Consider the following 230,686-nt stretch of genomic DNA (forward strand, 5'->3'; position numbering starts at 1 on the left):
ACTGGCCGAGGTTTTCACTCGGGTTGTTGACGTTGGCGTCGAGGTGTTCGCCGGCGAGCTGAACAGCGGCTTCACCGCCGCTCTTGAACGGGATGTAGTTGATGGTCGCGCCGGTCGCGTCGTTGATCATCGAGGTGAGGATCTGGTCGACGTCCTTCGACTGGCTTCCGCCGATCTTCAGTCCACCTTCCTTGGCCTTGGCGGCGAAGTCGGCAGCCGTTGCGTAAGACGCCTTGCCATTGACCCAGAGAATGAATTCGTCGGAAGCAAGCGCTGCAACAGGCGTCAGGTCCTCAGCCTTGTAAGGCACCTTGGCGCGGACCGGCAGCAGGTAGGCATTGTTGGTGCCGAATGCCAGCTTGTACGCGTCGCCCTTGTTGGTCGCCGTGTAGACGAAACCTTCGGCGCCGCCGGCGCTGCCCTTGTTGGTGACGACAACAGGCGCCTTCATCAGTTCGTACTTGCCGATGATCGCCTGGATCGTGCGCGCGAAGATGTCCGTGCCGCCGCCCGGGCCAGCCGTGACGACGAATTCAACCGGACGGTCGGGCTCGAAAGCCAACGCCGGAGCGGCAACGCCGAATGCGGCTGCCATAACGCATGCGATAGAAACGGATTTCTTCATATCTAGTCCTCCCGTTGAGTGAGATGCGGCGCAAGACCTCCTCCTGCGCCGGTAGTGGTTGAAAACGTGCGAATTCAGGCAGCAGCCGAAAGGGCAGCCTTTTTCTTCGCCATGCGAACGGCGAGCAGAAGCGCCTCGCGGCTTGCGCCGACATCGGCAATGCCCTTGCCGGCAATGTCATAGGCCGTGCCGTGGGCTGGGGTGCAGAGCGGGAACGGCAGGCCGCCCATCATCGTCACACCCTTGTCGAAGCCCATGAGCTTCATCGCGATCTGACCCTGATCGTGATACATCGTCAGGACGGCATTGAAGCCTTCCTTGAGTGCACGCACGAAAACGGTGTCGGCCGGGAACGGGCCATCGACGTTGTAGCCGAGCGCCCTGGCCTTCTCGACCGCCGGCTCGATGATGTCGATCTCTTCCATGCCGAAGCTGCCGCCGTCGCCGGCATGCGGGTTGAGGCCTGCAATCGCGATCTTCGCCGCTTCGTAACCGGCCTCCTTGAGGCAGACCTGGGTCAGCTCGACCTCGGCGAGAATGCCTTCGACCGAAAGGTTGTCCGCCACGTCCTTGAGCGGAATGTGCGAGGTGACACGCGCATTCCAGACCTTCTCGAGGACGTTGAATTCGCGAACCTTGCCAGTGAAGCCGAGCACGTCGGCAACGAAACGGATCTCGTCGTCATAGCCGGGATAGGCAAAGCGCATGGCCTTCTTGTTGAAGGGCGTGAAGCACACGGCCTCGGCCTTGCCGGCGTGGGCAAGCTCCAGCGCCGTGCGGAAGTTGCGCGTTGCAAACGTGCCGCCGGCGAGCGTCGCCTCGCCGCGATCGACGTCTGCCGGATCAAGATGACCGAGGTCGACGAATACGTGACGGGCGGTACCGGCCTTGTCGAGATCCTCAAGCGTCGAGGGCTCGAGATCGAGCGTCAGACCGGCAGCCTTGGCGCCTTCGTCCAGAATGCGGCGATCGCCGATCGTGATGATGTGTGCGGCCTCGCGAATATCGGGAAGGGCCAGCAGCCGCGCTGTCAGCTCGGGGCTGATGCCGGCGGGATCGCCCATGGCAAGCGCGATGACAGGACGCGCGCCGTTACCGGCAGCACCATTGGTCGTCATGTGAGATGTCCTCCACTTCATGCTTTTCGCAGGCTGTCATACGTTATTCAAAATTCTGCATCAAGTCTTTTGTATTCTGTATGCAGCATTTTCTGTTGACGATGACGAGCCCTGTCTCCATGCTTCAATCAGACAGTGCTGATTCAATCGGCACGCACGGGGAACGGATGGCCAGCACGCGGCCACAAGCGCAGAAGCAAAATGATGAACGAAATCATACCACTGGAGAGACGCGCCGACGGTGGCCCCGGCCCGATCAAGCGAACGGCTCTGCATGACACGCTTGTCAGTCATCTGCGCGACATGATCATCGAAGGTGATTTGTCACCCGGCACGCGCCTGCATGAGGGCCAGCTCGGCGAGCAGCTCGGTGTCTCGCGCACGCCCTTGCGCGAAGCCATCAAGTATCTGGCGAGCGAGGGGCTGGTCGAGCTCGTACCGAGCCGCGGCGCCGTCGTGAAACGCTTCAGCGCCAAGGACGTGCACGACATGCTGACCGTGTTGCAGACGCTGGAGGAACTTGCGGGCAAGCTCGCCTGTGAAGCGGCAAGCGACGCCGGCATTGCCGAAGTCCGCGCCCTACATGACGAAATGGTCCGTCGCTACAAGGTCGGCGACCGGCTGCAATACTACAAGCTCAACCAGCAGATTCATTCGGCGATCGTCCAGCTCGCCGAAAATGCGGCGCTCGCCGACATGCACAGCGTCTTGCAGACACGGCTGAAGCGCATCCGCTTCATCGGCCACGAAGGCCCGGAAAAATGGGCGGCCGCGGTTGCCGAGCACGATGAGATGATCGTCGCGCTCGAAGCCCGCGACAAAGCCAAGCTATCCGAAGTGCTCGGCCGCCACCTGATGAACGCCTGGGAGCGCGTACGCGCTTCGGTTTGAAGAAGCGTCGCAGTCGCGTTCTAAGCTAGCGGGCTCTTTCTTGCCCGGGGTCCTATTCTCAGGATCGACCCCAATATATTGAGCGGCCCCACGCTATTCGTCGCCCCATGTAAGCGGCGCCGGGATGACATGTTCGCGATCCAACTTGATGCGTATCCCGGATACGCATATATTGGCGAGAAAGGGGATCGGCGATGGCGTCTCGAGACAGAATGAAAAGGTACCGTGAGCGTGGTGGTGCAGCTGACCTCGTTCGAGTAGAAGTGCTGGTGCCGCGCGATAGACGCAATGATATTGTCAGCGCCGCCGCAGGCATGCGCGAAGATCACAGAAACCGTAAGGATCGTTTAGCGGAATATCTCAGTCTGGCGGCCGAGCGTTATGGCTTGCGAATATTCGACAATATCGACATCGAGAGGCTCGATGATGTCCCAAGTCGGTCACGGGTCGTAGCGAATGCGCTCATCGAAAGAGGCGACGCCCGAGCCTTTGCGATGGGAAGGAAGATGTTGTCCATACTTGACGGTGGTCACTAATGGCTCTGACCGTGCTTCAACGCAACATCATGGCGTCCATCGCCAGAAACCGCTCCGAGAGCAGCTATATGGCGGGCGGTGTGGTTCTCAACATGAACTGGCCGCGTGTGTCGGATGACATTGATATTTTCCATGATAGCGACTCGGAGATCGGTTCCGCGGCGCAGAGAGATATCGAAACGCTCAAGAACGATGGGTTTCTCGTTACTATCGACGTCAACGTATACGGCTGCGTTGAAGCGCAGGTGTTTCGCGATGGCGACAGCACGCTAATCCAATGGATGAGCGAGACCAAGTCTCGCTTCTTTCCTCTCATCCGAGATCAAGAGTGGGGCGCGCGGCTCAACCCAGCGGATCTTGCTGTCAACAAGGTCATCGCAGCCTCCACCCGAACCAAAGCCCGCGACTATATCGACCTTCTGACGATTGATTCAAATCTCTGCCCGCTTGGAGCAATCGTAATGGCGGCGTCAGGCAAGCCGCCCAACTATTCACCGGTGCGCAGCATCGATGAAATCCGCAGAAAGGGACTTTCCATTCGCGGAGAGGATTATTCGTCGATACGTGGTCTGCCCGCTGGCTGGACCGCCGCCAGCATAAGGGAGAACCTCGTCGCGATGCTAGACCGTGCAGAAAGTTACGTGCGTAACGCACCCTTGGATCTGGTCGGTATCCTCGTTGTCGATGAAAACGGCATTCCCGCAGAAACGTATCGTCTCGATGTAAGCGGCCTCGTCTACAGAAGGGCGACCTCCGAGTCTGAAGTGGTGCCGGATCTGCCAGAAGTGTCGCTTGGATGGGACAGATAGGCGCAGTGATCGTCAGCCTGAGTGCCGCAAGGACTCGAAGCTCGCAATCGCGCTGCTGGAAGCAAGCATTGCATGTGCCACCAAAGCAGTCGGCATGATTACCTCCGTCCTCGCCTCTTATGTGCTTCTCAAACCTTATGAGAAGCCAACAGGACCACAGCGTTTTACGCTTTCTCTCCACGGCAGAGACAGCTCGGTCGCGCTCAAACCTTCAGGCTGCAAAAACAGTGCTCAATCGAAGCAGTTCTGAAGTTAGCAACCAGTTTCGAACAAGAACCCTGTCGCTTTGATACTACACCGCCATCGGAAAACATCGCGTAACATTAGAATCGCATTGACTTTTAACATGGACGAAATTCACTAGTTTCGAGGCAATCGGGACAGGGAATTGGAATGGGGCGGCCAAATTCTCAAATAATGCTTGTGGCAGCAGCTGTGCTTGCTTCAAGCAACGTATTGGCTGAGCCCGTTCCTCGTCCGACCCCCGTCGCAGGCTCCGTCATCGCGCGCAGATCCGGCGAGGAAGTACGCTTCGTCGACGTTTCCAACTGGCGTTTTGTCGATCTCGCTCAAGATCTTCTTTCCGGCGACGTATTGCGCACCAACGCGACCGGTGCGCTTGCCGTTCTTTTTTCCGACCGAACCCAGATACGGCTCGGACGAAACACAGCGCTGCGCGTCAAGAAGATGGCAACCGCCGGCGACACACAACTGGAGCTTCAGACCGGTACGATTTGGGCCCGCGCCGAACGCGGCGGTCAGGGGCTTGCTGTCGATACCCCGGCAGCGACAGCCGCTGTGCGGGGAACCGACTGGACACTGACCGTTGGCGCCGACGGCAAGACGTCTCTGATCGTACTTGAGGGCATGGTCGAACTTAGTAATGCGCTTGGCAGCGTGACCGTCAGCCAAGGCGAAGGTGCGGTGGCCGCAATCGGCCAGGCTCCATCCAAGATCGTGATCGTCACGCCGAGGGATCGCGAGCAAATGCTGTTCCATCTCTCTTTGCGTGATTCGTTCATCTGGATGCCGGCATCTCCCTTACGTGTACCGGACATGCGCAATGAGCGAGAACGGATAGAGGCGGAGCCCCCGCCGTCAAGATCTGCCGAAGACTGGCTCGCGCTGTCAGAGATCTACATGTCTCTGAACGGTCGTCAGAAAGCGAAGGTCGCATTGACCGAGGCGCGTGGACGTCGGCTTGGCCGAACGCAGCAAGCACGTGCCGACCTCGTCGAGGCGTTGATCGCGGGTGCTGAGAACCGCTATAACGACGCGGCAAAGCTCTTTTCGCGTGCGGCACGCGGTCTGGACACCAAGCGGCGCGCGATAGCTGCCTATGGCGGCTACTTCGCTCGTGCGCTTGCCAACCCCGACCACGCTGAAGCACCGCCGCGCGATGCAGCGGGTGCCTATGGAGCGCTTGCCCGGGCCTGGACCAACGGGTTTCGCAACGACATCCGTTCTGCGATCGATACCCTCAAGCAAGCAGAGCGCCAGTTTCCTGACGACCCGACATTGCCCGCCGCCCGGGCGCAGTTCGCCCTGCTGCTGGATGACCGCGAGGAAGTCCGTGATGGTATCGAAAGGGCGCTGGCGATCGACCCGGAGGACCCGACCGCGCTGCAAGCCCGCTCCGATTACCGCTTTCACATCGAGAACGATCTCGATGGAGCTTTGGCAGACCTCGAGCAAGGCCTCAAGACAGCGCCCGGCTCATCGTCCATCTGGAACTCCCTCGGGCTAGTCCAGGGCGAGCGCGGCGACAATCGCGCTGCAGAGAATGCCTTCAAGCGTGCAATCGCGCTCGATCCGCAGGACCCGGTCTCACATGCCAATCTCGCTATCCTCTACCTTGTCGAAAACCGCATGGTTGAGGCGAAGAGCGAAATCGATACCGCGCTTGCCGCCGACCCGTCCTTCGATGTGACACTGGTGGCGCGCGGGCGTTATCACATGCAAACCGGCGAATTGGACAGGGCCGTCGAAGACCTGCTCGCAGGGTCTACCGCCAATCCCGCCTACTCCGGCGCCCAATTGCTGCTGGCTGGTGCTTACTACGAGAAGGGTGATCGCATCCCCGCCGCCCAGGCGCTCGATAACGCCGAGCGGCTAGACCCCAACGATCCTGTTGTCATGCAGATGCGCACCGCGATCGCCATCGACGACTATGATTCAGACGCCGCAATTCGTTATGCCCAGGAGCTGATGCGCCTCACCCGGGCGCGCGGTGGCGAGACAGCCGCGCTTGGCGCCAATCAGGATGCCGGCTCCACGCTCAACGACGCGTTTCGCCTGCAGGGACTCAATGCCTGGGGACAATACTACGGCGACGCCGTTTTTGATCCCTTTACCGGTTCGAGCTATGTCGACCAGGCTGTGCGCGGCAGCGTCAATCCGCTCTTCAACACCTATGATTTCGATGGCAGCCCTGTCGTCAACACCGCCAATCCACAAAGTTTCTCGGCCTTCTTTCAGGGCCTGCTGATAGAGCCGCACATGCTGGCGAGCCGTGAACGCACAGCCAACATCCTGCAACGGCCATTCTTCGAGGCCGCGCTCGGCGGTGGCATGATCGCTGACAAGGACGATCAAGGCTGGATCGGCGAGGCGGAACTGCGGGGTCTTACGTTTTCGCCTTTCCCGATCAGCGTCTACGGCAATGTCCAGTGGGAAGAGCCGCGAGATACAATCGATCTCGAACAGGATCTGCAACTCGATCGAGAAATGCGCCTGCTCGGCGGCAACGGTTATCTGACGGCGACGCCGACGCCAGACGACAGAATCATTGCCTATGCCAACTACGGCAAGTTCGATGACAGCCGTAGCATATTTGATATACCGGATCCTCGCGCAGCGCCGTTCAATCTGGACACAATAAACGACGACACGTCATCACGCCTGCTTTCCGGTATAGCGTGGAGCCACACCTTCGGTTACCGCAATGTCGCGAACGTTGCGTTTTTCTTCAGCGATCAGAAAACTGTCGAAAGCGAGAGGTTGGCGCTTTCCAGTACGAACCTGCCACCACCGGTCACGGCCCGCAACGAGCAACAGCAAACAACCTATGTCGCTGCAGTAAATCATCTTATTGGCGATGGCGCGATGACCTGGCGCTATGGTGTCGAGGCGGGAAAGGTCCGATCCAAGAATGCTGCCGACCTTCTGCTAACGGACCCTACAGGTCTGACACCCCCGGTATCGTTTTCGAGTTCGATTTCCGCGACCCAATCGGTGGCAAAGGCCTACATCGATGGCATCTACGAGATCACGCCGGACCTGAAAGTCGAGGGCGCACTCTTTGCGCGCTACATCGAAGACGTCAACGACGACGATATTCGCTTGGAGCCGAAGCTTGGCATCGCCTGGGCGCCGGCGGAGGGCCATTGGCTGAGGGCGGCAGCGATGCGTGACGGCTTGAACTTCGACGTGGCCACGCTCGCCCCTATCGGCGTCGTCGCCCTGCAGCCCAATCAACTGCGTTTCGGTGCCGAGGGGTATACAGACACGCTGGCGTTTCGTTGGGACGCGGAATGGCAGGACTGGCTGTTCACTGCCCTCGATTACCAACACCAGGAGGTGCGCGAGCTATCGCTCGACCTACCGCTCTCCACGTTGAGCCTCGACTACGCCAAGGTCGGGCTTGACCGCGTGGCTGCAACCGCGAACTTTGCGCTCGGTCACGGCTTTGGCCTTTCGACGACGGCCGCTCATACGAATGCCGATGTTAGAGACGACCCAGGCAATCCCACCGACGATTTGCTTTTCGTCCCGGAAAACACCGGTCAAGTGGCGCTGACCTGGGTAAGCACCGCTAATGTGAAGGCAACGATCGCCGCCAACTATGTCGGCACGCGCCCGGCCGACGGTAAGACGCTCGACGATTTCTGGACGCTCGACGCAACACTGGAATGGGAACCCTTCGACAAGCAGGTCGAGGTCAATCTGGCAGCGTTCAATCTGCTTGACGAAGAGTTCGAACTGAGCAACGGCCTACCCGGTTGGGGGCCGACGTTCAAGGGCACGGTCAAAGTGCGGTTCTGATGGCGGATCGCGACTCATCTCACCTATCGGCAGGCGTCACTGGTCAACAAGAGATGCGCCGCCCACTTGAACGCCGCATCAAGCTTCTGGCGCTTGCCGCCTTCGTCACCGCTGCGCTCGGCCTTGCCTCGGGCACCGGCGCCTGGGCGCTCAACGAGCTGCGAAGTTTCGACTATCTCTCGACCATCGGCCGTATGCCACTTCCACCAAACGGGCCGGTGATCGTGGCCATCGACGAACCGTCGATGGCCGAGATCGGTCGGCAATGGCCATGGCCACGCTCGCTGCATGCCACGCTGGTCGAGGCGCTGCGCAAGGCTGGCGCCAAGGCAATTGGTATCGACGTCATCTTTGCCGAACCTTCGTCCGACGAGGCGAACGATCACCGTCTTGCAACTGCTATGGGGCCGGATGTGGTTCTCGCCGGCGATCAGTCGCTGCTCGAAAGTCCACAAGCCGACCAGTTCATCCGTACCGAACCTCTCGCGGTCTTCACGGGAAAAGGCGCCCGAACCGGCATAGCCTCAGTCGACCTCGGCGGCGACGGCACTCTGCGCGAGATCCCGTCCTATCACGACGGTTTCGCTGCCGTGCTGGCTGAAGTTGCTGGAACGCGCTTAACGCCGCCGCCCCAGTCGGCGCTGATCCAGACCTTCGGTCCAGCACGCACCTACCCCACAGTCTCCTACTACCAGGCGCTCGCTCCTGAAAGCTTCCTGCCGGAAGGCACGTTTCGTGACCGCGTTGTCGTTGTCGGCTTGAGCTTGCAGAACGCGCCCTCGATCAACGATGGCGGAGCGGACGCCTTCGCCTCCTCCGACACCGTTCATTCGAACAGACTGGTGTCAGGGGTGGAGATGCAGGCGACGATCTACGACAACCTCGCAAACGATCTCTTCATCGACCGGGCACCTCGGTCCGCCGTCATCGCGGCAATCGCGGCGGCGGCTGTCCTCGCCGCATTATCGGTTCTGCGCATGACCGGGTGGCGCACGCTTGCATACACCGTCGCCGCGCTTACGTCGATCGTGGTATTGAGCTATGCCCTCATGCGTTTCGGCCAAGTTTTCCTGTCACCGATTGGGCCGGGCCTCGCCTTTGCCTTTGTGGCTGCTGGTCAGACGGGGCTGGACTATGCAGAAGAGCGGCGGCGGCGGCGCGAAATCACGCGCGCCTTCTCGCAATATCTGTCACCCGCACTGGTCGAACGTTTGGCGCGCGATCCGTCACATCTGAAGCTCGGTGGCGAGCGGCGTATGCTGTCTATCCTCTTTTGCGATATCCGGGGCTTTACCACTATCGCTGAGCAGATGAAGGACGACCCTGAGGGCCTGACAACGCTCGTCAACCGGCTGCTGACGCCACTGTCGGAGGCCGTGCTGAAACAGGGCGGCACCATTGATAAATATATTGGCGACTGCCTGATGGCGTTCTGGAATGCGCCACTTGACGATCCGGATCACGCTGCGCACGCCGTGCAGGCAGCGCTCGACATGCTTGCCGCGCTAGATGAAGTCAATGAGGAACTCAAGGCGGAGGCCAAGAAAGAGCAAAGTCCGCTTCAAACCCTGAGGATCGGCATCGGCATCAACACCGGCGAATGCATCGTCGGCAATATGGGCTCAGTCCGACGCTTCGACTATTCAGCACTCGGAGACGCGGTCAATCTCGCCTCACGTCTCGAAACCACGTCCAAGGACTATGGTATTTCCCTGCTTCTCGGAGAAAGCACGGCGGCACTCGTCGAAAACATCTTCCCGATCGCCGAGCTTGACCGGATCAGCGTCAAGGGACGGACGGCGGTGTCGCCTGTATTCACGGTCGCAGTCGGCGTCCATAAAGATGCACTCATACGGCATCGCGCATTCCTTGAAGCCAAGTATGACGGCAAGCTGAAGGCGCGCGACGTGATCTTCGATAAACTAAAAAGTGCCTTGCCGCCTCTCGCGCGCTACTACGAGCGCGAAAGAAGCAAACTCAATATGTCACGGTCGAAGAAAACGTGAAGCCAGCATGGGGGCTACCGGTTCAATGAAGACCGCCGACGCCAAGCAATCGCTCGACGGCGTCGTGATCGCTTGAAAGCGCCTGCGGCGTGCCCGTCCAGGCAATGCGTCCGCGCTCCAGCACGATGACCTGATCGGCGAAATCGAGCGCGCTCTGGATGCGCTGCTCGACCAGTACGATGGTCATGTCGCCGGTCTTGGCGAGTTCGGCAAAGGCCTTCATTAGTTCCTCGCAGATCACCGGGGCGAGCCCCTCAAGCGGCTCGTCCAGTAACAGGACCGACGGGCGACCGAGGATCGAACGCGCCGTCGACAACATCTGCTGCTCGCCGCCGGAAAGCTGGCTGCCGAGGTTGCGCCGCCGCTCGTGAAGCCGCGGAAACATGTCGTAGGCTTCTTGCAGTGCAGCTTTCGGCCGATCCTTGAGGCCGACGAACAGGTTTTCCTCAACGGTCAGGGTCGGAAACACGCAACGCGCCTGTGGCACGAATCCTAAGCCCTTGCGAGCGCGTGACGCGCTTGGCAGTGCTGTCACGTCAGCATCACCCATGCGAATGCGGCCGTCATAGCGTTTCGTCTGGCCGGCAAGCGTCGCCAGCAGCGTGGTCTTGCCCATGCCGTTGCGGCCGAGAACGGCCAGGCGCGCGCCCGCTGGAACCGAGAACGAAATACCTTCGAGCACCCGCGTCGGCCCATAACCGGCGGACAGGTTTTCCACCTCAAGCGGCGTGGCTGGCATTGGCATAGCTCCCCAGATAGGCTTCTCGCACCCGCGGATCCTGGGTGACATCAGACGGCGAACCGTCAAAGATAATGGCGCCAGCCGCGAGGACAACGACGCGCTTGGCAAAGCGGAAGACCAGATCCATGTCATGCTCGATCATCAGCACGGCGAGATCCGCCGGTAGATCGGCGAGCGCCTGCTCGATGCGACCGGTGTCGCTCTGCGGCACGCCGGCTGCCGGCTCGTCGAGCAGAAGAACCTTCGGCTTCAAGGCAAGCGCCACGGCGATTTCAAGCAGGCGCTGCTGGCCATAGGCGATCTCACTGACCTTGCGATGCATCAGTTCGCGAAGCCCGAGCTTGCCAAGCAGTTGCCCGACTTCATCCATCACATCAGGCATCGAGAGAAAATTGCCGAACAGACGACCGGAGCGGCCGTCGCGCTGCAGGACGGCGAGCGCCACATGCTCGGCCGGCGTCATGTCGAGAAACAGGCGCGTGACCTGGAAGGAGCGCACCAGCCCTCTCCTCACCCGGCCGATGGCATCGATACGGGTGACCGTCTCGCCGCCGAGGCGAACCTCGCCAGAATCAGGAACAAGGTTGCCCGTGACCAGATTGACGAACGTCGTCTTGCCGGCGCCGTTCGGGCCGATCAGCGCCACGCGGTCGCCCGGCGCCATACTGAGACTTACGTCATTGGTCACTGCCAGGCCGCCAAAGGCACGCTTGAGGTTTCGAACTTCAAAGATTGGCTGCATCATTTTGCCTCCCGGCGGCGGGCAACGAAGGCGGCTGCCGTTCCGTAGAGCCCCTTCGGCGCGAAGAGGACGACGGCGATCAGCAGGGCGCCGACCATCGTCAGCCAGTGGAACGGATTGGCGGCGGAAACGACGTCTTCGAAGAACATGAAGACAATAGTGCCCGTGAGCGCGCCGAAGAGCGAACCAGTTCCACCGAGAACGAGCATCACCAGGCTTTCGGCCGACATGGTGAAGGACAGGCTGTCGAGACCGACCACCTGCGTCGAGATGGCGTTGAGCGCGCCGCCGACACCGGCGACGGCCCCGGAGATGACATACATCTTCATCAGCGCGCCCTTCGGCGATGCCCCCATGGAGCGGATGCGGATCGGGTCTTCCTTGATGGCGCGACACAGCATGCCGAACGGCGAGCGCACGATCAGCCGCAGGACGGCGAAGACAAGCACTAGCAGCACGACGCCGAAGACGTAAGCCGTGCGTCCCCACAGGTCAAACTCGTAAAGACCGAGCAAAGCGCTCGGCGCGATGCCGGACAGGCCATCACTGCCGCCGGTCCAGGACGACGCCTTGTTGGCGAACTCATGGAAGAGGTGGATGAGGGCGATCGACAGCACCAGTTGCGGAAGACCGTGTGCACGCAGGATCACCGCTCCGCAGATGAGGCCGGCAACGGCGCCGGCGGCAATGCCGAAGGCGAGCATCGCGAAGGGATCATTGATGCCGTAATGCGCTGAGACAATCCCCGCGGCATAGGCACCGGCGCCGAACAGCGCCGCGTGTCCGAGCGTCGCCACCCCGCAATAGCCGGTGACGAGGTCAAGCGAGAGCACCAACAGCGCGATGGCGATGATGCGCGTCAGCAGCGCCAGATTGTTGGGAAACAGGAAGTAGCCGACAATAGCGAGCGCCAGAATGACGCCGAGACCGATCAGGTCGCCGCCGCCGAAGCGGCGCTTGCCCGCTGTCCGTGCAATCAGGTCGTTGGTGGTGGTCATGGTCATCCCTTGGCTCTCCCGGCAAGTCCGCGCGGGAAGACGCAGATGATCGCGATGACGGCCAGATAGAAGAAGAATTCGCCGAACTCGGGCATCAGGTAACGGCCGGTCGTGTCGATGCCGCCGAGCAGCAAACAGGCGACAAGCGCGCCGGGGATCGAGCCCGCACCGCCGACCGACACGACGACCAGGAAGGTCACCATGTAGCGCAGCGCATAATAGGGTTCGACCGGCAGAAGTTCGGCACCGACAACACCGCCGAAGGCGGCAAGACCAACGGCAACCGCGAAACTCACGGCATAGACGATCTCGGTGCGCACGCCGAGTGCAGCGGCCATGGCGGCATTGTCGACCGAGGCCCGCAGCTTGACGCCGAACGCCGTCCTTTCAATCGCGTACCAGAGGGCGATGGCTACGGCGAGGCCGCAAAGGATCGCAAAGAGCCGATGCGTGGCGATCGCGCGGAAACCGAGATCGAAAGAGCCCTGCAGTTGCCCCGGCAGCGGCACGGTCTTCAGCGTCGGCCCGAAGACATAGTTGGCGATACCGATGATGCAGAAGGTGATGCCGATCGTCATCAGCACCTGGGTCAGTTCCGGCGCCCCATAGATGCGACGATAGAGCAGACGCTCGATCGGGATGGCGATCACGATCGTGCCGAAGACGGCAAGCACGATGGCAAATCCATAGGCAAGGCCGAGGTCGCGCGCCGCATAGGAGGCGATGTAACCGCCGATCATGGCAAATGCGCCATGCGCAAGGTTGACGACGCGCATCAGCCCCATGGTGACGGAAAGCCCGATGGAGATGACGAAGAGCACCATGCCATAAGCAAGGGCATCGATCGCGATGCTGAAGACTGTTTGCATGGGGCTATCCGATGCCTTTCGTTATCACTGACGGCTGAGGGGCGGGACGAGACGAACCCATCCCCGGCAAACAGCCGCACGCGCGTGGTTCGTTTCCGCCTTCAACGGAGGCACCGAAACGCTCCATCTTTCCATTTCAGGTATTCCCGGATGGAAAAACGCATCGCGCCTTTCCTGGAAATGCGTCCCTATCTTATGCATTCCCTTTACGGAAAGCCGCTTCGCACTTTTCCTGGAAATGCTTTGGGACGCCCGGCTCGCTCAATTCGCCGGACGCCGGTATTTTGCGGCCAATGCGGGCGGGGCTCAATCAGCACGCACATTGCCCAAAAGCCTATTTCAGGGCCGCGAGACCGGGATCGCCCTGCTTCTCGAAGGTCTGAACTTCCTTGTTGTAGTAGGTGCCGTCGTCAGCCTTGGTTACCTCGCGCAAATAGATGTTCTGCGTGATGTGGCGCGATTCGGGATCGATGGAAACCGGCCCCCTCGGGCTCGTCCAGGAAAGACCCTTGACTGCATCGACGGCCTTCTGCGCGTCCTGCTCGCCGCCGGTCGCCTCGATCATCTTGTAGATCACATGCATGCCATCATAGGCGCCGACCGAGGGGAAGGAGAGTTCGGCCGGATTGCCGATGGCCTTTGCGGCCGCCTCGACAAAAGTCTTGTTTTCCGGACTGTCGTGCGAGACGGCGTAGTGGAACGTCGTCTGGATGCCGAGCGCCGCTTCGCCAAGCGCCGGCAGATCGGATTCCTGCGTCAGATCGCCTGGAGCAAAGAACTTGATGCCGCCGCTCTTCAGGCCGTTTTCGTTATAGGCTTTGACGAAACCAAGCGTGGTCGGGCCCGACGGCAGGAAGGCGAAGACGCCTTCGGCACCAGAGTCCTTGATGCGCTGCATGATCGGCGAGAAGTCGTTGGTGGCAAGCGGCATGCGAATGGCTTCGACGACCTGTCCACCGGCCGCCTCAAAACCGGCCTTGAAGGCATTTTCAGCATCGACACCCGGGCCGTAGTCGCTGACCACGGAGATGACCTTGGAAACGCCCGCATCCTTCGCCACCTTGGCGATCGGTGTCGAGGTCTGCCAAGTGGTAAACGAGGTACGCACCACCAGCGGGCTTTTGGTCACGATCGCCGACGTCGCCGCGTTCATGATCACCAGCGGCACGTTCGCCTGTTCCAGAAGCGGCGTGACGGCCATTGCATCGGGGGTGAAGTAGAAGCCGGCCAGATACTGCACGCCTTCCTTGACAACCAGTTCCTGGGCAAGCGCCTTCGATTGCGCCGGATCGGCCTGCGGCACGTCGCGATAGATGATCTCGATATCATCGTCGCCGACCTTGCTGCCCTTCATCGCCATATAGGCGTCGATGCCAGCCTTGAAGTTCTTGCCCTGCAGCGCGAAGGGACCGGAAAAGGGTCCAACGACGCCGATCTTGATCGTGTCCGCATAGGCAGCACCACTCAAGGCCAAGGCCGCAAGCGCGGCCAGAATTGTCCGTTTCATATTTCCTCCCTGTGGCACCGTCCACTCCCGCTGCGGCACCGTCATCACAAAGCAATCCGATTTTGATGTCCGTCAGTTTGCCATGCGAAACGGTGATGCAAAAATGAAATATGGGGTGGAAATCATAATTCAACAGTTATGTTTTGTCTTGGTTTTCGGTGAGCGTTTATTTAACTAGGCACTAGCACCGGAGACCTGGGTCCAAAGCGTGTTGAACAAAGCGCTGCCCGGCGAAGACAGCGATTTAGCGTTTAACCAAGGTGCGTACCGATTCCTCCCGGCACCGGCAGAATCTCGCCGCGTGACCAACCCTTGAATTCGCGATCTTCGGTGCGGAATACTTCTCAGGGAGCGCACTTCCACGCATGAATTCACGCAGGAAATCCGTGCTGCGGCGAAGCGAGCGCAGCTTCTACGCGATCCTGCAATAGCAGCAGTGACTTCCAGCTCCACGAGGAGAGCGATGGTCGATAGCGCACCATCTGGCGCAGCGATCAACTGGTTCGCGTTCGCAGATCGGTTCAATAAAAAAAATTGAACACTTCATTCGTTCGCACAAACTTTGGTTTGGCGGCAGTCGTTCCGACCACCTGGGAAGAAGCCTAACGCCAATGCGCGCTCGGCCCTTCATAATACCGTAATCGAACTTTCATCGTTTCATCATTCGATTTGGCAGGGAATGTCACACTCAACTGTTAGCAAGCGCTCCGGCTCATTCGTGTCGCCGATTTTGGTGACCGCCATTCTGCAAGGAGCGTTTTGCAATGAGAGACTCCGCCACCACGTTCGCACTTATCAGCCTGATGGCAACCGCCGCGTTTGGCCCTTCACCAGCAGCAGCTGAAACGACGAAATTCGAATTCTGGTACGGCCTTTCGGGTGATCTTGGAGAGCGGGTCCAGGAAGCGTGCAAGAAGTTCAACGATAGCCAGTCCGAATTCGAAATCGTCTGCACCTCGCAAAACGGATACGACACGACCCTGCAAAACACCATTGCGGCATACCGCGCCAAAAAACAGCCCGCGATCACGCAGATCTATGATGCCGGCACCCTGGACATGATGCTGTCCGGCGCGTTCGTGCCGGCCAAGAAGCTGATGGCCGACAACGGCTATACAATCGATTGGAACAATTACTTCGGCGGCATCGCCAACTATTATGCGACCGCTGGGGGCGAACTGAATTCCTTCCCCTTCAATTCCTCGACTGCAATGTTCTATTACAACGTCGATGCGTTCCAGAAGGCCGGCGTGGACTTCAAGCCCGACACCTGGGAACAGGTCGAGGAAGCGGCCCGCAAGCTGAAGGCCGCCGGCTTCGAATGCCCGCTCGCTTTCAACTTCGACACATGGCCGCTCATGGAGCAGTTTTCGGCCATTCATAACCAGCCGATCGCCACCAAGGCGAATGGTTACCAGGGGCTGGATGCCGAACTCGTCGTCAACAAGACCAAGTTCGTCGATCACGTGAAGTTCTTCAAGAAAATGGCAGACGAGAGGCTCTTCGTCGTCAAGACCAAGCAGCTTGGCATGGATACCGTCCCTGCCTTCACGTCCCAGACCTGCCAGATGATACAGACCTCGATCGCCGACCATGGCACCATCGGCAAATCCCTTCCCGAGGGCGTGAAGTGGGATGTCGCCATGTTGCCGGTATGGAAAGGCACAGAGCGTCAGAATTCGCTGGTCGGCGGCGCATCCCTTTGGGTGCTGGCTGGCCGTCCGGAAGCGGAATACAAGGGTGCAGCCGCCTTCCTCAACTACATCGCGACACCGGAAATGGCCGAGTGGTGGTCAACGGTGACGGGATACATTCCGGTAACGAAGACCGGTTTCGACGCGATGAAGTCCAACGGCTTCTACGACAAGGCGCCCTACAAGGGGCGTGAATTTGCGATCCAGAGCCTCTCGTTCACGCCGACGTCGGAAAATACCCGTGGCATTCGCCTGGGCGGCTTCACTCAGATCCGCAAGGAATTCGCAACGGCCCTCGAAGCGATCTTCATGCAGAATGCAGACGTGCAGGCCGAGCTCGACAAGACGGTCGAACGTGGCAACGCAGTGCTGCGTCGCTTCGAGAAAACCTACGCCGGTCAGACGCTGAACTAAAATCTGATCCGTCGGGAGCCTGCCTGAGCAATGGCAGGCTCCCATACCTGTTCTTACGCACGGAATTTGCACACATGGACAAGCGCGCGGCCTTTCGTAGCTGGTGGCTGCCCAGCCTATTCGCCCTGCCGCAGATCATCCTGATCCTGCTCTTTTTCTACTGGCCGGCGGTCGCGGTGTTGCGCTGGGCATTCACGCTCGAACCGCCCTTCGGTGGAACTGCGGAATTCGTCGGACTTGCCAATTTCAAGGAAGTGTTCGCCGACCCGCTCTACTGGAATTCCGTTGGGGTCAGCCTGGCGTTCGCCCTTTGCGGCACCTTGGCTACGATCTTTATCGGCCTTGTTCTTGCCCTGGCGGTTGACCGCCAGCTACCGGGTTCCGCGCCCTTCAGGTTCCTCTACATCCTGCCTTACGCGATTGCGGGACCTGCTGCCGGCATGGCCTTCCGTTTCATCCTGTCGCCAGAGCGCGGGCTGATGGCATCGGTCAACGCCGCCTTTCCGGACTTCTGGAACCCAGCCAAGTATGGCAGCCATGCCCTTATTCTCGTCATCGTCGTGTTTGCCTGGAAATGGGCGGGCTACACTTTCATCTTCCTTCTCGCAGGTCTGCAGTCTGTCCCGCGGTCGCTCATCGAGGCTGCAGCGATGGACGGCTGCGGCCCGATACGCCGCGCGGTCGACATCCAGATACCGATGCTTGCGCCCACGCTTTTCTTCCTGCTCGTGATCATGATGACCGAAGGTTTCGTCGGTGCGGACACTTACGGCATCGTCGCGCGTACGACGGATGGCGGCCCGAACCACGGCACGGATGTGATGGTCTACCGCATCGTCGAGGAGGCGTTCCGTGGACTGAACTACTCCGGCGCGTCGGCCCAGAGCCTCGTGCTCATCGGCCTCATCATGATCTTCACCTTTATCCAGTTCCGCTTCATCGAGCGCCAGGTCCATTACAAGTGAGGCAGTCATGATTCAGCGGACCCCTTTCGCAAACGCCCTCACCTATGGCGTGATGATCTTCGGCTTCCTCCTGCTGATAGGTCCCTTCATCGTCATCGTGTCGGGCGCGAGCCAAACGTTTCAGCAGGTCAACTCCATACCCTTCAGTTTCCTGCCGCAGGATCGCCTGTTTGAGAATATGAGCGCCGCCTGGACGCGGGCGAACCTCGGGACGGCGATGTTGAACAGCTTCGTGATGGCCAGCCTCGTGACTGTCGGGAAGGTCGCACTGTCAGCGTTGACTGCCTTTGCCATCGTATTCTTCCGAACCCCGCTGAAGGGCTTCTTTTTCTGGATGGTGTTCATCACGTTGATGCTGCCGCTTGAGGTGCGTGTCGTGCCCACCTACGCAGTCGCTGCCGATTTGTTTCAGCCCGTACGGCTTCTCATCTCCGCTGCGACTGGTTTCGAGGTGTCCCTCGACTGGAACCTTCTCAACTCCTACGCCGGTCTCACGCTGCCGCTAATCGCAACGGCCACCGGAACATTCCTTTACCGCCAATTCTACCTAACTCTGCCCGATGAACTGGCCGAGGCCGCGCGAATGGACGGGTCGGGCCCGGTCCGTTTTTTTATCGATATGCTCTTGCCGCTCTCGCGCACCAACATGCTCGCTCTGACCACGATCATGTTCGTCTACGGCTGGAACCAGTATCTCTGGCCGCTCCTGATGGTGACGGACCCTGCCTATAAGACCACGATGATGTCGCTGGTCGCACTCCTGCCGGCCGACAACGGCACGCCGGATTGGAACGTGACGCTCGCCGGATCGCTGATCATCATGCTGCCCCCATTGGTCGTCGTTGCCGTCTTGCAGCGCTGGTTCGTACGGGGCCTGGTGGCCACCGAAAAGTGAAACCGCTTCCCCCATCTGCAGAATAAAAGAGGTCCTCGTTCATGGCTGACATCGCAATTCGCGCCGTGCGTAAATCTTACGGCAAGACCCCCACCTTGCATGGCATCGACCTTGTTTTTGCGTCGGGAGAATTCGTGGTGATCCTCGGCCCATCAGGCTGTGGCAAATCCACGCTTCTCAGGATGATCGCGGGACTGGAGGAAATCACCGCGGGTGAGATCGCCATCAACGGACGGGTCGTTAACAGGCTTGAACCGCGCGAACGCGGTTGCGCCATGGTGTTTCAGAATTATGCCCTCTATCCACACATGACGGTCGCGGGAAACATCGGCTATGCCCTGAAAGTCGCTGGCGTACCAAAGGCAGAGCGCCTTCGCCGCATCGAGGAGACAGCCAAGATCGTCGGGCTCGCCGACTATCTCGATCGCAAACCTGCGGCCCTCTCCGGTGGCCAGCGGCAACGGGTTGCCATGGCGCGCGCGATCATCCGGGAACCGAACGTATTCCTTTTCGACGAACCGTTGTCGAATCTCGATGCCAAGCTTCGTGTCACCATGCGCGCCGAGATCCGCAAGCTCCATCAGCGCCTGTCGGCAACGTCCGTTTTCGTCACGCATGATCAGGTAGAAGCGATGACTCTCGCAGACAAGCTGGTCGTCATGAACAAGGGCGTCGTCGAACAGGTGGGCCAGCCGCTTGACATCTACCACCGCCCAGCAAGCATTTTCGTCGCCTCCTTCATCGGTTCGCCGGCGATGAACCTGTTTGACGCTCACATCAACGTCGATGACGCCTGCCTTGCGTTCAGCGGCACGAAGATGCCGATCGACAGGGCTCTTGCCACACGCTTGGGTGAAAGACGTGTGACCGTGGGCATTCGTCCGGAACAGTGTGTTGTTGCCACTGGGGCAAGAGGCATCTCGATGAAAGTGGACTTTGTAGAAGAGCTCGGAGCTGGCCGCGTCATCCACTCGGAATTGGATGGCCAGCCCTTTGCAGCCTGTGTCGATGAAGAGACGTACGTAAGGCCTGGCGACCGGATCGCGCTGGAACTGCCGCTTGCACATTTGCATGTGTTCGACCGAGAGACTGGTCGGCGTATCGAGCTTGAAGTCGAGCCTCGCAGTGGCCGCAATGCGCGGCAGGTGCTCGAAGCAGTCTGATCATCGCAACATCGAAGGAGATGGAAATGAACGAGTTCATATCCGCTATTGGCTTTTGCAACCGGACGGGCAAGGGAGATCTGTCGAGCCTTGACGCTTCTTTGCGCGAAATCGCCGATACGGGCGCGGATGCCTGCGAGATCGGGATCTATGGCGAGGAGATCATCAGCCGAGGTCGCCTCATCGAGGATCGGCTCCAGCGCGTCGCCGACATCACGCGCAAGTACCGTTTCAAGAAGCTTTCGCTGCACGGTCAGATCGTATCCAACTTCATGGATCGCCAGCATCACGATTTGCAGAAGAAGGTCGTGAGAGCGATGCTCGAGCTGTGCGATCGGCTCGGCGCGGGAATCCTTGTCCATCACTCCGGCGCGGCGCAGCTTGCCGCCGGAGAGAGCGCCGCTGATCTCGACAAGATGGAACGCGACGCACTCGCAGAGATGTCGGATATCGCAAAAGGATATGGGGTACGCATCGCGCTTGAAAACATTTTCACGACGGAAACCGGACAGTATCGGCAAACACCGAGCCAGGTCGCCGAAACAGTCCGTTCGATCGGCTCCGACAACGTCGTTGCGCTTATCGACTTCTCGCATGCCTACATCGAGGCCACGCATCGCGGGCTGGATTTTCGCGAGCAATTGCGGGCAATGGCACCGGTGGCAGGCCACCTGCATGTTCACGACAGTTTTGGGCTGCCCTACTCCATGAACCGCTTCTATCATCCAGCTGAGGCGACGGCACTAGGCATCGGAGATTTGCATCTGCCAATTGGTTGGGGCGATATTCCTTGGGATGACATCTTCGCCGAACTGATCTTCCTTCCAGACACGGCATTAATCATGGAAATAAACGCCGAGCGTTTTGCTGATCAGCAACCTGCGAGCCTGGAACGGGCAAGGCGTTTGGCTACCGTGGTGGGCCTTCGATCAGCTGCCTGACGAGTTCCGGATAGCGCGTTACCATCCATGTTGATTGGTTGTCCGGCCGCACATGTGCGGCGGGACAACTGCACCATCCCTAGAAGCGCGTTCGTCAGACGGCCCGTTTGATCGCTATTACGAACCGATACAGACCGACGCACGGCGGAACTCATTCCGGCACGCCGGCGCTTTCCGGGGCGCAGTTTCTGACTTGGCAGTGATCAGAAAGCGATACTGCTCCGCTCACTCCGAAAGCAGCACCCGCGTGAGGGCGTGTCCGACGTCGGCGAGGCCGTCGATAACGTTGAAATGATGTTTGTCCGGTTCCGCGGTCGCGGCCGTTGTTGCACCCAGTCCGGTCCAGATATTGGCGAGCAGAGCGCTCTGGCGCAAGAACTCGGCCCGTTCGCCGCCCCCGACCCAGCAGGTGATGCGGGCATTTGCCATGGGGCGCAGCAGAGCCGGGCTTTCCGAAAGCGCCTCGCTCTCGTCGATCGCAAGCCTCTCGTTCATCGTGGTTGCCATGATCGGACGCAGGTCATGAACGCCCGAGATCGAGACGACGTTTCGAATCCGCTGCTGTACATGCGGCGCCAGCGGCGCGGTCGTCGTGATCATCCGGCTGACGAGATGCCCTCCGGCCGAATGCCCGGTCAAATTCAGCGGCCCATCGACCAGCTTCGAGGCCTCGCCGATGGCCGCAGCTACCTCTTCGACGATCCCAGCGATGCGAATTTCGGGGCAAAGCGTGTACGAGGGGATGGCGACGGCGTAGCCGCTGGCAACAGCGCCGGCGGCCAAATGCGACCAAAAGCTCTTATCGAGTTGCAGCCAGTATCCACCATGCACGAAGACGACAAGGCCCTTGGCTGAGCCATCAGGGAAAAACAGGTCCATGCGGTTTCTCGTCCGCTCGCCATAGCTGAGGTCGAGTTTTGCACGCCCCGCTGCCCGAAGGGCACTGCGAAAGGCTTCGGCTGGCTTGACCCACGCTTCCGGCCATAGGTTGCCACGAGCGATATTCGAGCCATTCGCATAGGCGTCGTCCCAATCGGTAATGCGGCGTTCCAGCATCGATTTAATCCTCCTAGTTTTCTCCTCAGGCGTAGCAATCGCCTGCCAGACCGGTAAACACAATGCCATCATCCAAAAAAACTTTAGGCTTGAAATAGTTTTTGAGCGGTGCGATGCTGCCCCATGTTCAGCCGAGAAGTGGAGGTCTCGCTGTGCCTATCACGATCATTGGAGTCGTCTCAGCGACGACGCGCTTCATCGGCAACGATCCGGCGACGCCCGCAACCGGTTTGCACGGCCGGGCTCCGCACGAACGCAAGAATTATAGCCGGCTTTAAAAATGCCTGAGCAACAGGCAGGAACGGAACAGGGGATTAGCCGCCACATGCTTGGACCGACTTCACACGTCGATACGTTTACCCGTGACCATCTGCCTCCGCCGGAAGAATGGCCAGACTTCCTTCTCGAAGGCTTCAACTATCCGGACCACCTCAACGCCGCCGTCGAACTGACCGACGCCATGGTCGCCAAGGGCTTTGGCGACCACACCGCCCTGATCGGCAACGGTCGTCGGCGAACGTACAAGGAACTTTCCGACTGGACGAACAGGCTGGCCCATGCGCTTGTCGAGAATTACGGCGTCAGACCCGGCAATCGCGTGCTCATACGCTCGGCCAACAACCCCGCCATGGTCGCCTGTTGGTTGGCAGCCACCAAGGCCGGCGCCGTCGTCGTCAACACGATGCCGATGCTCAGAGCCGGAGAGCTGACCAAGATCATCGACAAGGCCGAGATCAGCCTGGCGCTCTGTGACACACGTCTGATGGACGAGATGGTCGCCTGCGCAAAGGATAGCCGCTACCTGAAACAGGTCGTCAGCTTCGACGGGACTGCAAACCACGACGCTGAACTTGACCGGATTGCACTCGACAAATCCGTCCTCTTCGAGGCGGTGCACACCGGTCGGGACGACGTGGCGCTTCTCGGTTTCACCTCGGGCACGACCGGGATCCCGAAGGCAACCATGCACTTCCATCGCGATCTGATGATGATCGCAGACGGCTACGCCAGCGAAGTCCTAGGGGTCACACCCGACGATATCTTTGTCGGCTCGCCTCCACTTGCATTCACCTTCGGCCTCGGTGGCCTTGCGATCTTTCCCTTACGCTTCGGGGCGGCAGCAACGCTTCTTGAGCACGCGACGCCCGCGAACATGGTGGAGATTATCGAGAAATACAAAGCAACGATCTCGTTCACCGCCCCTACCGCCTATCGGGCGATGATGAAGGCGATGGACAACGGCGCGGACCTTTCGTCTCTGCGGGTTGCAATTTCGGCCGGCGAGACACTGCCGGGCCCCGTCTTCGAGGAATGGACGAACAAGACTGGCAAGCCGATCCTCGACGGGATCGGCGCGACAGAGATGCTGCACATCTTCATTTCCAACCGGTTCGAGGACCGCAAGGCCGCCTCGACCGGGAAGCCCGTCGGTGGCTACGAAGCACGGATCGTCAACGACGAGATGCAGGAAGTTCCTCGCGGCACGATCGGCAAGCTTGCAGTGCGCGGCCCGACCGGCTGCCGCTACATGGCCGATCCGCGCCAGCGTGACTATGTCCGCGATGGCTGGAATCTCACGGGTGACGCCTTCTATCAGGATGAGGACGACTTCTTCCATTTCGCCGCCCGATCCGACGACATGATCATAACCGCGGGCTACAACATCGCCGGCCCAGAAGTCGAAGCGGCCTTGATCTCGCATCCGGAAGTCGTTGAGTGTGCCGTCGTCGGTGCACCCGACGCCGAGCGCGGCGAGATCGTCGAGGCCTACGTCGTGCTGTCGGCCGGCGTGTCGGCAGACGAGGCGACGATCAAGCGCTTGCAGGATCACGTGAAGGCGACGATCGCGCCCTACAAATATCCACGGTCGGTAAAATTCCTGGACAGCCTGCCGAAGACAGCCACGGGCAAGATCCAGCGGTTCCGATTGCGGTTGGAGAACTGAAATGAGCGAACCATACGATCCTTCCAAGGAAGGCGCCCAGATGTCGTTTAAGGGGCGCATGTCCTACAGCGACTACCTCATGCTGGAGAAAGTGCTGGACGCACAGGAGCCGCTCTCAAAGGCTCATGACGAGATGCTGTTCATCATTCAGCATCAGACGTCTGAACTCTGGATGAAACTCGCGCTGCACGAGATCAACGCGGCTGTCCGGTCGATCCGTGAAGACCGGCTGGAACCCGCCTTCAAGATGCTGACGCGCGTGGCGCGCATCTTCGAACAGTTGAACAGCGCCTGGGACGTGCTTCGCACGATGACGCCCAGCGAATACACGCAGTTCCGCGAGTCTCTGGGGCAGTCATCCGGCTTCCAGTCGTGGCAATACCGGGCGATCGAGTTCCTCGCCGGCAATCGCAACGTCGCCATGCTCGGACCACACACGCATCGTCCCGAGATCCTTAAAAAGCTGGAAGCGATCTTAGCCGCACCGTCGCTCTATGACGAGGCGATCCGGCTCCTGTCTCGCAAAGGGTTCGATGTCGGCGAGGAAGCAGACAGGACGGATTGGCGCGAAACGCGCACGGAAAGCGACAAGGTCTTTGCGGCCTGGCAGACGGTCTACCGCGATCCCGAGCGCTACTGGATGCTCTATGAGCTCGCCGAGAAGCTGGTCGATTTCGAGGATTACTTCCGTCGATGGCGCTTCAACCACGTCACGACGGTGGAGCGCATCATCGGCATGAAACGCGGAACCGGGGGAACATCCGGCGCGTCCTACCTCAAGAAGATGCTCGAGGTGGAACTCTTCCCAGAGCTCTGGCATGTGCGCACAGGTCTCTGATAGAACACAACTCAAAAGGGAACCTACTAGGAGGAGAACAGCATGAACCGCATTCTGGCAGCGAGCGTTTTTGGCCTCGTGCTTGCGACGTCGAGCCTTGCCTACGCCGAGCCGGTGAAAATCGGCGTCATCACCACGCTTTCGGGCGGCGGCGCCGGTCTCGGCATCGACATGCGCGACGCATTCACGCTTGCGATCAAGCAATCGGGCAACAAGGACGTCGAGCTGGTGATCGAAGACGATGCCCAGAAGCCGGAACTTGCGGTGCAGATCGCCGAGAAGATGATCCAGGGCGACAAGGTCGACCTGATGACAGGGATCATCTGGTCGAACCTCGCCATGGCCGTCGTTCCGAACGCGGTAGCACAGGACGTGATCTATCTCTCGCCCAATGCCGGCCCTTCGGCACTTGCCGGTGCGAACTGCAACCCGAACTATTTCAACGTCGCCTATCAGAACGACAACTTCCATGAGGCGATGGGACAATACGCCAACAAAGACTACAAGAACGCCTTTGTCCTGGCGCCCAACTATCCGGCCGGGAAGGACGCGCTGACCGGCTTCAAGCGCTACTACAAGGGCGACCTTGCCGGCGAGATCTATACCCAGGTCGGCCAGACGGACTATGCCGCGGAGATCGCCCAGATCCGCGCCTCCGGTGCCGATAGCGTCTATTTCTTCCTGCCCGGCGGCATGGGCATCGCTTTCATGAAGCAATATGCCCAGTCGGGCGTCGGCATCCCGGTTATGGGGCCCGGGTTCTCCTTTAGCCAGGACGTTCTGCCGGCGATCGGCGACGCGGCCCTTGGCGTCAAGAATTCGGCGACCTGGTCCAAGGATCTCGACAACGAAGCCAACAAGAAATTCGTCGAAGCCTTCAAGGCCGAGTACAAGCGCCTGCCCTCGATCTACGCGGCGCAGAGCTGGGATACGGCGAACCTGATCCTCGCAGCGCTTTCAAAGGCGAGCGTCAAGGACAAGGACGCCTTCCGTGCGGCGCTCAAGGCAGCGGATTTCAAGTCCGTGCGCGGCGAGTTCGCCTTCAACAACAACAACCACCCGATCCAGAACATCTACGTTCGCGAGGTGGTGAAGGAAGATGACGGCGTCCTGACCAACAAGATCATCGCGACTGCCTTCGAGCATCACAAGGATGCCTACGCCGAGAAGTGCGGGATGTAAGACTTGCACCCGTCGTCGCCCGGGTGCTCGGCTTTCGTGCTGACATCCGGTCGATGATCCATGCGCCCCTCACACCAAGCTTGGACCGGTCTCTTGTTCACCGCACTCCTGATCGAACAACTGCTCAACGGGCTCCAGCTCGGCGTGATGCTGTTTCTGATGGCCGCCGGCCTGACGCTGATTTTCGGCGTCATGGGTCTGATCAATCTCGCCCATGGCTCGCTCTACATGATCGGCGCCTTCGCCTGCGCCACCGTCGCAGCCGCGACCGGCTCCTTCTGGCTGGGGCTGATCGCCAGCCTCACGGCCGCCGCCGGCGTCGGTGCGATCATCGAGGTCGCCGTCATCCGCAGGCTCTACGACCGTGATCATCTCGATCAGGTGCTTGCCACCTTCGCGCTGATCCTGATCCTGTCCGAAGGTGCGCGCTGGATTTTCGGCTCGTTCCCGCTCTATCTCGATATACCGCCCCTGCTTCAGGGCGCTGTGCCGCTCCCTGGCGGCGGTCAGTATCAGCTCTATCGCCTGGCGATCATCGGCGTCGGCATCGCGGTTGCCGTCAGCCTTTATCTGCTGATCTCCAGGACCCGGCTCGGCATGCGCATCAGGGCGGGCGAGTCGGACCGCGAGATGATCGCAGCGCTCGGCGTCGATATAGGCACGCTTTACACAGTCGTCTTTGCGCTCGGCGCAGCCCTTGCGGGTCTTGCCGGCGCATTGGTCGGGGCGCTCCAGTCGGTGCAGGTCGGAATGGGCGAACCGGTGCTTATCCTCGCCTTCGTCGTCATCGTCATCGGCGGCATCGGCTCCATCAAGGGTGCGCTCGTCGGCGCTGTGATCGTCGGGGTCGTCGATACCATGGGCCGCTTCCTGCTGCCCTCGCTGCTGGCATTGACCATGCCCGCATCGCAGGCAACCACGATCGGGGCGGCGCTGGCCTCGATGCTGATCTATGTCGTCATGGCCCTCATCCTCGCCTTCAGGCCGAGCGGCCTGTTTGCCGCGCAGTCGTGAGGTCCCGATGAACCGCGAAACGACAGTCAATCTGCTTCTGGCGCTCCTCCTACTCGGCGCACCGCTTGTCGCCGTCGGCATGGGCGAGCCCTTCTATGTGACGCTTGCAACCCGCGTCGCCGTGCTGGCACTTGCCGCCGTCGGCCTCAACCTGGCGCTCGGGCTCGGCGGGCTGCTTTCCTTCGGCCATGCAGCCTTCTTCGGCCTCGGCGGCTATGTCGCGGGTATCCTTGCGACGCACGCCTTCAATGGCGAACCGCTGTTCGCCGACATTCCGGCAACCACATCGATGCCACTCATCTGGATAACGGCGGTGGTGGTCGCAGGGCTCGTTGCGTTGCCCATCGGTGCGATCAGCCTGCGCACGACAGGCGTCTATTTCATCATGATCACCCTCGCCTTCGCGCAGATGATCTACTATTTCGCGATCTCCTGGCCGGCCTATGGTGGCGAAGACGGCTTGTCGATGTCGGTGCGCAACGCCTTTCCCGGCGTCAATACCGCCAAGCCCCTGCCCTATTTCCTGGTCTGCTACGCCGCTCTGATGGCAACGCTTCTCCTGTTCCGCATCGTCGAGGGCTCGCGGTTCGGCAGCGCACTGCAGGCAGCGCGACAGAACGGAACGCGCCTTGCCGCCGTCGGCATCGCGCCCTTCAACATCCGGCTCGTCGCCTTCGCAGCCTCCGCGATGATCACCGGATTTGCCGGTGCGCTCTATGCCGATCTCAATCGCTTCGTCGGCCCTTCGATGCTGTCGTGGCACATGTCGGGCGAACTGATCGTTCTCATCATTCTCGGCGGCAAGGGCCGGCTGTTCGGGCCCGTCGCCGGCGCCATGATCTTCGTGTTCTTCGAATATGTGCTCGGCGGCATCACCGAGCGCTGGCAGTTCTTCCTCGGCCTCATCCTGCTCGGCATCGTGCTTTTTGCACGCGGAGGGCTGCTGGGCCTGCTCTCGGGAAAGCCGCGCCATGTCTGAGCCAATTCTTGAAATCCGCGACCTCAGAAAATCCTTCGGCGCGCTCAAGGCCACCGACGGGGTGAGCCTCGAGCTTCACCCGGGACAAATCCATGCGCTGATCGGTCCGAACGGCGCCGGAAAAAGCACGCTGATCCACCAGATCGCCGGCTCGCTCAAGGCCGACAGCGGGACGATCCGCTTTCTCGGTCAGGACATCAGCGGGCACGACATGGCCGCCCGTGCGAGGCTTGGACTTGCGCGCAGCTTCCAGATCTCCTCGCTGGCGCAGGAGTTCTCGGCCCTTCGCAACGTCATGCTAGCGGTGCAGGCAAGCCGTGGCAGCAGCTTTCGTTTCTTTCGCCAGGTGGTCGATGACAAGGACCTGACCGAACCGGCAATGGCGATGCTGGAGCGCGTCGACCTCGCCGCGCGCGCCCATGTACCCGCAGCCGAACTCTCGCACGGAGAACGCCGGCAGCTTGAAATCGCCATTGCGCTGGCGCTTTCGCCGAAGGCCTTCCTCTTCGACGAGCCGATGGCCGGCATGGGGCCGGAGGGCTCCAAACGGCTGACGTCTTTCCTCGATGGGTTGCGCCAGCAGGCACCGATGCTGCTTGTGGAGCACGACATGGACGCGGTCTTTGCACTGGCGGATCGGATATCCGTGCTTGTCTATGGCCGCATCATCGCGACGGGCACGGTCGAGGAAATACGCAGCGACCCGGAAGTGCGCCGCGCCTACCTGGGAGAAGCCGCGTGAGCCTGCTGGAACTGAAAGGTCTCGAAACCTTCTATGGCGCTTCCCAGGCGCTCTTCGGCGTCAATCTCGATGTGCGGGAGGGCGAAGTGGTTGCGCTCATGGGCCGCAACGGCATGGGCAAGACGACGACGATCAACTCCATCCTCGGCCTCGTGCGCCCGCGCTCAGGTGTGATCAGCTTCGCGGGCAAGGCGATCTTCGGCATGCGGCCGCACCGGATCGCCAGACTCGGCCTTGGCCTCGTGCCCGAAGGACGGCGCTGCTTCCCGAACCTCACCGTCATGGAAAACCTCGTTGCCACCGCTCGTGGCAGCGAGTGGACCTTGGAGAAGGTGGTCGCGCTCTTTCCCCGCCTCGGCGAACGGCGCGACCAATATGCCAATACGCTTTCCGGTGGCGAGCAGCAGATGCTTGCCATCGGCCGGGCGCTGATGACCAATCCCAGCCTGCTCATTCTGGACGAGGCGACCGAGGGCCTGGCGCCAGTGATCCGGCAGGACATCTGGTCGGCGATCCGTACGCTGAAGACGGCCGGCCAATCGATCCTCGTCGTCGACAAGACGCTTTCGGAATTGCTACCCCTCGCCGACCGCTGCTTCGTGCTGGAGAAGGGCGCGACGGTGTTCACGGGATCGCCGGCAGCGCTGACGCCGGCGCTTCAGGATCGCTATCTCGGCGTCTAAGCTTTCAGTCAGGCGGCGGGAATGCCGCCACCAAGCACGACGGAATAGGCCACAGCGTCGATATTGCCGCCGGAAATCACGCAGACGATGTTTCCCTTAAGGTCCGGTCGGGCGATCGCGGCGGCAAGTGAGGCGGCGCCCGCACCTTCTGCCACGATCTTGGCCTTCCTGAACAAAAGCCGCATCGCGTCTGTCACCTCAGCGGGACTGACGGCAATGGCCCCGTCGATCAGTTCGCGTGCGACCGGCCAAAGCTGCGGGACCAGCGACGGAGCGCCGATGCTCTTGATGAAGGACGGGCGGGTTTCGATCACCACAATCCGCCCCGCCTCAAGTGCGGCGCAAACCGGGGCGGCGCTGTCGTCTTCGACCGCAAAGACGCGTGCCGACCGGGAACCGGTCTTGATGGCACTGGCGACCCCGGTGGTCATGCTGCCGCCGCCATAGGGGGTCAGCACCACGTCGACATCGGGCAGGTCCTCGACGATTTCCATGCCGATCGAGCCGTTGCCGGAAAGCACCGCCTGATCGGTCACCGGATTGATCAGCAGTTCCGGCGCATCCGGCCTGTCCGCGCAGACAATGTAGTCCCACCAGGTCTCCGCGCTCACGAAGCGCACCTCCCCGCCAAGGTCGCGCACGCCCTCGATCTTGGTCTGTGGCGCTCCGCGGTACATATAGGCGACCATCGGAACACCGATGAGGCGCGCGGCCCAGGCCATGCCGTAGGCCATATTGCCGGAACTCGTGACCGCGACGCCGCCCCGCAGAGCAGCAGGGTCGCGCGACAGCACTGCATTCAGCGCCGGGCGGAGCTTGAAGGCGCCAATCGGAGAAAGCGTCTCCAGTTTCAGGAAGATTTGCCGGTCCGAAAGTCCGAGGTCGAGCCTGACCAGCGGCGTGCGCGCGACGTGGGGAGCGATGCGGCCACGCGCCTCGGCGATTTCGTCCAATGTCGGCCGGTGTGGTGCAGCGGTCATTGCGAAAGTCCCCCTGGGCGGCGCGATCTTTATCGGCGTCTCAGTGTGACGGTGCGGGCGGTATGCCGCCCGCAGCTTGTCGATGCTATCAGATCAGGTGACGGCCGCACGAACGGCAAAGCGCGCATCCTGCCATGTACCGGTGCGCAGGATCTCTTCCAGAATTTCGACCGCCTGCCAAACGTCGGCGTAGCTTACATAGAGCGGGGTGAAACCGAAACGCATCGTCGACGGCGCGCGGAAGTCGCCGATGACGTCGCGGGCGATAAGCGCCTGCATAATCTCGTAGCTGTTGGGATGGCTGAACGAAACCTGGCTTCCGCGCCTCGCGCCGTCACGTGGGCTCTCGAGCTCGAGGCCGTAGGCGCCGCATTTCGCCTCAACCAGCGTGATGAAGAGGTCGGTGAGCCGGATGCTCTTCTCACGCAACTTGGTCATGTCGACCTCGTCCCAGACGTCGAGCGCGCCCTTGAGCGCCCGAAGCGACAGGATCGGTTGCGTTCCGCAAAGGAAGCGGCGGATCCCCTCGCCGGCCGCGTAGTGCTTCTCGAAGGCAAAGGGGCGCGCATGCCCCCACCAGCCACTGAGCGGCTGGCGGGTATCGCCATGGTGACGCGTCGCGGCATAGATGAATGCTGGTGCTCCGGGACCGCCGTTCAGGTACTTGTAGGTGCAGCCGACGGCAAAATCGACATCAGCGCCCTCAAGATCGATCGGCAGCGCGCCTGCCGTATGGCAGAGATCCCAGATGATCAGCGCGCCATGCTCATGCGCCTTGCGCGTCAGCGCCGCCATGTCGCGCAGTTCGCCGGACTTGTAGTTCACGTGGTTGACCAGAACCACGGCAACGTCACTGTTGATCAGGTCTTCGATCTCGGGCGCATCGACCCCTTCGAGACGCAGCGCCGCACCCGGACGCGTCGAGACCACGCCCTCGGCCATGTAGAGGTCGGTCGGGAAACTGCTGCCTTCGCTGACGATCACCGAGCGCTCCGGCCGCAACGCCATCGCCGCATGCAGGGCCTTGTAGATGTTGATCGATGTGGTGTCGCAAACGACCGTCTGGCCGGCCGCCGCGCCAATCAGTCGGCCAACCCGGTCCCCGAGCGCAAGCGGCATCTCGAACCATCCGGCCGTGTTCCAGCTTCGGATGAGATCCTGGCCCCATTCCTCCGTCGCCGCCTTGCGGAGCTCGTCGAAGGCAGCGGTCGAAGCAACGCCGAGCGAGTTGCCGTCGAGATAGATGAGGCCCGGTGGCAGGATGAAACGATCGCGCATCGGACGTAGCACGTCGGCCGCATCCATCGCCTCGATCGCTGCAAAATCAGGAACTGCACTCATGAAGATGGTCCTTGGTTATTCACGAACGGTTTCGCGGGCGGGTGCCGGCCCGCGGCTTCGCTTGAGGCTCGGAAGAGCCAGCATGGCGAGAACGAAGAGGCCAGTCGCAAGTTTCAGATCCGGTGGTGGCATGCCGGCGGCCAGGCAGAAGGAGACGAGCTGATAGTAGACGACCGCGCCGACAAACGGGGCGGCGAGTTGGCGCAACACGCTTTGCTTTCCGACGATCGCCTCGCCGATCATCAGCGCCGCGAGCCCATTGATAAGGATGCCGAGGCCCATGTTGACGTCGGCAAAGCCCTGCGACTGCACCATCAGCGCTCCGCCTGCCGCCGAAAACGCGCCGGCAAGCCCGACGCCGCCGATCGTCGCCAGCCAGACGTTGATGCCCTGCGCTTCCGCCATGTCGGGATTGGCGCCGACGGCCCGGATCGCCGTTCCCTTCTCGGTCCTGAAGAAATGATAGAGCAGGAAGAAGACGATGAGTGCGATGAGGCCGGCGACAACGATCTTGCTTGCCGGGAAGCCCGGCTGCAGCCCTGGCACCCAGTCGAACATCGTCGGCGCCCCGAAAACCGATAGGTTCGACCGGCCCATGATGCGCAGATTGATCGAATAGAGCATCGTCATCATCAGGATGCCGGCAAGCAACGTGTGAATGCGGAATCTCAGATGGATGAACGCCGTGCAGCAGCCGGCGACAAAACCGGCGAGGAGTGCGATGGCGATCGCGGCGAGCGGCGACATGCCGGCTGCCATCAGTACACCGCAGACGCAACCGCCAAGCGGGAACGCGCCCTCGCTGGTCAGATCCGGGAAACTCAGCATGCGAAACGGGATCATGATCCCCAGCACGACGAAGGCAAGGATCAGGCTCTGGGCCAGCGTGACGGGAACGAGCGAGACGAAACTCGCGATGGTGTTTTGAATAATATCCATGATCGTCAGCTCGCCAGGAACATGCGGTCGGTTTTGACGGAGAAATGGCCGATCAGGTCCGGCACCGTCGTCTGGGCCTTGTCCTTGCCATCGATTTCGAGGCGGACGCGCCCGGCATCGAGCATGACGACCTTGTGGCCGAAATCCACGGCATGCTGCATGTTGTGCGTCACCATCAGCGTCGTCAGCTTCAAGGCTTCGACGGCGCGGATCGTTGCTTGCATGACGATGTCGGCGGTGCGCGGGTCGAGCGCCGCGGTGTGTTCGTCGAGCAACAGCAGCTCCGGCGAACCGCCGACCGCCATGATCAACGACAACGATTGCCGTTGGCCACCCGACAGTAGCTCCACGCGCGTGTCGAGACGCTTTTCGAGGCCGAGGCCCAGAAGCGACAGGCGCTCCTTGTAGGCGGTGAGCCTTGCCGCGTTCAGCCCGCGGCGCAGGGTGCGCTTGTTGCTTCGAAGCTCGGCGAGCAGCATGTTTTCGGCCACCGTCATGCTGGCGGCGGTACCGCGCATCGGGTCCTGGAACACGCGCGCAAGCCGCATGGCGCGTTTGTGCACGGGCGTCGCCGTCACGTCGTCGCCATTGATGACGATCTGGCCGCTATCGAGCGCGAGCGCCCCGGAGATGGCGTTGAGCATGCTGCTCTTGCCGGCGCCGTTCGAGCCGATGACGACGCCGAACTCGCCTGTTGCAAGGCTGAGGCTGAGGCCGTCGAGTGCGACCTTTTCGTCTGCCTGCCCCTTGTAGAAGACCTTGCGGGCCGATCTGATTTCCAGCATTGGCTCCCCCTCATAACCCATGAAGTGACGGCGCTCCCGACGCCGTCACCTATTCGCCCAAAATCAGTCGACCAGGCAGCCGCAATCGGCGAGCGATGCCGGTATTGCGATGCCGAAGGCCGCCGCCGCTTTCTTCGAGATCAGCGGCGCATGGTCCTCATAGCTCGGACGCGACGGCGCGATCGTCTTCGGGTCCTTGCCCCCAAGGATCTCCGCGGCAATCTTGCCGGCATTCATGCCGACCTGCTCGTAGTTGACGGCAAAGCTTGCCGGCACGACGCCGTCGCGCACAGCACCATCGTCGGAGTTGACGATCGGGATCTGCGCCTGGCGTGCAGCCGCCGAGACGGCGCCGATTGCCGGCTGGAGCAGGTTGGATGCGGGCGTATAGATCACGTCGGCCTTGCCGGCGAAGGAGGCAATGCGCTGCTGGATGTCGTTGACGTTGTCGACGCCAACGGCCACGACCTCAAAGCCGGCGGCCGGTGCAGCCGCCTTGATCTTGTCGAGCAGAGCCGTGTCGTTCGCCTCGCCAGGGTTGTACGGCACGCCGAAGCGCTTGGCCTCCGGAAGGAGCTTGCGGGTAAAGGCCATCACGGCAGCCACGTCCTGAAGGTCCGTCGCGCCAGTCATGCCGTCGTCACCCGCCCCCCAGGACGGAACGAGCTTCGCGGCCACCGGATCGGTGACGGCGGAAAAGACAACCGGGATACCGGATCCGGCGAGCGCCTTCTTGGCGATCTGCGAGACCGGCGTGGTGATCGTATAGATCAGTTTCGGCTGCTCGGCCTGCAGCTTGGCAATCATCTGCGGAACAAGCGAGGCGTCGAAGTTGGTGTGGCTTTCAGTGTAGACGACATCGGTGCCCTCGACGAAGCCGTTTTCAGCGAGCGCCTTCTTGAAGCCGGCGATCGATGCGCTCAATTGCGGATGTTCGCCGAAATTGGCGATGCCAATGCGGATCGGATCGGCAGCGGCCGTTCCCGCTCCCCACGCCAGCGCGCCGGCGACAACCAATCCCGAAAGCCAAGTCCTCTTGCTCATACATCCCTCCCAGAATTTGACGAGCGTTACCGCCCTCCTCGGCGGCGTGGGTGGATGATGGAGACGGTCAGACTTCTTGTCAAACAAATATATATATTTTCATCAGAGGCGCCGAACTATATATATTTGTATCGATGCGATGCGGGCGTTAAGGGAACTTGATGCAAGACCACGAACAGTCGACCAAAACCGAATTGGCCTACCGGCTGCTGCGACGCGATATTCTGGCGACGCGTCTCAAGCCTGGCGCGCCGATGAAGCTGAGCGTGCTGCGCGAAAGCTACGGAATCGGCTGGACACCTCTGCGCGAAGCGCTGTCGCGTCTGGAGGCGGAAGGCCTGGTCACGGCGATCAGCAACCGCGGCTTTGCCGTTGCTCCGGTTTCACGCGAGGAACTGGACGATCTCACACGCGCGCGCCTGGCCGTCGAGATGCCGCTGCTTCTCGAGTCGATCGAGAACGGCGACAGCGCATGGGAATCCGCCGTCGTCACCGCGCATTACCGGCTGTCCCGCTGCAAAGTCTCGGTCGAGCATTTCTCCGAAAGCGAGATCGACGAGTGGGACGAAAAGCATGCCGCCTTCCACGCAGCGCTGATCGGTGCGGCACGATCGAACTGGTTGACCCGCTTCCAGTCAACGATTTCCGATCAGCTTCGTCGCCACCACCGTTTCCTCAGCCTGGCCCCGACATTGAGGGCTGCCGCAGGGATGAGCAAGGGATACGAGGAAGCGGTCGCCGCCTTGCAAGACGCCATGGCGATCGAGCATCACACTGAGCTGATGGAGGCGGCACTTGATCGAGATTTCGAGCGCGCCAAGACGCTGATGGCCGACCACATCGGCTTTACCGTCAATGTCTATGTCCAATCCGAGGACGGTGGCCGTTCTCAATCTTCCGGGCACCCGTCGTTGCCGGGGGTTGCGTCCAAATGACGGCCCAACGCAGCCTGTCCAAGAGCCGGAAACATCTCTAATAAGGGCAAGGCGGCAGTATACGCCTGCAGCTTTGCGAAAGTGGACGTTTGGTATGATGGGTGAAGACAAGTTCGACATCTCGCCGGAATGGGTGGATGGCGAGACCAAGGCCCTCGAGGCTCCCGGCGATCACCGTGTCGAGCTCAGGCTGTGGCTGCGTCTGCTGACGTGCTCGACACTGGTCGAGAGCGAAGTCCGCCGGCGGCTCCGGGAAGAATTCGACTCCACGCTGCCACGTTTCGACCTGATGGCCCAGCTCGAGCGAGCGCCTGATGGCATGGTGCTGGGGGAAGTCTCTAAGCGCATGATGGTCTCACCCGGCAACATAACGGTTCTTGTGGAACGGCTGACCGAGAGCGGTCACATCAGCCGTACGACACTGCCGACGGATCGACGTGTACAGATCATCGCGCTGACGCCCTTCGGCCGCGCCGAATTCGAGAAGATGGCGGCAAGGCATTCCGACTGGATCTCCGACCTGTTCGCTGGACTTTCAGCGAAGGAGGGCGGTGTGTTGATGGACGAGCTTGCCAAGCTCAAGCGATCCATCGTTGCTGCGTTGGCCCGGAACACTTAAGGCACTGCGCCTTTCTTTCCGCCGTCTCCCGAGATTCTCCGAAACGGTTCGCCACTCGCGCACCGCACTCCGGACGCATGTAGCGTCGTCACATTTGCCGAAACAATTTTAAGCTTGAAATTTCTCTGGAACGAGTCCACCCTGCTCCTCGCAGTCCGGGATGACGGTCGACGACATCTGGACGGTGACACACGCAGCCGGAGCTCGGGAGGAGAACGACATGCGGATCGTCTGTATCGGTGGCGGGCCAGCCGGCCTCTATTTTGCGCTGCTGATGAAGCGCCAGCACCCGGAACACCGCATAACGGTCGTCGAGCGGAACCGCGCCTTCGACACCTTCGGGTGGGGGGTGGTCTTCTCGGATGCGACGATGCAGTCGATGCGCCAATGGGATCCGGAGACTGCCGAGGCGATCGAGGTCGCCTTCAACCACTGGGACGACATCGAACTGGTTTTCAAGGGCCGTAAGATCAGGACGACGGGCCACGGCTTCGTCGGCATCGGCCGCAAGAAGATGCTCAATATCCTCCAGAATCGCTGCCTCGAACTCGGTGTCGAACTCGCGTTCGAGCACGACGTCGAAAGCGACGAGGAATTCGCCGATGCGGACCTCATCATCGCCTCGGATGGCGTCAACTCGAGGATCCGCAATAGATACGCCGACGTTTTCCAACCCGACATGGTCGTTCGGCCAAACCGTTATGTCTGGCTCGGCACGGACAAGCGCTTCGACGCCTTCACCTTCGACTTCCAACGCACCGAACACGGCTGGTTCCAGGCGCATATCTACCGCTTCGATGAGAACACCTCGACCTTCATCGTCGAAACCACGGATGACGTCTTTCAGGCCCATGGTCTCGACCAGATGGACCAGCAGCAGTCGATTGAGTTCTGCGAAAAACTCTTTTCCGAGACGCTCGACGGCCACAGGCTGATGACCAATGCGCGCCATATGCGCGGTTCGGCCTGGCTGAACTTCGGCCGGTTGATTTGCGAGAAGTGGAGCCATTTCAACGGCAATAGCCACGTCGTACTGATGGGGGACAGCGCCCACACGGCGCATTTCGCCATCGGCTCGGGCACCAAGCTTGCGATCGACGACGCCATCGAGCTTACCCGACAATTCGATATCCTCGGCCACAACGAAGCCACCATCCCGGACGTGCTCGCGGCTTACGAGGAGGTGCGCCGGGTTGACGTCGCCCGCATCCAAAATGCGGCGCGCAACGCCATGGAGTGGTTCGAAGTCGCCGGCACGCGCTATGCCGATACGCTGGAGCCGGAGCAATTCATGTATTCGATGCTGACCCGCTCACAGCGCATCAGCCACGAGAATCTTCGCCTTCGCGACAAGGACTGGCTCGAAGGTTTCGAACGCTGGTTCGCCGAACGTGCCGGCGCCGAGCCGGCGTCGAATGGCACGGTTCCCCCGCCGATGTTCACGCCTTTCAAGCTTCGCGGCCTGACGCTCAGGAATCGCATCGTCGTTTCGCCAATGGCGATGTATTCGGCGACCGACGGCGTGCCCAACGACTTTCACCTGGTGCATCTCGGTGCGCGCGCCATGGGCGGCGCGGCCCTCGTTTTTCCTGAAATGACCTGCGTGTCGCCTGACGCCCGCATCACGCCCGGATGCTTGGGACTCTGGAACGACGAACAGACGTTGGCCTTCAAGCGCATCGTCGATTTCGTGCACCAGCAGACGCCTGCCAAGATCGGCATCCAGCTCGGGCATGCCGGAAGAAAAGGTGCGACCAAATTGGCCTGGGAGGGGATCGACCAGCCCTTGAACGAGGGCGCCTGGCCGCTCATTTCCGCGTCGGCCCTGCCTTACCTCGCGCATTCGGATACGCCGCGCGAAATGACCCGAGCCGACATGGACCGCGTCGTCGCCGACTTCGTGCAGGCGACCGGACGCGCCCGTGACCTCGGTTTCGACATCCTCGAACTGCACGTGGCGCACGGCTACCTGCTGTCGAGCTTCCTGTCGCCGCTCACCAACCTCCGCACGGACGAATATGGCGGCGACCATGCGGCCCGCGCCCGCTTTCCGCTCGAAGTGTTCCACGCGGTTCGCAAGGCGTGGCCCGAGGACCGGCCGATGTCGGTGCGCCTTTCGACGCATGACTGGCACGAAGGCGGCAACACTCCTGAGGACGCGGCGATTTTCGCCCGCCTGTTCAAGGAAGCCGGCGCCGATATGATCGACTGCTCCTCCGGTCAGGTGGTGAAGGAAGAAAAACCGGTTTACGGCCGGCTGTTCCAGACACCATTTTCCGACAAGATCCGCAACGAGATCCAGGTTCCGACCATCGCCGTCGGAGCGATTTCCGAAGCCGACCACGCCAATTCCATCATTGCGGCCGGCCGTGCCGACCTCTGCGCAATTGCGCGTCCGCATCTGGCCGACCCGTCCTTCGTCATGCACGAGGCGGCGAAGATCGGCTATGACGGGCAGCCCTGGCCAAAGCAATACCACTCCGCCCGCGCGCAATATGTGAACAATCTGGCGCGCGCCGCAACGACGGTAGGCAAGCCATGAACCGCAGACACGCCCTCGTCACGGGCGCCGGAAGCGGCATCGGCAAGGCGATCGCGCTTGCACTCGCAGCCGATGGCCATGTCGTCAGCCTTGTGGGGCGCCGCGCCGCGCCGCTCGAAGCCGTGAAAGAGGAAATCCACTCATCAGGCGGCGAAGCCCACGTCCACCATGAGTTCGATGTGACTGACCCGGCAGCGGTCGAGCAAGGCATTTCGGCTGCGATTGCGAAGAGCGGAGAGATTGCGGTTCTCGTCAACTGCGCCGGCGAGGCTCCTTCGGCGCCGTTCGAGAAAACCGATCTTTCACTCTGGCAACGGGTGCTCACGGTCAACCTGACCGGGGTGTTTCTCGTGACGCAGGCAGCCCTTGCCTCCGTGCGCCGGGCCGGCAACGGCCGGATCGTCAATGTCGCAAGCACCGCAGGCCTGACCGGCTATTCCTACGTTTCCGCCTATTGCGCATCAAAGCACGGCGTTGTCGGTCTGACGCGGGCGCTGGCACTCGAACTTGCGCGCACCGACGTCACGGTCAATGCCGTCTGCCCGGGTTTCACCGACACGCCGCTGATCGATGTGGCGCTTGAGACAATCAGCGAAAAGACTGGCCGTTCGCGCGAGGAAGCGCGCGCCAGCCTTGCCCGTTCCAATCCGCAAGGGCGCCTGGTGACGCCCGACGAGGTCGCACACACGGTCTCCTGGCTCGTGTCGGAGAAGGCAACCGCGATCACCGGCCAGGCCATCCCAGTGGCGGGCGGCGAAGTTCTCGGAGGATAGACATGACAAACCCGATGCAGGCCAAGAAGCGCGCCTTCAAAGACCATAAGGCCAAGCACTTCCTGTTCGAAACGGACGCCGACGGCCGGGTCGCCACGATCACGCTCGACCGTCCGGAAAAGAAGAACCCACTGACCTTCGAAAGTTACGAGGAGCTTTGCGATCTCTTCCGGGCGCTTGGTCGCGCCAGCGATGTGCGCGCCGTGGTGCTGACCGGCGCCAGCGACAACTTCTCCTCCGGCGGCGACGTCTTCGAGATCATCGAGCCGCTGACGCGCATGTCGATGCCGGATCTGCTTGATTTCACCCGCATGACCGGCGAGCTGGTGCGCCAGATCCGCGCCTGCCCGCAGCCCGTCATCGCTGCCGTTGACGGCATCTGCGCCGGTGCCGGCGCGATCCTGGCGATGGCCGCGGATTTCCGTGTGGCAACACCGGAGGCGAAAACGGCATTTCTGTTCACGCGTGTCGGGCTGGCCGGCGCCGACATGGGCGCCTGCGGCATCCTTCCCCGCATTATCGGCCAGGGCCGTGCCGCCGAACTGCTCTTCACCGGCCGGGTCATGACCGCGACCGAGGGCCACGCCTGGGGCTTCTACAACGCCCTCCACGAGCGTCCGTCGCTGCTTGCCGAGGCGCAGAAATTCGCACGCAGCATCGCCGACGGCCCGTGGTTCGCGCATGCTATGACCAAGAAGATGCTCGACCAGGAATGGGCGATGGGCATCGATCAGCTGATCGAAGCGGAAGCGCAGGCCCAAGCGATCTGCATGGCGACCGGCGACTTCCGCCGCGCCTTCGAGGCCTTTGCCGCCAAGGCGAAGCCGGAATTCAAAGGGAATTGAGCATGAGTTCCCATGAGACGGCTTTGCGCCCACCAACCCGCGACCATCTCGACTGGCCATTCTACGAGGATAGGCATCGCGCGCTTGCCGCCGAATTGGACGGCTTCGTTGCCGGCGGCGGTCTTGGCGAAGTCGATCACCGGGATGTGGATGCCGCCTGCAAACATCTGGTCGCAGCGCTCGGCGCTGCAGGCGTACTTCGCCATTGCGTGCCGAAGGCGTTCGGCGGTACGAGCGAAGACATCGACAGCCGATCGCTTTGCCTCATCCGCGAGACGCTCGCCTATACCGACGGGCTTGCCGACTTCGCCTTCGCCATGCAGGGGCTGGGGACTGGCGCGATCAGCCTTTCCGGCTCCGAGGCGCTGAAGCAGGCCATCCTGCCCAAGGTCGCCCGCGGCGAGTGCATCTCCGCCTTTGCGCTTTCCGAACCCGATGCGGGCTCGGATGTTGCGGCGATGGCCTGTGCGGCGCGCCGCGACGGCGACCATTTCGTGCTCGACGGCGAGAAGACCTGGATCTCGAACGGAGGCATTGCCGACGTCTACACTGTCTTTGCCCGCACCGGCGAGGCGCCCGGCACGCGTGGCATATCCGCGTTCGTGGTCTTTGCCGACACGCCGGGCTTCACGATCGCCGAGCGCATCGAGACGATTGCGCCGCATCCGCTCGCCCGGCTTCGTTTCGACAATTGCCGTATTCCGTCGTCACAGCTTCTCGGCAGCCCGGGCGAAGGCTTCAAGATCGCCATGCGCACGCTCGACATCTTCCGCCCATCCGTCGCTGCCGCCGCGATCGGCTTTGCCCGTCGCGCGCTCGACGAGGCGGTGGCACATGCGAAGAACCGCAAGATGTTTGGCGCAACGCTTGCCGACCTGCCGACCGCGCAAAGCACACTCGGTGAGATGGCAACGGCGATCGACTCCGCAGCCCTTCTGACCTGCCGCACGGCGTGGCAACGCGACGTGCAAAAGCGGCCGACGACTCGCGAGGCGGCAATGGCCAAGATGACGGCGACGGAGAATGCGCAGTGGGTCATCGACCAGGCGCTGCAGCTCTTCGGCGGTCGGGGGGTACGCGTCGGCGAGATCACGGAGCGGCTCTATCGTGAGATCCGTGCGCTGCGCATCTACGAGGGCGCGACCGAAGTTCAAAAGCTCATCATCGGCCGCGAGCTGATGAAGGGCACGGCACGATAACGGTGGCGTCACCACCTCGCTCGCCAACCACGCTTCCCTTGCATGGCCGGACGATATCCGAGCCGCACTGACGCAACATCTGGAGACAACCAATGCACACCATCCTGCAACCTGAAGGTTGGGCAAAGCCCATCGGCTATGCCAACGGCGTCGCTGCGAAGGGCCGCACTCTCTTCGTCGGCGGTCAGATCGGCTGGAACGAGCGCTCCGAGTTCGAAACCGATGATTTCGTCGAGCAGGTCCGCCAGACGCTGAAAAATGTGGTCGCGGTGCTCGCCGCCGGGGGGGCGGAGCCGCACCACATCACGACGATGACCTGGTACTTCACCGACAAGCAGGAATATATCGGTAACCTCCGCGGTATCGGCCAAGCCTACCGCGACATCATCGGCAGGAACTTCCCTGCAATGGCGGCAATGCAGGTGGTCGCGCTGGTCGAAGACCGGGCCAAGATCGAGATCCAGGCCACGGCCGTCATCCCCGATTGAGGATTGCCGACATGCCAGAGATCAGATTTTCGCAGAGCGTTTCCGCCCGTCGGGAACAAGGTGCTCTCGTCGTCACCATCGACAACCCGCCCGTCAACGCGCTGTCGGCGCATGTCAGGTCCGGCCTGATGGCTGCTTTGGATCATGCTACTGACCTTCCGACGATTACCGGTCTCGTGATCACCGGTGCGGGCAGCACGTTTATCGGCGGTGCTGATATCAAGGAGTTTGGCAAACCTCCCATGGAGCCGATGCTTCCCGAGGTGATCGATCGCATCGAGACTTTCGAAAAGCCGGTCGTCTGCTCGGTGAATGGCTCCGCCCTTGGCGGAGGCTGCGAGGTGGCGCTCGCCTGCCACGGCCGCATAGCTGGAGAAAAGGCCGCGTTCGGACTGCCCGAAGTGAAGCTCGGCATCGTTCCGGGTGCTGGCGGGACACAACGCCTGCCACGGCTGATCGGCACGATCGCGGCCATCGATCTCATCGGAACGGGGCGCACCGTCAACGTGAGCGAAGCTGTCGCACTCGGCCTTGCCGATGGCACCGCCGCGGACCCCGTAGCCGCCGCCCTTACGCTCCTGCGCGAACTGGGTTCAAAGCCGCTCCGTCGCACCGGCTTGATGGCGGTCCCGACGGTGGACGCAGCAGCCGTCAGCGCGGCGGAGGCGAAGGTCCTGGCGCGAGCCCGCGGCCAATCCGCTCCGGTCGAGGCGGTACGTCTCGTCAAGGCGGCCGGTCAAGTCGATCTGAAACAGGGATTGGCGGAAGAACGCGGCACATTCCTGCGTTTACGCGACTCCGTCGAGTCCGCTGCCCTGCGGCATGTATTCTTTGCCGAACGCGCCGCCGGCAAGGTCGAAGGGTTAGAGACAGTCTCGCCACGCAGAATCGAGACAATTGCGGTGGTCGGCGCGGGGCTGATGGGGTCCGGCATTGCGGTCTCGGCCCTGACCAGCGGCTGTCGCGTCATCGCTTTGGAGCAGACAAAGGAAGCAGCCGCCGACGCGCGCGCCCGCATTGCCGAGACACTCGACAAAACCGTCCGCTCCGGACGGATGGACGCGGATGGACGCGACGACTGCATCGCCCGATTACAGACCACCGCTGAAGCGGCAGACCTCGTCACCGCTGATCTCGTCATCGAAGCGGTGTTCGACGACCTCCAGGTCAAGATGGACTTGTTTCGCCGGCTCGACGGCATCCTTGCGCCAGGCACCATTTTGGCGACTAACACCAGCTACCTCGATCCCGACGTGATCGCCGCGGCGACGACCGATCCGTCGCGGGTGGTCGGATTGCACTTCTTCTCGCCCGCCAATGTCATGCGGCTTGTCGAAGTCGTCGATTGCGCCAAGACCGCGCCCGATGTGCTGGCGAGTGCACTCGCCTTCGTCAAACGCCTGGGCAAGTTACCCGTCGTCTGCGGCGTTACCGAGGGCTTCATCGGCAACCGCATCTTTTCCGCCTATCGTCGCGAGGCAGAGTTCATGCTCGAGGATGGCGCCGTGCCCGACGAGATCGACGCCGCCTTCGAAGCTTACGGTTTTCCGATGGGCATCTTCGCCGTCAATGACATGGCCGGGTTGGAGATCGCCTGGGCGCGCCGGAAGCGGCAGGCCGCGACGCGGGATCCTGCCGCACGTTATGTCGAGATCGCCGATAGGCTTTGCGAGGCGGGCCGTCTTGGCCGCAAGAGTGGCCGCGGCTGGTACGCCTACCCCAATGGCGAGCGCACCGTCGATCCGGAAGTGACGGCGATGATCAAGGCGGCGCGCGCCGCCAAGAACATCACGCCGCGAGCCATCACTGCCGAAGAGATCATGGGCCGGCTTTTGAAGGCGATGGTCGATGAAGGAACGGCGCTGCTGGCCGAAGGCATCGCCGCGCGCCCCGGCGACATCGATCTGGTGATGATCAACGGTTACGGCTTTCCGGCCCACAAGGGCGGGCCGATGTTTACCGCGCAGCAAGGCAAGGACCTGAAATCATGAGCGAGGCCTATATCATTGATGGCGTCCGCACGCCCATCGGCCGATACGGCGGCGCTTTGTCGGTCGCCCGTGCCGACGACCTCGCCGCGCACGTAATCCGCGAGGCGCTGGCGCGCGTCGCGTCGGTACCGGCCGAAGCGATCGATGAGGTCGTCTTCGGTTGTGCCAACCAGGCGGGCGAAGACAACCGCAACGTGGCCCGCATGGCCGCCTTGCTTGCCGGATTGCCGGACGCGGTTCCTGGCACGACAATCAACCGGCTTTGCGGCTCGGGGCTGGATGCCGTCGGTTACGCCGCACGCGCGATCCGGCTCGGCGAGGCGGAAGTCGTGATTGCCGGTGGCGTCGAAAGCATGTCGCGCGCGCCTTTCGTCATGCCGAAGGCCCAAAACGCCTTCCAACGCAGCACCGAAGTACACGACACAACGATCGGCTGGCGGTTCATCAATCCGGTCATGCAAGAACGGTACGGCATCGAGTCCATGCCGGAGACCGCTGAAAACGTTGCAGCCGAGTTTGATATCTCGCGCGCGGACCAGGACGGCTTTGCACTGCGCAGCCAGGCCCGCGCTGCGGCTGCGCAAAAGAATGGCCGCTTCGCGCGCGAAATCGCCCCCTATCCGATCAAAGGGCGCAAGGGCGAGACGACGCACGTCTTAGAGGATGAGCATCCGCGCGAGACAACGTTCGAGAAGCTCGCCAGCCTGCCGACGCCGTTCCGCACCAATGGCACCGTGACAGCCGGCAATGCATCCGGTGTCAACGACGGCGCGGCCGCACTTCTGCTTGCCTCAGGCCGCGCGGTCGAACGCTACGGCCTCACGCCACTTGCTCGCGTCGAGGGGATGGCAACGGCGGGGGTTCCTCCACGCGTCATGGGCATGGGCCCCGTCTTTTCCTCCAGAAAGCTCCTGGACCGTCTCGGCGTTGGCATCGGCGATATCGATATCCTCGAGCTCAATGAAGCCTTCGCAGCCCAGGCTCTCGCCTGCATGCGGCAGCTAGGCTTTGCAGATGATGCCGCCCACGTAAATCCCAACGGCGGCGCCATTGCCTTGGGACATCCTCTCGGCATGTCCGGTGCGCGCCTTGCGCTGACCGCAGCACTGGAACTTGAACTTCGAGGAGCAAGGCGAGCTGTCGCCACCATGTGTATTGGCGTTGGACAAGGCATCTCGATGTTACTGACGCGACCGTGATGCCGACGGATGCTCCTGCATTACGGCCTGGCGTGTCTCACGGTCTGCGCAGATCGTCAGTCCATGTTGTAGAAATAAAATCGAGAACGCCCATTCAGGCAGTTGATACCCGTGCGGCCTGGCGGCACCCTTTTTGGGTAAGCGACGTAGCCGATCTTTGTGAAAGAACGCGGTTATCGGTCGCCGCCTTCGCGTCCGAGCGAGCACGAGTTTGAGAGGGACCTAGGGCTCGGAAACTGGTTATCGTGTGGTGTTCGAAGCCATGATGGGAGCTCTTTCATTACCGTTGCGCAAAACGCCAGCATCGGACGCCGTCTAGTTACGGCCACTCCGTTGTGAAGACTATTTCTGTTCCTTTCCCTTCGACAGATACTGAGCTGTGGTGAGGTAATAGTTCCGGGCGGTGGCATTGATCTGGCGCTCGCCCAACTCGGTAAGTGCCCGGGCTTTGATCTCGTTGGCTGCTATGTCCGCAGGGTCAATGGCCAGTACATAATCGATCATCTCTGCCGCCCATTGGAACTCCTTTGCTTCGACTGCTTCCCTGGCACGGGCAATCATCTGCTCTGCCCCTCCTGTCATTTCGAGCATTTTGCGGGCACGCTCCGCAGGTGGCAGAGGGTTCAGATTGGTGGCGTTCCCATCGAACCATCCGACATAATCGGCGTAAATGCCGCGTACGGTCCAAGCGACACTGCCGTAGTACTCTTGCAGGTATGGGCTCGTTGCCAGCTCAGGAGAAAGTTTCACCTCTTGCACAAGCTCGTCCGGCGTCTTTCCCTGCATGATGCCGGCAAGGGTCTGGTCGAGGACGGTCTTGATCCCGCACCGATAGTCGGCGAGAGCCTTGCGCACCTCGTCCTTCCCGAGGATCGGACGCATGTGACCCTGGACCAGGTAGGTGGCGTTCAAGGCGAGCATCCTGTCGAGGCTGGCGATCCACTTCTCCGGGGGGCGCAGCTTAAGGCCACGAATCGGCGAAAGGTTTGGGTACGATTTGAGGAAATCGTCTCCGGGGATTAGCACGCCATTGTCGGCGATCCAGATGGCCGTGTTCTCGGGAGATTCTCCTGGCGTATGGATGAGCTGCATCCGGACTCCCGCCACCTCGATGGTCTCGCTGTCACCACTGAAGGTGCGGGTCGGCGGCAGGTAGCCCTCCCGCGTATGCGGTGTCACACGGCCGTATTCGAGCTGCGTGCCTGCGTTGATGAACAGGTTGTCGGGTAGCTTCGTGCCGAAAGCGTCGCCGCCGTCGCGCGGTCCCCTTCCGAACTCTGGACCGGATTCCACCAGCGTCTGATGGCTGTAGATTTCGGGTTTGTCAGTCCCGGCAAACACCTTCGCGCCGCCAGAATGGTCCGGGTGATTGTGGGTGTAGATGATCGCCCGGACAGGACGGACCAAGCGATCCCCAAAGGCGCCCACGATTGCCTCAGCGTCGACAGGGTTCGCGGATGTGTCGACGATAATCGAGCCCTTGTGTCCCTGGATCAGCGTGACGTTGCTTGCCGAGTAGCCAACGGCGGCGAAGACGCCGTCCGTGATTTTAATGACCTCCTTCCGGAATTCGGAGGAACTCTCTCGTAGTTGCTCACGTCCGGCAAACTCATCTTCAAAAGCGTGCGACGACAGGCCAAGAATTGAAACGACCATCAAAGCTACTCCTACCCCAGGGCTCCATGATCCTGGCATGCCTCCAGGAATGGCGGCGGCTGGCAGTCCGTAGAGCCGCTGCAGTTGCTGCTGCAAAGGGAGGTAATAGATACCACATTGGAATGGTACCTTTCATTTTGAGAATCCTCGTGTTGGTGCGCTCGCCGAAGGCGGCATAGCCGGTTTGTTCGACGAGGTTGCCATTGGCATGGGTGACCAGACGGACCGACAGGCGGTCGCGATGCAGGAAAGCCTTTTCATATTCCAGTTTGAGTGGTGATTGGTCGGTGCCACGCGTCGAGTAGCGGAGCGGGCAGACTGAGCAGGACGAAAGCCCGCAAGGGCCCCGGCCCAAATTATGGACAGCGCTTTCCCTGTCTTAAACGCCCCGTCGATTGCCCCATAGCAAGACGTGCAACTGCGGCAGCACCCGCGCATCGAACCATCTGTCGCCGGTCACTTTGTCGACCAGCCAGAGCATGCGGTTCATGACGCCATCGATGTCCACCGTCGCACTGTCGTCGTCCGGCGGTGGTGGGGTGTGGTTTCCCGGCTGCAGATAGACCGGCAGCGCCGGGTATCTCCCGGCCATATCCTTGGCATAGGCGTAGTCGTGATCATCGAAAACGACGATCTTGAGCACCGTCATCGGCCGACCGGCCGCCATCGCAAGACACTCGTCGAGTTTCTCGAAATCGGTTTCCATGCCGCTCGACGGCGGCTTCGGGCTGACGACGAGGACGTCCAGGTCGGCGAACCAGTCCCTGGCGACGCTGCCTTGCGTCTCAAGCGCAAAGCGATAGCCCTCGCCATGGCCGCGATCGATCAAGGGCCCGAGCGGCTGGATGGCGGGGTTTCCACCGGAAAGCGAGACTGTCAGCGGCACGCCGCCCGATAGCCGTCTCACCTCCATCCAGATCTCCTCGACCGACATCGGTTGCCACTGTTCGCGATACTCGCTGTCAACGGCGTGCAGCGTATCGCACCAGGAACAGCGGTAATCGCAGCCGCCTGTGCGCACGAACACCGTCGGCTGGCCGATCAACACACCCTCACCCTGGATTGTCGGCCCGAAGATCTCGCTGACGCGGATCGCAGCGCCCGTCATGGCCGATATTCCGCCCAGGTCTTCGGCGTCTCGCTGACGCGAACTGCCGACGTTTCCGGCAGTCGCTCCTTGCACCAGTCGTAGAAATGCCTCGCCAGGCACTCCGACGTCACCCGGTCGTGACCGAGCACATCATTGAGATGACGGTGGTCGAAGCTGCCGTCGATGTAGCGCTTCAGCGGGGCGAGGTCGTGATAATCCCGCACGAAGCCGTCGTCGTCGAGATCCGCGGCGGCAAGCTCGACCTCGACGATGTAGTTGTGGCCGTGCAGCCGCGCGCACTGGTGATCGGCGGGCAGATGGCTCAACTGATGCGAGGCGGAGAAGTGGAATTCCTTGGTGATGCGGTACATCAGCGAACCTCCTCTGCCGAGAAGCGGCTGGTGGCAGCGCGCCAGAAATCCGGATCGGCATACGCGGTCGGGTCATCGACACCGGCGAGATGGAAGGCTTCACGCCGCTCGACGCAGGTACCGCAGCGACCGCAATGGCGTGCGCCGCCCTTGTAGCAGGACCACGTCTCACCAAAAGGCGTGCCGTGCTTGGCGCCGTCCGTAACGATGGCGGCCTTCGGGACATTGACATAGGGTGCAAGGAGCTGAACGGTGCCATAGCCCTCCAACGCCTCGTCCTGCATTTTCTGGAACGCATCGATGAAGCCCGGCCGGCAATCTGGGTAGATGAAATGGTCGCCGCCATGGACGGCAACGGCGACGGCGTCCGCCTTTTGCGCCGAGGCGAGGCCGAAGGCGATCGCCAGCATGATGGCATTGCGGTTCGGCACCACCGTGGCCTTCATCGTCTCCTCAGCATAATGGCCATCGGGCACTTCGACATCATCGGTCAGCGCCGATCCGGTCAGGTGCTGACCAATGCCGGTGATGTCGATGATCTGGTGTGGAACGCCAAGCCGGTGGGCACAGGCAGCGGCGAAGTCGAGTTCCTTGCGATGGCGCTGGCCGTAATCGAAGGAAAGAAGGCCGACGAGCTCGTGCTCCGCCGCGATCCTGTGCGCGAGCGAAACGGAGTCCAATCCGCCGGAGCAGATGACGATAGTTCTCATAATAATGGGTCCCTTGTTTTGACCGGGTGGGCTGCGACCGGATGCGGGCCACTTCTAAGCCATTGCTGCGGTTTTGGCCAGCCCTTAGCGTCGAGTGTAGAAGTTCGAGCAAAATGTCCGAAAACCAAAAACCGACCTAAGCAATGGCTTATCATCCTATAATTTAATGAAAAAAGCGGTACACGGCTCAAATCGCGATCTGCTAACGGCTGTTCCTGTACGGCCCCAATGGCCCCGGAAGCACCTTTACGAAAGCGAGACCTACCCTTCTCGCATGTTCCATTTATCCCGAAGGCTGAAACTGTTGCCACGATTGAGCTTTGTGGCTTCTAATTCTCCCACGGTCTTGAAGGTGTGCCAGCCTGCGCCAACTAGTACCCAGTCATCTCAAGATACCCCTCGCCCGAAACGCTACCATCAAATGCGATGGGGCCTTCCCAGTACGGGGTCGATGTCGCCATCCACGACTGATCGTTCAGTGCTGTCGTTCTGATATCGAGACCTCGGGAGGGGATCCTGACCCTCCACTCGACTGGCATCGATCGACCGCCGACCTCAGCTGTCCGTAGCGGCTCGAAGACTACATCGTTTGAAGCAAGCGGTGACGTTTTCCCGTCGGCCGCGATCCAGTTCGCGGAGGTGTAGCCTTCGCCTCCGTCGCGCAAGCGAAACGCCATCACCTTTTCCCCCGAGGCAAGATGAAGCGAGAACCAGTCCCAGCCGGTCTGGTCGGAAGCCAGCGGCTGCGACGACCATTCCCTGTCGAGCCAAGCCTTTCCCGAGACATCGAGCGGCTTGCCGTCGAGCTCCACGGTGCCGCGGACCTCGTAGAACGGCTGCGAATAGTAATAACTCGCCTGGCCTGCCAGGGACTTGACCGAATAACCACGGTCTCCCTGCAGCGCCAACGGTCCCTTCGCCGGGAGCACCAGCTGGTAGGCGAAATCTTTGCCGCTCGCCCTGAGATCAAGATGGTCCAACTGGTCGTGGGCGGCACCTCCGGAGGCTTTCATCTGCCAGTCGTCGATCCACGTCTCGAACGGTTCGGGGGTGGCTCCGGCCTGTCCCACTCCGCCCCTTGCAAGCCGCTCCGCTACATAGTGGCGGTTTTCCGTGGTCATCGCGGCATGCCCGATCCAGATTTGCGGGTCGGACCAGCCGGGACGATTTCCAGGAGCAAGGGCGGAACGGAAAAGCGTCCACTGCGCGCCCATGCGTTGCCCGTCGGACGTCTCGAGGTTTGCAGTTACGTACCACCACTCGATTCTGAAGTCCGGATGGGCTCCATGATCTCTGGGGAACACCAGCGTGACTCCTCGTTGTGGTACGGCAAAGCCTTGGGCGTCCGAGCCGAGGCCCGCGAACCCTTGAGTGAGGCCCGCCGCCGGGGCCAGCAAGGTGGCAAACGCAATTAGCAGGAGCATCATCGCTTTAGCGTTCATTGGCGAAGCTCCTCAAAAGGTCTGCCGGATCGGTTGTGGCCAGCCGTCGTACCGGGATCAGCACCGATATCAGAGCGGCGGCCAAGGCGATCGCCCCGAGCCTCAGCCAGTCCAGAGGGAAAAGCACCAGCGGCAGCCGCCATCCGAAAGCCTCTACGTTGACGATCGCCAGCAGAACCCAGGCGAGTGCCAGTCCGACCGGGATGGAGACGACGAAGGTCATCAGCCAGAGGGCGATTGTCTGGACAACTTCGAAGAGCGCGAGATCGCGACGGCGTAGCCCCATTGCCCATACGGGAGCCAATTGCGGCAAGCGAACGGAAGACAGCGTCAGCAAACTGGAGAACATCGCGAATCCTGCTACAGCCAGCGTGAGGACATTCAGCGCTCCGGTGACGGCGAAGGTCTGCTCGAAGATGGCGGCGGATTGTCGTTTAAGCGACGCCTGGTCGATAATACTGCTTTCCGGCAGACCCACTTCGCGGACGAGCCGCTGCCTGAAGTCCGCGACCTGCATGGGATCCATGCGAAGCCCGTAGCGCAGTTTTGGAACCTCCGGATAGTGCCGGACAAGAGCGTTAAGCCCCACGATGACCTGGCCGTTCGGATTGCCGTAGTCCGAAAACACGCCGACCACCTTTGTCCGCCAACCGCCCGGAAGCTCAATCTCCTTTCCGGGCGCGGCTTTCCCGCCCCGCCACAACTGCTCGTTCACGAGCGCGCCCCGCCCGCTTGCGAGCTCGTCCCAGACCCCGGCAGAGCCGACAATCAGGGGCCAGTGATCCCGATAGGTGGGGTCGTCGGCGACGCCGTATATCTGCATATGTTGTCCAACGACGTCGCCCTCGATGCTCCAGATCGGCAAGATGGCCTTCGTGTGTGCGGGAAACCACTCACGCAAGCGCGCGGCCTCGCCTTCATCGCGAGCCGTGACGTAAACCTCGGCGGCTAGACGCTGGTCGAGCCATCCCAAGAACGTTTGCCGGAAGCTCGCCACCATGGTGCCGACGCCGATGTTCGCGGAAAGTGCGAGCAGGAGCGCCATAGTCGCCAAGGATAGGCCGGGCAACTGCTGTCGCGTGTCGGCCCAGAACCAGTTCGCGAGCACATTCTTGGAAAGCCGCTCCCCGGTGCTCATCGCGAACCCCAACAGGGCGGGCAGGATTAACGCCGCACCGAGCAGTAGACCCGCGAGCACAGCGAAACCGGAATACAGGCCGGTGCCGAATGAGGCCAGCCCAAGCGCGAACAGCAGTAACAACAGACCAGTGGCCGCCTGCACTGCTAGCCCGGCTGCCGACGCCCGCGCCCAGGCTCTCCGCTGCGGTACCGCAAGTATCGGCATGGTCCAAACGCGCCAGAGGCTCTGTGCCGATGACAGAATGGAGCCAAGCAACGCCATTGCCAGTCCGGCCGCCCACCACTCCGGTCTGAGGGTCAACGTTCCGGACACACTTGCTCCGTAGAGGCCTCGCAGCGTTACCGCGACCCCTGGAAGTAGCGCCGACGCCACGAAGTAGCCGATGACCACGCCTAGAACGCCGGAGATCAGCGCGAAAGCAGTGACCTCGATGAGCAACATCGTCGTGAGCCTTCGCAGCGAGATCCCCAACGACCTGAGCGTCCTGAATGTGCCGCGTCGCTGCTCGAAAGACAGTCCCGTGGCCGAATAGACGATGAAGAGGCCGACTACGAAAGCCAGGAAGCCAAACGCGGTAAGGTTCAAGTGGAAGCTGTCGGTAAGCCGTGCAACATCAGGGCGTTCACCGGCATCTCTAACAACGAGCTCGGGCGCGAGATTTCCGACGGGAGCGAGCCCGGGCTTCTGCGACGGCGTGACGACGATCCTGCTCAAAGCCGCATCGCGGTTCAGAAGACGATCGGCGACGCCGATGTCGACGAAGGCCGTGTCGTCTGGAAGATCGGCAGCGATCTTAACTGATAGGCCGTCAGTTTCCTTGAGCCGCGCGGCCGTTGCTGCCGAGACGATGATTTGTCCGGCACCGCCGACAAATTCGACGAGGTCCGACGCGTTTGAAACCTGGAATCCTTGTCCCTCCGAAGGCATCGTCAATGGATCGATACCGATTAGCCTAATGCGGCTCTGGCCGAACCTGTGATCGCCCTCGATCACGGGAGAAACGCTCCAGCCCCCCCTGCGGAGTTTCGCGTACGTTTGCGGTGAAATCCCCCCGCCGTCCCTCGCAACCAGCTGAACAAGATTACCCTGTTCGAAAACGGTCGCCGCGCGTTGATAACTTGCGCGGGCCTCCGCGTTGATCGCCTGCACGCCAGACCAGAGCGCCGTCGCGAGCGCGATCCCGAGGATCAGTGTCGCGCACTGCAGCGGCCTGTAGCGCCAGTGCGAAAGCAGAGCCCAGAAAGCGATCCGGCTCATTCGACCACCTTCCCCCCGCGAAGCAGAATTCGACGATCGAGTTTTTCGGCCAGGCGGCTGGAATGGGTCACGAGTAAGAGCGCCGTAGCGGCCGATTTGCTGAGCCTCAGCATAATATCAAGCACGACATCGGCTGTCGCCTCGTCGAGATTTCCGGTCGGTTCATCGGCTAGGATCAATGGCGGTCGCGCCGCAAGCGTCCGCCCGATGGCGACCCGCTGCTGTTGGCCGCCCGAGAGCTGTTCGGGGTAACGGCCCAGGAGTTGGCCGAGGCCGAGCTCCTCGACGAGCTCCGCTTCCCAGACGGGATCGGAGCGTCCCGCCAGCTTGGCATGGAAGGAGATGTTCGCCGCAACGTTGATACTTGGGATCAGATTGAACTGTTGAAAGACGACGCCGACCTCAGTTCGGCGGTAGAGCGCGCGACCGCTGTCGTCGAGCTGCCCGATATCACGCCCGTTGACCAAGATCGTGCCGCTGTCCGGTTTGTCCAGGCCGCCTATCAGATGAAGCAATGTGCTTTTACCGCTTCCAGACTCACCTGTAAGAGCCAGGCTCTGTGCCCTGTCGAGGTGAAGATCAACCCCCCGGAGAACGGCAGTCGGACCCTCAGCGGTGTCGTAGGATTTCGTGATGTCGGTCAGGTTCAGAATCATAGAGAGTTAATCTAGCGGCACCGACGCCGGTTACCACGCCTCACCTTGCTATTTGACTACTGGTACGGCAACAGCGACAGGCGCGGTGCATAGTTGGCGTATGAAATCCCGACGTTCTCGCGCATTTCACGGATCGTCACTACCGCACGCTCAAGCAGCCGGCGCTGTTCGAAGGCCGTCAAGCCTGCGACTTGGTTCGCCACCAAGACGAGCTCGGAGATGAAGGCGGTGGCGAGAGACATTTCTCCTCGAGGTAGCAGAGCTTCCGTTCTTCTGCATCAGACGGTTCATACGTCAGGGACCCCGTACTTGCGTGATTGCCAAGGCGCGCCGACGACGCGGCGTGCCTCGGAAGCTCTAATACCGTGTATCAGGCCATGTGAAATCCACGAATCTGCCGATCGACCGAAGATAAGCTATAATCTCGAGCTTTAACGGATCGCGGTCGTCGTATTTCTCTCCTATTCGGCGCACCTTTTCAGTTGCCGAATAGCTCTACGTGCGGGATATCAGCGGAAGTCAAGGCGGAGTTCGCTTCCGCTTAATTTACGCGACCGCCCCAGCGCTAGGAAACCATCAAAAAAGCACCCCGACAGCACTCAAAAAATCATAGCGATTTCTACAGGTTAGAGGTGCGGTCAAATTAGGCTGACATTTGGGATATTTTGCGATGGCGCAGGTCATTCTAAGCGATTGAATTTGTTGCACCAGTTAGGTCAAACGCCGTGTCTTTCTACAAGAGCCTTGCCCACCAACGAGTGCAGCCGTTGACGGCGGCAGGAGGGACGCCATTTTATCGGCAACACAAAATCAAAAATCACTTCGGCCGATTTCCGCCGCGTTTCAAAGAGGCTAACGTCTCGCCATCACCGCCTGATGGCGGTGAACTCCGGCCCCTGTCGTTGGCGACAACTGCCAAACGGTGGCGGAGTTCGGTATTGGAGGAGTTATGGAATGCTGATCGACGGAAAAGTCTTCATTGTGACCGGTGGCGGATCTGGCCTTGGTGCCGGCGTTGCACGCCTGCTCCACGGCAAGGGCGCTCGTGTCGTCCTTGCTGATATCAACGAAGACGCCGGGCGGGAGATGGCCGAGGCGCTTGGGAGCAATGCTCTTTTCGTCAAGACGGATGTCACGAGCGAGACCGATGGCGCAGCCGCAGTTTCCGCCGCCGTTGATACCTTCGGCCATCTTAATGGGCTGGTGAATTGCGCCGGCATCGCGCCGGGCGAAAGGGTACTTGGGCGCGACGGCCCTCATCGGCTCGACAGCTTTGCGCGTGCGGTCGGCATCAATCTGATCGGCACATTCAACATGATCCGCCTGGCGGCGGCGGCGATGGAAAAGGAAGCGCCCGGCGACGACGGCGAGCGTGGCGTCATCATCAACACCGCATCTGTCGCTGCCTTCGACGGGCAGGTCGGCCAGGCTGCCTATTCCGCCTCGAAGGGCGGCGTCGTCGCCATGACGCTGCCAATTGCCCGCGAACTGGCACGGCACGGCATCCGTGTCGTGGCGATCGCGCCGGGCATCTTCGAAACACCGATGATGGCCGGCATGCCACAGGAAGTACAGGACTCGCTCGGCAAGAGCGTTCCCTTCCCGCAGCGCCTCGGCAAGCCGGAGGAATTCGCGGCCCTTGTCCAGCATATCTGCGAAAACCGGATGCTGAACGGCGAAGTCATCCGCCTCGACGGAGCGCTTCGCATGGGCGCACGCTGAGACTGATATCTGAGAGCCCGGATGCGCGTTGCGTCCGGCCAAATGTGCTACTGTCTGAACAGGCAGCGTGTTTCGAACGGTATGGCATCCCTTGGACGCCGTGTTTGTCGCGCGGCGCCACAAGCATTTCCGTACAGCATCTGAAAATCAGGCGCCGGAACGCTCACCGTGCACCGCCCGCGATTGAGCCGGGGCAATGACATAGGCGCAACGGCGTGCGCCGGCGAGAATATGTTCGGTGCGCTCGACCGCGACGTCGCGACCGAGAATGTCGCGGAAGATATTGATCTCCGCACGGCAAAAGCCCTGGCAACTGGCAGCGGCGGCGCAGATCGGACAATGGTTCTCGACGAAGAGAAAAGTGCCGTCGCCCGTCTCCTCGTAGCCGGCCATGTAGCCTTCGGCGGTTCGCAGGCGCACGAGCTTCTCCACCCGATCACGCAGGCTAATGGCGCCGTCGAGCGCTGCGCGATAGCCGGTTCGCGTCTCCTCCTCGCGCGCCGCGATGACCCGATCGACCGCCGCGTCGCCGAGCGTCTGGCGGATTGTGCGCAGCAATTGCACGGTCAACTCCGCATGGGTATCGGGAAATTCCGCATGGCCCGAGGCGGTCAGCCCCCAGAACTGCGAGGGTCGGCCGACGCCCCGCGCCTCCGACCAGGAATTTACCAGCCCCTCCTCGGCCAGGCGCACGAGTTGCTGGCGCGCCGCCTCACCTGATATCGACAGGCGCTTGCCGAGTGCCGCCGCCGTCTGCGGCCCATGCAGCTTCAGCGCCAGCAGGATGCGTTCGGCCGGCGAACGTCCCTGGCTTTGATCCGGATTTAACAAGTGATCGCTTGACATATTATTGCCCGGAGATTTACAAAGAATTGTCTTGTTAAATACACGCCGGATGGATCTCGCACAAGACATTCGCTGCGTTCTATCCAGCTGAAGAGGATTTCAACCATGGCTTTCGAACTCCCCTCCCTCCCCTTTTCCACCGGCGCTTTGGCCGAAGCCGGCATGAGCGCCGAGACGTTGGAATTCCACCACGGCAAGCACCACCAGGCCTATGTCACTGCGCTCAACGGCTTCGTTGAAAAGGACCAGACCCTCGCCGGCCTTTCGCTGGAAGACATCGTTTGCCATGCCAACGGCAAGGCGGAATTGGCGCCGGTCTTCAACAATGCCGGGCAGCATTGGAACCACATTCTGTTCTGGAACAATCTCTCCCCCAAGGGCGGGCGCATTCCGGACAGTCTTGAGAAGAAGATCGTGGAGGACTTCGGCAGCGTCGCCGCCTTCAAGGACGCGTTCAAGACTGCGGCCACCAGCCAGTTCGGTTCCGGTTGGGCCTGGCTCGTGCTCGACGCCAGCGGCAAGCTCAAGGTGACGAAGACCGCCAACGGCTCAAACCCGATCGCCACCAATGAGGGCAAGGCCCTGCTCGGTCTCGATGTGTGGGAACACAGCTACTACATCGATTACCGCAATCGCCGCCCCGACTATGTCAGCAATTTCCTCGATCGGTTGGCGAACTACGAGTTCGCCGAGGCTGAGCTTAAGTCCGCCTGATCACGCCAACCGTGGTGCCGCGCCGGCGGCGCCACGCCCATGCCTCAGCCGGATTGCGCCCATGACCCAGACCGTCTCTGTCGATATCGACGCTCACGCCGAACTTGCCGTCACCAGACCTCAGTTCGCCGACACGATGGCGCGGCTGGCATCAACCATCTGCGTCGTCAGCTCCGGCAGCGGCTCCGAGTGCCAGGGCCGGACGGCGACCGCCGTCTTCTCGCTTTCCGCGAGCCCTCCGTCCATCGTCGTCTCGATCAAGGCCGACAGCGGCCTTGCGGACACCATCTCGAAGCAGGATGGGTTTGCGCTGGCGATGCTCGCACAGGGGCAGGAGCTGGTTGCCGATGCCTTCGCCGGCCGGGTCGCGGCAGCCAGTCGCTATCTCGTCGGCATCTGGGCGGATTGGCCCTCCGGCCGTCCGCGTCTTCTCGGTGCCGCCGCCGGGCTCGACTGCGTGCTCAGCGCTTCCATCCTCGTCGGCGACCACCGGCTCTTTGTCGGAACGATCATCGCCACGGAAACCGCCGCCTACGCCGACCCGCTGCTCTGGAGCGAGCGGCAATACCAGGCACTTGAGCGATCGGCGCCCTTTTCCGCCACATCTGGCGGGCGCCCATTGCCATCGGCCACCTCGTGCCCAACACTCTGAGCGGCGCGAACGGACACCCATTTGGGAGCGACCATGCGACAGGTGCTTGAAAAACTTCTGGACGACGGGCGTGATGACGCGCTCTTGCGCTTCACCCTCGGCAGCATCTGTCTGCAGGAGACGGATGCCGAGACCGCCCTTGTCCACCTCAGGCGTGCAATCGAATTCGATCCCAGCTATTCGGCCGCCTGGAAGCTCATCGGCGCGGCGATGCTGAAACTGAACCGCATCGAAGAGGCGCGGCGCATCTGGACTGAGGGGCGATCCGTGGCCGAGAAAAAGGGCGACCTGCAGGTGGCGCGCGAGATCACCGTCTTCCTCAAGCGGCTGGACAAGCAGTGTGCGGCCGCGAACAAAGGCTCGCCCTAACGGCTCAAAGCATGTCGCGCAAAAGTGGCGATACCGACATGCGCAAAACAAGAACCTGAAGCGCAGTCGCGACTTCTAGGGATTGCGATGCGCTAGGCGTCAGGCGGAGCCAAGCCGCCTGATATTGCCGGCAAGCTCGGCTGCTAGACGCAACGCCGCTGCGGTTGCCCCCGCCATCTGCGGCATGATCAGCCATTCGAGCGTCCAGGCAGCACCGGAGCGCTCCTGCTCGTGCACCAGCGCATGATGGATGCCGGAAAGCTGCGTCGCATTGAACCGAGCAAGCGCCACCAGAACCTCGGCGGCAACCGGGTTCTGCTTGTGCGGCATCGCCGAAGATCCACCGCCACCGGCAAGTTCGATTTCATCGCCCTGCTGCGCCATCAGCGCGACGTCCTGCCCGAATTTGCCGAGGCTGCCGGTGACGAGCGACAGCGCGTTGGCAAAGTCGGCAACTTCGGAACGCTGGCTGTGCCACTGCGGAAAGTCGGCAAGCGCCAGTTCCTCGGCCAGCGTGGCGCGAACATCGTCGGCCCTGTCTTTCAGCTTGTCGAGCGTGCCTGCCGCACCGCCGAACTGGACCGCAAAGAGGTCGCGATCCATCGCCTGCAGCCGATCCTTGTGATCGAGCAACGGTTCGATCCAGGTGCGCAAGCGATCGGATACCGTGATTGGTATAGCCGCCTGCATGCGCGTGCGGCCCATCAGCATCCGCTCGCCCCATTGATCGTCACATTCCTCCAGCACCGAAACGACATCGCCAAGACGAGTGCCGAAGAGTTCGGCAACAGCCTTCATGCGCAGCATCAAGCTCGTATCGATGACGTCCTGGCTGGTCGCGCCAAAATGCACATGCGTTGCAGCCTCACCACCGACGGCCGCACGCAACTGTCGAACAAGTTCAGGAACGACGACGCCGTCGACAGCCATGGCCCGCCTGAGCGCTGCGACATCGGGAGAAAACCCGCGACAGGCCTCGGTGATGCGGTCGGCAGCACTTTCCGGGATGACGCCATGGATCGCTTCCGCGCGCGCCAGCGCCGCCTCGAAGGAGAGCATCGCATGAATGTCGGCGGCAGTCGAAAACTCGGCGGCGACCGCCTCGTCGCCCAGAAGGCCGGAGAGATAGGGATGATCGAAAGCGGAATAGGTCATGGTCCCCCCGATTGATGTCGCGATGCCCGCTCGCGCTTGAACGGAATGCCACGGTCTGCCTTGCGCCGTCCATGCAGCAAGATGCAACGGATCGGCCTCTCGCGTGACATTCCGGCTTCAGATGTCGAGGAAGACCGTTTCCTTCTCACCCTGCAGGTGAATGTCGAAGACATAACTAGGGGCGCTGCCGGTCGCGACAAGCGTCGCGACGCGATGGCGATGCTCGACGCGCAAAAGCAAGGGATCGGCGGCGTTCGCCTCGGCTTCATCGGGGAAATACATCCGTGTGTGCAATCCGATATTAATGCCGCGCGCGACGATCCAGAATGTGATGTGCGGCGCCATCGGCCGGCCGTCCTTGAAGGGCACGGGCCCCGGCTTGATCGTGTCGAAACGGAAGACGCCGTCTTCTGCACCGGTCGGACACCGTCCCCAGCCGGAGAAGCTCGGATCCGCCGCGCCGCGCATTTCCGACGGCGAATTGTAGAGCCCTGCCGCATCTGCCTGCCAGATTTCCACCAGCGCATCCCGAAGCGGCGTCCCCGTACCATCGAGCACCCGGCCGCTGACGGTGATGCGTTCGCCGAGCGTGCGTTCGCTCACCATCGTTGTGCCGAGGTCGGCGTCATAGACGCCGCCAATGCCGCAGAAATTCGGCGTGAGGCCGATATGCACATAGGGACCGGCTGTCTGCGACGCCGTTTCCTTGAAATAGCCGAGCGCCTGGACCATCAATTGCCCTCCATGCGGTTTTCAAACAGCGTCGAGCGACGACCGCGCAAGACGATATCGAACTTGTAGGCCCGCGCGTCCATCGGGATGGTGTTTGCCCAATCGAGCGGCGCGATCAGTTGCTCGATCGCACGGCGATCGGCGATCGTGTTGACGATCGGACACTTCCAGATCATCGGATCGCCCTCGAAATACATCTGGGTGATCAACCGCTGGGCAAAGCCGTGGCCGAAAACCGAGAAATGGATATGGGCAGGGCGCCAGTCGTTGACACCATTCGGCCAGGGATAAGGCCCGGGCTTGATCGTGCGGAAGGAATAGAAGCCTTCCTCATCGGTGATCGTGCGGCCGCAGCCGCCAAAATTCGGATCGAGCGCTGCGAGATAGCTTTCCTTCTTGTGGCGATAGCGCCCGCCGGCATTTGCCTGCCAGAATTCAAGAAGAGCGCCGGGAACAGACCGGCCGCGTTCGTCGAGTACGCGCCCATGAACGATGATGCGCTCGCCGATCGCGCTTTCGCCCGGCTTGGCGAAGTTGTGGATGAGATCGTTGTCGAGTTCGCCCAGAATCGAATGACCGAAGACCGGGCCGGTGATTTCGGAAATGGTGCCGTCGAGAGACAAAAGCGCCTTCTGCGGCGAGCGCAGCACGGAGGTCTTGTAGCCTGGCGTCAGCGCCGGCGCATGCCAGTTCCTGTCGCGGGGAAAAAAGGCGCCGGTCTCCGGCTTCCGGTTGGCTCTATCGGACATCTCGTTGCTCCCGTCAGGCCGCCTTGCCGGCGTCCATTTCCGCAAAGACCTGTTTGACGATCTTGATTGCGTGGTTCGCCGCCGGAACGCCGGCATAGATCGCCACATGCAACAGCGCCTCGCAGACATCGTCACGGCTGGCGCCGGTATTGGCGGTCGCACGCACATGCATGGCAACCTCTTCGTCCTGGCCAAGTGCTGCCAGAAGCGCGATGGTCACGATCGAGCGCTCGCGTTTCGTCCAGGTCGGTCGCGACCAGACGTGTCCCCAGGCCGCCTCGGTGATCAGTTCCTGGAACGGCCGGTCGAAATCGGTCGAGGCCGATTGCGCACGGTCCACGTGGTTGTCGCCAAGGACGGCCCGCCGCGTCGCCATGCCCTGGCGATAGCGGTCGGAGGGCGCGAAGGCATCACTCATGGCTGTTGTCTCCATGCGTTACAATCTCGAAAAAGGCGCGCAATACCGCAGTCAATGCCTCCGGCTTTTCAACGCAAGGGATATGCCCGGCATCGCGGATAACCTCGTAGCGGGCGCCGGCAATAAGGCGAGCCGTGCTAAGCACCACATCCGGCGGCGTCGATCCGTCCTGGTCGCCGACGACGCAAAGGACGGGCACGGCGATGCGCCCGGCCGCTTCGGTATAATCGGCATCGCGGATCGCACCGCAGGTGGCGGCATAGCCCGTTACCGACTGGCGGATCAGCATGTTGCGGTAGCCTATCAACGCTGCATTTTCAGGGCGTCGGAACTCAGGCGTAAACCAGCGTTCAAGGATGCCGTCGGCGATCGCCTCAATGCCATGGACTTCGATGGCCGCGATGCGCTGCGCCCACAGTTCCGGCGTGCCGATCTTGTGCGCGGTATCGCAGAGAACGAGGGCCCGCACGAGATCCGGCCGCCGCTGATAGAGCGACTGGGCGATCAATCCGCCGACCGAGAGGCCGCACACGATCGCTTGGCTGACCGAGAGCATGTCGAGCAGGCCGGCAAGGTCATTGGCGTGGTCTTCGATCGCGTAAGGGAGCGGACCGATATCGGAGAGACCGTGGCCGCGCTTGTCGTAGAGAACGATCGCATAGTCGCCGGCAAGGCGGACGATGACATCACGCCAGATGCGAAAGTCGGTGCCCAACGAATTGGCAAAGACCAGCACCGGCCGCTCGGCCGTGGCGCCGATGACCTGATAGTGGATTGTGATGTCGTTAATGCGAGCAAACTGCACGGCGCTTCTCCTCTGCAACCAAATTGTCTGTTTAATCTGGTTAGGTAAAATGATATTTCACGGCATTCCATTAACTCAAGAGTTATGAATTCCATGGTCGACGCCCGGGTCAAGTTTCGTCATCTGCAGACTTTTGTCGAGGTCGCAAGGCAGAAGAGCGTCATGAAGGCGGCCGAACTTCTGCATGTCAGCCAGCCGGCTGTTACCAAGACGATCCGCGAGCTGGAGGAGGTTCTGGGCGTTGCCGTTTTCGAGCGCGAGGGACGCGGCATCAAGATCACCCGCTATGGCGAGGTCTTTCTTCGCCATGCCGGTGCGGCACTGACGGCACTGCGCCAGGGCCTCGATTCGGTCTCGCAGGAGCGCTCCGGTGATGGCGTACCGGTGCGCATCGGAGCATTACCGACAGTCTCGACACGGATCATGCCGAAGGCGATGTCGCTTTTCCTGAAGGAAGATACAGGCGCACGGATCAAGATCGTCACCGGCGAAAATGCCGTGCTTCTCGAACAGTTGCGGGTCGGCGATCTCGACCTCGTCGTCGGCAGGCTGGCGGCACCGGAAAAGATGACCGGCTTTTCCTTCGAGCACCTCTATTCCGAACAGGTGGTTTTTGCCGTTCGCGCAGGTCATCCCTTGCTTTCCGGCGCGCAATCGGCCTTCGCTCATCTCGGCGACTACCCGGTGCTGATGCCGACGCGTGCCTCCATCATCCGCCCCTTCGTCGAACACTTCCTGATTGCCAACGGCATACCGGGCCTGCCGAACCAGATCGAAACGGTCTCCGACGCCTTCGGCCGCGCCTTCGTGCGCGCCAGCGACGCGATCTGGATCATTTCGGCGGGTGTCGTTGCCAGCGACATCGAGGATGGCACACTTGCGGTCCTGCCGATCGACACCAGCGAGACAAAGGGCCCGGTTGGCCTGACGATGCGCGCGGACTCCATTCCGTCGCTGCCACTTTCCATCCTGATGCAGACCATCCGCGAGGCGGCAGCGGCTATCGCGCCGAAAGCCTGACGGTCGTCCGGTAACGGATACCGAGCCACCTTTACAAAACCTCCTCGTCAGCAGAGATTGCGGCCCTCATCCGTTCACCGAAACCACCATGCGATCGATCCAATGCAGCTCGAAATCTTCGCCGGACACCACATTGCCGACATGCTGGACTGGTTCCCGACTGCCGAAGCGCTCATTCAATGGGGCGGGCCCGGGCTCCGCTTTCCGCTTGATGAGACGCAGCTCGAGGAGATGCAGGCTTCGACATCCGGGGATGCACCGACGCGCTGGATGTTTGCCGGCATTGTCGACGACAATCTGGCCGGTCACGCCCAGGTCGCGCTCGACTGGGAAAATGGCGTCGGTCGGCTCAGCCGCGTGGCGATCAATCCGCGGCTTCGTGGCCAAGGCCTCGCCCATCCGTTCCTCCAGCGCATCATCGCGCGCTTCTTCGCAGACGCCCGCTTCGAGCGACTGGAACTCAACGTCTATACCTTCAACACGGCCGCAATCCGCACCTATCTGAAGCTCGGTTTTATCGAGGAAGGCGTTCGGCGGTCGTCGGCCAGGGTTGGCGATATCAGGTGGGACACCGCCATTTACGGCATGCTGCGCAGCGATCTCGCGGCGAACAACCTGGCTTAGAACGGCAGCCCGACATAATTTTCGGCAAGCGCTGTCGAGGCGGCGCGCGAATGGGTGAGATAGTCGAGTTCCGCCTCCTGGATCTTCTGGTCGAAATCGCCGGTATCCGGGAAACGGTGAAGCATCGTGGTCATCCACCAGGAAAAGCGCACGGCCTTCCACACTCTCGCTAGGGCATGCGTCGAATAGGCCTCGACCCCGGCATTCGAGCGGTCCTGGTAATGTTCCAGCAGCCCTTCGAAGAGGTAGTGCACGTCACTTGCCGCAAGGTTCAAACCTTTGGCACCGGTCGGCGGCACAATATGCGCGGCGTCGCCAACCAGGAACAGCCGCCCGAAACGCATCGGCTCGGCGACGAAGGAGCGGAGCGGCGCGATCGATTTTTCAAACGACGCGCCGGTGACCAACGCCTCGGCATGGTGCGCCGGCAATCGCCGCCTGAGTTCGTCCCAGAAGCGCTGATCCGTCCAATCCTCGATCTTCTCGTCGAGCGCGCATTGCACGTAATAGCGGCTGCGGGTCTGCGAGCGCATCGAGCAAAGGGCAAACCCACGCGGATGGTTGGCGTAGATCAGTTCATGGCTGACCGGCGGGACATCGGCAAGAATGCCGAGCCAGCCGAAGGGGTAGACTTTTTCGAAGGTGCGGATCGCCTTTTCAGGAACCGACTTGCGGCTGATCCCGTGAAAGCCGTCGCAACCGGCGATGAAATCGCAATCGAGACGGTGATTTATGCCGTCCAGTTCATAGGTGACGGATGGATTGTGGCCATCGAAATCATGCGGCTCGACATTTGCCGCAGTGTAGATCGACGGTGCGCCGGTGAGCGCGCGCTCTTCCATCAGGTCGCGCGTCAGTTCCGTCTGGCCATAGACCATCACGCGCTTGCCGCCGGTCAGGTCGTAGAGGTCGATGCGATGATCCCGGCCATCGAAGGCGAGCGAAAAGCCGTCATGCGGCAGGCCCTCGGCATGCATGCGCTTGCCGGCCTTCGCAAGGTCCATCAGGTTGACCGTTCCCTCTTCCAGAACACCGGCCCGCACCCGGCCAAGAATGTAGTCCTTGCTCACGCGATCGAGGATGACGTTGTCGATGCCGGCACCAGTCAGCAATTGCCCGAGCAGAAGGCCCGATGGACCTGACCCGATGATGACGACCTGTGTGCGCATGCATTCCTCCCAAAACTGACTTTTGACAAGACTCTGCTCGGGAGAGCCACCAGGCTCAATGGACATTTCGGTCAGGAAATTGCACTAATCGAACATCACCAACGGATGCGGTCGATGAAAAGGACGGTTCCAACCTACCAGCTTTACGGCGAACAATCGCTGGAACGGCCGGATTTCTGGCTGCATTGTGAGACGATCCCGTCGCGCAGCAGCCAGCATCATTGGGAGATCGGGCTGCATCGCCATGAGAGTTTCTTTCAGATCCTGTACATTGCCGGCGGATCAGGAGACGCGGTGTTCGGCGACACGGCGCACCCCATTCGCCCACCGGTGATGATCACCGTGCCGCCGGCGATCAGCCATGGCTTCCGCTTTTCCCGTGACATCGACGGGTTCGTGTTCACGGTCCTCGCAACGCATCTCAGGGTATCGCCCGGCGAGCGCAGCCGCCTCGGCGCCTGGATGGCGACGCCGCGTCTCACCCGCCTCGACGGCGGCGACGACAGCCGGTATGTGGCATTGACCCTTGCCCGGCTGGGTGCGGAGTGGGAAGCCAACCGGAGCCACCGCACCGATCTGCTCGACGCCTATCTAACGTCGGCGTTGACACTGGGCGCCCGCCTCGATGAAGCGCAACCCGTCGAGGACGACGCCGCCGACACGGAAAACGAGCAACGCGTCGAACTTTTCATCAGCCTCGTCCAGCAACATCATCGCACGCACAAGCCTGCAGCGTTCTACGCACGCGAGATCGGCCTATCGCCGACGCATCTCAACCGTATCGCCCGCAGCATCACCGGCCAAAGCGCCCACGAGATCATCGCACGCAAGCTGACGGACGAAGCACGGCGCGAGCTCGTCTTCACCCGCGGCAGCGTGCAGGAGATCAGCTTCCGGCTCGGCTTCGCCGATCCCGCTTATTTCTCTCGCTTCTTCCTGCGTCAGACCGGCATGACACCCAGAGCCTGGCGTCTTTCCGAGCGCACGAAGCTCGGCGCGTAAGCGCCCAGCCAGAGTGCCTACCGGACTGCATACGATTGCCGCCGCTACAGAAATCGCCCCGGCAGCGACGGCCGGCGCATGACGAGCGACGCCACCGTCGCCAGCAGCATGATGATGCCGAGCAGGAAGAAGGCGTCGGCGTAGCTCATTGTATAGGCCTCTCGCTGCACGACCCTGGCGACCATTGCCGTCGCCTGGCCCACCGCATCCTGTTCGCCTGGCGCCCGTGGCCGAAGGGTGCGCGCGAGCGCCTCCATGCGAGAGAGTGCTTCGGGGTTGCCGCTGTGCACATGAAGACCGATCAGGTTGGAATGGACCTGCTCCTGCACGCGAACGACCGTCGCAACAAGCGCCATGCCGACGGCCGACCCGACCGTCCTGACGATATGCACGAGCGAAGCGATCCAGGGTATTTCCTGAAACTGGATGTCTTCGGTGATCAGCACCATGGTCGGCACCGCCAGCAGCGGCGCCCCGAGCGCCTGCAGCATCACCGGCAACAGGAAATCGCCGGCCGCCCAGACACTGCTGAGATTGACCGCCATCAGGATGCCGCCGCCGGTCAGGATCCCGCCTACGGCCAAGAGATTGCGCGGGTCGACCCTGTAGCAGAGCCAGGCGACGACGGGCGTCAGCAGCAATTGCGGGATAACCGCATTGAGAAACAGCCCGCCGCTTTCGAGCGCCCGGTAGCCCTGAACGCGGATCAGATATTGCGGGATCAGGAAGGCGGATGACATGATGGCGAGCCTGACGGCAAACATCATCAGCAATCCGAGCCCGACATTGCGCCGCCAAAGCAGCTTCGGACTGACGACAGGCTTCGGATGCAGCACGGCGTGGATGAAGTAGGCGCCGATCAGGAACACGCCGGCCAGAAGCAACCCGACGATCGGGCCCGAGTGCAGCCAGTCCAGCCTGTTGCCCTGGTCGAGCGCCGTTACCAACGCCGCCAGACCAAGCGAAAGTGCCAGGAGCCCAAAACCGTCCACCTTGCGGAAACGCATATATTTGATCGGCTCGTGCGCCAGGCCATAACCGGCGGCAAAGACTGTCAGCGCGCCGGGGACGGCATTGAGCCAGAAGAGGAACTGCCAGGACAGGCGATCGGTCACCCAGGCCTCGAGCGAGACCGAAAGGCTGGGTGTGACAGTCGAAATCAACGCATAGAGCGACAGACCATACAGGCGCTGCTGCTGCGGCAAGTGGCGCATGATGACGGCATAAGCCATCGGAATGAGGATGCCGGCGCTCAGTCCCCTCAGCGCCTGCAATGTCAAAAGCACCTGCAGGTTCGGGCTGAGCGGAACGGCGAGCGAAAAGATTGAAAACAACCCCGCGCCGATGATGACCCCGCGCGTCGGCGAGAGAATGCCGCGCAGCCAGACTGCGGCCGGGATCGCGGTGACCTCGGCGACGATATAGGCCGTCGTGATCCAAGACGCTTCGTCGAAGCCGAGACCGAGTGCGCCTCTGATATCCGCCAGCCCGATTTCTGTCAGGCGCGAATTGAGGATCGAGGTAAAGGTGCCGAGAAGCACGGCTCCGATCGCCACGATGGTTTTCACGCTTGGCAACGGCACGCCAGGCTTTGCGATCGCAACGGATGTCATCGTCAGCCCTCCCCGTCCTCAGAGCTTCGCGGGCGTATCGGTGTGAATGGTCGACACGACCGACATGCCGGGCCGCAACTGCTGGCGCAGCCCCTCGGGCACATCGGTCAGCGCTATCTTCACCGCGATGCGCTGGGCGACCTTGGTGAAGTTGCCGGTGGCGTTGTCGGCAGGCAACAGGGCGAATTCCGAACCGCTCGCGGGCGAGATCTGCTCTATGCGGCCGGCAAGGCGTTCGCCCGGAAACATATCGACGGCGATCGTGACGGCCTGGCCGACCCGGACTTTGCCGAGTTGCGTTTCCTTGTAGTTCGCCACCACATAGACATTCGGCAGCGGAACGACGGAGATCACGCGCGTCCCAGCCGACACATACTGGCCGGCACGCACACTGCTCACATTGACGACGCCGTCGGTCGGCGCGATGACCTTGGTATAGCCAAGTTCGATTTCGGCAAGCTGAAGCTCGGCGCGCCGACTGGCAAGCTCGGCCGATGCCTGTTCGCGCTGCGTGCCCAACACGTCCAACTGCTGCCGCTCGGCATCGACTTCGGCCTGCTTCTCGATCATCTGGGCTTCGAAGCGGCGGATGGCGGCAAGCGCCTCTTCCAGCCTCTGGCCGGTCGACCAGCCGTCGCGGGCGAGTGTCTTCTGCCGACCATGCTCGGCGGCCGCGCGATCGCGGTCTGCGGCCGTCGCCTGAATGCTCGCTTGCGCCTGCGCGATGATGCGGTGCTGCAACCGCACGCGGCTATCGACATTGCGGATCGCCTCTTCGGCCGCCGATACGGCAGCCCGCACACGGCTGACCTTTGCCAGATATTCGGCAGGATCGATTTCGGCCAGGATATCGCCGGCGTGCACGCGCTCGAAGTCCCTGACGAGAACGGCGCGAACATGTCCGCCGATCTGCGTGCTAACCGGCGTTATGTCGGCGCGCAGATAGGCGTTGTCAGTCGATTGGTCGGTGAAACCGGCCACCCACTGCCCCCAGCCGAGCGGTATCACCGTGGCAAGACCTATGCCCATGACGATGACGGCGGCGCGCGTAAGGGCGAGATAGCTCCGCTTGCGGCGCTGCTTTTTCGTTTGCCTCGGCTCTTCGCTCTGCGACCGGCCGGTTGCTGGGGTCTGCATCGGAGCCGTTCGCTTGTCCTGAACGGGAAGTTCCGTGACGACTGCGTTCATTGCCGTAAATCCTTTGGGTCCGTTGGACCAGATCAAGATTTCGACAATATGAGCCCTGAGCGGCAATGAATGAAATGATCATTGAGCATGTGAGAAATGAGTGCCATTCATGCAGATCAAAGATACCGGCGTCATTCTTCGACGCCATAGCGCCTGGCGCTTTCGATCAGTTCATTGCGCAGCCATTGCACCGACGGATGTGCGCCCATGGTGCGATGTGACAGCATGGAGATCTGAAACGCCGGCGCCTGGTAGGGCGGCTCCCGCCAGGTCAGGTCGAGTGCCTTGGCGGCGCGCTTGGCAAATTGCAGCGGCGTGAAGGCGAGCATATCGGTCGCAGCCACCAGCGAGGGCACGGCCAAAATGTGAGAAACGGTGGCTCCGACCTTGCGTACCAGGCCTTCGGCACCAAGCAGGGCCTCAATATGACGCGGATTGCTGGTGATATAGGCGCGTTCCAGCCCGCCTTGATCGATTGTCGCGCCAGCACCCGCCTGGATCTGGTCGGAGATCAGAATGTCGATCTGCGGATAGAGCGAAAGTTCGCGCAGGCCGAAGGCGCCCCTGGCGGCGGGATGATCCCGGCGCATCAGCCAGACGCTTTGGTCCGAAAACAGCGGTTCGCTGACGAAGCGCGAGGGCGTCTTGCCGAAAACGCCGATGGCGACATGGATTGTTCCGCGATCGAGTTCCTCGGTGATGTTCATTTCACTGAGCGCGCGCACGCGGCAGCGGGCGTTCGGCGCCGCCTTGCGCATGCGCGACATCAAATCCGGGACAATCGTTGCGGTGATGTAGTCCGAAGTCGAGATCGAAAACTCGACCTCGGACGTTGCCGGATTGAAAACCGGCTCGGACAACGCAGCCTCGATCTGAACGAGGGCCGGTTTGAACGCTTGCGCCAATTCGGCCGCCCGGGGCGTCGGGTGCATGCCGTCGAAGCCGCGGATGAACAGTTCGTCGCCGATGATCTCGCGCAGTCGCGCCAAGGCATGGCTGACAGCCGATTGCGTCAGATGCAGGCGCTCGGCTGCCCGGGTGACGCCACGCTCGTCCAGCACCGCATTGAAGATCCGCACGAGATTGAGATCGAGATTATGAACGTCACGCATATTCGACATGGCCCTGATTCATTTGATTAATGTAGCCGGGCTTCGCATATCCCGCCAGTCAGATGCGCGCCGCCGCGGCCATCGGGCTGGAGCGCGAACCCACGGGAAGGTGTGAAATGATGATCCAGGAAGACGCGCGGCAATGGCCTTGCCGGAATGAAACGCTCGGTACCACTTTGAAGCCCGGTCAGAGAATGCTTGCAGATGCCATCCTGTACCTGGCTTCGGTGAGCCTTTTATGGTGGATGGGAATCCCATTGAATTGAGCGAGATTGCGCCACGCGCGACAGTCCACGCAAGAGAAGGGACCGAGTGGGACAATGCACGACATCACTGCTGGATCCGCAGCTCCACCCCTCTGAGCCTTTGCCTGTGAGGCGCCGGATCGCTGGGGCCATTATTGGCCTTTTGATCTTGCGATCGTACACCCATGGCCGTTTAATGTGAGAAACCTAGCTGGCACCCACCTGGCTGAGGAGAGCCCGCGCTCATGAAGCCAATGAACGAAAAGCACCTCGCGGTTCTGCGCAGGCACATGGTCGAGGTGATTGCAATCTATGCCGACCTTGAAAGCGAAGAACTCGGCAAGGCGGCGTTCGATGAACGGGTGATGGCAGCGATGCTCCAGGTGCCCCGGCATCTCTTTGTGCCCGCACCGGCTGCGCCCTTTGCCTATCAGGACATGCCGCTGCCGATCGGCTTCGATAAAACCGTGTCGCAGCCCTTCATGGTCGCTCTCATGATCGATCTCCTTGATCCCCAACCGCATGAGGCAGTGCTCGAGATCGGCACCGGCTTGGGCTACCAAGCCGCAATCCTCGCGGAGCTCGCCGGGCAGGTTTGGAGCGTTGAAATCATCGAGGAATTTGCAAGCCATGCCGAGGCTCTCCTCCGAAGCCTCGGCATCTCAAATGTCGGCATTCGTATCGGCGATGGGTCTGGCGGTTGGCCCGAACGCGCGCCATTCGACAAGATCCTGGTTACGGCGGCGGCCGAGGAGGCGCCGCCGGCCTTGCTCGAGCAGCTCAAGCCAATGGGCCGTTTGGTTCTTCCTATGGGCTCTGAACAACAGTTTCTGACTGTCATTGACAAGGATTCGGCGGGACGACTCGAGACGCGGCAATTCATCCCGGTTCGGTTCGGCCGGCTCGAGACGGTCTGATGCCCGCGTTGCCATCTGGCAAAATAGACCCTCACATTCTATTCCGAGGATCGTTTACCACGCCCATGCAGACGCTCGGCTGATTGACAAAAATCCTGATGTGAGCGGATTTGACCCGAAAGCCAGCATCATTGCCTGCACGAAGTTTGCCAGGGGTTTCAGGTGGGTGTTGCCGTGCGTGCGGGTGGAGTTGAAACAGCAGAACCATACTGGGTATTGTTCTGCCGGTCGATGAAATCGAGTGCCGCGACCGGAATGGATCCGATCGATACATTGTGCGACCTGATGTTCAGAACAAGCGCTTTCGCAGGTTTGAGGAATAAGGCGATGTAACGCGTCGCCTGCGAGGTTGGGGTGGCCCGCCCTTTTGCGACCGTCAGTGCCTCAGGCCCACTCACCACGTGATCGTCTCAGCAATCGCCGCACAGTCACTAGTCAGCGCCGCCTTATTGCCGCCAGCTGACCGCTATCACCGATCATCGCGCGGTTTGTCAGAAGCTGACGCGCGCGCCGATTTTGGCACCGGCCGACTGCGAGCCGTCACCTTCGATGTTGAACAGCAGCGAGAAGTCGAGGTCCCAGTTGTCGTTGTTGGAAAGTGCAAGCCCGGCCTCGACCCGTCCGAACAGACCTTCGCCATCGAGCGAGGCAAAGCCGACATCCGCGCCGACCGTTGGCGACAGGGTCAACCCGTTTTCCAGCTCAAGCGTCCGCTCGACGTCGAACCCCACGCTAAAGCGCGCCTGTTCCTCGATGAAGCCCTTTAGATCGATCGTCTCGCCGATCGCGTTCTTCACGGTGTAATCGTCAGTCTTCTCGTTGAAATAGACGGCTCTGAGTTTCGGCGTCAGAACTGTGAGCTCGTCGAGCTGCCATTCGCCGGTGAGCTTCACATCCGCCATCCAGCGGCTGGTGTCGAAGCTGCCGCCGAAGATGCCGGTATCTATGTCGTTCGACGAGCCGCCATAGAGCAGGTTGGCGTCGAGGAAGACGCCCTGCCCAATTTCGAACGAGGCATAGGGGCCGGCGAGCCAGCCATTGCCGGTCAGTTCGGCGTCCTCCGCCGTCGGATCCGTCATGTAGTCGTAGTGGAAGGACAGGCCGACCAAAGCACGGTCGTTGATGAGATAGTCGGCACCAACTGAGAACAGCGCGAAATTGCCCCATTTGTCGCTTTTGTCATCTTCATCCTTGTGGAACAGGAAGCTACCGTTCACCCAGATGTCAAAGAGCTGGTCAGTCTTCACGAAGGTTTGGCCGGCTGCAGCCGCATCGGCTGCATCACGTGCTGCCTGGATCTGGGCGAGGCTGGAGGAGAAGCCGAGCCGTGCGCCCTTGTCCGTGGGCGTTACAGCCGTCGTCACCGGATCGGTACTCGCCGCAGCCCGACGTCGATCGAGAAGGCCCGGCACCTGGACCGTCGACGAAAGCAGGTTCTGCCGTGTGCGGACGAAGTCGCGCACGAGGCCGTCGATCTCTTCTCCGACTGCCACGCGATCGAGCGCAATCCGATAGGTTACGTGGCCGACATTGGAGGAGCCGAACGCGCTGTGCAGCGTGTAACCAACAACCGCAGAGCCGGAATAGGATGGGTTGGGCGTGAACTTGAGATAGTAGCCGACCGGTGTGAAGCTGCCTGCGGCCGCAAGTTCCCCCTCGACGATTTCTGCTTTGCCGGCAATCGGAGGCTCGACCGAGGCGATTGCGGCGTTGATGAACGGGCCACCGGTCGCGCCGCTGTTGAGGTAAACGTTGTTCGGCGCCGAACCCGCTGGAACGTCGATGACGAAGTCCGGCGCGGTGACAGAGCGTCCGTTCAGCTTCAGCGTATAGGTGGCCGATCCGCTGGCGCCGCGGCTGTCGGTCACCGCGATGGTGAAGCGGTAGGTGTCGGGCGTCGCGTCGCTGGCGAGTGGCCCGGTCAATTCCCCGGTGGAGACGTTGAGAACCATGCCTTTCGGCAGGTCGCCGCTCTTGACGCTGTAGACCAGAGCGCCAACGCCGCCGGTCGCCGAAATGCGCGAAGAATAGGCTTCGCCGACCATCGCGTCTGGCAGCGCACCGGCAGACGGGCTGAAGACAAAATTGCTGGGTAGGATAGAAAGCGAGTAGTTCGCCTGGCCTGTGGCGCCGCTCGCGTCCGTTGCCGTCACGGTGAAGCGGAAGTCGCCGTCAGCGGACGGCTTTCCGGAAATGCGGCCGCTTGACGCATCCAGCATGAGACCGCCAGGCAAGGCGCCTGATGTCACGGCGTAGGTAAACCCACCAACGCCGCCGCTTGCAGAAATCGACGTGTCCGAATAGGCGACGCCAAGAGTGCCGGATGAAAGCGTCGCGCCGGTAGCCGGCGTCAAAACTACCGGCACCGCTGCGACCGTGATCGAATAACTCGCATTGGCAGAGCCGCTAGTCGCCGCCGTCGCCGTCACCGTGAAGTTCGCGGTGCCGATCGCGCCGACCGTCGGCGTGCCTGATATCGCGCCGTTCGACGCATTCAGGCTCAGGCCCACCGGCAGCGATCCGGCGGTCACCGTATAGCTGATCGTACCAACACCGCCGCTCGCCGAGATCGACGTATCCGAGTAGGCAACGCCGACCGTTCCGGCTGACAGCACCGTGCCGGTTGCCGGGGTCAACACCAGCGTCGGGGCCCAGATTGCGATGGAGTAGCTTGCAGAGACGGAACCGGTTACTGCCGCCGTTGCCGTTACCGTGAAGGTCGCCGTACCGAGCGCGCCCGCCGTCGGCGTGCCTGATATCGCGCCGCTCGACGCATTGAGGCTCAGGCCTGCCGGCAGCGATCCGGCGGTCACCGTATAGCTGATCGTACCAACACCGCCGCTCGCCGAGATCGACGTATCCGAATAGGACGAGCCGGCGGTGCCGGCCGAAAGCGCCGTGCCGGTAGCCGGCGTCAGCACCAGAGCCGGCGCTCCAATGGCGATCGAGTAATTGGCCGAAGCCGAACCGCTGGTCGCCGCGGTTGCCGTCACGGTGAAACTCGTCGTGCCGAAACCGGCCGCCGTCGGTGTGCCTGATATCGCGCCGGTGGCCGCATCAAGAGCAAGGCCCGCCGGAAGAGCGCCTGATGTCACCGCATAGCTGAACGTGCCGACACCGCCGCTCGCGGAGATNTGATATCGCGCCGGTGGCCGCATCAAGAGCAAGGCCCGCCGGAAGAGCGCCTGATGTCACCGCATAGCTGAACGTGCCGACACCGCCGCTCGCGGAGATTGAGGTGTCCGAGTAGGACGAGCCCACCGTGCCACCGGAAAGCGCTGTGCCGGTTGCCGGCGTCAGCACCACGGGCGGAGCACCAACTGTGATCGTGTAGCCGGTCGAGGCGGAGCCCGCGGTTGCAGCCGTCGCCGTGACCGTGAAATTCGCCGTGCCGAGTGCCGCTGCCGTCGGCGTGCCGGTGATGGCACCTGTTGTCGCATCGATGGTCAAGCCCGCCGGCAACGTACCCGCCGTCACCGCATAGCTGATCGTACCCACGCCGCCGCTCGCGGAGATCGACGTGTCTGAATAGGTCGAACCGACGATCCCGGCCACCAATGCGCCGCTTGCCGGGGTCAACACCACCGGCGGGGCCGCGATGGTGATCGAGTAGTTGGCCGCAGCCGAGCCGCTCGTCGCCGCCGTTGCCGTAACCGAGAAATTCGCCGTGCCGAGTGCTGCAACCGTCGGTGTGCCGGCAATCGCGCCGGTCGCCGTGTCGATGCTCAGGCCCGCCGGAAGCGAGCCGGCGGTCACCGCATAAGTGAATGTGCCTACACCGCCGCTCGCCGAGATCGCGGTCTCCGAGTAGGAGATCCCCACCGTTCCACCCGACAGCGCAGCGCCGCTCGCCGGCATCAGCACCACGGCCGACGCTCCCACCACAATCGTGTAGCTGGCCGACGCGGTACCGCTGGTTGCCGCCGTCGCTGTCAGCGTGAAACTCGCCTGGCCGAGCGCTGCATCAGTCGGCGTGCCGGTGATCGCGCCGGTCGATGCGTTGAGCATGAGGCCGGGAGGTAGGGATCCAGCGGTCACCGCAAAGCCGATCGCACCTGCGCCGCCGCTTGCCGAGACCGAGGTGTCCGAATAGGATGAACCGACCGTGCCGGCCGAAAGCGCCGTGCCGCTTGCCGGCGTCAGCACCACCGGCGGCGCCCCCACCACGATCGTGTAGTTCGCCGAGGCAGAACCTGCCGTGGCCGCTGTCGCCGTCACCGTGAAGTTCGCCGTGCCGAAGCCGGCCGTCGTCGGCGTGCCTGATATCGCACCGGTTGCCGGATCAATGGCGAGGCCCGCCGGAAGGGCGCCGGTCGTTACAGTGTAGCTGAACGCACCCACACCGCCGCTCGCGGAGATCGACGTACCCGAATAGGACAACCCGACCATGGCGCCCGAAAGCGCCGTACCGCTTGCTGGCGTTAGCACCACGGGTGGCGCCACCACCGTGATCGAATAGCTCGCCGAGGCCGTGCCGCTCGTCGCAGCAGTCACAGTCACCGTGAAATTCGCGGTGCCGAGTGCCGCTGCCGTCGGTGTGCCTGATATCGCGCCGGTGGCCGCATCAAGAGCAAGGCCCGCCGGAAGAGCGCCTGATGTCACCGCATAGCTGAACGTGCCGACACCAGCCCACCGTGCCACCGGAAAGCGCTGTGCCGGTTGCCGGCGTCAGCACCACGGGCGGAGCTCCAACCACAATCGAGTAGGTCGCCGATGCAGAACCCGCCGTTGCCGCCGTCGCCGTCACCGTGAAATTCGCTGTACCGAACGCACCGGCAGTTGGCGTGCCGCTGATCGCGCCGGTCGACGCATTCAGAGTGAGGCCATCGGGAAGCGCTCCGCTGCTAACCACATAGGTGAACGCACCCACACCGCCGCTTGCCGAAATCGTCTGCGAGTAGGCAGAACCGACGGTGCCGGCCATCAGAGCCGTTGTGGCCGGCGTCACCACCACCGGCGGTGCTCCGATCACGATCGTATAGTTGGCCGTAGCCGAGCCGCTGGTCGCGGCCGTCGCCGTCACCGCGAAATTCGCCGTACCGAACCCGCCCGCCGTCGGCGTGCCGTTGATTGCACCGGTCGATGCATTCAGGGTGAGGCCCGCGGGCAGACCGCCAGCGGTCACCGAATAGGTGATCGCGCCCGCGCCGCCGGTCGCCGAAATCGATGCGTCGGAATAGGCCGAGCCAACGGTTCCCGCCGTTAGCGTCGTACCATCTGACGGCGTCAGCACCACCGGCGTCGCGGCCACCGTGATGGAATAGCTGGCCGAAGCCGAGCCCGCGGTTGCGCCGGTTGCCGTCACCGTGAAGTTGAAAGTGCCGAACCCGCCCGCCGTCGGCGTGCCACTGATCGCACCGGTTGACGGGTTCAGGGCGAGGCCTGCAGGAAGAACACCTGATGTCACGGCGTAACTGATCGTCCCCAACCCACCGCTCGCCGAAATTGACACACCCGGATACACAACGCCAACCGTGCCGCCCGCCAAGGCGCCGCTCGCCGGTGTCAGCACCACAGGCGGTGCTACGATCGCGATCGAGTAGCTAGCCGAAGCGGAACCGGTGGTCGCGGCCGTCGCCGTCACCGTGAAGTTCGCCGTGCCGAACCCGCCCGCCGTCGGCGTCCCGCTGATCGCACCGGTCGATGTATTCATGGAAAGACCCGCCGGCAGCGAGCCGGCCGTAATTGCATAGGTGATCGTCCCGACACCGCCGCTCGCCGAGATCGAGGTGTTAGAGTAGGACACCCCCACGGTACCGCCGGTCAAAGCGCCGCTCGCCGGCGTCAGCACCACCGGCGGAGCTGACACCGTGATCGAGTAGCTGGCCGAAGCCGAACCGGAAGTCGCAGCCGTCGCCGTCACAGTGAAATTCGCGGTTCCAATCGCGCCCACTGTAGGCGTGCCGGTGATCGCGCCAGTCGATCCATTGATGCCGAGGCCTGCCGGCAGTGCGCCGGCGGTCACCGCGTAGGTGATTGTGCCAGACCCCCCGCTCGCCGAGATCGATGCGTTGGAATAGGAGGTTCCCACCACGCCGGCCGAAAGCGCTGTGCCGCTTGCCGGCGTCAGCGACAACGGCGGGAAGGCAATCACGGTGACCGTAACGTTCTGCGTGATGAAGTGCACCCCGCCGGTCGAGATGGTGGTGCTGTCCTGGACCTTCAGGTTGAAGGTCGAACTGCCAACCGCAGATGGCGTGCCGGTCAGGAGACCGCTGGTCGAGAGCGTAAGCCCGGGGGGCAGGCTGCCGCTGTCGCGGGTATAGGTGTAGCCGGGAGTGCCGCCGCTTGCAGAAAACTGGACGCTATAGGCCGTACCGACACCACCGTCCGGCAGAGCATCCGGTGTTACGTCGATGGTAGGCGGGGCGATGAGGACGCTGTAGGCTTTATCGAGCGTATTGGCCGTCGGCGTCGTCGAATCGACAACACGGACGGTAAAATTGTAGGGACCCGAGCCGGTCGGCGTACCGGAGATGATACCGGAGGAGGAAAGGGAGAGGCCGGGCGGCAGATTGCTGCCTGCGACGAGCGAATAGGTATAGGGGCCGGTTCCGCCGCTCGTGCTGAGCGCCTGATTATAGGACGTGCCGATCACCGGCGTGGCAACGCTCGAGGGCGTGACCGTCAGCGGGGAGGTCGACGGATTGATCGTGATGTTGAATGTAATCGGCGTCGCGAAATCATCCTTGACGATGAACGTGTCGGATGTCGCACCGTCGCCGTTGTTAGTGTAGATGAGCGCCGAAGTGTTCGACGGCATTCCGAAGGTCAGGCTGCCGTGGGACGGGGATATGTTGGCCGGCGAAATAAAGCCGAAATCCGCGCAGGTAAAGGTTGCCGTACCGCCCGAGCTTATAGTTGCCGTCTGCGGTGAAATACAGGCCGCCTGAGCCGCTGATATCGGCCACAGCGCCGCCAGGCAGGCAAACATCACCAAAGCAAGGAGGTGGGCCACGTTCGTGCGATATCCGCACACCAGGTTTGCCCAACCAAACGATTTCTGCGCCATTGTTCCGCCCTTGTGCGCACGGCACGTCACATGGACGCAAGTCCATCGTCACGATCAGTCCGTTCACCGCCTCACCCAGTGACATGTATTTTCGAGTCACACAACCCAGCATCGTGCGACTTTAGCGAGAAACTCGTTCAAAAAGTTTGTCAAACCGCCCTTCCCAAGATGCTCGTTATGAGAGAGAGTGCGCCGCAGGATAAATCCAGAGTCGTCGAATTTTATCGGGATGGGGGCAACCATGAGCGAACCTTTTGTGGGGCAGATCATGATGAGCGGGTTCGGCTTTGCGCCGCGCGGTTTTGCACTGTGCAACGGCCAGATTTTGGGGATCAATCAGAACCAGGCCCTGTTCTCCTTGCTGGGGACGTACTACGGCGGCAACGGCTCAACCACCTTTGCCCTGCCGAATCTGCAGGGGCGAACGCCTGCAGCGGCCGGTCCGTCCGCCGACCCCAGCTGGAACCCGACACCCTATGAAATCGGAGAGGCCGGTGGCATTGAAGCTGTGACCCTCATGCAGCAGCAGATTCCTGCCCACCAACATCAGGGCAACGGGACGACTGCGGAGGCCAATCAGCGCAACCCGACGAACACGCTTTACGGTACCACCTCCCTGCCGATCTATGCGCCATCAGGCGAAGCGCAGGTTGTGCTGGCGCCCCAGAGCGTCGCGTCGGCGGGCGGCGGACAGCCGCACTCCAATATGCAGCCATTCAACGTCATCAGTTTCTGCATTGCGTTACAGGGCGTATACCCGCCCCGCAATTGAACCTAGCCGCCGGAGGATAACAATGGGCACTCCCTATATCGGGGAAATTCGGATGTTTGGCTTTTCCCGCGTGCCGACCGGCTGGCAGGCCTGCGATGGTTCGCTGCTGTCAATCGCGGAATATGACACACTGTACATGCTGCTTGGCACCACCTATGGCGGCGACGGCCAGAATACGTTCGGCGTGCCCGACCTTCGCGGTCGCGTGCCCCTGCATCAGGGCACCGGCCAAGGACTGAGCACGCGCTTGCCCGGCCAACTTGGCGGCACCGAAACCGTGACCCTTCTCGCGACCCAGCTGCCGCCGCACAACCATCCGATGTTTGCGACAACGACAGCAGCCAGCGCGACCGCGATCGGAACGAACGCCGAACTCGGCGCACTCTCGGGCAACACGATGTATGCCACTGATGTCACTGGCCTTAATGGGTTCAATACGTCCCCGAACTCGACCGGGCCCACCGGACAAACCCAACCCCACGACAATATGATGCCGACCTTGACGGTGCAATTCTGCATCTCGCTATACGGTGTCTTTCCGTCGCAAAGCTGATGCAGCCCCCATTGCACGATAAGGGAATAGAAATGTCAGAGCCTTTCATTGGTGAAATCCAGCTTTTTGGCTTCAATTTCGCGCCCCGCAATTGGGCGCTTTGTAATGGCGCGACGCTTGCAATTCAGCAGAACACGGCATTGTTTTCATTACTGGGCGTAGCTTACGGCGGCAATGGCAGTTCCACTTTTCAATTGCCAAACTTTTCCGGCCGCGCCGGCTTCACTCAGGGCATGGCACCGGGGCTCTCGCAACACACGCTCGGCGAGGTTGTCGGCGAAAACAACGTCACACTGAGCACGTCGGAAATGCCGGCGCATACGCACGGGTTCACGATCTACAACCAGACCGACATGGCAAAACGGGCAAGCGCACCTTCTGCCGGCAACGCGTTGACCGTGCCCATCGAGAGCTCGGTCACGGCAAAGGACGCTCAGCCGAATGCCCAATTCGCGTCAAATATGATCGGCTTGGCGGGCAACAACCTGCCGCATGAAAACCGACAGCCTTATCTTGCCGTGAACTTCTGCATTGCCCTTAACGGCACCTTCCCGTCGTTCGGGTGATGTTGCCAGCCGACATTGCCACGATCGGATTTCCGGCACGCCTCGATCCGCCTCGCCTGCCGGTCGCGGGCATGTCCTTGCGCCACGCCACATCCGAGGATTTTCCGTTTCTGCTACAGCTCTACCGGTCGTTTCGAGCGGAGGAACTGGCGGCGGTGCCTTGGTCAATCGAACAGAAACACGCCTTTCTCCAACAGCAGTTCCTGTTCCAGCATCGCCACTACATGGCGACGTTTCCCGACACAGATTTTCTCGTTGTCGAGATCGGAGGCGAGCCAGCCGGCCGCGTCTATCTTGATGCGAAGAAGGAGCGTTGGCTCATCGTCGATATCGGTGTTTTGCCGCAATGGCGCCGTCAAGGCCACGGAACCACGCTGTTGGCGGCCATTCAGCACGAGGCGACGGTGTCCGATTGCGAGGCCGTCGTCCTGCACGTCGAGCAGCATAACTTCCGGGCGCAGGCTCTCTACCATCGTCTTGGTTTTCGAGCCGAGGAGAATGGTGGTTCTCACGTCCAGATGGAATGGTCTTGCTGCAACCTCGCCGAGACTGGGCGTCTCTGACCGCCTTTCACCTCATCAATTGAATACGGCCTGGTAGACGATGCCCTGCTTGTCCCTGGCGACCGGTACGAGGAAGATCTCCAGCGCGCCGAGCGACGCATTCCTCAGGCGGTAGATCTGCTGCGGCAGGACGATCGCCGAACTGCTGCGGAACACCAGGGAAAAAGGCGCGCGCCGCATGCCAGGCAGGATCTGTGTTGTGCCCGGAGAAGCTTCCGCCAAGGTCAGCGGCACGGTGCTCTCGCCAAGAGACAGATCAAACGCCTGGCCGACACAACCCGCAAAATTTTGAAGCGTCAGAAGTTCCATGCGCTGTTCTCCCCGATGATTCCCGCTTAGGTCGATAGCTGTACACCTACAGCATTGCGGTTGAGCGCAAAAGACTTCGGGCATCTCGAGTTCTTTCGCTGAAAGCGACCGCCAGCGTTCCCCTTGTACATTCAGCGAATTTTCAGCACAGAACAAGAACATCGGCTTCTGTTCCCTTCGTTTCGTTTGGTGGGTGTCGCGCGCCAATATCCTTGTCGACAAATTGCCTACATAGAAAATATATAAAATCGACAGTTGGGTTTTGGCCTCGTACATTGGCAAAAACCTCAAAGATTCTGACATAGGAGCCGACATGCCTTTGCCATCCCGCCCTGCCTCGATCTCCGCTACGGAAAAACATGCGCGACTGGGAAGATTGCGCGAAAACATGGAAGCTGCCGGTTTCTCAGCCGTTCTGATAGGAGCGACAGAAAGCCTTCGCTATTTCACTGGCCTTGTCTGGCATCAAAGCGAACGTCTCCTCGGTGCGCTGGTGACACCCACGACACTTACTTACATCGTTCCGGGTTTCGAGCGCAGTCGCGTGGAAACACTGCCGCACCTGCCTGGCGAAATCGCCACTTGGGAGGAAGAGGAAAGCCCCGCTCGGCTCATTGCTTCACTGCTTGCAGCCACTGATAAGCTCGCGCTCGACGATGCGCTGCCGCTGTTTGCCTATCATGAGCTCGTCAGGAATCTCGGCGTTGATCGCATCGGTGATGGTGCTCGTTTGATCCGTGATCTCAGGCTCTGCAAGTCAGCAGCCGAAATCGCGCTGATCCAGTACGCGATGGATCTCACCCTCGAGGTTCACAAACGCGCGCACGTCATGATGGAGCCGGGTATACGGGCCTCCGATGTCGTGCGCTATATCGATGAACAACATCGCGCGCTCGGCGCCTCCGGTGGCTCGACCTTTTGTATCGTATCATTCGGAACCGCCACATCCCTGCCTCATGGGGCAGATGGCGACCAGGTGCTTGAGAAGGGACAGGCGATCCTCGTCGATACGGGAACACGCATCGACGGCTATCACTCGGACCTCACCCGCACCTACATGCTGGACGAGGCGGACGCAGAGTTTGAGCGCGTCTGGTCGATCGAGCGCGAGGCACAACAGGCGGTCTTCGAAGCCGCGCAGATCGGCGTGGAGGCTCGCATGCTGGATGAGGCGGCCCGAGCGGTGCTCGTGCGCGAGGGCCTTGGTCCGGATTATAGATTACCGGGCCTACCCCATCGGGCCGGTCATGGTCTGGGCCTCGAGATCCACGAAGAACCTTACATCGTGCGCGGTAACGGCACGCGCCTTCGTGCCGGCATGTGCTTCTCCAACGAACCGATGATCGTCGTACCAGGTCAGTTCGGTATCCGGCTCGAAGACCACATATTCATGTCTGACACTGGACCGCGCTGGTTCACGCAACCCGCCACCGGCCCAACTCAGCCTTTTGCTTGAACGACATGACTACGCTCGGGGGCATGATGCCATCAGTCCAGGCGATGAAGCCTGTGATGAACTGACTGACTGGCCGATGATAGAGCACTTGCGGCGGTCCAGCCTGTTTAATGAAGCAGCACGCTTAGCCGAGGCGCGGACAGCCGGGCCGGTTAGCAAATGCGACTGTCACGAACCGCCCGCGCCGTTCGCCATCGATGACGATTTGTCTGCGTGTCACGGTCTGAATTTCCGGATCACGTAGTCCAAGTCTCGATGCACGACGAAGCGCTTGCCGCTCGCTACAGCCGGGCCGCTCGTACTCGTCCTCGTAGTATCGACGGTCCAGATCTCTATCGCGCAGCTCAGGACGTCCGTCCGGGCCGATGTAGAGGTCGAGGGACTGCGCCGACGACGTGGATGAAACGGCTGAGAGGGCGCCGACCGAGAGCAGGCCTGCCGCCAAAAGATTATGAATGGACTTTTGCATGTCCGCCTCCTCAATAGAGTTCAGTTGAGCCTATTGAGAACTGAACGACAAAGGCCAGGTAAGGTTCCCCAGCATCAACGGCGGTTGCCGCGCTCGTCCTTTGTATGACAATCGTGAAGGCGGCAACCATTGGACGTTTCAGTATCGCTCTATCGCGATCGCTTCGGTTGGCATCAACGCCTTTCTTCTGCCTTTCCCGCACTTAATTCTTAGATGAACAAAAACGCCGGCACGAAATGACCACCCCGCAGACAGCCCCAATCGGACCGAGGTTCAGCCGCATTCTCACTTTTAACTGGCCACGACCGGCTGTCGCATTGGAGAGGGCTATAGATGCCGCTCAAACCGGCCGACGATCGCGCCGGTGCGTAGGCGCTCAAACAGAGCGGCGAACCCACGCAGATACAAATCGCGCTGCGCCACTCCCCAAGTTCGCTGGGTGTAGCGGCCGATTTCCTTCACATCCTCACGAGCAAGCGGCGTGATCGCAAATTCAGGCATGCGCCGTTTCCTGGTCGAGTTCATCGAGAATCGCGGTCAGATCAAAGGGGACACAAGCGCCCGCGTCGGCCTGACGCCAGGCAGGATCCAGCGCCTCGCGCAGTTGCTGCAGCTTCGCCGCATCCGATTCTTCCCCCGCAATCTTGAGACGCAGCGCCTCGCGGATCACCTCCGAGGCATTGTTGTAGAGGCCCGACGCCACCTTATCGCGGACATATTCATCGAGCTTTTCGGTCAAAGAGATATGCATGTGTGCATCCTTTCGCCACCCAATCCTACAAGGATTGACAATCTTTATGAACGATCAGGGTGCATCGATCAGTTCACGTGCCCAGCAGGACCAGCACCAGGACGACGAGAGGACGGCATGCTTCGGAGAGTTGCCCCCGCCCCTGCGCCCCCATCGGCAACTCGGAGCGCAGCGAACGAGAGAGTTGATTCTCGACGTGTTCCACAACCGCCGCTTTGATGCCGATAACCTGACTCTCCGCGACCGTCGTGTCGCTGCCAGAGCGTCCCTTCTTCGCATTGATGTTTCGTGCGGATTGATTTCCCTTGCCTGGAAGAGCCATGGGTGACGGGTTTCAGGTTTAGATTTGACACATGTTGGCCAAGGAAGGCTGGTGTCTTCACCAGCAGGAGCATCTGATGATCGCAGAACTCTTCGATAGAAACAGGATTTGGTCAGAAGAGAGAAGAGCCTTGAAAGCCGACGCGAGCGTTTGTCGGAACTGCAGCGGCAGAGTATCTATGGATCGGGTGTTCCGATAGCAGCGTGCGGCCAACGTCATCGCCGGCCTGGAGTCTGGCGAGGTGTTCCTGCACCGCAACGTCGCCAACTTGATCGATCCGACTGACCCATGTTGTCCATCGTGGAATATGCTTTCAATTGCTTGGCGTTAAACCATCATCATATGCGGTTACTACGGTTGCGGCGGCATTCGCGCAGTTGTCAGCGGTGAAGCACTCGTTGCCCATTTGAAGTGCGACCCGACACCCTCTTCGCCTCGATAGGTCGTCACACTGGTAGTCAGTGCGCCTATTCACGTGTCAGAAAATGGAGGTTGCCGCCCAGATCGGAAACGACGAGCCGCCGCTCGTCCCAGACGAGGACGGACACCGGTCGTGTCAAGGCGTCGAGAATGATCTTTCGGCTGCCCGTCATTGTGTCGAGTCTGAGCAAACGACCGCTGCCTTTCCGGAAACCTTCCGGCTGATCGTAGATACCATGTTCGAGAACAAGCATCGCTCCATCATTGTCGAAGGCGATAGCAACGGGCGCATTCAGGCCATCGACGTCAAGTCGCGGATTTGACGCGCCACCGGTTTCGGGGATCGATACGATCTTTCCAGCACCGGCAAGGAAAGGAAAGCCGCCGAACAGCGCGACATAAAGGCGTCGGTCGCGCAGCCCGATCCCGGTCGGCACAGCATCGACTTCATAGCTGTTCCCGGTTGCGAACTCTGTCGGCGAAAGATCCTGCAGTGCCGTCGCCGCCTCGGCCATACGGCGGAACGTCATGATCGTGTTCTTCTGCCCATCCGTTTGCACCCGTTCGACACTGTTTCGCGCGGCATCGATCACGTAGTAGACGCCGTTCGCCAAGATGAAGTCGAACGGATTCCAGAAATCGCTGCTGATGACGCGGACCGCGCCAGCCCCATCGATCGCAATGAGGGCGTGGTCATATGGGCCTGCGTCGGAGTTGGCCGGCGTCCACCCTTGGGCGACAACAAGGACGTCGCCGGCACGCACGACACGATAGGGACCGGTTGGGTCGCCGATCACATCGAGGCCATGCGAAAAGACCGGACCGAATGCGACGAGCTTACCATCTAAGTCGCCGCGATAAAGCCGGCCGCTGGCCAGATCGGTGACGAGCAGAGCCTCGCCGTCGCGGGACATACCGGCGAACGCGGCGCCCGGCAGGTTAACGGTCTCTAGCCGGTAGCCGGGTGCGACTGCCGGCTCTGCGCTGGCGCCGACTGCCAGGAACAGAAGACTGGCAACGATTGTCAAGCCGCGGAGCGAATGCATCGGAAGCCACCATTGGCTGAGAAACGAAATTCCGGATTGTAGGCGAGGCGATAGGTCGTCGTAAGGTGGCGTGCATCGCTGTTCCAGGAGCCACCGCGAAGCACGCGGTATAGCCCCGTAACGTTTGCCGCAGCCCCACCGTCATAGGGCGCGTAAACATCGCTGGTCCACTCCCAGACATTGCCGACAAGATTGAGGACGCCATCGCTGCTTGCACCATCGGCGAAGGATTCTGCTGGCGCGGTCATCGGATAACCGTCGCGCGCGTCGCCGGAGCAGCAGATATCCGCGCCGGAATTTGCCCGCACCAAGTCCCCAGAGGCCGTGCCCCACGGAAATGCGCTGCCCGTCGTTCCGCGTGCCGCTCTCTCGTATTGTTGCTCCGACGGCAGCGCCAACCCGTAGTGACTGCAAAAAGCATCGGCGTCTCCCCAACTCACCCCGACGACCGGCCGGTCGTCCAATCCCAGAACCGGGTGATTTGCGTAGAAGGCGGGGCGGTGACCGGTCTGATCGATGAAGCGTCCGTATTGTCGGTTCGTGATCTCGGTACGGTTGATCGCAAAGGCCCGCCCCCACAGAACGCGGCGCGGGTGTTCATTTTCGGGGCCGTCGTCACGACCGAAGACGAACGCGCCGGCAGGGATCTCGATCAGCGGATTGCCGTCGATGGGACCGGCATCGGCGGCGGCCGCGGCGAATGCCACTGTGATTGCAATCGCCGCCGTCCAGATGTCAGAAGTCGACACGGTATTGTGTCCCTCCATCGAACAGAAAGACGCGATCTGTCGCAACCTTCACGCCGATCCGCTGATCAATCTGGCCAGCGAAGTTCTTGTCGGCGCGCAAAGTCATCAGTTGGCCGCCTAACTGCAGGCTTACAAGCGTGTTCTCGCCCGTGAGCTCCACCGAATAGATCGGCGCAACCAGATTGACGTCGGCATCCTCGGCTCCGGCCGCATGGACGTCCTCTGGACGCACACCGAGAACGGCGGAAGAGATGTTTGCCCGCCCAAGACCCGCCACCCTTAGGCCGGCCCTAACGAACACGCCGTTTGTCACCTCCCCGGGGATCAGATTCATCGGCGGCGAGCCGATAAATCCGGCAACGAAGAGGGTGCGCGGATCGTTGTAGATTTCCCTCGGCGTTCCGAGCTGCTCGATCACGCCCTTGTTCATCACGGCCACGCGGTGGGCGAGTGTCATCGCCTCTATCTGATCGTGGGTGACATAGATCGTCGTGACCTGCAGTTCATGCTGGAGATGCTTCAGCTCGGCGCGCATTTGAGTACGAAGCTTGGCGTCGAGATTGGAAAGCGGCTCGTCCATCAGAAAAACACGTGGCGTGCGGACGATGGCGCGGGCGAGTGCCACGCGCTGGCGCTGACCGCCGGAGAGTTCCTTCGGCAGACGCGACAACATCGTGTCGAGTTCAACGCGCCGCGCGACCTCGGCTATTCGTCGCTTGTATTCGGCTGGGGGCACTTTGCGGATCTTCAGTGGATAGCCGATATTGTCCTCGACACTGAGGTGCGGATACAAGGCATATGACTGGAAGACCATCGCGACGTCGCGATATTTTGGAAGGACGCCATTGATGCGTTCCGCATCGATGTAGATATCGCCCGATGTCGCCTCCTCGAGACCGGCAACCATGCGCATCGTCGTCGTCTTGCCGCAACCGGAGGGGCCGAGCAGGACGAGAAACTCCTTGTCCCGGACCTCTAGATTGAAGTCGGCGACCGCGATGAATTCGCCGAACTTCTTGGAGACATTGGTGAACGTGACGGACGCCATGGTCTCACCCCTTGACGGCCCCGAGAGACAGCCCCCGGACAAGATGCTTCTGAACGATGAAAGCGAAGATGACGATCGGCACGCAGGCCATGAACCCGGCGGCGCTGATTTCCCCCCAATAGGTCTTGTACTGCGTCACCCGCCCGGCGATGCCGATCGGAAGCGTCTGCGACTGCTCGGTGAGCGTGATGATCAGGGAAAGCAGGAACTCGTTCCACGAGATGATCAGGCAGAAGATGGCCGTCGCCGCGAGCCCTGGACGCGCGAGCGGCAAAGCGACATGCAGGAATGCGCCCCAGCGCGTGTCCCCGTCGACGATCGCGGCCTCTTCCAGTTCGACCGGCAGGTCCTGGAAATAACTCTTCATCATCCACGTCGCGAACGGCAGGTTGAAGGCGGTATAGGCGACGATGAGCGCCGACTTCGTGTTGAGCATGTCGAAGTAGTTGAAAAACAGGTACAGCGGAATGATGCTGACGATAGGAGGCATCATGCGCGTCGAGAGGATCCAGAACGAAATCTGCTTTCGCCACTGCCACGGATAGCTGAAGCGCGCCAAGGCATAGCCAGCCATCGTGCCAAAGCCTACGGAAATGATCGTGGTTCCGGCCGCAACGAGCAAGCTGTTCAATGCGTAGCGCAGGAACGGCCGCTGGATGAACGCTTCGTCGTAGTGCTTCAATGTCGGGTTGCGCGGCAGCCATTCGGGCGGTACTGCGAAGATGTCGATGTCGAACTTGAACGAATTCGCCGCGATCCAATAAACGGGAAACAGCGTCAAGATCAGCGCGATGAGGATCGCCAGATAGGCGGATAGTCTGAGAAGCATCTCCCGGACCCGGCTGCGTGTTCTTATCGTCGCCATCGTCGCCTCACTCCGCCAGCCGCATGCGCTTCATGAACCAGGTGCTCAGCGCGATCGTCACGAACAGCACGAAGAGCGAGATCGCCGCAGCGTAGCCGGGATCGGCGAAGCGGTAGGCGACCTGATAGATGTATAGACTCAAGACCTTCGTTCGGTCTGCCGGACCTCCCCCCGTCAGGATGAAGACCAGGTCGAAAAGGCGCAGCGCATCCATGACGCGCAGGAGCAAGGCAATGGCGATGACCGGCTTCAGGAAGGGCAGCGTCAGATCCCAGAACTGCCGCCATGACGAGGCGCCGTCGAGCGCTGCGGCCTCGTAGGGTTCGACCGGCAGGCTTGCCAGCCCCGCCAACATCAGAAGAAAAATGAAGGGCGTCCACTGCCAAACATCGGCAACGATGATCGAAAACATCGCGAGGTTCACGTCGCCCGCCCAGGCTTGCAGTGGAAGACCGAGACGGAACATGATTTCGTTGAGGACGCCAAACTGTGGCTCGTAGATGATCTTCCAGGTGATCGCGACGGCGACCGGCGGCAGCATCATGGGGATCATCAGGACGGTTTTGAGAAAGGCTAGTCGGCGGATGAATTTATCGAGGAGCAGCGCCAGGCCGAGACCGAGGAGGAATTCGGTCGTCACTGCCACGACTGTAAAGACAGTCGTGTTCCAGAGTGCGACGTGAAATTGCGTGTCGGAAAGCAGTCGAGCAAAATTGTCGGTGCCGACGAACTCCCAGGGCAGATCGGGGTTCGGGCTGATTTTGTGAACCGCGGCATAGAACATATAGAGGCTGGGAAAGATCGTCAGCCCGAGCAATATGAGGACCGTTGGCGCAAGCATGAGGATCCGCAAATGGCGCTCTGCCCAACGCTCCAGACCGCCGCCCATGCGAAGCGGCGTGGTCAATGTGCCTTGATCGGGCGTCAACATCTCCCTCCCGTGAACAGCTTGTCCATACGCACCTCAAACCCCGCGAGCGCTACGGGTAATTGCCGTCACCACCATGGGAGCGGGGCCCAAAAACCCCGCTCCGCGCAGATCGCATCGCCGCCTATTTAAGGCCCGTAATCTCTTCGACTGCTGCCTGTGAGCTCTTCAGCGCCTCCTCTGGCGTAATCGTGCCTGCGACGGCCTTGGAAAGCTCTATACCGAAGGCATTCTCGATCTCCGGCCACTTCGGATGGCGTGGACGAGGCGTCGAGGCCTGGATCGCCTCCATCAACACCGGATAGTGTCGGAACTGTTCCTGCGAGGTCAGTTCCGGATCGGCAAAGACCGAGGCTCGGACAGGCGGATTGCCGCGGGTGGCGGAAATCTTGATCTGCTCAGCCGAGGTCGCCCAGACCATGAAGTCGAAGGCCTCCTGTTTATTCTTGGAGGCCGACATGATGCCCATGGTCCAATGGCCGATTTCGGAGCTGCCCGGTTTCGTGCCCGCCGGAATTGGGGCGTAGGAAATCTTGCCAACCATCTTCGACTGGCTCGGATCCTCAAAGGTCGCAACCCAGTTCGGCCAGTTGATAGACGAGGCGGCGGCACCAGCAGCAAGCGCCGTACCCACTTCGTTGGCATTGTAGCTCTCGATCCCCTTTGGAGAAACGTCGCGGAGCGCCATGAACATCTTCATCGCGGCCGCGCCTTCCGGCGTATCGATCGTCACCTTCGTGCGATCCTCGTTAAACATATTGGCGCCGTAGGACCAGAAGATCGGCATGAAGTCGGCCACGACCGGGTTACCCTGGCCGCCCCGGAAGACATAACCGAAATAGCGACCTCCGCCGTTCTTGGTTAGGGTCTGGCTCGCCTTCAATACGTCATCCCAGGTCTTGGGAGCCTCGACGCCAGCTTCCTTGTACTTGGCGGCGTCATAGAAGAACATCTGGGCGTTTCCCACATAGGGCAGGCACACATAAGGTCCCGTATTGTAAGGGGTGCGACAGATCGCCAGCGACTTCGACAGGAAGTCGTTGTCCGGGCCTTCCATGCCCGCATTCTTGAAGTATGGCGTCAAATCCTCGAGGTGTCCGTTCTCGGCGAAAAACGGAATCCACGGGTCATCCATCAAGATGATGTCGAACACGCCGGATTTGGTTGCCCCCGCATTGGCGCCCTGTTCGAACACATTGGCATAAGGCGCCTGCACGATCTCCACCTTCGTGCCCTTCATCTTCGAGTAGTCGTCGGCAGCAGCCCTAAGGCCGTCACCCTCGCTGCTCGATGGCACGAGGACTGTGAAATCGGCCCATGCGACCCCGTTGATCGCCAGCGCGGACGCCGCGGCAGCTAAGACGAGAAACAGTTTGCGAACCATCGTACACCTCCCATTCCGAGTTGATATCCAAAGGCCGCTTTTTCGTAGGGGGCCCTACCCTATCCGGTACGGCGGAGATGCGAGCTCGACGCCCATGCGAACAGACACGCGACAACTTGAAACGCCGTCCGGCATCTCCTCGAGCCGGCGCTGCTCCCAAAGCCGATTTTACCACATCAGGAGCATTATTTTGAGAGTCTGTATTAGCATTCGCTACTATTGCATATTGCGTGATCACAATTCTCAATTCCCGAACACCGTCGTATGTTCGCCCACGTCGGAATGTGATCTCAATTGATAGGAATGTAGGGACTGTGCCGGCCGAAATCCGGATCATAATATGTCCGCAGCATTCCCGGCGGCCTCAAAAACGCGATAGATTGGCTTGGTCTCCGGTGAGGCGGTGGTCGGATTCGTTATCTCTGCCCACATCAAAGGTGATTCCGCGCACTTCACGCTCACGTTCAAACGCTGGACGGGAGTTCCACCATCACGGTTTCAGATGGGCCGGGAATGAAAATCGATCATTAGATCGCTAGAACAGCACAGATTGTGCGCATCCCCGAGGCCTCGTCTGAGGCCATGGCAGATCCTGCCCGAATTGGAGCCGCCGATGCTGGGGGCCTCAGGCTGTAGCAGACCCGGGCAGTTCAGCTCCCGATGGGGACGATACATCACTGCTGGTCGACGAAGTGACCGCAGTAGTAGTCGTCGATCCGGGTTCGAGCGAACCACGCTACCCAGGCTTGTGGCAAAGTCGATCGAGCACGTCGCGAAGCGCAGTCGCGGCTTCATCTCGCTCGCCAGCAGACATCAACTCGGGTTCCGCTTCTAGTCTGAGATGCGGCAGCTCGGTTCGAACGGCGCTGCGTGCGGCGACCAGATTGGTCTTCAGATCGAGGACACGATATGTGGCGACGGGATAGGCGATACCCCTGATCTGGACATGCCCCAGCTCGACACAAGCGATTGTGTCCTTCACTTGCGCAAAGGTCTCATAGGAAATGAGCACTGCCCCCGCCGGCGCCTCCTGCTCGAGGCGCGAGGCGAGATTCACGGCGCCGCCGATTATCGTGTAGTCCATCCGATCTTCACTGCCGAAGTTGCCGACCGTGCAGTAGTCGGTATGAATGCCGATGCGGCATCGTAGCGGCGTTTCAATGCCGATGTCGCGCCAGATTTCTGAAAGTTCGCTCATCCGTTTCTGCATGGCGAGAGCCATCTCAACACAGGCGAGCGCGTCCTCCTTGACGCCGCGGGTCTCCGGGTCCCCGAAAAACATCAGGATCGCGTCGCCGACATACTTGTCGATGGTGGCGCCGTGTTCCAAAGCAATTTTCGACATTTCCGTCAGGTAGTGATTGAGGAGCTGGGTGAGATCCTCGGACTCCATCTTGTCGGTGGTCTCGGTAAAGCCGGCAATGTCCGAGAAGCATATCGTCAGCTTCTTCCGCTGGCTGGCGATCCTGACGTCCTGACGGCCGGTGAATATCGAGTTGTATACTTGTGGTGCCAGATACTTCGCCAGCTTGCTCGACAGCGCCTCGAGGGCTGCGGATTTCTCCGCGAGGTTCTCCTCCCGCTTTTTCAACTCCGTGATGTCCGAGTAAACGGCCACCGTGCCGCCGCCTGTGATGCGGCGCTCGCCTATCATTATCCATCGCTCGTCACTTCGCCGCTGCACCCACGGTTCACCAGGATTGCGGTGCCGGGAGAGCCGCTCGGCGACCCATTCCTCGAGGCGCCCCTCGGCATCCTTGATGTAGCCGCGCTCGGCGGACCGGCGGATGATGTGCTCGAATGTGGTGCCGGGCGTCAATTCGATCGCAACATCGCTGTAGAGCAGTTCGCGGTAGCGGCTGTTGCTGAGAACGAGCCGGTCCTCCACGTCATAGAGAGCGAACCCCTCCGAGATGCTCTCGATGGCATCTACGAGCCGTTGGCGTGCTTCAGCAACCTCGCGCAGATTCTTTTCCTCGATCTCGACAGCCGTGTCCCGGAACAGCCTGAGCGCCTCAGCCATGCGGCCGATTTCGTCGTGGCCCGCGGCAGGCAATGGCGCACAAAGATTGCCGTCGGCGATCGCGAGCATGCCCTGGCTCACGCTTCCCAGACGGGCGAGAAGACTGCGGTCGACATAGAGCCAGACAATCAGAATCGAACTCAACAGGCTGAGAACGGCCGAGCCAAGGACAACGCCGGTGCCGTAGCGCTGGACGACCGCGGCCTCGAGACCGGACGAGGAGATCTCACGGTTTGCCGCAGCGACAAGGCGATCGACAGCAGCGGTGAGACTGCGGGACAGCCGATTGTTTTCGGCCAGAAGTTTTTCGCCCTCAGCCAGGACGGCAAACTCGTCCTGTCTAGCCTTCGGTATGCTGTTGCCACCATCGATCAGCGCCTTGAACTCGCCCACCCGCTGTTGGAAGCGGGACCGTAGCTTCTCGTCGATCTCGGCTGAAACCGTTTCGAGGACGGCGAGCGACCGGCGCAGCGGAAAGAGCATCAATGCAAGATCGCCTGGCGTCGGCGCGTTCGCCAACTTAACCAGCGCGTCGTTGACGGCGGATATCTCCTGGTGTGCCCTCTGCTGGGGGATGTAGCCCTTAATCGCCTCGACCAGGTCGGAAGTCGCCGCCGCGCGTCGGTCTGAGGCGAGCGACGCGTCGGCCGCGACAGTTCTCCATTGCGCAAGCTTGGAATTCATCACCAGGATGCCAGCCGCCAGAAGGCGTTGGCCTGCAATTGTCGTAGCCGATAAGCGACGTAACAACTCCTCCTTGCGCGCGACTACGGTGAGCTTGGCGGCGACAAGGTCGTCGAGTGCGTCGAGGTTTCGCCGCAGACCAAGCACCGCCGCCTCGATCTCGGCCACCGCCGCCGTGCCAAGCGTGCCCCCCTTGAGCGCGGCAAGCAGTTCCTCTAGGCGCGCCATCTCGACCCCGATCGCAGCCGAGACCTCGTTGTGCCGTACCTTGCTCGTTGAATTCAGTACAGACGGAGCAGTTGCCGCGACCCGCTCGGCTTGACGCGACAGTTGGAGGGACGCCAGCGCCGACGGCACCCGATCCTTTGTTATGCTGTCGACAACCTCGCCTACCTGGAGGAAGGCATAAAGAGCAGCTGCCGTCGCGAGCACCGCGAAGGTGCTGATGCCGAAGAAAGCCAGCAACAGGCGGCCGCGTATGCCTAGGCGTTCAAGCATCGCGGCGACACTTAATCTGAAGTGACGCGGCGGCGTGTGGCGGGCTGCTATTCAACCGGCACATACTCTCCACCCCGCCAGACGTACCACACCCAGCTTTGGTTCGTGAGGTCGCCCTTGTCGTCGAAATCGACCGGGCCGAGCACAGTGTCGAACTCCTGTCCGCGCAGTGTCGCGATGACCGCCGGCAGTTCGAGCGAGGCTGCCTTATCGACCGCTTGCGCCCAGAGTTGGACGGCAGCGTAGCTCAGCAGTGTGTAACCTGCGGGCTCGAAGTTTTCGGCACGGAACCGCTCCACCACCGGGGCAGCTTCGGGGTTTCGCCGCGGGTCCGCGGAGAACGTAAAGAGGGTCCCCTCGGCTCCCGGGCCGGCGATCAGCGCAAACTCTTCGGTAGCCAGGGCGTCGCCGGAGATGACCTGAAGCGCGTAGGCGCGGTCGCGTGCAGCGCGTACAATCAACGCAACCTCGGCATGATACCCGCCGACATACAAAACGGCGATACCAGCGGCCTGTAACGCAGCGATCTCCGCCGAATAGTCGTTCTTAGCAGGCGTGTATGCGTCGTAGACAGCTTCGGTTACGCCCCGCTTGTTCAACTGCTTTCTTGTCTCACCGGCGAGACCCATACCATAGGTCGTGCCGTCGTGAAGGATCGCGATTTTCTTTTCGCCCCATTCATCGGCCAGGTAGTTGCCGGCCACGATCCCCTGCTTATCGTCGCGACCTATGACTCGAAAAACGTTGTCACGGCCCTGTTCGGTCAACAGCGGATTGGTCGATCCTGGTGAAATCTGCAGAACCGCCGCCTCCTCATAGATCTTTGATGCCGGGATCGAGGCGCCGGAGCAGTAATGTCCGACGACGAACACCACTCCGTCAGCCACCAGTTTCTTGGCTGCCGCCACGGCCTGCTCGGGATCGCAGAAATCGTCGACGTTGATGACGCGCACCTGCTGGCCAAGGACGCCGCCCGCCGCATTGATGTCGGCTACGGCCATCTCTGCCCCACGCTGACCCTGCTCGCCGATCCACGCGAGCCGTCCGGTCATCGCGGCCGAAACCCCGATCACTACCTCCGCCTGCGCGGGGCAGATGTAGATAGCCGCAAGCGCGGCAACAGCTATGGTGACCACGCGGTGCATCACTGTACCCCTAACGTTAGCTTACGCTAATCAAGTCGATGCCGACAGTCCTTTGCGTAAGTGCGGATACCTCGGCCGGTTCCGCAACAGCCTTGCCTCGCGTCAGCGTCGTCGGGCCGCCCGCGCAGAATGCTTTCTTGGCTGAAACAGTCGCAGCACTGCATGCCGAGCTCGGCAAGGAAGGACTGGCGCGGCCTCACCGGGTACTTCGACGCACCATCGCTTAAAAGTGCACTCAGATTGGCCGTGAGAGCCAGCAATCGCCCACGTCAGCGAAAGAGCAAAAAAGGCCGTTACGGGTGATACTCTCGTCCTGTTGCTGGCGACCTGCGCCAGTAACCGCCTGATTGATCTGCGCGATCAGGCAGGTGGACGTAGACAATCGGAAATCGCCGGCCTGCGTGTGGAGGATTTGACCGACGAGGAGCCAGTTTTTGCCGATCGCAAAGGCAAAAATTCCCTTCCCCTGCCGTGTTTGACGATCCATCTTGGCCGCACGCTGAATTGAGCGAGACCCGCCCCAGGCGACCGTCCGCCGAAGAGAACGATTGGAGTGAGACAATGAACGGCACGATCACCGACAATGTCGCGGCATCACGCTTCGAGCTTGCTGTCGGCGATGAGCTTGCCGTTGCCTATTACCGCAACGAAGACGGCCGGGTCGTTCTTACCCACACGGAGGTTCCACAGGCACTTTCCGGGCAAGGCATCGGCACACGGCTGGCGCGTGGGGTCTTCGAGACGCTCCGCCAAAGACAAGCTCGCATTATCGCCAAATGCCCGTTCATGGCCGCCTTCGCGGTAAAGCATCCGGAATATAGCGCGATGCTCGATGGATGAGTTCGGTGCGGCAAGTTGCCGACGGCCTCAGGCAAATGGTGTGATCCCCGCCGTCCGCGTCCGGCGTTCCGTGCTCAAGGGCGGCGGTATGTTCGACTTTGCCAATACGGCTTTCCCCCGAAGGGAAAGCCGTATTGATACGTGAAACTGCTTCCGTCAGAGGCTTGCGCCGACTTCCCGAAGCTCCTTCAGAACCGGCGCCTTCGGCAGCCAGATCTCGTCATAGGCGGCGATGATCTCGGCGGTGTTCTGCAGGTCTATATCGACGATCTTGATACCGGTATTCTTGAAGTTCTGCAGGAGGGTGGCTTCCTTTGCGACGGTCGCGTCGATCTGTTTGTCGAGCTCCTCGCGGGTAAGGCGGGCGATGAGTTCGCGATCCGCTTCGGGAACGCCCTTCCATATGCGGCCGGAAGCCAGCGCGACACAGGGCATGAAGATGGCGTTCATGCGCAGCATGGTCTTGGCGACCTTGTCATATCGCTGGTTCCAGGAGAGATCCAGGTCGGCTTCAAGTCCGTCCACCTGCCCGTTGGACATAGCGTCAAACACCTGCGGCGTCGGGATTGGCGTCGGCGCTGCGCCGAGCAGCTGATAGAAGTCACGGTAGGCCGGCGTCGTGTTGATACGCAGCTTCATACCCTTGATATCTTCAATGCCGCCGGTTTCCTGGCCGGTGAAGACGACGCGCAGGGTGGTGATGCCGTAACCAAGTCCAATCGTGCCGGTTTGGGCAGGCAGTACGTCCAGCAGCTTGATTGCGGCAGGGTGACGAACGAGCGCAGCGACCTTCTCGGTGCTCTTGACGAGCCACGGCGCATTGATGGCCGCGATCTGGGGAATGCGCGAGCCGAGTTCCGCGGTCATGATCCAGCCGAGATCCAACGCACCGGACTGCATCTGCTGCAGCATGGCGCCTTCGTTGCCGAGCTGGTTCGAAGGGAAGACCTGGATCGCGAGGCGCCCGTTTGTTTCTTCGGCCAGACGCTTGCCGACGGCTTCAGCCGCAAGGTTCCAGGGGTGGCCCGGTGGCGTGGTGATGCCGAGACGATAGATCTTTGCAGTCTGTGCACGCAGAATCGACGGCGCGGACATCCCCATCGCGGCTCCCAGCGAGACGCTCTTCATCAAAGTACGACGCGTAATGTTCATTGCAGGTTCCCTCTGTTGTGAGTTTGTGGGCTAGGAGAAGTAGGTCGACAGTGCCGGGAAGATCGAAAGCAGCACGAGGATGACGCAGCAGATCAGGAAAAACGGCAGCGTTACGATGAACATCTTGCCGGGCTTCGCCCCCGTTACTGCGGCGGCAATGAAGAAATTCAAGCCGACCGGCGGGGACAGAAAGCCGAGGACCAGGTTGATCACGGCGACGACGCCGAAATGCACCGGATCGATGCCGTAGACTTCCGTCGCGATCGGCAGCAGGATCGGAACGGTCATGATCAGCCCCGGCGCGCCATCGATGACCGTGCCGATGACGAGCAGGATCACATTGACCAGCAGCATAAACGTCACCGGGTCTTTCGCGATCGTCTGGATCCATTCCGCCACGTGCTGGGGAACCATTCCGTAGACGAGAACCCAGGAAAAGACGGCAGCCGCAGCGATCAGGAACAGAATGCCGGCCGACAGGACCCCTGCCTTGACGAACATCTCGGGAAGCTGCTTCAGGCGGAGATCGCCGGTCACGAAACGCCCGACGAGGATTGCGGCAACCACGCCCATGGCCGCGGCTTCGGTCGGATTAGCAAGCCCGGTCACGATCGATCCCACGATGATCAGCGGGATGATCAGTGTCGGCGCGGCCTTCAGCGTGATGGTCACACGCTCGCTCATCGGCAGGCTGGTGCCGCGCGGGTAGTTGTAGACGTATCCCATAAGCGCGATCACCACACAAAAGGCGATGGTAAGAATGACGCCGGGAATGATACCGGCGGCCAGCATGGTTCCGACGGGAACCTGCGCGATGACGCTGTAGACGACGAACATGATGGAAGGGGGAATGATCGGCCCCAGCATGCCGGCATAGGCGGTCAGACCGGCAGCGAAGGTCTTGTCATAGCCCTTCTTTTCCATTTCCGGGACGATCATCTGCGACATCAGCGCAACCTGGGCCGCGGCCGAGCCGAGAATGGACGCCACGAACATGTTTGCGAGCAGGTTCACATAGGCAAGGCCGCCCTTGAGCGCGCCGACGAATGCCATGGCCATGTCGATGATACGCCGCGTGATGCCGCCGCCGTTCATGATCTCGCCGATGAGAATGAACAGCGGAATGGCGATCAAGCCGTAGCTGTCGAGACCCATGAACATTTGGGTGGGAAAGGAGACGAACAGGACCGTATTGTCGCTTTGCCAGATATACGCCGCCGCCGTGAGGCAAAGCACAATGGAGATCGGCAGGCCGACTAGCATGAGGGCAACGAATGCGCCGAAGGTAAACATCAGGCGGCTCCTTCTGCAGTCGTCAGCGAGACCTGTACGCGTTTGCGCGCGATGCCGAGGTCTTCAAGCAGGTTTGCAGCATTGTGGACGATGAGCGTGAGAGCGAAGATCGGCAGAATCAGGTTGACGATCCAGGTCGGCCATTCCAGCGTCTGGGTTCGCTCGGTGTAGAGGAAGTTGAACGTTTCGGCGGCAAAAGCCTGAGCGTCGAAACCGTGGGAAGCGATGCCCAGCGGATCCAGCCAGATCCAGCACACCACCGCAAAGCCGGTCGCAAAAGTCAGCGATATTGCGGTGGAAAAGGCGCGCAGCCGCGCGACCCATTTGGGTGACAGTTGATCCGACAGAAGCGTGACGGCGAAATCGATCCGCAGCCGCGTCATGACCGAAGCCCCGATAAAGCCAAGCCAGATCATGGAGAAGATCGAGGCCTCGTCGATCCAGTAGATTGGCACTTTGGCGAATCGGGTGACGACATTCACCAAAATCAGCGCCAGCAGCACCGTTATGAAAATCCCGGCCAGGAACTTCTCACCGCGCAGGAGCGCCTGGGACAATCCTGTTATTTTCTCCGCCCAGAGCGGTTGGTTTCGTGGCTCCCCGGTCGATGACATCGCACGCCTCCTCCTACTGCATACTTCTTGTATTTATAAAGTATACATGGTCGCGCTTTGTCAACCGCTTTTCAAGCCGGCTAAGAAAGTCGGCACTGCTCGGTGACCGTCGTTACCTATTCTGCTGCAGGTCACGCCTCAGGTCGGGAAAGCGCCTCAAGGCGGTAACACTTATTGGCTGTGGGAAAGCTGCCAAGGCTAACGTTGGCCTGACGGTAGAGAACGTCGACGATCTGATAGCGGATCTCAAAGGCGACGATGGATACCAATTTCCCCGGGGTCGTCCGGTCCAGGGAAGCCAATCTGGTAGCGCACCGCGAAGCGGAGCTTTATACGGCTGCTCTCCGTCGAGTTGTTTGGTTTGGAGTAGTCGTCGTCACCGCATCGATCAGCTTTGCGCGGTGCTTGAGAAAGTCGTCCCCTGATAGAAACCGACACTCTCGTTGAAGCCTCCCCATTGAACTTGCGCCTCGGGAAGTCCCCAAGGAGCATTCAAGTGATGCGGCTCGTCGATTGATGGCGGGCAAGAGCCCGCGTAGAGCAGCCGTGACAATACTTCACGTCAGGTGGCTGCGCCTTTAGCCGGAGCGGACAGCAGCTCCTGTTGTCTCGCTACCCCGATTAGCCATTTGTGAAATTTTTGCCCGAACGGCTTTTCGAGAGCCGTCCGGTCCCAGGCTAAGTAGTAGCTTTCGGACAGTTGCATGCGAATGTCGAAGGGAACCATCAAGGCGCCGGAGGCAACCTCATCCAGTACCATCGAAACCTGTGCGAGAACGAATCCCCTACCGTTCACCGCCGCGTCAATGGCGCTGCTCGACAAGGCAAAGGAAAGGCCAGAGAACGTTTGGCGGCCATCGGCATGCACCAAGGAGGCCCAGTCCCTCCATTGCGGCGAAGCCTTGTAATCCGCCTCCCATTCCACGTTTAGCAGCGGGAATTTGAGAATGGCCTGCGGACTGTCGAGGACACGGTTGGCGATCAACGCGGGCGAACAGACCGGTACGACCCAGTCGGTGAACAGATTTGCAACATGCTCGTGCGCATAGGCGCGCCGGCCGTAGGTAATGCGGAAGTCCACCTGCTCGATACCGATGCGGGGCTCTTGCTCCTGGCCGAGAATGCGCACACTGGATTCCGGACAGAGGGACTGCCAGTCGAAAATCTTGCGACCGACCCACCTGTTGGCGACCGAGGTCAAGGCACTGAGGACGATCCCGGTCTCGTTCCTGGCGCGCGTGAGAATATTGGCGGCATGGGAGAGCTGCTGAAAGCCTTTCGCGACTTCCCGGTAATACAGCCGCCCCCATGACGACAATTCGACCCGCCGCCCACGTCGCTCCAAAAGCGTGAGCCCAAGACATTGCTCCAGGTTTCGTACCAGTTGGCTGACGGCGCCGGGCGTTACACCGAGATCCTCCGCAGCGGCGCTGACCGAGCCACATCGTCCGATCGCCTCAAAGGCTTGCAGGCCGCGCAAGGACGGGTTCGACATCGTTAGGCACTCCTCGGACAGGTCGCTCAATTTAGAAAATCTAAAAAAGAACGCAGGAGCTGGCAACTTGTTGGCACAAAAAAAACGGCGGACATTCGCTTAACAAAACGCAAGGAGAGCGAAATGTTTCTCAAGAATGCCTGGTACGTCGCAGCCTGGGACCAAGAAGTCGGCCGCGAGCTGAAATCCGTCACGATCCTCGGCGAACACATCGTTCTTTACCGCAAGCAGGATGGCCATGCCGCCGCGCTAGAGGATGCCTGTCCCCATCGGAAGCTGCCGCTGTCCATGGGCCGCATCAAAGGTGACGACGTGGAATGCGGCTATCACGGCCTGACCTTCGATTGTTCGGGCTCCTGCACGCGGGTTCCGGGCGCCGAGCGCATTCCGCATGTCGCCAAGGTGCGATCTTACCCAGTCCACGAGCGCTACGGCCTGCTTTGGATCTGGATGGGCGATGCCGAGAAGGCGGATCCGAAGGAAATCTTCGAAGTCGAGTATTTCGGCAATCCCGCCTGGGGAATCAATCGCGGCGAGTCCATGACGCTCAACTGCAATTACCTCTACATGACGGACAACCTGCTCGACCCGTCACATGTCGCCTGGGTCCATCAGTCGTCCTTCGCCAGCTCGGCCTGTGAGGAAACGCCGCTCGAGACGACCGTGAAGGACGACGGCGTCACCGTCTGGCGCTGGATGATCGATTCCGAACCGGCCCCGTTCTACGCGCCTTTCCTGCAATTCGAGGGCAACACCGACCGCAAGCAGCACTACGAGGTGCGCTATCCGAGCAACGCGATCATTAAGGCCATCTTCGCGCCGGCCCACACCGGCGGGGAAGGCCGCGTCCTGCCAGAAAACACCTTCCTCATGGACAGCTACAACTTCATGACGCCGGTCGATGAAAACCGGACCAAATACTATTGGTTCCAGATGCGCAACTTCGCGCCGGACGACGCCAAGGTTTCCGAGAGATTCGCAAAATCCGTACGGGGCGCCTTCGAAGAGGATCGCGTCGTGCTGGAGGCGGTCCATCACGCAATGGCCAACATGCAGACACCGAACCTCGACCTGAAGATCGACGTCGGCCCGATGCGCTTTCGCCGCAAGCTGGCCCAGATGATTGCCGCCGAGGCGAAAGCCGACACGACCAGCGAAGCGGCTGAATAAGGATCAATCCGGATGCTCGATGCCGCGGCCTCGCGCTTTCGCCCCTTCGAAGTTGTCTCGAAGGTGCGCGAAAGCACCACGATCACGTCTTTCCGCCTTGCCCCTCTCGAACGGCAGCACTGGCGGCCGTTCGAGGCGGGACAGTTCCTGACGATGCGCGTTCCCGACCGCAAGGGTGGCCATGTCCTGCGCAACTATACGGTCTCCTCGTCCCCGCGCGAGGAAGGCACGTACCGGATAACCGTGAAGCGTGAGGCCGCACCGTCGCAGGACGTGCCGGATGGCCTGAGCTCCTGCTGGCTCCATGACGAGATCGAGCCCGGCGCCGTCGTCGAGATTGACCCGCCGCGCGGTGCCTTTAAGCTCGACAGCGCGAGTTCGGGGCCTGTCGTGCTTCTTTCTGGCGGCGTCGGGCTGACACCGACGGTCTCGATGCTGAATGTGCTGGCAAGGGAAAGCGACCGCCCCGTCTGGTTCATCCACGCCTGCGACAGCGCGGCCGTTCATGCGTTGCGAGAGGAAGTCGAGCAACTCGCCGCCCAGCGGTCCGGCATCGCCGTACACTTCTGCTACCGTTTCGCCGAGACCGGCGATCTCGCGGTCGCCCGGTGCCACTCGACGGGTTTCCTGACGCGCACCACGCTTCAGAGCCTTCTGCCGCTCGACGACTACGATATCTACATGTGCGGGCCACCGCCCTTCATGCGGGCCATCTACGGCATTCTGACTGGTCTCGGAGTGAGGAAGGAACGCATCGCCTACGAATTCTTCGGGCCGGCGAGCCTGTTGTCGGAGGCCGGGCAGATGACGGCGCGGCCCGCGATGGCGCGCGCCGCCGAGCCAGCCACCGAGGGGGACGGCCCACGCATCGTGCTCCAGAAGTCGGGGCGCAGCCTTGCCTGGGACGGGACGAGCGAATCCATCCTTGCCTTCCTGGAGGCACGGGGCATCGAGCCTGAATTCTCCTGCAGGGCGGGGGTTTGCGGGACTTGCGAACAGGGTCTCGTCTCAGGCGAGGTCGACTATTTCGAGGAGCCGCTCGACGCGATGCCGGACGACCGGGTGCTGTTGTGCTGCACCAGGCCGAAATCCTCGATCGTGCTCGATCTCTGACGCGCTCAGAACAAGAGGCTGCGGCCTGAACCAGGGTGTCCAATCCCCGAAGGAGGATCCGTGACGAAACCGCTCCATACCGAAATCCCGCTCAATCCGCATGTAGCAGGCCTGCCGCCGTACAATGCCGGCATGAGCATCGCCGCCGCACAAAAGCACAGCGGTCGGCAGGACATCGCTGCCCTTGCCAGCAATGAAAACCCGGATGGCTGTTCGCCGGATGTCGCGGCGGCGCTCGCCAACCTCAATCCGTCGCGCTACAGCGACCCGGCCTGCACGGTGCTGCGGGCGGTGCTCAGCCATAAGCTCGGCGTTCCCGCTGAACGCATCGTGGCCGGTAACGGCTCGGAGGAGATGATCGCCGCGGTCTGTCGCGCCGTGCTGCGTCCCGGTGCCCTCGCGGCGACAGTCTGTCCCGGTTTTGGGCTGCACGAGATCGAGGCGCTGGCCAATGGCGCCAAGGTCGTGAAGGTCGGCATGCGGACAGATCTGAACTTCGACATACCGGCGATCGTCGCCATGCTCGAGCGGGCGCCGGTGATTTTCTTCCTCTCCTCCCCCTCCAATCCGGTCGGCCCGGCGCTCGACCGCGAAAGCCTGGAGCGCATTCTCGCGGCGGTCACGCCGCAGACGCTTCTCGTTCTAGACGAGGCCTATTTCGAGTTCACGGACGAAGACATGCCTGACGGCCTCGCCGCGCTCTCGGCCACGGGCCTGTCCTGGGTCGTATTGCGAACCTTTTCCAAGGCCTACGGCCTTGCCGGCCTGCGTGTCGGTTATGCTGTGATGTCCGATGCGCGGCTCGCGCGCGCCGTGACCGCGGCCAAGACACCGTTCAACGTCAATGCTGCCGCGCAGGTCGCAGCCGTCGCCGCACTGGCGGACGAGGCATGGATGCGCTCTTCGGTTGCCGCATTGAAACGCGAGCGGGCACGTGTGGCCGATGCCGTTGCCGCCATGGGGCTTTCGGTGGCCCGATCGCAGACGAACTTCCTGTTCATCGACGTCGGCTGGGACAGCCGGGCGGCGCTGAATCACTTCCTGTCGAAGGGCATCATCGTCAAGCCGTGGAAAGAAGAGGGTTACGAGGCCTTCATCCGTGTGACGATCGGCACGCCCTCGGAAAACGACCGCTTTCTCGACGCGCTTCGCGCCCTCGCCAAGCGTGAAGGATGAGGAGACGCCTGCGACGTCCCCTCCAATCCGACACACAAGAAGGGGTCGGGCCGCGACCCCACGGGAACGAACAATGAGCGCAAACGCACGTCAGCACAAAGCAAACCGGGAGCCCCCTCGCATGTCCCCTTCAACGCCATCCGGTCTTTTCGCCGGCGATTTCTCGGCCCTGCGCGCCCGGTTTCTCTCCGCCGCGCGCACCGCTGGGGCTAGTGTCGTCGAATACCTGCATCCGCTGCACGGACCGAACGGCGAGCGTCTGGCGACCGACGTTGCCTATCTTGGACGCGATGATGCCAAGAAGCTCCTGGTGTTGATCTCCGGCACCCATGGCGTCGAGGGTCCTTTCGGCTCGGCCTGCCAGACTGCCTGGCTTTCACAAAATTCGCCCTGGCAGCTCCCCGACGACACCGCGGTCCTAGCCATCCACCTCATCAACCCTTGGGGCACGGCCTGGACGCGCCGGGTGAACGAAGACAACGTCGACCTAAACCGCAACTTCATCGACTGGCTGAAGAGCCCGCCGAAAAACGAACGCTATGCCGCCCTGCACGATGCCCTCGTCTGTCGCGCCTGGGAGGGGCCAGAGCGTGATGCCGCAGCGGACGCCTACGAGACCGCGAAACAACGGCTCGGCGGCTATGCCGGCATCGCCCCGATCGTTGAAGCCGGCCAGTACGACTTTCCGAATGGCCTGTTCTATGGCGGCGACGGTCCCGTCTGGTCCAACCGGACGCTCATCGAGATCCTGTCGACGTTCGCGCAGCAGGCCACCGAGGTCGTCGTCTTCGACCTGCACACGGGCGCGGGCCCTTACGGCTATCCTGCCCTCCTCTCCGTTGCTGAGAACGAGCACGACGGTTTGGATTGGGGGCGGCGCATCTTCGGTCCGACGCTCTCGGTCGTCATCACCGGCGAAAATGCGACGACCGATACCGGCATTGCCGCAACGGCTACCGGCTATGTGTCAGCCGCGGTGCGACATGCGCTGCCGAAGGCGCGCGTCCTGCCGTTGGTGGTCGAATGCGGAACCCTCGATGGCGCCACGGTCGCGGATGCGGTTCAGGCGGACAACTGGCTTCACTTGTTCAGCAAGATCGATACCCCGCTCGGCAGCAGGATCAAGGAAACCCTGCGCGCCGCCTTCATTCCGGAGGACGCTGACTGGCAGCGCACTTGTCTTGCCGCTTCGCTGCGCCATTTCGACCGTGCCTTCGCAGACCTCAAGTCGGTCGGCGGCGCAGGTGCCGAAAAGCCGGTTCCTGCGGCGCCGGCCGTCACCGTCGTCGCCCACCCGGAAGCTAGCGGTCCAAGGCTTGACGAAAGGCCGGCGATCGAAGTGCACGACATCCACAAGCGCTTCGGTCCCCTCCCCGTGCTCAACGGCGTCAACATCTCCGCGCAACCGGGCGAGGTCGTGTCGATGATCGGCTCCTCCGGTTCGGGAAAGAGCACGTTCCTGCGCTGCATCAATTTGCTCGAACAGCCAAACGACGGGCGCATCGTTATCGATGGCGAGGAAATCCGCATGAAGAAGACGTCGGACGGCAGCGCCGCGCCGGCCGACATGCGGCAGGTCGAGCGCATCCGCTCACGCGTCGGCATGGTGTTCCAGAACTTCAATCTCTGGCCGCACATGACAGTTCTCGAAAACATCATCGAGGCGCCGCGGCATGTCCTGAAGGAAGAGCGGCAGGCGGCTGTCGACCATGCCCATGCGCTCCTGAAGAAAGTCGGCCTCTCCGACAAGCACGACCAGTATCCAGGCCAGCTGTCGGGCGGTCAGCAGCAGCGCGCCGCCATCGCCCGAACGCTCGCCATGCGCCCCAAGCTCATCCTCCTCGACGAGCCGACCTCCGCGCTCGATCCCGAGCTTGTCGGCGAGGTGCTGCGCGTGATCCGGCAACTGGCCGAAGAAGGAAATACGATGATCCTCGTGACGCACGAAATGCAGTTCGCGCGCGAGGTCTCGCACAAGATCCTCTTCCTCCATCAGGGAAAGGTGGAGGAGGAGGGTGCCCCGGCGGAGGTCTTCACCAACCCGCGCTCCGAACGCATGCGCCAGTTCCTGGCCCGTACGCTCTGACATTCCTGCGCCATCACCCGTCCGGGGATCTCTCCGGACGAGACCCAACAAGAAAGCTCAACATGGGGAACCAAAACATGAAGCTCAAAAGTCTATTGCTCGCCACGTTCTTCGCCGCCGGTCTCGCCGCGGCCCAGGCCGCCGAGGGCGAATTGTCGATCGGGACGGAAGGCGAGTATCCGCCATGGAGCATGGCAGACTCCGCCGGTAACGTGACGGGTTTCGACGCCGATGTCGGGACCCTGCTCTGCGCCAAGCTGAAGATGAAGTGCCATTTCGTCGTGCAGGCCTTTGACGGTCTCATTCCGGCGCTCAAAGCCAAACGTTTCGACATCATCATTTCCGGCATGTCGATCACGGCTGAACGCAAGAAGCAGATCAACTTCTCGGTCGGCTATGCGGAACTCGCAAACATGTTCGTGGTGAAGAAGGATTCCGATCTCGCCGGCATCAAGGACATCGATGCGCTGCTGAAATCGCTCGACGGCCGCACGGTCGGCGTCCAGGCCGGCACGACCCATGCCCATTTCGTGGAAAAGCGCGCCTCCTCCGCCGTCCTGAAGACCTACGACACGCTCGACCAGATGCAGATCGATCTCGCCAGCGGCCGCGTCGAGGCCGCCTTCGCCGATGCCTCCGCCCTTCAGGATTTCCTGGCGCGCCCGGATGGCAAGGACTTCCAGTTCGTCGATGTGAAGGTGCTCAGCACTTTCGATCCGACGCTTGGCGAAGGCATCGGCGTCGGCATTTCGCAGGAGAATACCGAGCTGAAGGCCCGCATCGACGAGGCGCTCTGCGAGTTGGTCGCTGACGGCTCGATCGGCAATACGAGCCAGACCTGGTTCAAGACGGACATCTCCCGTCCCTGCCAGTAACACCAACACGACGTCTCCCGGGTGAGGAAAGGCCGTCAGGTCGATCCTTCTTCGGGGGGCTTCATCCGACAGGACAATGCGAAGGTTGGGCGGGTTCGATGGAACTTGGATTATGGCAGGTATGGGACGGCGGCTGGATCTCCGCAATCCTGCGCGGCGCGGCGATCACCGTCGCCCTTGGGGTCACGAGCATGGCCTTCGGCATCGTCATCGGCGTTGCCTGCGGCCTGATGAAATGGGCGCGGCTGTTTCCGCTCACGCTTGTCGTGGACGTCTACACGTCGATCGTGCGCGGCGTCCCGGAACTCCTGATCATCTATCTCCTCTTCTTTTCCTCCGTGGAATTCGTAGCCCAGGTCGCCGCGGCGTTTGGCTATGAAGGTCTGGCTGGCAACGGCTACGCCTTCACCATCGCAGTCGTTGCAATCGCAGCCATATCGGGGGCCTATTCGACGGAGGTCGTGCGGGGGGCTCTGGCTGCCATACCGGCCGGACATATCGAAGCGGCGCGGGCGCTTGGGATTCCAGGCAGGCGCATCTTCCGCCGCATTATCGCCCCACAGATGCTGCGGATCGCGGTACCGGGTATGAACAATGTCTGGCAGACCACGATCAAAGACACCGCGCTTGTCTCCGTGGTCGGTTTGCAGGAACTGATGCGCGCGGCCTTCGTCGGGGCGGGTTCGACCCGCCATCCCTTCATCTTTTATCTCATCGCCGCTGTCGTCTACCTCGCAATCACGCTGATCAGCCAGGGTGGTTTCGATTGGATCGAACGCCTTCTGCGTCCCCGTACGAGGAAATAGGCCATGGATTTCGAACTCGTTCGCCTCGCAGTTCCGACCCTTGCCAAGGGGCTGTGGCTCACCGCTGTCCTGACGGTCACTTCGATCGTCATCGGCTTCAATCTCGGTCTGGCGCTTGCGGTCATGCGCCTGTCGAAAAACACGGCTCTGAGCAGTTTTGCCAAAAGCTACAGCACCGTTTTCCGCGGCACGCCGCTACTGGTCCAGCTCTTTCTCTTCTACTACGGCCTCGGCCAGCTTTCCTTCGTGCGCGACAACCCCATGCTCTGGTGGATCGTCGGCGATGGCGCCCATTGCGCTGTTATGGCGCTGGCACTCAACACGGCGGCCTATACGTCGGAAATCCTGCGCGGCGGCCTCATGTCCATTCCCGGAGGGCTCGTCGAAGCCGCTCAGGCCTGCGGCATGTCGCGGCTCCTGCGCTTTCGCCGGATCACGTTTCCCCTCGCCATCAGGCAAGCGCTGCCGGCCTACGGCAACGAGCTTGTGCTCGTCGTCAAGGGTACGAGCCTCGCCTCCACCATCACCGTCCTGGAGATCACCGGCCATGCAAAGCGGCTGATGAGCCAGACCTATGCAATCCTCGAAATATTCGCCATCGCCGGTGTGCTCTATCTCCTGATCAATCTGGTGCTGATCACGCTCGTACGGCTCCTGGAAGCCCATCTTACGCGCTACCTGCCCCGATAGGCCTACTGCCTGAAATGGCCGAAAACGTTAAAAGGAAAGAGAAATGTCCATGGATGTACGCGCCGCCGTCGCCGTTCAGGCCGGCAAGCCGCTGGAAGTGATGACCGTTCAGCTCGAAGGCCCGCGGGCCGGCGAGGTGCTGATCGAGGTCAAGGCGACCGGCATCTGCCACACCGACGATTTCACGCTTTCCGGCGCCGACCCCGAAGGTCTGTTCCCGGCGATCCTCGGCCATGANCTGATCGAGGTCAAGGCGACCGGCATCTGCCACACCGACGATTTCACGCTTTCCGGCGCCGACCCCGAAGGTCTGTTCCCGGCGATCCTCGGCCATGAGGGTGCCGGCGTCGTCGTTGATGTCGGCCCGGGCGTGACCTCGGTCAAGAAGGGCGACCATGTCATCCCGCTCTATACGCCGGAATGCCGCTCCTGCCCGTCGTGCCTGTCGCGCAAGACCAACCTGTGCACGGCGATCCGCTCGACCCAGGGCCAGGGCCTGATGCCGGATGGCACCTCGCGCTTTTCGATCGGCAAGGACAAGATCCATCACTATATGGGCTGCTCCACCTTNATCCGCTCGACCCAGGGCCAGGGCCTGATGCCGGATGGCACCTCGCGCTTTTCGATCGGCAAGGACAAGATCCATCACTATATGGGCTGCTCCACCTTCGCCAATTACACCGTGCTGCCGGAGATCGCGCTGGCCAAGGTCAATCCCGACGCGCCGTTCGACAAGATCTGCTACATCGGCTGTGGCGTCACCACCGGCATCGGCGCGGTGATCAACACGGCCAAGGTCGAGATGGGTGCGACCGCGATCGTCTTCGGCCTCGGCGGCATCGGCCTCAATGTCATCCAGGGGCTCAGGCTTGCCGGCGCCGACATGATCATCGGCGTCGATCTCAACAACGACAAGAAAGCCTGGGGCGAACGCTTCGGCATGACCCACTTCGTCAATCCGAAGGAGGTTGGCGACGATATCGTGCCCTACCTCGTCAACATGACGAAGCGCGGGGCCGACCAGATCGGCGGTGCCGATTATACCTTCGATTGCACCGGCAACACCAAGGTGATGCGCCAGGCGCTCGAAGCCTCGCATCGTGGCTGGGGCAAGTCGGTGGTCATCGGCGTTGCCGGCGCTGGCCAGGAGATCTCCACCCGTCCGTTCCAGCTCGTCACCGGCCGCAGCTGGATGGGTACCGCCTTTGGCGGCGCCCGCGGCCGCACCGATGTGCCGAAGATCGTCGACTGGTACATGGAGGGCAAGATCGAGATCGATCCGATGATCACCCACACGATGCCGCTCGAAGACATCAACAAGGGCTTCGAACTGATGCATTCCGGCGAAAGCATCCGCAGCGTCGTGGTATACTGAGCGCGGGTTCAAGACCGCATCACGAATGCAATCCGTTCATCACATCGCCAAGCGTCCGCCCGGCGATGCCAATGATCTGCCGGGCATACCGCGCCGGCCATGAAGGAGGAGAAGCCCATGCCAAGCGTTGCGATACATCCATCCCTCGATTCCGGTTTCCAGGCGACCGATGCAGCCTTCTCGGGCGGCACACTTGTGTGCAACTGCGCGAGCAACCCTGTGAAGATCCGGATCAGGGGCGACATTGCCCATAACCATGCATGCGGCTGTACCAAGTGCTGGAAGCCCGATGGTGCTGTCTTCTCGGTCGTCGCCGTCGCGCCGACGGACAATGTCGAGATACTCGAAAACGGCGACAAGCTCGCTGTCGTGGACCCGACCGCTCTTATTCTGCGCCACGCCTGCAAGGACTGCGGCGTGCACATGTACGGCCCGGTCGAACGCGACCATCCGTTCAAGGGGCTTTCCTTCTTGCATCCTGAGCGGTTCCAGGAAACGGGCTGGGCGAAGCCGGGGTTTGCGGCTTTCGTGTCTTCGATCATCGAAAGCGGATACGATCCGGCAAAGATGGATGGCGTACGTGCCCGCCTGCGAGAGCTTGGTATTGAGCCCTATGACTGCCTCAACCCTGAGCTCATGGACTTCATCGCCACCTGGACGGCAAAGAAGAGTGGCGCGCTCAAAACCGAAACTGCCTGAACAAGTCTGCCGCAGACATCTCACCGTTCTCGACATCCACCAACAGGTAACATCGAATGGATCGCCTACAGCCCGAATTCAAAGACGAAATTCGTAGAATTGTTGGTGACGAAAATCTCAAGGACGGGGAGGCCATTGCCACGGTCGACCACGGAGTTGCACCTGAAAATCTCGGGGCAGGCGCCGTGGTCTACCCGAGAACGACCGATGAGGTTGCCGCCGTCGTCAAATGTTGCCTCGCCAACGGGATCTCGCTCGTCACCCAGGGAGGACGAACCGGGCTCGTAGGCGGGGCGATGTCTCGGCCGGGCGAACTGGTGCTTTCAACCGCCCGCCTCAATCGAATCCTGGATATTTCACCAATCGAGCGGGTTGCGGTCGTGGAGGCCGGCGTGACACTGCAAGCGCTGCAAGTGGCGGCCGCGGAGCATCGACTTGAAACAGGGATCGATTTGCCATCGCGCGGTTCGGCAACGATCGGAGGTATGGCCTCGACGAATGCCGGGGGTATTGCAGCCTTTCGGTTTGGGGTCATGCGGCATCGCATTCTTGGCCTGGAGGCCGTGCTCGCGGATGGCTCGATCTATTCCGATCTTACACGGGTCGTGAAAAACGCGGCCGGCTATGATCTGAAACATCTCTTTGTGGGAGCCGAAGGAACACTCGGCATCATAACGCGTATTGCCGTCAAGCTTGAGCCCCAGCCCTTTGCCACGGCCACTGTCCTCTTCGGTTTACCGTCAGTTGATGCAGCGCTCGAGACAGTTCGTCGAGGTCTCGACGCCGAGTACGGTCAACTACGCGCTGCGGAAGCGATCTGGAACACCTATTTCCGTCTGACATCCGGCCATCATCGTTGGTCTGTCTCGGACTACAATGCCGAGCATCCGGTCAACCTGCTGGTTTCACTAAGCGGGGCCGAGGAGGGAGCGTTGCAATCGGAACTGGGACGTATCTATGAAGACGTCATCGAGGATCACCCCGACGCCTCAGCCGTCATTGCATCCTCAGGTGCGCAGGAGATGGATCTTTGGCGACTGCGCGAAGACACGGACCTCATCTACCGAAAGCATCCGAGCGCACCATCCTACGATGTCTCGGTTCCTCTATCGCAAGTCGGGTCTTATCTTAATCGCTGTCTTGCAGATCTCAGGGGACTGGATGCCACGTTCGATCCCTACGTGTTCGGCCATCTTGCTGACGGAAATCTCCATATCGTCCTCAACGCGGCTGGCAGTGACATTGCAGGCGAAAAGGCGAAAGCCATTGAGAAGGTGCTCTACAGGGACATAGTTACGATCGGCGGGTCATTCTCTGCCGAGCATGGGATCGGCACCAAGAGAGTGGGGTCACTGTCAGCCACATCGAACCCGGTCAAGCTGGCGCTGATGCATCGGGTCAAGGACACGCTCGATGCGTCCGCGATCCTCAATCCGGGAAAGGTGTTGCCCCGGCAACCGACCCTTCGGCGACGGGTTCACGCCACCCGATAGATCTGCGCCACCCCCCACCCCCGGAAAGGCCTTCGAGCTCATCAGCTTGAGAAGCGTCGGCGCGGCGATTTCGGAGAATAGCGGCAGGCCTTTGCTCAGCGCCGCGATGGGCTCACGCCCGCAATTCACGATCGAGCGGCCTTCGTGATCCCGCGTTTTGCTTCCATTGCCTGCGGCGAACTTTCCGCGGCACCCAATTGCTGCAACCTCCAACTTCACCTACATTGACCAAGTGGTAAAAAAGACGTGTTCCAAAACGCGCAATCAACCAGAGGGGAATTTAATGCATAGCAATTCCTTCAATTCCGCCATTTCCAGAAGAACCCTGATGAAAGTTGCTGGCGCATCCGCCGTGGTGGCCGCGGCGGGTCTGCCGAGCCGTCTGTTTGCTGCGGACCCGATAAAGGTGGCGGCCATCTATACCGTCCCGGTCGAGCAGCAGTGGGTCAGCCGTATCCACAAGGCAGCTAATGCCGCCAAGGAGCGCGGCGACATCGAATATGTCTATTCTGAAAACACCGCGAACAACGATTACGAGCGCGTCATGCGCGAATATTGCGAGGCCGGCCACAAGCTGATCCTGGGCGAGGTCTTCGGCGTCGAGGATGCCGCCCGCGCCGTCGCCAAAGACTATCCTGACGTCGCCTTCCTGATGGGCTCGAGCTTCAAGCCCGATGCCGCCGTGCCGAACTTTTCGGTTTTCGACAACTATATCCAGGACGCATCCTATCTGTCCGGCCTGGTCGCCGGCGCAATGACCAAGTCCAAGAACATCGGCATGGTGGGAGGCTATCCGATCCCGGAGGTCAACCGGCTGATGAACGCGTTCATGGCTGGCGTGAATGAAGTGGCCCCGGACACCAAGTTCCAGGTCGCCTTCATCGGCTCGTGGTTCGATCCGCCCAAGGCCAAGGAGACCGCATTCGCCCAGATCGATGGCGGTGCGGACCTTCTATATGCCGAGCGTTTCGGCGTGTCCGACGCCGCCAAGGAGAAGAAAGTCCTGGCCATTGGCAATGTCATCGATACCCAGGCGGACTATCCGGACACCGTTGTCGCCTCCGCGCTGTGGCATTTCGAACCGACACTCGACAAGGCTATCGCCGAAGTGAAGGCCGGCACTTTCAAGGCCGACGACTACGGCGTCTATTCCTTCATGAAGAACGGCGGCTGTTCGCTCGCGCCTCTCGGCACCTTCGACAGCAAGGTTCCGGACGACATCAAGGCCAAGGTCGCGGAGAAGGAAAAGATGATCAAGGATGGCTCGTTCGCCGTCGAGATCAACGACGCCGAGCCAAAATCGAGCTAGCCCTCTTCTCCTTCCGTTCATGGGAGAGGTGGTTGGCAATGCCGGACGAGGGATTACCCTTCGCCGGCAGCGACCATTCCCTCCCTGGACGGGAAAGGAAGCCTCCCCCGCAACGCCACTTCCGGTCACCGATGTGTCAAGCAATCCCGCCCTTCGTCTTTCACGCATCAGCAAGCGTTTCGGCCCGCTCCGAGCCAACGAGGCCATTTCCTTCGACCTGAAGCGGGGCGAAGTCATCGCGCTTCTCGGGGAGAACGGCGCCGGCAAGACGACGCTGATGAACATTCTCTTCGGCCACTACATCGCAGACGAAGGAACCGTAGAGGCCTTTGGCAAGCCGCTTCCGCCGGGAGATCCGCGCGCAGCCCTCGATGCCGGCATCGGCATGGTCCACCAGCACTTCACTCTCGCCGACAACATGACGGTGCAGGAAAACATCGCGCTTGGCACGCAGGGCCTCTGGCGCATGCGGCTCGACCGGGCCGCAGCGCGGCGGCGCATCGCGCAACTGTCTACCGATTTCGGCCTCGCCGTCGATCCCGCGGCCACCGTCTCCACCCTTTCGGTCGGCGAACGCCAGCGCGTCGAGATCCTGAAGGCCCTTTATCGCGAAGCCCGCATTCTCATCCTGGACGAGCCGACGGCTGTTCTGACCCCCGCCGAGACCGACGCATTGTTCCGGACGCTGAAACTGCTCGTCGCCAAAGGCCTGTCGATCATCTTCATCTCCCACAAGTTGCACGAAGTGATGGCTGTCAGCGATCGTGTACTGGTTCTGCGCTCCGGCCAGCTCGTCGGCGAGCGCGAGACAGGCTCGACCGATCGCAAAGAACTGGCCTCCCTCATGGTTGGCCAGGAGGTCAAGCCGGCGGAGGTCAGCCCGGTGAAACTGGGCGCACCGCTGCTGGCGCTCGAGGGCGTCTCAACAGCGCCGTATAACGGAGCCGGCCTCGATAAGGTGTCGCTCACGCTGACAGCTGGTGAAATCACCGGCCTTGCCGGCGTTGCCGGCAATGGTCAGGCTGTCCTTGCCGGCCTCATCGCCGGCATCCGGCGTCCAACCGGCGGCAGCATTTCCATCGCCGGGCAGGAAGTCGCTGACTGGTCGCCGCGCGCTGCGCTCGCCCATGGCGTGGCCCGCATCCCGGAAGACCGCCACGCTATCGGCAGCATCGGCGACATGAGTGTGGCGGAGAACGTCATCGCCGAACGCTACCGGAGCCCGCGGTTCAACCGCATGGGCTTCCTGAACTGGAAAGCCGCCGGCCGCTTCGCCGAGAAACTCATTGCCGACTACGACGTCAAATGCCCCTCGCCCGAGGCCCGCATACGCCTGCTCTCGGGCGGCAATATGCAGAAGCTCATCCTCGGCCGGGCCCTTGATCCCGACCCGGCGGTCATCCTTGCAAGCCAGCCGACCCGCGGCCTCGATGTCGGCGCCGTCGCCTATGTTCACCGCATGTTGCTTGAAGCGCGGGAAAGGGGCGCGGCGATATTGCTGATTTCGGAGGACCTTGAGGAAATCCTGGCATTGTCCGACCGCATCATCGTCATGTCCAAGGGGCGCTTATCGACGCCGTCTTCGCGCGGTGAACGCAGCATTCGGGAACTGGGGGAGCTGATGGCAGGCCACAGCGGGGAGCCTAGCGATCATGCGGCTTGAGCCGAAGCCCGCACCGTCATTGACGGTCACCTTGCTGTTTCCGCTGGCAGCCATCGCCACCACGCTGCTGCTGACGTCGATGCTGGTTCTTGCCGCTGGCGCTTCGCCACTGTCCGTCTTCTATCTTGTGGCCAAGGGTGCGGCCGGCTCGCAGTTCGCGCTCATGGAAACCTTGACCCGCGCGACGCCGCTGATCTTCACGGGCTTGGCGATCGCCGTCGCCTTCCGGGCCAAGCTCTGGAACATCGGCGCAGAAGCGCAACTCTACATCGGGGGCGTCGTCACCGTGGTGCTGGGAACCGGCGCGCTGCCGCTACCTTCGGTCATTCTGATCCCGGTGATCATGGCCGCAGTCATGGCCGCAGGCGCAATGCTTCTGCTTGGCCCGGCCGTGCTGAAGACCCGCTTCGGCGTCGATGAGGTGGTCACCACGCTGCTGCTCAACTTCATCGTCCTGTTGTTCGTGTCGATGCTGCTTGAAGGTGTGCTCAAGGATCCGATGGGGCTCGGCTGGCCGCAATCGCAGAAGGTGATCGCCGAAGCGCAATTGCCACGCCTCATCCAGGGCAAGCGCCTGCACTATGGTTTCGTCATTGCCCTTGCTTCGGCCGTTCTCGTCTGGGTCGTCATGAAAAAGACGGTTCTCGGCTACGAAATGCGCGCCGTCGGCCTCAATGCCGAGGGCGCACGCTTTGTCGGCATTCTGGTCAACCGCACGCTCATGAAGACGGCGCTGCTTTCGGGCGGGTTGGCCGCACTTGCCGGCTTTTCAGAAGTCTCGGGGCTCAAGGGCAACCTGACGCTCGACCTGTCGCCGGGCTACGGCTACTCCGGCATCGTCGTCGCGATGCTGGCCATGCTCAACCCGCTCGGCGTCATCGCATCGGCCATCTTCGTCGCCGGCATTTTCGTCGGCGCCGATGCCATGAGCCGTGCGGCCAAGGTGCCGAGTTACATAGCCGACGTCATGGTCGCCACCTCGCTGCTGACGATGGTTGTCGCGATCCTTCTGACGCGATTCCGGATAAGGTGGAGGTGACATGGACGCGCTTGAGATCCTCTTCACCGCCTCCTTCTGGGTCGCCGCCATCCGCATAGCATCGCCGCTGATCTTCGCAACCATGGGCGAGTTGATCTGCGAGCGCGCGGGCGTCCTCAACCTCGGCATCGAGGGGATCATGACGGCAGGCGCCTTCGCCGGCTGGTTCACCGTCTATTCTGGCGGCGATCTTTGGGCCGGCGTGCTGGTCGCTGCCCTGGTCGGTGCCATGTTCGGCTTGCTGCACGCCACGCTCACGGTACCGCTCGGCCTGTCGCAACACGTCGTCGGCATCGGCGTTACGCTGCTTGCTACAAGCCTTACCTATTTCACCTATCGTCTTGCGCTGCCCGAGGTGACGTCGCCGCCCAAGATCGAGCCGTTCCAGCCCTTGCCGATCCCGGGCCTGTCCAGCATTCCTGTCGTTGGTGAGGCGCTGTTTACCCAGACGCCGCTGACCTATCTCGCATTCGTGTCGGTCGCAGCCGTCGCCTGGATCCTCTATCGCACCCCCATTGGCCTTGCCGTTCGCGCTGCGGGTGAAAACCCGTCGGCGGTCGAGGCGCAAGGCATTTCGGTCACCGGCATACGCATGGGCGCCGTCGCCGTCGGCAGCGCGCTGATGGCGGTCGGCGGCGCCTTTCTCACCATCTCGGCCTTCAATTCCTTCTTCTTCCAGATGATCAATGGGCGCGGCTGGATTTGCATCGCGCTGGTCGTCTTCGGCTCCTGGCGACCAGGAAAGGCGCTGATCGGCGCCATCCTGTTTGCCGCATTCGATGCCTATCAGGTTCGCCTGCAGCAGATATCGGGCGGTATCGTGCCCTATCAGGTTTTCCTGATGATGCCCTATGCGCTGTCGATCCTGGCGCTGATCCTGGTCGCACGCCGCGCCACCTATCCCAAAGCTTTGATGATCCCGTACCAGAAAGGCGAAAGATGAGTTTCGACCTGATCGTAAAGGGCGGCACGCTGCCCGATGGAACCGTCGCCGATATCGGCATCAAGGGCGACAGGATCGCCGCGATCGAGCCCCGTATCGATGCCGGGGCCGGTCGTGTCGTCGATGCCTCGGGCAACCTCGTCAGCCAGCCCTTTGTGGATCCGCATTTCCATATGGACGCAACGCTGTCCTACGGCCTGCCGCGTATCAATGCCTCAGGCACGCTGCTCGAAGGCATCGCGCTGTGGGGCGAACTCAAGCCGCTCCTGACCCACGAGGCCGTCAAGGAACGCGCGCTGGCCTATTGCGACTGGGCGGTCTCGATGGGCCTCCTCGCCATCCGCACCCATGTCGATACCTGCGACGACCGCCTTCTTGCGGTGGAAGCGCTGCTCGAGGTCAAGAAGGAGATCGCGCCCTATATCGATCTCCAGCTCGTCGCCTTCCCGCAGGACGGGCTCTACCGCTCGGCGAATGCGCGCGAGAACACCATCCGCGCCCTCGACATGGGCGTCGACATCGTCGGCGGCATCCCGCATTTCGAGCGGACCATGTCCGACGGCACGCGTTCCGTTACCGAACTTTGCGAGATCGCGGCCGAGCGCGGCCTGATGGTCGACCTGCATTGCGACGAGACCGACGATCCTCTGTCGCGCCATATCGAGCAGCTTGCCTATGAGACCCAGAGGCTCGGCCTGCAAGGCCGGGTGGCTGGCTCGCACCTTACCTCAATGCATTCGATGGACAACTACTACGTCTCGAAACTGCTGCCGCTGATTGCGGAAGCCGGTGTCTCGGCGATCCCCAATCCACTGATCAACATCATGCTGCAGGGGCGGCACGATACCTATCCCAAGCGGCGTGGCCTGACGCGAGTGCCCGAAATGCTGAAGGCCGGCATCCGCACCGGCTGGGGTCAGGATTGCGTGCTCGATCCCTGGTACTCCCTCGGCACGGCCGACATGCTCGACGTCGCCTTCATGGGATTGCACGTCGCCCAGATGTCCTCGCCCGCGGACATGCGCACCTGTTTCGACATGGTGACCAAGGTCAATGCCGAGATCATGGGACTCGATCATCTCGGCCTAGCCGTCGGCAAATTGGCAAGCCTCGTTGTGCTCGATGCGGGCAACCCCATCGAGGCGGTGCGGCTGCGCGCCGAGCGGCTCTGTGTCGTGGCGAAGGGCAAGGTCGTGGCTGAACGCGAGAAGCGCGATACGGCCCTGTCCATCAAGGGCCGTCCGGCGACCATCAACCGCCGCCACATCGTGCCACCGCAGCCACGTTGAACGGACTGGACGAGAACAGAACGGGAGGGGCCGAATACCCCAGAGAGCGTCATCCGGTTCATCGAGAAAATTTCCGCGAGTGACGGGCTGATCATTTCGAGCCCTGAATATGTTCGCAGCATTCCCTGCAGCCTCAAAAACCCGATCGATTGGCTGCTCGGGCCGGCATCAGTGCGCTTATCTATCCCTTTACGTATCCAAAGCCTTCAACGATCTTTTCATCCCGGACGCGCAAATTGTCTAACGCCGCTTCGCCAGCACAGATCGAGACAGCACAACCGCGAGGCCGATCAGAATTGTCGCGACGATGAAGAGGAAGGCCGCTGCCGCAATCGCCGGGCTGATGTTCTCGCGGATACTGGAAAACATCTGCCGGGCCAGCGTACGCTGGTTGGGACCGGCGACAAAGAGCGTCAGCACAACCTCGTCCAGCGAGGTGGCGAAGGCCAGCACCGCGCCGGAGAGCACGCCGGGCATGGCGAGCGGCAGGGTCACGCGGCGGAAGACTGTTGCGGGCGAAGCGCCGAGGCTTTGTGCGGCGAGTTCCACGCGTTCGTCGATGCCGGCAAGCGCGCCGATGACGCTGACCACGACGAAGGGCACGGCGACGACAGTGTGGGCGATGATCACGCCGGCATAGCTGTTCGTCAGGCCGAAACCCGCAAGTAGCACCTGCATGCCGACACCGAGCACGACAGCGGGCACCACCATGGGCAGTAGAAAAAGCGTGCGTATTGACCCGCGGAAGAAGAGGAGGCGGTTGCGCAGGCCGAGCGAGGCGGCGGTGCCAAGCACGGTGGCGAGCAGCGTCGTGCCCGTCCCGATGATCAGGCTGTTAAAGATCGCCCGCCGCCAGGCATCTGCCGTGAACAATTCCTCGAACCAGCGCAGCGACCAGGACGGGATCGGGTAGGTGAGGATGACGCTCGAGGTGAAGGCGAGCGGCAGGATGGCGATGAGAGGCGCGACGAGAAAGAGGATCGTCAGCGAGGCGAAAACGAACTTGGTGAGCTTCATCGGCATGACCTAGCGCCTCCCCGGCTCGTCAGTGGAGAGCCGCGCATAAACGCTATAGAGCAGCAGCGTCGCGACAAGCAGCACGACGCCAAGCGCCCCGGCCATGCCCCAGTTCGCAGAACCTGTGGCGTAGAAGGCGATGATCGAGCTGATCATCTGGTCACCCGGCCCGCCAATCAGTGCCGGCGTGATGTAGTAGCCGATCGCAGAAATGAAGACGAGCAGGCTGCCGGAAGCGACGCCGCGCAGGCTCAGCGGCAGCAGCACGCGCAGGAACGCGCGCCAGGGCGGCGCTCCGAGCGAGGCGGCCGCCGGCATCAGATTCTTCGGGATGGTAATAAGCACCGAATAGATTGGCAGCACCATGAAAGGCAGCAGCACATGGGTCATGGCGATGATGACGCCGGTGCGATTGAAGATCAACGGCAGCGGCGCATCGATCAGGCCGAGCGTTTGCAGAAGGTCGTTGATCAACCCTTTTTCCTGCAACAGGATGAACCAGGCGGCGGTGCGGACCAGAAGCGAGGTCCAGAGCGGTAGCAGCACAGCAGCCAGCATCAGGTCGCGCTTCCAGCCGGTCAGCGAAGCCGCGATCATCGCATAGGGGAAGCCGATACCGGCGCAGGCGAAGGTGACAAGTGCGGCGATCCAGAAGGTGCGCACGAGGATAACCCGGTTGACGGACCGGTCGGCTGGGAGTTGCTCGATATCGCCGGCGGCATTGCGGCCGAGATCGACTGCGGCGAGCAGGTTGCGATCGGTGAGCGGCGCGAGCGCATCGGCGATGGCCAGCCAGAATTCCGGTTTCTCCCAACGCTTGTCGATGGAGACGAGGTCGGCGGGCGGGTTCGCCGTGTCGTCGAGCGCGCTGGTCGTCTTGGACATGAGCGTGCGGAAGCCGGAACGTGCGCTGTTGAGGCGGCGGACCATATCGCCGAGCGCCTGGTCGTCATCGACGGCCTTCAGGTCCTCCATCAGCGCCGTCTGCATGGGCATGGTCGGCGGCGACTTTCGATCCCAATCCGTCAGCACTTCGGCGCTGCGCGGAAGCAGGCGCAGCACGGCTGGATCCGACACCGCCTGCGACATCATGCTGAACAGCGGCCAGACGAAGAAGCCGATTAGGAAGAGAAGCAGCGGCGCAAGAAGAACGAGCGACCGCCCGGTCCGGGACGAGACTGCACTCATGGCGCGATGACCCGGCAATCGCCGGCTGAAAAGGCCGCATAGACCTTGGTGCCCGGCGGGAATTCGCGTGACCGGCGACCGAGCTTGGCGATCAGCGGTTGCGCTGCGTTCTGTAACTGCACACGCAGATGATCGCCCTGATAGACGGAATCGGTCACTTCCGTTTCCAGGCAATTGCGCGCTTCGCCGCGCGTTTCGCTGAGATCGACCCGCTCCGGCCGGATAGAGAGAAAGACGGGTTGGCCGGAGGCGACGCTGCCGGAAACGGCCGAAACGATATGCGCGCCGGACCGCAGGCGCACGGTCGCCTCCTGCCCCTGCACCGCCTCGACGACACCCTCGACCAGATTGGTCTCGCCGATAAATTCCGCGACGAAGCGCGTCGCCGGTTCGTCATAGACCTGCCGCGGCGTGCCAATCTGCTCAATCTTACCCTTGTTGAAGACGGCGACGCGGTCCGACATGGTCAGCGCCTCCGACTGGTCATGTGTGACGAAGACAATCGTTACGCCAAGGCGGCGGTGCAGGTCGCGAATGTCGAGCTGCATTTGCTCGCGCAACTGCTTGTCGAGCGCGCCGAGCGGCTCGTCCATCAGCACGACGCGCGGCTCGAAGACCAGCGCGCGGGAAAGCGCCACACGCTGTTGCTGCCCCCCGGAGAGTTGCGAAGGCCGGCGGTCGGCGAAGGCCGACAGCTGCACCATGTCCAGCGCCCGCGCCACGCGCTCGGCGATCTCCGCCTTGCCCAGCCTACGCATCTGCAACGGGAAGGCCACGTTCTCGCCGACCGACATATGCGGGAACAAAGCATAACTCTGGAAGACGACCCCCATGTCCCGCTTGTGGGTCGGCACGTCGTTGATCGCCGTCCCGTCCAGCAGGATATTGCCGGAGGTCGGCTGCTCGAAACCAGCCAGCATCATCAGGAGCGTCGTCTTGCCGGAGCCGGAGGGACCGAGCAGGCTTACGAACTCGCCCTTGCCAATGCCGAGAGCCAGGTTTTCAACCACGCAGAGCGGGCCGTAGAATTTGGTGATGCGGTCAAATCGAATGAATTCGGCCACGGAAGACTCCATCGCTAGAGGCGAAGGATGCGCCATCCGGAAAACCCGTGAGAACGCATCCGGCCAGGCAGGAAGGGCGCCCGTCGGAGCGCCCTTCGCGGCGAATGTTCTTACTGGGCCAGCCAGGCGTTGAAGCGCTGCGTCAGCGTTTCGGCATTGTCGATCCAGAAGTCCACATTCAGCGAGATCGACTCCGTCATGTTCGCCGGATCGGTCGGCAGGTCCTTGGCGAATTCCGCCGGAACCTTGGCTGCAGCTTCCTTGTTCGGCAGGCCGTAGGCGACGAATTCCGGCAGCTTCGCCTGATGTTCGGGCAGGCTTGCGAAGGCAATGAAGTCCTGTGCGGCGTCCTTGTTTTCCGCATCCTTCAGCACCACCCAGCTATCGACGGCGTAGATGCTGCCCGGCCAGACGACCTTGAAGTTCTTGCCTTCCGTGCGGTTGATGCCAGTGATGCGGCCGTTATAGGCCGACGTCATCGCCACTTCGCCAGAGGCGAGGAACTGCAGCGGCTGGGCGCCCGATTCCCACCAAACGATGTGCGGCTTCAGCTCGTCGAGCTTCTTAAATGCGCGCTCGACCCCTTCGTCGGTCCCAAGCACGTCGTACAGCTCGTCCTTAGAGACGCCATCGGCGAGCAGCGCGAATTCGAGCGTATATTTCGGGCCTTTTCGCAGCGAGCGCTTGCCGGGGAATTTTTCGACATTCCAGAAGTCCGCCCAGGAGGCCGGGCCTTCCTTCAGCTTATCACCGTCATAGGCGATCGCCGTCGACCAGACGATGGCGCCGACACCACAGTCATCGACCGCAGAATCGAGGAACTTGTCCTTGCCGCCCATCTTGTCCCAGTCGATCTTTTCATAGAGTCCGTCGGCACAGCCGAGCGCCAACTCTTCGGCTTCCACCTGCACGGCATCCCAGTTCGGCGCGCCGGCCTTGACCTTCGACTGGATGACGCCGATGCCGCCGTCCCAGGCTTCGTCGAGCACCGGCTTGCCGGTCTTTTCGGCGAAGGGCTTGAAATAGATGTTGCGCTGCGCGTCCTGATAGTTGCCGCCCCAGGAGACGACGGTCAGGTCCCGTGCGAATGCCGGTGCGGCAAGGCTTGCGGACAGCACGACGACGGCGGACGCCAGAACACCCGCTTGAAAGATAGTCTTCATTGCACTCCCCTTTTCTTCGTTTGTGAAGGAACCGCCGTCAGCCTCCGGCCCCCGTTGACGATCTCATGCGGACTGCTGACCCGTCCCTTTGGCGTATTGCGATGATTACAGCCTTTCCGGTCGTCGCGCCCTTTCTCCCCGGGCGTTTGTCCGACCGTATGATGCACTCCGGTCCTTGTCGGTCAGCGGGGATTTTCCCCAGTCGACCATCGTTAGACGTGTTGACCTCCGTTGATGTGAATTTCCGCGCCGTTGATGTAGGACGATGGCTCGGTGCAGAGGAAATAGATGGTCTCCGCGACCTCGCGCGGTTCGCCCAGTCTTCGCATCGGCACTTCCGCCGCCACCAGTTCATCCGTTCCGGGCGACAGGATCGACGTTTCGATCTCGCCCGGGGCGATGGCATTCGCCCTGACCCCGCGTTGGCCGAATTCGTGCGCCATTTCACGGGTCAGCGAGGCAAGCGCCGCCTTGGACGCCGCATAGGCAACGCCTGCGAAGGGGTGGACGCGCGAGCCGGCGATCGACGTAACATTGACGATCGAGCCCTTCGCCGCTTCCAGTTCCGGCATGAGTGCGCGGGCGATCAAAGCGGTCGAGATAAGATTGACGTTGAGCACCTGCGTCCAGACATCGGCATCCGTATCCAGCACACCGAGGCGGCTCTTGCCCGGCCCCTTCGGCGAAATGCCGGCATTATTGACGAGCGCGTGCAGCCGGCCGTTCGGCAGGCGCTCGCGCACCGTCGCTGCCAGGCGGTCGATCTGCGTGAGATCCGCGAGGTCGGCCTGGATATGGCTTTCGCGGGCGGAGGGCCAGGCGCATTCCTCGGAAAAGGATTGACGGGAAACGGTGAGAATGCGCCAGCCCTTCGACTGGAAGAGCTTGACCGTCGCATGACCGATCCCGCGGCTCGCACCCGTCAGCAACATGTAGCGGCATTCTTCGGTCATGGGAGCGTTCTCTGTTGATGCTTGATACATCGTAATAGGCCGCCCATGAATTGCAAGCCTCCTCTTCCAAGTGATGTCAGGCCCAGCGCGCCTCCCGCTCCGTTCCCCGTTCGATGCGCTCGAGGATCGGCTTGCCGCCGAGCAGGATATCGTCGACGATCGCCATCGAGGCGGCGGCGGAATCGTGCCGTTTCAGGGCTTCGACGACCGGGTAGTGATGGTCGATCATCGCACGTCCACCCTCTATATAGGCATCGGAAATGTGCGGCCCCATCTGCAGCCAGAGCCGCCGCAGGATGCCGTTCAGCACCGGCAGCCCAGCGATCTGCGGCAACAGGAAGTGGAAGGCTTGGTTGAGTTGCGTGCCCTTCAGCCGGTCGCCAGCCTCGATTGCCTGTTCATTTTCGCGCAAGATGCGTTCCAATGCCTCGATATCCGTGCTCGTCGCCACCTGGGCGGCGGTTTCCGCCGCCAATCCCTCCAGCCGGACACGGATTGCGCGGATCTCGCGGTAGCGGTTTTCGCTCAAACCCGGGATGCGGATGTCGCGCGGCGAGCGGAAGGTGATCGCCTCGTCATTGGCAAGCCGAAGGATGGCGTCGCGGATCGGTGTGACGCTCGTGCCGAATTGTTCCGCCAGATCACGGATCTTCAGCCGGTCGCCGGGCTGGAACCGTCCCTGGATCAGGGCATCGCACAACGCACCATAAACGGCGCTGTTGAGGTTCTCATGATCCAGTGACGTAAATTGAGGCATGGAACTGGTCCGCAAAATCGAATAACAAGATACTTGATGCATCTTTTTCGGCGTGTTTCAAGTATGACATGTCGCGGACATCTTCCGCCAAACGGCTTGCGGCGGCAATTTAGTCGGCACCGTGGTCAGCAGACGGCAGGGACAATCGAAGGAAATGCGGGCAACCCCACCAACGGAGCAAGCATGACGGAGCCATCGCCCACCGCCAAGAAGGCCGATTCCATGTCGGCGACGTGGAGTGCGACATCGCTTGCCGATGCCGAGGCCGCGGTGACGCAGGTCTATGGCATGGGCGGCACGATCAGGCGGTTTTCCAGCGAAAGGGACGAGACCTTTCTTTTCACCCGCTCGGACGAAACGGACTTCATCCTCAAGATTGCCAATCCCGCCGAGGACCCGGCCGCGCTGGAATTCCAGGACGGTGCGCTCCTGCATCTGGAGGCTGCCGCCCCCGCCGTACCGGTGCCGCGGCTCATACTCACGAAAAGCGGAGAGCCTAGCCACACGCTTTCCACCGCCGATGGCCCGCGCATCATGCGCCTGCTCACTTTCCTGCGGGGAGAATTGCAGTACCGCACACCCGCCTCCGAGGCGCAGAGCCGCAACGTCGGCCGGGCGCTTGCGGAACTCGGGCTCGGCCTTGAGAACTATGACGGACGCCCGCCGGCGGGAAAGCTGATGTGGGACATTTCCCACACGCTCGATCTCACTGCCGTCCTCGACCATGTCGCGCCCGAACGCCGGGCGCAGGCGGAGGCGGTGCTGGCGGAGTTCGAGCGGGCGCTTCCCGCCATCACCAATCTCAAGCGGCGGCAGATCATCCACAACGACTTCAACCCGCACAATGTCTTGCTCGATCCGGCCGCACCCACCGCAGTCGTCGGCATCATCGATTTCGGCGACATGGTCCATGCGCCACTCATCAACGATCTTGCCGTCGCGCTTTCCTATCATCTGGCGACGGAAAACTGGGCGGCGCGCACCAGTTCCTTCCTGGAGGGGTTCCTTTCGGCACGTGCGTTGGAGCCTGCCGAAATTGAACTTCTACCGGTGTTGACCCGGTCGCGGCTGGCGATGTCTCTCATCATCGCCGAATGGCGCTCCGCACGCTTCCCGGAAAACCGCGACTATATTTTGCGCAACCACGCCACCGCCTGGCGGGGGCTTCAAAACATATCCGATTTGACGCCGGCCGGGCTGAAAAGGCTCGTGCCCAACTTTTCCGAGGCCTGATCATGTCGATGGTAAATGCTTTCTCGCGCGAAGATTTCGAACGGCTCGACGAAGCCGAACGGGCGCTGATCGCGCGCCGTGAAAAAGTGCTCGGTCCCGCCTACCGCCTCTTCTATGAAAAACCGCTGCATCTCGTGCGCGGTGAAGGCGTCTTTCTCTATGACGCGGCCGGCGAACGATATCTCGATGCCTACAACAACGTCGCCTCGCTCGGCCATTGCCACCCGCGCGTGGTGGAGGCGATCACCAGGCAAACCGCCGTGCTGAACACCCACACGCGCTACCTGCACGAAGGCATCGTCGACTATGCAGAGGCGCTGACGGCCACCTTCCCCGAGGCGCTCAGCCAGGTCATGTTCACCTGTACCGGCAGCGAGGCGAATGACCTTGCGGTGCGCATCGCCCGCTTCGTCACCGGCGGCACAGGCATCATCGCAACGGAGCTTGCCTATCACGGTCTCACAAGCGCCGTCGCGGAATTCTCGCCGTCCCTCGGCGAAGCCGTTACGCTGGGGCCGCATGTGCGCACCGTGCCCGCCCCGGACAGCTACCGCCATTCCGCCGAAGAGATAGCGGAAAAGTTCGGCCGCGACGTGCGCGCGGCGATTGCTGACTTGAAGCGCCACGGCATTAAGCCGGCCATGCTGATCACCGACACGATCTTTTCGAGCGACGGTATTTTCGAGGGGCCGAAAGGTTTTCTGAAGCCGGCCGTCGACGCCATCCATGAGGCCGGCGGTCTCTTCGTGGCCGATGAAGTACAGCCCGGCTTCGGCCGCACCGGCGAGGCGATGTGGGGCTTCGAACGCCACGGCGTCGCGCCCGATATGGTGACGATCGGCAAGCCGATGGGCAACGGCTACCCGATGGCCGGCATCGTCCTGCGCCCGGAGGTCATTGCCGAGTTCGGTCCTCGGGCGCGCTATTTCAACACGTTCGGCGGCAATCCAGTCGCGGCCGCCGCCGGCAAAGCCGTGCTGGACACGATCCGCACTGAAGGCCTGCAGCAGAATGCGCTGGTGGTTGGTCGCCACCTGATGGATAGGGTGAAAAGCCTCTCAGCTACGCACCCGGCGATCGGCGACGTGCGCGGGTCTGGGCTCTTCATCGGCGTCGAGATCATCGCGGACTCGGCCACAAAGCGTCCTGACGCGGCCCTGTCGACACGCATCGTCAACGGCCTGCGCGAGCGGCGCATCCTGATCAGCGCCTCGGGTCCCAATGCTAACGTTCTGAAGATCCGCCCTCCCCTCGTCTTCTCCCGCGAGAACGCCGACATGCTGGTTGACGCACTCGGCGACGTGCTGAGGACGCTCTGAAAGAATCGAAGCTGTCCTGCAAGGCCGGGTGGCCGGAGCGGCGTGGCCTGACGCGAGTGACCGAGATGCTGATGGCCCGCATCCGCACCGGCTGGGGTCAGATTGCGTGCTGGTGGCGTTATACTAAATTCGCAATATCAGTATAACACCACTCCCATCGGAGTCTCCGACTGTTATACTAACTTTCGCGATTCAGTATAACGGGGCAAATATGCGGCAGATCGACCTGATGTATCGCACGATGACCGCTGAACTCGGTCAACGTTTGCTCGACGCCAGCTTCTCGGCCGATTTCCCGGTCGAAGGCCGCTTCGTGCCGGTCACGGTCAAAGCCCGCAAATACTGGTATTTCGACCAGCCAGGCGAAGGCGAGGGCCACCGGCAGAAACGCCGGTATGTTGGACCGACCGATGATCCCGAAATCAACAGGCGGGTAAAGGACTTCCGCGCGATCAAGGATGACGTCAAGGCCCGCCGTAAGCTGGTCACCACCCTCGTTCGCGAGGCTGGATTACCAGCTCCCGAACCGTTTTCCGGCGATGTCGTCGAGGCGCTGGCCCAGGCTGGCATTTTCCGCTTGCGGGCCTGCTTGGTAGGAACGGTAGCGTTCTCGACCTATGCGGGCCATCTTGGCGTCCGTCTTCCTGCCGCCTCGATGATGACGGGTGTTGCTGATTTCGCCCAGGACTACGCGATCAGCTCCGAAGTAGGGGATTCGTTTCCGCCTATTCTTGAAATCCTACAAGGCGTCGATCCGACCTTCCGGCCGATCCCGCACCGCTCAGGGTCAACCCGATCAACGGCATTCAAGAACCGGGCGAGCTACAATGTGGAATTCTTGACCGGAAATAGGGGTAGTGATGACTATCAAGATCAACCGGCCGACATGCCCGCCCTGGGTGGGGCAAGCGCCGATCCGCTGCGGTTTTTGGATTTCCTCATTTATGAGCCCGTGCGAGCCGTCCTGCTACACAAAAGCGGTATCTCCGTGATCGTCCCGGCTCCGGAGCGCTATGCTGTTCACAAGCTGATTGTGGCCTCCCGACGCGTAGTCGATACGATTGGGGCTGCAAAGCGCGACAAAGACTTGAGGCAAGCGGTATTGCTCTTCGATGCGCTCGATGCTTCCAACCGTCTCGGCGAGCTGTCGGACGCTCTCAAGGAAGCCTGGGAAAGGGGAGAGGCCTGGCGCCATGCGATCCGGGCCGGAATGGGGTACATGTCCCGAGGGGATAGAGCTGCCACGGCCGCCTTGTTCCATGAACTGGGTGTCGATTACGAAGCGGAGTAGCACTCCGAAACATCATCAAGAGTATTATCGACGATCGTGAAGTCGGCACCCGGTGATGTCAGGGCCGCCAGAGATTCCGGTCCAGGTGCGACCATTTACCTCTGCAGTCGCGGTTTGGCTCTTCTCCCGGCGACCCGCACCCTGGCCAGTCCCACGGTCGCCCACCGAGCCGGACGTCTCACTGACCGCTGGACCATGGCTTGGAATACTGGCATCGTCGGCCGCGTATCGGTCCAGAAGAGCTGCGATCATCTTAGAGGGAGTGGCCGTGGAAGCCGGACATGACACCAGCGAGCTTGAAATGGTCGTCTTGATGACGCCCGACATGGCCAACTTCAGCGGCAAGGTCCATGGCGGCGCCCTGCTCAATCTTCTCGACCGCGTCGCGTTTTCCTGCGCCTCGCGCTATTCGCAGGAATATGCGGTGACCTTGTCAGTGGACCAGGTCGTCTTCCGGCAGCCGATCCATGTCGGCGAACTCGTGACCTTTCGCGCCTCGATCAATCAGGCCGGGCGGACCTCGATGGAAGTCGGGATCCGCGTCGAAGCCGAAAACATCCGCACCGGCGAGCGCAGGCACACGAACTCCTGCTATTTCACTATGGTGGCCGTCGATGCCGAGGGGCGTCCGACCGCGGTTCCGACTTACAATCCCGTGACCAGCATCCGAAAGCGACGCCAGCGCGCGGCGGAGGTGCGGAAAAACCTGCGGCGGGAGTTCGAGGCCCGCTTTCAAGCTGCTGGCTCGCCCACCGAAGCCTGATCGCCGCAATCCGTTTGCTCGCATGGCGGCTTCGCCCGGCGCCGGAGCCAAGGTCAATTTTTGCAACAAGGCCTCGCAAGGACCATTCCTGTGTTTGGCCCGGCGGCTTGATAGTGTATCTTTCACCGGCCGGAGCTAAATGGCCAAGGGGAGCGGTTCGCCACCTGCCCGGCGCATGGAGGGCGGCGTTGTTGGCCCTTAAGCCTGTTGAAGCCCATACATGCATTCGGCGCCTTTGCGGCGTGAATCCCGCGCAAATGTGCTGTGAGCATGCCCCCGCGTTCTGAAAAGCCACAATGACGCGTTCAAAACCATCGCGCCGCGTTCTGCATCTGGCGCCATTTTCGTGAACAAGCGAAGCCACCTATCAACGCCTGCTGCCACGGGAACCAACACCGTCGTTGCGGGCTCGGGATAACGGAGATTCAAATGTCCACATCCGAGACGGGACTTCAGTTTACAGAGGGCGTCGCCAACGGCGAGGTCCGGTATGATCTGGAGGATTTCATCCGCGCATCCGGCATTCCGCCGCTCGAAGCCCACGAAATGTTTACGAAATACGGGCCTTACAAGTCGGACCTCGACCCTTTGATCAAGGCGCGGGCCGAACAGCATATGGACCTGATGAAATAGCATCAGCTGCGTTGCCCGCCGGCAGATCGCGGCGGGCAACGCAGAATACATTTTCCCGGCAATATCCAAAGCCACGCCCGGCCGTCAGTCAGCGGAATAACGCTGCTCAAGCCAAGGGTCGCCACGCATGTGGTAGCCATTGCGCTCCCAGAAACCGGCCTCGTCGCCGGCTCGAAAATCGATGCGCGTCAGCCACTTTGCGCTCTTCCAGAAATAGAGATGCGGCACGACAAGCCGCATCGGCCCGCCATGGGTGCGGCTGATCGGCTTGCCCTCCCAATCGGTCGCAAGGATCGCGTGTTCCGAGGCAAAATCGGCGAGCGGCAGATTGGTCGTATAACCATCGTAGCTCGTCAGCATCACATGAGACGCTTCAGGCTTCGGCATGACCAGGTCGAGCAGGTCGTGCGTCAAGACCCCTTGCCAGCGATTGTCGTAGCGCGACCAGGTGGTGACGCAATGGATGTCGGAGAGGCTGTCGCTCTGCGGCAATGCCTTGAACGCTATCCAATCCAGCGACAGGCGCTGTTCGACGAGGCCGGTCACATCCAGCCGCCAGCGCTCCACGCCGATCGCGGGCTGCTGCCCGAGGTCCAGCACCGGCCAATCCCGAACAAGGTGCTGGCCCGGCGGCAATCGTTCGTCCTCAGGCCGGGCTGCGCGCCCGGTGAGGAACTTGCCGGCCGCCGCCCAACGCCGCTTCGTCGTCGTCAGCTTGGTTTCCGTTGGGGGTTCTTCGTCGGTCATCGGGTGCTCCTCCGGTCCGCGCGGATTAGAAGACCCGTCGCGGTTTCCGTCAAGCATCAGAGACGGGAGCTGTCTCTAGCGCAGCACGATCCGCAAGGCAGCCTGCGTCTCCCTCAGGAGCGGCAGATAGCGTTCGACCATTTCAGCAGCCGGCACATGTGCGGCCGGCGCGCCGATGTTGAGTGCCGCGACGATCTGGTTGCGATCGTTTTGAAGCGGAACGGCGATGGAGCAAAGACCGATTTCCAGCTCCTGGTCGATGATCGCATAGCCTTGGTGACGCACGCGGCCGATTTCGGCCATCAGCTCTTCCGTGTCGGTTCTCGTATGAGGTGTGTTTGCCTTGAGATCCGAGCGGGCGAGCACGTCCCTCGCCTGCTGTTCCGGCAAGGCGGCGAGCCACACGCGCCCCATTGATGCGCAATAGGCAGGAAGCCTGGAGCCCGGCATCAGGCTGATCGACATCACCCGCCTTTGCGAGGCGCGCGCGATATAGACAATCTCAGTGCCGTCGAGAACCGAGGCGGAAGCGCTTTGACCTGCCCGCTCCGAGAGCTGGTCGAGATAGGGCTGGACGATCGTCGGCAGAGGTGTCGCCGAGAGGTAGGCGTGGCCGAGCCGCAGGATTTTCGGGGTCAGCGAAAAGAACTTCCCGTCATAGTCGGCGTAGCCGAGCTGCGAGAGCGTCAGCAGCGAGCGGCGCACGGTCGCCCGGTCCAGACCAGTAATCTTCGCCGCCTCGGTGATCGTCAGCTTCTGCTGTGTCTCACCAAAAGCCTCGATGACGGTCAGCCCGCGGGCAAAACCGCTGACGAAATCGGTTTCTCTCATCAGTCATCCTCGATTTACCGGCAATTAATTTGTGCGATATACGAACAAATGTCAAATATCGCACAAAATATTTGACGCTCACTGTTTTTGAGAGCCTATTTCGGGCCAATACAGGCAAGAGGAGCTTGTCGGCCCGCACTCCATGGACCGCGAAAGACGACGCGCCAGCTCTTCCCACAGCCTGCAGACAACCATGCGCCCGCCGATTGGCGGCAACGCTCAAATCAGAAGAGAGGAAACATGGCGAAGATCGTTTCGCTCGCCGAGGCCATCGGCGACAATGTCAGGGATGGCGACACCGTTGCCATGGAGGGTTTCACCCATCTGATCCCCTATGCTGCCGGACATGAAGTGATCCGCCAGGGTCGCAAGAACCTGTTTCTCGTGCGCATGACGCCGGACATCCTCTATGATCAGCTGATCGGCGTGGGTGCTGCCCGCGGCATGAAATTCTCCTGGGGCGGCAATCCCGGTGTCGGCTCGCTTCACCGCTTCCGCGACGCAGTCGAAAACCAGTGGCCGCGGCCGCTCGAAATCGAAGAACACTCTCATGCGGCCATGGCCAACGCTTATGAGGCGGGTGCGGCGAACCTGCCGTTTGCGATGCTGCGTGGCTACATCGGCGCCGACCTTCCGAAGGTGAACGCGAACATCAAGCAGATCACCTGCCCCTTCACGTCCGAAGTGCTGGCCGCCGTTCCGGCGATCCGGCCGGATGTGACGATCATCCACGCCCAGCGGGCCGATAGGAAGGGCAACGTGCTCATCGAAGGCATCGTCGGCGTGCAGAAAGAGGCGGTGCTTGCAGCCAAGCGCTCGATCGTCACGGTTGAGGAAATCGTCGACGAGCTTGCGCCACCGTCGCCCAACTCGGTCGTGTTGCCCACCTGGGCAGTAACGGCGGTCAGCCATGTGCCGGGCGGCGCCTTCCCGTCCTACGCCCACGGCTACTATCCGCGCTCGAACGCTTTCTACATCGGCTGGGACGAGATCGCCCGCGACCGCGAGAGTTTTACCGCATGGATCAAGGAGAACGTGCTCGACGCAGGGCCTGAAGATTTTGCACGACACGCCGGCAGGAAGCCGGCGAAGGCCGCTTGAGGAGGCGACGATGACGGATTTCACCCCAAACGAGATGATGACCATCGCAGCCTCGCGCGAACTTTCCAACGACGACGTCTGCTTCGTCGGCATCGGTGCGCCATCGGCCGCCTGCAACGTGGCGCGGTTGACCCACGCCCCCGACATTACGCTCATCTACGAAAGCGGAACCGTCGGCACCAAGCCGGATGTTCTCCCCTTGTCGATCGGAGACGGCGAGCTTTGCGATACCGCCCTCTTCACCGTCTCGGTGCCGGAGATGTTTCGCTACTGGCTGCAGGGCGGCCGCATTACCACCGGGTTTCTCGGCGGCGCGCAGATCGACAAGTTCGCCAACCTTAACACCACGGTCGTCGGTCCCTATGACCATCCGAAGGTCCGGCTGCCGGGCGGCGGCGGCGCTCCGGAGATCGCGTCGAATTGCGGCCGCATCTTCATCACCATGGCGCTCTCCAAGCGCGGCTTCGTCGAAAAGCTGCCCTTCATCACCTCGATGGGTCATGGCGAAGGCGGCGATCATCGCGAACGGCTCGGCATGAAGACCAAGGGACCCACTCGCATCATCACCGATCTCTGCATTCTGGAGCCCGATCCGGTGACCAAGGAACTAACTGTTGTTTCGATCCATCACGGCGTCACACGTGACCAGATCGTCGACAATTGCGGCTGGCCGATCAAATTCGCCGGAGAGGTCATCGAGACGCCGGTGCCGACTGAGATCGAACTGGCGACGCTTCGCGACATCAACGCGCGCACGAAGAAGGCCCACCAGGGCAACAAGGAGGTCGCGTAAATGGCCGATGCTTATATCTGCGATTATATCCGCACGCCGATCGGCCGCTTCGGCGGCGCGCTCTCGTCAGTCAGGACAGACGACCTCGGCGCCATTCCGCTGAAGGCGCTGATCGAACGCAACCCTTCGCTCGATTGGGAAGCGGTCGATGACGTCATCTTCGGCTGCGCCAATCAGGCAGGCGAAGACAACCGCAACGTCGCGCGCATGTCGCTGCTTCTGGCCGGGTTGCCGGCGAGCGTGACCGGCACCACGATCAACCGCCTCTGCGGTTCGGGCATGGATGCCGTCATCGCTGCCGCACGTGCCATCAAAGCGGGCGAAGCCGAATTGATGATTGCCGGCGGCGTCGAGAGCATGTCGCGGGCTCCCTTCGTGATGCCGAAAGCGGAGAGCGCATTTTCGCGCAATGCCGAGATCTATGACACCACCATCGGCTGGCGGTTCGTCAACCCGCTGATGAAGAAGCAATATGGCGTCGATTCCATGCCGGAGACCGGCGAAAACGTCGCCGAAGATTTCAAGGTAAGTCGAGAAGACCAGGACGCCTTTGCGCTGCGCAGCCAGGCGAAGGCGGCAGCCGCGCAAGCCAACGGTCGCCTGGCGAAGGAAATCGTCGGCGTCACCATTCCGCAGCGCAAGGGCGACCCGACTGTCGTCGAAAGAGACGAACATCCCCGCGCCACGACGATGGAGGCACTTGCCAAGCTCGGCACGCCCTTCAAGAAGGAGGGGGGCACGGTCACCGCCGGCAATGCGTCGGGCGTTAATGATGGCGCGGCGGCGTTGATCATTGCCTCCGAGGCGGCGGTCAGGAGATACGGCCTCAGACCTATCGCCCGTATCCTCGGCGGGGCCACCGCCGGCGTTGAACCGCGCATCATGGGTTTCGGCCCGGCCCCGGCCTCGAAGAAATTGATGGCGCGTCTTCGCCTGGCGCAGGAACAGTTCGATGTCATCGAGCTCAACGAAGCCTTTGCCTCGCAGGGACTAGCGACGCTGCGCGATCTCGGCATTGCCGACGACGACGGCCGCGTCAACCGCAATGGCGGCGCCATTGCCCTTGGCCATCCGCTCGGCATGTCCGGCGCCCGCATTACAGGGACGGCCGCGCTTGAGCTCGCGGAAACCGGCGGACGTTATGCACTGTCAACCATGTGCATCGGCGTCGGCCAGGGCATCGCCGTGGCGCTCGAGCGCGTCTAAAGCACTCCGCGGTTTTGCGGTAACGCATGCTCGGTAAGCGCATCTGAAAGCCAGATAGGGAGCCGTTCATTGACGGCTCCCCTTTTTTATTCACACGGTTTCTTCGTCGCGCTGGGCCACGAAGATCAGCACCAGCAGGATGGTGATGAAGAAGCGGAAGGCGTCGGGAACGCCGTTCCATTGTTTCGACATCCACATGCCGAACCATTCACCGCCGACCGACATGAAGCCGACCTGCCAGACGAGGAAGCCGAGCGTCAGGCCGGCGATCGCCACCGTCTTCGCCCGGTTGAATTCGCGGGCGCCACCGTTGAGGTTAGTGGCGAGCCTGTAGGCACCGAGCCAGCAAAGCAGCGCCGTCAACGTTTCCGCCGCGATGATCACGACATAAAACAGGTTGTGAAGCACCGGACTGGTGATGGCGCGATATTTGATCGCCGCGTCGGGAAAGATCGTATCCATCATCATCACATGCTGAACGAAGGCGAAGTTCGTTGCGTAGTCGGTGATGTTGCCGAAGGCGACGAGCGTTGAAAACAAGGCGATTGCAGCAACGGCTGCGGTTTTGGCAATCCGAATGATCTTCATGGTCTGGTACTCCTGTCCACTGCCGGCACGCCCAAGATCCGGGCCGAATCTTACCGGCATCAGTCCAGCCATAGCCCACCAGCAAAGTTGATCGAGGCCGCGAGGCGTCTCTTCCACAACTTGCAGTGTGACGAATATGCACTTCGCAAAAGGTGCCGGCAAACGCGTCGCGCGCTCCCTGCCCATGGGCAGTCTTGACTCTCGTGCCGGGTTGCTACATAACCAAATCGTTCTAAAACTATTTGGTTATACAAATGACTCCATCCGAACGCCTCGACGCTACCTTTTCCGCCCTTGCTGACCCGACACGGCGGGCGATCCTTGCCCGTCTGGCCCTGGGCGAAGCATCCGTCCTCGAACTTGCAGAGCCCTTCGCCATGAGCCAGCCGGCCGTGTCGAAGCACCTGAAGGTGCTGGAGCGCGCCGGGCTGGTTTCGCGCAGCCGCGATGCACAGCGCCGTCCCTGCCGCATCGAGATCGATCCGCTCACTGAGGCAGCCGACTGGCTGGAGGAATATCGCAAGCTTTGGCAAGCGAATTTTGCCCGCCTCGACACCCTGCTTGAGGAGCTGAAAGCCGAGGCTGCATCACAGGCGTCGGCCGCACTCCCCACCAATTTCACCACGAAGGAGGAATGACATGAATGCTGCATCCAACAAACTTGTTGTCACGGCGCATGGCGACCGGGAAATCCGCATCGTCCGCAGCTTTGACGCGCCGCGCCGGCTGGTCTTCGACGCCTTCACCAAACCGGCGCTCGTCAAGCGCTGGCTGACCGGCCCGGACGGCTGGTCGCTGCCCGTTTGCGAGATTGATTTGAGACCTGGCGGGACCTTCCGTTACGTCTGGAAAAGCGCCGAAGGTGTCGAGATGGGCATGGGCGGAACCTATCGCGAGATCCAAGCGCCGGACCGGATCCTGCACGAGGAACTCTTTGACGAGGACTGGACCGGCGGCCAAACCCAAGTGACGACCCACTTCGTCGAGGAGGGTGGGCGCACCACGGTGACGACGGCTGTTATCTACTCCTCGACGGAGACCCGCGATGCCGTCCTCAAGTCGCCGATGGAGAGCGGCATTGCCATCGGCTATGACCGCCTCGAAGGAATCCTGGCCTCCGAACCGGCCGAATAGTCATGGAATGACCGTGGGCGGAGCGATCCGCCCACGGTCCAATTCTCATTCCGTCCAGATGGCGACGTCGACGGGACCGAGCTTGCGGGCACCGACATGGAAGGTAGCGCCAGCGCCAGCCGGCACGTCCGCCGCTTCCTTGCCGTAGTTGAAGGCGAAGTTGAGCTTGCCGCGACGGGTGATGCGCAAATCGCCGAGATCGGCGAGCGCTTCGACCGAAGCCCAGCCAAGGGCGTCATTGATCACCTTTTTCAGCAGGTCGCCACGGGCGGCCGCCGCCATGTAACGCGCCTTGTCGTTGCCGACGAGTGCCGGCGCGCCATTGCGGTATTCCCCTTCGAAGGTCGCCAGCACCGCCTCGCTGGTGCGCACGGTCTCGCGCCAGATGCCGGCCGGATAGGTCTCGTTGCCGTAAAGCACGGTCTCGCTATGAAATTCCGGCAGGGATTCAACGCGAGCGACACTGACGTCGACAAGTGCTGCGAGCGGTCCCGGCGGCAATCCCTCGGGAATGTGCATGTCCTCAGTCTTGCTGCCGCTGCGCGGTCCGAACAAGACCCTGGCTTGCGACGCGACCAGCTTCTCGACAAAGGCCTGATTGGCGATGACAAGGTCTGGCGCCAGCACCAGCTGGTAGCCGTCGAGATCGGAATGCTGGCCGATGAAATCGACGTCGACGCCAAGGCGGGAAACGGTCGAATACCAGTCGAGCGCCGTCGCCGAGGCTGAATAGGTCCGGCTCTGCGGCAGGGCGCGCGTCGCCCAGCGCGAATTGTAGTCGAGCAGGATCGCGACCTTGGCCTTGCCGCGTGCCTCGCCTTTCGGCAGCCGCTTCATCTCTTCTGCGACCTGAGCCACCTCGAGATAGCCTTGGTCGGGCTCGCTGTTGGGAAGCAAGAGGCCGGCATGGAACTGCTCCTGCGCAAACGGCACCTGCCGCCAGCGGAAATAAGAAACCATGTCGACGCCATGCGCATAGGCAAGCCAGGTCCAGAGCCGAACCATGCCATCGGCCGGCGACTGGTTGTGCGCCGCCCAATTGACCGGACCGGGCTGCTGTTCCATCACCCAGACGCGTCCACGGCCGACGGCCCGGTAGAGATCGTGGTTGAAGGCAGGCTGGTCCGGATCGCCGACACGCAGGTAGCGTCCCTTGTCCTCCGGTGAAAGACGACCGTTCAACAGCCCACCCATCGGGTAAACGTCCCAGGACGCGATATCGATGTCTTCGCCGACCTTGTAGTGGTCGAAGTCGGTGTTCTGCGACATGAAATTGTGCGTCACCGGACGACCCGGCGAGTGCTTGCGGATGATGTCGACTTGCGCCTTGTTGAAGCTCTTCACCTGGTCGGACGAGAAGCGGATGAAGTCGACGATATGGGTCGGGCTCGGCTCTTCGACGAGGTTGTTCGGCAGTTCGACTTCGTCGAAGCTGTTATAGTTCATCGCCCAGAACGCCGTGCCCCAGGCGCGGTTCAGTTCGTCGGTCGTGCCGTAGCGCTCGGCGAGCCAAAGCCGAAACGCCCGCTCGGCCTCGCCGGAATAGCTGTAGATCGTGTCATGGTCGCCATATTCGTTGTCCGTCTGCCAGGCATGGACGAAGGCGTTCTTGCCGTAACGTTCGGCCATGGCCTCCGAGATGCGTGCGGCCTCGATGCGGTAGCTGCGACTGGAGAAGCAATAGTGGCGCCGGGCACCGAACTTGCGCACCACGCCGTTCACGTCGACCGGCAGGATATCCGGGTGACGATCGATCAGCCACTTCGGCGGTGCGGCGGTCGGCGTGCCCAAGATGACCTTGAGACCGGCGCGGCCGAGCACGTCGATCGCGTCATCAAGCCACTCCCAATGAAATTCACCCGATCTGGGTTCGATCTTGGCCCAGGCGAATTCGCCGATGCGCACCCAGGCAAGCCCGAGTTCGACCATGCGGCGGGCGTCCTCTTCCCATTTCTCGCGCGGCCATTGCTCCGGATAGTAGCAGACGCCGAGTTCGAGCATGTCGGTCTCCTGCTGGTCGGCGTTGAAACGGTTCGGTCTCGTCAGGGGCATATGCAAGATCGGGTCCTTCGTCATGCTCTCGGCCGGCTTCACCCGGCACTTTGTCTTCGATGCGAGCGCTCTCCGGGATATAAACGTTTATATCATCAGGCGCAGTCGTGTGGTCGTCGGGTCGTTGTTCGTCTTCAGCGGTTTGGGGTCAAACGGTCGTCGCAGCGCTCGATCAGCTTCGGCATCAAAAGCGTCTGAAGCGCCTCCGGCGGCACGCCTTCCATCCGGCGAAGGATGTAGGTCCCGAGCAGGCTGCTCGGCTCGCTGATCGGCAGGTAATAGGTGGTGATCGGTGGTGCGAAATACTGGCTGACGTTCAGGTCGTCGGTGGCGTTGATGACGGCGTCGCGGCCATGCACGAGGCCGCGCTCGTGGAAACCGGAGAAGGCGCCGAGCGCGGAGGCCTCGTTGGCACAGATATAGGCGGTCGGCGGATTGGAGAGATCCGCCATCGTCAGCACGTTTTCCCGCCCGAAGGCCGGCGTCAACCGCCCATGTGCGACCAGAGCCGGGTCGAACGGCAGGCCGGCAACCTCGAGCGCGCGCCTGTAGCTTTCAAACCGGGTTATGCCGTAGCTCAGATCCGACAACGGGTTGAGCAGCGCGATACGGCGATGGCCGCGGTCGACCAGTCTCGCCATCGAAACCCGGATCATCTGCTCGTTGTCGGCATCGACATAGGCATGCGGCGCGTTGTGCACGCTGGTGCCATAGGTGACGAAGGGAAAGTCGGCCGCCTGCATCGTGCGGATGCGCGGATCGTCGGCGCGCGTGCCCGAGATGATGATGCCGTCGGCCTTCTTCAGCGACACGATCTGCTGGATGACGGCCTGGCTTTCCTCGAAATTCCTGACCGCATAGAGCGAGACCCGGTACGGGCTGTCTTCCAGCGCCCAGGAAATGCCGCTCAAGAGCTGGGCGTATTCCACGCCTTCCCACTCGTTCTGCTTCGGGCCGGGCGCCGTCATGATCGCCGCGACCTGATAGGTCTTGCCAGTGCGCAACTGCACGCCGTGCATGTTCAGTTCGTAGCCGACGCGCTCGGCCGCTTCGATCACGATCGCGCGCGTCTCCGGGCGAACCTGAGGCGAATGCTTCAGGGCCTTCGAAACGGTGGCAATCGACAGCCCCGTTTCCTGCGCAATGGTCTTGATCGTTGGTCTTTGCATGGCGTCTCGGCTCGTCATGGATTGTCGTCGCTGAGCGATGCCGCCAGCAGGAGATAGACTGCGGATGTCCAGGCGAATGCCCGATCGCGAAGGCCCCTCCCCGACCGCGCATCGAAGTTTTCGGCCATACCGCTTTTGCTGGCAAGTGAACAGAACTTTTCCGCGATTTCGCGCGTTAGCTCAATCTCCCCTTGCCGACGAAGGCCATCCCAGAGAAGAAGCGTCGTCGGCGCCCAGATCGGGCCACGCCAATAGCCATCGTCCTCGTAGAACGAGCTTTTCGGGCTCTCGGTCGCCGGCCCCCAGGCGGTGATGAAGCCGCCGGAGACCAGATGCGCAACAAGCTTTTCGCGCATTTCCGCGGGCAGACGCGTGCCGAGCAACAGCGGCATGAACTGGATCAGGTTTTCGCCCGGCAAGATGCGGTCCGGTACGCCCGCAAGCCGGGCGCCAAACGTTGCGCCGGTCCAGAGGCGCGCGAACAGCAACGCCTGCAAGGCATCCGCCTTGGCGTTCCATTCCGCAGCACGCGCAGGATCGCTCTCGAGCAACGTCGCAAGCGTCTCGCAAGCGAGAATGAGGAATACCGGCAGATCAGGCGAGATGACCGGGCCACCTTCGGCAAAGAAGGTCGCATTGTCCCAGCCACTATCGTTGCCATGGAAATAGCTCGGCAGCGACGTTGCGTCCGTGCGCGCATAGGTCAGCCAGTAGTCGACCTGCCGGCCGATTGCGTCGCGCAGATAGCTCTTGCGCTCCGCCGTCAGGAAATCCGGGTGCCTAGCCGCGATAAGCGACACCGCCCAGCCATGGACCGGCGGCTTGGTGAAGGCGAAGAGCACGTCACGATCATTGATGTAATCGGGCAGGAGACCGGAGCCGTCCTGATGGTCGAAGATCGCTGCGAGCTGGTCAAAGGCGAGGTCCGCATCGACGGCCGCCACACCCAGTGCCGAAAAGGCGTTGTCCCAACTCCAGATGTTGATCATGTGGTTCTTGGACATGTAGATCGCCGGCCGTGTCAGCTGCCCGCCAACCGGCACGCCGTTTGCCCACAGCAGATAGCTTGCCAGCCGATGCGCCGCGTCCTGACCGTGCGCGCCCCTCGGCACCTTGCCGTACCACTTTTCGAACTCGACAGTGACGTCGGAAAGGGCGTCCGCGAAGCAATCAAGCGGCGCTGTCGGCGGCACGGTGCGGAAGAAGTCGACATTGCCCTCGAAAATGCCTGTGCCCGTGAATGCGAAGGAAACGTCGGCCGAGTGGTCGCGCTGCCAGGCGCCCGACACGTCAAGGGTGCCAGACACAGCCCGCGGGATGAATTTCACGTTCTCGACGGCTGCCACGAGGCAATCGACGCCGGTGGGCGTGCGATAGACGTAATCGTAGCGCGATCCTTCCAGGTGAAAGCGCACGCCGGCATTCTGGCCGCGGACATGTAGCCGCTCGCCCTCGCCGATAACAAAAGTCAGCGATCCGGCATTGATGCGGGCAACCAGCCGCTCCGGCGTCAACTCAAAGGTTGCCTGCGCCGGCTTGCCCATTGCATCGAGGAACTCGACGCGGCAAAGGCGACCGAGCGAGGGCCGTTCGTCACCGCCGGCAACAAAGCGCAGATAGAGAGCACGCGCGCCGTCGCCACCCGGCACCTTCATCATCGACAGCGTCAGAAACCGTCCTTTTCGGCTGAAGGGGATATGATCGATATCGAACAGCATCGTTTACCCCTTCACCGACGAGCCGACCGCACCATCCATGATGTAGCGCTGGGCGACGAAGAACAGTGCCAGCGGCGGCAGGCAGAGGATCACCGTGATCGCGGCAATCGAGGTCACGTCGACTTCATGCAGGCCCTTGAACATCGAAAGGCCGAGCGTCAGCGTGTATTTCGACTGGTCGTTCAAGAAAATCAGCGGACCAAGATAGTCGTTCCACGCGTTCATGAAGTGGAAGGTACCGACCAGCACCAGGGCCGGCATCATCAGCGGCAGATGGATGCGCCAATAGATGTCGAAGGCGTTGGCGCCATCCATGCGCGCCGCTTCGTCGATCTCCATAGGCACGGTCATGATGTACTGGCGAAGCAGGAAGACGAAGAAGGCGTCGGCGAAATAGGCCGGCACGATCAGCGGCTTCAGCGTGTTGATCCAGCCCAGCATGTTGAATTCCATGTAGAGCGGAATCATCTTCACGTCCCACGGGATCATCATGGTGGCGAGCAGCACGATGAACAGCGGGTCGCGGCCAGGGAAGCGGAAGCGGGCAAAGCCATAGGCAACCAGCGAGCTCGAGATCAGCTGCCCGATGGTCGAAAACACGACGACGATGACCGAGTTGGTCAGGTAGGTGCCGAAGGGCTGCTTGTTCCAGGCGGCGGCAAAATTCTCCCAGTGCCATTCCGACGGCCAGAAGACCGGCGGGAACTGGTAGAGATCGGCGGTGCTTTTGATCGCCGTCATGAAGGTCCAGTAGAACGGCGCGATAAACAGGGCCGAGAGCAGGATCAGCGCGGAATAGAGCAGCGTCTTACGCATGGCCTTCTCCATCGTTCTGGCGGACTTCGCCTTCGTAGTAGACCCAGGCGGCCGACCAGCGCATCACGCCGAGGCTGAGCGCCAGAACGATGATGAACATCACCCAGGAGCCGGCGGCGGCATAACCCATGTCGAAATATTTGAAGGCGTTGTCGTAGATATACATAGCAAAGAAATAGGTGGAGCCGAGCGGGCCGCCTTTGGTCAGGAGGAGCGCGATGGTCAACTGTTGGAAGGCCGAGATGATCGAGGTGATGAAGGTAAAAAGCAGCATCGGCCCGAGCATCGGCAGGGTGATGAACAGCATCTGGGCCCAGCCGGGAACGCCCGAGACGGTGGCCGCCTCGTAAAGCTCCTTCGGAATGGCTTTGAGGCCGGTCAGAAGGATCAGCATGGTGCCGCCGAGACCCCAGAGGCTGGCGATGATAATCGCGACGATCGCGAGATTCGGATCGCCGAGCCAGTTCGGCCCGTGGATGCCGACGAGCGACAGCATGAAGTTCAAAAGGCCGTATTCCTTGCTGTAGATCCAGCTCCAGATCGTCACCAGCGCGACGCCGGAAATGACGCTCGGCAGATAGAAGGCGGTGCGGAAGAAGCCGCTGGCAAAGGTGATGTTGTGCAGCATCATCGCCAAGAGGAACGACATGACGATGTTGAACGGCACGTAGATCGCCGCGAACTTCACCGTGATCCAGAGGCTCTCCCAGAACTGCGGATCGTCGAACAGCATCGATTTATAGTTGTCGAGACCGACAAAGGCCCGCTCACCGACCACCGGCCAGTCATAGAAGCTCATCGTCAGGGAGAAGACGAGCGGCCCGAGCGTGAAGAACAGGAACCCGAGGATCCACGGGGAGATGAACAGATAGGGCGCTGCGTAGCGCGCGATGGCTGAGCGCTTGCGCCTTGCCACCTTGGGCTCTGCCCCGGCATAGGTCATATCCATCCCCCGTACTCCCTTTGCTTACTTGATCAACCGCTTGGAACGGCTGACGGCATCGTCCAGATGCTGCTTGGCGTTGCCCTCGTCGATCATGGTTGCTTCGATGGCGCGCGCGAGATTGTCCTGCACCTTGCCCCAGTTGGCGTTCTTCAGGAACGCGTGGGTTTCGGTGTTCGAGGTCGCGAGAATGTCGAAGAACGGCTTGTAGATCGGATCGGTGGTCATGCCCTTTTCTTCGGCAACGCTGGTGCGGACCGGCAGGTCGTTGATCCGCATGGCAACGGCTTCCGGCGAGGAGAAGAACTTGACGAACTCCCAGGCGAGGTCAGCGTGTGCTGCGTCCTTGGCGATCGAGATCGCCGAGACGCCGAGCGCCGAATGGGCGGTCTTGTCGCCGAACTTCGGCAACGGCGCCACGCCATACTTGATGCCCGAGGAGTCGATGCCTGCCTTCGACCACATTGCGCTCTGGAACATGGCGATCTTGCCGCCCTTGAACAGCGTGCTGCCCGAGGTGTCGTCGCCGAGGTTGAGCGTGATCGCTTCCTGCGTCTTGGCCATATCGCCGAACATGTCGAGCACTTGGGCCGCCGCATCGCTGTTCATGTAGCCGTCGATCTGCTTGCCATCGTCGGAGATGTACTTGGTGCCGTTCGACCAGAGGAACTGCTCGAAGTCGTAAGGGTCGGGCTTGGCGTCGACGGCAAAGCCGTAGACCTTGTTCTTCTCGTCACGGAACTTGGCGGCCTTGGCGCGCAGATCGTCCCAGGTCCAGCCATCCTTCGGCTCTTCGACGCCGGCCTTGGCGAACATGTCCTTGTTGTAGAAGACGACCTGGGTCGTGAAGCCCGACGGCATGCCGTAGGTCTTGCCTTCGACGCGCGTGGTGTTCATCAGGCCCTTAGGGAAATCGTCCGGCTTCACCTCGGCTGCGTCGCGCGCGATCAGATCGTCGAGCGGCATCAGCGAGGTGTAGTACTGCGGGAAATTCCACATATACATGACGTCTGGTGGGCTGCCGGCGCCGAAGGCGGCGATCAGCTTCTGGTCGTAACCATCGGCATAGGGCTCGACTTGCACCTTCACGCCCGGGTGCTTTTCCTCGAACTTCTTGGCGATCGCCTGCTGGATCGCCAGGCTCTCATCCGTGTCCCAGGTGGCAAAGCGCAAGGTTTCTTCCGCGCGGGCCGTGGCAACTCCAGCCATGGCCAAGACCATGAGCGAGCCGATGAGCGATTTCGTCCTGTTCTGCATGCTTCTCCTCCTCATTCGGGTCACGCGACCCTTTTGCTTTTTTCCTGATTGATCAGCATCTGCGTCTCGGGATCGAGCGCCCGCGCGATCGCCTTGCCGTCGGCATCGAACAGATGGCAATGCTCAGCGGGGATGCGCAGATGGATGCGCTCGCGGTTGGCAACCGGATGCGTGCCGCGCACGACGGCGGTCATGTCGGAGCCATTCTCAAGGCCGATGTGAACATGGCTTTCGGTGCCGAGCCGCTCGACCAGGCGGACGTCGCCGATCAGGTGCGCTTCCTCAGGCGAAACCAGCTCAAGCTTGTCCGGGCGGATGCCGATCGTCACCGGCTTGTCCTTGGCGACGACGGTGGATGACAACGTTCCGAGCGTCAGGTCCCGAACCAGACCACCGCCGGAAAGCGTCAATTCGGAACGGTCCTGGCGGACCAGGTTCGCGGTGACGAAATTCATCCGCGGCGAGCCGATAAAGCCGGCAACGAAGAGGTTCGCCGGCTGATAGAAGAGTTCGAGCGGCGTGCCGAACTGGCTGACCTTGCCTTTGTCGAGCACGACGACGCGATCGGAAAGCGTCATCGCCTCGACCTGATCATGGGTGACATAGATCATCGTGACGCCAAGGCGCTCGTGGAGTGCTGCAAGCTCGACGCGCATGGTCACACGCAGGCCGGCATCAAGGTTCGACAGCGGCTCATCGAGCAGGAACAGCTTCGGCTCGCGAACAATCGCGCGGCCGATGGCAACACGCTGGCGCTGGCCGCCGGAGAGTTGGCGGGGCTTGCGGTGCAACAGTTCGGAGATGCGCAGGATGTCGGCAGCGTTGTTGACGCGGCGATCGATCTCGTCGCGCTTCATGCCGTTCAGCGCCAGGCCGAAGGACAGGTTCTTGCGCACGTTCATGTGTGGATAGAGCGCGTAATTCTGGAAGACCATGGCGATATCGCGCTTGGCCGAGCGCAGATCGGTGATATCGCGATCGCCGAGGCGGATCGAACCGGAATCGAGCTCCTCAAGACCGGCGATCGAACGCAGGAGCGTGCTCTTACCGCAACCGGACGGCCCGAGAAAGCACACGAACTCGCCATCGGCGATATCGAGATTGATGCCCTTCAAGACTTCGAGCGAACCAAAGCCTTTGCGCAGATTTTCAATACGGATAGCTGCCAACGGGCCCTCCCCTGATGGCGAACATTGTGGCAGCCGGCTTAACGCTTACCTTACCACATGTTCGTATTAAACGTTTATATGCACGATAAAAACGTTTAACTTTGTTGTAAAGCGAAAAAATCGGTGCTTGAGAAATTGCTGTGGGCGATAAAGGGCACAAAACCGATACGGCCGGTTCATGACCGGCCGTATCGTTTCTTGATCAATGGTTTAGGCGTCCGAGCGTCTCGTCGAGCGCATTGAGGAAATGGTCGCAATCCTCGGCGCTGAACGGCGCCGGCGGCTTCACCTTCAGCACGTTGTGGTGCGGCCCCTCGCTGCTGAGCAATATCCGATGCTTGCGTTTCATTTCAGCGATGACGAAGTCGAGCTCGCTTGCGGCCGGTTCCTGGGTCTCGCGGCTGCGCACCAATTCGATGCCGTTGAAGAGACCGTAGCCGCGCACGTCACCGATGATGGCATGGCGCTTGGCCAGCGCACGGGCACCGTCCATCAACCGGTCGCCGACAACACGGCAGTGGTGCATCAACCGTTCGTCGCGAATGACGTCCAGCACCGCAAGGCCGATCTCGGCCGAAACCGGATTGCCGCCGAAGGTGTTGAAGTACTCCATGCCGTTGGCAAAGGAGGCGGCGATCGCCTCGGTGGTGACGACGGCGGCCATCGGGTGTCCGTTGCCGATCGGCTTGCCCATCGTGGCGATATCCGGGATCACACCTTGCGTCTGGTGCGCCCACATATGGCTGCCAACGCGGCCGAAGCCGACCTGCACTTCGTCGGCCAGGCACAGGCCGCCGGCGGCACGCACATGGGCATAGGCCTCATGCAGATAGCCTTCCGGCAATGTCAGCTGCCCGCCCGTTCCGAGAATACCCTCGCTGAAGAACAGCGCCGGGCGGCGGCCGTTTGCGGCAAGCGCCAGCACCTGGTTGCGCACATCCTCGGCATATTTGCGGCCTGCATCGAGGTCGCCATAGCGATAGCGGCCGCGATAGAGATCGGGCATTTCCGCGACCTGGACATGGGCGGGGCGGCCCTCTCCGCCCTTGCCGGCAAACTTGTAGGGGCTGACGTCGATCATGCTCGACAGATGGCCGTGATAGGCATGATCGACGGTGATGACGTCGCGGTTTCCGGTGTAGGCACGCGCCAGCCTGAGCGCCAGGTCGTTGGCCTCGCTGCCGGAATTGACGAAGAAGCAGACGTTGAGTGGGTCGGGGAACTGCGCGGCCAGCCGCCGCGAATATTCGACCAGCGAATCGTGCAGATAGCGCGAATTGGTGTTGAGCTTCTCCATCTGCATCTGCGCCGCCTTGACGACGCGCGGATGGCAATGGCCGACGTGGCAGACATTGTTTACCATATCGAGCCAGCGCGTGCCGTCCTCGTCGATCAGATGAGCGCCCTCGCCGCCGACGATCTTCAGCGGCGCTGTGCTATAGGCGATACTGAGCGAACGCCCGATGCGCCGGTGACGTTCACGCACCAGAAAATCCTTGTCGCGGGCGACGATCACCGAAGCCGGCACAGGCAGCCCAAGCACAACGCTCGGATCGGGGCTGACCTCGCGCCAGACCTGCCATTGATCACGCACGCCGACGCCGAACATGCGGCCCTCCAGCCCCAGATGGTCGGTCACCAGCTGGAAATGCAGATGCGGCGCCCAGTTGCCGTTTTCTTGGGTGGCACCAAGGCTCGCAAAGCTTTCGCCCGTGGCGATCGGTTGGCCGACCGTCAACTTCGCCATCGTCTCGCGCGACAGATGGCCGTAAAGCGTCCAGAAGATATCCCCGGCATCGGTGACATGTTCCAGCAGGACGGTCGGGCCGAAGCCGAAGGCGACGGCATCGTCATGAAGGAAAGCGACCTTGCCAGCGAACGGTGCATGCACCGGTTCCAATGCCGGCGCGAAGATATCGACGCCAAGATGGACTGAACGGCGCTCACCGGCGGTTGCCGTTTCGTAGGCGTCGCCCTGATAGATCGCGCGATCCTCGCCGTAAAGGCCGATGCCATAGTCGGCATTCTGCTCGCGAATACGCGCGGCGATCAGCGCCTCTGCCGCCGTGGCATCCAGTGCCGCCCACTGTGCCGCTTCGGGACTGGAGGCGGAGAGATCGAAGACGGCGACCTTGGGCTTGGCGACGGACGGCTTGACGATGGCGGAAAAGTCATGGGCGTTCTGCTCCAGCCAGCGCACGACGGACGCCGCATGCGCGATCGGCGCAAAGCCGCAGGCGTCGCGGATGCGGGCGATCGCAATCGCGCGGTTCTCGCGTTCGAGCCGTTGAAGCTCACGCCAGACGTCTTCCTGGCTGACAAGCAGGTAGGTGTTTTCAGGGTTGTCGCGGATCTGCTTGGCCGCCATGCACATGCTGACGGCATAGCGGGTGCGAACGAGATCGAAGATCAAGGCCGTCTCGGCCTCGCTGATCGGGTTCGCTCGGTGATAGGCGCCCGCGAGCGCTGCGATGGTGCCGACCGCATCCGCCGTGCCGATCAGCGCATAGGCGGCAGCGACAGCGATCTCGACGACGCGCCACGTTTCGACCATATCGCCGAAATCCAGCAATCCGCTGACGCGTCCCTCGTGGTCCAAAAGCACATTGTAGTCGTTGGCGTCGTTATGGATGACCTGTCGCAGGCAGCTTTCGAGGCTTGGCCGGACGGACGACGCGAACCGTTCGAGGATGGCGCGAACCGCTTCCCGCTTGTCGTCGCCGTCGATCAGACCCACGTGGTTCAGATGCATATCGGCACGGCCGATATCCCAGGCATAGACGCGTTTCGTGCCGGCATGGGCAAAGCCCTTGAGGCTTTGGTCGAGCTGGCCGAGCAGGTGCCCGAGCGTTTCCGCGCTCGTCAGACCGCGGGACGCGGATTTCACCCAGATATCGCCGGGTAGCCAGGTCAGGAGCCGCGCGGTGCGCTCGCCGCGCACCATCGCTTTCACGGTTGACGCGCCGGCGCGACCGGGCACTGGCCGCGAGACCGGCAGATCGACTGCCGTTTTTGCGAGGTGGTCGAGCACCGCGACTTGCATGTCGAGTTCATCGGCATCGCCTGGCGCGTGCAGCTTCAGGAGATATTGCTCGCCGTCTTGCGCGCGAACGCGATAGTTGAGGTCGTGCTCGCCCGGCAGCGGCGAGATATCCCCTTCGATGCCATAGGTCTCGATGAGCAGCGCCCGGATTGCCGCCAGTTCCTGCTCAGCCTTCAAGTCTTCCTGTGCCATGCCTGCTGCTTGTCCCGTCACCATGAAATCCGTCGTCCGTCGTAGCTGCAGAAGCTGCCGCTGTCGGCCATGTCCGCTTCGTCGATAATCGCTTTCAGCCCAGCGGCACTTGTTGCCACCGGAACATTTGCCTCGCCGCCACCCATGTCGGTCCTGACCCAGCCGGGATGCAGCGACAGGACGGTGATGCCGTCCTTGCGAAAATCCTGTGCCAGCTTCACCGTCGCCATGTTCAACGCCGCCTTCGAGCAGCGATAGGCATAGTCGCCGTCATCATCGTCCAGCGTGCCTTCGGCAAGCGAGCCGGCACGACTGCTGATGTTGGCGATAACACAGCGTTCACCGGCCAGAAGGTTCGCATGCAGCGCACGTGCCAGGAGCAAAGGTGCGAGCGCGTTGACGCGCATCACCTCGAGGAAATCATCGCTGTCCAGCGTCGCAAGCCCACCCGTGTCGCCGCGGATGCCGGCATTGTTGATCAGAACGTCGATGGCCACACCTTCGAGCGCTCTGCCAAGGGCCATGATCGAAGCGGGGTCGGAGACATCAAGCGATTGCGCTTCAATGGCACCTTCGAAAGACGCTTCCCCTCGGACGCAGGCAATGACCCGCCAGCCGTCGGCCGCATAGAGTGCCGCGAGCTCGCGCCCGAGACCTCGCGAGGCACCGGTGATCAGCACGGTGCGTCGTACCTCCGTTTTATCGATGCTTGATGTCATATTTTCTCTCGACCATGTTCACGAGGCTGGCTGCAGCAAGCGTCAGGAAGATGTAGAAGATCGCGGCGGAGTTATAGGGCGCGAAAGGCAGGAAGCTTGCCGACTGGAACTCGCGCATGCGCTGGGTGATGTCGCGGATCGACAGGATCGACAGCAGCGAGGTGTCTTTGAGGATCGCGATCAGTTCGTTGCCGAGCGGCGGAATGATGATCCTGAAGGCCTGCGGCAGGATGACGAGGCGCGCTGTCTGCCAGCGATTGAGGCCGATGCTGCGCGCCGCCTCGACCTGGCCGACCGGTATGGCGTTGATGCCGGAACGGAAGATTTCCGCGAGGTAGGCCGAATAGGCAAGCGCCATGGCGACGATGCCGCGCACCAGATTGGGTGGGTCGAGCACGCCTTGCGTCGCGTCCTTCAACGCGCCGCTGAGCGGCAACCCGACATAGAGCACGATGACCAGCATCGGAATGCCGCGAATGGTATCGACGATGAATTCGGAGCCGACCGCCAGCGGGTGGCGCTGGTGCAGGTAGCCGCCGAAGGTCAGAAGCCCGAGGATAATCGCCAGCACCGCAACCGTAATGCCGGTTGCGCGATCGCGGTCGTTGAGCGCTTCGGTCTTCCAGAGCACCGGCAGATCGGCAGGCGCCGAGGCGGCCGGCAGCAGGGCGGCGCTGACCCCTTCGTTCTTGGCCATGGAAGCGAGTGCTTCGGTCGGGCCGACAAAGGTGCGAACCGGCGTTTCCGTCTGCGGCGCGCCGTCATACTGGCCGAACCGCACCGCACCGATCAGACCCGCCGGCGTGTTGGTGACGATGCCGACCTTGCCCTCGAGCGAACCGGCAAGCACGTAGGTGTCACGCGGCTGCAGCAGGAACCAGGCGGCGACGAGCGCCAGAACCAGGGTCGCGACCGCAAAATAGAGGCTGGTGCGCACCGTCGAGCGCAATTGCAGGAGGCCGACCCAGACGAGACCAAGCACTGCCGCCAGGATGTAGGCGGCAATCGCGGCGCGAATGGTGGTCGCCACCCCCGCCGCAAAGGCGATGTGCGCGAAGAAGAGAACGAAAACCAGCCCGGCGCCGTTGACGACGCCGAGGATCCAGCGCCCGACACGTCTGAACGGACTGTCCAGAGGCTCGCCGCCACGTGCGCCTGCAAAAAACAGCCCGAGACCGAGGGTGCTCGACACCAGATATCCCGGGAACAGCCAGGACTCGACACCACGAAGCCAGAGATCGGCGGCCTCAGTCAATTGGCGCGGCGTCACGCCCTTGACGATCAGGTCCGATTTGAACGCATCGACGCCGTTTGCCACGACCGAGGCGATGAAGGGGTGAATGTTATGCCCGAGCAGCAGGACGACGGCGGCGCCGAGGTTCAGTACGGCCGCGGCCACCGCCCACTTCGGACGGCTCGCCTTGGCCCGCGAGAACAGGAGCACGCAAAGGCCCGCCGAAAAAGCGATCGCCAGCGCGAGAAAGCCGGGCACGAAGGCAGACGAGCCGTTCTCGACGCCGAGAATGGCGCGAAGCGACCGCTGGTAGTCTCCGGAGGATACGAAAAGATAGATGATGAATGGCAGCGCGGTCAGGATGATGAGATTGCTCGGACGCACGCTTCTCAGGAACGACATTCATTCCTCCGGGGTATTGCTGTTGAAAAGGCTAGCCCCCGGAGCGGCCGCCTCGGCGCTCCGGGGAAATTGCGGAGGGCTTATTTCAGGCCCCAGTATTTGTTGACCAGCTGGTCGAGCGTGCCATCGTCCTTGATCATCTTCAGGCCCTCGTTGAAGGCCGCGACATTCTCGTCGCCCTTGCGGAAGACGAGGCCGAGCGGATCGGATTCCAGATCCTTGATCGCCACCACCAGTTCGCCGGCAAATTCGCGCTCGTAAGCCGCCGCATTCGCGCCATTGATGACGACGCCGTCGACGTCCTTGTTCTTGAGCGCGATGATGGCGGCGCTGAAGGTGTCATAGGCGGCAACGTTCTCCTTACCGACCACACCTTCGGCAACCTGAGCGTCGGTGGTATTGGCCTGGGCGGAGAGCTTTCTGCCGGCCTCCTTGAAGCGATCGAGCGTGATGTCCTGGTCTTCAACGCGCATCAGCACCGCCTGGCTGTTGACGATATAGGGGTCGGAGAAGTCCATCGCCTTCTTGCGTTCATCGGTGATCGAGACGCCGGAGGCGACGAGATCGAAATTGCCCTGATCGAGAGCGGCAAAGATGCCGTCCCAACCGGTGGTGATGAACTCGGCCTGGCAGTTGATCTTGGCACAGACCGCATTGACCACATCGACGTCGAAGCCAACGATCTGGCCGCTGGCCGGATCGACGCTTTCCATCGGCGGCGAGGTGGTGTCGGATCCAACCTTGAGCAATTTTCCGCCGAGATCGGCAGCGTGGGACACACTTGCGGAAAGAGCCGCAAATGTCAGGGCAATAATCAGTTTTTTCATGGTTCTCCTCCTTGGATGATGAATGTTCATGCCAGCCTGCCGCCGAGATTGTCCGGCTGCCTTTCGATCAGGGTTGGCCTGAAGACCTGCCGGAGCGCCTTCGGGTCCTCACCCTCCATGCGCTTCAGCAGGAACTGCCCGAGCGTCCGTCCGAGGACCTCGATCGGTTGATAGAAGGTGGTGATCGGCGGCGTGAAATAGGCGCTGACGTTGATGTCGTCATAGGCGATCACGTCGACATCGACGCCAACCTGCCGCCCGAGACTGCCGAGACCGGAAAGGACGCCGAGCGTCGTCGATTCGTTGATGCAGACGAAGGCAGTCGGCGGCTCCGCCACCTGCAAAAGGTCGATCACGCTCTGCCGGCCAAAATGGGTCGAAAGATCGCCTTCGACAACGAGATCGGCAGAGGCGGTAACGCCGGCTTCGCGGAAGGCGCGGGCAAACCCGTCCAGCCTGTCCAACGCATAGGAGAGCCGACGCTCCGGGTTGACGAGCGCGATGCGGCGATGGCCGCCGGCAAGCAAGCGGGCGGTGGCAGCGTGGGCTGCCCACTCGTTGTCGATATCGACATGGGCGTAATCCAGATCCTTGCGGCAACGCCCCATCGAGACAAATGGGAAATGGTGGTCGACCAGCAGATCGATGCGCGGGTCGTCGGCAAGAATGCCGGAAAAGATCAATCCGTCGGCCAGACCCTGATCGACGATGCGGCGCGCCGTTTCCGCGCCGTCGGCAGCATCGCGGATGACATGCACGGACATGCGGTAGTCCGTACCATCCAGCGCCTGGCTGACGCCGCTCAAAATCTGGGTATATTCGACGCCGTCCCACTCGTAATCGCGTGCCGCGGTAACCGGCATCAGCACTGCCGCCTGAAAGCTCTTTCCGGTGCGAAGCGCCATGCCGCGCGCATTGGCCTGATAGCCGACTTCGCGCGCCGCCTTGAAGATGAGATCGCGGGTAACAGGCGCAACGACAGGCGAATCCCTGAGCGCTTTCGAGATCGTCGCGATGGAATAGCCAGTGATCTCGGCCAGTGTCTTGATCGTCGGCACCGGTGTACGCCGGGTTCTGTGCATATGCGCCGCCATGCACCCTCCCAGGCCGTTGGCTCACTCTGAACATATGCGTAACAGTCAATAAAAACGTTTTCAAGAAAAATAAAAACGTTTTTATTATCATATGGGGAGAAGTTCGACGTCAAAGAAATTACTACCAAGACTGCCTAATGGGCCAGGAAGGTGTGCTTTGCGCCGGAGCGGAACCCAAAGGACTTGCGGATCAACACCCGCCGAAGACTACAGCGCCGCGCGTCTTACTTAGACGCGCAAAGGTCGCTGTAGCACTTTGAATTGCTTCATGTTTTTATCCTTAAATCGAATAGGATTTAAGGAATCTGGCAGTAGACCTCTGCGCCAGGTAAAATCCCGCAAATGAAAAAGGCCGCGAAGCATTCCCTTCGCGGCCTTGTTCATCGATATTCAGAGTAGAGACGCACGACACATCACACTGCGCCGTGCGGGCGCCTTCTCAATCCATGTCGTCGCTATCAGGCGCAATCGCATGGTCACGATTGCCATGGATGATCTCACGCTTGCCGACATGGTTGGCAGCGCCGACAAGGCCTTCCTTCTCCATGCGCTCGACGAGCGAAGCGGCACGGTTGTAGCCGATGCCCAGACGCCGCTGGATGTAGGAGGTCGAGCACTTCTTGTCGCGCAGCACCACCTTGACGGCCTGGTCGTAGAGTTCGTTGCCGTCCTCCGAGGCCATCGCCGTCTTGTCGAAGACAGCGCCCTGCTCTTCCGCGGGCTCCTCTTCCTCTTCGTCCGCGGTAACGGTCTCGAGGTATTCGGGCCTGCCTTGCGTCTTCAGGTGGGCGACGACGTGCTCCACTTCCTGGTCCGAAACGAACGGTCCATGGACACGGGCGATCCGCCCGCCGCCCTGCATGTGCAGCATGTCGCCCTGGCCGAGCAGCTGTTCGGCCCCCTGTTCGCCAAGGATGGTGCGGCTGTCGATCTTCGACGTCACCTGGAAGGAGATACGGGTCGGGAAGTTGGCCTTGATCGTGCCGGTGATGACGTCGACCGAGGGGCGCTGCGTCGCCATGATCAGGTGGATACCGGCAGCACGCGCCATCTGCGCCAGCCGCTGGATAGCACCTTCGATCTCCTTGCCGGCGACCATCATCAGGTCGGCCATCTCGTCGACGATGACGACGATATAGGGCATCGGCGCCAGATCCATTTCCTGCTGCTCGAACAGCGCCTCGCCGGTGCCCTTCTCGAAGCCGGCCTGGACCGTGCACATCACCGGCTCGCCCTTTTCGCGGGCAGCGGCAGCACGCTGGTTATAGCCGTCGATATTGCGAACGCCGAGGCGCGACATCTTGCGATAGCGGTCCTCCATCTCGCGCACCGCCCATTTCAGCGCCATGACGGCCTTCTTCGGATCGGTGACGACGGGGGTCAGCAGATGCGGGATGCCGTCATAGACGGAGAGTTCGAGCATCTTCGGATCGACCATGATCAGGCGGCACTCTTCCGGCTTCAACCGATAGAGCAGCGACAGGATCATGGTATTGATCGCCACCGACTTGCCCGAACCGGTGGTGCCGGCAACGAGCAGATGCGGCATCTTGGCGAGTTCTGCAATGACGGGCTCGCCACCGATCGTCTTGCCGAGGCAAAGCGCCAGCTTGCAGTTCGTCTTGCGGAAATCGACGGATTCGATCAGCTCGCGGAAATAGACCGTCTCGCGCGTCGCATTCGGCAGTTCGATGCCGATGACGTTGCGGCCGGGCACAACAGCGACACGGGCTGATAGTGCCGACATCGAGCGGGCGATGTCGTCGGCCAGGTTGATCACCCGCGAGGATTTGACGCCGGGCGCCGGTTCAAATTCGTAAAGCGTGACAACCGGCCCTGGCCGGACATGGATGATCTCGCCACGCACGCCGAAATCTTCGAGCACGCTTTCGAGCAGCCCGGCATTCTGTTCGAGCTGCTCCTGCGACATGAAGAAGCCGCGGCCTTCCGGCGGTTCCTGCAACAGGTCTTCGGCCGGAAATTCATAGCCGTCGGCGTGCGCGAAACGCTCGGTCGCGCCGATCGGCGGCAGAAGCGAAGGTGCGCGCGAGACCTGGGCGGGCATGGTGATAGCCGCCTTTGAGACTGTCGCAACGGTGCGAACAGGCTCTTCCTCGGCCATAAGCGATGTGATCTCGGCCGGTTCGACCGCAACAGGTGGAACGGATGCGATTTCCGACGGCACGATCATCGGCTCCGGCGCATCGCGCGCGGGGTCGATCGCTACGGGTTCTGCCAGTGCGGGCACAACGGCGGCAGGCACCGATGGCACCTCAGCTGCCGGGCGGCATTCGACAACGCGGAACAGCGACGTGATCGCCGTCGGCGGCATGCGCTTGATTTCGACTGCCTTGACGGGAATTGGGGCCGGTGCCGGTGCCGGCATCGACACGACAGCGGCGGGCGTGAAGGAAGCGGGCACCGCTGTGTCGACGAATGGCTTCGGCTGCACAATGGCTGCCTCTGCCGGGCCGTCATCCAGGGTGGAGGGGCCAAACTCGAAGAAGGCGAAGTCCGACAGAAACGACAGACGCGTGTCGGCCGGGGCTTCTACTGCCCCCGCTGGCTCGACTATCTGCGTCGGTTCAACGGGTGCAGCCAGCATTGCGATCGCCACAGGCGCCTCGTTCGCGGACTGGGCCGGCAGGCTCGGCCCGATTGCAGAGCCAGCAACGGTAGCGTTGGGCGCCAGGTTGGCCGCGCCTGCCTTTGGCGCCGACGACCAATGCGGCAGCTGGCTCGTGAGAACGCGCAGCAGCTCGGAGGGGCTGTAGGAAGGCAGGGCCTGCTCAGGCACGGGTGCGGGCATACGCACGGGAACGACATCGACCATGTCCGGCGATCCGACGGGGGCGACGGCTTCGATGGCCGCAGACGCTGCTTCCACGGGCTCTGCCGCGGCGACGACATTTTCGCTTGAGGCAATCTGTTCCTCAGATGCGACATCGCTGTCGCTGTCCGAAGGCGCGCGGCGCTTGGTAAACTCCCGTTCCGGCGTGCGGGTGAACCGCACGTTCGGCGCCAGGAAGAAGTGGCTCTCCCACGTTGAATCGCCGTAGTGGCCAGCGATCTCCGACAGGGTCGGCAGCGGCTCGTCGGTCGACGTCGTCACCTGGGCCGGCGCATAGGCCGTGCCCTGGCCATAGAGCCGGGCAGCGCGGCCGACATGCGCCGTCGCGTCCGATTGCTGGTTGGCTGGTTTGCGAGGCGCGGCAGGCGCCTCGTACAACTGGTAGGGATCGACTGGATCCACGTCATGGGTGGGCATATCGCTCAACGCACCGTCCTGCGGATCGTCATAGTAATCCGCCTGGTTTGCATCATGCAAAGCTGCCTGAGAGAAGTTTGTCCTGGGAATACGCATGGGTCCTGGAAGAGCTAGAGACATCGCCGAGGGGCCTGCTAAGCGATAGAAAATGAAGGTTAACAAGTCCCTTCCAAAGGCCGCTTGAAAGACATCAGGCGCGCCGTTCAACCCGGCAAAACGACCGATGAAACGGCCGCAATCCCCATCCCGCTCAAGGGCATCGCGCCATTCTGTCGCTGGCAGAACCTGGCCGAAAATATTTCTTCCGGATTGTCATTTTGGCACGTCGCGGCGCAGCAGGGGCAACCGCTTCGGTCGGAGATACGGACCATAACGAATCGGGCCGGCGTGACCTTGTCACGCCGGCCCGAGAATGACCGCCATAGGCTCGGCAAATTCCCGAGCGATCAGCTCCGGCGCGCAGCGACGAAAGCCGCGTGATGCCTGGCCAGAAGCTCGATCGCTTCATCGACAAACGCCGGGCTGACATTGGCCGAAAACTCGATCCGTGCACTCTTTCCGTCTCGTCTCAGCTTGGCAAAGGCCTGGCCGTTCTCGTCGGTGAGAACCTCGGGTTTGGCCGGATCCTGCCTTTCGGTACGCGACAGACGCGCAAAGACGAACTGGAAGCGCTGGTCGCTGTCGGCCTCGAGGAAACGCCTCAGACCAATCTCTTCCTGCGCCTTCTGCAGCGCCTGCTCGCCCTCAAGCAGGCCGCCGATCGCCATCCAGCGTTCGCGACCGACCTTGGGCGCCGGACCGATTGCCCGTGCGATTGCCATCGGAACGCTTTCGGCGACCTGGATCAGCCGCGACAGCTCGCTCTTCTGGACGGCGAGCGCATCGCCGATCACCTTTCGATCAAAGCCGCGCTCGGCCAGGGCCGAGGCAAACAGCGCCCGCTCGATAAAAGACAGGTTGCGGCGTTCGGCGTTTTCCTTGCCCTGCGCCAATACAAGTTCGTCGTCGGTCAAGGACCGGACGATGGCCTTGACCTTGATGCCGAGGCTGCGGACGGCGTTCAGCCGGCGGTGGCCATAGGCAGTTTGATAGCGGCCCTGCTTTTCCGGGTGCGGGCGCACGAGGATCGGCGACTGCTGGCCGTTTTCGCGGATGCTGTCGCCAAGCGCCAGGAAGTCCGGATCGTCGAGCTCACCATCGGTCAGGCGGTCGCCGACGAACGAGGCGTCGACCAGATCCGGATCAAGTTCGACAACGCGCTCGCCCTGATGCAGCGCCTCGCGCAGCGATCGCGCCTCTTCTGCCTCGCGGGTGATGCTGCCAAGCGAAAGGCCCATGGCCTTGATGGCGCCCGAGGCCGCACGCGGTGTATCGGCAGCAGGTGCGGCAGGCGTCAGCGTCTTTATCTCAGCGGAGCTCGTCGCATTGGGTTCGGCGCCAGGCGCAGGCGCTACGTTTCCGGAAAAGAGTGCGCGCAGTTCGTTCTTGCGGTTGCCAGCCATGTATTTTAGCGCCCCCAGGCCGCATGAATGAGAGCTTCGATCTCGCCGTTGACGGAATTCAAGGATTCGATCGCGCGGTCGTAGGTCGCGCGGGTGAAATTCTCGCGACCCACTTCGTACAGCGTCTGCTTCGTCAGACCGGCATCGGAAACGGCGGTCGACTTGACCATCGCCGAGGTCAGGACACGGTCTCCGAACAGCGAGCGCATGAAACCGACGATCTGCGCCTGCGGCCCGTCGTTCGGCTCGAAGCGGGTGACGAGATAGCGCAGGAAGTCGAAGTTGAGTTCGCCGCCCGCCTCGCGCACGACGCTCAGGAGGTCCGAGGTCATGTAGAGAAACTGGTTCATCGACGCGACGTCGAGCATCTGCGGATGCACGGTGACGAGAACCGACGTCGAGGCGCAAAGCGCCGACAGCGTGAGATAACCGAGCTGCGGCGGGCAGTCGATGACGACGACATCGTAATCGTCGGCAACGCTTGCCAGTGCCGACTGCACCCGTGCGAAGAACAGCGGGCCGGCATCGGAGCCGCTATGGCGGGCGCTGAGTGCCTGCGGCGTCGTATGCTCGAATTCCTGCAGTTCCAGATTGCCCGGCACCAGGTCGAGCCCGTCGAAATAGGTCGGACGGATAATGTCCTTCAGCGGCCGCGCTTCGGCGTCGTAGCGGATGGCGCCGTAGAGCGTGTCGTTGCCGGTGAGGTCCAGCTCCGGCTGGTAGCCGAAGAGCGCCGAAAGCGACGCCTGCGGGTCAAGGTCGACGGCGAGAACCCGGTGGCCGGTCATGGCGAGGTATTGCGCGATATGGACCGACGAAGTGGTCTTGCCGGAACCGCCCTTGAAGTTGGTGACGGAAATGACCTGCAGGTGCTCGCCGCGCTCGCGGTCACGCCACTTCAGGTAGCTGCGCGCCTTGGCGGCATTGCCCTTGGCAAGTGCCTGCTCGGCAAGGTGGCGGCGAAGCGCGTTGATGTCGGACAGCGAATAGGAGCGGCGACCGCCGGTGCCGGTATCGGGTTGAGGCCCCTCGCCCGCAAGCGACAGCTGGCGCAGGTAACCGTCGGAAACGCCGATCAGCTTGGCCGCCTCGCCTGAGGTGAAGCTGCGAAGCGTCTTCATCGCCGTTGGCGGAAACAGCCGCTCGCGCATCGCCTTCAGCTGTTCGGAAAGGGCGCGCGCATCGGCCGCGATCGCTTCGTCGGCTGGCTGGCGGGCGTGGGAAGGGTCCGTCCCGGATCGCGTCTGTGTTACCGTCATGTCCATTCCCGCCATGCTCCTTGCGCGCTTTCCCGCACCATTGACACCGGGATGCACTAACAGAGATTTAATTCAGATACGCCTAAACGGCACATATTCACAAAATTCCGTAACAGAGATGCCGCAGACAATGATTCGCGTCAAGGCATCGAGCCGAGTTCGAACATCCCGGCCGGCAAGATCCTGCACGCTTGCGAGACGGAAGAGACAAAAAGGCCGCCGGCCCAAGGGCGGCGGCTCGTCGTGACGTCGCGTGAACGCGATTGCCGTCGAAGGATCAGAGCTTGGGACCGATATGATCGGGGATCGGGCACTGGTAGGGCTTGCCTTCGGTCTTTTCCCGCCACTCGGCCTTTGCCTGCGCCAGCAGTTCCGGATCGAGGATGAGATCGAGACCGGTCGTCGCCAACGACTTGGCCGCGTGGGCGAAAGCCTTGTGTGCCGCGGGGCTCTTGCCTTGCGCTACCACCTGCCAGGTGTGCGGCGCGGTGCCGATCGCCCAGGCGGGCGCCCAGCATTGCGCCGTCGGCGTCACCCAGCTGACATCGCCGACATCGGTGGATCCGGCGCGAAAATGCGACTGACCCTCGAAATCGCGCAAGCCCAGATGGAGACCACTCGATCCGTCCATCCGGCTGTTGGAGAAGACGTCGCCCTTGATCTGGTAAAGTCGGATGCTGCTGGCGATCGCCTCCGGAGTCATGGTCTTTTGGATATCGCGGGCAAATTCAAGGTCTGCCTCATCGAAGGGAACCGGTCCGAGCGCGACCATGTTCTGGTGGATCGCCGTTTCAAGCGTGATGTTCGGCAACAGATTGGTGGCGGCGCGATCGAAGACGATCTCGACCTCCGTCTCCGTCATCATCGCAGCGCCCCTGGCGACCTTGTCGATGCGGGCAGCCAGCGCAAGCGCCTCAGGCATTTGCGGCGCACGCACAAGATAGAGCGCTTCGGCGCGCGCCTGGACGACGTTTGCCGCCTTGCCGCCGGCGTCGGTGATTGCATAATGCACGCGGCAATCCTGCGGCATGTGCTCGCGCAGGAAGTTGACGCCGATATTCATCAGTTCCAGCGCATCGAGGGCGCTGCGTCCAAGATGGGCGCCGTTCGAGGCATGGGCGGCGACCCCCTTGAAACGATAGTAGATTTCAAGGACGGCGAGATTGTTGGTCGAGCGCACGCCATTGAAGGGTGCTGGATGCCAGGTGAGTGCGGCATCGACATCGGCAAAGGCGCTGGCGCGCGCCATGAAAGTCTTGCCCGAGCCGCCCTCTTCGCCGGGGCAACCATAGTAGCGAACGGTGCCCGGCAGATTGTTCTCGCGGAGATAACGGGCAAGCGCGACTGCTGCCAGCAGCGAGCCGGTGCCGAGCAGATTATGCCCGCAGCCGTGTCCAGTGCCGCCGTCTTCAAGCGGCTTTGCCTCGACCACCCCGGCGATCTGGCTCAAGCCCGCAAGCGCGTCGAATTCGCCGAGAAGGGCAATGACCGGGCCACCCGCGCCGGCTTCACCGGTAAAGGCGGTTTCGATATCGGCCGTTCCCCGCGTGATGCGAAACCCGTGCTTTTCCAGCATCGCGATTTGCGTTGCCGCCGACTGGTGCTCGCGAAAGCTCAGTTCGGCATAGTCCCAGATCGCGTCGCTCATGGCAGTGAATTCGGGCTTCAGCTCTTCGACGATATCAGCAAGAGCGGCGACGACGGATGGCTGGGGCATGGATATTCCTCTTGCGGGCAACATGGGGGCCGGCCGCATTGGCATTTCTGTCTTCAGATGGAGGGCGGCGGCATGGCTGCCGCCACCTGATATGGTGTCTGGCCGGGCCGCGACTTAGTCGTCGAGCGTGACTTCCCAAAGCCGGGTGTTCGACTGCCACACGGGCTCGCCGTGCAGCTTCTTCGTCGCACCCCAGATGTCGACCATGTCGTACATGAAGATGCCGGGGACCTCCTCGAGCATCAGCTTGTGGAACTCATCGAAAATCGCCTGGCGCTTTGCCTGGTCGGCCTCGACATAGGCGGACTTCATCAGCTCGATTGCCTTGGGGTTATCCCACATCAGCGACGCGTTCTTGTCCTTGTTGCCGACATAGAAGCTATACATCAGCGCCGGATCGAGGCGGGGTGCGACCGATTGCGAGATCACCTGGTAGTTGCCGGAACGGCGACGGTCGACCTGGGTCGCATAGTCGAGCACTTCGATCTGCACGTTAAGCCCGACTTGCTGCATCATCGCCTGGGCGACGACGGCGGCCGGGAAGCTCGGCACGTTGCCGCGCTTGTTGGCGATGATGGTGATCGGCTCGCCCTTGTAGCCGGCGTCCGCCAGGTCCTTCTTGGCCTTTTCCAGGTCCATCGGAAACTTCGTCTTCTGCGCGTCCGAATAGAAGATCGAGTCTGCCGACACCATCGAGGTATTGGTTTCGCCCGTACCGTTCGAGACGGCAGCAACCAGTTGGTCGAGATCAAGCGCTTCGGCCATGGCGCGACGCACGGCCACGTTGCTCAGAACCTTGTCGCGGGTCTGGAAGTAAAGCAGGTTCTTGCCGTTGTTGCGCTTGACGATCAACTGCATCGTCTCGCTGTCCTTGAACTCCGAAATCAGGTCGGCGGACACCTCGGCCGTATCCAGCGCGCCCGACAGCAGACCGGTTTTCACCGTCGATGCATCGGGGATGACCATGAACTTGATGCCGTCGACCAGCGGCCGTTTGGAGCCGACCATGCCGTCCGGCTTGCCGTCATTGGCAGGCGAGACATAGGCTTCGTTCTTTTCGAGACGGACATACTCGCCCTTCTTCCACTCGGCCCACTTGAACGGCCCGGTACCGATGGGAGCAACGAAGGCGCCGTCGGCGCCGACAGACTCCCTGGCGATGATGCCGGTATAGCCGCATTCCGGACGCGCCATCAGGCCGAGAAAGACCGCCGACGGTTTTTCGATCGTCATCGTTATCGTGGCCTGATCGACGGCCGTGACGGCCGATACCTTGATCGTCTTGCTGCCGTCGAAATCGCCGGCGCAGGTCCACTTGGTGTCCGCGGCCATGTAGCGGTTCCAGTTCCATACGACGTCGTCGGCCGTGACCGCATTGCCGTTGTGGAATTTCACGTCGTCGCGCAGCTTGAACGTATAGGTCAGGCCATCGGGAGACACTTCGAAGCTCTTGGCGACGAGCGGCTTTACCTCGCCGTTCTCGGCGTAGCCGACGAGACCTTCGACGATGTGAAAGATTACGGAATCGGTGTTGCCGTCGCGGTTGACGCCCGGGACGTTGCTGCGGATATCGGAGCTCTGCGCGACCACAAGGTCACGCGCTTCGGCAAAGCCGACGGCGCTCATCAGGATGGTGCCGGCAAGGAAGATTTTGTTCATGGTTCCACTCTTCTCCAGTTGTTTCTTGTTGGTTTGTTGCGGTTGATTTCGGCTCAAAACGCGTCCCAGCAGGCCTGCGACAGCTGGCCGATGGTTTCGAGCGCAATTGTGTAGCCAGGCGTGCCATCGGCCATCACTTGCGGCACGGCGTCGGTGAAGACGGCGATGCCGTAGAGCGGCCGACTGTTGCGATAGACGAGACCTGCGTCCATGCGACCGCGCTTGCCGCGCCCGGACTTGCTGGCGACGACGGCATCGAAAGGCAGGCGCGAACGGATGCCGTAGCGCAGCACCTGGTTCTTCAGCGTCTGCAGCGCAAAGCGGCAGAGGTCGACCGAAGTGCCGAGGCGTGCAGCAGCGGCCTCATCGTCCTGTGCCGCCAGGATCAGTTCGAGCAGCAATATCTGGTCACCAGCCGTCGTCGTCGTCACCTCGCCGAGCGAATGGTCCGGCTTCAGGCCAAGCGGCGGGATCAGAAAACGGTGGTGAGTGCCGGCCATGCCGATCGCCTTGCAGTAGCTGTCGACCTCTTCCAGCGTCAGCCGCTCCAGCACCATCTTGGTGCAGACATTGTCGCTCAAGACCATCATCCCGACGATGGCGTCGCGCAGCGGGATGACGATGCCAGGCGTCATGTAGCGGAACATGCCGCTCGCAACCTCATGCTTCAGCCGCTCCTCGTAGGTGATGGGCGTGTCGAGATCGAGCCGGCCCTCGTGCGCTGCCTTCAGCGCCGCCATCATGATCGACGTCTTGCGGGTGCTGGCCGAAGGCGTCTCCTCGTTTTCGCCCCGTCCGATCGTCTCGCCGGTCTGAAGGTTGCGAACGAGGAAGCGGGTGATGAATGGCTGGGCGTCGGCGATGGCATTAAGCCGTTCGGCTGTCGTGGCGGTTTTGATCGCTACGGTCATGTCAGGCCTCCAGGCGCCATTTGAGGGTGACGCCACCCGTGTGATTGAGATCGAGCGCGGGGATCGCCGAAAGCAGTTTGCGCGTATAGGCTTCCTGTGGCTGGTCGAAGATCCGGTCGCGATCGCCCTGCTCGACGATGCGGCCGTCCTGCATGACGATCACCCGGTCGGCGACCTGCTCGACGACGCCGAGGTCATGGCTGATGAACAGGCAGGAAAACCCGTAGCGCTTCTGCAGATCGGAGAAGAGTTCGAGCACCTGCGCACGCACCGTCACGTCGAGCGCCGAGACCGGTTCGTCGGCGATGAGGAACTTCGGCCGCCGGGCAATCGCCCGGGCAATGGCGACGCGCTGGCGCTGACCACCGGAAAGCTCATGCGGATAGCGGCTGGCGAAATCGCCGCTAAGACCAACTTCTTCGAGCGTTTCGAGCGCGCGCTTGCGCTTGGCCGCACCCTCGAGATCGGGCACCAGCCGGAGCGCTTCTTCGACCAGCGCCTGGATGGTCATGCGCGGGTCGAGCGAAGAGTAGGGATCCTGGAAGACCATCTGGCAGTTCAGCCGATAATCACGCCAGTCAGCGCTGCGCTCGCGCCCCTGGAAGAGGATCTCGCCTTCGGTCTGCTGGACGAGACCGGCGATCGTACGCCCAAGCGTCGTCTTGCCCGAGCCGGAGCCGCCGACAAGGGCGACGACTTCGCCGACATGGATGTCGACGCTGACGCCGTGAAGCGCGCGCTTCGGCGCCTGCTTGCGGAAGAGCCCTTTGCGGCCGGGATATTCCACCACGATGTTGCGGGCCGACACCATCGGCGTGCGGGACATGTCGAGCTCGCGCGGTGCCGCCCGAAACGGCAGCGAAGACAGGAGCTTGCGGGTATAGGGATGCTCCGGTGCGCTCAGAATGTCCTCGGTCGTGCCCTGTTCGACGATCACGCCTTTTTCCATGACGACGAAGCGATTGGTGTAGCGCGCCACCATCGGCAGGTCGTGGCTGATCAGGAGAACGGCCGTGCCTTCCGCCTTGGTCAGTTCGACCATCAGCTCCATGACGTCACGTTGCACCACGGCGTCAAGCGCGGTCGTCGGCTCGTCGGCAATCAGCAGGGCCGGCTTCAGCAGCATCACCGAGGCAAGCATGATGCGCTGGCGCATGCCGCCGGAAAACTCGTGCGGATAGGCGGCAAGCGCCCGCTCCGGCTCGCGCAGACCGACGCGCTTCAGCATGTCGAGTATCGCAGCCCGACGCTCGTCGGCACTCTTCTTCGTATGCAGGATCAGGCCTTCTTCGAGCTGCCTGCCGATGGTCATCGACGGGTTGAGCGAGGTCATCGGCTCCTGGAACACGACGCCGATCTCGCCGCCGCGCAACTGCCGGAGGTCGCGATCTTTCATCGACAGGACATCCCGTCCGCGGTAACTGATCGTGCCGCCGGCATGGCGCACGGCAGGCGGGATCAACCCGATGATGGCGCGGGTCGCGAGCGTCTTGCCGGAACCGGATTCGCCGACGATGCCGACGATTTCGCCGGCGCCGACGTCGAAGCTGACATCCTTGACCACCTGGTTGCCGTTATGGGCGACAGCCAGCGACAGGTCGCGAACGCTGAGTAGGGAACTGCCGATCATTTCAGGCCTCGCATGCGGGGGTCGAGCTTGTCGCGGAGCGCGTCGCCGAGAAGGTTGATGCCGAGTAGCGTCAGCGCGATGCAAAGGCCGGGGAAGAAACCGAGCCAGACGGCCTGTTCGATGAACGGGCGGCCCGCAGCCAGCATGTTGCCCCAGGTCGGCGCCGGTGGCGGCACGCCAAGGCCGAGAAACGACAACGCGCTTTCCGACAGGATTGCCCAGCCGAACATCGAGGTCGCCAGCACGGTAATCGGTGCCAGGCAGTTCGGCAGGATGTGGCGCAGCATGGTGTAGATTTCGGCATTGCCCATGACGCGCGAGGCTTCGATGAATTCGCGTTCGCGCAGCGACAAGACGGCGCCGCGCACCACACGCGCCATCGACGGCGTGTAGGCGATGCCAAGCGCGAAAATGATGCCGTACTGGTTAGCCCCGAAGACCGCGAGCAGCCCGAGCGCCAGCAGGATGCCTGGAAAGGCGAGCAGTGCGTTGTTGACGGCCATGATGACGCCATCGACCCAGCCGCGGGCATAGCCGCTGATGAGGCCGATCAGGGTGCCGCAGACGACCGCGAAGGCGACCGTCAGACATCCGATCCAGACGCTGGCGCGGGCACCGATCATCAACCGGCTGGCAACGTCGCGTCCGAACTCGTCGGTGCCGAGCCAATGGGCGGCACCGGGGGCGGCCAGACGCGAAGTGAAGCCCAGCGCGCTGGGATCGTAGGGCGTCCAGAACACGCCGATCAGCGCGGTGATGACCAGAGCGGCGATCAGTCCGCCGCCGATGACGCCGTTGAAAGTGAGCTTTCTCATTCTGCCACCACCCGCGGATCGAAGAGAGGATAGAGGAGGTCGACCACGAGGTTGACGACGACATAGGAGAAGGCGACGAGCAACAGGCAGCCCTGGATCACCGGGTAGTCGCGCTGGAAGATGCTATCGACCATCAGACGGCCGAGGCCGGGGATGGTAAAGACCGTCTCGATGACCGCGATACCGCCGAGCAGATTGCCGAGGATCAGGCCGATCATCGTCCAGGTTGGGCCGAACGCATTCTTGAACGCATGCTTCCAGAGGACGGCGCTTTCCGACAGTCCCTTGGCCCGTGCATGGGTGACGTAATCAAGCCGGAGAACCTCGAGCGTCGAGGCGCGCGCCATGCGGATGATCACGCCCATTTCGTGGATGACCAGCGTCATGACGGGCAGGACGAGGTAGAGAAGGCCCGCCGTCCAGTTTTCCGAGATCGGCACGTAACCGAGCACCGGCAGCCAGCCGAGCTTCAGGCCGAAGGCAAGCAGCAATAGCAGGCCGAGCCAGAAGGTCGGGATGGACAGAAGCACGGTGGCCGTGCCGACCAGCGCCAGGTCCGTCAGGCTGTTCTGCCGCCAGGCGGCGATGACGCCGGCGGGAACGGCGATCAGGCTCGCGAGGAACACGGCGATGACGACGATCTCGGCGCTCACCATGAAGCGGCTCAGCACCAGATGAAGCACCGGCTCGTCGGTGACGATCGAGCGGCCGAAGTCGCCGGACAGGATGTTGCCGGCCCAGATGACGAACTGCTCGGGAATGCTTCGGTCAAGGCCGAGCACGCTGCGCATTTCGGCAATCTGCTGCGGCTCGGCCATATCGCCGAGCATCAGCGCGGCCGGATCGCCGGGAATGAGACGGATGAGCGTGAAGACGGCAACCGAGACAATGACGATCGTCGGTATCGCCATCACGAGACGATTGAGTATGAACTTGATCATGGGTTCCCCGTACTGAGAACAGCCTGGCGCGACATCGCGATTCGGCCCTCCTGCCGGCTTTTCTTGACACGACTATGATCGAATGGAAAAAACCGCGCAATATTATGAGGAATCGTCATAGCTCTATGACGAAGGGATGACATGGGAGCTGCCAAAGGGGCCGATAACGTGCGGCATCATGCGCTGGGCGGAAGTCGCGCTTGCAGTCGGGGAGCATTGCCCTGCGATGCCGACGCAAAAAGACAGTCAGCGATGGACTTTAAATCACCAACGGATGTTGAAACCGATCTCGAGATCGGGAAACAGGTGGCCGCCGCGCTTGCCCGTGGCGCTGATGGCTGAGGCGATGCCGACCATGAGCACGCCGAAGACGATGCCGGCAAACACAAACCGAACTGTCATGGCGGCCGGTTGGCGCTTCTTCTGCGTTGCCTGCAACATCATCCGCGACCGTATCCTTGCATCACTTTCGAGCACGACCAGACGAAATCACTGGTGTCATTGCCCGATGACGTGAAACGCCACGCGCATCGGCCGGCATTTACGGGAGTAATTCCCGCAAGCTGGGGTCGCTTTGGCTCGACGCTTGGCTCTTCAAAGCGCCTTCGGGAATCACGTTTAAGGTATGACGCAACGTCCGGCTCAAGCGGAGTTTTGGGCTGATATCGAGGGTCGCATCCTTTGGACGCATTGCCCGAGGGTCGGTGCCGTGACGGGCCGATGGATGTGCCGGGCACAATCTCTGCGGGACACCGACGTCAACGCCGAAGAGATCGCGTCGGCCGGCGATTAGAGCAGCTGAAGGTGATCGGCGAGCTCGCGGGCCGCGGCACCGCCTGCCCGGTTCGCACCGATGGTGGAAGCCGACGGGCCGTAACCGACGAGATGGATCCTCGGGTCTTTTGCCACCTGTGTCGCAAGCCGGCCGGTCATCAGGATGCCGCCATCGGCATTGCGCAGTTGCAGCGGCGCCAGGTGATCGAGCGCGCTTCGAAAGCCGGTACTCCAGAGAATGACGTCGACTTGCTGCTCGCGACCATCCGGCCAGCGCACGCCATGCTCGGTGATTTCGGCAAACATTGGCTGGCGCTCGAGTGCGCCGCGTGCGCGTGCGGCAAGGATCGCCGGCGTCACCGGAATACCGGTCACGGAGACGACCGAGCCCGGCGGCAGACCGCGGCGTACGCGTTCCTCGACCATGGCAACGGCAGCGCGTCCGACCTCGGGGGTAAACGGCTCTTCACGGAAGGCCGGCTCCTCGCGCGTGACCCATGTGGTCGATGTCACCTTGGATATTTCATCGAGCAGCTGGATCGCGGAGATGCCGCCGCCGACGACCAGCACGTGCTGCCCGGCAAACTGCCCGGCGGTCTGGTAGTCCTTGGTGTGCAGCTGACGCCCCCTGAAGAGATCCGATCCCGGATAGGGTGGAATGTAGGGAGACTCCCAGGTGCCGGTGGCGTTGATGATGCCGCGGGCGGCATAGACGCCGGCGTCGGTCTCGACCCTGAAACGCTCGCCCCGCTCGCAAACGACCTTGACGGCAACCGGTCGGTGCACGGGAAGGTCGAATGCCTTCTCATAGGCGCCGTAATACTGCGGGACGGCGACGGAAGCGTGGACTTCGCCCATGCTGGTATCGACGGCGTCGGCGAATTTCATGCCGGGAAGATCGTGAATGCCATTGACGGTGCTCAGCGTCAGCGACGGCCAGCGAAACTGCCAGGCGCCGCCCGGCTGTGGCGATCGGTCGACAACGACATATTGCATCTGAGGCGATAGCCCGAACCGGCTCAGATGATAAGCCGAAGACAGACCCGCCTGTCCGGCACCGATGACGACGATGTCGATCTTGCGGGCGACGCGCGCATGCGTCTCGGCCTCGCTGGCGGGGGCAAAGGCGTTCTGGATGTCCATCATCACGCAGCCAAGACCGAAGGCTGATCACTGCTCATCAGATCATCCACGGCGGCGACTTTCAGCCAATCGCCGCGGCAAAGATCGCGGCCAGTTTCTCGATGCCGGCCTGATCGTCCCGGTCGAAACGCGCCGGTTTAGGACTATCGAGGTCGATGACACCGATCACCCGGCCATGGCGTCGGACGGGAACCACGAGTTCGGAGCGGGATGCCGCATCGCAGGCGATATGGCCAGGAAAGGCGTGCACGTCTTCGACCAGGATCGACTGCCCCTCCTTTACGGCCGTGCCGCAGACGCCGCGGCCGACAGGAATGCGCACGCAGGCTGGCTTGCCCTGAAATGGCCCGAGCACCAGTTCGTCATCGGAATCGAGAAAGTAGAAGCCGGCCCAATTGAGATCGGGCATCGTCTGATACATCAGCGCCGAGGTGTTTGCGGCGTTCGCGATCATATTGGGCTCGCCATGCAGCAGCGCTTCGAGTTGCTGCGCCAACTCCCGATAGAATTCGGTCTTGTCGCCTGTGTCGATTATGGTCGCCTGGAACATGATCTCTTTCACTCACTCATCGTATGGACTGGCAATGTAGTGTCGCGCCCGACGTTTGCCAATTGCAGCGCGTCCGCGCCGACGGCGAAACGGAGCGCTGGCGGAAAACGGTTCGACAAACGCGACCCGACGCCGATGTCCGGATTCAAGCCCTCACGGCTCTTGTGAAGTGGCGACCTGTCGCTTCAGGCAATCGATCATCGCCTGAGCCGCAATCGACAGCGGCACGCCGGCGGCGGTTGCGACGCCGAAATCCTGCGTCAGGTGCGGCGTAAAGCTCCTGATTTCAATCGGCAGATGCCGATGCAGGTTGGCGAAAAAACTGCTGATGATCGCAACGCCAAGATCATGGGCGGCATAGGCGCAGGCCGAGCTGTTGCTGTGCGTCTCGATCTTGACCTTTTGCGGCACGCCCGCCTTTCGAAAGATCTCGTCGAGCATGACCCGGGTCGGCCGCCGGCGACCGATCAGGATCAGCGGTATGCCCCTGAGTTCCTTCGGGGTGACGTGGTCGAGCGCCGTCAGCGGATGGCTCTTCGCCATGACGCAGACGCTGACGCCGCCCGCCACCGGCTGCATTTCGAGGCTGGCGCTCAGTTGCCCCTCGTAGCGCAGGAAGCCGAAATCGATGATGCGCTGTTCGACAAGGCGGGCAATCGCCACGGTCGTATCGAAGAAGGTTTCCACACGCACGCCGGGGAAATCCTTGGCATAGTCCGCCAGCATCGCCGGGGCGAAGCTTTCGGACATGCTGTTCGGCAGGCCGATGCGCACGACTTCCGGGCCGACGGCGCCGCTGCGAAGATCCTGGGCGAGATTGGTGAAACGATCGATCCCGAGCAGAATATGCTCGGCATCTTCGGATAGCTTTAGCGCCTCGGGCGTCGGGATCAGCCGGCCCTTGTCGCGCGCAAACAGCGTCAGCGACAGGTCCTCTTCCAGTTGCTGCAGCAGACGGCTGACACCGGACTGGCTGAGCCCCATGGTTTTCGCCGCCGCGATCGTCGAGCCGGTGGCAAGCAGGGTGCGCAGCACTTCCAATTGTCGAAAATTCATGCCGGCTCCGCATCCATCCCATTGCCATCTTCTCCGTGTTTACGAAAAGGCGGACAATCTAGGAAGCCGTATTCGACGGCAGCGGCACGCGTGCGATTACTCCGCGTGGGCAGAACAACTGATGCGCAAGGCCAGGATGGACCGTAGGATATGGAGGTGGTGGGTGCCGAAGAGCACGCGTGCGCTCTCCGGCTTGTTCAGGCTGTCTCGTCGTCGATCAGACGTCGACGCGTAGCGATGGTTTGAAGCGCTCGGCAAAGACCTCGATCGAGCCGCTGCCATAACGACGCAACTGACGTTTGGTCAGAACGGACATGACGCGCGCCGCCGTTGAAAACGTCATTTTATCGAGCGGACCGTCGCCAATCCAGGGTTTGCTTAGTCGATCGGTGACGATGCCGATCATGTTTGCAGGCATGATATCCGTGCAAGGTTTCATCCAGTCGAAGACGACCCTGATCGGCAGCAATTTGCCTTCAAACGAAACCACGGGTTCAGGCATCCCCTCGCCCCAATCATCATAGGCCTCAAGGGCATCTCGAAAGAGATTTTGCAGGATGATGGAGGCATGCCCTTCATGAAGAGCGGGCAGCAAATTCGTCATTTGTGTCTCCTTCAGTGGTTAAGGCCGGGAAACGCGAATGGCCAATACTGTCAGCATGTATTTGTCATCGTGCCGTGTGGCCGGTACTTTGACGACCACACAATCGATAGACTGCGGGCCATGGCGAAATGCAGAAGCGCGACAATGGTTCCAAGCGACCGGCAACTTTTTTTGAAATTTTTTGAGGACGGCGGTTTTGGAACTGCACCCGCTACGCCCGGTCGACAGCCAATTCGTGCTCCATATCGCTGTATCGGCTTGAAAGGGCCGACCATTCGTCAGAACATCAGGAACGAAAAACTAATATCCATATATTCCATAGAATATACGATCTTACCTGAAATCGCCAGATAATTCACAGATATGCGCCACTATCGAAATGGAGCGATCACATGGGAACGATCTCGCAGCTTTCCGAGAAGACGAAGCTCCCGGCATACCGGATCGGAAGCGAGGAGGAGGCGCTGGAAATCGCGCGCGAACTCGCGGGCGAATTTGCCAAACGATCAAACGAGCGGGATACCGACCGGATCCTGCCTTTCGATGAGCTCGACACCCTTGCCCAATCCGGTCTCCTCGCAATCACCGTGCCCTCCGACTATGACGGCATCGACGTTTCCAACGCGGTGCTGGCGGAAATCACCGCCATCCTGTCCGAAGCCGACAGTTCGATCGGCCAGATCCCGCAAAACCATTTCTATATTCTCGAAGCGCTGCGCACCGACGGCACGGAAGAGCAGAAGAAGTTTTTCTTCGCACGGGCTCTTGCCGGCGACCGCTTCGGCAATGCGCTTTCCGAAAAGGACACAAAAACCGTCGGCGACTACGCAACGCGCCTGACGCCTGATGGTCTTGGCTACCGCCTCAACGGCCGCAAGTTTTATTCGACCGGCGTGCTCTTTGCCGAATGGATTGTCGTGTTCGCGCTCGACCCGGGCGAAAAACTCACCATGTCTTTCCTGCCGCGGGGTGCCGATGGCCTGCAGGTCATCGACGACTGGGACGGCTTCGGGCAGCGCACCACCGGCAGCGGCACGACGGTGCTGCAGAATGTATACGTCACGGCCGACGCGGTGGTGCGCCATCATCGCGGCTTCGAACGTCGGACGACGATCGGCTCGGTCGGCCAGATCATCCACGCCGGCATCGATCTCGGCATCGCGCGCGCCGCCTTCGCCGAGACGCTCGGCTTCGTGCGCAACCGGGCACGACCCTGGATGGATAGCGGCATCGAACGGGCAGCGGACGATCCACTGACAATCGCCCGCATCGGACAACTCGCAATCCGCCTTGAGGCGGCGACCGCCATCGTCGAGCGTGCCGGCAAGAAGGTCGACATCGCCCAGATCAACGGCACCGATGAGGGCATCATCGAGGCGACGTTGGCGGTCGCCGCCGCCAAAGTGCTGACAACAGAAATCGCACTCGAAGCCACCAACACACTCTTCGAACTCGCCGGCACGTCGTCCACCCGCATCGGACTCAATCTCGACCGCCACTGGCGCAACGCCCGCACCCACACGCTGCATGATCCCGTGCGCTGGAAGTATCACGTCGTCGGCAACTATCATCTGAACGGCGTCGCCCCACCGAAGAACGGGGCACTCTGACCCCTGCCCTGATGCCGCCCTTCCCCGGAAGGTCGGCACCGATCTCCCGAGCGATTGCAGCTTTCCACGAGGTGACGGATATGAGCCGCGAAATCCGGCTGAATGCCTTCGACATGAACTGTGTCGGCCATCAATCGCCAGGGCTTTGGACGCATCCGCGCGACCAGTCGTGGCGTTACAAGGATCTCGACTACTGGGTGCATCTGGCAAAGACGCTTGAACGCGGCAAGTTCGACGGGTTGTTCATTGCCGATGTGCTCGGCGTCTATGACGTGCTGAACGGCAATGTAGAGGCGGCGCTCCGGCATTCCGCCCAGGTTCCCGTCAACGACGGCGCACGCGACTGAGCATCTGGGCTTCGGGCTGACGGCCTCGCTGTCGTTCGAACATCCCTACACCTTTGCACGGCGGATCTCGACGCTCGACCATCTGACGAAGGGCCGCGTCGGCTGGAACATCGTCACCTCCTATCTTAACAGCGGTGCGCTCAATATCGGCCAGGCGCAGCAGACACGGCACGATGATCGCTACGACATCGCGGAAGAATATCTCGAGGTCTGCTACAAGCTTTGGGAAGGCAGTTGGGAAAACGACGCGGTCGTGCGCGACCGGGCAAGCGGCATCTTCACCGATCCGGACAAGGTGCATGCGATCAACCACCAAGGGCGGCATTTCACCGTGCCGGGCATCCATCTCAGCGAACCGTCGCCGCAGCGCACGCCCGTTCTCTACCAGGCAGGCGCCTCCAGCCGCGGCAAGGATTTTGCCGGCACCCATGCCGAGTGCGTCTTCGTCGCAGCCCCCTCGAAAACCGTTCTGAAGCGATACGTCGCGAATGTGCGCGAGGCGGCCGAGCGTGCGGGGCGCAATCCGCGCGACCTCCTCACATTCAATCTCCAAACCGTGATCCTCGGCGAAACCGATGCGGAGGCGAAGAAGAAGTTCGATGAGTATCGCAGCCATGTTTCCTATGAAGCCGCGCTGGCGCTAATCTCCGGATGGACCGGCATCGATTTCGGCCAGTTCGCGCCGGACGAACCGCTCCGCCACCGATATACCAATGCGGTCCAATCTGCGGTCGAGACCTTTACGACGATCGATCCCGATAAGGTCTGGACCGTACGCGAAATGGCCGAGTGGGTCGGTATCGGCGGCTTCGGCCCCGTCTTCGTCGGCTCACCGCAAACGGTCGCAGATCTGCTGCAGGAGTGGGTCGAAGACACGGATGTCGATGGCTTCAACCTTGCCTATGCCGTCACGCCCGAAACCTTCGAGGATGCGGTCGATCTGCTGGTCCCGGAGTTGCAGAAGCGCGGCGTCTACAAGACCAGCTATCGCGAAGGCACGCTGCGGGAAAAGCTGTTCAGCGCCGGCCCACGGCTCTCAGCACCCCATCCCCGCGCAGGCTATCGGGAACTCACCGGAAACGCGCAGGCGATCGCGGCTTCCGCATAGGGGCATACTCGGCAGAAATTGCTCGATGGCTGGGGGCGCTCGGATCCTCGGTGCGCGCAAGAGTATAACTATGCATACGTGGCAGTCGTACGCCTCTCGCCGTCATCCTCGGGCTTCACCCGAGGAATCGATGCGCCCATCGCGAGAAACGCGATCTGACCGCCACGGCTCGAGGCAGATGGATGCTCGGGTCAAGCCCGAGCATGACGGAAAGACAGACAGACGCCGATCAAAGCCAGCGCCTTGCTCGTCAGCGGGCCGGACCCTGTCAGCAGCCCAAGCGCCCGGAAGGATCCGAGCGCGTTCCATCGGTGCCAGTGCCCGATGGTCCGTCCACCGGGCCCCGACCTCTCGAGGTCAGCTGTATAGGCTCACAGGCGGGATTCGGCCATTCAAAGCAAAGTCGCCGACCTCGCGGGCCTTGTAGAAAACAGGGTCGTGCAGCGTGTGGGTGCGAACGTTGCGCCAGTAGCGATCGAAGCCATAATGTGCTGCCGTGGCACGCGCACCCATCAGTTCAAAAACCTTCGTCGTCACATCGAGCGCCACATGGGTGGCGTTGACCTTGGCGGCATAGGCTTCAAGCGCTGCTTCCCCGCGCTCGCGCTCCGTCACCGACCGCCCTTTCGACAACGCAGCCTCGACAACGCCCACCGCAACGTCGGCCAAAGCGACGGATGCTTTCAAGGTAGCCTGCAACTCGCCGACGCGTTCGAGAATGTAGGGGTCGTCGCTGGCACGAGCCACGCCTGAGGTGATCCAGGGTCGCGTGGTGGTTCTGACATAGTCGATTGCGGCGGCGAGCGCGCCTTCCGCCGTTCCGAGATAGAAATTGACAAACACCAGCTGGATCAGCGGCGTGTTGAACGTCGCCTGCACCGCAGGCGGATCGGACGGGTCGGCAAGCGGCAGGATGAAATCACGCTCGTAGACGGGAAAGTCTCGAAACTCGACGCTGCCGCTGTCGGACAGGCGCTGGCCGATATTGTCCCAATCGTCATGGGCGACATAACCCGGCCGGTCCGTCGGCACGACGAAATTGGCGATCTTGCCCTCGAACTCAGCGTTGACATTGATGCGGTCGGAAACGTGCGCGCCGGTCGAAAACGTCTTGCGACCGTTGAGCACATAGTGGCCACCGCGCCGCTCAAGGACCAGCCCGGGATCGCGCGGATTGACGGCTGCGCCCCAATAGAGCTGCCGCTCGACTGTTTCGGCGCCGAGAACCCAGGCCTGGTTCGGATCGGCGGCCGCCCAGTAGACATACTGGCTGTTGACATAGTGATAGCCGAGCAATTGGCCGATCGAGCTTTCGCCGCGCGATATGATCCGGACGAGACGCAAGCCGTCCACCCAGCTCAAGCCCGCGCCGCCAACTTCAGGCGCATGCAATGCCGTCAGCAGCCCCGCCTGACGCAGCGCTTCGATTTCGTCGCGGGGCGGCAGGCCCAGGCGATCGAGTTCAGCGCCGCGTCGGGCGAGCTTGCCCGACAGTTCGCTCGCCTTCGCAAACAGAAGCTGGCGCTTTTCTTCCTGTTCGGTATTGGCCGGTTCGGGTTCCCGGAGGAAATGCACGTTGCTCATTCGCCTCTCTCCATTGGTTGAGGCGAAATAGTGCATTTATTCTATAGACACTAACAGAAACGGGATTTCAACTCGCAGGCGCCAGCGGGAAAGTCCTACCCGCCGCTGCCGAGAAGACGGCCGTTGACCTCAAGACGGTCAGCCGACTTCAACATCTCTGAGCGCCACGATCTCGGTGGCGTTGTCGTTGGCTGCAAACTGTTCGAGCGTCATATTGTCGAGGATCGACGCAACGGCATCACGCACGTCGCTCATCGATTTGCGCACATGACAGTTGACCGGATCGGAACAGTCGTCACAGGCTTCGAACGCCGTGCGGCTCGCACAGCGGATCGGCGCCAACGGCCCGTCCAGCGTGCGGATGACCTGGCCGATGCGAATATCGGACGCCGGTCTGGAAAGCGAATAGCCGCCGCCCGGCCCCTTTTTCGAGCGCAGGATCCCGGCATTGCGAAGCTCGAGCAGGATCGCATCGAGGAACTTCTTCGGAATATTGTTGCGGGTGGCGATTTCAGTGATGAAGGCGGTTTCGCCGGGCTCCAGTTGAGCCAGGTCGACAAGAGCCTTCAGCCCGTATTTACCCTTCTTGGTCAACATTGCACTTCGCTTTCCTGAACACAAAGGCCGCCACAAGTCCGTTCCGCACCGACGTTGGTATCACCGGATGCAACGGGTTGTGACGGCCGCACTGTTTTCGCTTAAGATGCCATACACCGAAACCGGGTCACTCTCAAGAAATTACGTAAGTTTCTGCATAGATTTTGTGAATTTTATTGTCGAATCTAAGGCGGAGCAGCAATGATTTGCTCATCTGGCCCGACGCCTCTTCGCTGGTGATTGCCGCCGGCAAAATTCCGGGCCCGCCGTCATCGATTATGGTGACGAGACCGTTCCGCTTCAGACCGTGAGATGACGCCGCGCCTCGACCGTGTCCAGCGTCTCCGGCGGCCCCTCATGCACCACGGCACCGCGATCCATGATGTAGACGTGGTCCGCGAGCTCGCGGCAGAAATCGAGATATTGCTCGACCAACAGGATCGCCATGCCGGTCGAATCGCGGAGATAGCGGATCGCCCGGCCGATATCCTTGATGATCGACGGCTGGATGCCCTCGGTCGGCTCGTCGAGCACGAGGATGCGCGGACGGGTGACGAGCGCCCGGCCGATCGCCAATTGCTGCTGTTGGCCACCGGAGAGATCGCCGCCTCGGCGCCCGAGCATCGAGCGAAGCACGGGAAACAGGTTGAAGACATCCTCCGGTATCGAACGATCGCCGCGTTTGACCGGCGCGTAACCAGTTTCGAGGTTCTCCTTCACACTCAGCAGCGGAAAGATCTCGCGCCCCTGCGGCACATAGCCGATGCCCTCCTTGGCGCGGCGATAGGGCGCCATGCCGCCGAGCGCCACGCCATTGAAGGCGATCGCCCCGGCACTGACCGGATGCTGCCCGGTGATGGCGCGAAGCAGGCTCGACTTGCCGACGCCGTTGCGGCCAAGCACGCAAGTGATCTTGCCCATCTCGGCACCGATCGAGACGTTGCGCAGCGCCTGGGCGGCGCCATAGTGGAGATTGACGTTTTCGACGCTCAGCATGAAGGCGTCCTTTCCTTGGGCGGTTGGCAAGCGACCGGTGTCAGCGGCCGAGATAGTTTTCGATCACCTTCGGATCGCTGCTGACGAAATCGATCGAGCCTTCGGCCAGCACCGAGCCTTCGGCGAGACACGTCACCTTGACGCCGAGCTCGCGGATGAAGCCCATGTCGTGCTCGACGACGACGACCGAGCGTGTCCTCGCGATCTCCTTGAGCAGGATTGCCGTTTCGGCCGTCTCCGCGTCGGTCATGCCGGCCACAGGCTCGTCGACCAGCAGCAGTTCCGGCTCCTGCGCCAGCAGCATGCCGATCTCCAGCCATTGCTTCTGGCCATGCGACAGGTTGGCGGCAAGATCGTCGCGCCGGGCGCTGAGCCGGATGGTCGTAAGGATCTCATCTATCCGCGCCTTGTCGTCCGCCGTCTGACGATAGAACAGCGTCGGGAAGACGCCGCGGCTGCGATTGAGCGCCAGTTCCAGATTGTCCCAGATGGTGTGGCTTTCAAAGACCGTCGGTTTCTGGAACTTGCGGCCGATACCAAGGCTGGCGATTTCGGCTTCATCGCGTTTGGTCAGGTCGATATCGCCCTTGAAGAACACCTGCCCCTCGTCCGGGCGGGTCTTGCCGGTGATGATGTCCATCATCGTCGTCTTGCCGGCGCCGTTCGGGCCGATGATGGCGCGAAGCTCGCCCGGCTCGATCACGAAGGAGAGCGAATTGAGCGCCTTGAACCCGTCGAAGGAGACCGAGACGCCATCGAGATAGAGCAGGCTTTTCGGTTTCGTCTGGCTGATCGTCTGGTTCATGCCAATCACTCCGCTGCCATCGGTTCAGCGACAAGGTTGTCGCGCGCGCTCTCGGCATCTGCCGCGCGGCGGTGAGCCTTGCGGCGGGTAAGATAAGCGCTCGCGGTCCCAATCACGCCTTTTGGCAGGAACAGCGTGACCAGGACGAACAGCCCGCCAAGCGCAAACAGCCAGAACTCCGGAAAGGCTGCGGTGAAGATGCTCTTGCCGCCATTGACCAGGATCGCGCCGACGATCGGGCCGATCAGCGTCCCGCGTCCGCCGACCGCGGTCCAGATGACCACCTCGATGGAGTTGCCGGGCTCGAACTCGCCGGGATTGATGATGCCGACCTGCGGCACGTAAAGCGCGCCGGCAATGCCCGCCATCATCGCCGAGACGGTGAAGGCGAAGAGCTTGATGTGTTCGACGCGATAACCGAGAAAGCGCGTGCGGCTTTCCGCATCCCGCACGGCGACCAGCACCTTGCCGTATTTCGAGCGCACGATCGCCGCCGTCAGCACCAGGCACAGGGCAAGCGTCACCGCGGATGCCGAAAAAAGTGCGGCGCGTGTACCGTCAGCCTGGATGTTGAAGCCGAGGATATCCTTGAAGTCGGTGAGGCCGTTGTTGCCGCCGAAACCCATGTCGTTGCGGAAGAAGGCAAGCAGCAGCGCATAGGTCATCGCCTGGGTGATGATCGACAGATAGACGCCGTTGACCCGCGAGCGGAAGGCGAACCAGCCGAAGACGAAGGCAAGCAGTCCGGGCACCACCACCACCATCAGTGCCGCGAACCAGAACATGTCGAAGCCCTGCCAGAACCAGGGCAGCTCCTTCCAGTTGAGAAACACCATGAAATCCGGCAGCAAAGGATTGCCATAGGAGCCGCGCGCGCCGATCTGGCGCATCAGGTACATGCCCATGGCATAGCCGCCGAGCGCGAAGAACGCGGCGTGACCGAGCGAGAGGATGCCGCAGAAACCCCATACGAGATCGAGCGCCAGCGCCAGAAGCGCGTAGGTCAGATATTTGCCGAACAGCGAGACCAGATAGGTCGGCACGTGCAGCGGGTGATCCGGCGCCGTCAGCAGGTTGAGGGCGGGAATGGCAATGGCAAAAGCCAGAAGTAGCGCCACAACCGTGACGATGCTGCGATCGAGCGACTTGAGCAGAAACGAGGTGATCATGCCTCCACCGCCCTTCCCTTGAGTGCGAAGAGGCCGCGCGGCTTCTTCTGGATGAAGAGGATGATGAGCACCAGAACGAGGATCTTACCGAGAACGGCGCCCGCATAGGGCTCGAGGAACTTGTTGAGGATGCCGAGCGAGAAGGCGCCGACGAGCGTTCCCCAGAGATTGCCGACACCGCCGAAGACGACGACCATGAAGCTGTCGATGATATAGCCCTGGCCGAGATTGGGCGAAACATTGTCGATCTGCGACAGCGCCACGCCGGCCATGCCGGCGATGCCGGACCCGAGAGCAAAGGTCAGAGCGTCGACCAGGGGCGTGCGGATGCCCATGGACGACGCCATGCGGCGGTTCTGCGTCACGGCCCGCATCCTCAGCCCCATCGACGTTCGCTTCAGCAGGAACAGAAGGGCTGCAAAGACGGCGAGCGCAAAGACGATGATCCAGAGCCGGTTCCAGGTGATCGTCAAGCCGCCGAGATCAAAGGCGCCGGCCATCCAGGAGGGATTGCCGACTTCGCGGTTGGTCGGCCCGAAGATCGAGCGAACCGCTTGCTGCAGGATCAGCGAGATCCCCCAGGTGGCCAGCAGCGTTTCGAGCGGCCGACCATAGAGAAAGCGGATGACGCTGCGCTCGATGGCAAGGCCGATGATCCCGGTGACGAGAAAGGCGAGCGGCAGGGCGATCGCCAGCGACCAGTCGAAGAGAGCGGGATAGGAGGTGCGAATGACGTCCTGGACCAGGAATGTCGTATAGGCGCCGAGCATGACCATCTCGCCATGCGCCATGTTGATGATGCCCATCACGCCGAAGGTAATGGCAAGACCGATTGCCGCGAGCAGCAGCACCGAACCGAGCGACAACCCGTACCAGACGTTCTGGCCGGCGTTCCAGAATGCTTGCGCCTGTTCGATGCGCTGCAGCGCGGCCTCGATATCCGGTTTCAGGCTCACGTCCGCCGATGAGCGCGCTGAGGTCAGCGCGCCAAGCGCCTCGCGGCCACCGCCTTCTGCCAGCGTCTTGATCGCCGCACGCTTGTCGTCGTCGGAACGGTCGGAAACCAGAAGCGTCACCGCGCGCGCCTCGTCGAGCGCCTTGCGCACCGTTGCGTCCTTTTCCGCGGCGAGTGCCGTCTCGATCGCCTCGAGCGCGTCGGCATTCGGCGTCTGCCGCATGGATTGCGCCGCCTTCAACCTTGCGCCCGTATCGGCGCTGAAAAGCGTCAGTCCACCGAGCGCGCCTCGAACGGCGCGCCGGACGGCGTTGTTGACCTTGATTTTCTGCAGCTCGCCCTTCGGCACTTCGCCGACATCAGAGCCATCAAGCGGATTGACTAGAACAAGACTCGCGCCCTTCTCCGTCGTGAGGAAGACCCCGCCGTCGGTCTTTCGCGCATAGAGATTGCCCTCCCCAAGTGCCTCGAGAACCGGGATGACACGTGGATCGCCGCTCTTGGCAAGCGCGGCAATGCGATCATCGAGCTCGGCCAGCTTGGCCGTTCCGAGCGCACTGACGAGCGCGCCGAGATCGTCCGCGGCGCGCGAGCCCGTGACATGGGCTGAAACCAGCAGGCAGAGGGTGATCAACAGGGTTTGCAGAATGCGATACATCGCCCTCTCGCTTGGGTCTCGCTCGTCTGTGGCAGCGCCAGGCAGGCGCGGCCACCGCGGCATGGAATTTCGAGATCCCTTCGCCCAACGGGAGCATTGGGCGAAGGGTATGCCTGCCTATGATTTCGTCATTCAAAGGGGAGCGAGGCGTTGGCCACGACCCGGAAACTATCGTTTGGTGATGAAATCAGGAGCCCTTGCCGCCGCATTTGCCCGTGGCGACGTTGAAGTTGCCGCAGGACATCGGCGCGCGCCAATCGGCGATCAGGTCCTTGGAGTCAGGCAGGTAATCGGACCATTCGTCACCAACCACGAGACCGGGCGTTTCCCAAACCGTCTCGAACTGGCCGTCGCTCTGGATTTCACCGATCAGCACCGGTTTGGTGATGTGGTGGTTCGGCATCATCGTCGAATAGCCGCCGGAGAGATTGGGCACGGATACGCCGATCATGGCGTCAAGCACTGCGTCGGTGTCGGTCGTTCCGGCCTTCTCGACCGCCTTGAGCCACATGTTGAAGCCGATATAGTGGGCTTCCATCGGGTCGTTGGTGACGCGTTTGTCGTTCTTGGTGTAGCCCTTCCAGGTCTTGATGAACTCGGCATTGGCAGGCGTATCGACCGACTGGAAGTAGTTCCAGGCGGCGAGATGGCCGACGAGCGGGGCCGTATCGAGACCGGCGAGTTCCTCTTCGCCAACGGAGAAGGCGACAACCGGGATATCCTCGGCCTTCACGCCCTGGTTCGCCAGTTCCTTGTAGAACGGCACGTTTGCGTCGCCGTTGATCGTCGAGACGACCGCCGTCTTCTTGCCGGCAGAACCGAATTTCTTGATATCGGACACGATCGTCTGCCAGTCGGAATGACCGAACGGCGTGTAGTTGATCATGATGTCCTCGGGCTTCACGCCCTTGGAGATGAGATAGGCCTCGAGGATCTTGTTGGTCGTGCGCGGATAGACGTAGTCGGTGCCCGCCAGAACCCAGCGCTCGACGCTTTCGTTTTCCATCAGGTAGTCGACCGCCGGAACGGCCTGCTGGTTCGGCGCGGCACCGGTGTAAAAGACGTTGCGCTGGCTTTCCTCACCCTCGTACTGCACCGGGTAGAAGAGGATCGAATTCAGCTCTTCGAACACGGGCAGGACGGATTTGCGCGAGACTGACGTCCAGCAGCCGAACACGGCCGAAACCTTGTCGACGGAAACGAGTTCGCGCGCCTTTTCGGCAAAGAGCGGCCAGTCTGACGCCGGGTCGACGACGACCGCTTCCAACTTCTTGCCGAGCAGGCCGCCCTTCTTGTTCTGCTCGTCGATGAGCATGAGCATGGCGTCCTTCAGCGTCGTCTCGGAGATCGCCATCGTTCCCGACAGCGAATGCAGAATGCCGACCTTGATCGTGTCGTCGGCCGCAAAGGCGCCGTTGAATGCCGTCGTCGACAGGATCGTTGCCAGGAAAGCGCCGGTGACGCGTGCCTTGATATTCATCTGATTGAACCCCTCTCGTTCTGATCGCCGCAACGAGGCTTCGTACCTTTTGACCGTTGCTTGAGGGATCATCCGCCAGTCGTGCTGCACTGCACATACGTCATTCTACGTAGGTCGAGGGGGCAAAGAGGAAGCTGCCGCGATATGGGCGATCCGGAGTTCACGCCGCGGTGCAGGAATTGTGCAAAGGCCATGACGTTGAAATCAACGTGCCAGTCTGGCCGCAGGATGGCTTTTCCGGCTATTGAAACATCGAAGGCCGACTGGCCATCAACAGCAGCTCAACACAGGTGAGAGATCATGAAAGCACGTATCAAGTGGGTTGAAGAGCGAACATTCGTCGGCGAGTCCGGAAGCGGTCACAAGATCGTCCTCGGAACGGCATCCGGTTCGGAAGGGCGGACGCCGGGCCCAAGCCCGATGGAGCTGATGTTGATCGGAGCCGGCGGTTGCTCGGCCTACGACGTGGTTCATATTCTCGAAAAGGGTCGCGAGCCGGTCGAAGATTGCTCCGTGGAGCTCGACGCCGACCGCGCCGAAGAAGACCCGCGCGTCTTTACCCGCATCCATATGCACTTCGTGGTCAAGGGGCGTGGCCTCTCGGAAAAGAAGGTCGAGCGCGCGGTCGCCCTCTCGCTTGAAAAATACTGCTCGGCGTCAGCCATGCTCGCCAAGTCCGCGAGGATTACCCATGATTTTGTCGTCGTCGACACATCAGCTGTGAGCGGATGATCCTTTCACACTTGCTTTCGCCATCTCCGCATTGCATAAATTTCACGCACGGAATGTGCGTGCCGTGAAAATAGGCACATATGTGTCGGCAATGCGAGAGATGACGAGGCAACATGGCGGCACGCCAGCGCATCATTCCCGTTCGACGCGAATACAATCGCTGGGTCGCCGACCAGACGCTTGAAGACTATGCGCTGCGCTTCACCGCCAAGAGTGCGCGGCGCTTTTCCTCCGAGCGCATCTCTCAGACGGCGATCGGGGCGATCTCGTTCCTGGCGCTGGAGGCGATCGGTGGCGCGATCACCATGTCCTACGGCACGACCAACGCCATCGTCGCCATCCTGATCGCCAGCCTGATGATCCTGACGGTCGGCCTGCCGATCAGCCGTTACGCGATCCGCCACGGCGTCGACATCGACCTTCTGACCCGAGGCGCCAGCTTCGGCTACATCGGCTCGACCCTCACCTCGCTGATTTATGCGAGCTTCACCTTCATCCTCTTTGCGATCGAGGCCTCGATCATGTCGGGTGCGCTCGAGCTGGCGCTCGGCATACCGCTTTGGGTCGGCTACATCGTCAGCGCGGTCGTCGTCATTCCGCTCGTCACCCATGGGGTGCGGCTCATCAGCAAGTTCCAGCTGATCACCCAGCCTTTCTGGATCGTGCTCAATATCCTGCCCTTTATCTTCATCGCCTTTGCGGACTGGGAGAAGGTCGGCACCTGGCTTGCCTATGCCGGCATGCATCATGCATCCGGTCCACCGGGCACGCTCGCGCCCTTCGACCTCATCGAGTTCGGCGCCGCCTCGGCGGTGATCTTTGCGCTGATGGCGCAGATCGGCGAGCAAGTCGACTTCCTGCGCTTCCTGCCGCCCGACGGCCAGCGCAAGCTGCATCACCGCGTCGCCATCTTCCTGGCCGGCTCCGGCTGGGTGCTCGTCGGGGCACCGAAGCTTCTGGCCGGTTCGTTCCTTGTCGTGCTGGCGCTTTCCTCCGGCGTTCCGTCGACGCGGGCGGCGGACCCGGCGCAGATGTACTACACCGCCTTCGGCTACATGATCCCGTCTGAGACCGCCGCCCTCCTCTTGATGGTCGCCTTCGTGGTCGTTTCGCAGTTGAAGATCAACGTCATGAACGCCTATGCCGGGTCACTTGCCTGGTCCAACTTCTTCTCGCGCCTCACCCACAGCCATCCCGGCCGCGTCGTCTGGCTGGTGTTCAACGTGGCGATCGCGCTGCTTCTGATGGAACTCGGCATCTACAAGCTCCTTGAGGAAACGCTCGGCGTCTTCTCGATCGTCGCCATGGCCTGGCTTTGCACCATTTCGGCCGATCTCTTCGTCAACAAGCCACTCGGCCTCTCGCCACCCGGCATCGAATTCAAGCGCGCCCATCTCTACGATATCAACCCGGTCGGCCTCGGTGCCATGGCGCTTTCGGCGACGATCGCGCTGGCGGCGCATTTCGGTGCCTTTGGCGCCATTGCCGCATCGCTTGCGCCCTATATTGCGCTGATTGTCGCCTTCATCGCCTCGCCGCTGATCGCCTGGGCGACCGGGGGCAAATATTACCTCGCCCGAAAGCCGAGACGAAGCTGGGCGAGCGAAAGCGAGATCACCTGCTCGATCTGCGAGCATCCCTTCGAGCCGGAGGATATGGCTTGGTGCCCGGCCTACGCTGCGCCCATCTGTTCGCTCTGCTGTTCTCTCGACAGCCGCTGCCATGACATGTGCAAGCCGAAGGCGCGCTTCAATGCGCAGGTGGCAACGGTCGCGAACGCGCTTCTACCCGAAGAGGTAACGGCGAAGCTCACGACGCGGCTCGGGCGCTACGCCATTTCGGCGGCGCTCTCGATCGCAGGCATCGGCCTGATCCTGGCGATGATCGCGCATCAGACCGGCAACGCTTCGCCCGAGACGGCGACCGTCATCGAGCGCACCATCGCCGTTGTCTTCTTCGTCTTTGCCGTGCTCGCCGGTATCGTTTGCTGGTTCTATGTGCTCGCCCACGACAGCCGCGTCGTCGCCGAAGAAGAATCGTCACGGCAGAACACGCTGCTGCTGAAGGAAATCGCCGCACACAAGAAGACCGATGCCGCCCTGCAGCAGGCAAAGGAGACCGCCGAGGCGGCCAACCGCGCCAAGAGCCGCTACGTTGTCGGCCTCAGCCATGAGCTGCGCACACCGCTCAACGCCGTACTCGGCTACGCACAGGTGCTTGAGCGCGATGAAACGATCCCACCGGCCCGACAGGGCGCGATCAAGGTGATCAAGCGCAGCGCCGATCATCTCTCCGGCCTCATCGACGGACTTCTCGACATCTCGAAGATCGAGGCCGGCAAGCTGCAGGTCTATTCCAACGAGATCAACATCCATGATTTCCTCGATCAGGTCGTCGAGATGTTCCGCCCGCAAGCACAGGCGAAGGGGATCGCCTTCGAACATCGACGCGCGCCCGCCTTGCCGCGCTACGTCAAGACAGATGAAAAGCGGCTGCGCCAGATCCTCGTCAACCTGCTCTCCAACGCCCTGAAGTTCACCGAGCGCGGCGAGATCCGCTTCGATATCGATTATCGCAGTCAGGTTGCGACGTTTACGATTGCCGACAGCGGCCGTGGTATTGCCGAGAAGGATCTGCCGCGCATTTTCGACCCATTCCAGCGCGGCGAGGCGGAACATCTCGGCAGCATGCCGGGTCTCGGTCTCGGCTTGACCATAACCCGATTGCTGACGCAGACGCTGGGCGGCGAGATAGCCGTCACCAGCGAACCGAACAGTGGCACGACCTTCAGGGTCCGGCTGATGCTCTCCGCCGTCGATCGGCCGGCGCCGCTGATAGCGGTGCGCCGGATCACTTCCTATCTCGGCCCGCGGCGCACAATCATGATTGTCGACGACAACGCCGATCACCGCGAACTGATGCGCGAAATCCTGCAGCCGATGGACTTTACGGTGCTTGCCGCCGAAAGTGGCGGGCAATGCCTCGCGATGGTCGAGGCGCTGGCGCCGGACATCTTCCTCGTCGATATCTCCATGCCTGGTATGAACGGTTGGGAACTCGTCGACAAATTGCGCCGCAACGGCCAGACGGCGCCGATCATCATGCTGTCGGCCAATATCGGCGACGGCTCGACGACAGGCGCATTTGTCGGCCACAACGACACACTCGCCAAGCCCTTCGGCGTCGGCCAGCTCGCAGACAAGCTCGCCGTTCAGCTCGGCCTGACCTGGATCCATGAGGGCGAAGCGTCCGAGGAGCCGAGAGCGGCAAATGCCGATGCGATGACGTTGCCCGACGAGCACCATGTCGAGGAGTTGATCCGGCTTGGCGAGATCGGTTACGTCAGAGGCATCGAGGCCAAGCTGACGGAAATCGCGCTGGAGCCCGAACATCAGCTCTTCGTCGATGCTGCTCGCGCCTATGTCCAGGCCTTCGACCTCACGGGCTATGACGCCTTCCTGAAGAAAAAAGCGGCGAATGGAGCTGTCACCCGTGGTTGAGACTTACGATCGTCGCGACATCGTACTGCTGGTGGACGATTCCCCGGAGGCCCTCGGCTTTCTAACCGAGGCGCTGGAGCAGTCGGGCTTTTCTGTACTGATCGCCACCTCGGGCAGTGCCGCACTTTCGATTGCCGACCGGATTACGCCCGATGTCATTCTGCTGGACGCTGTCATGCCCGGTATGGACGGGTTCGAAACCTGCCTGAGACTGAAGGCCAACGCCTCCGTCGGCCAGACGCCGGTGCTGTTCATGACCGGGCTGACGGAAACCGAGCATGTGGTGCACGCCCTCGAAGCCGGTGGCGTCGACTACCTGACGAAACCGATCAACATCGATGAGCTCAGGGCCCGCATCCGTGTTCATCTCTCCAATGCCCGCTCGGCGCAAAGCGCCCGCGTTGCGCTAGACGCCGCCGGGCGCCATCTGCTTGCCGTTCGCTCTGACGGCAGTGTTCGCTGGTCGACACCGCAGGCCAACCGCCTCGTCAACGCCGCAACCGGCAGCGACGAGGGCCTTGCGACGATCGCTCGGCGCATCGCCGCCTGGATGGAAAAAACCGAGACAGGCGGCAAGCGGGAGAACAGCTTTACCCTCGAAGAGCCCGGTCAAGCGGGACTGCAGATCTCTTTCCTCGGCGCGATCGGCGCAAACGAATACCTCTTCCGCCTGACGGCCGAGAGCAGGCGCAGCGACGACGAGATGCTGCGGCAACACTTCACGTTGACCCAGCGTGAATCAGAAGTGCTGCTCTGGATCGCCAAGGGGAAATCGAACCGCGATATCGGTGAGATCCTCGGCTTGAGCTCACGCACCGTCACCAAACATCTCGAACAGATCTATGTGAAGCTCGGCGTCGAAAACCGTGCCTCGGCGGCGGTCAAGGCGACACAGGTCCTGCACGGAATATAGCCAACGGCGTTCCGGCCGTCACGTGGCTCAGTCGCTGCTGGCCTTGTTCGCATTTCCCTGGGGCCCGAGAAGGACGTCGGAGAAGCCGGAGAGCGAGAGAGTGATGGGGATCGCCTTGCCTTCTCACGCCACCACCGAGCGCTCGATCCTCAAGAACCTGGGCCGGCGAACGCACGCCGCGCGAGAACACGTAGCGCGCCTATGATCGCCAGAGCGGTCTGCGGCCACTTTTCGGAGTATAGATCAATCGATGTAGAACAAATTCCGCCGCTATAAACACAATATCGGCCTAAAGCCTCCACCCACTCTTGCACAGGCAACGCTCCGGCATAGGTATTGGCACAGTGCAGCCGGCCACGCCTGACCGAGCGTCGCGTGCGGAACATCCGGCCGCCCCACACGTTGCCGCTGGTGACCTTGGCATTTGCTGGTGTACCATGGTGGTTTCTGAACGGAGGGTTGCGACATGCTGCGATGGCTTGTACTTGCCGCCGCGACCACGTCCCTGGCCGGTGTTGCGCAAGCGGATGAAGGTGCATTCCTGAAGTCGCTGCAGGGCAGTTGGACGGGCGGAGGGACGGTCAGAATCCGCACCTATATGTCGCCCGTCAATGTTTCCTGCAACTTCGATTCCCAATCCCAAGGGTTGGCACTCTCAATGGAAGGCGTCTGTCGCGGATTGATCCTGATTTCAAAATCGATTGATGCCCAACTGAAGTTCAGTGGCACGAAATACAGCGGATCCTACCTGGGTCCGCGCGGCGGACGGGCGGGCCTGAGCGGCAGCCGTCGCGGCGACGCCATCAATCTCACCATTCGCTGGGCAAAGGAAGTCAACGGCGACCGCAGCGCCAACCTGACGCTACAGAAGGTCGGCGCCAACGGCATGCGGCTGACCACCGTCGACGTCGACCCCGCATCCGGCGACAAGGTCGTCACCAGCGAGATCAACCTGCGCCGCAAGTGACGCCTTTTCAGCGCGCGCCTATCGTTTTCCGGCCTGAAAATTGCGCTGGTATGTAGCGCTCAACAGTGATTCCGCCGCGGTGGACGCCGCCATCGGATCGCGCGCTTCAATGGCGTCGACGATCGCTTCGTGCATCTTCAACGAGTGCTGCAATCCGCCAAACGTCCTGAGTGTCCGGGGAATGCTGATCGTCAGTGCGGTGCGGATCACCGACGAGACAGGCAAGAGAAAGCGATTGCGCGCCGCCTGGATGATTTCCAGATGGAATTCGATGTCGGCTTCGATGGCGGCGGAAACCGTCGCGTGGTCTTCGGTCATCCGGGAATAGGCCGCGCGGATGCGCACGAGTTCGTCCGCCGATCCTCGGCGGGCAGCAAGGCCCGCTGCCATCGGCTCTATCGCCAGGCGGATTTCAAACAGTTCTTCAGCCAGTTGCTGCTGATCCTCCGCCCCCTCATGCCAGGAGAGCACCACCGGATCGAGCGTGTTCCAATGCTCCGGTGCGCGGACACGGGTGCCCAGGCGCGGCTTGGCCTCGATGAACCCCTTGGTCGAGAGGATCTTCAGCGCTTCGCGCAAAGTCGTCCGGCTAACGCGCAGATTGCCCAGCATCTCGGATTCCTTGGGCAGGATGTCGCCGGGTTTAAGTTCGCCAAGCGCGATGCGCCGGCCGATCTCCGCCGCGATCTGCGCGGGCAGCCCGCGGTCACCGATCGTAAATGTCGTCATCAGCCGTCCGTTTCCGAAATCCCGGCGCGCATTCTGGCGCGATTCGACCCCTTGCTACCATAGCCGTTGCCACGCCCCAACACGGCCAAGCCAGGTTGAGCCTGGGCGAAGGCGGTTACACTTCGCCGAGACGACCAAGCTCCCCCGCAAAACGCCGAACCATTGCCAATCCTGTCTCGGTCGGGCGCAGCGCAGGCGCACGATCGAAGACGGGCAGGCCGGCACGTTCGCCGAAGAGACGCTTGCCGTAGCACATCAGGTTCTCGATCCCCTGCATGGTGAACACCACCGCCGGCAAGATATCGCGATAGGCGGCTTCCGCCTCCTCGTCCCAGCCGTCACGATAGAATTCATAGGCCCTCACCGCATGGTCGATGCAATCGGGCGCAAGGATGAAGCCGCGGCATCCGGCACGCAGGTTATCGATGAGTTCAAGACCGGCGCGACCGTTGAAAACGGGCAGGCGGCCCTCTGTGACCTCGATCAGTGTGGCGATATCGACCACCGGCCCCTCGCCCTTGATGAGGGTAATGTTTGGATGCTGGCGGACCAGCTCGGCGATGTCGGTCGCCGTCAGCCCTCTGCCCATGAAGGCTGGCGCATTCTGGATTGCGACGGGCACGTCGATCGCATCGGCGACGCGACCAAAGAAACGGATATATTCCTGGGCCGAGAACTGGCCGACGATCGGCGGCTGCAGGATCAACCAGTCAGCACCGGCGCCAACGGCATGGCGCGCCTGGCGCACCTGCTCTTCGACCGATGGGCCGAAGATGGTCAGCGCCACGGGCACGCCGCCGGCCGTGTCCTCGACCAGCCATTCCATCACGGCCATGCGTTCGGCCTCGCTCAACTTCGAGGCTTCGGTCGCAAGGCCAAGCGCTGCCATGCCGTGCACGCCGGCAACGAGACAGACTTCCGTCTGCCGACGCATCGCCTCGCGATCGAGCTTTTCGTCGTCATCAAACAGCGCGTAGAGGATGGCGTGGATGCCATGCAGGTCGGCAGGATCGAACCGAGACATCGTCGCTCCTCCTCAATGGCTCTCGCGCGGCACGGCGTGCCCGCGACAACCGACAAGGAAATCAAGATCGGCGCCGCGATCGGCCTGCATCACGCGCTCGACATAAAGGCCCTGATAGCCACCGGGCATGGCGATTTCCGGTGGTGTCCATTCCTCCCGCCGGCGCGCTAGCTCCGCCTCGTCGACATCGAGGTGCAGCCGGCGCCCGGCCACGTCGAGTTCAATCCAGTCGCCGTCCTTGACCAGCGCCAAGGCACCACCGACCGCAGCCTCCGGCGCGACGTGCAGAACGACAGTGCCGAAGGCGGTGCCCGACATGCGAGCGTCGGAGATGCGCACCATGTCGCGCACGCCCTTCTTCAGCAGCTTTTGCGGCAGCGCCATGTTGCCCACCTCGGCCATCCCGGGATAGCCCTTGGGGCCGCAATTCTTCAGAACCATGATCGATGTCTCGTCGATAGCGAGGTCGGGATCGTCGATACGCTGCTTGTAGTGATCGATCGTTTCGAAGACGACCGCGCGGCCGCGATGCTGCATCAGGGCCGGGGTCGCGGCGGAGGGCTTTAGGATCGCCCCCTGCGGCCCCAGATTGCCCTTCAAGACGGCAATCCCGCCCTGCTGCGTCAACGCCACGTCGCGCGGCAGGATGACATCGGGATTGTAATTCTCCGCATCCGCAATGTTTGCGCCGACGCTTTGGCCGGTAACCGTCGGGTTGTCGAGATCGAGCAGATCGGCGATTTCCTTCATGACGGCGGGAAGACCGCCGGCGTAACAGAAATCCTCCATCAGGAACGTGCCTGAAGGCATGAGGTTGAGGATCGTCGGGACATCCCGGCCAAATCGGTCCCAATCTTCGAGCGTCAGTTCGGTTCCCACCCGTCCGGCAATCGCTAGCAGATGAACGACGGCATTGGTCGAGCCGCCGATAGCGCCGTTGACACGGATGGCATTGGCGAAAGCGGCACGCGTCAGGATATGCGACGGGCGCAAGTCCTCGGCCACCATCGCGACGATCCGCCTGCCGGAAAGCCGCGCCAGGCGCGCGCGGTGTGCATCGACGGCAGGATAGGCGGCGTTGCCGGGCAGAGCCAAGCCCAATGCTTCTGCCATCGACGCCATGGTCGAAGCCGTGCCCATTGTCATGCAATGGCCAGGCGAACGCGACATGGCGCTTTCCGCCGCCATGAATTCGGCCGGCGTCATGACACCGGCGCGCACATCCTCGGAGAATTTCCAGACATCGGTGCCCGAGCCGATGGTCCTGCCCTTGAGCCGCCCGTTCAGCATAGGTCCGCCTGAGACGACGATCGCCGGCAGATCGCAGGATGCCGCTCCCATGACGAGGGATGGCGTGGTCTTGTCGCAGCCGGCCATCAGCACGACACCGTCGATCGGGTTGCCGCGGATTGCCTCCTCCACATCCATGGACGCAAGGTTGCGAAAGAGCATGGCGGTCGGACGCAGGTTGGACTCGCCGCAGGAAAAGACCGGAAACTCCAGCGGCAGGCCGCCCGCCTCCAGCACGCCCGCCTTGATATGTTCGATCAGGCCGCGAAAATGAGCGTTGCACGGCGTGAGTTCGGAAAAGGTATTGCAGATGCCGATCACCGGGCGACCGTCAAAGGCGTCATCCGGCAGGCCGTTGTTCTTCATCCAGCTGCGATGAATGAAGGCATCCTTATCGAGCCCCCCGAACCAATGCTGCGATCTCAGTTTTCTCGACACGTTCAGCTCTCCCTACGTACCCTGCCATGTGTTGGCCGACGGGCATTTTTATTTCTCATATAATCGGAGTTATTCGCGGTCAAGCATCTACCACGCACAATTGCCCGTGCCCACCAGCCTATGCGGGAGTGGGCGGGCACATCGCAGAAGATGAAATGACGTCTCGAGATCGCGGGCGAAACCGGTCACGGGGGCAAAGCGTGCCGCCCCCTGGCCGCACGAACGGCAGGCGCCGCACCACCGCGGCGATGCACGGCGGACAGCTATCGGGGCATGGCGGCGTGACTTGGCTTAAGGATGATGCAAAACGCTCAGTCCACCGTCGACGGTCAGGCAGGTGGCGTTGATGAAGGTGCACTCGTCCGACACCAGGAAGAGTGCGGCGCGAGCGATTTCATCCGCCGTGGCGATGCGGCCGCCGGGGTGCAGCTTCATCGTTTCCGCCTCGGCGGCGACCGGGTCCGGGAAGCTGTTCCAGTATTCGACCGCCTTCTGGGTCAGCACGTATCCAGGCGCAAGGGCATTCACCCGGATGCCTCTGGAGGCATATTCGATGCCGAGCGACTTGGTCATGCCGAGAAGCGCATGTTTCGCCACGGGATAGGGAAACGTATGCGGTATGATCGTGAAGGCATGTGTCGAGGCGATGTTGAGAATGACCCCACCGCCCGCCTCGATCATACCGGGCAGAACGGCGCGGCTACAGTTCCAGGCGCCCTTGAGATTGACATCAAAGCAGCGCTGCCAGTCGGCATCGCTCAATGCCAGCGGCTCTGAAAAGACATTGATGCCGGCATTGTTGACCAGCGCATTCGGCCTGCCGATCGTCTTTTCGGCCTGACGGATGGCCTCGGCAATCGCATCGGCATCGGTGATATCTGCCGTCGTCGAGGCAAGCGTGCCGCCTTCCGCCGCAAGCCGGGCCGTCTCCTTTTCGAGCAGCGGCCCGTCGCGATCGATCAGAAAGAGGCTGGCGCCTTCCTTCAGGAACGCTTCGGCCATGGCAAGACCAATGCCCTGGGCTGCCCCTGTAATGACAATGCGTTTTCCAGCGAGCCGCTTGCTCATATTTTCTGCCTCCCTCGACTGATGATCCCGCGCAACCGTCACCACTCGGCGACGCTGCCGTCCTCATGGCGCCAGATCGGATTGCGCCAGCGATGGCCCTCCTTGGCGCGCTCGATGACATAGGCCTCGTCGACCTCGACGCCGAGGCCCGGACCCTGCGGGATCGAGACAAAACCGTCCTCATAGTGGAAGACGTCCTTGTTCGAGACATAGTCGAGAATATCGTTGGCCTCGTTGTAATGAATGCCGAGGCTCTGCTCCTGGATGAAGGCGTTGTAGCTGACGGCATCGATCTGCAGGCAGGCGGCAAGCGCGATCGGCCCGAGCGGGCAATGCGGCGCCAGCGCCACGTCATAGGCCTCGGCCATGGCGGCGATCTTGCGGCATTCGGTGATGCCGCCGGCATGGGAGAGATCGGGCTGGATGATGTCGACATAGCCGTCCGCAAGCACCGACTTGAAGTCCCAGCGCGAATAGAGCCGCTCACCGAGCGCGATCGGCGTAGAGCAATGGTTGGCGATTTCCTTCAGCGCCTCGCGGTTTTCCGAAAGCACCGGCTCCTCGATGAACATCAGCTTGAACTGCTCGAGTTCCTTGGCGAGCACCTTGGCCATCGGCCGGTGCACCCGGCCGTGAAAGTCGACGCCGATGCCGATATTCGGGCCGATCGCATCGCGGATGATGCCGATCGTCTCCACCGCCTTGTCAATCTTCTCGTTGGTGTCCACGATCTGCAGTTCCTCGCAACCGTTAAGCTTGATCGCCTTGAAACCGCGCGCCACCACATCCTTGGCGTTGCGGGCGACATCGCTCGGGCGGTCGCCGCCGATCCAGGAATACACCTTGATCTTGTCGCGGCACTGCCCGCCGAGCAGCGAGTGCACCGGCTGGCCCAGCGCCTTACCCTTGATGTCCCAAAGCGCCTGGTCGATGCCGGCAAGCGCGCTCATGTGAATGGCGCCACCGCGGTAGAAGCCGCCGCGATACATTACGTTCCAATGATCCTCGATCAGGAACGGGTCCTTGCCGACGAGATAGTCGGCAAGCTCGTGCACCGCAGCCTCGACCGTCAGCGCCCGTCCCTCGACGACAGGCTCCCCCCAGCCGACGATACCTTCGTCGGTCTCCACCTTGAGAAACAGCCAGCGCGGGGGAACGATATAGGTGGTGAGCTTGGTGATCTTCATGAGTTGAGGTCCAGTTCGGTGGGGATGGCTTGTCACGGCCGAGCCCTGCCGGGCTCACCGCGACCGGGATTTCAGAGGGTGGGTTTCGCAGGGCTGTGTTGCTTGACTGCGGTTGCCAGATCGCGCGCGGCAAGATCGAGCATGCGGATCGAGCAGTCGCGCGCCGCTGACTTGTCGCGCATGCGCAGCGCTTCGACCAGTTCGCGATGGACGTCGATCGCTTCGTCGCGCCGCTCGGCGGCTTCGTTCGATGCATGCAGCGAAAACTTGAGCGCCGCCTGGATGATGCCCACAAGCTGCAGGAAGACCTGATTATGGCTGGCCCTGAGCAGGCAGGTGTGGAACGCCACGTCAGCGTCGGTGAAGCCGGCAATATCGCTCTCGCCGTCACGCATCGCCTGCCAGGCTCGCTCGAGATCGGCGATTTCCTGGACCGTCGCACGCTCGGCGGCGAATTCTGCGGCAACCGGCTCGATCGCCCGGCGCGCTTCCAGGATGCAATTCAACAGGTCGAATTCGAAGATGCGTTCGCCGATCCATTCGAGCACCTGGGCATCGAGAATGTTCCACTCGTCCTTGCCGCAAACGACGGTGCCGACCCGCGAACGGCCACGCACCATGCCCTTTGATTCGAGGATCTTCAGCGATTCCCGGATAACGGTCCGGCTGACGCCATAACGCTCGCACAGATCGTTTTCGCGCGGCAGATAGGAGCCGACAGGAAAGATATCGGCGCAGATGTCGGAAGCGATGGTGCGCGTCACGTTCTTCTGGACGCGCGGCCGGCGCTGCACCTGCATCTCCGCTGCGCCCTGCGGCTCCTGACCTTCCATCTGCATCTCCACCCATGCCTTCGTATCTGCCGACGCTTTTATCCCAGATCACCTTCCCTCGCGACAGGGATCCAAGGAGCGTTTCGACAATTATTATACATCACTACCTCATTCATCATACAAAGGCAATTGACGGATATGATGATTCATCATACACAAATGGCAACTGCAGGAGGCAGTTCACCAGGGAGAGAAATCATGCGCTTCTTCAAGGCCGCCATTTTGGCCGGCACCGTCGCCGTATTCGCCGCAACCTCGGCCTTCGCCGCCGACGTCAAGATCGGCTTCATCGTCAAGCAGCCCGAGGAACCGTGGTTCCAGGACGAATGGAAGTTCGCCGACGTCGCTGCCAAGGAAAAGGGCTTCACGCTGGTCAAGATCGGCGCGGAAGATGGCGAAAAGGTTCAGTCCGCGATCGACAATCTCGGCGCACAAGGCGCGCAGGGTTTCATCATCTGCACGCCTGACGTCAAACTCGGCCCGGGCATCATCGCCAAGGCGGCCGCCAACGATCTCAAAATGATCACGGTCGACGACCGCCTGGTCAACGCCGACGGCAGCCCGATCGAAGACGTGCCGCATATGGGCATCTCGGCCACCAAGATCGGCGAAGCCGTCGGCCAGTCGATCGTCGACGAGATCAAGAAGCGCGGCTGGGACATGAAGGACGTCGGCGCGATCCGCGTATCCTACGACCAGTTGCCGACGGCCGTCGACCGTGTCGAAGGCGCACTGTCAGTGCTGAAGGCAAACGGCTTCCCGGAAGCAAACATCTTCGACGCTCCGCAGGCCAAGACCGATACCGAAGCCGCACTCAACGCCTCAACCGTCGTTCTCAACAAGAATGCCGGCATCAAGAAGTGGGTCGCCGTCGGCCTCAATGACGAAGCGGTTCTCGGCGCCGTGCGCGCCACCGAAACCGTCGGCATTGCACCCGATAGCATGATCGGCGTCGGCATCGGCGGCGCGGACTCGGCCATCAACGAGTTCAAGAAGCCCGCAGCAACCGGCTTCTACGGCACCGTGATCATCTCGCCGAAGCGCCACGGCTATGAGACCGCACTCAACATGTACGAGTGGGTCGCCAACGGCAAGGAGCCGGAAAAGCTGACGCTGACGGCCGGCCAGATCGCGCTGCGCGATAACTATGAAGCTGTTCGCAAGGACCTCGGCATCGAATAATCGTCGTCTTCGATGACTTTGAGCCCGGCGGTTCGACACCGCCGGGCGCCCCATTCCCGGAGCGTCGCAGATGCAAGACTTCCTCGAATTCCGATCCATCTCCAAGGGCTACCCTGGCGTTCAAGCGCTGTCGAACGTCTCTTTCTCGGTGAAAAAGGGCGCGGTTCACGGCCTGATGGGCGAAAACGGCGCCGGCAAGTCGACGCTCATCCGCGTTCTCTCCGGCGACCAGTCCGCCGACACCGGCGAAATCCTGATCGACGGSGAGCCGCAGCACTACCGCTCGGTGCGCGACGCCTTTCATGCAGGCGTCATCGTCATCCACCAGGAATTGCAGCTCGTCCCGGAACTGACGGTCGCCGAAAACCTCTGGCTCGGGCGCTTTCCGAGCAAGGCCGGCGTCATCGATCGCCAGCAGCTGACCGGGGTCGTTTCAAAGAAGCTTGCCGAGATCGGCATCGATGTCGATCCGGCCATCAAGGTCGCCTCGCTTTCGATCGGCGAGCGGCAGATGGTCGAAATCGCCAAGGCGGTGATGCTCGACGCGCGCGTCATCGCGCTTGATGAGCCGACCTCGTCGCTGTCCTCGCGAGAAAGCGAGATCCTCTTTACCCTCATCGATCGCCTGCGCGCCAACGGCACGGTCATTCTCTACGTTTCCCACCGCCTCGATGAGATCTTCCGCCTCTGCGACAGCCTGACGGTGCTGCGCGACGGGAAACTCGCCGCCCATCATCCCGAAATCTCGAAGGTGACGCGCGACCAGATCATCTCGGAAATGGTCGGCCGCGAGATCGCCAATATCTGGGGCTGGCGCGAGCGCAGCCTCGGTGAAGAGCGGCTGCGCGTCGAGGGCATTTCGGGAGCGAAACTTCGCCAACCCTTGAGCTTCTCCGTCAGGCGAGGCGAGATCCTCGGCTTCTTCGGCCTGATCGGCGCCGGCCGCAGCGAAATGGCCCGCCTCGTCTATGGCGCCGATGCCCGCAACGGCGGTTCGGTGTCGGTTGATGGCGTCACGATCCAGGCTGACAGCCCACCCCATTCCATCCGGTCGGGCATCGTGCTCTGCCCGGAAGACCGCAAGTTCGATGGCATCGTCCAGGGACGATCGATCGAAGAGAACATGACGATCTCCTCACGTCGCCATTTCTCGCCCTTCGGCCTTATCAACCCTGCGAAAGAAGGCGCGCTTGCCGACAAGTTCATCGCCAAGCTTCGCGTGCGTACACCGTCGCGCCGCCAGGACATCATCAATCTGTCGGGCGGCAATCAGCAAAAGGTCATCCTCGGCCGCTGGCTGTCCGAAGAGGGCGTCAAGGTGCTTGTTATCGACGAGCCGACACGCGGCATCGATGTCGGTGCAAAGTCGGAAATCTACGAAATTCTCTACGAGCTCGCCGCCGAGGGCATGGCGATCGTGGTGATCTCCAGCGAACTGCCTGAGGTCATGGGCATCGCCGACCGCATCATGGTCATGTGCGAGGGCCGCGTCGCCGCCGACATTCCCAGAGCCGAGTTCGACGAGCGGCGCATTCTCGCCGCCGCCCTGCCGGACGTTCAAAACTTAAACACTCCTTCTCACGCACAGGTACGGTGACGATGACCTCCTTGAAAAAACTCCTTCTTGGCGAACAGGGCCTCGTCGTCATTTTCGCACTCGCCTTCGCCGTCGTGTCGCTGACGGTCCCCAACTTCCTGACCGAGCGAAACATGCTCGGCCTGCTGCAGTCGGTCGTCACCATTGGCATTGTCGCCTGCACCATGATGTTCTGCCTTGCCTCGCGCGACTTCGACCTTTCGGTCGGCTCGACCGTTGCCTTCTCCGGCATGGTCGCGGTCATGGCCTCAAATGCGACCGGATCGATCCTGCTCGGCCTGGTCGCGGCCCTGGTGTGCGGCGGTCTCGTCGGAACGGTCAACGGCGTCGTCATCGCCCGTTTCCGCATCAACGCGCTGATCACGACGCTTGCCACCATGCAGATCGTGCGTGGCCTGGCGCTCATCGCATCGGACGGCCGCGCCGTCGGCATCAACGATCCGAGCTTCTACCAGCTGGCCCTTTCGCGCTTCCTTGGCATCCCGACGCCGATCTGGGTCATGGCGCTGTTCTTCGTCGCCTTCGGCTTTTTGCTGAACCGCACCGTCTTCGGCAAGAACACGCTGGCAATCGGCGGCAATCCCGAAGCGTCGCGCCTAGCCGGCGTCGACGTTGCGCGCATGCGCATCTGGATCTTCGCGCTGCAGGGTCTCGTCTGCGCCGTCGCCGGCGTGTTGCTGGCGTCGCGCATCACCTCGGGCCAGCCGAATGCGGCGACCGGCCTCGAACTTTCGGTTATCTCCGCCTGCGTGCTCGGCGGCGTCTCGCTTGCCGGCGGACGGGCGGCGATGACCGGCGTCATCGTCGGCGTGCTGATCATGGGCATTGCGGAAAACGTCATGAACCTGCTCAACATCCAGGCCTTCTACCAGTATGTCGTGCGCGGCTTCATCCTGCTGCTGGCCGTTCTGCTCGACAACCTGCGCTCGTCCGCCGTTGGCCGACGCGTTTAGCAGCCGCATGTCCTCGGACGTCCTGCCGCTTAGCAATGGAGAGCTTTTGATCGAATTGAGCCGCTTCGGCGGCTCGATCCTGTCCGGTTCCTATTGCGGCGTGCCGATCTTCCGATCCACGCCAACCGGCGGGCTTGCCTCGCAGCACCACGGTCAGGAGGCGAGCTTTCCGCTCGTTCCCTTCGGCAACCGGTTGGAGGGGAACAGCTTCACCTTCTCAGGCAATCGCTTCGTCCTAGCTCCCAACGCCATCGACCCCTGTTACCTGCATGGCGACGGTTGGCTGGCGGCATGGCAGGTCGTCTCGCACGGCGAAACCGAAGCATTCCTGCGCTATGTGCACGAGGCAGTTGCCCCCAATCCCTATGCCTATGAAGCCGTTCAGCGTTTCACTGTTGAAGATGACCGCCTGACCGTCACGCTTTCCGTCACCAACAGGTCGGGCTTCGCTCTGCCCATCGGCCTCGGCCACCATCCCTTCTTCCCGAGAACCGCCGGCACACGGCTGATCGCGAAGGCCGAACGGTTCTGGACGGAAAGAGAAGGTCACCTGCCCGACCGGCCCGGGCCGATACCGCACACTCTTGAGTTCGAGCGGGGCAATCTCTTGCCACGCCGATGGCTGAACAACGCCTATGAGGGATGGGACGGCAAGGCCGTGATCGAGTGGCCGGAACACGACCTCTACCTTGAAATCGACGCTCAGCCGGTCTTCGGTCATTTCATGCTCTATTCGCCTGCAGACGCAGACTTCTTTTGCTTCGAACCGATGACGCACCTGCCGAACGGCCATCACCTTGCCGGTCTCGGCGGTCTGACAATCGTCGAACACGGGCAAAGCCTGACCGGTATGCTGACCTTCTCCCCGCGCCCGATCTCATCCCTAAAAGACCTTGAATAGGAATAGGTTGCGGGCAAAGCTGAACCGTAGTTTCAAACGATGAAGCACCGCACGTCATGTCTGGCGCGCGGCACTTCATCGTTTCATCTCTCGAACCGATTTCGAGCCTATGCCGCCGCGAGCGACGACGCGTCGAAATCTGCGGCCCATTGCACGGCCGGCCGCGCGGCGCAGCGCTCGATCCAGGCTTTGACGGCGGGCACATTCGGCGTTGCTTCCGGGAACCATGCAAACGGCGAATAGAGCAGCAAGTCGGCAGCCGAGAACTGCTCGCCCATCAGATAGGGGCTTGCCGTGAGCGCCGTCTCGAGTTGACGCGCCATCTCGACGGAACTGCGGAACGTGAACTGCAGATAGGGATGCGAGAGCCCCGCCGCCTCGACGATCAGCACCGGCTCGACCACGCCCGCGTACCAGGCAAGCCAGCTCAGATAACGGCCGCGCTTGGCATCGCCGGGAAGCGGCGCCAGTTTCTTGGCGGGGAAAAGATCGGTCAGGTACTGAATGATGGCGATGCTTTCCCAGATGACGACGCCATCATGCACCAGCAGCGGCACCTTGCCCTCCGGGTGCGGATTTTTCGGGTCCTTGGCCCCGCTGCCGTCGCCGCGGGTGATGCCGACGATTTCGATGTTCACCTTGTCAAGCGCATCCAGTTCGCGAAGCAATGTGATGATGCGCGAGGAGCGGGAGCGCGGGGCGTGATAGAGCGTCAACATGGAAAGTCCTCGGATTGCGGTTTCTGTCTGGGCTCTTTATAAAACAACCCAACTGCCAATTTTCGTCAGTAGGCTCATGGCGCGCAGCGATCGTTTGTTTCGTCTTCTCCAGGCGCTTCGCAGCCTGCCGCCGCCGGTAACGGCAGCCAGGCTCGCCGAGGAAACCGGCGTGTCGCCACGCTCGCTCTACCGCGACATCGACAGCCTGCGCGCCGCCGGCGCCGTCATCGACGGCGAGCGCGGTTTTGGTTATCGCCTCACCGAAGATATCGCCCTCCCGCCCCAGACGTTCACCCGCCTTGAAATCGAAGCCCTGGTGCTGGGGCTGGGCGAAGTTCGCCACATGGGCGAACCGGAATTGGCGAAGGCGGCCGAGGCCGTGCTTTCGAAGATTATCGCCACCCTGCCCGACCGATTGCAGCAGCAGACGGTCCATGCCGTCTCGCAGGTTCACCGTTTCGAGCACAGGCAGGCGCCGGATATCGACGTCGGGCTGCTTCGCGAGGCCTGCTGGCAGGAGCGGGCAATCGTCATCGACTATGTCGACGCCGAGCGCCGGCACAGCGAAAGGCGCGTGCTGCCGCTCGGCATCGTCTATCTCGAAAATGTCCTGGTGCTGCTCGGCTGGTGTTACCTGCGCGAGGACTTTCGCAAGTTTCGCATCGACCGCATCGCCGAGATAACGCCGACGGACGAAAGCTTCCGCCCGCGGCGTGTGCCGATGCTGCGCGAATTCATTGCCCGCATTAATGCCGGCGCGACGGACGCGGCGCCGGCCCACCGCAAGGGATAGGCAGACGCGGCATCAAACTCTCAGATCGAAGCTGTTTGGGTTCGACTCAGAAATCCGGTGCCACGCCGAAGACGAACTCCACCTGCTCGCCCGACATGTTGTAATATTGGTGATCGGTTCCGGCCGGAATGTAGAAGCCGTCGCGCGGATTGAGCTCGAACCAGGCCTGGCCTTCCGCGTCAGGCACGTGAATGTTGAGCGTTCCCGAAACGACGTAGAGGCATTCATCGCCCTTGTGGCGTTCGACGCCGGTGCGCTTGCCGGCCAGCAGCGTCGTCTTTCCGACAGTCAGCTGATCGGTGGCGCAATAAAGGCCGGTAAAGGCGCCTTGCGTCGCCTGGTCCAGGCTCCACAGCAGATCGGCATCGCGCATCGGATGGATGGTGCGCGCGTCGCGGTGGGCTTGCGCCTCCATCGGCCAGCGGCCGAAAAACTCGCTCTGGCTGTAACGCGACTGAGCAAGCTCGAGATAGGGCTTGGTGCGGGCATAGGGACCGGACGTGCCCTTTGCCGGCGGTGGCGCAAAGAACTCCAGCACCCGGACCTGGTCATTGCCGAGGTTGAAGCCGTGATGCCAGGTGTCCTTGCGGAAGAACAGCGCCTCGCCCTTTTGCGCAATGCAGAATTCGCCTGTTTCAGGATTGGCAAGGCCGAGCGTGCCGCTCAGCACATAAAGCACTTCATCGGCACCGAAGATCGTCCTGAAAGCGTCGGTATGCTTGAAGCAGCCACCGGGCTGCATGCCGAAGACGATCTGATGGATGCTGTCGGTAGAAGCATAGATCCAGTCGTCGACGAGGCCGGCATTCTCCTCGCCCCAGAGGTGCCGGGTGACGCCGGCATAGGGGATATGGCTGGCGCGGTCGAATACGGGACGCGGTGAAGGCTTGTAGCCCATCGGTAACTCCTTGGCTGCGAGCGCGTCGATGCGCGCTATTTTCAGTTTGAGGGCGCACGCGTCCGCTCAATCAGGCGGGCGGTGACCTTGCGCTTCATTTCCGGGTCGAGATGCATGACGTTGAAAACCTCCGCCATCCAGAGGCCCTCGACGGCAAGGCGGATGATCGTGGCGTCGACCGGATCCAGACCGTCTTCTTCGACCGCCGCCTGGCAACGGATGTTCTGCTGGCGCACGATCTCAAGCAGATCGGGAAAGTTGGAGAGCGCCGCAGTAATGCTGGCGCCGAGGCGGTCGTATTGCTCGCCGGTACTTGCGGCTTCCCCAAGCGTCGCGCCGACATAGGCTCGTGTGTAGCGGCCGTGCGGATCCTCGTCCTCATGCTCGATGCCGGCAAGACCGGTCTCGAAGCGGTAGACGAACCGTTCGACCATGGCGCGCACAAGGGCGTCCTTGCTGGCGAAATGATAGAGGATGCCGCCCTTGCTCAGGCCCGTCTGCTCCGCGACCTCGTCGAAGGTGAGCGAGGAAACGCCCTTGCCCACGACGATCGCCTCGGCGGCAGTCAATATACGGTCCCGTGCGCTTTCACGTTTTGCCATGTCGGTACAATCCAGTGTTGAAAAATCTGCGCACGCTATATCCCTGAACTCTCGCGCAGGCGATCGACGATCTCGGCCATCAGCGCCAGATCGTTGCGTGAATCGTCGAGCGTGGTTTTCGGCTGCGTGCCCTTGACCAGATGATCGTGGAAGGCGCGCAATTCGAGCGCGAAGGGGTCGGTATAATCAGGACCGAAGACCCTTGTCTCCGTCTCGGTGTCGGTCGAATCGATCACCTCCAGCGAGGTCGGCAGGTTGCGGATATAGGGCGTGTCGTAGCTGACACGCAGTTGCCGCCGGTCGGACAGCACCTCGATGCGCGCGTCGAAGCGGGCAACGTTGTCGATCATCGCCTCGTAGATCGCGGTGAAATGGCCATAGTCGAAAAGCGCGACGATGGATTCCCCATTGGCCTTGTGATGGGCCGCGATCACCCGCTTCGGCAGCCCGATCAGTTCGCGCATCGCCGAAAGGCTGTGGGACGACAGCCCGGTCAGGACCTGATAGGCGCGCATGAGGTCGGCGGGCGCATCCTCCCCGACGACCTGCTTCAGGAGCGCCGACGTCTGCGCGCGGGATTCGGCGAGGAACGCGGCGTCCAGATCGGTTGGGTAGAAGATGTTACGGGTCTGTTTGATGAAGAACGGGCCCTCGCAGATGATATCGCGCACGCGGACGTAACGGAGCTCTTCCGGCTTCGGCATCATTGCCTTGGCGCGAAGGAAGCTCGGCGAATAGCGGCGCATATAGGCGACGAACAGCAGCTTGTCGGTGGCCTTGGCGAGCGGCGCGACCGCGTCGATCTCACCGAGCGTGAGGCAGGCCGGCTTTTCCAGGAAGACATGCTTGCCGGCTTTGAGCGCCAGTTCGAGATAGAAGCTGTGCGTCTGGTCCGGCGTCAAAATGAAAACGGCATCGATGTCGGGGGAAGAGACGAGCGCCTCTGCCGTCTCGAACGGCTTTGCACCGGGGTAGCGCGCCGAACAATAGGCCGTCAGGCTCGGCGAGACGTCGTAGACGCCAGCAATTTCAAACAAGTTCCGGTGATCCGAAAGGATCGGCAGATGCATGAGCTGGCTGACTTCGCCAAGCCCGATCAAACCAACGCGAACGACACGCATGAAAGCAACCTTTCCGCCTCACGAACGAGGCAACAATTCAACCTTTGACCGCACCGGCCGTCAGGCCGGAGACGATATGTTTCTGGAAGATGAGAGCGAGGATGACCAATGGCACGGTGACGATCGTCGATGCCGCCATGATCGCGCCATAGGGGAATTCGTACCGGCTGGAGCCCGAGATCAGGGCGATCGCCACCGGCACGGTGCGGTTCTCGTCCGTCAGGATGAAGGTCAGCGCGAACATGAACTCGTTCCACGAGGCGATGAAGGCCAGCAGTCCCGTCGAGATCAGTGCCGGCCCCATCATCGGCAGGAAGATGCAGCGCACGATCCGCAAGGGCGAGCAGCCGTCCATGATCGCCGCCTCCTCGATCTGTTTCGGCAAATCGCGCATGAACGTGGTCAGCACCCAGATGTTGAACGGCAGCGTGAAGATCATGTAGGAGAAGATCAGCGAACCGACCGTGTTGTAGAGCCCGAGCCAGCGGATCATCTCGAACAGGCCGGACAGAAGCGCGATCTGCGGGAACATCGAGACCGCGAGCACCAGCAGCATGATCGGCGAACGACCGCGAAAGTCGATCCGGCCGAGCGCATAGGCGGCCGCAATCGCCAGCACCAGCGAGAGTGCGACGACCGAGAAAGCGACGACCAGCGAATTCAAGAGGCTGCGCAGGAAAACGCCGTCCGACAGGATCGCCGTATAATTGTTGAACTTCAGGTCCGGGAAGAACGTCACGTCGAAGATCGCCTGACCTGATTTCAGCGATGAGGCGATCATCCAATAAAACGGAAACAGCGTGTAGAGCGCGACGACGCCGAAGAGGCTGTATATCGCGATCCTGTGCAGGCGTTTGCGGGCGTTGCTTCTGACCATGTCAAACTCCCAGCAGACGGCGGTTGAGACGGAAGACGGTGACGTAGATCGCTGTCACGACGGCGATCATCAGGAAGACGGCGGTACTAGCAGCCGAGCCCACCCCCATGTCCTGGAAATTGACGAGGACCTCGCGGGCATAGATCGACACCGTCTTGGTGTCGTCGCTGTTGGAGGAAAGCACGAAGCTCAGGTCGAACATGCGCAACGCATCGAGTAGGCGAAAGAGCACGGCAACTGCAATGCTCGGCGCCAGCAGCGGCAGCGTCAGCGAGGTGAACTGCTTCCATGCCGGCACGCCGTCGATCGCGGCGACCTCGTAGATGCCGCGCGGTAGCATCTGCAAACCCGCCAGGATCAAAAGCACCATGAAGGGCGTGGTGATCCAGACATCGACGGCGATGATCACCGGCATGACCAGGGAGGCATTGGCAGTCCAGGCGATGCCGCTGTCGATGAAACCGGCCATCTTCAGCACGTGGTTCACGATGCCGAACTGGTCATGCAGCATCCACTGCCACATGCGGGCGCTGACCACGACCGGGATCGACCAGGGGATCAGGATGATCGCCCGCATGGCGCCGCGCCCGGCGATGTGGGAGTTGAGAAGGAGCGCGATCGTCAGCCCGAGAACGGTCTCGATCGACACCGAAATGACGGTGAAATACAGCGTATTGCGGACGGATTGCCACCACAGCGGATCTTCGAACAGCGCCCGATAGTTGTCGAAGCCGATGTAACTGTAGAAGTCCGGCTCCGTCAGCAGCGCGTCGGTGAAGGAAAAGACAAAGGTGCGCCCGAGCGGCCAGAGGGCGACGGCGATCAGCACCAGCAGGCTCGGCGCCAGAAACCACCAGGCGGTGCGGGCGCGGGCCTGCCGCAATCCGAGAGATCTTATTACTGCCCCTGACGTCATCGTCTCAAGCCTCCGCAGCGCGAAGCGCACTTTCGTCGACCCCGAACAGATGCGCCTTCGACTGCATCCAGCCGATGGTGATGTCGGCATTCGGCCGGAGATCCGGCTTGCCCTGCACCTTCATCACCAGCATCTGGCCATCGCCGACACGCGCGTGCACCAATGCCTCGCCACCGAGCGGCTCGACGAGCAGCACCTGCGCCGGGATCTGCACCTCGCCGCCGCCAAGGATCAGATCCTCGGGCCGCAGGCCGATGCTGATCTCGCCGTCATAGTCGATACGGCCGAGCGTATGGGTGCCCCCCATGACCTCCAGCCGGCTCGCGCTTGTCTCGCGATGCAACGTGCCCGGCAGAAAATTCATCCGCGGTGCGCCGATGAAGCTGGCGACGAATTTGCTCGCCGGCCGCTCATAAAGTTCCATCGGCGTGCCGACCTGGGCAATCCGGCCGTCCTTCAGGACGACGATGCGATCGGCAAGCGTCATTGCCTCGAGCTGGTCGTGGGTGACATAGACGGTGGTGGCCTTGAGCTCGCGGTGAATACGCGCGATTTCGACGCGCATTTCCATGCGCAGATCGGCATCTAGGTTGGAGAGCGGCTCGTCGAAGAGAAAGAGCTTTTGCGAACGCACCAGCGCACGGCCGATGGCGACCCGCTGCTGCTGCCCGCCGGAGAGCTGGGCGGGTCGACGGTGCAGCAGATGTTCGATCTTGAGAAAGCGCGCGACCTTGCTGACCCGCTCCTTGATTTCGCCGGCGCCCAGTCGCGCTGTCTCCAGCGCGAAGCCGAGGTTGCGCTCGACGCTCATGTGCGGATAGAGCGCGTAGGACTGGAACACCATGGCGATGCCGCGCTCGGCCGGCGGCGTTTCGTTCATGCGCCTGCCGCCGATCTGCAGTTCGCCGTCGGAAATCTCCTCGAGCCCGGCAATCATCCGCAGCAAGGTCGACTTGCCGCAGCCCGACGGGCCGACGAACACCACGAACTCTCCTTCGCCAACCTTCAGGTTGACTTTGTCGATCACGGTCAGCGCGCCGAAGCGCTTGACGACATCGGTTAGGTCAATTCCACTCATATGCGCACCGCCTGTTTGCGAGCTTTGTTTGCAAGCGCCGCCACGCCGACCGCGCAGGCCGTGTCGCCAAGGACGCTTCTGATAATGGGAAGATCCCGGGCGCCATCGGCCCAGATGAATGGGCGCGTCAGGCTAGCAAGGCGCTCGTTGACCGAAGGGTCGCCGCCGATACCGCCGCCAAGGATCAGGATTTCAGGGTCGAGTGTGTTGACGAGCTGCCCGAGATAGGAGGCAAGCGACAAAAGCGCGTCACCGACCATCGTGGCCGCCCTCGGATCGTGTGCTTCCGCTTCGAAGAGCTGCAGCGCGGTCGTCCCCGGACGGTCGATGAGTTTGCCGTAGCGCTCGCCGAGCGCCTTGCCGCTGGCGAAAAGCTCAAGATTGTGGCGTACCTGAAGGTCCTGATCTTCGCCGCCAAACGCCACGAGGTCGCTACCGGAAAAATGGATGGCAAAGCCGCGGGCGCCGGCATAGGGGGTGCCGCCGATCACCAGCGAATGCGACAGGCCGGTCGAAATCGTCACATAAACGAAGGGATCCGCATCGACGCCAGCTCCGATCCAGCCTTCGGCGTAGGCCGCGGCCCGTACATCGCTGTCGATATGAACAACACCGAAGCGGCTGAGATGCTGGCGGTAGTCGAGATCGCGCCAATCGAAATTCCAGGCCGATGCCGGTTCGCCGGCGCCGGTCACGAGTTCCGGCAGGCAAAGGCCGAGGCCTGCGGTATCGAGCTTGCGTGCGCTGCTTTCGGCCTCCATGGCCTCGGCGAGCACCCCGACCAGTTCGAGGACTGCACGGCCGCCTTGCTGGCAGGGCGTCGCGGCCGTGCGCTCAGTGATAACGGCACCGTCGGCCAGACGCACGAGGCAAGCCTTGGTCTTCGTCCCGCCGACATCGATGCCGATCGCGTGCTGGCTCACGGGCGCGCTCCCAATCGACCGGCCGCCGCGGCATCGATGTGCAATTCGGCGGCCCGGCATTCGGCGGCAATCGTCGCCGGCCAAGTGGCGTCATAGGCCGTGGCGCCGCTCATGCGTTCGCAGGCGTGGCGTTTGCCCTCGCCCCAGGCGATCATCGCTACGGATTTCGACAGCTCCGCAATCGAGCCGATACCGATGGTCACGCCATGCGACGGTACTTCGTCGATGCCGCGAAAGTCGGGGAAGGTCGCGAGATTGTCGCGCCGCGTCTGCTCGGCTAGAGCGACCACCCGCGTCCGGCTATCGCGCGCCGAGCCTGGCGGGTTGAACGCGATGTGACCGTCGCCGGCGCCGGAAGCGAGCAGAAAAAGATCGATGCCGCCGACAGCGGCGATGCGGGCATCATAGTCGTCGGGATTGCTTGGGTCCGGCATCCAGAAGTTTGCCCGAGGAATGCGAAACTCGGCAGGTAGCGCCGCGTTGATCCGCCCGACGATCTCACGCTCGCCGAACCCGCGGCAGGAGAAATGCACCGATGAAGGCGGTGGCGTCAGACGGTCGCCGCCGCTGGCCTGCAAGTATTCGTCCATCATGACGATGACCAGCCGCGAGCAATCGATCGGCTCAACCTTCAGCCGCCGGCCGATCGCCTCGTAGACCGGCATGGGGCTGCGCCCGCCCGGACAGCCGAGCACATAAGCACGGCCTTCGGAACCTCGCGCCCGGATGCCATCGACGATCCGCTCCGCCAGATGCTCTCCGATCGATAGCGGCGTATCGTGGATTTCGACCTTCATGCCTTTGCCCGCTCAGCCAAAAGCTCAGAAACGAAGCGGAAATTCCGTTCGGCGATGGTTTCCGGCGTGTCGAGATGGCCGCGCGCAAGATCCTGCTCGACCACGAGCGGGCCATCGTAGCCCGCCTGCCGCAGCGCATCGACGAAAGCGGCAATGTCGACGACGCCGCGATCGAGGTCGGTCATGATGCCCTCTTCGAAGGCGCGGTCGCTGTGGATGCCTTCGGCCAGAACCCGTTCACGATAGGCGCCATCGACGTTTTTCAGGTGGATGGCGTTGATCCGATCCCGGTGACGGACAAGGAAATCAGTCGGATCGGCCTTCCAATAGGCGTGGTGACCGGTATCGAGGCAGAGCCCGACAAGGCCTGGCTCCGTCTCGGCAAGCAGGCGCTCGATCTGCGGTTCGAGCTCGACGCAGGTGCCCACATGCGGGTGAAAGCTGAACTCCAGCCCGTGCGAGCGGGCGATGCATGCAGCGCCCGTGGTCTGCTCGACGACGGAGCGCCAGCCCGCTTCATCGACCACGCCCATCCTGTCCTTCGGATAGAACTCCGACTCGTCCATCAGGATGAAATGCGTCGCGCCGATTGCAGACAGCAGCCGACAGATCGCTTGCGTCTTTTCCTTAAGGACCGGCCAGGAGGCGGGATCGGCGAGTGTGTGGACATGGGCCGCCGCGACGACCGAAAGGCCGCGGCTGCCAAGCTCGGACGAAAGCACCTCTGGATCCGTGGCAAAGAAGCCGTAGGGTCCAAGTTCGGTGTGCCGGTAACCGGCCGCCTTGATGCGGTCGAGATAGTCGGTCCAGTTGATTTCGTTGCCTTCGGGCCAGTAAACGCCCCAGCAGCACGGTGCTATCGCAATGTTCACGGGTGATGTCCTCGATCGGTGGGAAATAGGCGGGGGCTTACCAGCCCCGCGCCTTTAGACGTTCCAGGTCGCTCGCAACCTTCGCCAGGGCATCGTCCGCGCTTTCCTTGCCGCTCAGCACATTGTGCACGCCATTGAAGATCCGCTGGGACACCCGGTTGTAGGACGCGCCCGTGACCTGCGACGGACGCGAGGCGCTTTCGGCATATGCCTTCTCGGCAAACCGCAGCGAAGGATTGGCCGCCAGAACGTCCTTGTCTTCGTAGAGCGCCTTCAGCGTCGGGCTATAGGCCTGGAGCGCGCGGCGCTTCTGTTCCTTGGCGCCGGTGAGATAGCGCACCAGGCTGACGGCGGCGTCTACATCGTCGGCGTATTTCGACACACCGAGAAGACCCGCCCCGTAACATCCGCTCGACTTGCCGCCTTCAGCCCCAACCGGAAGTGCCATGACGCCGACCTTACCGCGCAGCGACGATCCGTCGGCCTGCGTCGTGCCCCAGACATAGCTCCAATTGCGATGGAAGACCGAGTTCCCGGCTTCGAACACGCCGCGCGAGCCTTCTTCGTCGTAGTTCAACACGCCTTCCGGGCTGATCCCGCCGATCCAGGATCGGGCAATATCGAGCGCTTCGGCCGCCTTCGGATTGTTGGCTGTGATCTCGCCCTCGGGCGAAATGAAGGTTCCGCCGCCGTAGGATGCCACCCATTCGAGCGCGTCGCAGGTCAGCCCTTCATAGGCTCGCCCCTGCCAGACATAGCCCCACATGTCGGGACTGCCCGATGCCCGCTCCTTGTCCTGGATGAGCTTCGCCGTCTCGGTGAGCTCCCGCCAGGTCTTCGGCTCGGCCTTGCCGTACTTCTCCAGAAGGTCCTTGCGATAGAACATCAGGCCGGCGTCGACGAACCACGGCATTGCCAGCAGCTGGCCATTGATGGTCGCGTCGGCAAGAGACGATTCAAAATGGCTGGAAACTTCGTCGGCAGGCACCTTCTGCCGGAGATCGACGAGGTGCGACGCGAGCGTGCCGACCCAGATATTGTCGAGGGTCAGGACATCGACGTCGCCGGACTTTCCGGCGAGCAGCTGCTGGTAGAGCGGCAGCGCCTCGCCCCAATTGGCCGGCATCTTGTTGATCTTGACAGTATTGCCGGTTTCCTTGGCCCAGGCCTCGGAGGCCGACTGGCAGAGCTCGAGCTCCGCGCCGGCCGAGCTGCAGAAAATCGATACTTCGGCCGCAGCCGCTGGAAATGCGGCAAACGCCGCGGTGGCCAAGGCGGCCGCTTTCACACACTTCGTCCAATGCATTCTCGTCTCCTCCCCAGAAAACGCTTTGCCTCGATCAGTGATGACAAATTACTATACCGTCCAGACGGTATAGTAAAGTGGGGAGAACGAGAATTTCACAGGAGCGTTGGCGGCCCGGCAGCAAACCGCCAGCCTATGACCTAGGGCGGCAACGCCACGAGGCTATCCCGCAAAAGAAAAAAGGCGTGGCCCACCAGAAAGTGGACCACGCCTTGCCGCACCGAGATGCGGTCTTGCCCTGGGAGGCAGCTTTATTCGGCTGGCTGAAGACCCGGAACCGGGCTTTCCGGCAGCGCCCGGCCGCCAAGGGTTGCGGCAAGCTGGGTCTCATCCAGTTCGCCTTCCCACTTGGCGACCACGATGGTCGCAACCGCGTTGCCGACAAAGTTGGTCAGTGCCCGGCACTCCGACATGAAGCGGTCGATGCCGAGGATCAGCGCCATGCCGGCAACCGGCACCGCCGGCACGACCGAAAGCGTGGCGGCAAGCGTGATGAAGCCGGCGCCGGTAATGCCGGCTGCACCCTTGGAGCTCAGCATCGCCACGAGCAGCAGCAGCACCTGGTCGCCGAGCGACAGCGGAATGTCGGTCGCCTGGGCAATAAAGAGTGCGGCGAGCGTCATGTAGATGTTGGTGCCGTCGAGGTTGAAGGAATAGCCGGTCGGAATGACCAGCCCGACAACCGAGCGCTTGCAACCGGCCTTTTCCATCTTGCTCATCAGTCCCGGCAGCGCCGCTTCCGAAGAGGATGTACCGAGAACGAGCAGCAGTTCTTCCTTGATGTAGCGGATGAGGGCGACGATCGAGAAGCCGTTGTAGCGGGCAACCGCGCCGAGCACGACGAAGACGAAGAGCAGCGAGGTCAAATAGAATGTGCCGATCAGCATGGCGAGATTGGCGATCGAACCGACGCCATATTTGCCGATGGTGAAGGCCATGGCGCCGAACGCACCGATCGGCGCCGCCTTCATCAGGATCGCGACCAGCTTGAAGATCGGCAGCGTCAGCGCGTGCAGGAAGTCGACGACAGGCTCCGCCTTCTTGCCGACCATGGCGAGGGCCAGGCCGAACAGAACGGAGATGAACAGCACCTGCAGGATATCGCCCTCGGCAAATGCGCCGACGAGCGTGGTCGGAATGATGTTCATCAGGAAGCCGGTGATCGACTGCTCATGCGCCTTCTCGGCGTAGGAGGTGACCGCCTTGACGTCGAGCGACGCGGGGTCGATGTGCATGCCGGCGCCGGGCTGCACCACATTGGCCACGATCAGGCCGATGATGAGCGCGAGCGTCGAGAAGGTCAGGAAGTAGATCATCGCTTTGCCGGCGACCCGCCCGACCTTGGCGAGATCGGTCATGCCGGCAATGCCGGTGGCGACGGTCAGGAAGATGACCGGGGCAATAATCATCTTCACCAGGCGGATGAAGGCATCGCCTAGCGGCTTAAGCTGCGTGCCGACCTCCGGGTAGAAATGGCCGAGCAGGATGCCTGCGGCGATGGCCGCCAGAACCTGGACATAGAGATGACGATAGAAAGGTGTCTTGCCGCGCGGTTCCGCGGATTGGTCGATAATCATGATATCCTCCACTTAGGCCCAGTCCGGCGTCATGCCGGGCCTCCCAGGCCCTATTTCCGAAGCGCGACAGCTCGGGCTGTCATGAGGATGTCATTTGCAATGGGCGTGCCAGATCGCAGCACAGCTGATCAGGCCATTGAAATATCGCCATTTTTTCGAGAATCTTGGATCACGCACACGAATATTTGAGCGGATATCCGCACAGATCATCTGGAAACTTGCGCGGAATAATGCACAATTCCGCCATGTCCATGCCCGCGCCCAGCCCTATCAATCCAGAGGATCTCGACCGGCACATGCGCCGCGCCTGGCTGATTTTTGCCGCGCTAGCGTTAGTGCTGCTGGCAGCGGGGCTTTTTTTCGCCGGCGAATATGGGCGAAACAAGGCGCTTGAAACCGTCGACATCCAGAGCCGCATCGATGCCAATCTCAAGGCCTCGCTGCTGAGGGCAGTGCTGGAGCGGCAGCGCGCGCTGCCTCTGGTACTGGCAGACGACGTAGAGGTGAAGACGGCGCTTGAGAAGGGTGGCGACCAGCCGTTGCAGCGGCTCAATCAAAAGCTCGAGGCGCTGGCCGCCAATACGGATGCGGCGGTGATCTACGCGATTGGCCTCGACGGCGTGGCGGTGGCTGCCAGCAACTGGCGCGAGCCAACCAGCTTCGTCGGCAATGACTACGCTTTCCGCGAATATTTCCGGCTGGCGATGCGCGATGGCAAAGCCGAGCATTTCGCCATGGGCACCGTCAGCAAGCGGCCAGGCCTCTACATATCAAGACGTGTCGACGGGCCTGACGGCCCGATTGGCGTCGTGGTCGCCAAGCTCGAATTCGGCGGGGTCGAGGCCGATTGGCTCGCCTCCGGCAAGCCGGTCTATGTCACCGACCGGCGCGGCATCGTGCTGATCACCAGCTTCCCGTCCTGGCGCTTTATGACGACCCGTACCATTCCCGGGGATCGCCTCGCCGCCATCCGCGACAGCCTGCAGTTCGGCGATGCCTCCCTGCTGCCGCTGCCGTTCCGCCGGATCGAGCCAACGAGCAATGGATCGAGCGTGCTGACAGCGCTTCTGCCCGGCAGCAGCGAGCGGCAGTACCTCAGGGTCGAGACCATGGTTCCCTCGACCAGCTGGCGGCTGGAGCAATTGGCACCGCTAGACGCAGCCCTTGGCGCCGCGAGCCGCGAGGCAAGGCTGCTGGCCCTTGCCGTTATCGTGCCGCTGCTGGCGCTTGCCGCATTCCTTCTTCGCCGGCGCCAGGCTTTGACGCAGGTCGCGGCCAACGAACGCGCCGCGCGCGATGAGTTGGAACGCCGAGTGGCCGAGCGCACACAGGACCTAAGCCTCGCCCGAGATCACCTCGAAACCGAGATCTCCGACCACAGGCGCACGGGCGAGAGGCTGCAGGCGGTGCAGCAGGAACTGGTCCAGGCCAACCGCCTGGCAATCCTCGGACAGGTGGCGGCGGGCGTTGCCCACGAGATCAATCAGCCGGTCGCAACCATCCGCGCCTATGCCGACAATGCGCGCACCTTCCTCGACCGCGGCCAAAAAGAAACCGCCGTCGAAAATCTCGAAAGCATCGCTGCGCTGACCGAGCGGGTCGGCACCATCACCGACGAACTGCGCAGCTTTGCGCGCAAGGGCCGTTTCGTCGCCGAACCGACGGCGATGCGGGAGGTGATCGAAGGCGCTCGAATGCTGCTGCGCAGCCGCTTTGCCGGCCGCATGGACGCGATCGTCATCGACCTGCCTGATAACGGCCTCAGCGTGCTCGGCAATCGCATCCGCTTGGAACAGGTGCTGATCAACCTGTTGCAGAATGCCCTGGAAGCCCTCGGTGATCGGGCAGACGCTGAGATCCGTGTGCGGTGCGAGTTAGGCCCCTCCGAAACAGTTTCGCTTGTTGTCGCCGACAATGGTCCGGGCATTCGGCCCGATATCCTCGAAGACCTTTTCACCCCGTTCAACACCTCCAAGGATGAAGGCCTCGGTCTCGGCCTTGCCATCTCCAAGGAGATTGTCGCTGACTATGGCGGCGACATCGAGGTCAAGACCGGCCCAGAAGGCACCGTCTTCACCGTGCGTTTGAAGAGGGCCTGAGCGATGCAGCAATCCGTATGCCTCGTCGACGACGACAGCGAACTCAGGCGGGCGATGAAGCAGACGCTGGAGCTTGCCGGCCTCGCGGTCTCCGCCTTTCCCGGCGCGGCGGAAGCGCTCGCAATCCTCAACCCGGATTTTGACGGCATCGTCGTCAGCGATATCCGCATGCCCGGGATCGACGGCCTCACGCTGTTTCGCCGGATCGCCGACTTCGACCCCGACCTGCCCGTCATTCTGGTCACCGGCCACGGCGATATCCCGATGGCCGTTCAGGCCATTAAGGACGGCGTCTATGATTTCATCCCGAAACCCTTTGCCGCCGACCGTCTGGTGCAGAGCGCACGCCGCGCCTTGGAAAAACGCCGGCTGGTGATGGAAAACCGCGCGCTGAAACGCGCAGCCGAAGTCGCCGGTGAGAGCCTGCCGCTGATTGGCCAGACACCGGTCATGGAACGGCTGCGCCAGACCTTGCGGCATATCGCCGACACCGACGTGGATGTGCTTGTTGCCGGCGAAACCGGCAGCGGCAAGGAGGTGGTGGCGACGCTGCTGCACAATTGGAGCCGGCGCCGCAACGGCAACTTCGTGGCGCTGAACTGCGGCGCACTGCCGGAAACGGTAATCGAGAGCGAGCTTTTCGGCCACGAGCCCGGCGCCTTCACCGGTGCCCTGAAGAAGCGCGTCGGCCGTATCGAGCATGCGAGCGGCGGCACGCTTTTCCTCGACGAGATCGAGGCGATGCCGCCGGCAACGCAGGTCAAGATGCTGCGAGTGCTTGAAGCCCGTGAGATCACGCCGCTTGGCACCAATATCGTGCGCCCCGTCGATATCCGGGTCATCGCCGCGGCCAAGATCGACCTCGGCGACCCGGCCCAGCGGGGCGATTTTCGCGAGGATCTCTATTTCCGGCTGAACGTCGTCACCCTGTCGATCCCGCCGCTGCGCGAACGCCGGGACGATATCCCCCTTCTCTTCTCGCATTTCCTGACGCGGGCAGCCGAGCGTTTCAAGCGCGACGTGCCGACGCTTTCGCCGGCCGTCAGCCACTATCTGATGTCTCATTCCTGGCCGGGCAATGTGCGCGAGCTCTCGCACTTCGCTGAGCGCGTCGCCCTTGGCGTCGAAGGTTCGCTCGGCCAACCGATTGCCGCGGCGCCGACCAGTGCCGGCCTGCCCGAGCGGATCGAGCGCTACGAGGCGGAAATTCTGAAAGAAGCGCTGCGGGCGCAGCACGGCGACGTCAAGGCGACGATCGAAGCGCTCGGCATTCCGCGCAAGACCTTCTATGACAAGCTGCAGCGGCACGGCATCAACCGTGCGGATTATGCCGATCGCCGGGGATCAGAGAAGTCCGGCCGCTAGCGCATTTCCAGGAAAAGTGCGGAGCGGTTTTCCGTCAGGAAATGCGCAAAAACCAAAAGAACGAGCGTGCCCGCGGCTTCGTCTCATCCGGAAACGCTCTACCGGGCAATCAACAGGCCTGACACGCAACCTTCGGATTAACGCTTGACTGCGCATCCGGATCGATGGCTATCTCTAGGCATTCACCAGGGGGGTCCCGTCAAGGGGCTGAGATACTGCTGGGCGGATCGGCTTTGCCGACCGAGGCGCAGTGACCCGTTGAACCTGATCCAGTTCATACTGGCGTAGGGACGGTGCAGACATTGACGCCACGATTCCGTCATTCGCGCGGAATTTCAGGCGAACATGTCTTTTCCTTCCGGCTTCAGAACTGGGTCTCCAACCGCAAACTTGGAGCCTCATCATGAATATTGCCACCAAACCCGCAGAACTCTCGGTCACAAAAGGCCCGCTTCCCGCCTCGAAAAAGGTCTACAAGCCAGGCACGATCCATCCCGACATCCGCGTTCCCATGCGCGAAATCACCCTGCACCCGACGTCGGGCGAGCCGCCGGTCACCGTCTACGACGCCTCCGGTCCCTACACCGTAGAAGATGCCAACATCCGCATCGAGGACGGTTTGCCACGACCGCGCCGCAACTGGATCATCGCTCGCGGTGATGTCGAAGCCTATGACGGACGCGACGTGCGGCCGGAAGACAACGGCTTTGCCTCCGGCGACCGGCTGACGCCGACCTTTCCCTTCCGCCACGCGCCCTTGCGCGCGACCGGGCGGCGCGCGGTGACGCAGCTTGCCTATGCGCGGGCCGGCATCATCACGCCCGAGATGGAGTTCGTCGCCATCCGCGAGAACCTTGGCCGCGACGCTGCACGCGTCACGCTACGCGACGGCGAAAGCTTTGGTGCCCATATCCCCGATCACGTCACCCCCGAATTCGTCCGCCAGGAGATCGCCAGCGGTCGCGCCGTGCTTCCGGCCAACATCAACCACCCGGAGTCCGAGCCGATGATCATCGGCCGGAATTTCCTGGTGAAGATCAATGCCAATATCGGCAACTCCGCCGTCACTTCGTCGATGGCCGAGGAAGTGGAGAAGATGGTCTGGGCGACCCGCTGGGGCGCAGACACGGTCATGGACCTGTCGACCGGCCGCAACATTCACAACATCCGCGAATGGATCATCCGCAACTCGCCCGTGCCGATCGGCACCGTGCCGCTCTACCAGGCGCTGGAAAAGGTCAACGGCATCGCCGAGGATCTGAGCTGGGAGGTCTATCGCGATACGCTGATCGAGCAGGCGGAACAGGGGGTCGACTACTTCACCATCCATGCCGGTGTCCGGCTGCACTATATCCCGCTGACGGTCGACCGGGTCACCGGCATCGTCTCGCGCGGCGGCTCGATCATGGCGAAGTGGTGCCTGCACCACCACAAGGAGAGCTTTCTCTACGAGCACTTCGAAGAGATCTGCGACATCTGCCGCGCCTATGACGTCTCGTTTTCGCTCGGCGACGGCCTGCGCCCGGGCTCGATCGCCGATGCCAATGACGCGGCGCAATTTGCCGAACTGGAAACGCTGGGCGAGCTGACGAAGATCGCCTGGGCGAAAGACTGCCAGGTGATGATCGAGGGCCCCGGCCACGTGCCGATGCACAAGATCAAGGAAAACATGGACAAGCAGCTCGCTGTCTGTGGCGAGGCACCGTTCTATACGCTTGGGCCGCTGACGACCGACATCGCCCCCGGCTACGACCACATCACCTCCGGCATTGGTGCTGCGATGATCGGCTGGTTCGGCACGGCCATGCTCTGCTATGTGACACCGAAGGAACATCTGGGGCTTCCCGACCGCAACGACGTCAAGGTGGGCGTCATCACCTACAAGATCGCGGCCCATGCCGCCGATCTCGCCAAGGGGCACCCGGCGGCCCGCACGCGCGACGACGCCCTGTCGCGCGCCCGCTTCGAGTTCCGCTGGGAGGACCAGTTCAACCTGTCGCTCGATCCGGAAACCGCCCGCTCCTTCCACGACGAAACCTTGCCGAAGGAGGCGCACAAGGTCGCGCATTTTTGCTCCATGTGCGGGCCGAAGTTCTGCTCGATGCGGATCTCGCACGACATCCGCGCCGAGGCGCAGAAGGAAGGTTTTCAAGCGATGGCGGCCAAGTATCGTGAGGGTGGCGACCTCTATATGCCGGTCGACAGCGAGGCAGACGTACGGGGATAACGACCACGCCAGAAGGGGCGGCAACCCCGCCCCTTCTGGCGCCCGGCGGGCTCCGGCGCTCTTTACGCAATGGCCCATCTCTTCGTCATGCTCGGGCTCGACCCGAGCATGACATTGGAGGCAGCCGGCCTGTTGATACGAGGCTGACACAGAGGTGCCGGCTGGATGCTCGGGTCAAGCCCGAGCATGACGGTGAGAGGAATTGTTGCCGCATCAGCATCTTGATCGCTCCAAGGAGGTCGCACCCGGCCCCTTCCGGCGCCCTAAGGGCTGCCTGCAAGCAGAGCGCCGACATCGCGCAGAACATTGGCACCGGCGACGAGGTCTGCCGGATCCGTGTGTTCGCGCGGATTGTGGCTGATCCCGTCGTGGCTCGGCACGAAGATCATCGCAGCCGGCGCGATGCGGGCGATCATCTGGGCGTCGTGGCCGGCGCCGGAGGTCATCCGCCGGCTCTTCAGCCCACGGGCCTTCGCGGAAACTTCAATCGCCGCGACGACCGCACTGTCGAAACTGACGGGCTCGAACCGGGCGAGACGCTCGACTGAGACGGTCACATGCTCTTCCTGCTCAAGCCGGTCGAGAAAGCCGGAAAGCGCGCTTTCAAGCGCCCTCAGGCGATCCTCGTCCGGGTCGGGCAGGTCGATGGTAAAGACCGCGCGCGAGGGGATGACGTTGATCGCGTCCGGCTCGAAGCGCATGGTTCCGATCGTCGCAACGCTCGGCGCGTTTGATCGCGCGATGTGCTCGCGCAGGAACAGGCCGACGCGCGCGGCAGCAAGGCCCGCATCGGAGCGCATCGCCATCGGCGTGGTACCGGCATGATTGGCAACGCCCTCTATGGTCACGCGCTGCCAGGAAATCCCTTGCAGATTTTCGACGGCGCCGATCGTGGTCGCTTCGCGCTCAAGCACCGGCCCCTGCTCGATGTGCAATTCAACATAGGCATGAGGTTTCAGAAAGCCGGGCTCCGCGGTGCCGGCGTAACCTATGCACGCGAGTTCCGCTCCGAGCGTCGTGCCATCGGTTCCGACCGTCGCAAGCGCGGCTTCGACCGCAAGGCCGCCCACATGAACAAGCGACCCCAGCATATCGGGCGCGTAGCGCACCCCCTCCTCGTTGGTAAAGGCCGCGACGACGATCGGGCGGACAGGCGCGAATCCCTGCTCCTTCAGTGTCTCGATGACTTCGAGGGCGGCAAGCACGCCGTAGCAGCCATCGTAGATGCCGGCATTGATGACCGTGTCGATATGGGAGCCGAGCATTAACGGCGATTGCCCGGCGTTATCCTGGCTTTGCCAGACGCCGAAGATATTGCCGATGCGGTCGACGGCGATCTCCAGCCCCGCGGCCTGCAGCCAAGCGACTAGGCGGTCCCGCCCGAGCTTGTCGGTGTCAGACGCAGCAAGCCGTGTCAGTTGCCCCTGATCGTTGCGCCCGATCGCGCCGAGTTCGCGGATGCGGGTAAGCAGACGTTCGGCATTAATGGACTGATGAGACATGACGGCGCCGCCTTCAATCGTGTTTGTATTGAGCATCGCGACTGTCACTGCCCCACATCCGGTGCGGCCAGCCGTTGCCGGACGATTTCGGCGTGGAACCGGGCACCGAAGATCAAGGCATCGTCATTGAAGTCGTAATGCGGATTGTGCAGCGGCGCGGATTCCTGGCCGTTGCCGATAAAGACGAAGCAACCCGGCACATGCGCGAGGAACCGGGCAAAATCCTCCGATCCGGTCATCGGCTCGGCGGCGACGGCGACATTGTCCGTCCCGAACACCGCACCGGCCGCTGCGAAGGCATGATCGACGAGAGCCGGATCGTTGAGCAGCGGCACGAACTCACGCGTATAGGTCACCTCGACCTCGCAGCCATAGGCATCCGCCGTCCCCTTGGCGATCGTGCGCATCTGCTGTTCGATCCTGGCGCTCACCTCAGGTCGGAAGCTGCGCGCATCACCAAGAATGCGGGCCAGGCCTGGCAAGGCATTGCGCGTGCCGTCGGTGATCAATTCGGTCACGGAGACGACGGCGATATCGGCCGGAGAGAGCCTTCGCGAAACGATGGTCTGGAGATTGACCACTGTCGCGCAGGCAGCGACCAGCGTCTCGTTGCCCGCGTGAGGTCGCGCGGCATGGCCGCCGACGCCCTTGAGCGTGACCTCGAAATTGTCTTCGGCCGACATGATGGCGCCGGCACGGGTCTCGAACTTTCCGACCGGCAGGCCCGGCATGTTGTGCAGCCCATAGATCTCGTCGAAGGGAAAGCGTTCCAGCATGCCATCGGCGAGCATGGCAAGTGCACCCTTCCCCCATTCTTCAGCTGGCTGGAAAACGAAGCGCACGGTCCCGTCAAAGCCACCCTCCTCGGCCAGCAGCTTTGCTGCGCCGAGCAGCATCGCCGTATGGCCGTCGTGGCCGCAGGCGTGCATCGTGCCGGGCCGGGTGGAGCAATAGGCAATTGTCCCCTGTTCCGCGATACGCAGCGCATCCATATCGGCACGCAGCGCTATGGCGCGATTTCCCGTTCCATGCCGCAGCGTGCCGATCACCCCGGTGCCACCGATACCTTCGGCGACCTCGTCAAGGCCGAACTCCCGCAGCTTGGCGGCAACGAAGGCCGCTGTCCGCTTTTCCTCGAAACCGAATTCCGGATGGGCGTGCAGGTCATGACGCCACGCCGTCATCTCCGCCACAAGCTTGTCGATATCCGTGTTTGCCATCCGCGTCATACCCTTTCCAATTTCTCAGCCCCGGCGACATCAGCCGGCGCGAGGCCAACCAGCTCTTCGTAGCGTTCAGGATCCGTGGCACCTTCGGTATTGATCACCAGGATCCGCGAATTGGCATCAAGGCCGAGGGCGGCGCGCATGTTCGGGTCTCCGGCGACCGTGATGAGGCCAGCCAGCCCGACACCGCCGCTTTCGCCAGCAACGATTGCCGGATCGCCCCCTTTCGGGCGAGCGAGGCGGTTCATGATCGAAACGGCATCCTCCTCGTCGATCATCATGAAGGCGTCGGCAACACGCGAAAGAATGCGCCAGGCGACAAGAGAAGGCTCGTAACATTCGAGCATCGCCATGACAGTTGGCTCGCCATGTGGCACTTTCACCGGATGGCCGGCCCTTGCCGTTTCCAGCAGGCAGGCAGCTCGGGCCGGCTCGACTACGACGAAGCGCGGCCGGTCATGACCGTAACGCAGCGCCAGGTGCCCGGCCGTTGCAGCAGCGATTCCGCCGACGCCGGCTTGCACGAAGACATGCGTCGGTGGTGCGTCGATCGTCCGCAAGGCTTCGCACAAAAGCGCCGTATATCCCTGCATGACCAGACCGGGAATATATTCGTATCCCGGCCAGGAGGTGTCCGATACGACGGTCCAGCCACGCTCGTTGCAGACCTTCGCCGCAAACTCCACCGAGTCGTCATAGGTTCCTTCGACCCGGACGATCTCGGCGCCGTAATGCGCAATCGCCTCTATGCGTTTCTGGCTGACACCGGAATGCACGAAGATCACCGATTTCGCACCGACAAGCTCAGCGCCCATCGCCACTGAGCGACCATGGTTGCCATCCGTGGCGCAGCCGAACGTCATTTGGCGCGCAACCGCGCGAACGTCAGGGCGCGTGAGATCGTCTATGTCGACGTCCAGGCCTGTCTGCTTCCGGACCCCGTCAAGCACCAGCCGGATCACCGCGTAGGATCCGCCAAGCGCCTTGAAACTGCCGAGCCCGAGCCGATGGCCCTCGTCCTTGACGAAGATTGCTCCGACCCCGAGTTCGGCCGCAAGCGCCGGCAAGGAATGAAGCGGCGTCGGCCGATGATCGTCACGGCGCGATAGCTGCCGCTCAACCTCTGCAGCCGCAGCAATCGAGAGCATTTCGGCATCGTCAGGCAGCAGCGGCGATCCGAAATCGGCATGGTGGTTGCGAATGAGCATGTGGGCAATCTCCTCGTTCGATGAAGTTATATTTCACCGAACGAGAGAAATGCGCTCTAAATGGAGAGCCCTTACGCAAGTTTGTAAATGACAATGAGGAAATGATGGCCGTTTCAAAGAGCACATCGGCGGAGCTCGACCGCTTCGACCTGGCAATCCTCTCAATCCTGCAGAAGGACAACACGACGCCACAGCGACAGATCGGCGAGGCCGTCAACCTGTCTGCGCCGGCCGTGCAACGGCGGATCAAGCGCATGGAAGAAACTGGGGTCATCCGCAGCAATGTCGCGGTGATCGAGCCGGCGCGGGTCAACCAGGCCCTGACGATCCTTGTCGAAGTGGAGGTGGAAAGCGAGCAGATCGACCTGCTCGATGCGGCCAAGGCCGCCTTCTCGGCCGCTCCGGAAGTCCAGCAATGCTATTACGTCACGGGCGACGTGGACTTCATGCTTGTCGTGATCGTGCCGACGATGGGCGATTACGAGGCCTTCACCCGCCGCATGTTCTTCGGCAACCCCAACATCCGGCGCTTTAGAACCTTCGTCACCATGGATCGCGTCAAGGTCGGCCTTTCCGTACCGGTAGAAAAGCCGCGCTGAAGGCTACTTTCGTCCGGCGAGCGCCTTCTTCTCCGCCGCCGCCCCCAGCGGCGCGCCGGCACCGATCGAGGACAGATAGGCATCGACGGTTTCAAGCGACGAGGCCGGCGCGAAACCCTCACCGGTTTCCGCTGTGACGATCGCCAGTTGCGTCTGCCAGCGTCCGGCGTTCCGGCAAGCAACCGACACGAAATCCGGCTGATCCGGCCGCTTCATCTCGTATTCGCGGCAGAGCCGCTCGCCGCCCGCCTGGAACGTCGAGACCAATCGAACTTTGGCCTCTCCGTCGCCGATCGCGATTTCCTCCCCCGACGCGCGCTGGTCGAGGATACCCGACACTTCAGGGTCGACCAGCCCCGCGACCTGCGGGTTCGCGACATCTACCTGGCCCGCTCCTCCGATAAGATACCCTCCGACGCCACCGACGACGATAAGCAGCGAGGCGGCTAGCGCCATCATCCATTGCGACGGGCGACGCGGCGCCTGTGCCGCGGGCTCCGGGCGGCGAAACGCGACGACATTGTCCGCATTCGCACTGTCATCGGCCGCAGCAACGGTCTGGCTGTCGTCACGTCTCGCTGCAGCGTCGGCAGCCATCGCGCGCACCTTCTGCGCCAGATGGTCAGGTACAGGCTCGTCGAGCAACGGCTTCATGGCCTCGCTGGTGGCAGCCCGGGTTTCCATGAACATGGCTACGCGCATCATCAGATCGTCATCTGTCTCGATCGCTGCCTCGACGAGGCGTGTCGTCTCGTCGTCGAGTTCGCCGTCGGCAAAGGCCATCAGGATTTCGTCGGTGAATACCATGTCGCTCATCTCGCCCCGCCTCTCATATCCGGTGAACGCGCGGCCGCCGGTTCTATTCCCGCGGCGTCAGCAAGATTCTTGCGGGCGCGGGSGAGCCTGCTCATCACCGTGCCGATCGGAATGCCGAGCACATCGGCCGCCTCCTTATAGGAGAGGTCCTCCACACATGTCAGCAGCAGCACCTCGCGCTGTTCAAGCACGAGATCGTCGATGGCGGCGGCCACGCTCTTTAGCGTCATGCGTGCCTCGGAGCCCGCTTCGCCTGATGGAACGGCAAGTTCGGGCTGGGCTTCGATCTCCTCGGTCGGGCCGGCCGTCTTCTGGCGGCGAAGCTGATCGATCCACAGGTTGCGCAGAATGCGGAATATCCACGCGTCGAAGCGCGTACCCTCCTCGAACCGCTCCGAGCCGGCAAGCGCCTTTTCGCACGCAGCCTGCACCAGATCGTCGGCGATATCGCGGGAGCGGCAAAGCGAAATGGCAAAGCGGCGCAGGTTAGGCAGGAAAGCGACGAGGCGCTCGCCGAAGGCGATATCCTGATCGGTCATTTCACGTTCCTTCCGGCGCTTCGGCGTGCACGCGGGGGAATAATTTGTCCATTCATCCGTTGAGCGATATGTGAACCACACGCAAAAGTCACCACCGATGGGCATGCCTTTCACGGTAAGCTGACCCCACTGGGCACGGTTGGGACAAGGAGAAAACCTTGAAGAAACGCCTGCTTCGATTGACCGCCGCATCGATCTGCGGCCTGGCCGTCGCCAATGGCGACCTCGTGCCATCAGGGATTGCCGGCTCGGCGACCACCGCTCCCTTTGCCCTTGTCACACCGGCCCATGCGGATGACGACGATGGCGGCGACGACGACGGTGACGGCGGTGGCAGTTCGTCTTCTGGTCGCTCCTCCGACCGAGGCTCCGGTGGCGTCTGGCGCGGCGGCGGCAATCTGCTCGACCTCTGGCAGGGCGCGCCGGAAAAGCGAACTGCCCGTCGCCCGCCGCCGGTGCGCAAACCGACCCATGTGCCCGGCGAAATCATCGCGCTTGGGCTCGACGACACCGCAATCCAGCGTCTCGGCGAAAGAGGGTTCACGGCGCGCAGCCGCCATCCCTTCGGACTTTCCGGCTCGCAGATCGTCAAGCTTTCGATCCCCACGGGAATGACGCTCGAGGCCGCACGCCAGCAGGTCGCGGCTGCCTCGCCGGGCGCCATTGCCGATCTCAACCATTATTTCGAGCCGAACGAAGGCTCGGTTCAGCCATCAACGCCGTGCGGCGAAGGCCGTTGCGCGCTTGTGCGCACAGCCATCGGCTGGCCCGAGCCCGATGCCGGCAAGGCCTGCACCGCTGCCGGCCCGATCGGGCTGATCGACACTGCGATCAATCCCGAGCATCCAGCGCTTCAACGCGTCGACCTCGACATCATCCGTCTCGCGGCCGACGAAGCGTCGGAGTCCGGACGCCAGCACGGCACCGCCGTTGCAGCGCTCATCGCCGGCCGGCAGGACAGCCGGGCTCCCGGTTTGTTACGCGATGCGCGATTGATCGCAGTCGACGCCTTCCAGAAGACCAGGGGCGACGCGGATGTCGCCGAGACCTATGATCTGGTCAGGGCGATCGATCTTCTGGCATCCCGCGGGGTGACGGTGATCAACATGAGCCTATCGGGGCCGGATAATCAGTTGCTTGAAAAGACCGTCGATCTGGTCGCGAAGCGCAATATCCTGCAGGTGGCGGCGGCCGGCAATGACGGCCCGAGGGCAAAGCCCGTCTATCCCGCCGCCTACCCTGAACTCATCGCAGTGACCGCCGTCGACCGCAATTTCCGCCCCTATCGCCGTGCAGCACAGGGCGACCACATCGACGTTGCAGCACTCGGCACCGGTGTCTGGACCGCCGCCTCCGTCGATGGTGGACGGCCGCGCACGGGCACCTCCTTTGCCGCCCCGTTCGTGACCGCCGCCGTTGCCATTCTGAGGGCATCGAACCCTTCGCTTTCGGCCGAAGAGATCGGCAAGCTTGTGGCGCAAACGACTGAGGATGTCGGTGCGCCTGGCAAGGATCCGGTTTTCGGCTGGGGTGTCCTAAACGCCCGCGAACTCTGCCGGCAGTAACGGCCGGGCTTCAGCGAACACGATAAACGCCCGATGGTTTTCCAGGCGGCACATTGAAAAAACTCCGGCGGAAAGAAGGTGCCGACTGCGCACCTCCTTTCCGCCGGAGCCGTCATGCCCTGAATTGATCAGGCGGCAAGGCCTCGCTCGGTGAGCAGCATGCCGACCCGCACCATGCGAACGGCATCTTCCGCGGCGCGCACCAGCAGTTTCGGCGCGGCGCTGATGGCATCGTCAAGGCTGCAAGGCGCCTTCAGGATCGAGGCGAAAGCATCGATGCCGTGCTCGAAGTTCAGGGTGACGCCCTTACCGATCGTTCCGGCCAGCGCGATCACCGGACGTCCGGCTTCCTTGGCGCGATGGCCGACCTCCGCCGGCACCTTGCCGAAGGGCGTTTGGCCATCGAGGCTGCCTTCCGCCGTAATCACCAGGTCGGCCCGGGCGATCATGCTGTCGAGATCGAGATATTGCATGACGATGTCGTAGCGCGGGTGCAGCTTGCCGCCGAGCAGGCCGAGGACGGCGGCGCCGAGGCCGCCGGAAGCCCCGGCGCCGGGCGCGCTGCCGACGTCGATACCGGTCGCGCCGTGGATCGCCCCGGCATAGGTCTCCATCGCATGGGCCAGCAGCTCGACCTGCTCAGGCGTAGCCCCCTTCTGCGGGCCGAACACCCGGGCGACGCCGCGCTCTCCGAGCAGCATGTTGTGCCAGTTCACGGCCGCGTCGATCCGAACCTCATTCAGACGCGGGTCTCTTGATGAGAGATCGATGCGGGCCAGTTGACCAAGAGCGCCGCCGCCTGGTGGCAGTGGCCGACCATCCCTGTCGAGCAGCTCGATACCCAGCGCCTGCGCCATGCCGGCACCACCGTCATTGATGCCGCTGTCGCCGCAGCCAAGCAGGATGCGGCGTGCGCCGGCGTCGAGTGCTGCCCGGATCAGTTCGCCGACACCGTAGCTGGATGTGATGCAGGGGTTGCGGCGATCGCGCGGCACCAGCCTGAGGCCGGCGGCGGCCGCCATTTCGATGATGGCGACCGGTTCATCCTGCCCCCCGAGAAATCCGAAATGCGACAAGACCGGTGTGCCGAGCGGTCCGGTCACGACGCATTCGTGCAAAGTGCCGCCGGTGACCGCGACCAGAGCCTTGGTGAAACCTTCACCGCCATCGACCATCGGCACTTTCAGAACCTTTGCCTGGGGGCAAGCACGCAGCACGCCCTTCTCGATGCAATCGGCCGCTTCTTCCGCCGACAGACTTTCCTTGAAACCAGACGGTGCAACCAGAATGGTCAGTGTCATGTGACAGTCTCCTTGCGTTTTTGTGACAATGCGGATGCCAGGGAGAAACGGTCGCTCGGAGACTTTATTCCGCCGGATGCCAAACTATTTCACCGCCTAAGAAAAAACAAAGGCCGGAGCTGAGCTGACTCCGGCCTTGGCAAAAAAACACGTTTTCAAAGACTTATATCAATAGCCCAACCCCATGAGCGGCCAGACGAAGATCGCAACAAGCGTCAGGAGCCCGATGAATGGAACGAGCAGCATCGCCGCCAGGCGCATGAGGTCCGACGGCGTGAAGGCGGGTGGCTCCATGCCACCGAAGAGCGCCACGGGCTTGGCCGAAACAATCAGCGTCTGGCAGAATCCGCTACCCAGCGTTGCCGCCATGATGAGAACGGCCGGATTAACGCCGAGGCCCGCGAGCGGCAGAGCGAGGGCTGGGATCAGCACTGTTGCCCGCGCTGTGCGGGAGGCGACGACGATGTGCGCGAACGTGGCAAGGATTATCGTGAACAGGATCACCAGCCAGGCCGGCGGCTTGCCGACGAGGCTGAGCATTCCGATGGCGCGATCGGCGAGCAGGGCCGCCGTGCCGGTGCTCATCAGCGCCTCGCCGATGACGAGCGTGCCGGCGAGAAACAGCAGCAGGTTCCACTCGACTGATTTCAGCGCCTTGCGAAAGGGCAACCCCGAGACCTTTTCCGAGGCCATGACGAGGGCGCCGATCAAGGCAACGAAGGGCAAGGCAACGCCATGAAGGCCCGATGTCGCAAGCGCCAGAACGATGAGCGCCGTCACCGCCAGCAGCGTCCGCTCCTGCGCATTGAGCGGCTGCCTTTCAGCCGGCGTGCATGGCTCGAAAGCAGCGTTACGATCCTCGGCGCCGAGGAAGAACCAGAGGATGAGGCCACAGGCAATCAGGCTCGTGACCAATCCGAACGGGGCAGCCAGCAAGGCCCAATCGAGGAAATCCGGCGCTTTGCCGCCGCTGCGACGGATGAAATCGACCGCCACCAGATGGGCGCCGGCACCGGTCAGCGAGGCGGCGGCCGAAAGCAGGATCACCGACGGGAAAAGCAAGGCAAGCGCCCGTGTCACGCCGGGCCGGCCAATGGCGGCCGTCAGCCCCAGAAAGACAGGCATGAAGATTACCGCCCGTGCTGACGTGGATGGGATGATGAAGGCGGTCGCAAAGATCGTCAGAGTTACAGCCCAGAAAAGACTGCTGACGCGCTGGAACGGTGCCAGCAGCCGGAAGGTGAGACGCTCCACCAGCCCGGATGCCTGAAGCACCGAGGCAATGACGAAGGCGGCGATCATCAACCAGACGATATCGTTGCCGAGCGCTGCAAACATCGCCTCTTCGCTGACGGTACCGGTGGCGCCCAAAGCCAGCGCTCCGGCAAGCGCCACCGGCGTTTCAGGCAGGTCGAAGATCGTCCAGCAGACAAGCGTTGTCGCAAACACCATCAGCGCCAGACGCATCGGCATGGTCAGCCCATCAGCGGCAACAAAGATCAGGATCGTCGCGAAGACCAGCAGCATCGACCCGATCAACAGCCGCACCTGGCGGACCGGCATCTGACCGTCGAAACCTCCCGCCTCGTTGGCGGAAGAGATGACGATATCCCTTCCCGATGTGATTGCTCGAACGCTGCTCATCATGACCCAATCCTTTGCTGCTTCCCGACCGGTTCGCGGCGAATTTCGCCCGCACAAGCCGGTCGTCCTATTTTTTCGATAGGGGCATAACGGCAGCCGTCGCGGTTTATTCCCGACGGCGGTTGGAAAGCGCCGAAATTGTCGGCACCGGCTGCCCCGTAACCGCGGCCCGTAAAAAGCCTGCGGCTGGCAATGCGCAAGCCTTGAGCCATATCAAGGCAGGAACCGATCAAAACTGAAACCCTGCCTGTGGAGCTCATCGTTGAGAGGAACGGATCATGTTCGTCAGAGAAATGACGCGGCCGGAATGCATCGCCCTTGTCACCGCAAGCCATATCGGCCGGCTTGCCTGCGCCAGGGATGACCAGCCCTATATCGTCCCTATCCAATACGCCTTTACAACCGGCCGGCTCTACGGCTTCTCGATGCCCGGACAAAAGATCGACTGGATGCGCGACAACGCGAAAGTCTGCGTGCAGATCGACGAATTCGCCGACAGGGAAAGCTGGAAAAGCGTCGTCATCTACGGCAGCTACAGGGAACTGCCTGACACGAACCAGACGCATCATGAACGCCTTCAGGCGTGGTCACTTCTGGAGAAGCGGATCAACTGGTGGGAGCCGGGCGGACTGAAACCGGCGGAACAAAGCGTCGTCGGCACCTCGCCCCATCTTTTCTATGCCATCGAAATCGATGAGATGACCGGGCGCGCGGCAAGCGCCGAACCTGCCACGACCTCTTAGAGCAATTCCAGGAAAAGTGTGAAACGGTTTTCCGTCCGGAATTGCGTGATTTCAACGAGTTAGATCATTTCACTGTTTCGATGAAACAGTGAATTGATCTAGCGATACCCTTGGCCATGGCGAGAACCTGGCTCGCCAAGTAGGCTGATGGCGGGAGCCGACTTTGCCGCTCTCCCGCCAATTTCACACGCGGGCCGTCAAGCGCCCTTGCGTGCGACGACGGGCACGTAATGTTCGAGTTCCGGCGCCGGGAACTGCAAGGTGGCGTTGATCTCGGCGGAGCGATAGAGCCCCATCAGCATCTCGACCACCGCAAGACCGTCCTCGAAGGTTTCGAGCGGCTTCTGGCCCTTGCGGAAGCATTCGACCATGTGGCGGTTCTCGTCGGTGTAGCCGTAAACGCCGGCTTCGTCCTCAAGCACCGGCATCAACCCCTGCTCGGCATTCTGCTTTTCAACCAGATCCTCGCCTTCCGAACCCGTGACTTCGCGAGACATGAAGATCTTCAGGCCCGTACTCAGCGAGTTGTATTCGAGCGCATATTCCGGTCCGAGCAATTCGAGCTGGATGCGCAAGCCGGCACCGACATAGGCCCAGGAGGTCGTCGCTTCGATCATCAGTTCGTTGCCTTCCTGATCCTCGAGCGTCACCGTCGCGCGCGCAAAGTCCTCCGAAGGGCGGTTGCGATAGTCCACATCGTTGCCGAAGCGCTTGCGCAGTTGTTCGGCATAGTTCGGACGCGTCCATTTCAGGTTGGCGACGGTGCCGTTGACCGACTTGATCTTCAGTGAATTGCGCGGCGCACCGGGCGCGGTCAAGAGATAGCGCGCCACCTCGACGCTGTGGCACATCATGTCGGAGAGAACACCGCCGCCCTGCTTGTCGCCCTGCCAGAACCAGGGCTCGTGCGGACCGGAATGTTCCTCTGCCGCCCGCGCAAGATAGGGTCTGCCGGTGGTGGAGGCGGCGCGACGCCAGATGATTTCCTTGCCGCGCAACACCGGCGTGCAGAACACCTGATTTTCGAGATAGCCATGATTGAGGCCGGCATCTTCGGCCAGCGTCAGCATCTCGCGGGCTTCCGCCACCGTGCGCGCCAAGGGCTTCTCACAGGCGACCGCAAAGACCTTGCTGCGGCCTGACTTGATCGCCCCGTGCAGGGCGCGCATCACGTCGAGGCGCGTATAGTTCGGCGACAGGATCCAGATCGCGTCGACGTCGTCGGCTGACAGTAGCGCTTCCAGGCTCTCATGCGTGCGGCAGGTGCCGAGCCCGAGCGTTTCGACTTCCTTCGCAAATTTTTCGCGGTTTTCCGCCTTGCGGCTGAAGACGCCCGTCACTTCGACATTGCGCACGCCGATCATCGATTTCAGGTGGAAATGGGCGATGAAGCCCGTTCCGACGAAACCCACGCGCAGCGTCTGCTTCGGTAGCTGTGTCATTTTCTTCTCCCAGATTTTTCGGCCGGAGCATGATGCCGAAAGTGTAAGCGGTTTCGGCCGACATCATGCTCGCCTTATGAGTGACGTGCCGCGGCGGTGCTTGCCCGAATGCTCAGGGTCGTCGGCAGCACTATGGGCGGCGCATGCGCCACCTCTTCGCCGGAAAGCATACGAAGCAGCAGCGACATCGCCGTTCTGCCGATGTCGGCGCGCGGCTGGTTGACCGTGGTCAGCGGCGGATAGAAAGCCTTGCTCAGATAGAGGTCGTCGAAGCCGACGACGGAAACATCACCAGGCACATCACGGCCGAGGCGACGCAACTTGTGAATGGCGCCATAGGCCATTTCGTCGTTGGCGGCGAATATCGCCGTCGGCGGCTCGGCCAAGGCAAACAATTGGCCGCAGCAGAGCTGGCCGGTTTCAAGCAGGTAATCGCCCCGAGCCTCGTAGCCGTCAGGGATCGCAAGGCCGGCCTCGTGCATCGCGGCGCGATAACCGTCTCGGCGGTGAATGGCCATCACTTCGGGCAGCGGCCCGGCGATGTGGGCGATCTTGCGGTGACCAAGCGAGATCAGATGCTCGACCGCAGCCCTGGCGGCGGCAAGGTTGTCGACCTGCACATGCGGCAGCCCCGAGTCTTCGATCATTTCCAGCGCGACGACGACGGGCAGATGCGCCAGGTCGAGACCAGCATCATGCCCTGCCGGCGGCAGCTTGCCGGTCATCAGGATCATGCCGTCGGCATGGCCATCGCGCAGCATGTTGAAATACTCCGTCTCGCGATCCGGATCGTTCTCTGTGTTGCCCATGAGCACGGAGTAGCCGGCCTCGCGCGCCGTCGCCTCGACGCCTTTCAGAATGTCGAGATAGAACGGGTTGCCGACGTCGCGCACGACCAAGAGCACCGACATCGACTTGCGGGTGCGCAGGTTGCGGGCGCTGACGTTCGGCCGGTAGTTGAGTTCGCGGGCAAGCGCATGGATGCGCTGGCGCGTTTCCGCCGTCACCAGGCCGGAATCGCTGAGCGCCCGCGACACGGTGGCAACGGAAACGCCGGCACGCTCGGCAATATCCTTGATCTTCGGCCTGTGATCGCTCATGTCCGCATCGCCTTTCCGCGGCCGTAAAACAGCATCAAGAGCAGCAATGTCGCGCCGAACACCATCTGACGGCCGGATTCATCGATGTTGACGGTAGTCAGGATGCCCTGGAGGATCACCAGCAACAGCGCGCCTGCCATGGTGCCGGTGTATCCGCCCTTGCCGCCGGCAAGCGACGTACCGCCAAAGACGACCGCGATGATCGAGGACAGCATGTATTGCTCGCCGACATTGGCGAAGGACGAGCCGGAATAGCCAAGCAGGCAGAGGCCTGCGACCGCCGCGAACATGCCGGAGATCATGAACAGGCCGATGCGCATGCGGCGGACCGGCACGCCGGCCATATAGGCCGCATGTTCGTTGGAACCGATCGCATAAATGCGATGCCCGAAGACGGTGCGGTTGAGCATGAAGGCCATAAACAGGCCGACGGCGATCCAGAGCCAGATGATGCCGGGAATGCCGAACACCAGCGGCTGGGTGACGAAGGCGGAAAGGCCGGGTGCCGCGCGGCCGGAGGGAATGCCGTTGCGGATGACGACCAGCAGGCCCTGGAGCACGCCGAGCATGCCGAGCGTCATGACCAGCGGCGGGATACGCAGCAGCGTGACACCCAGCCCGTTCAGGAGGCCGAAGAAGGCCCCGGTCGCCACGCAGGCAAGGATCGCCGGCAGGATGCCGCCGTCGGCGCCGTTCATGACATTGCCGGCAATGATCGCCGAAAGCGAAACGACGCCGCCGACCGAGAGATCGATGCCTTCGCGGCCGCCGAGAATGACGACGTTCTGGCCGGCCGCAACAATGCCCAGCAGCGAGGCGACAATCAG

General features: G+C 61.9%; 202 protein-coding genes, 6 pseudogenes and 1 riboswitch (2 of these 209 running past the window's edge). Of the genes and pseudogenes, 87 read left to right on the forward strand and 121 right to left on the reverse strand.

The genetic code is table 11. From position 1 onward, the window contains the following. A protein-coding gene (locus tag ASD03_RS35735) for a tripartite tricarboxylate transporter substrate binding protein (RefSeq protein ID WP_057218902.1) crosses the window boundary here: on the reverse strand, window positions 1-625 show its 5' portion. 362 nt of this gene lie to the left of the window's left edge; the window shows 625 of its 987 coding nt (coding positions 1-625); it begins with the start codon at window positions 623-625; its stop codon lies off the left edge, out of view. A gap of 74 nt (window positions 626-699) precedes the next feature. Next, on the reverse strand, window positions 700-1,743 hold the full coding sequence (locus tag ASD03_RS35740) for a 4-hydroxythreonine-4-phosphate dehydrogenase PdxA (protein WP_057218905.1): 1,044 nt from the start codon (window positions 1,741-1,743) through the stop codon (window positions 700-702). 204 nt (window positions 1,744-1,947) lie between these two features. Between ASD03_RS35740 and ASD03_RS35745 the strand changes: the two genes are divergently transcribed. The 6 genes from ASD03_RS35745 (at window position 1,948) to ASD03_RS35765 (ending at window position 10,029) form a co-directional block, all read left to right on the forward strand. Continuing rightward, on the forward strand, window positions 1,948-2,634 hold the full coding sequence (locus ASD03_RS35745) for a GntR family transcriptional regulator (RefSeq protein WP_057219261.1): 687 nt from the start codon (window positions 1,948-1,950) through the stop codon (window positions 2,632-2,634). Between the two features lie 212 nt (window positions 2,635-2,846). Beyond that, window positions 2,847-3,170 (forward strand): hypothetical protein, encoded by a 324-nt coding sequence (locus ASD03_RS35750; RefSeq protein ID WP_225906417.1) that lies wholly within the window; start codon window positions 2,847-2,849, stop codon window positions 3,168-3,170. Beyond that, a complete protein-coding gene (locus tag ASD03_RS35755) occupies window positions 3,170-3,979 on the forward strand; it encodes a hypothetical protein (RefSeq protein ID WP_057218911.1) in 810 nt (269 codons plus the stop codon). Before ASD03_RS35750 ends, ASD03_RS35755 begins: the two co-directional genes overlap by 1 nt. Further along, window positions 3,963-4,229, forward strand: a complete 267-nt coding sequence (locus ASD03_RS39600) for a hypothetical protein (RefSeq protein ID WP_156408143.1) — start codon at window positions 3,963-3,965, stop codon at window positions 4,227-4,229. The genes ASD03_RS35755 and ASD03_RS39600 overlap by 17 nt, the downstream gene beginning before the upstream one ends. 167 nt (window positions 4,230-4,396) lie before the next feature. Continuing rightward, on the forward strand, window positions 4,397-8,023 hold the full coding sequence (locus tag ASD03_RS35760; RefSeq protein WP_234907810.1) for a FecR domain-containing protein: 3,627 nt from the start codon (window positions 4,397-4,399) through the stop codon (window positions 8,021-8,023). Between the two features lie 53 nt (window positions 8,024-8,076). Further along, window positions 8,077-10,029, forward strand: a complete 1,953-nt coding sequence (locus ASD03_RS35765) for a CHASE2 domain-containing protein (RefSeq protein WP_057218916.1) — start codon at window positions 8,077-8,079, stop codon at window positions 10,027-10,029. A 22-nt stretch (window positions 10,030-10,051) separates the two neighbouring features. Here ASD03_RS35765 and ASD03_RS35770 read toward each other — a convergent pair whose 3' ends face one another. The 5 genes from ASD03_RS35770 to ASD03_RS35790 form a co-directional block, all read right to left on the reverse strand. Next, on the reverse strand, window positions 10,052-10,768 hold the full coding sequence (locus ASD03_RS35770) for an ABC transporter ATP-binding protein (protein WP_057218918.1): 717 nt from the start codon (window positions 10,766-10,768) through the stop codon (window positions 10,052-10,054). Further along, on the reverse strand, window positions 10,749-11,513 hold the full coding sequence (locus ASD03_RS35775) for an ABC transporter ATP-binding protein (protein ID WP_057219263.1): 765 nt from the start codon (window positions 11,511-11,513) through the stop codon (window positions 10,749-10,751). Before ASD03_RS35775 ends, ASD03_RS35770 begins: the two co-directional genes overlap by 20 nt. Then, window positions 11,513-12,517 carry a branched-chain amino acid ABC transporter permease gene (locus tag ASD03_RS35780; protein WP_113568333.1) on the reverse strand — a complete coding sequence of 335 codons (1,005 nt, stop codon included), beginning with the start codon at window positions 12,515-12,517 and terminating at the stop codon, window positions 11,513-11,515. The genes ASD03_RS35775 and ASD03_RS35780 overlap by 1 nt, the downstream gene beginning before the upstream one ends. Continuing rightward, window positions 12,514-13,380 (reverse strand): branched-chain amino acid ABC transporter permease, encoded by an 867-nt coding sequence (locus ASD03_RS35785; RefSeq protein ID WP_057218920.1) that lies wholly within the window; start codon window positions 13,378-13,380, stop codon window positions 12,514-12,516. Before ASD03_RS35785 ends, ASD03_RS35780 begins: the two co-directional genes overlap by 4 nt. A 334-nt stretch (window positions 13,381-13,714) precedes the next feature. Then, entirely contained in the window at window positions 13,715-14,887 is a 1,173-nt protein-coding gene (locus tag ASD03_RS35790; protein ID WP_057218922.1) for an ABC transporter substrate-binding protein, read from the reverse strand. Window positions 14,888-15,690: 803 nt separating this feature from the next. Here ASD03_RS35790 and ASD03_RS35795 point away from each other — a divergent pair. The 5 genes from ASD03_RS35795 to ASD03_RS35815 all read left to right on the forward strand — a co-directional run bounded on the left by ASD03_RS35795 (window position 15,691) and on the right by ASD03_RS35815 (window position 20,959). Further along, window positions 15,691-16,995 (forward strand): extracellular solute-binding protein, encoded by a 1,305-nt coding sequence (locus ASD03_RS35795; protein WP_234907828.1) that lies wholly within the window; start codon window positions 15,691-15,693, stop codon window positions 16,993-16,995. Between the two features lie 74 nt (window positions 16,996-17,069). Beyond that, entirely contained in the window at window positions 17,070-17,960 is an 891-nt protein-coding gene (locus tag ASD03_RS35800; RefSeq protein WP_057218926.1) for a sugar ABC transporter permease, read from the forward strand. Window positions 17,961-17,967: 7 nt separating this feature from the next. Further along, on the forward strand, window positions 17,968-18,855 hold the full coding sequence (locus tag ASD03_RS35805) for an ABC transporter permease subunit (RefSeq protein ID WP_057218928.1): 888 nt from the start codon (window positions 17,968-17,970) through the stop codon (window positions 18,853-18,855). A gap of 41 nt (window positions 18,856-18,896) precedes the next feature. Continuing rightward, window positions 18,897-20,018 (forward strand): sn-glycerol-3-phosphate import ATP-binding protein UgpC, encoded by a 1,122-nt coding sequence (locus ASD03_RS35810; protein ID WP_057218930.1) that lies wholly within the window; start codon window positions 18,897-18,899, stop codon window positions 20,016-20,018. Window positions 20,019-20,044: 26 nt separating this feature from the next. Further along, complete coding sequence (locus ASD03_RS35815) at window positions 20,045-20,959, forward strand: TIM barrel protein (protein ID WP_057204686.1); 915 nt, start codon at window positions 20,045-20,047, stop codon at window positions 20,957-20,959. 225 nt (window positions 20,960-21,184) lie between these two features. On the opposite strand, the gene ASD03_RS35820 is transcribed toward ASD03_RS35815, so the two are convergent. Continuing rightward, a complete protein-coding gene (locus tag ASD03_RS35820) occupies window positions 21,185-22,015 on the reverse strand; it encodes an alpha/beta hydrolase (RefSeq protein WP_057218932.1) in 831 nt (276 codons plus the stop codon). 325 nt (window positions 22,016-22,340) lie between these two features. Between ASD03_RS35820 and ASD03_RS35825 the strand changes: the two genes are divergently transcribed. The 7 genes from ASD03_RS35825 (at window position 22,341) to ASD03_RS35855 (ending at window position 29,398) form a co-directional block, all read left to right on the forward strand. Beyond that, on the forward strand, window positions 22,341-23,960 hold the full coding sequence (locus tag ASD03_RS35825; protein ID WP_057218934.1) for a benzoate-CoA ligase family protein: 1,620 nt from the start codon (window positions 22,341-22,343) through the stop codon (window positions 23,958-23,960). 1 nt (window position 23,961) lies between these two features. Next, window positions 23,962-24,798 carry a tryptophan 2,3-dioxygenase gene (gene kynA / locus ASD03_RS35830; RefSeq protein WP_057204692.1) on the forward strand — a complete coding sequence of 279 codons (837 nt, stop codon included), beginning with the start codon at window positions 23,962-23,964 and terminating at the stop codon, window positions 24,796-24,798. 42 nt (window positions 24,799-24,840) lie between these two features. After that, a complete protein-coding gene (locus ASD03_RS35835; protein WP_025429103.1) occupies window positions 24,841-25,980 on the forward strand; it encodes an ABC transporter substrate-binding protein in 1,140 nt (379 codons plus the stop codon). A gap of 93 nt (window positions 25,981-26,073) precedes the next feature. Then, a complete protein-coding gene (locus tag ASD03_RS35840; RefSeq protein WP_156408144.1) occupies window positions 26,074-26,994 on the forward strand; it encodes a branched-chain amino acid ABC transporter permease in 921 nt (306 codons plus the stop codon). 7 nt (window positions 26,995-27,001) lie between these two features. Beyond that, window positions 27,002-27,973, forward strand: a complete 972-nt coding sequence (locus ASD03_RS35845; protein ID WP_057218938.1) for a branched-chain amino acid ABC transporter permease — start codon at window positions 27,002-27,004, stop codon at window positions 27,971-27,973. Next, window positions 27,966-28,715, forward strand: coding sequence for an ABC transporter ATP-binding protein (locus tag ASD03_RS35850; RefSeq protein ID WP_057204696.1), 750 nt, complete (start codon window positions 27,966-27,968; stop codon window positions 28,713-28,715). Before ASD03_RS35845 ends, ASD03_RS35850 begins: the two co-directional genes overlap by 8 nt. Then, the gene (locus ASD03_RS35855; RefSeq protein ID WP_057204698.1) at window positions 28,712-29,398 is read left to right on the forward strand and encodes an ABC transporter ATP-binding protein; all 687 of its coding nucleotides are present in this window, start codon (window positions 28,712-28,714) and stop codon (window positions 29,396-29,398) included. The genes ASD03_RS35850 and ASD03_RS35855 overlap by 4 nt, the downstream gene beginning before the upstream one ends. An 8-nt stretch (window positions 29,399-29,406) precedes the next feature. On the opposite strand, the gene ASD03_RS35860 is transcribed toward ASD03_RS35855, so the two are convergent. The 5 genes from ASD03_RS35860 to ASD03_RS35880 all read right to left on the reverse strand — a co-directional run bounded on the left by ASD03_RS35860 (window position 29,407) and on the right by ASD03_RS35880 (window position 34,487). Then, complete coding sequence (locus ASD03_RS35860) at window positions 29,407-30,378, reverse strand: pyridoxal-phosphate dependent enzyme (RefSeq protein WP_057218940.1); 972 nt, start codon at window positions 30,376-30,378, stop codon at window positions 29,407-29,409. A gap of 93 nt (window positions 30,379-30,471) precedes the next feature. Continuing rightward, window positions 30,472-31,719, reverse strand: a complete 1,248-nt coding sequence (gene kynU, locus ASD03_RS35865) for a kynureninase (RefSeq protein WP_057218942.1) — start codon at window positions 31,717-31,719, stop codon at window positions 30,472-30,474. Window positions 31,720-31,734: 15 nt separating this feature from the next. Further along, window positions 31,735-32,658 (reverse strand): ABC transporter permease, encoded by a 924-nt coding sequence (locus ASD03_RS35870; protein ID WP_025429110.1) that lies wholly within the window; start codon window positions 32,656-32,658, stop codon window positions 31,735-31,737. A gap of 5 nt (window positions 32,659-32,663) precedes the next feature. Then, window positions 32,664-33,443: an ABC transporter ATP-binding protein gene (locus tag ASD03_RS35875; protein ID WP_025429111.1), complete on the reverse strand. Its 780-nt coding sequence runs from the start codon at window positions 33,441-33,443 to the stop codon at window positions 32,664-32,666. Window positions 33,444-33,506: 63 nt separating this feature from the next. After that, window positions 33,507-34,487, reverse strand: coding sequence for an ABC transporter substrate-binding protein (locus ASD03_RS35880; protein WP_025429112.1), 981 nt, complete (start codon window positions 34,485-34,487; stop codon window positions 33,507-33,509). Between the two features lie 161 nt (window positions 34,488-34,648). Between ASD03_RS35880 and ASD03_RS35885 the strand changes: the two genes are divergently transcribed. The 9 genes from ASD03_RS35885 to pcaF (ASD03_RS35925) all read left to right on the forward strand — a co-directional run bounded on the left by ASD03_RS35885 (window position 34,649) and on the right by pcaF (ASD03_RS35925) (window position 45,078). Continuing rightward, entirely contained in the window at window positions 34,649-35,422 is a 774-nt protein-coding gene (locus ASD03_RS35885) for a GntR family transcriptional regulator (protein WP_057218943.1), read from the forward strand. A gap of 94 nt (window positions 35,423-35,516) precedes the next feature. Beyond that, window positions 35,517-36,041, forward strand: coding sequence for a MarR family transcriptional regulator (locus ASD03_RS35890; protein WP_225906420.1), 525 nt, complete (start codon window positions 35,517-35,519; stop codon window positions 36,039-36,041). 220 nt (window positions 36,042-36,261) lie between these two features. Further along, window positions 36,262-38,583 carry a bifunctional salicylyl-CoA 5-hydroxylase/oxidoreductase gene (locus ASD03_RS35895; protein ID WP_057219266.1) on the forward strand — a complete coding sequence of 774 codons (2,322 nt, stop codon included), beginning with the start codon at window positions 36,262-36,264 and terminating at the stop codon, window positions 38,581-38,583. Beyond that, window positions 38,580-39,356 (forward strand): SDR family NAD(P)-dependent oxidoreductase, encoded by a 777-nt coding sequence (locus ASD03_RS35900; protein WP_057218944.1) that lies wholly within the window; start codon window positions 38,580-38,582, stop codon window positions 39,354-39,356. Before ASD03_RS35895 ends, ASD03_RS35900 begins: the two co-directional genes overlap by 4 nt. A gap of 2 nt (window positions 39,357-39,358) precedes the next feature. Then, window positions 39,359-40,201, forward strand: coding sequence for an enoyl-CoA hydratase family protein (locus ASD03_RS35905; RefSeq protein WP_057218945.1), 843 nt, complete (start codon window positions 39,359-39,361; stop codon window positions 40,199-40,201). Between the two features lie 2 nt (window positions 40,202-40,203). Beyond that, window positions 40,204-41,400: an acyl-CoA dehydrogenase family protein gene (locus ASD03_RS35910; protein ID WP_057218946.1), complete on the forward strand. Its 1,197-nt coding sequence runs from the start codon at window positions 40,204-40,206 to the stop codon at window positions 41,398-41,400. Window positions 41,401-41,492: 92 nt separating this feature from the next. Further along, complete coding sequence (locus ASD03_RS35915; RefSeq protein ID WP_025429118.1) at window positions 41,493-41,888, forward strand: RidA family protein; 396 nt, start codon at window positions 41,493-41,495, stop codon at window positions 41,886-41,888. 11 nt (window positions 41,889-41,899) lie between these two features. Continuing rightward, a complete protein-coding gene (locus ASD03_RS35920; protein ID WP_057218947.1) occupies window positions 41,900-43,879 on the forward strand; it encodes a 3-hydroxyacyl-CoA dehydrogenase NAD-binding domain-containing protein in 1,980 nt (659 codons plus the stop codon). Then, a complete protein-coding gene (gene pcaF, locus ASD03_RS35925; protein ID WP_057218949.1) occupies window positions 43,876-45,078 on the forward strand; it encodes a 3-oxoadipyl-CoA thiolase in 1,203 nt (400 codons plus the stop codon). Before ASD03_RS35920 ends, pcaF (ASD03_RS35925) begins: the two co-directional genes overlap by 4 nt. A gap of 342 nt (window positions 45,079-45,420) precedes the next feature. Here pcaF (ASD03_RS35925) and ASD03_RS35930 read toward each other — a convergent pair whose 3' ends face one another. From ASD03_RS35930 to ASD03_RS41010, 8 genes are all read right to left on the reverse strand, one after another. Beyond that, on the reverse strand, window positions 45,421-46,734 hold the full coding sequence (locus ASD03_RS35930) for an alkyl/aryl-sulfatase (RefSeq protein WP_057218950.1): 1,314 nt from the start codon (window positions 46,732-46,734) through the stop codon (window positions 45,421-45,423). A 379-nt stretch (window positions 46,735-47,113) separates the two neighbouring features. After that, a complete protein-coding gene (queE, locus tag ASD03_RS35935; protein ID WP_057218951.1) occupies window positions 47,114-47,842 on the reverse strand; it encodes a 7-carboxy-7-deazaguanine synthase QueE in 729 nt (242 codons plus the stop codon). Continuing rightward, a complete protein-coding gene (gene queD, locus ASD03_RS35940; protein WP_057218952.1) occupies window positions 47,839-48,195 on the reverse strand; it encodes a 6-carboxytetrahydropterin synthase QueD in 357 nt (118 codons plus the stop codon). Before queD ends, queE begins: the two co-directional genes overlap by 4 nt. Next, window positions 48,195-48,905: a 7-cyano-7-deazaguanine synthase QueC gene (queC, locus tag ASD03_RS35945; RefSeq protein ID WP_057218953.1), complete on the reverse strand. Its 711-nt coding sequence runs from the start codon at window positions 48,903-48,905 to the stop codon at window positions 48,195-48,197. The genes queD and queC overlap by 1 nt, the downstream gene beginning before the upstream one ends. Window positions 48,906-49,276: 371 nt before the next feature. Next, window positions 49,277-50,347, reverse strand: coding sequence for a lipocalin-like domain-containing protein (locus ASD03_RS35950; RefSeq protein ID WP_057218957.1), 1,071 nt, complete (start codon window positions 50,345-50,347; stop codon window positions 49,277-49,279). Beyond that, on the reverse strand, window positions 50,337-52,745 hold the full coding sequence (locus ASD03_RS35955; RefSeq protein WP_057218960.1) for an ABC transporter permease: 2,409 nt from the start codon (window positions 52,743-52,745) through the stop codon (window positions 50,337-50,339). Before ASD03_RS35955 ends, ASD03_RS35950 begins: the two co-directional genes overlap by 11 nt. Next, window positions 52,742-53,401 carry an ABC transporter ATP-binding protein gene (locus ASD03_RS35960; RefSeq protein WP_057218964.1) on the reverse strand — a complete coding sequence of 220 codons (660 nt, stop codon included), beginning with the start codon at window positions 53,399-53,401 and terminating at the stop codon, window positions 52,742-52,744. The genes ASD03_RS35955 and ASD03_RS35960 overlap by 4 nt, the downstream gene beginning before the upstream one ends. Before the next feature lie 56 nt (window positions 53,402-53,457). Continuing rightward, window positions 53,458-53,643 carry a hypothetical protein gene (locus ASD03_RS41010; protein WP_057218965.1) on the reverse strand — a complete coding sequence of 62 codons (186 nt, stop codon included), beginning with the start codon at window positions 53,641-53,643 and terminating at the stop codon, window positions 53,458-53,460. Between the two features lie 712 nt (window positions 53,644-54,355). On the opposite strand from ASD03_RS41010, the gene ASD03_RS35970 reads away from it, so the two are divergent. Beyond that, on the forward strand, window positions 54,356-55,123 hold the full coding sequence (locus ASD03_RS35970) for a 3-hydroxyacyl-CoA dehydrogenase (RefSeq protein WP_057218967.1): 768 nt from the start codon (window positions 54,356-54,358) through the stop codon (window positions 55,121-55,123). Window positions 55,124-55,270: 147 nt separating this feature from the next. On the opposite strand, the gene ASD03_RS35975 is transcribed toward ASD03_RS35970, so the two are convergent. Next, window positions 55,271-55,969: a metalloregulator ArsR/SmtB family transcription factor gene (locus ASD03_RS35975; protein ID WP_025429126.1), complete on the reverse strand. Its 699-nt coding sequence runs from the start codon at window positions 55,967-55,969 to the stop codon at window positions 55,271-55,273. Window positions 55,970-56,074: 105 nt separating this feature from the next. Between ASD03_RS35975 and ASD03_RS35980 the strand changes: the two genes are divergently transcribed. The 3 genes from ASD03_RS35980 to ASD03_RS35990 all read left to right on the forward strand — a co-directional run bounded on the left by ASD03_RS35980 (window position 56,075) and on the right by ASD03_RS35990 (window position 57,704). Further along, window positions 56,075-56,683, forward strand: a complete 609-nt coding sequence (locus ASD03_RS35980; RefSeq protein WP_057218969.1) for a superoxide dismutase — start codon at window positions 56,075-56,077, stop codon at window positions 56,681-56,683. A gap of 61 nt (window positions 56,684-56,744) precedes the next feature. Further along, window positions 56,745-57,335: a flavin reductase family protein gene (locus tag ASD03_RS35985; protein ID WP_063997136.1), complete on the forward strand. Its 591-nt coding sequence runs from the start codon at window positions 56,745-56,747 to the stop codon at window positions 57,333-57,335. Between the two features lie 33 nt (window positions 57,336-57,368). Next, window positions 57,369-57,704 (forward strand): tetratricopeptide repeat protein, encoded by a 336-nt coding sequence (locus ASD03_RS35990; protein ID WP_057218971.1) that lies wholly within the window; start codon window positions 57,369-57,371, stop codon window positions 57,702-57,704. Window positions 57,705-57,803: 99 nt separating this feature from the next. On the opposite strand, the gene ASD03_RS35995 is transcribed toward ASD03_RS35990, so the two are convergent. The 5 genes from ASD03_RS35995 to pcaD form a co-directional block, all read right to left on the reverse strand. Beyond that, window positions 57,804-58,859, reverse strand: a complete 1,056-nt coding sequence (locus tag ASD03_RS35995; RefSeq protein WP_057204734.1) for a 3-carboxy-cis,cis-muconate cycloisomerase — start codon at window positions 58,857-58,859, stop codon at window positions 57,804-57,806. A 117-nt stretch (window positions 58,860-58,976) separates the two neighbouring features. Next, complete coding sequence (gene pcaG, locus ASD03_RS36000; protein WP_057218973.1) at window positions 58,977-59,591, reverse strand: protocatechuate 3,4-dioxygenase subunit alpha; 615 nt, start codon at window positions 59,589-59,591, stop codon at window positions 58,977-58,979. Next, window positions 59,591-60,340, reverse strand: coding sequence for a protocatechuate 3,4-dioxygenase subunit beta (gene pcaH, locus ASD03_RS36005; RefSeq protein WP_057218975.1), 750 nt, complete (start codon window positions 60,338-60,340; stop codon window positions 59,591-59,593). Before pcaH ends, pcaG begins: the two co-directional genes overlap by 1 nt. Window positions 60,341-60,353: 13 nt before the next feature. Next, window positions 60,354-60,758, reverse strand: a complete 405-nt coding sequence (gene pcaC / locus ASD03_RS36010) for a 4-carboxymuconolactone decarboxylase (protein ID WP_025429133.1) — start codon at window positions 60,756-60,758, stop codon at window positions 60,354-60,356. After that, entirely contained in the window at window positions 60,751-61,563 is an 813-nt protein-coding gene (gene pcaD / locus ASD03_RS36015; protein ID WP_057218977.1) for a 3-oxoadipate enol-lactonase, read from the reverse strand. The genes pcaC and pcaD overlap by 8 nt, the downstream gene beginning before the upstream one ends. A 93-nt stretch (window positions 61,564-61,656) precedes the next feature. Between pcaD and pcaQ the strand changes: the two genes are divergently transcribed. Then, window positions 61,657-62,583 carry a pca operon transcription factor PcaQ gene (gene pcaQ, locus ASD03_RS36020; RefSeq protein WP_025429135.1) on the forward strand — a complete coding sequence of 309 codons (927 nt, stop codon included), beginning with the start codon at window positions 61,657-61,659 and terminating at the stop codon, window positions 62,581-62,583. A 102-nt stretch (window positions 62,584-62,685) separates the two neighbouring features. Continuing rightward, window positions 62,686-63,207, forward strand: coding sequence for a GNAT family protein (locus tag ASD03_RS36025; protein WP_057218979.1), 522 nt, complete (start codon window positions 62,686-62,688; stop codon window positions 63,205-63,207). On the opposite strand, the gene pobA is transcribed toward ASD03_RS36025, so the two are convergent. Then, window positions 63,204-64,376 (reverse strand): 4-hydroxybenzoate 3-monooxygenase, encoded by a 1,173-nt coding sequence (gene pobA, locus ASD03_RS36030; protein ID WP_057218981.1) that lies wholly within the window; start codon window positions 64,374-64,376, stop codon window positions 63,204-63,206. The two genes, ASD03_RS36025 and pobA, sit on opposite strands and share 4 nt — an antisense overlap. 114 nt (window positions 64,377-64,490) lie before the next feature. Between pobA and ASD03_RS36035 the strand changes: the two genes are divergently transcribed. After that, window positions 64,491-65,378, forward strand: coding sequence for a helix-turn-helix domain-containing protein (locus tag ASD03_RS36035; protein ID WP_057204817.1), 888 nt, complete (start codon window positions 64,491-64,493; stop codon window positions 65,376-65,378). A 44-nt stretch (window positions 65,379-65,422) separates the two neighbouring features. On the opposite strand, the gene ASD03_RS36040 is transcribed toward ASD03_RS36035, so the two are convergent. The 3 genes from ASD03_RS36040 to ASD03_RS36050 form a co-directional block, all read right to left on the reverse strand. After that, window positions 65,423-66,991, reverse strand: a complete 1,569-nt coding sequence (locus ASD03_RS36040) for a DHA2 family efflux MFS transporter permease subunit (protein ID WP_057218984.1) — start codon at window positions 66,989-66,991, stop codon at window positions 65,423-65,425. 18 nt (window positions 66,992-67,009) lie between these two features. Next, the gene (locus ASD03_RS36045; RefSeq protein ID WP_057218986.1) at window positions 67,010-68,179 is read right to left on the reverse strand and encodes an HlyD family secretion protein; all 1,170 of its coding nucleotides are present in this window, start codon (window positions 68,177-68,179) and stop codon (window positions 67,010-67,012) included. 131 nt (window positions 68,180-68,310) lie between these two features. Then, complete coding sequence (locus ASD03_RS36050; protein WP_057204748.1) at window positions 68,311-69,300, reverse strand: LysR family transcriptional regulator; 990 nt, start codon at window positions 69,298-69,300, stop codon at window positions 68,311-68,313. Between the two features lie 481 nt (window positions 69,301-69,781). Between ASD03_RS36050 and ASD03_RS36055 the strand changes: the two genes are divergently transcribed. Then, window positions 69,782-70,453: a protein-L-isoaspartate(D-aspartate) O-methyltransferase gene (locus ASD03_RS36055; RefSeq protein ID WP_057204750.1), complete on the forward strand. Its 672-nt coding sequence runs from the start codon at window positions 69,782-69,784 to the stop codon at window positions 70,451-70,453. A 491-nt stretch (window positions 70,454-70,944) separates the two neighbouring features. Here ASD03_RS36055 and ASD03_RS36060 read toward each other — a convergent pair. Both ASD03_RS36060 and ASD03_RS36070 read right to left on the reverse strand, forming a co-directional pair. Next, a partial coding sequence (locus tag ASD03_RS36060; protein ID WP_210177783.1) for a putative Ig domain-containing protein occupies window positions 70,945-73,587 on the reverse strand: 2,643 nt, incomplete at its 5' end. 1,430 nt (window positions 73,588-75,017) lie between these two features. Then, entirely contained in the window at window positions 75,018-77,411 is a 2,394-nt protein-coding gene (locus ASD03_RS36070; RefSeq protein WP_162250562.1) for an Ig domain-containing protein, read from the reverse strand. Between the two features lie 295 nt (window positions 77,412-77,706). On the opposite strand from ASD03_RS36070, the gene ASD03_RS36075 reads away from it, so the two are divergent. Genes ASD03_RS36075 through ASD03_RS36085 form a run of 3 tightly spaced genes read left to right on the forward strand, consistent with a single transcriptional unit; the run spans window position 77,707 to window position 79,356 of the window. Further along, the gene (locus tag ASD03_RS36075; protein ID WP_057204819.1) at window positions 77,707-78,237 is read left to right on the forward strand and encodes a tail fiber protein; all 531 of its coding nucleotides are present in this window, start codon (window positions 77,707-77,709) and stop codon (window positions 78,235-78,237) included. Window positions 78,238-78,289: 52 nt separating this feature from the next. Next, complete coding sequence (locus tag ASD03_RS36080) at window positions 78,290-78,790, forward strand: tail fiber protein (RefSeq protein WP_234907811.1); 501 nt, start codon at window positions 78,290-78,292, stop codon at window positions 78,788-78,790. A gap of 32 nt (window positions 78,791-78,822) precedes the next feature. Beyond that, window positions 78,823-79,356 carry a tail fiber protein gene (locus ASD03_RS36085; protein WP_057218993.1) on the forward strand — a complete coding sequence of 178 codons (534 nt, stop codon included), beginning with the start codon at window positions 78,823-78,825 and terminating at the stop codon, window positions 79,354-79,356. Window positions 79,357-79,520: 164 nt separating this feature from the next. On the opposite strand, the gene ASD03_RS41015 is transcribed toward ASD03_RS36085, so the two are convergent. Further along, window positions 79,521-79,802 (reverse strand): hypothetical protein, encoded by a 282-nt coding sequence (locus ASD03_RS41015; RefSeq protein ID WP_228751018.1) that lies wholly within the window; start codon window positions 79,800-79,802, stop codon window positions 79,521-79,523. A gap of 132 nt (window positions 79,803-79,934) precedes the next feature. Further along, the gene (locus tag ASD03_RS41020; protein ID WP_234907812.1) at window positions 79,935-80,504 is read right to left on the reverse strand and encodes a hypothetical protein; all 570 of its coding nucleotides are present in this window, start codon (window positions 80,502-80,504) and stop codon (window positions 79,935-79,937) included. A gap of 37 nt (window positions 80,505-80,541) precedes the next feature. Between ASD03_RS41020 and ASD03_RS36100 the strand changes: the two genes are divergently transcribed. After that, a complete protein-coding gene (locus ASD03_RS36100; RefSeq protein ID WP_057218997.1) occupies window positions 80,542-81,684 on the forward strand; it encodes a Xaa-Pro peptidase family protein in 1,143 nt (380 codons plus the stop codon). Window positions 81,685-81,808: 124 nt separating this feature from the next. Here ASD03_RS36100 and ASD03_RS36105 read toward each other — a convergent pair whose 3' ends face one another. The 12 genes from ASD03_RS36105 to ASD03_RS36155 all read right to left on the reverse strand — a co-directional run bounded on the left by ASD03_RS36105 (window position 81,809) and on the right by ASD03_RS36155 (window position 94,016). Further along, window positions 81,809-82,153, reverse strand: coding sequence for a hypothetical protein (locus ASD03_RS36105; RefSeq protein ID WP_057218999.1), 345 nt, complete (start codon window positions 82,151-82,153; stop codon window positions 81,809-81,811). Window positions 82,154-82,480: 327 nt separating this feature from the next. Then, on the reverse strand, window positions 82,481-82,654 hold the full coding sequence (locus ASD03_RS39615) for a type II toxin-antitoxin system RelE/ParE family toxin (protein ID WP_156408145.1): 174 nt from the start codon (window positions 82,652-82,654) through the stop codon (window positions 82,481-82,483). After that, window positions 82,647-82,892 (reverse strand): type II toxin-antitoxin system ParD family antitoxin, encoded by a 246-nt coding sequence (locus tag ASD03_RS36110; RefSeq protein ID WP_234907813.1) that lies wholly within the window; start codon window positions 82,890-82,892, stop codon window positions 82,647-82,649. Before ASD03_RS36110 ends, ASD03_RS39615 begins: the two co-directional genes overlap by 8 nt. 85 nt (window positions 82,893-82,977) lie before the next feature. After that, entirely contained in the window at window positions 82,978-83,226 is a 249-nt protein-coding gene (locus ASD03_RS36115) for a hypothetical protein (RefSeq protein ID WP_057204771.1), read from the reverse strand. A gap of 467 nt (window positions 83,227-83,693) precedes the next feature. Continuing rightward, window positions 83,694-84,692 (reverse strand): ScyD/ScyE family protein, encoded by a 999-nt coding sequence (locus tag ASD03_RS36120; RefSeq protein WP_057219001.1) that lies wholly within the window; start codon window positions 84,690-84,692, stop codon window positions 83,694-83,696. Beyond that, entirely contained in the window at window positions 84,671-85,411 is a 741-nt protein-coding gene (locus ASD03_RS36125) for an SUMF1/EgtB/PvdO family nonheme iron enzyme (RefSeq protein ID WP_057219269.1), read from the reverse strand. The genes ASD03_RS36120 and ASD03_RS36125 overlap by 22 nt, the downstream gene beginning before the upstream one ends. 16 nt (window positions 85,412-85,427) lie before the next feature. Continuing rightward, window positions 85,428-86,489: a sn-glycerol-3-phosphate ABC transporter ATP-binding protein UgpC gene (gene ugpC, locus ASD03_RS36130; protein ID WP_057219003.1), complete on the reverse strand. Its 1,062-nt coding sequence runs from the start codon at window positions 86,487-86,489 to the stop codon at window positions 85,428-85,430. A 4-nt stretch (window positions 86,490-86,493) separates the two neighbouring features. Further along, the gene (locus tag ASD03_RS36135) at window positions 86,494-87,354 is read right to left on the reverse strand and encodes a carbohydrate ABC transporter permease (RefSeq protein ID WP_025429155.1); all 861 of its coding nucleotides are present in this window, start codon (window positions 87,352-87,354) and stop codon (window positions 86,494-86,496) included. Window positions 87,355-87,361: 7 nt separating this feature from the next. Next, window positions 87,362-88,285, reverse strand: a complete 924-nt coding sequence (locus ASD03_RS36140) for a sugar ABC transporter permease (RefSeq protein ID WP_057219005.1) — start codon at window positions 88,283-88,285, stop codon at window positions 87,362-87,364. 121 nt (window positions 88,286-88,406) lie between these two features. Continuing rightward, window positions 88,407-89,666, reverse strand: coding sequence for an ABC transporter substrate-binding protein (locus ASD03_RS36145; RefSeq protein WP_057219007.1), 1,260 nt, complete (start codon window positions 89,664-89,666; stop codon window positions 88,407-88,409). A gap of 736 nt (window positions 89,667-90,402) precedes the next feature. Further along, window positions 90,403-92,871 carry an adenylate/guanylate cyclase domain-containing protein gene (locus ASD03_RS36150; RefSeq protein ID WP_057219009.1) on the reverse strand — a complete coding sequence of 823 codons (2,469 nt, stop codon included), beginning with the start codon at window positions 92,869-92,871 and terminating at the stop codon, window positions 90,403-90,405. Between the two features lie 47 nt (window positions 92,872-92,918). Beyond that, the gene (locus tag ASD03_RS36155) at window positions 92,919-94,016 is read right to left on the reverse strand and encodes a branched-chain amino acid ABC transporter substrate-binding protein (RefSeq protein ID WP_057219011.1); all 1,098 of its coding nucleotides are present in this window, start codon (window positions 94,014-94,016) and stop codon (window positions 92,919-92,921) included. Between the two features lie 186 nt (window positions 94,017-94,202). Between ASD03_RS36155 and ASD03_RS41025 the strand changes: the two are divergent. Both ASD03_RS41025 and ASD03_RS36165 read left to right on the forward strand, forming a co-directional pair. Beyond that, window positions 94,203-94,515: pseudogene (locus tag ASD03_RS41025) on the forward strand (integrase); the annotation flags it as partial. A 62-nt stretch (window positions 94,516-94,577) separates the two neighbouring features. Then, window positions 94,578-94,856, forward strand: coding sequence for a GNAT family N-acetyltransferase (locus tag ASD03_RS36165; protein WP_057204785.1), 279 nt, complete (start codon window positions 94,578-94,580; stop codon window positions 94,854-94,856). A 156-nt stretch (window positions 94,857-95,012) separates the two neighbouring features. Here ASD03_RS36165 and ASD03_RS36170 read toward each other — a convergent pair whose 3' ends face one another. The 4 genes from ASD03_RS36170 to ASD03_RS36185 form a co-directional block, all read right to left on the reverse strand. Further along, on the reverse strand, window positions 95,013-96,008 hold the full coding sequence (locus tag ASD03_RS36170) for a TRAP transporter substrate-binding protein (RefSeq protein ID WP_057219015.1): 996 nt from the start codon (window positions 96,006-96,008) through the stop codon (window positions 95,013-95,015). Between the two features lie 30 nt (window positions 96,009-96,038). After that, window positions 96,039-97,301: a TRAP transporter large permease gene (locus ASD03_RS36175; RefSeq protein WP_025429163.1), complete on the reverse strand. Its 1,263-nt coding sequence runs from the start codon at window positions 97,299-97,301 to the stop codon at window positions 96,039-96,041. Then, complete coding sequence (locus ASD03_RS36180; protein WP_057219018.1) at window positions 97,301-97,915, reverse strand: TRAP transporter small permease subunit; 615 nt, start codon at window positions 97,913-97,915, stop codon at window positions 97,301-97,303. The genes ASD03_RS36175 and ASD03_RS36180 overlap by 1 nt, the downstream gene beginning before the upstream one ends. Window positions 97,916-98,477: 562 nt before the next feature. Continuing rightward, window positions 98,478-99,410 carry a LysR family transcriptional regulator gene (locus tag ASD03_RS36185; RefSeq protein ID WP_057204791.1) on the reverse strand — a complete coding sequence of 311 codons (933 nt, stop codon included), beginning with the start codon at window positions 99,408-99,410 and terminating at the stop codon, window positions 98,478-98,480. Window positions 99,411-99,533: 123 nt separating this feature from the next. Between ASD03_RS36185 and ASD03_RS36190 the strand changes: the two genes are divergently transcribed. From ASD03_RS36190 to ASD03_RS38585, 19 genes and pseudogenes are all read left to right on the forward strand, one after another. Continuing rightward, the gene (locus ASD03_RS36190; protein WP_057219019.1) at window positions 99,534-100,580 is read left to right on the forward strand and encodes an aromatic ring-hydroxylating dioxygenase subunit alpha; all 1,047 of its coding nucleotides are present in this window, start codon (window positions 99,534-99,536) and stop codon (window positions 100,578-100,580) included. 12 nt (window positions 100,581-100,592) lie between these two features. Beyond that, complete coding sequence (locus tag ASD03_RS36195; RefSeq protein ID WP_057219021.1) at window positions 100,593-101,693, forward strand: FAD-binding oxidoreductase; 1,101 nt, start codon at window positions 100,593-100,595, stop codon at window positions 101,691-101,693. Between the two features lie 60 nt (window positions 101,694-101,753). Beyond that, window positions 101,754-102,869, forward strand: coding sequence for a histidinol-phosphate transaminase (hisC, locus tag ASD03_RS36200; RefSeq protein WP_063997137.1), 1,116 nt, complete (start codon window positions 101,754-101,756; stop codon window positions 102,867-102,869). Between the two features lie 121 nt (window positions 102,870-102,990). After that, a pseudogene (locus ASD03_RS41410) lies at window positions 102,991-104,040 on the forward strand (DUF2817 domain-containing protein); the annotation flags it as partial. 162 nt (window positions 104,041-104,202) lie between these two features. Beyond that, on the forward strand, window positions 104,203-104,955 hold the full coding sequence (locus ASD03_RS41415; RefSeq protein WP_057219272.1) for an ATP-binding cassette domain-containing protein: 753 nt from the start codon (window positions 104,203-104,205) through the stop codon (window positions 104,953-104,955). A 77-nt stretch (window positions 104,956-105,032) separates the two neighbouring features. Next, the gene (locus ASD03_RS36215; RefSeq protein ID WP_057219023.1) at window positions 105,033-105,830 is read left to right on the forward strand and encodes a transporter substrate-binding domain-containing protein; all 798 of its coding nucleotides are present in this window, start codon (window positions 105,033-105,035) and stop codon (window positions 105,828-105,830) included. A 98-nt stretch (window positions 105,831-105,928) separates the two neighbouring features. Then, the gene (locus ASD03_RS36220; protein ID WP_057204798.1) at window positions 105,929-106,636 is read left to right on the forward strand and encodes an ABC transporter permease subunit; all 708 of its coding nucleotides are present in this window, start codon (window positions 105,929-105,931) and stop codon (window positions 106,634-106,636) included. A 3-nt stretch (window positions 106,637-106,639) separates the two neighbouring features. Further along, window positions 106,640-107,326 (forward strand): ABC transporter permease, encoded by a 687-nt coding sequence (locus tag ASD03_RS36225; RefSeq protein WP_057204800.1) that lies wholly within the window; start codon window positions 106,640-106,642, stop codon window positions 107,324-107,326. 49 nt (window positions 107,327-107,375) lie between these two features. Further along, on the forward strand, window positions 107,376-107,563 hold a 188-nt coding region (locus ASD03_RS41040; RefSeq protein WP_057214231.1), incomplete at its 3' end, for an alcohol dehydrogenase catalytic domain-containing protein. A 1-nt stretch (window position 107,564) separates the two neighbouring features. Next, window positions 107,565-107,798 (forward strand): annotated as a pseudogene (locus tag ASD03_RS41045) (alcohol dehydrogenase catalytic domain-containing protein); the annotation flags it as partial. A gap of 99 nt (window positions 107,799-107,897) precedes the next feature. Then, window positions 107,898-108,701: pseudogene (locus ASD03_RS41050) on the forward strand (zinc-binding dehydrogenase); the annotation flags it as partial. Window positions 108,702-108,818: 117 nt separating this feature from the next. Further along, entirely contained in the window at window positions 108,819-109,400 is a 582-nt protein-coding gene (gene gfa, locus ASD03_RS36235) for an S-(hydroxymethyl)glutathione synthase (RefSeq protein WP_057219024.1), read from the forward strand. Between the two features lie 56 nt (window positions 109,401-109,456). Then, the gene (locus tag ASD03_RS36240; RefSeq protein ID WP_057219026.1) at window positions 109,457-110,893 is read left to right on the forward strand and encodes an FAD-binding oxidoreductase; all 1,437 of its coding nucleotides are present in this window, start codon (window positions 109,457-109,459) and stop codon (window positions 110,891-110,893) included. A gap of 283 nt (window positions 110,894-111,176) precedes the next feature. Next, on the forward strand, window positions 111,177-112,202 hold the full coding sequence (locus ASD03_RS36245; protein ID WP_025429169.1) for a BMP family protein: 1,026 nt from the start codon (window positions 111,177-111,179) through the stop codon (window positions 112,200-112,202). Between the two features lie 133 nt (window positions 112,203-112,335). After that, on the forward strand, window positions 112,336-113,865 hold the full coding sequence (locus ASD03_RS36250) for an ABC transporter ATP-binding protein (protein WP_025429170.1): 1,530 nt from the start codon (window positions 112,336-112,338) through the stop codon (window positions 113,863-113,865). Then, window positions 113,855-114,904, forward strand: a complete 1,050-nt coding sequence (locus ASD03_RS36255; RefSeq protein ID WP_025429171.1) for an ABC transporter permease — start codon at window positions 113,855-113,857, stop codon at window positions 114,902-114,904. The genes ASD03_RS36250 and ASD03_RS36255 overlap by 11 nt, the downstream gene beginning before the upstream one ends. Before the next feature lies 1 nt (window position 114,905). Continuing rightward, a complete protein-coding gene (locus tag ASD03_RS36260; protein ID WP_057219028.1) occupies window positions 114,906-115,847 on the forward strand; it encodes an ABC transporter permease in 942 nt (313 codons plus the stop codon). After that, window positions 115,844-117,136 (forward strand): amidohydrolase family protein, encoded by a 1,293-nt coding sequence (locus ASD03_RS36265; RefSeq protein WP_057219030.1) that lies wholly within the window; start codon window positions 115,844-115,846, stop codon window positions 117,134-117,136. Before ASD03_RS36260 ends, ASD03_RS36265 begins: the two co-directional genes overlap by 4 nt. A 39-nt stretch (window positions 117,137-117,175) precedes the next feature. Beyond that, window positions 117,176-117,295 (forward strand): annotated as a pseudogene (locus ASD03_RS38585) (NAD(P)H-dependent oxidoreductase); the annotation flags it as partial. 81 nt (window positions 117,296-117,376) lie between these two features. On the opposite strand, the gene ASD03_RS36270 reads toward ASD03_RS38585, so the two are convergent. From ASD03_RS36270 to ASD03_RS36295, 6 genes are all read right to left on the reverse strand, one after another. Further along, window positions 117,377-118,159: an ABC transporter permease gene (locus ASD03_RS36270; RefSeq protein WP_057219032.1), complete on the reverse strand. Its 783-nt coding sequence runs from the start codon at window positions 118,157-118,159 to the stop codon at window positions 117,377-117,379. Window positions 118,160-118,162: 3 nt separating this feature from the next. Further along, window positions 118,163-119,341, reverse strand: a complete 1,179-nt coding sequence (locus ASD03_RS36275; RefSeq protein WP_057219035.1) for an ABC transporter permease — start codon at window positions 119,339-119,341, stop codon at window positions 118,163-118,165. After that, window positions 119,338-120,405: an ABC transporter ATP-binding protein gene (locus tag ASD03_RS36280; RefSeq protein WP_171520168.1), complete on the reverse strand. Its 1,068-nt coding sequence runs from the start codon at window positions 120,403-120,405 to the stop codon at window positions 119,338-119,340. Before ASD03_RS36280 ends, ASD03_RS36275 begins: the two co-directional genes overlap by 4 nt. Before the next feature lie 110 nt (window positions 120,406-120,515). Next, on the reverse strand, window positions 120,516-121,568 hold the full coding sequence (locus tag ASD03_RS36285; protein ID WP_025429177.1) for an ABC transporter substrate-binding protein: 1,053 nt from the start codon (window positions 121,566-121,568) through the stop codon (window positions 120,516-120,518). 212 nt (window positions 121,569-121,780) lie between these two features. Then, window positions 121,781-122,521 carry an SDR family oxidoreductase gene (locus ASD03_RS36290; protein WP_025429178.1) on the reverse strand — a complete coding sequence of 247 codons (741 nt, stop codon included), beginning with the start codon at window positions 122,519-122,521 and terminating at the stop codon, window positions 121,781-121,783. 76 nt (window positions 122,522-122,597) lie between these two features. After that, window positions 122,598-123,278 carry a GntR family transcriptional regulator gene (locus tag ASD03_RS36295; protein ID WP_057219037.1) on the reverse strand — a complete coding sequence of 227 codons (681 nt, stop codon included), beginning with the start codon at window positions 123,276-123,278 and terminating at the stop codon, window positions 122,598-122,600. A 183-nt stretch (window positions 123,279-123,461) separates the two neighbouring features. Here ASD03_RS36295 and ASD03_RS36300 point away from each other — a divergent pair, with 183 nt between their 5' ends. From ASD03_RS36300 to ASD03_RS36320, 5 genes are all read left to right on the forward strand, one after another. Next, complete coding sequence (locus ASD03_RS36300; RefSeq protein ID WP_057219039.1) at window positions 123,462-124,511, forward strand: phosphotransferase enzyme family protein; 1,050 nt, start codon at window positions 123,462-123,464, stop codon at window positions 124,509-124,511. Between the two features lie 2 nt (window positions 124,512-124,513). Next, entirely contained in the window at window positions 124,514-125,830 is a 1,317-nt protein-coding gene (locus tag ASD03_RS36305; RefSeq protein ID WP_057219040.1) for an aspartate aminotransferase family protein, read from the forward strand. A gap of 211 nt (window positions 125,831-126,041) precedes the next feature. Next, window positions 126,042-127,121 (forward strand): GSU2403 family nucleotidyltransferase fold protein, encoded by a 1,080-nt coding sequence (locus tag ASD03_RS36310; protein WP_057219042.1) that lies wholly within the window; start codon window positions 126,042-126,044, stop codon window positions 127,119-127,121. Window positions 127,122-127,422: 301 nt separating this feature from the next. Further along, the gene (locus ASD03_RS36315) at window positions 127,423-127,884 is read left to right on the forward strand and encodes an acyl-CoA thioesterase (RefSeq protein ID WP_038578389.1); all 462 of its coding nucleotides are present in this window, start codon (window positions 127,423-127,425) and stop codon (window positions 127,882-127,884) included. Window positions 127,885-128,313: 429 nt separating this feature from the next. Beyond that, the gene (locus ASD03_RS36320; protein WP_025429185.1) at window positions 128,314-128,517 is read left to right on the forward strand and encodes a hypothetical protein; all 204 of its coding nucleotides are present in this window, start codon (window positions 128,314-128,316) and stop codon (window positions 128,515-128,517) included. Between the two features lie 84 nt (window positions 128,518-128,601). Here the strand turns inward: ASD03_RS36320 and ASD03_RS36325 are convergent, their stop codons facing one another. After that, complete coding sequence (locus ASD03_RS36325) at window positions 128,602-129,264, reverse strand: sulfite oxidase-like oxidoreductase (protein ID WP_057219044.1); 663 nt, start codon at window positions 129,262-129,264, stop codon at window positions 128,602-128,604. Between the two features lie 75 nt (window positions 129,265-129,339). Then, window positions 129,340-130,095: an IclR family transcriptional regulator gene (locus ASD03_RS36330; protein WP_057219050.1), complete on the reverse strand. Its 756-nt coding sequence runs from the start codon at window positions 130,093-130,095 to the stop codon at window positions 129,340-129,342. Between the two features lie 240 nt (window positions 130,096-130,335). Here ASD03_RS36330 and ASD03_RS36335 point away from each other — a divergent pair, with 240 nt between their 5' ends. Genes ASD03_RS36335 through pcaF (ASD03_RS36345) form a run of 3 tightly spaced genes read left to right on the forward strand, consistent with a single transcriptional unit; the run spans window position 130,336 to window position 133,195 of the window. Then, window positions 130,336-131,196, forward strand: coding sequence for a CoA transferase subunit A (locus ASD03_RS36335; protein ID WP_057209752.1), 861 nt, complete (start codon window positions 130,336-130,338; stop codon window positions 131,194-131,196). Window positions 131,197-131,206: 10 nt separating this feature from the next. Further along, window positions 131,207-131,989: a CoA-transferase subunit beta gene (locus ASD03_RS36340; protein ID WP_025429189.1), complete on the forward strand. Its 783-nt coding sequence runs from the start codon at window positions 131,207-131,209 to the stop codon at window positions 131,987-131,989. Continuing rightward, a complete protein-coding gene (pcaF, locus tag ASD03_RS36345) occupies window positions 131,990-133,195 on the forward strand; it encodes a 3-oxoadipyl-CoA thiolase (RefSeq protein ID WP_057219053.1) in 1,206 nt (401 codons plus the stop codon). Window positions 133,196-133,285: 90 nt separating this feature from the next. Here pcaF (ASD03_RS36345) and ASD03_RS36350 read toward each other — a convergent pair whose 3' ends face one another. Continuing rightward, the gene (locus ASD03_RS36350) at window positions 133,286-133,783 is read right to left on the reverse strand and encodes a DUF2165 domain-containing protein (RefSeq protein WP_025429191.1); all 498 of its coding nucleotides are present in this window, start codon (window positions 133,781-133,783) and stop codon (window positions 133,286-133,288) included. Window positions 133,784-134,037: 254 nt separating this feature from the next. Between ASD03_RS36350 and ASD03_RS36355 the strand changes: the two genes are divergently transcribed. Next, on the forward strand, window positions 134,038-134,421 hold the full coding sequence (locus ASD03_RS36355) for a metalloregulator ArsR/SmtB family transcription factor (protein WP_057209755.1): 384 nt from the start codon (window positions 134,038-134,040) through the stop codon (window positions 134,419-134,421). Window position 134,422: 1 nt separating this feature from the next. Next, window positions 134,423-134,917 (forward strand): SRPBCC family protein, encoded by a 495-nt coding sequence (locus tag ASD03_RS36360; protein ID WP_057219057.1) that lies wholly within the window; start codon window positions 134,423-134,425, stop codon window positions 134,915-134,917. Between the two features lie 45 nt (window positions 134,918-134,962). Here ASD03_RS36360 and ASD03_RS36365 read toward each other — a convergent pair whose 3' ends face one another. From ASD03_RS36365 to ASD03_RS36495, 26 genes are all read right to left on the reverse strand, one after another. Further along, a complete protein-coding gene (locus tag ASD03_RS36365) occupies window positions 134,963-136,975 on the reverse strand; it encodes a beta-galactosidase (RefSeq protein WP_057219276.1) in 2,013 nt (670 codons plus the stop codon). A gap of 128 nt (window positions 136,976-137,103) precedes the next feature. Further along, on the reverse strand, window positions 137,104-138,138 hold the full coding sequence (locus ASD03_RS36370) for a LacI family DNA-binding transcriptional regulator (RefSeq protein WP_057209756.1): 1,035 nt from the start codon (window positions 138,136-138,138) through the stop codon (window positions 137,104-137,106). A gap of 14 nt (window positions 138,139-138,152) precedes the next feature. Further along, the gene (locus ASD03_RS36375) at window positions 138,153-139,856 is read right to left on the reverse strand and encodes a trehalase family glycosidase (RefSeq protein ID WP_057219061.1); all 1,704 of its coding nucleotides are present in this window, start codon (window positions 139,854-139,856) and stop codon (window positions 138,153-138,155) included. A gap of 3 nt (window positions 139,857-139,859) precedes the next feature. Next, window positions 139,860-140,672 (reverse strand): carbohydrate ABC transporter permease, encoded by an 813-nt coding sequence (locus ASD03_RS36380; RefSeq protein WP_025429197.1) that lies wholly within the window; start codon window positions 140,670-140,672, stop codon window positions 139,860-139,862. Next, complete coding sequence (locus tag ASD03_RS36385; RefSeq protein WP_057209759.1) at window positions 140,665-141,621, reverse strand: sugar ABC transporter permease; 957 nt, start codon at window positions 141,619-141,621, stop codon at window positions 140,665-140,667. Before ASD03_RS36385 ends, ASD03_RS36380 begins: the two co-directional genes overlap by 8 nt. Before the next feature lie 18 nt (window positions 141,622-141,639). Then, window positions 141,640-142,872: a sugar ABC transporter substrate-binding protein gene (locus tag ASD03_RS36390; protein ID WP_057219065.1), complete on the reverse strand. Its 1,233-nt coding sequence runs from the start codon at window positions 142,870-142,872 to the stop codon at window positions 141,640-141,642. Between the two features lie 20 nt (window positions 142,873-142,892). Further along, the gene (gene ugpC / locus ASD03_RS36395; RefSeq protein ID WP_025429200.1) at window positions 142,893-144,041 is read right to left on the reverse strand and encodes a sn-glycerol-3-phosphate ABC transporter ATP-binding protein UgpC; all 1,149 of its coding nucleotides are present in this window, start codon (window positions 144,039-144,041) and stop codon (window positions 142,893-142,895) included. 202 nt (window positions 144,042-144,243) lie between these two features. Then, on the reverse strand, window positions 144,244-147,276 hold the full coding sequence (locus ASD03_RS36400) for an aminotransferase class III-fold pyridoxal phosphate-dependent enzyme (protein WP_057219067.1): 3,033 nt from the start codon (window positions 147,274-147,276) through the stop codon (window positions 144,244-144,246). Window positions 147,277-147,293: 17 nt separating this feature from the next. Beyond that, a complete protein-coding gene (locus ASD03_RS36405) occupies window positions 147,294-147,956 on the reverse strand; it encodes an SDR family oxidoreductase (protein WP_025429202.1) in 663 nt (220 codons plus the stop codon). 19 nt (window positions 147,957-147,975) lie between these two features. Further along, window positions 147,976-149,631, reverse strand: coding sequence for an amino acid ABC transporter permease (locus ASD03_RS36410; RefSeq protein WP_057209765.1), 1,656 nt, complete (start codon window positions 149,629-149,631; stop codon window positions 147,976-147,978). A gap of 80 nt (window positions 149,632-149,711) precedes the next feature. Beyond that, on the reverse strand, window positions 149,712-150,458 hold the full coding sequence (locus tag ASD03_RS36415; RefSeq protein WP_025429204.1) for a transporter substrate-binding domain-containing protein: 747 nt from the start codon (window positions 150,456-150,458) through the stop codon (window positions 149,712-149,714). A 26-nt stretch (window positions 150,459-150,484) separates the two neighbouring features. Next, window positions 150,485-151,552, reverse strand: a complete 1,068-nt coding sequence (locus ASD03_RS36420; protein ID WP_038577936.1) for a LacI family transcriptional regulator — start codon at window positions 151,550-151,552, stop codon at window positions 150,485-150,487. Window positions 151,553-151,991: 439 nt separating this feature from the next. Beyond that, entirely contained in the window at window positions 151,992-154,916 is a 2,925-nt protein-coding gene (locus ASD03_RS36425) for a DNA translocase FtsK (protein ID WP_057219070.1), read from the reverse strand. 350 nt (window positions 154,917-155,266) lie between these two features. Beyond that, complete coding sequence (gene repB / locus ASD03_RS36435) at window positions 155,267-156,322, reverse strand: plasmid partitioning protein RepB (RefSeq protein ID WP_057219074.1); 1,056 nt, start codon at window positions 156,320-156,322, stop codon at window positions 155,267-155,269. Between the two features lie 5 nt (window positions 156,323-156,327). Next, window positions 156,328-157,581 (reverse strand): plasmid partitioning protein RepA, encoded by a 1,254-nt coding sequence (gene repA / locus ASD03_RS36440; protein WP_107027553.1) that lies wholly within the window; start codon window positions 157,579-157,581, stop codon window positions 156,328-156,330. A gap of 277 nt (window positions 157,582-157,858) precedes the next feature. After that, window positions 157,859-159,298: a M20 family metallopeptidase gene (locus ASD03_RS36445; RefSeq protein WP_057219076.1), complete on the reverse strand. Its 1,440-nt coding sequence runs from the start codon at window positions 159,296-159,298 to the stop codon at window positions 157,859-157,861. Between the two features lie 114 nt (window positions 159,299-159,412). Next, window positions 159,413-160,957, reverse strand: a complete 1,545-nt coding sequence (locus ASD03_RS36450; RefSeq protein WP_057219078.1) for an ABC transporter substrate-binding protein — start codon at window positions 160,955-160,957, stop codon at window positions 159,413-159,415. A 53-nt stretch (window positions 160,958-161,010) separates the two neighbouring features. Beyond that, window positions 161,011-161,868, reverse strand: a complete 858-nt coding sequence (locus ASD03_RS36455; protein WP_057219080.1) for a serine hydrolase — start codon at window positions 161,866-161,868, stop codon at window positions 161,011-161,013. 1 nt (window position 161,869) lies between these two features. Next, on the reverse strand, window positions 161,870-163,498 hold the full coding sequence (locus ASD03_RS36460; protein WP_057219081.1) for an ABC transporter ATP-binding protein: 1,629 nt from the start codon (window positions 163,496-163,498) through the stop codon (window positions 161,870-161,872). Then, window positions 163,495-164,313: an ABC transporter permease gene (locus ASD03_RS36465; protein WP_057219083.1), complete on the reverse strand. Its 819-nt coding sequence runs from the start codon at window positions 164,311-164,313 to the stop codon at window positions 163,495-163,497. The genes ASD03_RS36460 and ASD03_RS36465 overlap by 4 nt, the downstream gene beginning before the upstream one ends. Continuing rightward, window positions 164,310-165,254 carry an ABC transporter permease gene (locus tag ASD03_RS36470; protein WP_057219085.1) on the reverse strand — a complete coding sequence of 315 codons (945 nt, stop codon included), beginning with the start codon at window positions 165,252-165,254 and terminating at the stop codon, window positions 164,310-164,312. Before ASD03_RS36470 ends, ASD03_RS36465 begins: the two co-directional genes overlap by 4 nt. 264 nt (window positions 165,255-165,518) lie before the next feature. Next, window positions 165,519-165,698, reverse strand: coding sequence for a hypothetical protein (locus ASD03_RS36475; RefSeq protein WP_057219087.1), 180 nt, complete (start codon window positions 165,696-165,698; stop codon window positions 165,519-165,521). 345 nt (window positions 165,699-166,043) lie between these two features. Then, complete coding sequence (locus tag ASD03_RS36480) at window positions 166,044-167,171, reverse strand: NAD(P)-binding domain-containing protein (protein WP_107027552.1); 1,128 nt, start codon at window positions 167,169-167,171, stop codon at window positions 166,044-166,046. A gap of 61 nt (window positions 167,172-167,232) precedes the next feature. Next, the gene (locus ASD03_RS36485; RefSeq protein ID WP_057219089.1) at window positions 167,233-167,721 is read right to left on the reverse strand and encodes a GAF domain-containing protein; all 489 of its coding nucleotides are present in this window, start codon (window positions 167,719-167,721) and stop codon (window positions 167,233-167,235) included. Window positions 167,722-167,874: 153 nt separating this feature from the next. Then, window positions 167,875-168,777: a LysR family transcriptional regulator gene (locus ASD03_RS36490; protein ID WP_025429218.1), complete on the reverse strand. Its 903-nt coding sequence runs from the start codon at window positions 168,775-168,777 to the stop codon at window positions 167,875-167,877. Window positions 168,778-168,994: 217 nt separating this feature from the next. Beyond that, a complete protein-coding gene (locus ASD03_RS36495) occupies window positions 168,995-169,381 on the reverse strand; it encodes a hypothetical protein (RefSeq protein ID WP_025429219.1) in 387 nt (128 codons plus the stop codon). A 392-nt stretch (window positions 169,382-169,773) separates the two neighbouring features. Between ASD03_RS36495 and ASD03_RS36500 the strand changes: the two genes are divergently transcribed. Both ASD03_RS36500 and ASD03_RS36505 read left to right on the forward strand, forming a co-directional pair. Continuing rightward, entirely contained in the window at window positions 169,774-170,991 is a 1,218-nt protein-coding gene (locus tag ASD03_RS36500) for an SfnB family sulfur acquisition oxidoreductase (protein WP_057219091.1), read from the forward strand. Window positions 170,992-171,071: 80 nt separating this feature from the next. Next, window positions 171,072-172,446 (forward strand): annotated as a pseudogene (locus ASD03_RS36505) (LLM class flavin-dependent oxidoreductase). Window positions 172,447-172,803: 357 nt separating this feature from the next. On the opposite strand, the gene ASD03_RS36510 reads toward ASD03_RS36505, so the two are convergent. From ASD03_RS36510 to urtA, 7 genes are all read right to left on the reverse strand, one after another. Then, entirely contained in the window at window positions 172,804-174,030 is a 1,227-nt protein-coding gene (locus ASD03_RS36510; protein WP_057219093.1) for an acyl-CoA dehydrogenase family protein, read from the reverse strand. Window positions 174,031-174,168: 138 nt separating this feature from the next. Continuing rightward, a complete protein-coding gene (locus tag ASD03_RS36515; RefSeq protein WP_025429223.1) occupies window positions 174,169-174,627 on the reverse strand; it encodes an Rrf2 family transcriptional regulator in 459 nt (152 codons plus the stop codon). A 300-nt stretch (window positions 174,628-174,927) separates the two neighbouring features. Next, complete coding sequence (gene urtE / locus ASD03_RS36520; RefSeq protein WP_057219095.1) at window positions 174,928-175,623, reverse strand: urea ABC transporter ATP-binding subunit UrtE; 696 nt, start codon at window positions 175,621-175,623, stop codon at window positions 174,928-174,930. 40 nt (window positions 175,624-175,663) lie between these two features. Beyond that, window positions 175,664-176,428 (reverse strand): urea ABC transporter ATP-binding protein UrtD, encoded by a 765-nt coding sequence (urtD, locus tag ASD03_RS36525; protein WP_057219097.1) that lies wholly within the window; start codon window positions 176,426-176,428, stop codon window positions 175,664-175,666. Window positions 176,429-176,433: 5 nt separating this feature from the next. Continuing rightward, complete coding sequence (urtC, locus tag ASD03_RS36530) at window positions 176,434-177,597, reverse strand: urea ABC transporter permease subunit UrtC (RefSeq protein ID WP_057219099.1); 1,164 nt, start codon at window positions 177,595-177,597, stop codon at window positions 176,434-176,436. Beyond that, entirely contained in the window at window positions 177,594-179,210 is a 1,617-nt protein-coding gene (gene urtB / locus ASD03_RS36535) for an urea ABC transporter permease subunit UrtB (protein ID WP_057219101.1), read from the reverse strand. Before urtB ends, urtC begins: the two co-directional genes overlap by 4 nt. A 187-nt stretch (window positions 179,211-179,397) precedes the next feature. After that, complete coding sequence (gene urtA / locus ASD03_RS36540; RefSeq protein ID WP_025429228.1) at window positions 179,398-180,690, reverse strand: urea ABC transporter substrate-binding protein; 1,293 nt, start codon at window positions 180,688-180,690, stop codon at window positions 179,398-179,400. A gap of 300 nt (window positions 180,691-180,990) precedes the next feature. Here urtA and ASD03_RS36545 point away from each other — a divergent pair, with 300 nt between their 5' ends. From ASD03_RS36545 to ASD03_RS36560, 4 genes are all read left to right on the forward strand, one after another. Beyond that, window positions 180,991-181,422 (forward strand): OsmC family protein, encoded by a 432-nt coding sequence (locus ASD03_RS36545; RefSeq protein ID WP_057219103.1) that lies wholly within the window; start codon window positions 180,991-180,993, stop codon window positions 181,420-181,422. Window positions 181,423-181,535: 113 nt separating this feature from the next. After that, window positions 181,536-184,922, forward strand: a complete 3,387-nt coding sequence (locus ASD03_RS36550) for an ATP-binding protein (RefSeq protein ID WP_057219104.1) — start codon at window positions 181,536-181,538, stop codon at window positions 184,920-184,922. After that, window positions 184,915-185,835 carry a response regulator gene (locus ASD03_RS36555; protein WP_244494750.1) on the forward strand — a complete coding sequence of 307 codons (921 nt, stop codon included), beginning with the start codon at window positions 184,915-184,917 and terminating at the stop codon, window positions 185,833-185,835. The genes ASD03_RS36550 and ASD03_RS36555 overlap by 8 nt, the downstream gene beginning before the upstream one ends. Window positions 185,836-186,301: 466 nt before the next feature. Further along, complete coding sequence (locus ASD03_RS36560; protein WP_025429232.1) at window positions 186,302-186,802, forward strand: hypothetical protein; 501 nt, start codon at window positions 186,302-186,304, stop codon at window positions 186,800-186,802. Window positions 186,803-186,820: 18 nt separating this feature from the next. Here ASD03_RS36560 and ASD03_RS36565 read toward each other — a convergent pair whose 3' ends face one another. The 6 genes from ASD03_RS36565 to ASD03_RS36590 all read right to left on the reverse strand — a co-directional run bounded on the left by ASD03_RS36565 (window position 186,821) and on the right by ASD03_RS36590 (window position 193,371). After that, complete coding sequence (locus tag ASD03_RS36565) at window positions 186,821-187,531, reverse strand: FadR/GntR family transcriptional regulator (protein WP_057209797.1); 711 nt, start codon at window positions 187,529-187,531, stop codon at window positions 186,821-186,823. Window positions 187,532-187,646: 115 nt separating this feature from the next. Then, window positions 187,647-188,555 carry a dihydrodipicolinate synthase family protein gene (locus tag ASD03_RS36570; RefSeq protein ID WP_057219108.1) on the reverse strand — a complete coding sequence of 303 codons (909 nt, stop codon included), beginning with the start codon at window positions 188,553-188,555 and terminating at the stop codon, window positions 187,647-187,649. Between the two features lie 12 nt (window positions 188,556-188,567). Further along, the gene (locus ASD03_RS36575) at window positions 188,568-190,283 is read right to left on the reverse strand and encodes an IlvD/Edd family dehydratase (RefSeq protein ID WP_057219110.1); all 1,716 of its coding nucleotides are present in this window, start codon (window positions 190,281-190,283) and stop codon (window positions 188,568-188,570) included. 291 nt (window positions 190,284-190,574) lie between these two features. After that, a complete protein-coding gene (locus ASD03_RS36580; RefSeq protein WP_057219112.1) occupies window positions 190,575-191,351 on the reverse strand; it encodes an SDR family oxidoreductase in 777 nt (258 codons plus the stop codon). Window positions 191,352-191,389: 38 nt separating this feature from the next. Next, on the reverse strand, window positions 191,390-192,538 hold the full coding sequence (dgoD, locus tag ASD03_RS36585; protein ID WP_025429237.1) for a galactonate dehydratase: 1,149 nt from the start codon (window positions 192,536-192,538) through the stop codon (window positions 191,390-191,392). A 71-nt stretch (window positions 192,539-192,609) separates the two neighbouring features. After that, window positions 192,610-193,371: a FadR/GntR family transcriptional regulator gene (locus tag ASD03_RS36590; RefSeq protein WP_025429238.1), complete on the reverse strand. Its 762-nt coding sequence runs from the start codon at window positions 193,369-193,371 to the stop codon at window positions 192,610-192,612. Window positions 193,372-193,569: 198 nt separating this feature from the next. On the opposite strand from ASD03_RS36590, the gene ASD03_RS36595 reads away from it, so the two are divergent. From ASD03_RS36595 to ASD03_RS36610, 4 genes are all read left to right on the forward strand, one after another. Beyond that, window positions 193,570-194,553: an arabinose ABC transporter substrate-binding protein gene (locus ASD03_RS36595; RefSeq protein WP_025429239.1), complete on the forward strand. Its 984-nt coding sequence runs from the start codon at window positions 193,570-193,572 to the stop codon at window positions 194,551-194,553. Between the two features lie 70 nt (window positions 194,554-194,623). Then, entirely contained in the window at window positions 194,624-196,150 is a 1,527-nt protein-coding gene (gene araG / locus ASD03_RS36600) for an L-arabinose ABC transporter ATP-binding protein AraG (RefSeq protein WP_057219114.1), read from the forward strand. Between the two features lie 2 nt (window positions 196,151-196,152). Then, complete coding sequence (gene araH, locus ASD03_RS36605; protein WP_025429241.1) at window positions 196,153-197,103, forward strand: L-arabinose ABC transporter permease AraH; 951 nt, start codon at window positions 196,153-196,155, stop codon at window positions 197,101-197,103. A gap of 7 nt (window positions 197,104-197,110) precedes the next feature. Further along, window positions 197,111-198,004, forward strand: coding sequence for an aldose 1-epimerase (locus ASD03_RS36610; RefSeq protein ID WP_063978377.1), 894 nt, complete (start codon window positions 197,111-197,113; stop codon window positions 198,002-198,004). Between the two features lie 107 nt (window positions 198,005-198,111). Here ASD03_RS36610 and ASD03_RS36615 read toward each other — a convergent pair whose 3' ends face one another. Further along, window positions 198,112-198,723 (reverse strand): glutathione S-transferase family protein, encoded by a 612-nt coding sequence (locus ASD03_RS36615; protein ID WP_057209809.1) that lies wholly within the window; start codon window positions 198,721-198,723, stop codon window positions 198,112-198,114. Window positions 198,724-198,799: 76 nt separating this feature from the next. Between ASD03_RS36615 and ASD03_RS36620 the strand changes: the two genes are divergently transcribed. After that, window positions 198,800-199,516 (forward strand): YafY family protein, encoded by a 717-nt coding sequence (locus tag ASD03_RS36620; RefSeq protein ID WP_057219118.1) that lies wholly within the window; start codon window positions 198,800-198,802, stop codon window positions 199,514-199,516. Window positions 199,517-199,562: 46 nt separating this feature from the next. Here ASD03_RS36620 and ASD03_RS36625 read toward each other — a convergent pair whose 3' ends face one another. From ASD03_RS36625 to ASD03_RS36675, 11 genes are all read right to left on the reverse strand, one after another. Further along, the gene (locus ASD03_RS36625) at window positions 199,563-200,414 is read right to left on the reverse strand and encodes a cupin domain-containing protein (protein WP_057209813.1); all 852 of its coding nucleotides are present in this window, start codon (window positions 200,412-200,414) and stop codon (window positions 199,563-199,565) included. A 41-nt stretch (window positions 200,415-200,455) separates the two neighbouring features. Further along, on the reverse strand, window positions 200,456-201,016 hold the full coding sequence (locus ASD03_RS36630) for a TetR/AcrR family transcriptional regulator (protein ID WP_063963348.1): 561 nt from the start codon (window positions 201,014-201,016) through the stop codon (window positions 200,456-200,458). A gap of 35 nt (window positions 201,017-201,051) precedes the next feature. Continuing rightward, the gene (locus tag ASD03_RS36635; protein WP_057219120.1) at window positions 201,052-202,137 is read right to left on the reverse strand and encodes a Gfo/Idh/MocA family oxidoreductase; all 1,086 of its coding nucleotides are present in this window, start codon (window positions 202,135-202,137) and stop codon (window positions 201,052-201,054) included. Between the two features lie 37 nt (window positions 202,138-202,174). Further along, window positions 202,175-203,014 (reverse strand): carbohydrate ABC transporter permease, encoded by an 840-nt coding sequence (locus ASD03_RS36640; protein ID WP_057209818.1) that lies wholly within the window; start codon window positions 203,012-203,014, stop codon window positions 202,175-202,177. Between the two features lies 1 nt (window position 203,015). Further along, complete coding sequence (locus ASD03_RS36645) at window positions 203,016-203,930, reverse strand: sugar ABC transporter permease (RefSeq protein WP_057219122.1); 915 nt, start codon at window positions 203,928-203,930, stop codon at window positions 203,016-203,018. 4 nt (window positions 203,931-203,934) lie between these two features. Continuing rightward, window positions 203,935-205,008, reverse strand: coding sequence for a sn-glycerol-3-phosphate ABC transporter ATP-binding protein UgpC (gene ugpC / locus ASD03_RS36650; protein WP_025429250.1), 1,074 nt, complete (start codon window positions 205,006-205,008; stop codon window positions 203,935-203,937). Beyond that, window positions 205,005-205,931 (reverse strand): ROK family protein, encoded by a 927-nt coding sequence (locus ASD03_RS36655; RefSeq protein ID WP_025429251.1) that lies wholly within the window; start codon window positions 205,929-205,931, stop codon window positions 205,005-205,007. Before ASD03_RS36655 ends, ugpC (ASD03_RS36650) begins: the two co-directional genes overlap by 4 nt. Further along, window positions 205,928-206,728 carry a hypothetical protein gene (locus ASD03_RS36660; protein ID WP_057219124.1) on the reverse strand — a complete coding sequence of 267 codons (801 nt, stop codon included), beginning with the start codon at window positions 206,726-206,728 and terminating at the stop codon, window positions 205,928-205,930. Before ASD03_RS36660 ends, ASD03_RS36655 begins: the two co-directional genes overlap by 4 nt. Further along, a complete protein-coding gene (locus tag ASD03_RS36665) occupies window positions 206,725-207,600 on the reverse strand; it encodes a sugar phosphate isomerase/epimerase (RefSeq protein WP_057219126.1) in 876 nt (291 codons plus the stop codon). Before ASD03_RS36665 ends, ASD03_RS36660 begins: the two co-directional genes overlap by 4 nt. Before the next feature lie 37 nt (window positions 207,601-207,637). Next, window positions 207,638-208,906, reverse strand: a complete 1,269-nt coding sequence (locus ASD03_RS36670) for an ABC transporter substrate-binding protein (protein WP_057219128.1) — start codon at window positions 208,904-208,906, stop codon at window positions 207,638-207,640. Window positions 208,907-209,157: 251 nt separating this feature from the next. Next, window positions 209,158-210,483 carry a dicarboxylate/amino acid:cation symporter gene (locus tag ASD03_RS36675; protein WP_057209827.1) on the reverse strand — a complete coding sequence of 442 codons (1,326 nt, stop codon included), beginning with the start codon at window positions 210,481-210,483 and terminating at the stop codon, window positions 209,158-209,160. 230 nt (window positions 210,484-210,713) lie between these two features. Here ASD03_RS36675 and ASD03_RS36680 point away from each other — a divergent pair, with 230 nt between their 5' ends. The 3 genes from ASD03_RS36680 to thiC all read left to right on the forward strand — a co-directional run bounded on the left by ASD03_RS36680 (window position 210,714) and on the right by thiC (window position 216,174). Then, window positions 210,714-212,582, forward strand: a complete 1,869-nt coding sequence (locus ASD03_RS36680; protein WP_057219130.1) for a sensor histidine kinase — start codon at window positions 210,714-210,716, stop codon at window positions 212,580-212,582. Between the two features lie 3 nt (window positions 212,583-212,585). Next, window positions 212,586-213,947 carry a sigma-54 dependent transcriptional regulator gene (locus ASD03_RS36685; protein WP_057219132.1) on the forward strand — a complete coding sequence of 454 codons (1,362 nt, stop codon included), beginning with the start codon at window positions 212,586-212,588 and terminating at the stop codon, window positions 213,945-213,947. A gap of 177 nt (window positions 213,948-214,124) precedes the next feature. Next, a riboswitch (TPP riboswitch) is annotated at window positions 214,125-214,256 on the forward strand. Window positions 214,257-214,350: 94 nt separating this feature from the next. Beyond that, window positions 214,351-216,174, forward strand: a complete 1,824-nt coding sequence (gene thiC / locus ASD03_RS36690) for a phosphomethylpyrimidine synthase ThiC (RefSeq protein ID WP_057219134.1) — start codon at window positions 214,351-214,353, stop codon at window positions 216,172-216,174. Between the two features lie 263 nt (window positions 216,175-216,437). Here the strand turns inward: thiC and ASD03_RS36695 are convergent, their stop codons facing one another. The 3 genes from ASD03_RS36695 to ASD03_RS36705 are packed head-to-tail and all read right to left on the reverse strand — an operon-like array spanning window position 216,438 to window position 220,110. Beyond that, window positions 216,438-217,676, reverse strand: a complete 1,239-nt coding sequence (locus ASD03_RS36695) for a Zn-dependent hydrolase (protein ID WP_057219278.1) — start codon at window positions 217,674-217,676, stop codon at window positions 216,438-216,440. Window positions 217,677-217,720: 44 nt separating this feature from the next. After that, window positions 217,721-218,896 carry a M20 aminoacylase family protein gene (locus tag ASD03_RS36700; protein ID WP_057219280.1) on the reverse strand — a complete coding sequence of 392 codons (1,176 nt, stop codon included), beginning with the start codon at window positions 218,894-218,896 and terminating at the stop codon, window positions 217,721-217,723. Between the two features lie 5 nt (window positions 218,897-218,901). Continuing rightward, entirely contained in the window at window positions 218,902-220,110 is a 1,209-nt protein-coding gene (locus ASD03_RS36705) for a diaminopropionate ammonia-lyase (RefSeq protein WP_057219137.1), read from the reverse strand. Window positions 220,111-220,214: 104 nt separating this feature from the next. Here ASD03_RS36705 and ASD03_RS36710 point away from each other — a divergent pair, with 104 nt between their 5' ends. Then, on the forward strand, window positions 220,215-220,709 hold the full coding sequence (locus tag ASD03_RS36710; protein ID WP_057210102.1) for an Lrp/AsnC family transcriptional regulator: 495 nt from the start codon (window positions 220,215-220,217) through the stop codon (window positions 220,707-220,709). Between the two features lie 3 nt (window positions 220,710-220,712). Here the strand turns inward: ASD03_RS36710 and ASD03_RS36715 are convergent, their stop codons facing one another. Together ASD03_RS36715 and ASD03_RS36720 are read right to left on the reverse strand one after the other, a co-directional pair. Further along, window positions 220,713-221,525: a hypothetical protein gene (locus tag ASD03_RS36715; RefSeq protein ID WP_057219139.1), complete on the reverse strand. Its 813-nt coding sequence runs from the start codon at window positions 221,523-221,525 to the stop codon at window positions 220,713-220,715. After that, window positions 221,522-222,064, reverse strand: a complete 543-nt coding sequence (locus tag ASD03_RS36720) for an RNA polymerase sigma factor (RefSeq protein WP_057219142.1) — start codon at window positions 222,062-222,064, stop codon at window positions 221,522-221,524. Before ASD03_RS36720 ends, ASD03_RS36715 begins: the two co-directional genes overlap by 4 nt. A 158-nt stretch (window positions 222,065-222,222) precedes the next feature. Here ASD03_RS36720 and ASD03_RS36725 point away from each other — a divergent pair, with 158 nt between their 5' ends. Next, window positions 222,223-223,629, forward strand: a complete 1,407-nt coding sequence (locus tag ASD03_RS36725) for a S8 family serine peptidase (protein ID WP_082555443.1) — start codon at window positions 222,223-222,225, stop codon at window positions 223,627-223,629. A 128-nt stretch (window positions 223,630-223,757) separates the two neighbouring features. On the opposite strand, the gene ASD03_RS36730 is transcribed toward ASD03_RS36725, so the two are convergent. After that, window positions 223,758-224,930, reverse strand: coding sequence for a glycerate kinase (locus tag ASD03_RS36730; RefSeq protein WP_057219144.1), 1,173 nt, complete (start codon window positions 224,928-224,930; stop codon window positions 223,758-223,760). A gap of 168 nt (window positions 224,931-225,098) precedes the next feature. Beyond that, complete coding sequence (locus ASD03_RS36735; RefSeq protein WP_244494751.1) at window positions 225,099-226,577, reverse strand: SLC13 family permease; 1,479 nt, start codon at window positions 226,575-226,577, stop codon at window positions 225,099-225,101. 275 nt (window positions 226,578-226,852) lie between these two features. Between ASD03_RS36735 and ASD03_RS36740 the strand changes: the two genes are divergently transcribed. Beyond that, window positions 226,853-227,317, forward strand: coding sequence for a pyridoxamine 5'-phosphate oxidase family protein (locus tag ASD03_RS36740; RefSeq protein WP_025429268.1), 465 nt, complete (start codon window positions 226,853-226,855; stop codon window positions 227,315-227,317). A gap of 197 nt (window positions 227,318-227,514) precedes the next feature. Here ASD03_RS36740 and ASD03_RS36745 read toward each other — a convergent pair whose 3' ends face one another. From ASD03_RS36745 to ASD03_RS36755, 3 genes are all read right to left on the reverse strand, one after another. Next, on the reverse strand, window positions 227,515-228,759 hold the full coding sequence (locus ASD03_RS36745; RefSeq protein WP_057219146.1) for a Gfo/Idh/MocA family oxidoreductase: 1,245 nt from the start codon (window positions 228,757-228,759) through the stop codon (window positions 227,515-227,517). 74 nt (window positions 228,760-228,833) lie between these two features. Continuing rightward, entirely contained in the window at window positions 228,834-229,859 is a 1,026-nt protein-coding gene (locus ASD03_RS36750; protein ID WP_057219148.1) for a LacI family DNA-binding transcriptional regulator, read from the reverse strand. Beyond that, window positions 229,856-230,686, reverse strand: partial view of an ABC transporter permease gene (locus tag ASD03_RS36755; protein ID WP_057219151.1) — the 3' portion only. The gene runs 126 nt beyond the window's last position; only the last 831 of its 957 coding nucleotides appear in the window; its start codon lies beyond the right edge, outside the window; its stop codon occupies window positions 229,856-229,858. The genes ASD03_RS36750 and ASD03_RS36755 overlap by 4 nt, the downstream gene beginning before the upstream one ends.

The sequence above is a fragment of the Ensifer sp. Root127 genome, from assembly GCF_001425225.1.
Taxonomy (GTDB): Bacteria; Pseudomonadota; Alphaproteobacteria; order Rhizobiales; family Rhizobiaceae; genus Ensifer; species Ensifer canadensis.

What these genes read in the sequence shown, in the direction of transcription:
- ASD03_RS36285 (WP_025429177.1), bottom strand. Translation starts at nt 121,568, where the DNA reads ATGAAGACTATCTTTCAAGCGGGTGTTCTGGCGTCCGCCGTCGTCGTG.
- ASD03_RS35785 (WP_057218920.1), bottom strand. Translation starts at nt 13,380, where the DNA reads ATGCAAACAGTCTTCAGCATCGCGATCGATGCCCTTGCTTATGGCATG.
- ASD03_RS36310 (WP_057219042.1), top strand. Translation starts at nt 126,042, where the DNA reads ATGCGGCAGATCGACCTGATGTATCGCACGATGACCGCTGAACTCGGT.
- ASD03_RS41020 (WP_234907812.1), bottom strand. Translation starts at nt 80,504, where the DNA reads ATGTACGAGGCCAAAACCCAACTGTCGATTTTATATATTTTCTATGTA.
- ASD03_RS36190 (WP_057219019.1), top strand. Translation starts at nt 99,534, where the DNA reads ATGTTTCTCAAGAATGCCTGGTACGTCGCAGCCTGGGACCAAGAAGTC.
- ASD03_RS36640 (WP_057209818.1), bottom strand. Translation starts at nt 203,014, where the DNA reads ATGGTCAGAAGCAACGCCCGCAAACGCCTGCACAGGATCGCGATATAC.
- ASD03_RS35750 (WP_225906417.1), top strand. Translation starts at nt 2,847, where the DNA reads ATGAAAAGGTACCGTGAGCGTGGTGGTGCAGCTGACCTCGTTCGAGTA.
- ASD03_RS36080 (WP_234907811.1), top strand. Translation starts at nt 78,290, where the DNA reads ATGTTTGGCTTTTCCCGCGTGCCGACCGGCTGGCAGGCCTGCGATGGT.
- ASD03_RS36630 (WP_063963348.1), bottom strand. Translation starts at nt 201,016, where the DNA reads ATGGCAAAACGTGAAAGCGCACGGGACCGTATATTGACTGCCGCCGAG.
- ASD03_RS36185 (WP_057204791.1), bottom strand. Translation starts at nt 99,410, where the DNA reads ATGTCGAACCCGTCCTTGCGCGGCCTGCAAGCCTTTGAGGCGATCGGA.
- ASD03_RS35895 (WP_057219266.1), top strand. Translation starts at nt 36,262, where the DNA reads ATGCGGATCGTCTGTATCGGTGGCGGGCCAGCCGGCCTCTATTTTGCG.
- ASD03_RS36685 (WP_057219132.1), top strand. Translation starts at nt 212,586, where the DNA reads ATGCAGCAATCCGTATGCCTCGTCGACGACGACAGCGAACTCAGGCGG.
- ASD03_RS36340 (WP_025429189.1), top strand. Translation starts at nt 131,207, where the DNA reads ATGACGGATTTCACCCCAAACGAGATGATGACCATCGCAGCCTCGCGC.
- ASD03_RS36385 (WP_057209759.1), bottom strand. Translation starts at nt 141,621, where the DNA reads ATGGATATGACCTATGCCGGGGCAGAGCCCAAGGTGGCAAGGCGCAAG.
- ASD03_RS35825 (WP_057218934.1), top strand. Translation starts at nt 22,341, where the DNA reads ATGCTTGGACCGACTTCACACGTCGATACGTTTACCCGTGACCATCTG.
- ASD03_RS36175 (WP_025429163.1), bottom strand. Translation starts at nt 97,301, where the DNA reads ATGTTTACCTTCGGCGCATTCGTTGCCCTCATGCTAGTCGGCCTGCCG.
- thiC (WP_057219134.1), top strand. Translation starts at nt 214,351, where the DNA reads ATGAATATTGCCACCAAACCCGCAGAACTCTCGGTCACAAAAGGCCCG.
- ASD03_RS36500 (WP_057219091.1), top strand. Translation starts at nt 169,774, where the DNA reads ATGGGAACGATCTCGCAGCTTTCCGAGAAGACGAAGCTCCCGGCATAC.
- ASD03_RS36155 (WP_057219011.1), bottom strand. Translation starts at nt 94,016, where the DNA reads ATGCACCGCGTGGTCACCATAGCTGTTGCCGCGCTTGCGGCTATCTAC.
- urtB (WP_057219101.1), bottom strand. Translation starts at nt 179,210, where the DNA reads ATGTATCGCATTCTGCAAACCCTGTTGATCACCCTCTGCCTGCTGGTT.
- ASD03_RS36460 (WP_057219081.1), bottom strand. Translation starts at nt 163,498, where the DNA reads ATGATCGGCAGTTCCCTACTCAGCGTTCGCGACCTGTCGCTGGCTGTC.
- ASD03_RS36225 (WP_057204800.1), top strand. Translation starts at nt 106,640, where the DNA reads ATGGATTTCGAACTCGTTCGCCTCGCAGTTCCGACCCTTGCCAAGGGG.
- ASD03_RS36740 (WP_025429268.1), top strand. Translation starts at nt 226,853, where the DNA reads ATGTTCGTCAGAGAAATGACGCGGCCGGAATGCATCGCCCTTGTCACC.
- pcaF (WP_057218949.1), top strand. Translation starts at nt 43,876, where the DNA reads ATGAGCGAGGCCTATATCATTGATGGCGTCCGCACGCCCATCGGCCGA.
- ASD03_RS35930 (WP_057218950.1), bottom strand. Translation starts at nt 46,734, where the DNA reads ATGGTCGTTTCAATTCTTGGCCTGTCGTCGCACGCTTTTGAAGATGAG.
- ASD03_RS36400 (WP_057219067.1), bottom strand. Translation starts at nt 147,276, where the DNA reads ATGGCACAGGAAGACTTGAAGGCTGAGCAGGAACTGGCGGCAATCCGG.
- ASD03_RS36465 (WP_057219083.1), bottom strand. Translation starts at nt 164,313, where the DNA reads ATGAGAAAGCTCACTTTCAACGGCGTCATCGGCGGCGGACTGATCGCC.
- ASD03_RS35820 (WP_057218932.1), bottom strand. Translation starts at nt 22,015, where the DNA reads ATGCTGGAACGCCGCATTACCGATTGGGACGACGCCTATGCGAATGGC.
- ASD03_RS36590 (WP_025429238.1), bottom strand. Translation starts at nt 193,371, where the DNA reads ATGGAAGGTCAGGAGCCGCAGGGCGCAGCGGAGATGCAGGTGCAGCGC.
- pcaH (WP_057218975.1), bottom strand. Translation starts at nt 60,340, where the DNA reads ATGTCCGATAGAGCCAACCGGAAGCCGGAGACCGGCGCCTTTTTTCCC.
- ASD03_RS36550 (WP_057219104.1), top strand. Translation starts at nt 181,536, where the DNA reads ATGGCGGCACGCCAGCGCATCATTCCCGTTCGACGCGAATACAATCGC.
- repB (WP_057219074.1), bottom strand. Translation starts at nt 156,322, where the DNA reads ATGGCTGGCAACCGCAAGAACGAACTGCGCGCACTCTTTTCCGGAAAC.
- ASD03_RS36390 (WP_057219065.1), bottom strand. Translation starts at nt 142,872, where the DNA reads ATGCAGAACAGGACGAAATCGCTCATCGGCTCGCTCATGGTCTTGGCC.
- ASD03_RS36360 (WP_057219057.1), top strand. Translation starts at nt 134,423, where the DNA reads ATGAATGCTGCATCCAACAAACTTGTTGTCACGGCGCATGGCGACCGG.
- ASD03_RS36240 (WP_057219026.1), top strand. Translation starts at nt 109,457, where the DNA reads ATGGATCGCCTACAGCCCGAATTCAAAGACGAAATTCGTAGAATTGTT.
- ASD03_RS36420 (WP_038577936.1), bottom strand. Translation starts at nt 151,552, where the DNA reads ATGGCGGCGCATATGCACAGAACCCGGCGTACACCGGTGCCGACGATC.
- ASD03_RS36035 (WP_057204817.1), top strand. Translation starts at nt 64,491, where the DNA reads ATGAAAAGGACGGTTCCAACCTACCAGCTTTACGGCGAACAATCGCTG.
- ASD03_RS36510 (WP_057219093.1), bottom strand. Translation starts at nt 174,030, where the DNA reads ATGAGCAACGTGCATTTCCTCCGGGAACCCGAACCGGCCAATACCGAA.
- ASD03_RS35910 (WP_057218946.1), top strand. Translation starts at nt 40,204, where the DNA reads ATGAGTTCCCATGAGACGGCTTTGCGCCCACCAACCCGCGACCATCTC.
- ASD03_RS35870 (WP_025429110.1), bottom strand. Translation starts at nt 32,658, where the DNA reads ATGGATATTATTCAAAACACCATCGCGAGTTTCGTCTCGCTCGTTCCC.
- ASD03_RS36330 (WP_057219050.1), bottom strand. Translation starts at nt 130,095, where the DNA reads ATGAGAGAAACCGATTTCGTCAGCGGTTTTGCCCGCGGGCTGACCGTC.
- queC (WP_057218953.1), bottom strand. Translation starts at nt 48,905, where the DNA reads ATGAGAACTATCGTCATCTGCTCCGGCGGATTGGACTCCGTTTCGCTC.
- ASD03_RS36570 (WP_057219108.1), bottom strand. Translation starts at nt 188,555, where the DNA reads ATGTCTCGGTTCGATCCTGCCGACCTGCATGGCATCCACGCCATCCTC.
- ASD03_RS35905 (WP_057218945.1), top strand. Translation starts at nt 39,359, where the DNA reads ATGACAAACCCGATGCAGGCCAAGAAGCGCGCCTTCAAAGACCATAAG.
- ASD03_RS36100 (WP_057218997.1), top strand. Translation starts at nt 80,542, where the DNA reads ATGCCTTTGCCATCCCGCCCTGCCTCGATCTCCGCTACGGAAAAACAT.
- ASD03_RS36260 (WP_057219028.1), top strand. Translation starts at nt 114,906, where the DNA reads ATGGACGCGCTTGAGATCCTCTTCACCGCCTCCTTCTGGGTCGCCGCC.
- ASD03_RS35765 (WP_057218916.1), top strand. Translation starts at nt 8,077, where the DNA reads ATGCGCCGCCCACTTGAACGCCGCATCAAGCTTCTGGCGCTTGCCGCC.
- ASD03_RS36675 (WP_057209827.1), bottom strand. Translation starts at nt 210,483, where the DNA reads ATGATTATCGACCAATCCGCGGAACCGCGCGGCAAGACACCTTTCTAT.
- ASD03_RS36490 (WP_025429218.1), bottom strand. Translation starts at nt 168,777, where the DNA reads ATGAATTTTCGACAATTGGAAGTGCTGCGCACCCTGCTTGCCACCGGC.
- ASD03_RS35960 (WP_057218964.1), bottom strand. Translation starts at nt 53,401, where the DNA reads ATGATTCTGAACCTGACCGACATCACGAAATCCTACGACACCGCTGAG.
- ASD03_RS36645 (WP_057219122.1), bottom strand. Translation starts at nt 203,930, where the DNA reads ATGACGTCAGGGGCAGTAATAAGATCTCTCGGATTGCGGCAGGCCCGC.
- ASD03_RS36355 (WP_057209755.1), top strand. Translation starts at nt 134,038, where the DNA reads ATGACTCCATCCGAACGCCTCGACGCTACCTTTTCCGCCCTTGCTGAC.
- ASD03_RS36700 (WP_057219280.1), bottom strand. Translation starts at nt 218,896, where the DNA reads ATGGCAAACACGGATATCGACAAGCTTGTGGCGGAGATGACGGCGTGG.
- kynA (WP_057204692.1), top strand. Translation starts at nt 23,962, where the DNA reads ATGAGCGAACCATACGATCCTTCCAAGGAAGGCGCCCAGATGTCGTTT.
- ASD03_RS35810 (WP_057218930.1), top strand. Translation starts at nt 18,897, where the DNA reads ATGGCTGACATCGCAATTCGCGCCGTGCGTAAATCTTACGGCAAGACC.
- ASD03_RS41015 (WP_228751018.1), bottom strand. Translation starts at nt 79,802, where the DNA reads ATGCTGCTCGACGTGCAGGACGACGGCCTCGCAATCGGACACCGTCGC.
- ugpC (WP_057219003.1), bottom strand. Translation starts at nt 86,489, where the DNA reads ATGGCGTCCGTCACGTTCACCAATGTCTCCAAGAAGTTCGGCGAATTC.
- pcaF (WP_057219053.1), top strand. Translation starts at nt 131,990, where the DNA reads ATGGCCGATGCTTATATCTGCGATTATATCCGCACGCCGATCGGCCGC.
- ASD03_RS36180 (WP_057219018.1), bottom strand. Translation starts at nt 97,915, where the DNA reads ATGTCATCGACCGGGGAGCCACGAAACCAACCGCTCTGGGCGGAGAAA.
- ASD03_RS36695 (WP_057219278.1), bottom strand. Translation starts at nt 217,676, where the DNA reads ATGTCTCATCAGTCCATTAATGCCGAACGTCTGCTTACCCGCATCCGC.
- ASD03_RS36140 (WP_057219005.1), bottom strand. Translation starts at nt 88,285, where the DNA reads ATGTTGACGCCCGATCAAGGCACATTGACCACGCCGCTTCGCATGGGC.
- ASD03_RS36085 (WP_057218993.1), top strand. Translation starts at nt 78,823, where the DNA reads ATGTCAGAGCCTTTCATTGGTGAAATCCAGCTTTTTGGCTTCAATTTC.
- ASD03_RS36150 (WP_057219009.1), bottom strand. Translation starts at nt 92,871, where the DNA reads ATGCTTGAACGCCTAGGCATACGCGGCCGCCTGTTGCTGGCTTTCTTC.
- ASD03_RS36670 (WP_057219128.1), bottom strand. Translation starts at nt 208,906, where the DNA reads ATGCATTGGACGAAGTGTGTGAAAGCGGCCGCCTTGGCCACCGCGGCG.
- ASD03_RS35805 (WP_057218928.1), top strand. Translation starts at nt 17,968, where the DNA reads ATGATTCAGCGGACCCCTTTCGCAAACGCCCTCACCTATGGCGTGATG.
- ASD03_RS35890 (WP_225906420.1), top strand. Translation starts at nt 35,517, where the DNA reads ATGATGGGTGAAGACAAGTTCGACATCTCGCCGGAATGGGTGGATGGC.
- ASD03_RS36025 (WP_057218979.1), top strand. Translation starts at nt 62,686, where the DNA reads ATGCAGCTCGAAATCTTCGCCGGACACCACATTGCCGACATGCTGGAC.
- queE (WP_057218951.1), bottom strand. Translation starts at nt 47,842, where the DNA reads ATGACGGGCGCTGCGATCCGCGTCAGCGAGATCTTCGGGCCGACAATC.
- ASD03_RS35995 (WP_057204734.1), bottom strand. Translation starts at nt 58,859, where the DNA reads ATGACCTATTCCGCTTTCGATCATCCCTATCTCTCCGGCCTTCTGGGC.
- ASD03_RS36300 (WP_057219039.1), top strand. Translation starts at nt 123,462, where the DNA reads ATGACGGAGCCATCGCCCACCGCCAAGAAGGCCGATTCCATGTCGGCG.
- ASD03_RS35920 (WP_057218947.1), top strand. Translation starts at nt 41,900, where the DNA reads ATGCCAGAGATCAGATTTTCGCAGAGCGTTTCCGCCCGTCGGGAACAA.
- ASD03_RS35950 (WP_057218957.1), bottom strand. Translation starts at nt 50,347, where the DNA reads ATGAACGCTAAAGCGATGATGCTCCTGCTAATTGCGTTTGCCACCTTG.
- ASD03_RS35845 (WP_057218938.1), top strand. Translation starts at nt 27,002, where the DNA reads ATGAACCGCGAAACGACAGTCAATCTGCTTCTGGCGCTCCTCCTACTC.
- ASD03_RS36320 (WP_025429185.1), top strand. Translation starts at nt 128,314, where the DNA reads ATGTCCACATCCGAGACGGGACTTCAGTTTACAGAGGGCGTCGCCAAC.
- araH (WP_025429241.1), top strand. Translation starts at nt 196,153, where the DNA reads ATGACCTCCTTGAAAAAACTCCTTCTTGGCGAACAGGGCCTCGTCGTC.
- ASD03_RS36170 (WP_057219015.1), bottom strand. Translation starts at nt 96,008, where the DNA reads ATGAACATTACGCGTCGTACTTTGATGAAGAGCGTCTCGCTGGGAGCC.
- ASD03_RS35795 (WP_234907828.1), top strand. Translation starts at nt 15,691, where the DNA reads ATGGCAACCGCCGCGTTTGGCCCTTCACCAGCAGCAGCTGAAACGACG.
- ASD03_RS36265 (WP_057219030.1), top strand. Translation starts at nt 115,844, where the DNA reads ATGAGTTTCGACCTGATCGTAAAGGGCGGCACGCTGCCCGATGGAACC.
- ASD03_RS35740 (WP_057218905.1), bottom strand. Translation starts at nt 1,743, where the DNA reads ATGACGACCAATGGTGCTGCCGGTAACGGCGCGCGTCCTGTCATCGCG.
- ASD03_RS36380 (WP_025429197.1), bottom strand. Translation starts at nt 140,672, where the DNA reads ATGCGTAAGACGCTGCTCTATTCCGCGCTGATCCTGCTCTCGGCCCTG.
- ASD03_RS36595 (WP_025429239.1), top strand. Translation starts at nt 193,570, where the DNA reads ATGCGCTTCTTCAAGGCCGCCATTTTGGCCGGCACCGTCGCCGTATTC.
- ASD03_RS36750 (WP_057219148.1), bottom strand. Translation starts at nt 229,859, where the DNA reads ATGAGCGATCACAGGCCGAAGATCAAGGATATTGCCGAGCGTGCCGGC.
- ASD03_RS36680 (WP_057219130.1), top strand. Translation starts at nt 210,714, where the DNA reads ATGCACAATTCCGCCATGTCCATGCCCGCGCCCAGCCCTATCAATCCA.
- ASD03_RS35990 (WP_057218971.1), top strand. Translation starts at nt 57,369, where the DNA reads ATGCGACAGGTGCTTGAAAAACTTCTGGACGACGGGCGTGATGACGCG.
- ASD03_RS36075 (WP_057204819.1), top strand. Translation starts at nt 77,707, where the DNA reads ATGAGCGAACCTTTTGTGGGGCAGATCATGATGAGCGGGTTCGGCTTT.
- ASD03_RS36480 (WP_107027552.1), bottom strand. Translation starts at nt 167,171, where the DNA reads ATGGACATCCAGAACGCCTTTGCCCCCGCCAGCGAGGCCGAGACGCAT.
- ASD03_RS36580 (WP_057219112.1), bottom strand. Translation starts at nt 191,351, where the DNA reads ATGAGCAAGCGGCTCGCTGGAAAACGCATTGTCATTACAGGGGCAGCC.
- ASD03_RS35790 (WP_057218922.1), bottom strand. Translation starts at nt 14,887, where the DNA reads ATGAAACGGACAATTCTGGCCGCGCTTGCGGCCTTGGCCTTGAGTGGT.
- ASD03_RS36145 (WP_057219007.1), bottom strand. Translation starts at nt 89,666, where the DNA reads ATGGTTCGCAAACTGTTTCTCGTCTTAGCTGCCGCGGCGTCCGCGCTG.
- ASD03_RS36615 (WP_057209809.1), bottom strand. Translation starts at nt 198,723, where the DNA reads ATGTTGACGCTCTATCACGCCCCGCGCTCCCGCTCCTCGCGCATCATC.
- ASD03_RS36275 (WP_057219035.1), bottom strand. Translation starts at nt 119,341, where the DNA reads ATGAGTGCAGTCTCGTCCCGGACCGGGCGGTCGCTCGTTCTTCTTGCG.
- ASD03_RS36040 (WP_057218984.1), bottom strand. Translation starts at nt 66,991, where the DNA reads ATGACATCCGTTGCGATCGCAAAGCCTGGCGTGCCGTTGCCAAGCGTG.
- ASD03_RS36485 (WP_057219089.1), bottom strand. Translation starts at nt 167,721, where the DNA reads ATGTTCCAGGCGACCATAATCGACACAGGCGACAAGACCGAATTCTAT.
- ASD03_RS36305 (WP_057219040.1), top strand. Translation starts at nt 124,514, where the DNA reads ATGTCGATGGTAAATGCTTTCTCGCGCGAAGATTTCGAACGGCTCGAC.
- ASD03_RS36375 (WP_057219061.1), bottom strand. Translation starts at nt 139,856, where the DNA reads ATGCTGTTCGATATCGATCATATCCCCTTCAGCCGAAAAGGACGGTTT.
- ASD03_RS36545 (WP_057219103.1), top strand. Translation starts at nt 180,991, where the DNA reads ATGAAAGCACGTATCAAGTGGGTTGAAGAGCGAACATTCGTCGGCGAG.
- kynU (WP_057218942.1), bottom strand. Translation starts at nt 31,719, where the DNA reads ATGAGTGCAGTTCCTGATTTTGCAGCGATCGAGGCGATGGATGCGGCC.
- ASD03_RS35955 (WP_057218960.1), bottom strand. Translation starts at nt 52,745, where the DNA reads ATGAGCCGGATCGCTTTCTGGGCTCTGCTTTCGCACTGGCGCTACAGG.
- ASD03_RS36270 (WP_057219032.1), bottom strand. Translation starts at nt 118,159, where the DNA reads ATGCCGATGAAGCTCACCAAGTTCGTTTTCGCCTCGCTGACGATCCTC.
- ASD03_RS36610 (WP_063978377.1), top strand. Translation starts at nt 197,111, where the DNA reads ATGTCCTCGGACGTCCTGCCGCTTAGCAATGGAGAGCTTTTGATCGAA.
- ASD03_RS36135 (WP_025429155.1), bottom strand. Translation starts at nt 87,354, where the DNA reads ATGGCGACGATAAGAACACGCAGCCGGGTCCGGGAGATGCTTCTCAGA.
- ASD03_RS35875 (WP_025429111.1), bottom strand. Translation starts at nt 33,443, where the DNA reads ATGCTGGAAATCAGATCGGCCCGCAAGGTCTTCTACAAGGGGCAGGCA.
- dgoD (WP_025429237.1), bottom strand. Translation starts at nt 192,538, where the DNA reads ATGAAGATCACCAAGCTCACCACCTATATCGTTCCCCCGCGCTGGCTG.
- ASD03_RS36220 (WP_057204798.1), top strand. Translation starts at nt 105,929, where the DNA reads ATGGAACTTGGATTATGGCAGGTATGGGACGGCGGCTGGATCTCCGCA.
- ASD03_RS36705 (WP_057219137.1), bottom strand. Translation starts at nt 220,110, where the DNA reads ATGCTCATTCGCAACCACCATGCCGATTTCGGATCGCCGCTGCTGCCT.
- ASD03_RS36455 (WP_057219080.1), bottom strand. Translation starts at nt 161,868, where the DNA reads ATGACCGTAGCGATCAAAACCGCCACGACAGCCGAACGGCTTAATGCC.
- ASD03_RS41010 (WP_057218965.1), bottom strand. Translation starts at nt 53,643, where the DNA reads ATGTCTCTCGCCACCGCCTTCATCTCCGAGCTCGTCTTGGTGGCGAAC.
- ASD03_RS36445 (WP_057219076.1), bottom strand. Translation starts at nt 159,298, where the DNA reads ATGCCCCAGCCATCCGTCGTCGCCGCTCTTGCTGATATCGTCGAAGAG.
- ASD03_RS35745 (WP_057219261.1), top strand. Translation starts at nt 1,948, where the DNA reads ATGAACGAAATCATACCACTGGAGAGACGCGCCGACGGTGGCCCCGGC.
- ASD03_RS36115 (WP_057204771.1), bottom strand. Translation starts at nt 83,226, where the DNA reads ATGGCTCTTCCAGGCAAGGGAAATCAATCCGCACGAAACATCAATGCG.
- ASD03_RS35835 (WP_025429103.1), top strand. Translation starts at nt 24,841, where the DNA reads ATGAACCGCATTCTGGCAGCGAGCGTTTTTGGCCTCGTGCTTGCGACG.
- ASD03_RS35985 (WP_063997136.1), top strand. Translation starts at nt 56,745, where the DNA reads ATGACCCAGACCGTCTCTGTCGATATCGACGCTCACGCCGAACTTGCC.
- pcaG (WP_057218973.1), bottom strand. Translation starts at nt 59,591, where the DNA reads ATGGTCCAGGCGCTCGGCTATTTCAAGGAAACGGCGTCGCAGACAGCC.
- ASD03_RS36415 (WP_025429204.1), bottom strand. Translation starts at nt 150,458, where the DNA reads ATGAAAAAACTGATTATTGCCCTGACATTTGCGGCTCTTTCCGCAAGT.
- gfa (WP_057219024.1), top strand. Translation starts at nt 108,819, where the DNA reads ATGCCAAGCGTTGCGATACATCCATCCCTCGATTCCGGTTTCCAGGCG.
- ASD03_RS36625 (WP_057209813.1), bottom strand. Translation starts at nt 200,414, where the DNA reads ATGGGCTACAAGCCTTCACCGCGTCCCGTATTCGACCGCGCCAGCCAT.
- ASD03_RS36350 (WP_025429191.1), bottom strand. Translation starts at nt 133,783, where the DNA reads ATGAAGATCATTCGGATTGCCAAAACCGCAGCCGTTGCTGCAATCGCC.
- ASD03_RS35880 (WP_025429112.1), bottom strand. Translation starts at nt 34,487, where the DNA reads ATGAGCAAGAGGACTTGGCTTTCGGGATTGGTTGTCGCCGGCGCGCTG.
- ASD03_RS36315 (WP_038578389.1), top strand. Translation starts at nt 127,423, where the DNA reads ATGGTCGTCTTGATGACGCCCGACATGGCCAACTTCAGCGGCAAGGTC.
- ASD03_RS36055 (WP_057204750.1), top strand. Translation starts at nt 69,782, where the DNA reads ATGAAGCCAATGAACGAAAAGCACCTCGCGGTTCTGCGCAGGCACATG.
- ASD03_RS36470 (WP_057219085.1), bottom strand. Translation starts at nt 165,254, where the DNA reads ATGATCAAGTTCATACTCAATCGTCTCGTGATGGCGATACCGACGATC.
- pcaQ (WP_025429135.1), top strand. Translation starts at nt 61,657, where the DNA reads ATGGTCGACGCCCGGGTCAAGTTTCGTCATCTGCAGACTTTTGTCGAG.
- urtC (WP_057219099.1), bottom strand. Translation starts at nt 177,597, where the DNA reads ATGATCACCTCGTTTCTGCTCAAGTCGCTCGATCGCAGCATCGTCACG.
- ASD03_RS36045 (WP_057218986.1), bottom strand. Translation starts at nt 68,179, where the DNA reads ATGAACGCAGTCGTCACGGAACTTCCCGTTCAGGACAAGCGAACGGCT.
- ASD03_RS35900 (WP_057218944.1), top strand. Translation starts at nt 38,580, where the DNA reads ATGAACCGCAGACACGCCCTCGTCACGGGCGCCGGAAGCGGCATCGGC.
- ASD03_RS36050 (WP_057204748.1), bottom strand. Translation starts at nt 69,300, where the DNA reads ATGTCGAATATGCGTGACGTTCATAATCTCGATCTCAATCTCGTGCGG.
- ASD03_RS36450 (WP_057219078.1), bottom strand. Translation starts at nt 160,957, where the DNA reads ATGAACAAAATCTTCCTTGCCGGCACCATCCTGATGAGCGCCGTCGGC.
- ASD03_RS36335 (WP_057209752.1), top strand. Translation starts at nt 130,336, where the DNA reads ATGGCGAAGATCGTTTCGCTCGCCGAGGCCATCGGCGACAATGTCAGG.
- ASD03_RS36710 (WP_057210102.1), top strand. Translation starts at nt 220,215, where the DNA reads ATGGCCGTTTCAAAGAGCACATCGGCGGAGCTCGACCGCTTCGACCTG.
- queD (WP_057218952.1), bottom strand. Translation starts at nt 48,195, where the DNA reads ATGTACCGCATCACCAAGGAATTCCACTTCTCCGCCTCGCATCAGTTG.
- ASD03_RS35860 (WP_057218940.1), bottom strand. Translation starts at nt 30,378, where the DNA reads ATGACCGCTGCACCACACCGGCCGACATTGGACGAAATCGCCGAGGCG.
- ASD03_RS36245 (WP_025429169.1), top strand. Translation starts at nt 111,177, where the DNA reads ATGCATAGCAATTCCTTCAATTCCGCCATTTCCAGAAGAACCCTGATG.
- pcaC (WP_025429133.1), bottom strand. Translation starts at nt 60,758, where the DNA reads ATGAGTGATGCCTTCGCGCCCTCCGACCGCTATCGCCAGGGCATGGCG.
- ASD03_RS39615 (WP_156408145.1), bottom strand. Translation starts at nt 82,654, where the DNA reads ATGCCTGAATTTGCGATCACGCCGCTTGCTCGTGAGGATGTGAAGGAA.
- ASD03_RS35775 (WP_057219263.1), bottom strand. Translation starts at nt 11,513, where the DNA reads ATGCAGCCAATCTTTGAAGTTCGAAACCTCAAGCGTGCCTTTGGCGGC.
- ASD03_RS36195 (WP_057219021.1), top strand. Translation starts at nt 100,593, where the DNA reads ATGCTCGATGCCGCGGCCTCGCGCTTTCGCCCCTTCGAAGTTGTCTCG.
- ASD03_RS35800 (WP_057218926.1), top strand. Translation starts at nt 17,070, where the DNA reads ATGGACAAGCGCGCGGCCTTTCGTAGCTGGTGGCTGCCCAGCCTATTC.
- ASD03_RS36425 (WP_057219070.1), bottom strand. Translation starts at nt 154,916, where the DNA reads ATGCGTATTCCCAGGACAAACTTCTCTCAGGCAGCTTTGCATGATGCA.
- ASD03_RS36105 (WP_057218999.1), bottom strand. Translation starts at nt 82,153, where the DNA reads ATGCAAAAGTCCATTCATAATCTTTTGGCGGCAGGCCTGCTCTCGGTC.
- ASD03_RS36370 (WP_057209756.1), bottom strand. Translation starts at nt 138,138, where the DNA reads ATGCAAAGACCAACGATCAAGACCATTGCGCAGGAAACGGGGCTGTCG.
- ASD03_RS35915 (WP_025429118.1), top strand. Translation starts at nt 41,493, where the DNA reads ATGCACACCATCCTGCAACCTGAAGGTTGGGCAAAGCCCATCGGCTAT.
- urtE (WP_057219095.1), bottom strand. Translation starts at nt 175,623, where the DNA reads ATGCTGAGCGTCGAAAACGTCAATCTCCACTATGGCGCCGCCCAGGCG.
- ASD03_RS36560 (WP_025429232.1), top strand. Translation starts at nt 186,302, where the DNA reads ATGCTGCGATGGCTTGTACTTGCCGCCGCGACCACGTCCCTGGCCGGT.
- ASD03_RS36325 (WP_057219044.1), bottom strand. Translation starts at nt 129,264, where the DNA reads ATGACCGACGAAGAACCCCCAACGGAAACCAAGCTGACGACGACGAAG.
- repA (WP_107027553.1), bottom strand. Translation starts at nt 157,581, where the DNA reads ATGACGGTAACACAGACGCGATCCGGGACGGACCCTTCCCACGCCCGC.
- ASD03_RS36515 (WP_025429223.1), bottom strand. Translation starts at nt 174,627, where the DNA reads ATGTTGACCAAGAAGGGTAAATACGGGCTGAAGGCTCTTGTCGACCTG.
- ASD03_RS36295 (WP_057219037.1), bottom strand. Translation starts at nt 123,278, where the DNA reads ATGCCTCAATTTACGTCACTGGATCATGAGAACCTCAACAGCGCCGTT.
- ASD03_RS36565 (WP_057209797.1), bottom strand. Translation starts at nt 187,531, where the DNA reads ATGACGACATTTACGATCGGTGACCGCGGGCTGCCCGCGCAGATCGCG.
- ASD03_RS36255 (WP_025429171.1), top strand. Translation starts at nt 113,855, where the DNA reads ATGCGGCTTGAGCCGAAGCCCGCACCGTCATTGACGGTCACCTTGCTG.
- ASD03_RS36165 (WP_057204785.1), top strand. Translation starts at nt 94,578, where the DNA reads ATGAACGGCACGATCACCGACAATGTCGCGGCATCACGCTTCGAGCTT.
- ASD03_RS36715 (WP_057219139.1), bottom strand. Translation starts at nt 221,525, where the DNA reads ATGAGCGACATGGTATTCACCGACGAAATCCTGATGGCCTTTGCCGAC.
- ugpC (WP_025429250.1), bottom strand. Translation starts at nt 205,008, where the DNA reads ATGAGTGGAATTGACCTAACCGATGTCGTCAAGCGCTTCGGCGCGCTG.
- ASD03_RS36730 (WP_057219144.1), bottom strand. Translation starts at nt 224,930, where the DNA reads ATGACACTGACCATTCTGGTTGCACCGTCTGGTTTCAAGGAAAGTCTG.
- ASD03_RS35760 (WP_234907810.1), top strand. Translation starts at nt 4,397, where the DNA reads ATGCTTGTGGCAGCAGCTGTGCTTGCTTCAAGCAACGTATTGGCTGAG.
- ASD03_RS36475 (WP_057219087.1), bottom strand. Translation starts at nt 165,698, where the DNA reads ATGATGTTGCAGGCAACGCAGAAGAAGCGCCAACCGGCCGCCATGACA.
- ASD03_RS36660 (WP_057219124.1), bottom strand. Translation starts at nt 206,728, where the DNA reads ATGAAGGTCGAAATCCACGATACGCCGCTATCGATCGGAGAGCATCTG.
- ASD03_RS36410 (WP_057209765.1), bottom strand. Translation starts at nt 149,631, where the DNA reads ATGTCGTTCCTGAGAAGCGTGCGTCCGAGCAATCTCATCATCCTGACC.
- ASD03_RS35755 (WP_057218911.1), top strand. Translation starts at nt 3,170, where the DNA reads ATGGCTCTGACCGTGCTTCAACGCAACATCATGGCGTCCATCGCCAGA.
- ASD03_RS35780 (WP_113568333.1), bottom strand. Translation starts at nt 12,517, where the DNA reads ATGACCATGACCACCACCAACGACCTGATTGCACGGACAGCGGGCAAG.
- urtD (WP_057219097.1), bottom strand. Translation starts at nt 176,428, where the DNA reads ATGAACCAGACGATCAGCCAGACGAAACCGAAAAGCCTGCTCTATCTC.
- ASD03_RS36620 (WP_057219118.1), top strand. Translation starts at nt 198,800, where the DNA reads ATGGCGCGCAGCGATCGTTTGTTTCGTCTTCTCCAGGCGCTTCGCAGC.
- ASD03_RS36120 (WP_057219001.1), bottom strand. Translation starts at nt 84,692, where the DNA reads ATGCATTCGCTCCGCGGCTTGACAATCGTTGCCAGTCTTCTGTTCCTG.
- ASD03_RS35970 (WP_057218967.1), top strand. Translation starts at nt 54,356, where the DNA reads ATGCTGATCGACGGAAAAGTCTTCATTGTGACCGGTGGCGGATCTGGC.
- ASD03_RS36635 (WP_057219120.1), bottom strand. Translation starts at nt 202,137, where the DNA reads ATGCGTGTCGTTCGCGTTGGTTTGATCGGGCTTGGCGAAGTCAGCCAG.
- ASD03_RS36215 (WP_057219023.1), top strand. Translation starts at nt 105,033, where the DNA reads ATGAAGCTCAAAAGTCTATTGCTCGCCACGTTCTTCGCCGCCGGTCTC.
- ASD03_RS35885 (WP_057218943.1), top strand. Translation starts at nt 34,649, where the DNA reads ATGCAAGACCACGAACAGTCGACCAAAACCGAATTGGCCTACCGGCTG.
- ASD03_RS36495 (WP_025429219.1), bottom strand. Translation starts at nt 169,381, where the DNA reads ATGACGAATTTGCTGCCCGCTCTTCATGAAGGGCATGCCTCCATCATC.
- ASD03_RS36745 (WP_057219146.1), bottom strand. Translation starts at nt 228,759, where the DNA reads ATGACACAGCTACCGAAGCAGACGCTGCGCGTGGGTTTCGTCGGAACG.
- ASD03_RS35980 (WP_057218969.1), top strand. Translation starts at nt 56,075, where the DNA reads ATGGCTTTCGAACTCCCCTCCCTCCCCTTTTCCACCGGCGCTTTGGCC.
- ASD03_RS36735 (WP_244494751.1), bottom strand. Translation starts at nt 226,577, where the DNA reads ATGATGAGCAGCGTTCGAGCAATCACATCGGGAAGGGATATCGTCATC.
- urtA (WP_025429228.1), bottom strand. Translation starts at nt 180,690, where the DNA reads ATGAATATCAAGGCACGCGTCACCGGCGCTTTCCTGGCAACGATCCTG.
- ASD03_RS35770 (WP_057218918.1), bottom strand. Translation starts at nt 10,768, where the DNA reads ATGCCAGCCACGCCGCTTGAGGTGGAAAACCTGTCCGCCGGTTATGGG.
- ASD03_RS35815 (WP_057204686.1), top strand. Translation starts at nt 20,045, where the DNA reads ATGAACGAGTTCATATCCGCTATTGGCTTTTGCAACCGGACGGGCAAG.
- pobA (WP_057218981.1), bottom strand. Translation starts at nt 64,376, where the DNA reads ATGCGCACACAGGTCGTCATCATCGGGTCAGGTCCATCGGGCCTTCTG.
- ASD03_RS36290 (WP_025429178.1), bottom strand. Translation starts at nt 122,521, where the DNA reads ATGACCGAAGAATGCCGCTACATGTTGCTGACGGGTGCGAGCCGCGGG.
- ASD03_RS35975 (WP_025429126.1), bottom strand. Translation starts at nt 55,969, where the DNA reads ATGTCAAGCGATCACTTGTTAAATCCGGATCAAAGCCAGGGACGTTCG.
- ASD03_RS35850 (WP_057204696.1), top strand. Translation starts at nt 27,966, where the DNA reads ATGTCTGAGCCAATTCTTGAAATCCGCGACCTCAGAAAATCCTTCGGC.